Origin of the sequence: Mesorhizobium sp. C089B (genome assembly GCF_030323125.1) — a bacterium.
Classification (GTDB): Bacteria; Pseudomonadota; Alphaproteobacteria; order Rhizobiales; family Rhizobiaceae; genus Mesorhizobium.
The window spans coordinates 558,831-786,338 of sequence record NZ_CP100469.1 but is presented as its reverse complement, the minus strand read 5'-3'; the positions used below and the strand labels follow the sequence as shown (position 1 = coordinate 786,338).

Here is a 227,508-nt window from a genome sequence, read left to right as displayed (position 1 = left end):
CCGGCGGCTTTGCCATCTTCGCCATCATGTCGATGATGATCACGCTGTCGCTGGTTCCGGTGTCGCTCGGCGACCGCTCCAACCCGACGCCGCCGGAAGACGTCAAGCTCGATCTCGCCCGCGTCTGGCGGATTTCGCCGCTCGGCTGCTTCGGCTGCATCTGCGTCGGCGTCACCAACAGCGCGTTCCGCACGCTGTCGCCGGTCTATGCCGAGCAGATCGGCATGTCGGTGGCCGATGTCGTCACCTTCGTCAGCGTCGGCATCTTCGGCGGCGCCCTCATCCAGTATCCGCTCGGCTACCTCTCCGACCGCTGGGATCGGCGCGCGGTGCTTCTGGCCACGACATGCGGCGCCATGTTCGCCGCGCTGGCGCTGGCCTTCGTCGCCGGCGCCGATCCGACCCTCAATTTGATCATCGTCTTCATCTTCGGCAGCTTCGCCATGCCGCTCTATTCGCTGTCGGCGGCGCATTCCAACGACCGCGCCGACAAGGGCGAGTTCGTGCTGATCAATGCCGCGTTGATGCTGTTCTATTCCTTCGGCGCCATCGGTGGCCCCTTCGCGGCCTCGACGGCCATGCAATATTTCGGACCGGGCGCCCTGTTTGTCTTCAGCGCAGTCGTCTACGCCACCCTCATCGCCGTCATTCTCTACCGCATGCAGGTGCGCGGCAGCGTGCCGGCGGGCAAGCGCAGCCGCTTCACGGCGCTGCTGCGCACATCAACCGTCTTCGCGCGGCTGGCGCGCAGAAATGGCGATTCCGACGGATCGGCTGATACTTGACCGAAGGGCGGCTTGACGAAAGCGCCCATGGCTGAAATTGAAAGAGAACCTTACCCGTTACTAAAAAGCGATTTGATGCACGTCATCACCACCCAAAATGAGCTCGAGTCCGTTCTCGCCGCTTTTGAAAAGTCGGATTTCGTCACCGTCGACACCGAATTCATCCGCGAAACGACATTCTGGCCGATTCTGTGCCTGATCCAGATGGCGGCGCCCGGCGTCACCGCGCTGATCGACCCGCTGGCGCCCGACATCAACCTCGCCCCGTTCTTCCGGCTGATGGCCAATGAGGCGGTGGTCAAGGTTTTCCATGCCGCGCGCCAGGACATTGAAATCATCGTCCATCTCGGCGATCTGGTGCCCCATCCGGTGTTCGACACCCAGGTCGCGGCCATGGTCTGCGGCTTCGGCGACAGCGTCTCCTACGATCAGCTGGTGCAGCGCATCACCGGCGCACGGCTCGACAAATCCTCGCGTTTCACCGACTGGCGCCACCGGCCGCTGTCGGACAAGCAACTCGACTATGCCTTGGCCGACGTCACCCATCTGATCGACGTCTACAAGCATCTCAGCGCCGAACTGGAGCGGGAAAACCGCGCCCATTGGCTAAACGAGGAAATGGAGGTGCTGACTTCGCGCGAGACCTACGATCCGCACCCCGAAGACGCTTGGAAGCGGCTGAAGATGCGGCTGCGCAAGCCGCAGGAGCTGGCGATCGTGCAGACGGTGGCGGCATGGCGCGAACGCGAGGCGCGCGAGCGTGACGTGCCGCGCGGCCGGGTGCTCAAGGACGACGCCATATACGAGGTCGCCCAGCAGGCGCCGCGCGATGCGGCAGCGTTGGGCAAGCTGCGCACGACGCCGAAAGGCTGGGAGCGTTCGTCGACGGCTACCGCATTGCTTGGCGCGGTCAACACGGCGCTCGCTTTGCCCCGCGAAGAGATGCCGAAGCTGCCCAAGAGCTTTCAGCCGCCCGAGGGCTCCAATGCCGCCTCCGAGCTGCTGAAGGTTCTGTTGCGGATCGTCGCCGAGAAGGAAGGCGTCGCCTCGAAAGTGCTGGCGTCCAGCGACGACATCGACCGCATCGCCGCCGAGGGCGAGGATGCCGACGTGCCGGCCCTGCAGGGCTGGCGACGCGCCGTGTTCGGCGAAGCCGCACTGAAGCTGGTGCGCGGCGAAATCGGCATCAAGTTCGACAAGCGCAAGATCGCGGTGTTCGATTTGTAGACCCCCACCCCGCTCCGCTGCGCGGAGCGACCCTCCCACAAGGGGGAGGGTAAACAACTGCCCTACACCGCTCCGAGCAGGTGTAGCGCGAACCAGATCCATGCCAGCAAGAGAATGATCGCGCCGACGTAGAAGGCGCGGCTGCGAAACCGCAGATTGTTGCTGGTGAGGTGGACCCAGGCGTGGCCATAGCGGGAAATCACGAAAATCCACATCAAGGCCAGGGTCAGATAATTGACGCCATTGGTCGCGTGCAGCGCCAGGCACAGCACATAGAACAGCACCGGCAGTTCGAACTGGTTGATGAGATTGTTGGCAACCGTGACGCTCGACCCGGGCTCGGTCGTGCGCACCTTGTATTGACCGACCTTGGCCTCGCCCGATTTGACCGCGCCGTAGCGGCGCCGGCCCATCACGACATAGACGATATAGACGAGCAACACCTGCGCCAGCATCGGCCAGAAAATCGCGGTCTGGCTCATGGCGTTGCCCCTGCTCTGTCGTTCATGCCTGTGGACGCCGCTGGGCGGCAAGGATCAAAAACGCGATGACGATGACGGGGATCGCCAGCAGCGCGAATTTGGTGACGATCAGCGACGAGGCGAAAGACAGAGAATCCGGGTTGGCCGACAGCGCATCGGACAAGAGCCGCGCCACCGCAATGTTCTGGGCGTAGTCGGCGCATGTGTAGGGCAGCACGATTACCAGCGCGAACAGCGCCTGAAGCTGCACCGGCATGGCACGAAAACTCTTCAGCCGCCGCCCGGTTGCCAGGATCAGGCTGACCATGGTCAGCGACAGCAGCGCCGGGAAGAGAAGGTCGAAAGTCAAATAGTGCCAGACCAGGATGATCTCGCTGCCGCGCCGGCCGAGTGCCGTCAGCCAGGCCATGCCCTCGTCGGGCGTGAACCCGCCAAGGCGCACGTCGAGCGACGGCAGGCCACCGCTCAGCCGGCGGAAATAGAAGAATTCCAGCAGCGTCATGATGATGAAAACCGCCGCGGCGGCAAAGCACAGCGCGCCGGCATGGCGCGCCAGCCGCAGCACGATCGTCGCCTGGTGGCGCCAGAGCATGTACCGCTCTGGCTGCCGGTCAGGCTCCGCCAGGATAGTTCGGGCTTTCGCGGGTAATCGTGACGTCATGGGCGTGGCTTTCACGAAGTCCGGCGTTGGATATGCGCACAAAGGTGGCGCGTTCGCGAAAATCGGCAAGGTCGCGGCCACCGACATAACCCATAGCGGCTTTTAGCCCGCCCGCAAGCTGGTGCAGCACGCCAGACACAGGTCCCTTGTAGGGCACCTGCCCTTCAATGCCTTCCGGGACCAGTTTCAGCGTGTCGCGAACCTCGGCCTGGAAGTAGCGATCGGCCGAGCCGCGCGCCATGGCGCCGACAGAGCCCATGCCGCGATAGGCCTTGAAGGAGCGGCCCTGATGCAGATAGACCTCGCCCGGGCTTTCGTCGGTGCCGGCCAGCAGCGAACCGATCATGGCCGCACTGGCGCCCGCGGCAAGCGCCTTGGCCAGGTCACCCGAATATTTGATGCCGCCGTCGGCGATGACCGACACGCCTGATCTATGCGCCGTCTCGACCGCCGACATGATCGCCGAAAGCTGCGGCACGCCGACGCCGGCGACGATGCGCGTGGTGCAGATCGAGCCCGGGCCGATGCCGACCTTGACGGCATCGGCGCCGGCGTCGATCAGCGCCTGCGTGCCTTCGGCGGTGGCGACGTTGCCGGCCAGGATGCGGACGGAATTGGAAAGCTTCTTGGCCCGCGTCACCGCATCGAGCACGCGCTGCGAATGGCCATGCGCGGTGTCGATGACCAGGAGGTCGACACCGGCATCGATCAACCGCTCGGCGCGCTCGAAGCCGTCATCGCCGACGCTGGTGGCGGCCGCCGCCCGCAGGCGCCCCTGCGCATCCTTGCTGGCGTGCGGGTTGAGCTGCGACTTCTCGATGTCCTTGACGGTGATCAGGCCGACGCAATTGCCGGACTTGTCCACGACGACGAGCTTTTCGATGCGGTGCTGGTGCAGCAGCCGCTTGGCCTCGTCCTGGTCGACATTCTCCTTGACCGTGATCAGGTTCTCACGGGTCATCAATTCGTAGACTTTCTGCCCCGGATCGGAGGCGAAGCGCACGTCGCGGTTGGTCAGGATACCAACCAGGCGGCCGATCTTCTGGCCGCCGGTGCCGCCATTCTCGACAACCGGAATGCCCGAGATGGAATAGGTGCGCATCAGCGCCAGCGCGTCGGCGAGCGTGGCGTCGGGGCCGATGGTGACCGGATTGATGACCATGCCCGATTCGAACTTCTTGACCTGGCGAACCTGCTCGGCCTGTTCGGCCGGCGAGAAATTGCGGTGGATGACGCCGATGCCGCCGGCCTGCGCCATGGCGATGGCGAGCCGCGCCTCGGTGACGGTGTCCATGGCGGCCGACAGGATCGGCACGTTGAGGTCGATGTCGGTGGCGATGCGGGTGCGGACGTCGGTCTCACCGGGCATGACCTCGGAATGACCGGGCTGCAACAGCACGTCGTCAAAGGTCAGCGCCAGCGCGCCGGTGGACGTTTCGATGATTTTTGCCATGGCCAGTCCTCGGATACGAAAAGCGCTGGAGAATACAAAAAGCGCTGGACCGAAATGGACAGCGCCGACTCGTTTCTTCCCTTTCAGGATTGGCGCTGGCTGGTAACACGTCGCGGCGCCGATGAAAAGCCGGTCGTGGCCTATTCGGCGGACTTGCCCAACAGGGCATCGAGCAAGACATGGCGCGGTGACGCGAAAGGATTGACGACCGTTACGCCGCCCCAGGTGAAGCCGTCCTGCAGATCTTCCGACAGCAGCAGCCGGCAACCGGTTTGCGAGGCAACAGACAGGATGGTCGCATCCCAGATGCCGAAATGGTGATCGGTCGCAAGATCAGCCGCGACCGTCATCACCTCCGGCGTCGTGCCGACAACCGGAAACGCGTCGCGCCAGCTCAACAGGGCGTCGCGCGCTTGTGCACGTGATCGTCCGGCCTTGCGTGTGAGAACGGTGAACAATTCGCCGAGCACTTGGACTGGAATGACGGCTGCCTCTTGCGCAATGTCGTGCAGCAGGCCGAAAACGATGTCGCGCTTCTCGGCTCCGTTGATCCCCTCGGCATAAACAAGGATGTTGGTATCGAGCGCGACCTTCACCGCTCGTCCTCGTAAAGCTCGTCGCGGCTCCAGCGCCCGGCTTCTACAACAGGCTGGCGTTCGAGGCGCGACAGCAGCGCTGTGCGCGAACGAGACGCCGCAGGGTCGGGCTGCCCTGCAGGCACGATCCGCGCCACGGGGCGCCCATGGCTGGTCACGACATAGCTCTGTCCTTCGCGGACACCGCGCAGGAGGAGCGAGAATTTGCGGTTGGCGTCGGCTGCGGAAACGGCTTCTTCCATGACATTGTCCAGATAGTAGTTATATTCACTACAGCATAGTGAACCCGGTCAATTTTCGCAAGTTCATTCAATGTGGCGAAACGCAGCGATGCCTCTTGTCCGCCCACGGTCGCACAAAAATGACAGCAAATTAATGCGACATCGCGCCTGAGGCGTGATAACCGCCCGTTTGTATCGGCTTGCCCGCCTTTTCATTGCCTGGATTGGCCGGCAGGCACATTTAGACCAGTTCGGACGCGTTCGTTGAACCGCATCATTCCGCTCATTCTGGCGGTCGCCTTGTTCATGGAAAACATGGATTCGACCGTCATTGCGACATCGCTGCCGGCGATCGCCGTCGACATCCACACCAGCCCGATCGCGCTCAAGCTGGCGCTGACCGCCTATCTGGTGTCGCTGGCCATCTTCATTCCGATCAGCGGCTGGATGGCCGACCGGTTCGGCGCCAAGACCATTTTTCGCGCCGCGATCGGCGTGTTCATCGTCGGCTCGGTCTGCTGCGCCGTCTCCAACTCGCTGCCGGCCTTTGTCGTCTCGCGCTTCCTGCAAGGCATAGGCGGCGCCATGATGACGCCGGTCGGCCGGCTGGTCCTGGTGCGCGCGACGCCGAAGAGCGAGCTGGTTGCCGCCATGTCGTGGCTGACGGTGCCGGCGCTGGTCGGACCGCTCGTCGGACCACCGATCGGCGGCTTCATCACCACTTATTTCACCTGGCACTGGATCTTTCTGATCAACGTGCCGATCGGCCTGATCGGCATCTGGTTGGCGACGCGCTTCCTGCCGCAAACCGACTCGATGGAGACGCCGCCGCTCGATTTCGTCGGTTTCGTGCTGAGCGGGCTGGCGGCCTCCGGCGTCGTCTTTGGCCTGTCGGTGGTCAGCCTGCCCTATCTGCCGCCGGCGACCGGCCTCATCACCGTGGCGGTCGGGCTGATTTCCGGCGTGCTCTATCTGCTGCATGCGCGGCGCGCCAAGAATCCCCTACTGGCGCTGGAACTGTTCCGCAACCAGGTGTTCCGCTCCTCGGTGCTCGGCGGCTCGCTGTTTCGCATCGGCATCGGCGCGGTGCCGTTCCTGTTGCCCCTGATGTTCCAGATCGGCTTCGGGCTGACGCCGTTCCAGTCGGGCATGATCACCTTCGTCTCGGCCATCGGCGCCATTGGCATGAAGTTCGTCACCGCGCTGATCTTCCGGCTCGCCGGCTTCCGCCGGGTGCTGATCTGGGGCTCGCTGATCGCCGCCGCATCGATCGCCATCTACGGCCTGTTCACGCCGGAGACGCCTTACGCGCTGATGCTGGCGATATTGCTGGTCGGCGGGTTTATCCGCTCGATGTTCTTCACCGGCGTCAACGCGCTCTCCTATGCCGAGGTGACGGCTGAAGACACCAGCAAGGCAACGCCGATCACGGCGGTGTTCCAGCAGTTGTCGATCGCGCTCGCCGTGGCGCTGGCCGGCGGCATCCTGGAAGTCTCGACCTCGATCCGTGGCGGACCGCTGGCGCTCGGCGATTTCCACATCGCCTTCTTCATCGTGGCGGCGGTGTCGGCGGCAGCGTCCGTGTCATTCATGCGGCTGGCGCCGGATGCCGGCAATGCCGTATCGGGACATGGCCGGCTGACGACGCCGAAGACGCTGGAGCCGGTGAGCACGGCTGGGAAGTAAGGGGCGGCGCGACGAAAATCGTCGACGTCGGCGATCCTTCACACCCCCCCTCTGGCCTGCCGGCCATCTCCCCCGCAAGGGGGGAGATCGGATATCACGCGGCTTTCGCCAATCTTGCAACTTTGAAGGAATGGCGAGGCGGTCGCAGCTGCCAATCTCCCCCCTTGCGGGCGAGATGTCCGGCAGGACAGAGGGACGGAGCGCTACGAAGCGTCTTTCACGCCGTGCCGTCTCTGCCCTTAAAATCCTTCGCCAGCAAATACAACTCCACCGACTCATCCCGCGACGCCGGCGGCTTCACGTGGTGCACCGAGCGGAAGTTCTTCTTGAGCATCGACAGCAGCTCGTTTTCGGCGCCGCCTTGAAACGTCTTGGCCAAAAAGTGCCCGCCCGGCTTCAGCACCGACAGCGCGAAATCGGCGGCCACCTCGCACAGATGCATGGTGCGGATGTGGTCGGTTCGCTTGTGGCCGGTGGTCGGCGCGGCCATGTCGGACAACACGATATCGGGGTCGCCGCCCAGCGCCTCGGCGAGCTTTTGCGGCGCTTCCGGGTCGAGGAAATCCATCAGCAGCACCGGCGCACCCGGCACCGCATCCATTTCGAGATAGTCGATGCCGATGACATGTGGATTATCAGCCGTCGATTTCGTCCTCGCGGCCGCCACCTGGCACCAGCCGCCGGGGGCCGCACCGAGATCGATGACCTTCATGCCGGGTTTCAGCAGATGATGCTTGTCATCGATCTCGATCAGCTTGTAGGCCGCGCGCGAGCGATAGCCGTCGGCCTTGGAGCGCTGGACATAGGGATCATTGATGTGGCGCTGCAGCCAGCGGCGCGACGATTCCTTCAGGCCGCTCTTCTTCTTGATCCGCGTCTTGAGGACACGAATGCTGGCGGAGCCCGGCTTTTCCGGCTTCTTGGTCATGACGTTATTTCTTGTTTGAGTTTTTGCGCTGGCCGAGTTGCCGCCGTTTTTCGGCGGCTTCGCGTTTCGCGAAGGGCTTCCCCCACTCCGTCGCCGCTTCGCGGCGCCACCTCTCCCCCTCCGGAGGGAGAGGAAAGGCGCCGGTCTGCATAAGTTCGCGCCCTTCCTCTACCCCGTCGATCGGGGGAGAGGTGTCGAGCGAAGCTCGACGGAGTGGGGGTCGACCGTTCACCAAAGCGATGCGGATCATGCTCGGCCCCGCCCACTGTTGCGCCAGACGCCGTCATCGGCCATCAGCTCGCTCAAAATGCCTTCGCGCAGACCACGGTCGGCGACGCGCAGCCGCTCCGACGGCCACACCGCACGGATCGCTTCAAGAATAGCACAGCCGGCCAGCACAAGATCGGCGCGGTCCGTACCGATGCACGGGTTGGCGCAGCGCTGCTGGAAGTCCCAGCCGACCAGTTTTTCGACCATGCGGTCGACGCTGTCGCGGTCCATCCACAGCCCATCGACGCGGCGGCGATCGTAGCGTTCGAGGTCGAGATGGACGCCGGCCAGCGTCGTCACCGTGCCTGATGTGCCCAGCAGATGGAATTTCGGGCTGGTCAGCACGTGGCTCAACCGGTCGCGGCCGTCGAAGGATTTTAGCCGCACCGCGACATCGTCGACCATCGCGGCAAAGATCTCGCGCGTCACCGTGCGGCCGCCAAAACGCTCGGCCAGCGAGACGACGCCGACCGGCAGCGACGTCCACGACACGATGTGGTTGGCAAGCCGTGGCGAGCGCTGGCCGGTGAGGTCGATCAGCGCGATTTCGGACGAGCCACCGCCAATGTCGAACAGCACCACGCCTTGCGTGTCGCGCTCGACCAGCGAGCCGCAGCCGGATACAGCAAGCCGCGCCTCGGTCTGGCGATCGATGATTTCCAGCTTCAACCCCGCCTCTCGTTCGACGCGCTGCAGGAATTCCACGCCATTGTCGGCGGTGCGGCAGGCCTCGGTGGCGATCAGCCGTGCCTTGCGGATCTTGCGGTTGCGCAATTTGTCGCCGCAGATCTTCAGCGCCTCGACGGCGCGGTCCATCGCCGCCTGGCTCAGGTGCCCATTCGCCGTCAGCCCCTCGCCCAGCCTGACGATGCGCGAGAAGGCGTCGATGACGCGGAACTGGCCATGGCGCTGCGGCACCGCGACCAAAAGCCGGCAATTGTTGGTGCCGAGATCGAGCGCGGCAAACACCGGCAGTTCCTGCATCGGCGGACGATGCATTGGCTGTTCCGGTCGGGATTGTGGCGCCGAGGGCAAAGGCACCGGCGCTGGAGCGGCCGGGCCGACTGAGGCCGGCGCACTAACCGCTTCGGCCGTTGCGAGAGGGCTGTCGTCGCGCGCAAAAACCTTGCGCCCACGCCGGCGCTTGCGCCGCTTTCTCGCCTTGCCTCGCTGATGCTGGGCTTCGCCGGCCTGTCCGTTACCGGACTGAGGCCCCGCCTGGCGGGGCCGCCCGGCGGATGGGCTTGGCCCGCCTGACGGCGGCGAAGCCCTGGACACGCCCACTTCCGGCGCGCCAGCGCCGGTGTCGTGGTCTTCCACTTCAGTTCCTTCCGGCGCCGCGCGAACCGGAAAACCGGACGCAGCAGGCGCTTAAAAATTTTAAGTTGCCGCCAGAGTAGCAGCGCCGGACCGGATCACCAAGAGCAAGGGGCCAAATTTTGCCGGCTGCGTCCTGCCACGTCCCCGCTGCTTTGCAGCGTCCCGGCGTTCGCTAGCCTTTTCATCTTGCCACTGGCACGACGAATTCGCCGTTGGCGAACCGGCTGCTCACCCTTGCCGGTTGAATAGCCGGCTTCAATGAGGCATTTCTGAAATGAGGGGGAATTGGTGAATCGCGGACGTTTTAACGCCCGCCTGGGCGATGGGCAGCAACACATGACGACAACTCCATGAATTGGGGGGGCACGAATTGGAAGCGCTATCTGTGGCCGGTCATCGGTGTCGCGGCGGTCATCGGGTCGCTGTTGTTGCTGTGGCATGAGTTGCGCGGCATCTCGATCGACGATGTCTGGGACGGCATATCAGCCATCCCGACGCGCGGCTGGGTGCTGGCGGCGCTGAGCTCGGTGGTCGCCTACGCCTCGCTTGCCGGCTACGACCACATAGCGCTCTTGCATATCGGCAAAAAGGTCTCGTGGCTGTTCGTCACCTTCTGCTCCTTCACCACCTATGCGCTGTCGCACAACATTGGCGGCTCGGTGTTTTCGGGCGCCGTGATCCGCTATCGCGCCTATGGCACCAGGGGGCTGACCGGCCAGGACGTCGGCATTCTGGTGGCGATCTGCTGGATCACCTTCGTGCTCTCCAGCATTCTGGTCGGCGGCCTGGTGCTGGTGTTCGAGCCTGCGATCATCGACCGCTTTTCCGGCGCCCCGCACCACGGCCTGGCGATCGCCGCCGGCATCGCTTTGCTGATCCTGATCAGCGCCTACATCTTCGGCAGCTGGCTGCATCTGAAGCCGCTGAAAATCGCCGGCTTCCAGCTGCACTATCCGGCGCTGCCGATCGTGGCGCGGCAATTGCTGATCGGCCCGATCGAGCTTCTGGCAGCAGCGGCGATCATCTTCTTTGCTCTGCCGGCGGCCGGAAATCCCGGCTATTTTGTCATTCTCGGCGTGTTCCTGGTGTCGTTCTCGGTTGCGCAGATCTCGCACGCGCCGGGCGGGCTCGGCGTGTTCGAGGTCGTGTTCCTCGCGGGCCTGTCTGATATGGACCCGGTCGGCGTGTTGGCGGCACTTCTGGTGTTCCGGCTGTTTTACCTGATCATCCCGCTGCTGATCGCGCTCGGCGTGGTGCTGTTCTTCGAACATTCGCAATACAGCCGGACGGAGAGCTGAGGATCATTGGGTGCGGCGCGCCACCCGGGCGTAATTGCCCCTATGAAACGCTGTGATTGAAACGCAGCTTAGGCTTGACTATTTTCCGGCGGCGGCTACAAGGCACGCGCGGCTGCTTCGGCGGCCCACCAGCGCGACAGCGCCTGCTGGGGAATAGGTTAACGGTAGACCCACGGACTCTGACTCCGTTAGTCCTGGTTCGAATCCAGGTTCCCCAGCCAAGGCACGTCATGCCCACTGACAGCCAGTACATCCTCGAACGCATCCGCCAGGGATGCGTGGAGTTGTCCGACGACGAGTTCGCCATCGACAGGCTGGCAAAATATGTCGGCAACGGGAGAATCCGCTGGCATGTCGAGTTCCGTGGGCATCGCATCGAGCTGACAACCGGCCAGATCAAGAAGCAGCCTACCTTTCGCAGGAAAATCCTCGAACAGGCCGGCGTTCTGCCGCCGCAGCGTGCCGGGGCGGACTATAGGCGATGGGCTCTCGATCTGAGGCGGAACGCCATCGAGCTTCCCTGGCGGGACAGGCCGGTCGATGCCGGTTTTGCCATCGACAGGCTGACCAGCCACGGCGATGGGCGCTGGACGGTGGAATACCAGGGCAAGGCGACAAAATTCACGACGACCAAACTGCGCAGGCAGCTCAGCTTCCGTAAACGCATGCTGGCCAAGGCCAAGGTGCTGCCGCCCGAACTGGCCCCAGCCGCTTATCGAAAGTGGATGGACTGGCTTATTCAAAACGCCACTGAGGCGGCACCACAGGCCGGCGAAATCTTGATGACGGAGAAAAGCTGGCTGGACGACCTGCCGGAGCTGGCCGGCTGGCAAGATGAGGCGCCGCCGGAAGGGACCGACTAGGGCAGCGACAGCATCTCCCATAAGGATTTATCCGCATTTTAACTAATGTAGATCATCCTTTCGGATTGTGTTCTCCCGGCTTTTGGACAGAGCAGAATGGTCGATTTCGTGGACAAGGATGACGTTCCAGCACCCGGCCCGCCCAAACGCTGGCGCGCAATAGCTTTGGCGGCACTCCAGATCGTCCCGCCGGTCATTTCATCATGGCCGGCTATTTCACCTATGTGACCTCGCACAACAAGCCGCCTGCAGACATGGCGGCGCTGGCCGTGTCGATCATGAAATCGGGCGATGCTTCTCCAGAACTGCGCGATTGGGCAGCTGGCGTTCTCCGGCAGGAGTTTGGTTGCGCCCAAGCCAGCGGCCGGCGCCGCTCATCCAAGAGATTGCCTGAGGAGGCGCCGGCCAGGCGGGCATTGGGGTACCCGCCGACGCTACATTAGCATTGGTGCATAGATGCGATATGGCGCGAACGCGGAAGGTCGGCAGCCGCGGCACTACAGCAATTTTTCCCAAGACCCGGGCCCGCAACGCTGCAAGGGTTGTGGCGCCCAGCGTTTCCGCGAGGCTTGCCCTGGAGACAATCATGACGACGTTTCTCACCGCTCTCGCATCCGAAGGTCCGCCAGCCGACCGGGCGAAAGACATGGACCTCTATGGATGGTTGATTGGCAGCTGGGACATGGAGACGGTTCACCACCGCAACGACGGCACAATCCAGAAATCGGATGGCGAGTGTCACTTTGGCTGGGTGCTCGAAGGCCGCGCCATTCAGGACATCTGGATCAGGCCCAGGCGCCCTGCCCCGTCCACCATGTATGGCACGACCTTGCGCGTCTTCGATCCCGGGATCGGTGGCTGGCACATTATCTGGAGCGATCCGCTCAACCAGGATTACTCGCGCCAGATCGGGCGGGCCGAAGGCAAGGACATCGTCCAGATGGGCGCCGACTCGCGCGGCCTGCAGGCGCGGTGGCGGTTCACCGAGATCACCGCCGCCAGCTTTCACTGGATCGGTGAGGAGAGACGAGCGGAGAGCGACCCCTGGCGCGTGACATATGAACATTTCGCGCGCCGGACGGGTTCCTGAAGCACGCTTGCGCATTCAGCCCCTCGTGCCTACGGGCGAGGTACGACCATAGATTAGCGATAGCTCAATTAACACCAAACCAGTATCTCAAAACCCGCCGGTACAAGCGCGCCCAAGAACCTTCATATGTACCGAGCGCGAACAGAGGCTAGACAAGCGAAGATTCCAATAGCATTGTTGGCACTGGGACGGGGCTCGACCGGCAAGCGCAAACGATGCTTGTCGGTGGTTGGCAACAGCTAAACCGTACGGCCGTAATTGCCACGGCTGCGAGACCAAGGAGTCCCAAGGATGCCGAACCCAAGCCAAACCAGCGATCAATGGTGGGTCAACGACCAGACGCCGGACAACCCGTACGGCAAAAGCGAAGATTACGGGGCCTTCCTCACCTACCTTGGAGCGCTGGACCGGTCGATAACGCCGGCGATCGCGGCGGGAACGCTGAGGATCAATGTCTCCGAGCTCAATGACCATCCCGAGTACAAGGCCGCGGCGATCGGCGCCTTGCAGATGTGGGCCAGTGTCACCCCTTTGAAGTTCGAAATCGTCGACAATGCACCATACAACAGCGCAACGGACTGGATGCAGGTTGTCAGCCCCGAACTGGGCGAAGAGGACGACGGCAGCGCCTATTCCAACGACCGCTATGTCAGCATCGGCCAGCGTTTCCACGACACCGAGGTCAACAAGACGGATATTGGCGGCTATGTCTTCGATTCCTTCATCCATGAATTCGGTCATGAGTTCGGGCTGAACCACCCCGGGCTCTACAATTACAGCGGCCCCGGCGGCGTACAGATCAATTATCTGAACAATGCGACCTGGACCTACGACCGTCAGCAATACAGCGTCATGTCCTATTTCGACGGGATCGATGTCGGTGAAACCAGCCGCTGGTCGGCGTCAACGCCGATGATGGCCGACATCGAGGCGGTCATCCGCCGCTTTTTCTCCACCGTCGACGAGAACGGCGTGCGCACCTATCAGCATATCGATCTCAACACGGCCGACAACGTCTACGGCTTCGGCAGTGCTGTGGATGGCTACCGGCTGACCTCCTCGGGCATGCAGCACGATATCGGTTTTGTCATCCATGACACCGGCGGAACTGACACGATAGACTTCTCCGGCTCGACTGCCGGCACGATCCTCGATTTGCGCGCCGGACAGTTCTCCAGCGTCAACGGCCACAGCAACAATGTGTCGATCTTCGCCGGGCACAACGCCGACGGCACCGATTATTACATCGAGAACGGCATCGGCAGCAGCTATGACGACGTCCTGATTGGCAATGACGGAGCCAACGTGCTGGATGGCCGCGGCGGCGGCGACCGCATGGCCGGCAATGGCGGCGACGACACCTACTTCGTCGATTCCCTCGACGACATCGTGCGCGAGGAAGCGAATGGCGGGAATGACACGGTCGTTCTGCTGAACCGGAACTTGAATATCCGGAAAATCGCCAACGTCGAACACATCATCTATGCCGACGAGTCGACACTCCAGCCTGGAGACGGCGGCACCGAAACCCCGCCAATCATCGGCGACAACACGATGACCAGCGTCATCTTCGGCGACAATGGCAACAATACGCTCGACGGCGGCGCCGGCGACGACACGATCTTCGGCCAAGGCGGCGATGATCTCATCATCGGCGGCCGCGACTCGCTCGCCAGCCGCGACATCAACAACACCATCGATGTCGCCGACCTTCCAGACCAGACCGAGAGCGACGACGGCAATGACACGCTCTATGGCGGCCGCGGCAACGATACGATCCTCGGCGGCCAGGGCAACGACATCCTCGACGGCGGCGACGGCGACGATACGCTGAGCGGCCAGGATGGCGTCGATATATTCAGGGGCGGCGCCGGCGTCGACACGGTCGACTTCAGCAAGGAGAGCCCCTTCCAACTGCTCGTCAACCTCGAGACGAACGTGGCCAGCGGCGGAACCGCCACGGGCGACACCTTCTACAGCATCGAGAACCTGATCGGCTCCGATGACCGCATCGACCGTTTCATCGGTACGTCGGCGGCCAATCATTTCTGGGGCCGGGGCGGCGGCGACTATTTCAACGGCGGCGGCGGCAACGACATACTGGATGGCGGCAATGACGGCGACATCCTGTACGGTGAAGCCGGCAACGACACGATCATCGGCGGCGCCGGCCAGGACTATCTGGATGGCGGCGCCGGCATCGATACGGTCGTCTACGAAGGCAGTTCCGCTGGCGTGACGATCGACCTCGCCAATGGCACGGCCAATGGCGGCGACGGCGATGGCCCGGTGCAGATCGTCGGGCGCGGCACCGTTATCCGGCACGACATCCTGGTCGGCTTCGAAAACGCCGTCGGGTCGTTCTTCGACGACCATCTCATCGGCAACGCCCAGGCCAACAAACTTTCCGGCGGCGCCGGCAACGACACGCTGACCGGCGGTGGCGGCGCCGATATATTGAATGGCGGCGCCGGCAGCGACACGGCGGACTACGCCGACGCGGCCAGCGGGCAAAACCTCAAACTGGGTGGCGGCAAATCCGGCGGCGACACCTATATCTCGATCGAAAATCTGGCTGGCTCGGGCTTCAACGATCACCTGACCGGCGATGGCACGGCCAATGTGCTGACCGGCCAGGGCGGCGCCGACAAGATCGACGGCGGCGGCGGCGATGACACCCTGCTCGGCGATTTCGCCTATCAGGGCGATGCTCCGCCACGCCCGGGCATGGGCACCGGCTACGCCACGCTCGGACCGGACGCGACCAACAATTCGGTCTCGACCGCCTTCGACATCTCGAACAACTTCTCGCTGACCGCCGACCCCGACATCTTCGATTCGACGACCACCCTTCACACCACCGTCAATGCCACCGGAAACGGCTTGGGCGGATATTACAGCATCAACCTGGCGGCCGGCACGATCATCACCATCGACATCGATGGCATTGCCGACCCCAATGTCCATGACAGCATCGTCAGGGTGCTGGACAGCGATGGCAATATCGTCGCCCAGAACGACGACGGCGGCAACGACCCCGGCTCCAACAACGGCCGCGATTCGAGCACCAGCTTCATCGTTCAGGAAACCGGAACCTACTATATTGTGGAGGGCGAATGGTCGGACTCGGCTCCTGGCGATGGCTGGGTCGAATCCGTGCCGGAGGGCTCGACTTACAAGCTGAACGTGTCGGTCGAATTCCCGCCGGCACCAGCTCAGCCGGGCGTTGCGGGCGCCGATACGCTCAACGGCGGCGGCGGCAGCGACCTTTTGGATGGCGGGCTGGCTGCCGATACGCTGACCGGCGGCGCCGGCGACGACTATTTCCGCTTCTCGACAGAACTCGGGAACGGCAATATCGACTGGATCAAGGACTTCAAGGTCGCCGACGATACGATCCTGCTGGACAACCTCATCTTTGCCAGCGTTGGCGGCGACGGCGCCCTCGCTTTGGGCTCATTCTACAAGAGCGCAGCCGGTGCTGCTCATGATGCCGACGACCGCATCATCTACGACACCGACAGTGGAATATTGTCTTACGACGCCGATGGTTCCGGACAGGGAGCAGCCGTACAGTTTGCACACCTGAACACAAATCTGGATCTTTCGGCTGCAGACTTCATCGTCATCTAACGCGTTGCCGGGAGGGGTGCCGTCAGGCTCCCCTCCCGCATACCCCAGCGCAGTGAAAAGGGAGAGGACGCGATGACCGACCGCCGCACGGTGTTAATGGCCGCCGGAGTTGCGGCAGTCGCCGCGGCCACCGGGGCAGCGGCAGCGCAATCGCCAGATATTCGCGCGCCAGATATTCGCGCAACAGATATTCGCGGCGCCGTCACCTTTGTGGGCGGCAAGGCTATCCCGGAAGGTCATCTCGAGATCTATCTTGAGGATCCCGCCATTCAGGACAGTGGGCGACGCCGCGCCGCCAAAACCAGCCTCAAGAGCGAGGGCGGCTCAAAGACGATAGAATTTTCCTTGCCCCTGCCCGCAAGCTCGACCGCTTCACCAACGCTGCAGGTCGTTGCGCGCCTGGAGCGTGCGGACGGCTGGCTGGTGGCGCGGGGCAGCGCGCAGTTCGAGGCGGGCTTGCCCGTCCATGTCACACTCAAGGCAGTTATCTATTGAAGGACGAGATGCCATATCCTGATTGCGAGCCTGCATGCAGCTGACGCCATCGACGCCGCTTACGCTGGTCGGAATCCTGGCGTCCTTTCGACGTGCGTTTTCGGGCATCGTCCTGATGAGCGGGGTCGTCAACGTGCTGACCCTGACCGGCTCGTTCTTCATGTTGCAAGTCTATGACCGCGTCGTTCCGGGTCGCAGCGTGCCGACGCTGGTCGGCCTGGCGGTGCTTGCGGGAACATTGTTCGTGTTTCAGGGAGTGCTGGAGCTGATCCGCTCTCGCCTCATGGTGCGGCTGGGACAGGGGCTGGACGCAAAGCTGAGCCCGTCGGTCTATTCGGCGTTGATGCGCCTGCCGCTGCGCGCCAAGCCTTCCGGCGACGGGCTGCAACCCCTACGGGATCTCGATCAGGTCCGCTCCTTTATCGGCAGTGCCGGACCGACCGCTTTGTTCGACCTGCCATGGATGCCGCTCTATATCGGCATCTGTTTCATTTTTCATTTCTGGATCGGCGTTACCGCGCTTGCCGGCGCCGTTGTCCTGTTTGCACTGACGCTTCTGGCCGAGTTCCGGACCCGCGGCCCGACAAGGATCGCCGGACAGCACGCGGCCGTCCGCAGCACGTTGGCCGAGGCGACAAGGCGCAATGCCGAAGCCATGCAGGCCATGGGTTTTGGCGGGCGTATCGCCGAGCGGTGGTCTGCCGTCAATGCCGAGTACCTGAACGCCCATGCGGCAGCCAGCGATGTCGCGGGAACGCTTGGCACGATTTCCAAGATCCTGCGGTTGATGCTGCAATCGGCAATGCTGGCGATCGGCGCTTATCTGGTCATCAAGCAAGAGGCGACCGGCGGCATCATGATCGCAAGCTCGATCATGATGGGCAGGGCGCTGGCTCCGATCGAACTGGCGATAGCGCATTGGAAGGGTTTCATTTCGGCGCGGCAAAGCTGGGCACGCCTGAAGCAGCTTCTGTCCGCGCTGCCGGAAGGCGCAACCGGCGTGACCCTGCCCGCGCCTGTCAGCGCGCTGGCGGTCGAGAATGTCAGTGTCGCGCCGCCGGGCGAACGCACGCCGGTGGTGTGGGATGCAAGTTTTTCACTGGCCAGGGGAGCGGGCCTGGGGGTCATCGGCCCGAGTGCTTCCGGCAAATCATCGCTGGTGCGTACGCTTGCAGGTGTCTGGCTGCCGGCGCGCGGCGCCGTGCGGCTGGACGGCGCGACGCTTGACCAGTGGCCGGCCGACGAGTTGGGCAAACATATCGGCTATCTGCCGCAGGATGTGCAGTTGTTCGACGGAACGATCGCGCAGAACATCGCCCGCTTCGACCCGGATGCGTCGTCCGACATGGTGCTTGCGGCAGCCAAGGCCGCCGGCGTGCATGATCTCGTCGTGCATCTGGCCGACGGTTACGACACAAAGGTCGGCGAAGCCGGCGCCTCGCTCTCGGCGGGGCAACGCCAGCGTGTCGCGCTGGCGCGCTCTCTTTATGGCGATCCGTTCCTGGTCATCCTGGACGAGCCGAATTCCAATCTCGACTCGGAGGGTGAAGTGGCCTTGTCCGCCGCCATCCAGGGCATCAGGGACCGCGGCGGCATCGTTATCGTCGTCGCGCACCGATCCAGTGTGCTGGCCAATGTCGATACGGTGCTGCTGATGGCCAATGGCCATGTGCAGGCCTTCGGTCCGAAGGACGAGGTGCTGAACAAGGTCTTTCGATCCGCCGCGCCGCTCAAGGTCGTTGCCGCCACGGAGAGAGGCGTTCCGGCATGAGCGAGGACAGATCCGCTTTGCATCATCGGCAGGTCCGCCGCTATCTCGTGGCTGGCGTTGCTACCTGTCTGCTGCTTGTCGGAGGTGTTGGCGGCCTGGCGGCAGTGACCAAGATGTCGGGTGCGGTGATCGCAGCTGGCCGGCTGGTGGTCGATTCCAATGTAAAGAAGGTTCAGCATCCGACGGGCGGCGTGGTCGGCGAGATCAGGGTGCGTGAAGGCGACCGGGTCAAGGCGGGCGATATTCTGGTGCGGCTGGACGAGACGACAACGCGCGCCAATCTGGCGATCGTCTCAAAGGTCTGGATGAGTTTTATGCACGGTTGGCGCGCCTGGAGGCGGAGCGTGACGGCAAGGACACGATCAGCTTTCCGGACGTTTTAACATCGCGGCGCGACGAAGCCGGTGTCGCCGCATCGATGGCCGGAGAACAATCGCTGTTCGATTTCCGGCACCAGGCGCGATCCGGCCAGCGATCTCAATTGCGCGAACGGATCGCCCAGTTGACGCAGGAGACCGCCGGCCTGACCGAGCAGCGGCAGGCGAAACGCCGCGAGATCGAGCTGATAGGGATCGAGCTGGAAGGGGTGCGGTCGCTCTGGCGTCGCAAGCTGATAGGGATCGAGCGGATGACGGCGCTGGAACGGGACGCGGTGCGGCTCGAAGGCGAGCATGGCCAGTTGACCGCCGGAATTGCCCAGGTGAAAGGCAAGGCGTCCGAGATCGAACTGCAGATTATCCAGATCGACCAGGACCTTCGCAGCGAGGTCGCAACCGACTTACGCGAAACCCAAGGGAAGATCTCCGAGTTCGTCGAACGCAAGGTGGCGGCCGAGGACCAGTTGAAGCGCATCGATCTGCGCAGCCCGCAGGATGGCGTGGTGCTGCAGTTGGCCGTGCATACGATCGGCGGGGTGATCACCCCCGGCGAACAGGTGATGCAGATCGTACCGGTGACGGACGACCTGACCGTTGAAGCGCATATCGCACCGCAGGATATCGACCAGGTGACGATGGGCCAGAATGCGATTTTGCGCCTGTCGGCGTTCAATCGGCAAACCACGCCGGAGCTGACCGGGACGCTGTCGCGGATCTCGGCCGATCTCACCATCGAAGAGCGCACCGGAGCAGCCTTCTATGTGGCGCGGGTGACGCTACCGAAAACGGAGGTCGCCAAGCTGCGCGGGCTGGCGCTGGCGCCGGGCATGCCGGCCGAAGTGTTCTTCCCGACGGGCGACCGGACGATGCTTTCCTATCTGGTGAAGCCGCTGTCGGATCAGATCCAGAAAGCTTTCCGGGAGGAGTGAAGCCGCATCTTTGAGAGCTGAAGCCTCGGACCGGCTGGTTGCCGGTCCCCAAGGGGTAGCCCCTACTCCGCCGCCTCGTAGCCGGCGATGCCCTTGATCTCGAGGAAATCCTCCAGCCCGTATTCGGCGTATTCGCGGCCGTTGCCGGATTGCTTGTAGCCGCCGAAGGGCAGGCCGGCGTCCCACTGGGGATAGTTGATGTAGACATTGCCGGTGCGCATGCGGGCGGCGACTTCGCGGGCTTTCTGGATGTCCTTGGCCTGGATGTAGGAAGCGAGGCCATAGACGGTGTTATTGGCGGTGCCGATCGCCTCTTCCACGGTGTCATACGGCATGATCGCCAGCACCGGCCCGAAGATTTCTTCCCTGGCGATACGCATGTCCGGCGTCACGTCGGCGAACACGGTCGGGCGGACATAGTAGCCGCGGTTGAGTTCTGCCGGGCGGCCCGGTCCACCCGCGACCAGCGTGGCGCCTTCATCTATGCCGGCCTGGATCAGGTCCTGGATCTTGTCGAACTGGATCTGGCTGACCACCGGGCCGAGCTTGGTGCCGGCCGCATCGGCCGGGCCGACGGTCAATTTTCGGCCGCCGTCTTGGCGTAGCCGGTCGCCTCGTCATGGCGGTCGCGCGGCACGAACATACGAGTTGGCGCATTGCAGGACTGGCCCGAGTTGCTGAAGCAGCCGGCGACGCCCTTGCTGACGGCCTTTTCGAGATCGACATCGGGGAACAGGATGTTGGCCGACTTGCCGCCAAGCTCCTGATGCACGCGCTTGACCGTGTCGGCGGCCGCCTTGGCGACCTGGATGCCGGCGCGAGTCGAACCGGTGAACGACATCATGTCGACATCGGGATGGCTGGACAGCGCCTGGCCGACGCCCGGGCCGTCGCCATTGACGAGGTTGAAGGCGCCCTTGGGAACGCCGGCCTCGTCGATGATTTCGGCAAAGATGATGGCGTCGAGCGGCGCGATTTCCGAGGGCTTCAGCACCATGGTGCAGCCCGCGGCGAGCGCAGGACCGACCTTGCAGGTGATCTGGTTCAGCGGCCAGTTCCACGGCGTGATCAGGCCGACGACGCCGATCGGCTCCTTGACGATCAGCGACGAGCCCTTGACGTGGCGGAATTCGAACGACTTCAGCACCTCGGCCATCTTCCTCAGATGTGCCAGGCCAATGCCGACCTGGCTGTCGAGTGCCATCTGGCGCGGCGCGCCCATCTCGCGCGATACGGCCAGCGCCAGATCGGCGCTGCGCTTCTTGTAGACCTCGATTATGCGGTTGAGGATATCGAGGCGCTCCTCGACCGAAGTGAAGCCGAATGTCTCGAAGGCGCGCTTGGCGGCCGCAACCGCCTTGTCGACATCGGCCTTTGAGCCGAGCGAAATCTGCGCGAAAGCATCTTCGTTTGACGGGTCGATGACGTCGAGTGTGCTGGGCACGACAGGATCGACCCACACGCCGTCGATATAGAACTGCAGATTGTGTGACACGGGCTTCTCCTCGGGGGATTCTGAATTGATGGGGGCGATCGCCAGATCGTCGTATCGGGGATAACGATGGGGCAAGAGCGATGTCAAACGCAAGGGCGGGCAATTGAGCCTACGGCTACAGAAGCGTGTGCCCCGCCGCGACCAGAAGCCCCCTTGCCGCGGCTTCATCCTTGGCTTTGACGAGCAGATGGTCACCATCGAAGGTGGATACCAGAAAAATGCCGAGTTCGCTTTCCGACAATGGCTTTATCACCGACAGGACGATGCCGGTTTCGTCGAAGGCAAAGGGACCTTGGAGTTTCAGGGCGACCCAGTCCCTGTCATGCTTCACCCCGTCCGGCACCCGATCCTGCAGGCAGACGACCGAAAGCTCGTCCTCTGTCCTGGTGATGCTGACGAAGCCCGGCCCGTCCGCCCAGCCGGGAATGCTGTCTTTTGCTTCGAGGCGCGAAACCGCATACCGCCCCGTGAGCGGCTTCAACCGGACCCTGACTGCCATCCGATCCTCCCTGTTATCGGCCATCACCCAGTTTCTTGCTCATATAGACCGTCATGCCGTTCATGAACGGCTCCTCCCGGTCGATCGTATAGCCATGCCGTTTGTACAACAACACATTGGCCATGAAGGCGCCGTTGGTCAGCAGGCGCAGCTCGAAGCAGCTGGCCTCCAGCGCCTTCTGCTCCGCCCGTTCCAGCAACAGCCGGCCGATGCCCCTGCGCTGCGCCTGTGGCGCGACGCAGACATTCTCGATCCAGAGATGATCGTCGGCCAGGATGGTCTCGATCATGCCGACGATGCGGCCATTTTCGATGGCGAGATCGAACGGATGTTCGGCGACCGCCTTGTCATAGTCGGCGCGCATCGGCAGCGGCTCGCGGCCGATCAGAGGCACCCATTTGGCATAGGCGGCACGCACAATGTCCCGGACGGCGGCCGCGTCTGCCGGCTCAGCCGGCCGAAACAGGATGGAAGAATTGGACATGGCAAAGGCTCCAGACATGAAAACCCCGCCGGCAGACATCGCGGGCGGGGCTGGAACGAACGAACCGGAATTTTATTGGGCCGGTCCTTTTCGTCGCGCAAACAGCTTGCCACACTGCGTGGTGCAGGAACGGCGTCGCTTGGCGATGGCGAACGAGAAAACGAACATGACGCCACGCTGGAGCAGGAAGCGCGGCGCTGTCAAGATTTTGGCGTTGGCCCAGCCTCCGAGTTGACCCGCGCGGCAGAGCGGCCGGCGCCGGCAAGGCCATAAGTGTACTGCCAGGCAACGCCAGTCGTCACCTTGCGCGGTGGTTGCTCGCCCTAAACTGCTGCCGTCGAGTAGGGCTCTCGTACGCGTACAAAAAAACACCAACAGCTAATATTGTTGGACATTCAACCTACCACTGGTTCAAATTTCTATTTGATCTAGTCTTGGCATCATAATATAAGCGGAGAAGCACTGGACGGGCTGACGGGGGGGGCCATGCATCGAGGGCTGGCAAAGCGTACAATCTCACGTTTGTTAGGCGCGATGACGGTCGTCTACGCGCTCGCGGGCACGACGTCAGCGCTCGCGCAGTCTTGTAGTCCCACACAGACAGCTCATGCTTTTAGCTTTACTGGCGGCGACCAGTCCATCTCGGTTCCTGGCAACACCCATTCCGCCACAGTATACCTCAAGGGAGCGCAAGGCGGGGTTGGCAAGAGCGGCGCCGGCACCATCGGGGGGAGCCCATTGAGCCCAGGCGGCGCCGGCGGGCTCGGCGGCCAGGTGAGCGGTTCCTTGACTGTCGCGCCGGGTGACATCCTTTCTGTCGGCGTTGGCGGCCGTGGCTCGCTCGCGGTCAATCCCGGTGGCGCGAGCGGCACTCCCGACGGCGGCAATGGTGGCGGGGCGACCGACCTGCGGCTGGGCGGAACCCGCCTGGCAATTGCTGGCGGCGGTGGCGGCGGTGGCAACGGGGGCTGGCACACTACAAATTCGATAGCTGGTGGCGCCGGTGGCAAGAGCGGGGGATCCGGCTCGGCAGGAACTGATGTTTCGGGCGGCCTTGGCCCCTTCGGCGGTGAAGGTGGCACTGTAGGTGCCGGTGGCGCGATCGGCGCTGGGTGCGATAGTTTTCCTGGCACGGCCGGTCAGGCAAATGGCCAAGGCGGAACTGCACGAAATTTCTCAGGGTCTTTCCTGGGCGCCGGATATGCTGGTGGTGGCGGTGGCGGGGCTACTGTCGGCGGCGGTGGTGGCGGCGCAGGCGTCGGCACGACCTCGTGCCAGCAGAACTGGAACGGCGCCGGCGGCGGCGGCGGCGGCGGATCATCGGATGCCGGCTCGCTGCAATCGGCTGCGGTGGCGGATGGCGTCAATTCCGGCGATGGGTCCGCATTGATCTGTTTTGATGAGCCGCTCTATGTGATCAGTGGCACAGCGAGCGGTCAGACCGGGACGGTGAGTTTGAAATTGACATCAAGCTCGCCGGCAGGGACGCAAACCAGGGACGTGAATGTCGGCGATATCACCTTTGCCTTTGCGGATGGCCTGCTGACCGGCTCCAACTGGAGCGTTGAGGTTACTGCCAAGCCGGCCGACCAGACATGCACGGTCACGACGGCCTCGGGCACGGTGGCGGGAGCCGACGTGACCAATCTTGTCCTGTCCTGCACCACGGTCACGGTGGAGCTGTCGCCGGCAACATTGCCGAATGCGCATATTGGCACGCCGTACAGCCAGACCATCACGGCAAGCAGCCCCAATGGCGGCGCCGCACCCTATACCTTCACCGTGATTTCCGGCTCAGTGCCTCCCGGCCTCGCGCTCTCGCCTGGAGGTACGCTGGCTGGCACACCCACTGTCGCGGCCAATTACGATTTTACGGTGCGGGCCACGGACAGCAACGGCTTTACCGGCCAACGTGACTACACTGTGGTCGTCGAGATCCACTTGCCGTCGGCACAGGACCACACGCTGGACGTGATGGCCGGAACGACCGGGTCCCTCGACCTGACGCAAGGGGCTACGAATGGGCCGTTTACCAGCGCCACGATTGCCTCGCCGCCGCCGAGCGAAGCGGGCACGGCTTCCATTGTGCCCGATGGCGGCGCTTATATCCTGCAGTTTGCCGCGGCAGCCACCTTTGTCGGCACAACCAGCCTGACCTACACGCTCTCGAATGCCGACGGAACGTCACCTCCGGCAACCGTGACCATTAACGTCACGGCACGGCCCGACCCCTCCCGCGATCCGGAAGTGATCGGCCTGATTCGGGCACAGGTGGAGGCGGCAAAGCACTTCGCCGACATTCAGATCCAGGGATTTGGACAGAGGCTGGAACAGCTCCACAATGAGGGCGACCAGCGCCACAATTCGATAGGCCTCAGCGTTGCCGTCCAGCAATCGTCGGACAATCCCGACGCATACGCTCAGCAGCAGAATGCGGCGAACGATCCGGCGCTCGCCGCAATCGCCACGGCATCGTCGCAGTCCACTTACGGAGCGCCCAATCCGGAGCGCATTCAGCCCAACGCCAACGCAAAGCAGGACAGGACTTCGACCGGCGCGTCGCCGATCAAGACCGGACAGTCTTCAACTGGCACGGACGTGGACACCCAGACGTCGTCACTGCCGGCCGAGAACCCATTTGGCGAACTGGCCTTCTGGAGCGGCGGCTACGTCAATTTCGGCACCGATGACGATGGAGCCATCAAGCTCGACCATACGCTGGTCGGCGTGAGCGTCGGTGCCGACTACCGCTTTTCCCCGACCTTCACCGCCGGTCTCGGGTTTGGCTATGGCCATGACGTCACCGACGTCGGGAGCAACGGCACCGAAAGCCGCGCCCATGCCATCTCGGTCGCCGCCTATAGCAGCTACCGCCCGGCGCCAAGTTTTTTGTCGATGGCCTTGCCGGCTATGGCGCCCTCAATTTCGACAGTGAGCGCTATGTGACCGATACCGGCGATTTCGCGTCTGGAACGCGCGACGGAAGCCAGGTCTTCGGGTCGCTGACGGCGGGCTACGAATTTCGCCGGCCGGACTCTCTGATATCACCCTATGGACGTCTGTCGGGGTCCCACTCCACGCTTGACGGCTTCACCGAGACGGGTGGCGACATCTATAATCTGACCTTCGGCAAGCAGACCGTCGACACGCTGTCGGGCACCCTTGGCCTGCGCATCGAGAACAACATTCCTACCAGCTGGGGTCTGCTCACACCGCGCGCGCGCTTTGAGTATACGCACGACTTTGCCGGCTCCAGCCGCGTCAGCCTCGGCTATGCCGATATCGGCACCACGCCCTACGCGCTGGACGCAGATGCCTTTTCCAACGACTATTTGTCAATCGGGCTCGGCGTCGATGCGCAAATCGGCGGTATTGCCTTCGGGCTGAACTACAGCACCGCGGTCGGCAGCAACGGCGACAGCCAGGACCATACGATCGCCGCGCGAATTGGGATGAAATACTAGGGCATGATCCCAAAAAGTGGGGTTAGATCGTGATGGGAATTCATCATGATCTAGGGCGGCTCCAGGTTTCGCCCGGCCGCTCTTTCTCATTCTGACCTCGGCCGCCCTAAACGTTCACAAAAACCGATCATTTCAACAAAAACAATTCGTTGGAAAGATCGATTCTGGAATGACATTCTCCTGAGGTCCTTGCGTGGAGAATTGCATTGTCTTCCGCCGCCCAGCTAGCGAACGATATTCCGATCAGCATGATTTCCGCCGATCTGGCCGTGGGCCGGAAGCGGCTCGGTTCCGTGTGGAATGGCGTCATCCCCGGGATCGTGCTGGTGGCGATGATCACGGGGGTGGCCTTCTCGGCCCATAATGTCTCCGGCTTCGCGCTGTTCAGCCCGATGATCCTCGCCGTCGTCGCCGGCATGATCTATTCCAACGTGCTCGGCACGCCCGCCCACGCCAAGGCCGGCATTGCATTCTCGCAGAAGCGCCTGCTGCGCTTTGCCATCGTGCTGCTCGGCTTTCAGCTGACGCTCGGCCAGGTCGTCTCCATCGGCGCCGGCGGCGTCGGCATCGTGGCGCTGACCCTTGGAGCGACCTTCGTCTTCACCATTACGCTTGGCCGGCTGATCGGCGTCGACGCCAAGCTGGCGCAGCTGATTGCCGCCGGCACCTCGATCTGCGGCGCTTCGGCGATCGTTGCCACCAACATCGTCACCGATGCGCGCGACGAGGACGTCACTTATGCCGTCGCCTCGATCACGCTGTTCGGCACCGTCGCCATGCTCGGCTTTCCGCTGCTGGCGCCGGTGCTCGGCCTCGACCAGCACGCATTCGGCCTGTGGGCCGGCGCCTCGATCCACGAGGTGGCACAGGTCATCGGCGCCGGCTTCCAGAACGGCGCCCAGTCCGGCGAGATCGCCACCGTCGCCAAGCTGACCCGCGTCGCCCTGTTGGCGCCGATGGTGATCGCGCTCGGCCTGATGACGCGCCGCAAGAGCAATGGCGATCGCCCAAGCAGCCAATCCGGTGCGCGGCCGCCGATACCGTGGTTCGTCGCCGCTTTCGTCGCCGTCGTGGCGCTGAACAGCCTGGTTGCCGTGCCGGCCGAAGTGAAGTCGGCCATGGCGTTCGCCACCACCATCATGCTGACCATGGGGCTCGCCGCCATGGGTCTGCAGGCCAACATTTCGCAGCTGCGCTCGCGCGGCCTTCGCCCGCTGGCGCTCGCCTCCTGCGCCTTCCTGTTCATCGGCTGCTTCAGCCTGATGCTGGTGAAGTTCGCTTAGTCCTCGAACGAACTCGCCGCGACATAGATCGCGGCAAGCGCCTCGATGCCGGCCTGGTCGTCCTTGTCGAAGCGGCCGGGCGTCGGGCTGTCGAGGTCGATCAGGCCGAAGACGCCGTCACTGTCCCTCAGCAGCACGACGAGTTCCGAGCGCGAGTCGGCGTCGCAGGCGATGTGGCCGGCAAACTCGTGCACATCCTTGACCAGCATCGACATTTCGAGATCGATCGCGGTGCCGCACACGCCCTTGCCGACGGCGATGCGCACGCAGGCCGGCTTGCCCTGGAACGGTCCGAGCACCAGCTCCTCGTCGGAGGCCAGGAAATAGAAGCCGGCCCAGTTGAGATCGGGCACCATCTGGAAGATCAGCGCCGATGTGTTGGCGGCGTTGGCGACGGAGTCGCTCTCGCCTTCCAGCAGCGCCTTCAACTGGGTGGCCAGTTCGCGGTAGAAGGCTGGCTTGTCGGTGCTGTTGATGGTCTGGGCCGCAAACATGGCGTCGTCTCCATTGCCGGCGGGCCAAAAAGCCCGCTACATTTCCTGTCTGCCACCAATGACGCTCCCGGGAAATACACAATTGTGAATACCGACCGTGCCAGCCAAACACACGACCGGGCGCAACCCGCAGCGAGCGAAGGTCCCCTCACCTTCGCCGTTCTGGTCTTTCCCGGCTTTCCGATGATGGCGTTCAGTCCGGTGATCGAGCCATTGCGCGCCGCCAACGTGCTGGCCAAGCGCGAGTGCTATCGCTGGGTGATCGTCGGCGCCGACCAGGGCACGGTCGAGGCATCCAATGGGGTTGTCATACAACCGGGATTCTCAGCGTTCGGCGCGCCGAAGGTCGATCGCATCGTCGTCTGCTCGGGCGGCAATGCGGACCTGCTTGTCGCCGACGATGCGGTTGCCTGGATGCGCAAGAGCCTGCGCGCCGGCGCTCACATAGGCGCAGTGGCCGACGCCGCCTTCTTCCTCGCCAGGGCCGGCCTGCTCGACGGCCATGCCTGCACCTTGCACTGGACCAGCCAGGCGGCATTCACCGAGGCCTTCCCGGATATCGAGCTCCGGCGCGATCTCTACGTCATCGACCGCAAGCGCTTCACCTCGGCCGGTGGCGTCGGCAGCCTCGACATGATGCTGGAGATCATCACCAACGATTATGGCGGCGAGCTCGCGGCGGGCGTTGCCGAATGGTTCGTGCACAGCCCCTTGCGTTCGAGCGTCGACCGCAAGCTGATGCCGCTCAGGCTGCGCACCGGCGTCCAGAACGAACTGGTGCTGTCGGCCATCGCCATCATGGAGGATGCGGTGGAAGAGCGGCTCGGCATGACGGAGCTGGCGGCAAGGCTCGGTGTCTCCTCCGACAAGCTGGAGCGCAATTTCCGCACTGAGCTCAGCATTTCGCCCAATGGATATTACCGGCGGCTCCGGCTGCGGCGCGCCGCCGACCTGTTGGCCCATTCGACGCTGATGGTGCGAGACGTGGCGCTGGCCTGCGGCTTCGCGTCGATGTCGAGTTTTGCCAGGGCTTTTCGCGAAGAGCATGGCCACGCGCCGAAGGCGATGCGGCGGCATTAGGGACGCTTATCGGCCACGCCGAGTTCCCGCCCACCCCCCTCTGCCCTGCCGGGCATCTCCCCCGCAAGGGGGGAGATTGGGAGCTCGGCGGTTTTCGCAAATCACCAACGCTGGGGTGCTGACGCGGCCAGCGAAGCTGCTAATCTCCCCCTTGCGGGGGAGATGGCCGGCAGGCCAGAGGGGGGTGTGACGGATCGTTGCCGAACGACTTCTACTGCGGCATTTCGCACGACATCTGCGGATTCTCGCACAGACATTCTGCGGTTCGTAGCTATGGTCAGGCCTTCAGGAGGCGCACCATGAGCATCGTCGTTTTCGACCCGGACAGCACCGAGGATGTGGATTTCAAGGACCGCATGCGCCACCCGGTCGCGGCTGACTCCGCTGGCGGCATGTGGCTGTCGGATACCGAGCCGTCCTTCATCGATGCCGACGCCTTGCGCAAGGGCCGGCTGGCCAAGCTGCGCGGCTGGATGCGCGAGGCGGGCTATGGCGGCGTCGTTTTGTTCGACCCCTTCAACCAGCGCTACGCCACTGGCTCGCGCAACATGTTCGGCTATTTCCTGCGCAACTCAACGCGGTATTTCTTCATCCCGACCGACGGGCCGATCGTGCTGTTCGAGTACCCGCAGAGCTACCATGTCTCGATGGTGCTCGACACGATCGACGAGGCGCGGCCGTCCAAGCTGGTATGGTCTTCGGTGTCGGGCCGCGACGACGAAACCGCCGGCCCCTTCGCCGACGAGATCGCCGAGCTTTTGACGAAGCACGGCGGCGGCTCGATGAAGCTCGGGCTCGACCGCTGCAGCCATTTGCAGGCGCTGGCGCTGGAAAAGCGCGGCTGCGACGTCAGGGATTGTCAGGGCGAAATCCTGGCGGTGCGGGCGGTCAAGACGCCCGAGGAAGTCAAATGCCTGCAGGTGTCGATGGCGGGTGCGGAAGCCGCCGTCTACGCCGTGCGCGAGGCGATAAAACCCGGCGTCTCCGAAAATGAGCTGTTCGCCATCATGTATGGCGAGGTGATCCGCCAGGGCGGCGAGTTCATCGAGACGCGGCTCCTCACCTCGGGACAGCGCACCAATCCGTGGTTCAACGAGGCCAGCGGCCGCAAGATCCGGCCGGGCGAGCTTCTGGCGCTCGATACCGATACGATCGGCTGCTATGGCTATTATTCCGATTTTTCGCGCACCTTCCGCTGCGGGCCGGGCAAGCCGACCGGCTATCAGAAATCGCTCTACCGCATGGCGCACGACCAGGTTCAGCACAACATTTCGATCGTCAGGCCGGGCATGGCTTTTCGCGAGATCGCTGAAAAGGCGTGGAAAGTCCCGGACCGTTTCGTCGACCAGCGCTATACCTCGGTGATGCACGGCGTCGGCATGCATGGCGAGACGCCATTCATTGCGCACGCCATGGACTATGAAACCTATGGCCGCGACGGCATTATCGTGCCCGGCATGGTGGTGAGCGTGGAAAGCTATATCGGCGAGAAGGGCGGACGCGAGGGCGTCAAGCTGGAAGACGAGATCCTGATCACCGACACCGGCACCGAGCTTCTGTCGCGCTTTCCCTACGAGGATGAGTTTCTGGAGAAGCAGGTTTGATGGTCGTTTCGCATCCCTTGGCAACCAGCGCGAACGCCAATCCCGTCGTCATCCTAGGGCGAAGCAAGGAGCGCAGCGACGCGGCGCAGACCTTAGGATCCATGCCGGGACTCCTCCGCGCCGCAACAGTGCAAGTTCTGCTCCGCCGCATTCCTTGGCCAATGTCACGGCATGGACTCCAGAGCGCCGCAACGGTGCAGATCCTGCACAGTTGCACTCCACGGTCGACGTCACGGAATGGATCCCAGGGTCTCCGCGACGCCGCTGCGCGGCTGCTTCGCCCTGGGATGACGAAGTTCGGAGGACGCCGACCAATCTCCACCGCTTGCGCTGCCCTTGCGAGAAGAGCGGCGGCGTTGGTCGCGAACCAAGGCCTATCCGCATGAAAAGCCCCATCTCCATCAAACGCGGCACGGTCGCCGCGGCGTTCATCGACCTCCAGGAAGAGCATCGGCAGGACAAGCGCTATCTGGTCGAAGGTTATGGCGAGGTGCTGGCCAACGTCCAACGCCTGCAGGCGGCGGCGCGGCGCAACTTCGTGCCGCTCTACCACTGGGCCTATATCGTCGATGCCGCCAAGGCGCATCCCTTCCATCCGCTCGACGCCGACGGCAAGTCCGCCTTTTCCGACAAGAGCGATCCTCTGACGGAAATCTGCCCGGAAGTGGCGCCCGCGGCCGGCGAGACGATGCTGGTCAAGACGCAGGCCAGCGCCTTCGGCGGCGGGCCTGCCGCAACCGAACTCAAGGCGCGCGGCATCGAATGGCTGATCGTCGCCGGCGTCTGGACCGAGGCCTGCATCGACGCCACCGTGAAGGACGCGGTGGCATCCGGCTTTCGCGTGCTTCTGGTCAAGGATGCCTGCGGCAGCGGCAGTGCCGCCATGCACCAGACCGCCATCCTCAACCTTGCCAACCGGCTCTATGGCGGCGCCGTCACCAACACGATAGACGCGTGCCGGCTGATGGCGGGCGACACCATCGATGCATGGCAGGTCGAAGGCTCGGTACCGCTGCGCTTCACGTTTGAAAACGCCGAACGGCTCTACGGCGAGCTCTGAGAGATGGGCACGGTCCACAAGCTCAAGACCGCCAGGCGGGGGAAATACGCCACCCTGCTCGATCCGGCGCTGTGGGAGTATATCGACCTGGTCAATGACTGGTTCCCGCCAGAAATCGCCGAACTTCCGATCGCCGAGCAAAGGTCGGTCTATGATGCGATGTGCCGCGCCTTCCATCAGGGTTATCCCAAAGGGGTTTCGGCCAGCGGCGGCATCATCGCCGCAGATGCAGGGCACGCCATCCCGATCCGCTACTATCGGATGGCGGGCAAGCCCGTGCGCGCCGTCATCGTCTACTATCATGGCGGCGGCTTTGTGCTTGGCGGGCTCGACAGCCATGACGACATCTGCGCCGAGATCTGCGCCGGCACCGGTTTCGACGTTGTCTCGGCCGACTACCGGTTGGCGCCGGAACATCCCCACCCGGCCGCCTTCGACGACGCGCTGACCGTGTTCGAATGGGCGGCGGTGACAACGGACCTGCCGATCGTGCTCGTCGGCGAAAGCGCCGGCGGCAACCTTGCCGCCGCGGTCGCGCACGCGTCTCGCCGCCACCTGCGCCGGGCGGCCGGCCAGGTGCTGATCTATCCCGGCCTCGGCGGCGACGAGAGTGCCGGCTCGTATGTCGAACATGCCGAGGCACCGTTGCTGACGCTGCGCGACATCGCGTTCTACCGCACCATTCGCGCTGCCCCGGCACAGTCGCCCGACGACCCGACTTTTTCTCCGCTGAAAGACAACGACTTCTCCGGCCTGCCGCCGACTGTCATCATCACTGCCCAGTGCGATCCGCTGTCATCGGACGGCGAGACCTATCGCGACCGCATCGTTGCCGCCGGCGGCCGCGCCTGGTGGTATGAGGAGCCGCGGCTGGTGCACAGTTTTCTGCGCGCCCGCAAAAGTGTTCAGCGCGCCGGCGAGGCGTTCGTGTGCACGCTTGCAGCCATCGCCGCCGTCGCCGTGCTCGGCAAGAACGACTGGCCATATTGAGGCGGCGAAGCGCTGATCTCCCCCTCATGGGGGTTGAGGAGTGGTCCGCGTAGCGGATGGAAAGCCAATTGCTTGGCTTTCCGAACGACGAGAGCCGGCAGGCCAGAGGGGGGCGCGAAGGATCGCGGCCCTTCAATATCCTAAATCAACGCAACGATTATCTGCGATGATACTCCAGTCGGCAGACGGGATGGCGGGACAGCGCCCCCCTCTGTCCTGCCGGACATCTCCCCCACAACAAGGGGGAGATTGGCCATCTACCACTGCGGAGCAGTGCACAAGAATTGCGGAAAAGCGAACATTTCCCGGTGTCGGCCCGCTTTATCATCACCTGCTCAGGCAACGGCGCCTCGGCGATCGCATCCGCCCCCAGCGGAAGCGGACCGTCGGGGCGCCCAACAAAAAAGGGAACGACGATGAAATTCATGCTGACCGACCGTAATTTGCACCCGCAGGCGAAGCCCGTTGCCGACGATTTCAGGAAGGGCGGTGTCAACCGCCGCGAATATCTCGCCATCATGGCCGGCTTCGGCGTCAGCGCGGCCGGAGCACTGGCATTGGGCGGCCTCAGCGCGTCGCCCGCCCGGGCAGAGGAGCCGAAGCGCGGCGGCACCTTGCGCGTCGCCATGAACGTCAAGGGGTTCAAGGATCCGCGCACGTTCGACGGCGTCGAGATGTCCAATGTCGCGCGCCATTGCAACGAATATCTGGTGCGCTGGAACCGCGACTTCACCTTCGAGCCGTGGCTGCTCGAAAGCTGGGAGACCATCGACGACGCCAAGACGCTGACGCTGCATGTGCGCAAGGGCATCGCCTGGTCGAATGGCGATGCCTTCAACGCCGACGATGTCATCCACAATCTCAACCGCTGGTGCGATGCTTCCGTTGCCGGCAATTCGGTCGCCGCGCGCATGGGCGCGCTGGTCAAAGCCGACACCAAGAAGCCGGTCGACGGCGGCATCGAGAAGGTCGACGACTTCACCGTAAAGCTCAATCTGCCGAAGCCCGACATTTCGCTGATCGCCGGCATGGCCGACTACCCCGCGCTGATCATGCACCGCTCCTATGAAGGCGGCGACGATCCGATGAAGGCACTGGCGATCACCACCGGACCCTGCGAGCTGGTCAGCTGGAATGCCGAGACAAGTGCTGAGGTCAAGCGCAAGGACAAGCCCTGGTGGAAGGGCGACTTCTACCTCGACGGCATCAAATGGGTCGATTACGGCTCCGACCCCAACGCCATGCTGTCGGCGTTTGAATCCGGCGAGATCGACACCGACCACGAGACCGCCTCCGACGCCGTGTCGCAGACCGAGCAGATGGGCCTGCAAAATTCCGAGATCGCCACCGGCTCGACCATCGTTGCCCGCTTCAATGTCGGCAACGCACCCTATGACGACGTCAAGGTGCGCCGCGCCGCCCAGCTTGCCGTCGACAATTCCGCCGTTCTAGCGCTCGGCCTCGGCGGGCGCGGCAAGCCTGCCGACAACCACCATGTCGGCCCGATGCATCCTGAGTTTGCCGATATCGGTCCGGCCAAGCGCGACATGGACCAGGCGAAGAAACTGCTCGCCGAGGCCGGCAAGGCCGACCACGAATTCGAGCTGATCTCGGTCGACGTCGAATGGCAAAAGAGCACCGGCGATGCGATTGCCGCGCAAATGCGCGAAGCCGGCCTGAAGATCAAGCGCACCGTGCTGCCGGCCGCCACCTTCTGGAACGACTGGAGCAAATACCCCTTCTCCACAACCGAATGGCTGGGCCGCCCACTCGGCGTCCAGGTGTTGGCGCTGGCCTACAAATCGGGCGCCGCCTGGAACGAAAGCGCCTATGCCGACAAGGAATTCGACACGCTTCTCGACAAGGCGCTGGCAACGCCGGACGCCGCCCAGCGCAAGGAGATCATGGCCAGGATCGAGCAGAATCTGCGCGATGCCGGCATCATCATCCAGCCCTACTGGCGCTCGGTCTACCGCACCTATCGCAAGGGCGTGCAAGGCTGCGAACAGCACCAGTCGCTGGAACAGCATTTTGAGAAGGTGTGGCTGGAGGGGTGATCCTTTCCAGAACGAAAACGGCTGGGGTGGTTCGGGGGACCACGCCGGCCGAATGCCATTTGCCATGCGCAAGAATTTTGGCACAGATTGCGCCTGACCGACTTTCGGCTCAGCGAATCAGGCATGGATCATTTCGACCTCGGCACCTATCGCCGCCCCATTTCCACCACCTCGGCCGAGACGCAACGCTGGTTCGATATCGGGCTGAACTGGTGCTACGGCTTCAACCATGAGGAAGGCATAAAGTGCTTCGAGAAGGCGCTGGATACGGACCCCGATTGCGCCTTCGTGCATTGGGGCATCGCCTATGCCGCCGGGCCTTTTTACAACCTCACCTGGAAGGAACACGGACGAGCGTGCAGGCGAAACACGCTTGCTGTCACTGAGATCCCGCCGCCCGACCATCCGAGTCGGCTTCGCCTTCTACGAGAAAATCTCCGCCAACTCATCCACGCTGGTGCCTTCCTTGACCTGGCGCAGTTCGACATAGGTGACGGCAATGGTCACCGACAGCATCGTCGAAAAGATCGTCGACACCAGAGTGCTGCCGAGCGCTCCGACCAGGACACCGACGCCGGTGATGCCGCCGGTGGTGGCGACCGCCAGTCCGAAAAACAAAGTGAACACCGCCTGGATGAGCATCGCCGCCACGCCAATGATCAGCAGCAGCCAGAATATCGACCAACGGCTGCCCTTGGTCAGGGCACGGCTGCGCGATATCGAGCCGAACACGCCAAGCCGCTCCTGAACCGCAATGGGCACGGAAACCGATACGGAAATCAGCCACATGAAAGCGGGGATAAACGCCAGGGCAAGCCCGATCAGCCACCCGATAGGGGGAATGACCCAGGCGATGAAAACCATCACAAAAACAGCCACCACCAGAGTGACAATGATCAGAATGCCTATGCCCAGCGTGGGCAAGAAGCTGCGCAATGCTATCTGGATGCAGTCGCCGATGACCGGCCGCTTGCCGTTCAAATCCTCGATTGCCGCTCTGACAAGCGCCGCTTGCACCAGCAAGGCCAGAACGAAAATGATCAAGGAAGCGACTATCGATAAGCCCGAGTAGTCTCCCATGGCCGACGTCTCGAAAGCGGCGGCGTTCCCGGCGCTGTCGACGTTCACAGATGTAGCGACCCGGGACAGGTTCCAGAGATTGTACAGCAGTGCGGGCAGTGTCGAGAAAAGTCCGACAACCACAGCAAGGAAACCCAGATTGCGGCCAATGACCGCGAAGCTGTTGCTGAAAACCCTGCCGATGCGAAATTTTTCCGGTCGGTCCTGCGCCAGTGACGTTATGATGCCTCCTCCCCGCACTGCCTTGACCCAGCCGGGTCAAGGCAGTGCAAAGCCGTCTGCTTATGAGAAAATCTCGGCCAGTTCGTCGACGCTTGTGCCTTCCCTGACCTGGCGCAGCTCGACATAGCTGACTGCGGCGGCGACCGACAGCAGCATCGACATCACGCTCTGCACCAGCCCAGCGACGATGGCCGCGGCGATGCCGTGAAACAGGTAGACAACCACGCCGACTGCACCCTGGATGACCATGGCAATGATGATCAGGACCAGGAACAGGCCGAACAGCGACCAACGGCTGCCCTTGGTCAGGGCGCGGCTGCGCGACATGGAACCGAACACGCCGAGCCGCTCCTGGATCAGGACCGGCACCGAGACCGACCAGCCAAGCCACAGGATGATGCCGGGCACAATCAAGGCGATCGCGGCCAGGCCCGCCCCCAGGGCAACGAGGAAACCTATCGCCAGCGTCGGCAGCAAAAAGCGAATGGCAATCTGCAGGCTGTCGCCGAAGGTCGGACGCTTGCCGTTCAAATCCTCGATCGTGGCCCGTACAAGCGACGACTGAAGCAGGAGCGCGAAAATGGAGCTGATGAAAATGGCGACGAACGTGACCCAGGAATTGCGAAGGGCGAAAGTGGGATCGGCCGCGGCGCCAGGATCGGCCTGCAGGAGCGCTTGCATGCGCGAGCCGGTCCACAGCTGGAGCAAGATCGTCGGCAAACCGGAAAACAGCAGTGCCAGTCCGACGCTAAGGCCGACATTGCGGCCGATGACGGAGAAGATGTTGTTGAAGACCCTGCCGATCTGAAATTTCTCAGGCCGTGCAAATGTTGCCGAAGTCATGATGCGCCCCCTGTTCCACCGCCGAATATTGTCCGGCAGCCGCAGTAGTAAATTTGCCAAGATTAACGACTGGCGTCTAGCCCACTTGCAAAAGTTACGCTGCATTGCCAGTGTCGGCTCGCGAACCGCAGGTTGCAGGGGGGCGAGAAGGTGACTGCTGCACAGCCGGACGCTGCGCAAGCCGAATGGCTGGCCAAACTGCACAAGCAGTTGCTGTCGGACGATTCGATCCAGTTCGACCTGCCGGCCTACAGACCACCCGAGACCCCCGAGTGGCTAAGACCGCTGGGCGAGTTCCTGAAATCGCTCGGCCCTTACATGATCTATCTGTTCTGGGGGGCCGTGATCACAGGTGCCGCAATCATTCTGCTGCTGATTTTGCTTGAGGTGAAAGGCGTCGCCTGGCGCCTGCCCTGGTGGCGCAAAAAGAGCGTGACCGAGGCGGAAGCGACATGGCACCCCGACGTGGGCGCCGCGCAGGTCCTGCTGTCGGAAGCCGATGCGCTGGCCGCCCGGGGCGAGTATGACGAGGCGGTGCATCTCCTGCTGCGCCGCAGCGTTGCCGACATTGCCGGCCGTCTGCCCGACTTCCTGCGCCCGTCGCTGACCGCGCGCGATATCGCGGGAGCGGCGTCGCTGCCAACGCGGGCGCGTGGCGCCTTTACCCAGATCGCGCGCATCGTCGAGGCCGCTCTGTTCGCGCGCCGGCCGGTCGGGCCAGAGGGCTGGCAGGAGGCGCGCAGCGCCTATGAGCGATTCGTCTTCAGGGATGCCTGGATGTGAGTGACACGACAGCCGACATCGCCCAGCAGGAACCGTTCAGCCGCAGGACGGTGTTCTGGGGCATTTTCGCCAGCCTGCTCGCGGCGGCGGGCTTCTTCCTTTTGTCCACCTATGCCCCCGATTTTCGCCAGCCAAGCGTCGGTGGCGCAACGCCGCTGTCGAAGAGCGGCATCGGCTATGCCGGCTTGGCGGAATGGCTGGAGCTGACCGGCGAAGCGCCCGACATGGCGCGGTCCGACATCGATCTTCAGATCGACACGAACCTCCTGATCGTCACCATTTCGCCCGACAGCGACCCGGATGCGCTTGCCAACATCATCAAGCTTCGCAAGGGCCTGGATACGCTGTTCGTGCTGCCCAAATGGGCGACCTTGCCGCTGGCCTTGCACGAAGGCTGGGAGATGAAGATCCAGCGGCTGCCGGATGTGGTGGTCAACGACTGGCTCGGCCGCATCGCCAAGGCCAAGCTCGGCGAAGGTGAGACCACGGTCAAGCAACTCGACGTCTCAGGGCAAATGGTCAGCGTTCCCGGCCAGTTGCAATGGGTGGCCGACGAACACCCGCTGATTGCCGCCGGCAACGGCAAGGCCGTGCTGACCGAGATCGAAGACGAGCGGTTCTACATTCTGACGGACCCCGATCTCATCAATAACGCTGGCTTGAAAGATCCCGACAAGGCGGCGGCGGCGCTCAAGCTGATCGAGCTCCTGCAGCCCGAAGAGCGTGCCGTCATGTTCGACCTGACGCTGCATGGCGCGGGGCGAAAATACGACCTCGCCAAGCTTCTGGTCGAACCGCCTTTCCTGGCGCTGACGCTGACCATCCTGGCGGCCGCGGCACTTGCCTTCCTGCATGGTCTTGGCCGGTTCGGGCCGCCACGGGCCGATCAGCGCGCCATCGCCTTCGGCAAACGCGCGCTGGTCGACACCACGGCGATGCTGTTGCGCCGCGCCGGCCGGCTGGAGGAACTGGGCGACCGCTATGGAGCACTGGCACGCGTGCGCGCCGGCGCGCTGCTCGGCGCGCCGCACGGTTTGCAGGGCGAAGCGCTCGACCGCTGGCTCGATTCCCGCGACAAGGACGAAGCCGGCGGTTTCACGACCCGCCTGCAAGCTGCGAACGCGGCAAAGACCCTGACACAAATGCATGATGCAGCCGAAAAGCTGCACGACTGGACGGCAAGGAGGCTCGGTGAACGTCGATGATGTGAAGGCCCTGGCGACACAGATCAGGGAAGAGGTGGCCAAGGCCATCACCGGGCAACACGATACGGTCGATCTGATGCTCACGGCATTGTTCGCCGGCGGGCATATATTGCTCGAAGGACCGCCGGGCACGGCCAAGACGATGACGGCGCGCTGCTTTGCCCAGGCGCTGGGCGTCGCCTATGGCCGCATCCAGTTCACACCCGACCTGATGCCCGGCGATATCGTCGGTTCCAACATCTACAATTTCCAGACCGGGCAATTCACGCTGACGCGCGGCCCGATCTTCTGCGACCTTTTGCTCGCCGACGAGATCAACCGCACGCCGCCCAAGACCCAGGCTGCCCTTTTGGAGGCGATGCAGGAGCATGCCGTCACCTTCGACGGCACCACTCATGCGCTCGGCCCGAACTTCATGGTGGTGGCGACGCAGAACCCTATCGAACATCAGGGCGTCTATCCTCTGCCCGAGGCGCAGCTCGACCGTTTCCTGTTCAAGCACCGGGTGAGCTACCCCGGCGCGGAAGAGGAAAAGGCGATCATCATCCACCATGGCGGCGGCACCGCCTCGCACGACATCAAGCAGTACGGCATCACCGCCCAGGCCGACCGCAAGACGCTGGAAAAGGCGCTGGCGACCGTCGGCGAGGTCACGCTGGTCGACGATGTCGTCGACTATATCGCAAGGCTGGTGCGGGCTACGCGCGAAAGCCCCGATCTGGAAGTCGGCGCCAGCCCGCGCGCGGGCGCCATGCTGGCGAGAGCCGCGCGCGCCCGGGCGGCGCTCGACGGACGCGCCTATGTCATCCCCGACGACGTCAAGGCGCTTGCGGTGCCGGCGCTGCGCCACCGGGTGATCCTGTCGCCTGCGGCGCAGATCGACGGCCGCCTGGTCGAGCAGATCGTCACCGACCTCGTCGACCAGACGGAAGCGCCACGTTGATCTATCCGAGCGGCCGGGCAGTCTGGGCAGGTGCGGCCGGTGCAATACCGGCCTTCCTGATCGCGCTCGCGCTGCCGTCTCTGTGGTATCTCGGTCTTTTGTGGATTTGCGTGCTGCTTGCTTTCCTGGCCGTGGACGCGGCCGCCGGGCGCGGTCGGGCTTCTCTGAACGCCAGCATCCATGCACCGCCGCAGGTCAGCGTCGGCAGCCAGTTCACCGTCCACGTCACGGCCAGGCTTGGCGGGCGTCCGCGCGCGGTGCAGGCGCGTCTCGGCCATGATGCGCGGCTAGAGCCGCTGGGCGGCACCGGCGGGGCATTGACTGCTGAGGCCGGCAGCGCATCGCTCGACCTCAAATTCCAGGCGCTGCGGCGCGGCATGGCCAGGTTCGACCGCCTGTGGGTGCGCTGGCGCGGGCCGTTCGGGCTGGTCTGGAACCAGGTCGTGCTGCCGATGGACAGCAAGGTGGCGGTGCTGCCCGACGTCAGCAGCGCCCGCGACGAGGCGATCACGCTTTTGCAGCGACAGGCGCTGCCCGACGGCCATGCGCAGCGCCGAGCCGGCCAGGGCCGCGAATTCGAGGCGCTCAAGGATTACCAGCCCGGCATGGGCCGGCGCATGATCGACTGGAAGCGCAGCGCCCGCCACGGCAGGCTTCTGGCGCGCGAATTCCGCATCGAGGAGAACAACAACATCGTGCTGGCCATCGATAGCGGCCGCTTGATGTGCGAGCCCGTCGACGGCGTGCCGAAGGTCGACCGCGCCGTCACCGCCGCTTTGCTGTCGGCGTTCATTGCGCTGAAGGGCGGCGACATGGTCAGCCTGTTCGGCTTCGACGCGCGACCGCGCGTTTCCAGCGGCGCCGTGCGCGGCTCGGCCAGCTTCGCCATGATCCAGAAGCGGGCGGCGGAGATCGACTATTCTACCGAAGAGACCAATTTCACCCTGGCGCTGACGACGCTGGCGGCGCGGCTCGACCGGCGCTCGCTGGTGATCATCTTCACCGATTTTGTCGATCCGATCAGCGCCGAACTGATGCTGCGCACCGTAGGCCGGCTCACCGAACGGCATCTGGTGCTGTTCATGATGATGAAGGATGTCGAGCTGGAGACACTGGCCGACATGCCGCCGGACGCACCGGAGGATGTGGCGCGCTCCGTCGTCGCCGGCGGGCTGCTGCGCGAAAGGCAGGTCGTCATCGGCAGGCTCAGGCTGCTCGGCGCGCATGTCATCGAAGCCGACCATCAGAGGCTCGGGCCGGCGCTGGTCGAGCGCTATCTCGAGCTCAAGCGAGAGGATCTGTTGTGAACGCGCTGGTCGGCAAGGATGCGGTGCGCCAGTCGCTGGCGAGCTTCCGTTCGGAGCGCGAGGCCGACTGGAAGGCGTTCGAGGCGCTGCTTGCCCGGGTCGAGAAACGTGCGCCACGCACGCTATCGGAAGACGAACTGCTGTCGCTGCCGCTGCTCTACCGCTCGGCGCTGTCCTCGCTTTCGGTGGCGCGGGCGACGTCGCTCGACAATGCGCTGGTCAGCTATCTCGAAGCGCTTTGCCTGCGCGGCTACTTCTACCTCTATGGCGCACGTCGCGGCTTGCGGCAGCGCATCGGCGACTTCTTCCTGCATGACTGGCCGCATGCCATTCGCGATTTGTGGCGCGAGACCTTGCTGTCGGTCGTCCTGACCTTTGTCGGCGCCGGCGCCGGCTACTGGCTGGTGGCCAAAGACAAGGGCTGGTTCGACGCCATCATTCCGCCGAGCCTGGCCGGCGGGCGCAACCCGGACGCCTCAGTCGAAGTCCTGCGACAGGTGCTTTATGACGGCGCCGACAGCAATTTCCTGTCTGGCTTCGCCGCCTATCTGTTCACGCACAATGTCCAGGTGGCGATCCTGGCCTTCGCGCTGGGCTTTGCCTTCGCGGTGCCGAGCGTGCTCTTGATCCTGATGAATGGCTGCCTGCTTGGCGCGATGTTCCAGATCTACGTCGCCAAGGGGCTTGGGCTGGAGCTGGGCGGATGGCTGTCCATCCATGGCACCACCGAGATGTTCGCGATCGCCTTGGCGGGCGCCGCCGGCATGCGCATCGGCACGCGCATCGCCTTCCCCGGCGAACTGACGCGGATGACGGCTGCTGCCGATGCCGGGCGCGTGGCCGCCACCACCATGGTCGGGGTGACGATCATGCTTTTGTTTGCCGGCCTGCTCGAAGGCATCGGCAGGCAGGTGATCACCAGCGACGTGACACGCTATGCCATTGGCGGCGTCATGCTGACGCTGTGGCTTTGCTATTTCTATGTGTTCAGGGTGGTGCGGCATGGCGACCGCTAGGCGCGCTGCCGTCTCGACGATACGGCCGCTGATCACGCCGGAAGGGGTCGATCTCCGGATCAAGCTCGCCGATGCCGGCACCCGCGCCGCCGCCTTCCTGCTCGACTTTGTCATCATCATCGTCACGGCGATCGTGATCTCGATCGTTGCACTGTTCGGGCTGGCCGGCCTCAAAGGCGAAGGCGCGCAGCCGCTGTTCATCGTCTGGATCATCCTGATCTTCTTCCTGCGCAACGCCTATTTCATCGTCTTCGAAGCCGGCCGCCGCGCCGCCACGCCCGGCAAACGGATGCTCGGCATCCGGGTGGCGTCGCGCAGCGGCGCCGGCCTGTCAGTCGATCAGGTCATTGCCCGCAACCTGATGCGCGAGATCGAGATCTTCCTGCCGCTGTCGATCATCCTCGGCCGCAGCGAGATGGGGCTCGCCGACACGCTGACGACGATCTTCGGACTGGTGTGGACGCTGCTGTTTGCGCTCTTCCCGCTGTTCAACCGCGACCGCATGCGCATCGGCGACCTTTTGGCCGGAACGTGGGTTGTCGAGGCGCCGAAACTGGCGCTGGTCGAAGACCTGTCGCAACGCCAGGACACCACCACCCGCGCATTCCGCTTCACCCAGGCGCAGCTCGATGCCTATGGCATCGCCGAACTGCACAAGCTGGAGGAAGTGCTGCGCCGCGACGACTATTTCGCGCTGAAAGCCGTGGCCGAAACGATCGGACGCAAGATCGGCATGACGATCGAGCCGGTCGATTCCAGGGCCTTCCTCACCGCCTATTACGGCGAGCTGCGGGCACAGCTTGAGCGCAAGCTGCTGTTGGGCAACCGCAAGGCGGATAAGTATCAGCGGTGAGCCGTGCCTCAGATGGGAGTCGATACATGAGACATTGCTTCCTGAACATAGTTAATAAAAGTGTGTTTGCAATTCCGATGGCTACCACCCGCGACGGCTGGGAGAAGTTCGCAGGTCCCGTCATTTTGATTGGCGAGCTACCTTCGGTCTCCGACAAAGAGATCGGTCTAGCAACACTCAACGCGCTTGGTGCTTATGCCAGCGATGTGCCCGACGACATCGTACACACGGTTCTTCTTGACAGCTCGGCTTCGCGGTTCGGCTTCAAGTCGTACAACTCCCTCCTTCGGAAATCCCGTCAGATGTCGGTCGACCAGGGAAGGGACGACAAATTCACACTTACCCCCTATGCCAAAGTCAACAGAGAGAGTGCCGTGCCGCTGGACACGATCTTGTCTTCAACAGATACGCCAGAGGATCTCGGGCGTGCTGTTCGAGAGTGCATTGCGCTTTGTCGTTAACAGCGTCGAGTAATCGGTCACCATGAACACCTCTCCATCCGAGCTCGAACTCCAGGAAATGGAGGCGCGCGTGCTGCCGCAGCTCAGCCAGGCCCATGGAAATCATGGGTCGAGGGTCGGGATTTGCTGAGCAGATCGAATTTCATGCAAACCGACGAAGGCGCGGATCGCGGCGACGATATCGAAATGGCCAGCGCCACGGCCGAAGACCAGGATTTCATGGCTGCGGCGCGGCAGGACATGCCTCGCCTGATCGCCGAAGTGCGCAGGCTGGGCGCACTTCTCAATCAAACGAAGTAAAAGCGGCGTGGCCGCCTACCCCACCCACTTTTCATAGTCGGACACCAGCAGGTGCACCGGCGCAACGTCCTCGTGGATGTTGGAGAAGCGGCCGATCGGTTCGCGGAAGACGTTGTCGGTAAGGTCGTCATTGACGGTCGAGACCTCGCCGATCAGCACATCCTTGCCCTCGGCCCAGAAGGCGTGCCAGACGCCGGGCAGCAGCGTCACGCTCTGGCCCGGGTCGAGCTTCAGCAGCCCGCCTGCCGGCAGCCTGTGGATGGTGCCGTCGACCGGCACCGTCACTTCGGCCTTCGGATCGATGCCGCCGTCGCGATCGTGCATGAACAGTTCCAGCACGAGCTTACCGCCGCCGCGGTTGATGATGTCCTCGGCCTTGATGTTGTGGCGGTGCATCGGCGACAGCTGATCCTTGCGCGAGATCATGATCTTCTCGGCATAAAGCATGCCCATGCCCTTCTTCATGTCGGCATAGACGCCGTTGCGAACGGTGAACAGGAACAGGCCGAGTTCGTCGAATTTTTCCTGGCCGTAATCGGTGATGTCCCAACCGAGCCGCGAGGTGAAAATGGCGGCGGAGTCGGCCTTGCGCGCCTTCATCTCTTCCGGGCTCCAGTAGGCGAAGGGCGGCATGATGTAGCCGAACGAGCGGATGAAGGCGTCTGCATCGCGGATGATGTCGTTGACGGTGGAGCGTTTCATGATCGTGATCCCTTCGCGTCGCGTTCCCTGGAGTTATCTGAAGCGCATAGCCGAACAGCGCTGCGGTGTCGACGCAAACTGCGTGCTGGCCCCATGACATCCGTGCGGATCGGGGCCATAAGTCAGCCAGATTTCCCAGGGTGATATTTCATGCAAGGCATAGACGACCTCGACACGCCGGCGATCCTCATCGACGCGGCCCGCGCCGAAGCCAACATCGCACGAGCGCAGGCGCATGCCGACCGCCACGGGCTGAAACTCAGGCCGCACATCAAGACGCACAAGCTGCCTTATTGGGCGAAGAAGCAGATGGCGGCCGGCGCGGTCGGCATCACCTGCCAGAAGATCGGCGAGGCGGAAGTGATGGCCGATGCCGGGCTGACCGATATTTTTCTGCCCTACAACATCCTTGGCCGCGCCAAGCTGGAGCGCCTCAAGGCCCTGCATGGCCGTGTGACACTGTCAGTGACGGCCGACAGCCTCGAAACGCTGGAGGGGCTCGCCGCCACCTTCACCGATGCAGGGCACCCCCTGCCCGTCCTGGTCGAATGCGACACCGGCATGGGCCGTTGTGGTGTGCAAAGCGCCGCCGAGGCGCTGGCACTGGCGAAGTTGATCGACCAAGCCAAGGGGCTCACCTTCGGCGGGCTGATGACCTACCCCGCGGCCGGCCGCGCCGCCGAGGCTGAATCGTGGCTGGCCGGCGCCAAACAAACGCTTGCGGCCTCGGGTCTCGCCTGTGAACGCATCTCCAGCGGCGGCACGCCTGACATGTGGCGCTCGGGCGAGGACAGCGTGGTGACCGAATACCGCCCCGGCACCTACATCTACCTCGACCGCTACCAGGTCGCCAAAGGCGTCGGCACGCTCGACGATTGTGCGCTGACGGTGCTCGCCACCGTGGTCAGCCATCCGACGCCGGCCCGCGCCATCCTGGACAGCGGCAGCAAGGCGCTGTCCAGCGACACGCTGGGGCTCGCCGATTTTGGCGAGCTGCTCGGCATGCCCGGCGCCCGCGTCACCAGCTTGAGCGAGGAACATGGCACGGTCACGCTTGGAAATGGTGCGAAGCTTCGCATTGGCGAGCGCGTGCGCGTGGTGCCTGATCATTGCTGCGTCGTGACCAACCTGTTCGACCAGGTGCATCTGATCGACGGTGACAAGGTGCTGGAAACGCTGAAGGTGCAAGCGCGTGGGCGGATGGGGTGAGGCTTTTCGTTTTGGAGGCTCGCCCTATTTCGGCATTGACGAATTGTAATTTATAACTTACTAGTCCCCATGGCAATCCTGAAGCAGACAGCCACCTTTCGGAGGTGGCACCAAAAGCTGAAAGACGGAAGAGCCAAGGCGGCAATTGCCGTTCGGCTGCAACGTTTGATTGTAGGAAATCCCGGCGACTAGTGGGTGAAGGCATCAGTGAATTGCGCATTCACTATGGGCCCGGCTATCGCGTTTATTTTCACAAGCGCGGTGAAACGGTCATCCTGCTCCTGTGCGGCGGGGATAAAAGTTCACAAGAAACCGACATACGGACAGCAAAGCGCCTGGCCGTAGAATGGAGTGACGACAATGGTTGAAAAAATCTATGATTTCGATCCCGCCGAAATGCTCGATTCCGATACGGCAATCGAGGCGTTTCTGGCAGAGGCAATGGAAACCGGAGACGCCAAATTCGTCGCGTCCGCCCTCGGTGTCGTTGCCCGCGCCAAGGGGATGAGCAACATTGCCAGAAAGACCGGCTTGGCTCGCGAGCATCTTTATACCTCGCTCAGCGAAAACGGTAATCCTACGCTGGAAACCACACTGGCGGTCATGAAAGCATTCGGCTTTCATTTGGCCCCAAAGCACGATGCAACTCAGGTCTAATCTACGCCAGCGCGCGTCGAGCGCGAGGTTGTTCGGGCCAACTGAAATCAGGACGGATAAACCGGACCCAGCGCCGCCTTCAGCGGATCCAGCGCGTCGCCATACAGCTTCCAGCGCTCGACCGAGGATGAATAGATCGGCTGGCGCACCTGCCAGCGGCTCGGCGTCCGCACGGTGCGCTCGGTCTCGTTGAAACGCAGGCAGGCATCGTCCCACTCGACGCCGAGGAATCCGATCAATCCACGGGCGCGATTTTCGAAATCGGCGACCGTTTCTTCGTAGGGCATGTCGTGGATATTCAGCGGGATGACCTTGGTCCAATGGCGCATCAGGCGGTCATACTGCCGGTAATACTGCCCAAGCTTGGTAAGATCGGCATTATAGCCGTGCGCCTCGGAAAAATTATGCATGAAACAGGACGCGCAATTGTCCATCGGGTCACGCCGGCAATGGATGATGCGGGCATTCGGCAAGATCAGGCTGATGAAGGCCAGCAGCTCGAAATTGTGCGGCATCTTGTCGACGACAAGCCGCACCGTGTTGTTGCGCTTTTTGAGATCGTCGAGATATTTCGATCCAAGCCCCTTGGCCTTGGCTGCAGTGAGCGCCGCCATGGCCTTGGTGAAAATGGCTGGGTCGAGCTTGTCGAACCCAAGTTCGCCGGCAAGTGAACGAATGGTCGACAACTCCCCGGCGCCATGGATATCGCGATGACTGGCGCATATCTGCTCGGTCAGCGTCGTTCCCGACCGTGGCATGCCGACGATGAAGACCGGGCGTCTGGATGGATTTCCCAAATTGGCTCGCGCCTCGAAGAAGCCGGCGTCGAAAGTGTCGATGAAGCTGTCGTAAAGCTGGGTGTGCCGGTCGATGTCGAAATCATTGCCGGAAATCGCCTTGGCCCTCGCGAAATGGCGGATGGCCGGGCTATACTCGCGCTGATCATTGAGCATCTTGCCGGCGGCGTGGTGCAGCACTACCCGCTCGCGATCGGTGGTTGTCGGCAATTCCAGGCGTTTCAGCACCAAAGGCAACGTCGGATCGTCCTTGACCGCCCGGCGCGCAAGCGCCATTCCAGCCAGCGCCTCGACATGGCCCGGGTCGATGGCAAGGGCCTTGCTGAAGCATTCGACCGCCTCGGCCGGCCGGCCAATGTCGGTGAGCAAATCGCCCATACCGGCAAGTGCCATCACCGACTGGCCGTCGATAGCCAGCGCCTGGCGATAGAACCCTTCGGCAATGTCGCCCTCGAGCTGGCTGCGGTAGGAGCGGCCGAGATTGCACAGCGCTTCGATGAGCCCTCCGTCGAGCTCGATCGCCTTTCTCAGATGTCTGCGCGCCTTGTCGACGTTGCCGGTGACATTGTAGGCATTGCCGAGATTGTTGCGGAAGATGGCGTTGTTCGGTTCGAGCTTGACCGCCCTTTCCATATAGGCAATGGCGGCGTCATGATGCTCGGCCTCGATGGCGAGCGTGCCCATCAGGTTCAGCGCCATGGCATTTTTGGGCTGCGTGCGAAGCACCGTCTGGTAGCAGAACTCGGCCTCGCGAAAACGCTTGCGCCGTTGCAGGTCGATGCCGCGCTGCAATGTCTTTTCCGCCGGCTCACCGGCGGTCGGCAGCGAGGCTGGGATCATTGCCGGCAGGCCCAGGGGTTGCCGGCGTGGCAAGAGCGGCATCCGTCAAATCCCGGTCGCGGCCTGCGACGAACCAATCAGAACTTCAGGGTTACGCCAAGCTGGAGATTGTGGGAGTACAATTTGGCGTTCTCGTATGTGCCGCCGCCATCATTGTCGTCTAGATCCACGCTTGTCACGGCCTTAAAGCGGTAACCGAAATCGAGGTCGACATTCTGCGTTACCGCGTAGGTAACACCGGCGCCCACTTGGCCGGCGAAACCCCAGCCGCCAGGCCCGTATCCAAAGGCGTGGCCATCAAAGTGAGTATCGGCGGTAACATAGGCCGCGCCGACACCGCCGCCGACATAGAGTTTGGCATCACCAAAATGCGCAACATCGGCCCAGACGTTGGCGAGAAGATAGGTGGCCGACAGATTGCCGGAAGCCGGATAGTTGCCGACGCCCGTGTAGCTGTATTCGCTTGCCTTGTAGCGCGCGTAGGACAGTTCGCCTTCGACACGAAACACATCGTTGATGCGCCGACCGACAGCGCCGCCGATTACGAACCCGGTATCAAGATCGACTGAATAGCCAGTACCATTGTAGTCCGTTTTCACATGGTTCGGGAAACTGGCGCCGCCGAAGAGCGTGACGTACCAGAGATCCTCCGCCCTCGGAACGTCGACAATCGCGTCGGCGGCGTAGGCCGAACTCCAACCAAGCGCCAATGCAAATGTCGAGACGCCAGCCAACAAGCGCAGTTTCATCGCCGATTCCCTCGCTACAACTAGTGACTGGTATCACTCTTGCTTCGCGGCTGAGCTGTCAAGAAAGCAAACGAGATCAAGGAGCCAAGCGAAGTCGGGAACAATCTTTTGAGAATTCTTGTTGCTGCACCGCAACATAACAGCACAGGCTAATGTTTGGCGGCAGGCGTATGGCTTCGGTTTTGAAAATCGCGCTAGTCGGCCTGCCGTGCCGCCACCCTGCGCATGGCGATCACCCGCCGGCGGCGGATTTCGGTGCGCATCGCCGTCAAATGCAGCGCGAAGAACAGCACGGTGAAGCCGAGCGCCATCACCAGCAGTGGCCATAGCAGGCTGGGATCGATCGTCGGTCCGCCGAGCCGGAACACCGAGGCCGGCTGGTGCAGCGTGTTCCACCAGTCGACCGAGAATTTGATGATCGGGATGTTGATGAAGCCGACGAGCGTGATGATGGCGGCGGCCCAGGCGGCGCGGCTGGCGTCATCCAGCGCACGCGTCAGCGCGATGATGCCGAGATACATCAGGAACAGGATGAAGACCGAGGTCAGGCGGGCGTCCCAGACCCACCAGGTGCCCCACATCGGCTTGCCCCAGATCGAGCCGGTGACCAGCGCAAGCGCGGTGAAGGTGGCGCCGATCGGGGCTGCCGACTTCAGCGCGACATCGGCCAAGGGATGGCGCCAGACCAGCGTGCCGAGCGCGGCGACGGCCATCACCGTGTAGCACATCATGGCGAGCCAGGCGAAAGGCACGTGGATATACATGATGCGCACCGTGATGCCCTGCTGGAAATCCTCAGGCGCGGCAAAGCTCATATAGAGACCGATGGCGAGCAGGATCGCGGCGATCGACGCCAGCCACGGCACCAGCCTATCGGCCAGCCCGACAAAGCGCGTGGGGTTGGCGAGGTCGGTCCAGCCGGCGAGGCGTGAGGAGGTATCGCTCATAAGGTCTAGATAGACCGGCGGCGCGTTCGGGGCAATCGAGGGAGTGTCGCAGTCTTATTTACCCTCCCCCTCGTGGGGAGGGTCGCTGCGAAGCAGCGGGGTGGGGGTGGTGGGGCACTACCCCACCCGGACCCTACGGGTCCGACCTCCCCACAAGGGGGAGGTAAAAAAGCTACGCCGCTTCGATATTCACGGTGCGGCTGAGGCGGCGGACTTCCTCGTCGTTGAGCAGGCCGCCGGCGCGCAGCAGGCTGGCGAAACGGCCATTGCGCAGCGACAGTTCGGCGAAGCCGCCCATCTCGACCACCTTGCCCTTGTCCATGAACACGACCAGGTCGGCGTCGCGGACGGTGGTCAGGCGGTGGGCGATGATGAAGGTGGTGCGGTTGCGCCTCAGTTCGTCGATGGCTTCCTTGACGCGGTCCTCGGTCTCGACATCGAGCGCGCTCGTTGCCTCGTCGAGCACCAGGATCGGTGCGTCCTTGAGCACGGCGCGGGCAATGGCGATGCGCTGACGCTCGCCGCCTGAAAGCTGGCCGCCGCGCTCGCCAACGACGGTGTCATAGCCGGCGCTCTTGGCAAGGATGAAATCCTGCGCGGCAGCCGCATTGGCGGCGGCGTGAACCTCGTCATAAGTCGCCTCGGCACGACCGACGCGGATGTTGTCCTCGATCGAGCGGTTGAGCAGGCCGGCATCCTGGAAGACGGTGGCGATCGAATGACGCAGCGACTTGCGGGTCACCGTGCGGGTGTCGATGCCGTCGATCAGGATACGGCCATGAGACGGCGAGAAGACGCGCTGCAAGAGGTTGATCAGCGTCGTCTTGCCGGCGCCGGTCGGGCCGACGATGGCAACCGTCTGCCCGGCCTGGACTTCGAAGGAGACGTCGTCGACGCCCTGCCTCGAATTGGCAAACTCGAAGCCGACATTCTCGAAGCGGACGTGGCCGGTGACGTTGGTGAGGTCGCGCAAGCCGTCCGGCTCGGCGGAGTCGGCGGCCGAATCCTCGAGGTGATAGAAGTCCTCGAGCTTGGCGCGGGCTTCCGAAATCTGGTTGGCGAAAGCCGACATCTGGTCGAGGCGGGCAATCAGCAGCGTGGCAAAGCCGGTGAAGGCGATGACGTCGCCGATCTTGAGCTGGCCATGGGTGACCAGATAGGCGCCGATCAAAAGCACAACCATCATCGATATGGTCGACGACAGGCGGTGCAACGCATTGGCCATCGCCCACCAGTCGAGCACCGGGTTCTGCGCGTCGAGCAGGTTCTTGACATAGCGGCGCAGCGTATCGGCCTCGTGGCCGAGACGGTTGTAGCTCTGCAGCACGGCGACATTGCTGACCGAGTCGGTCACATGCGCGAAGACCTGATGGTAGTGGCGCTCGACCGCGGCCTGGCCCGCCTTGGTGCGCTTCATCACAAGCCGGCCGATGCCGACATAGAGAACGCCCAGCGCCATTAGCACCAGCGACATGCGAAGATCCATGCTTATCGCGGTCGGAATCAGCAGAGCCAGCGCAACCGCCGTCGACAGATGCTGGCGCATGAATTCAAGCCACAGGCTGAACAGCGTCTCGACGGCGCGCAGCAGCGTGTGCAGCGCGTTGGAGGTGCCGCGCTGGTGGTGCCAGGCGAGCGGCATGGTGATCACGCGCTCGAACGACTGGCACAGCACCTCGCTGCGCCGCTTGTGGGCAAAACGGTCGGCGCCGCGCGCCACCAGCACGAAGGCGACGATGTTAAAGGCGCCGAGACCGGCCCACAGCGCCAGCGTCGAAAACACCGAACCCTTATCGGAGATGGCGTCGATTACCCGGCCGAACATGATCGGCTCGAGGATGGCGATAATGGCGAGCGCGACATTCGCACCGCAGATAAACGCAACGCGCTTCCTGTCGGCTGCGAGATAACCCAGCGCTCTCCAGTAGATTTGCAGAAGTGACACTTCAGCTACTCCGCCCAAAACATTATTGTGCACCGCACCATTTCTTGACACGTACCGGTTAACGGGTCGCAAAACAATGCCCGTCTACCTCTTCCGTTCCCATTCTGCGAACAAAAGATGACGACGTTGCGAAATCTGCCGTGATCACCTAACGGTTTGAGATAAAAGGTGAAATGTCAGTCTTGCGGCAAAATCATGGCAGCATCTGGCGCTGCCACATTTTTAGTCACTGCACGCTTGGACCGCCGGTATCCGGGAAGGCACGCCGTTCTTCGCCAGGAGCATGCCGAAGTAGAAAACGCGCGCCTAGAAAGGCGCGCGTCAATAACCTGAAGCCTTTGATTTACGCGGGTATCTTGACGACCACCTCGGTCTTGTCGCCGGCTTTCGGCTGAAAACCGGAAGACTTTGTCTTGGTTCCATTGACTTCGAGCGAGATGGATTTGGCCTTTTTGTCGCGGATGACGCGAACCTTGATCTCCGACCCCAGCATCTTCAGCGTGGCAGAATAGCCGTCCCAATGGCTGGGCAGTTTCGGCCGGAACGTGATCTGCTTGCCCCGCCGCTCAATGCCCAGAATTCCTTCGACCGCAGCACGGTAGAGCCATCCCGCTGAGCCCGTATACCAGGTCCAGCCGCCGCGACCGCCCTTGTCCTCACCGGAATAGATGTCGGCGGCGACGACGTACGGCTCGACGCGATAATGCTCGGCCGATGCATCGTCGAGCGCATGGTTGACCGGGTTCAGCATCGAGAAGCAGCGATAGGCATCGTCGGTGCGGCCCATTTCGGCGAGCGCGATGACGAACCAGGTCGCCGCATGGGTGTACTGGCCGCCGTTCTCGCGCACGCCCGGCGGATAACTCTTGATGTAACCAGGGTCCTTTCTCGTGTTCTGGAAGGCCGGGGTAAACAGTTTGACGATCTTGAGCTTGTCGTCGACCAGCAGGTTCGTCGCCTGCTGCATCGCCGTGGTCGAGCGCGCGGGGTCGCCCTCGCCGGAGAGCACGCTCCACGACTGCGCGATGGAGTCGATCTTGCACTCGTCCGAATTGTGCGAGCCAAGCGGCGTGCCGTCATCGTAGCTGCCGCGGCGATACCACTGGCCGTCCCAGGCGGTGCTTTCCAGCGCCCGCTTCAGCACATCGGCGTGTTTTGTCCAGGCCTGCGCCCGCTTGGTGTCGCCCTGCCCTTGGCCACGGTGGTAAAGTCGCCCAGCGTCTTCAAGAGGAACCAGCCGAGCCAGACACTCTCCCCCTTGCCGGCTTCGCCGACGCGGTTCATGCCGTCGTTCCAGTCGCCGCCGAGGATCAGCGGCAGCCCGGCCGGGCTGCTGCGCTTGACCGCAAGGTCGAGCGCGCGCGCGCAATGGTCGTAGAGCGAAGCGTTCGTCTTGGAGATTTCCGGCGTGAAGAAGGCGTCGTGCTCGCCCTCGCCCAGCACCTGCCCGTCAATGAAAGGCAGCTGCTCCTTCAGGATCCCTGTATCGCCGGTCACCTCGATGTAGCGATTGGTGGCATGCGCCAGCCAGACCACATCGTCGGAGATCATGGTGCGCACGCCGGCGTCGGTGCGCGGCAACCACCAATGCTGGACATCGCCTTCGGGGAACTGCCGGCGCGCCGCATTGAGGATCTGGTCGCGCGCCAGTTTCGGATCGTGCGCAAGCAGGGCCAGCGTGTCCTGCAGCTGGTCGCGGAAGCCGAAGGCGCCGCTTGCCTGATAAAAGGCCGAGCGGGCGCGGATGCGGCAGGCCAAGCTCTGATAGGGCAGCCAGTGATTGACCATGGCGTCGAGCGCCTTGTCGGGCGTCTCGACCTGGATGGTGTCGAGGAAGCCGCGCCAGACGCGTTCATTGTCGGCCAGCCGCTGGTCGAAATCCTTGCCCGAATGGGTCTGCACCAACGCGCTCGCCTCGGCTGATGTGGCGGCGTCGCCAAGCAGCCAGACCAGCGTGACGTCGCCGCCGGCGGGGATGTCGACATCGCTGGCGACAGCTGCGCACGGATCGTCGCCGGCCTCGACGCGGCCCGACAGGCCGGCTCCGCTGACGACGGCGTGCGGGAAGGCGCTGGTGCCATGCCTGCCGATGAACTCGCCGCGATCGGATGTCACCGAATGCACCGGACCGGTGGCGGCCAGGAAGGCCACCCGGTCGCCGAAATCGAGACCGTAGGGGTTTTGCGCCAGAAGCGCGCCAGTCGCTGGATCCCTGGACGGGATGATGGTCGCAGCCGTGCTCGAGCGATGGCTGCCGAGGACCCATTCGGCATAGGCATAGACGCGCAGCCGCGCCGGCGCCGAGCCTGAGTTCTGGATGCGCAGCCGCGTGATCTTCACTGGATCGACGGGATCGACGACGTGCGTCAGATCCATCGACAGCGGGCCGCGTTTGGACCGGAAGGTGGAGAAGCCCTGGCCGTGCCATGTCTCATAGGTCATCGAGGGATCGCGGACCACGGCAGCCAGCGGCGAGAATGCCTTGCCGCTGGCCTGATCGTAGATGTAGATGCCCTCGCCCGGCCGGTTGGTGACCGGATCATTCGACCATGGCGTCAGCTGGTAATCGCGGCTGTTGCGGCTCCAGGTGAAGGCAGCGCCTTCGGCCGAGACATGGAATCCGAACGAGGCGTTCGAGACGACGTTGATCCAGGGCTGCGGCGTCGAGCGCCGCCCGGCAAGGCGGGTGACATAGTGGCGGCCGTCGCCCTCGAAACCGCCAAAGCCGTTCCATTGGCTGAGGCCGCTGCCGTCGGCGCTGCTGTCGGACGCGGCATGGTATGCAGGCGCCGCCGGCACCGGCAGAGACGGCTCGCGCAGCGACGCGGGGGCCACCGGCTGCAGGGCATCGCGTGCTTGCAAGGCTGCCGCCTCGGCGCGTTCGATCTGGTCGAAGATGGTGCCGTTGCGCGTGTGCAGAACCACGCGGGCAACCGCCAGCAGCGTCTTGTACGTCGCCTCGTCCATCAGGTCGCGGCGCACGGCGAAGATGTGCTGGCGCGGCCCGAGTTCCTTGCCGCGCAGGCGGCTGTTTTCGCACAGCGTTTCGACCGCGCGCTGCAGGTCCTGGACATAGGACGATGCCTGCTCGTTGACGACCACGAAGTCGATCATCATGCCGCGGGCGCGCATATACTCCTGGAAGCGCAGCGCCTGGGCGACAATTTCGAGGTCGGCCACGTCGCCGATGCGGACCAGGAAGATCGGGAAATCGCCCGAAATGCTGGTCGGCCACAGGCTGGACTGCTTGCCCAGCCCCGAAGCGATGGATTCGCCGGGCAGGCGCAGGAACGGATCGGGATAGATCAGGAAGCGCGCCAGCTTCTGCACGTTGGCGGCGTCGGTCAGGCTGAGACCAAGATGGCGGGTCTGCACCTGCGAACGCGTCCAGGCAAGCATCGCCTGGCGAGCAAAACTTTCGGGATGGTCGAGCCTGGCGATGGCCTCGTCCAGTTCGGCGCGGTTGGCGCCGACGGCGGTCCAGAAGGTCAGCGATATCTTCTTGTTGGCCGGCACCCGCACCTGGCGGCGCAGGGCCGCTACCGGATCGAGGGTGAAGCCGTGGTGACCGCCAAGCTTGGCGCCGGGATCGAAGGCCGCCGCTTCCGCGATGGTACGGCCACGGCCGATGAAGGCACGGCGGTCGGTTTCGGCCTCGGCATCGCGCGCCGACCCGGACGGATCGGTGACGAAATGCACCATGGTGACGTCAGGCTCGTGCTTGTCGCGCTTGCGCCTGGTGGCAAAGATGGCACCGTTGTTGGCAGCGATCTCCGTCTCGATAAACATTTTCGAGAACGCAGGATGGGCATTGTCGGAGGCTTCGTTGCCCAGCACCAGCTCGGCAAAGGAGGTCACCTCGATATGCCGGTCAGTGGCGCCGTCATTGTAGAGCGTGACGCGCCGTCCCTCGCCATTGCCTTCCGAGATGACGATGCATTCGACCTCCGAACGCAGCGAGCCCACTGTTTTGACGAAGCTCGCCTTGTCGTCGGAAAACAGCGTCTGCACTCTCTCGCCGGTCGCCTGCTTCGGCTCCGCGGTGGCCGACCACCAGTCGCCGCTGCCGGCGTCGCGCAGGAAGATGTAGGAGCCGAGCCGGTCTTCGGTCGGGTCGGGCTGCCAACGGGTGACGGCGAGTTCGCCCCAGCGGCTGTAACCGGAACCGGTGGCCGAGACCATGACGGAGTAGCGGCCATTGGACATGACGCTGGTGGCGCGCAACGCCCTCAGCGGGTCGAGGACGATGCGCGAATCCGGGCTCTCGACCTCGGTCTCGTCCTTCGAGCGCTCGTCGGCTTCGGTCCTGACGGTGGCGGTCGGGATGTCGCGCGGCGCCCTCTCCTGCAGCAGGAGTTCGGCAGACTCGATCACCGGATCGCTGTGGAAGCGGTCGCGCAGCCGGCCCTCGAAGATGGCGTCGGCAACGGCGGCGATCGACATGCCGGAGTGATGCGCCATGTAGTTCAGGACAACAGCGTGGTCGGTGCCTTCCGGCACGCGCTGCGGCGTGAAGTCGACGGCGTCGTAAAAGCCATGCCGGCCGAGAGCGCCGATGGAGCGCAGCCTGGCCAGATTCTGGACGGATTCGCGCGGTGTGAACTGCGCCGCGAGGATCGTGGCGTAAGGGGCGATCACCGTGTTCTGGCCAAGGCCGCGCTTGAGGCCAAGTCCGGGCACGCCGAAATTGGTATACTGGTAGGTCAGTTCGCGGTCGCGGGCATTGTAGGCCGCTTCCGAAATGCCCCAGGGCACGTTCTTCGAACGCGCGTACTGGATCTGGCGCTTGATGATCAGCTTGCTGGTCTGGTTGAGGATCGACCCCTGCGGCTCCTTCATTACCAAAGGCGGCATCAGATACTCGAACATCGAGCCCGACCAGGACATCAGCGCACCCTGGAAGCCGATCTCGACGATCGGCCTTCCAAGCCGGAACCAATGCTCCGTCGGCAGGTCACCCTTGGCGATGGCGAACAGGCTGGTCAGCCGCGCCTCGGAGGCGAGCAGATCGTAGCAGCTCTCATCGAGCTGGTGCTCCTCGACCCGGTAGCCGATCGAGAGCAGTTTGCGCTCCTGACGCATCAGGAAAGAGAAATCCATCTCGAAGGCATAGCGGCGGCAGCGTTCGCGCAGCGCCAGCAGCTTGGCGCGCAAGGCTTCGACGGCGTTTTCGTCGCTGTGCGAGTCATGCACATGCGCCTCGCAGGTCGCTTCCAGCCGTGCCGCCCAGTCGGCGATAATGTCGCTGCGCTGCGATCCGGCCTCGGTGTGGATGGCGGTGGCGAGCTTGCGTATCTCGCCGGCAAGCACGGCCAGGTTAATGGTGCGGATCGAGGCCATCTCCGGCTGCGCCTTGATGGTCATGACGGCGCGCCGCATGCCATCGAGGCGATCGGCCAGACGCTGGCGCAACGGCCGCAGTTGCCGGCGGTCGTCAGGCAATTCCTCGAGGCTCTCGTCGAGGATGCTCACCGTGTCGAGGACGCCTTCGAAATCGCCCTGCAGGTGAACGGACGGGGCTTCCGCCCATTCGGCGCAGGCAGCCGCCACCGCGACCAGGTGTCCGGCGAGATTGCCGCTGTCGACGGCCGAGATGTAGAGCGGATAGAGCGGTTTGAGCGTCGTGGTGTCGTACCAGTTGAAGAGGTGGCCACGGTTGCGCGGCATGCTCTCGATGGTCGTCATCGTGGCGTCGATCCGGGTGATGGCGTCGGAGAGCGCAATCCAGCCGAAATCGCGTGCCGACACCACCGACAGCAGGTAGACGCCGATATTGGTCGGCGACGTTCGCGGCGCTACAACCGGCGCCGGGCTTTCCTGGAAATTGTCGGGCGGCAGATTGTGGTGCTCGGCCGTGACGAAGGTTTCGAAATAATGCCAGGTGCGGCGCGCCACGGTGCGCAGCGCGTGGATGTCGGCCTGCGATATGCGCAGGCGGTCCTCGGTCTCGGCCGAGCGGCTGATCCAGCAGGCAACCGCCGGCGAACCGATCCAGAACAGAGCGAAGAAGAAGGCGACGAAGGCACCGGTGGAATCGGCCAGCACGGGGATAGCGAGACCGACGACGCCGATGATCACGGCGCCATACATCATGCTGTAATAGGAGCCGATATCGTTGTCGCCGCCCTTGTGCGCCTGCGACGCGGTGCGCCATTCCAGCAGGTTCTGGCGGCTGACGAACAGGCGGTAGAGCGTGCGCACGATGGCGTCGCCCATCATCCAGGCATTGTGCGCCATCAACAGCACTTTCAGCGCCACAAGGGCCGTGCCGAAGACGGTGTCGTGCGCCAGTGCGGAGAAATGGCCGCGCGGCGTCTGGTCGCCGCTCTTGGGCAGGATGGCGTTGACGACATCGAAGGTCGGCGCCATGAACAGCGACAGGATCAGCAGCGCCTGCCACTGCGCGGCCTGCGTGAAGGGCAGCAGCGTCCAGCCGGCGATCGCCGCCATCACCCAGAAGATCGGGGTCAGCGAGCGGCGCAGATTGTCGACCATCTTCCAGCGCGACAGCGCCGGCACGCCGGAACGCGGCGAGAAGATGAAGCGCAGCAGCTGCCAGTCGCCGCGCGCCCAGCGGTGGTGGCGCGAGGCGTCGACCGAGTAGCGGGTAGGATAGTCCTCGACCAGTTCGACGTCGGTGACAAGTGCTGCGCGCGCCAGCGCACCTTCGAGCAGATCGTGGCTGAGGACGGTGTTTTCCTCGATGCGGCCCTGCAGCGCCGCCTCGAAAGCGTCGACGTGATAAAGGCCCTTGCCGGTGAAGGAGCCGTCGCTGAAGACGTCCTGGTAGAGATCCGAGACGGCAAAGACGTAAGGATCGAGACCGCTGTTGGACGAGAAGACGCGCTGGAAGAAAGAAGCGTCGTCGCCGCTGGTGAGCGAGGCTGTGATGCGCGGCTGCAGAATGGTGTAGCCGGCGGTAACGACGCGCTTTGTCGCGTCGAAATGCGGGCGGTTGAGCGGATGGGCGAGCTTGCCGACCAGTGACGACACGGCGTCGCGCGTGGTGCGCGTGTCGGCGTCGAGCGTCATGACATAGACGACCTTTTCCGGCAGCGGCACGTCGAGCGGCAGGAAGGTGGTGTCGCTGTCGCCGCGCAAGAGAAGGTTCAGCTCATGCAGCTTGCCGCGCTTGCGCTCCCAGCCCATCCAGGCGCCCTGCGCCTGGTTGTAGAGCCGGCGGCGATGCAAGATATAGAAACGCGGCGCGCCTTCCGAGGGATAACGGGCATTGAGCCTGGCGATCTCGTCGCGCGCATATTGCAGGATCTCGATGTCGGCGGCGTCGATCTCGGTCTTGGAATCCGGCCAGTCGGACAGCAGCGCGAAATGGATTTCTTCGGCCGTGTTGGCGAGGTGATGCACCTCGATGTTGCGGATGTTTTCCTCGACATCATCGCGCGAGCCGATCAGCGACGGCACCACGACCAAGGTGCGTGATGCCGCTGGAATGCCGTGCTTGTAATCATAGCCGACGAGCCGCGTCGGCTTCAGGAACAGTGAAACAACGGTGTTGAAGAAGGCGAGCGCGCCTTCGCTGGCAGGCACCGCAAACAGCGCCAGCATCAGCGTGATGGATTCCACCGACAGGCCGAGATGGGCAAGCGCATTGCCGGAGACAACCAGCAGCAGCACCGTCAGCAGGAAGACCGGCACAACGATGCCGAGCCAGCCCGTGGCGGTGAAGGCGCGCTTGAAGGTCACATGGAAGGGCGGCCGATAGCCGATCGCCTTTTCCAGATCCGGCCGGCGCGGGCCGACCAGGAAGAAGCCGACATCGGTATGCATGGCCGGATCGGCTGATGCATCCGGCACGCCGGAGGCATCGGTGACCCCGGGAACATGGCTGGCCAGTTCGATGGCCTTTTCGGCGACACGGAATTCGGACAGGTCGGAGCGGCGCGCCAGTTGCTCGATCGACGTGCGGTACTGGTCGCGCGAAAAGAAATCGAGCGCGGCGAAATCGGTGCGCTCGCGCAACAGCGTGTCGATGCGGCTGACGCCCTCGAACCACACCGTCCAGTCGACGTCGTTGATGAGGCGCAGGCCGCGGATGATGTTGCCGGTGGTGACATTGCCGCTGGACAGCGTGCGATGCTCGGAAATGATGATTTCCTCGGCGTCGGAGCCGGTTTTCTCGAGCTCGACCTCCAGCCATTCCAGCGCCCTGCCGGCATTCTGCGAGCCGTCGCGCAGGCGGTAGAGCAACTGGGTGGCGAAGGTGGTGTCCTGCGCATGCGCGCCGTAGCCCGACAGGATCTTCCGGCGGTCTGCATTGTCGTCGGTCGCCAGCACGCGGTCGGCGACCTCGTTGGCGATATGGCGCATCTGCCTGGTGCGGTCGACGCGCACAGCGATGCGGCGCAGATTCTCGATCAAAACGAAGCGCAGCAGCGACGGCAGCGCCCACAATTCGCCGATCTTGAGCGGCTCGACCGACTGAAAACCCTCGACGATGGATTTGAACATGGTCGCCGAAACCGAACTGTCGGAATGGGCGACATAGCTCCAGGCCAAGGCCAGCGCGCGCGGCACCGCGGCGCGATCGGCAACTTCCAGGGTCGGCAACTGCCGGTAGAAACGGCGCGGCAGGTCGCGCTTCACCTGAAAAATGGTCTCCTCGACGAGATAATTGTTGTCGAGCAGCCATTGCGCGGCAGGCGTGATGGTTTCGCCCTTGGCCTGGGCGGCATTGGTCGAGCGGTAGACTTCGAGGATTTTCTTGGCGCTGTCGCGGATGCGGGCCTGGAAATCGAACGGCGTCAGGCCGAACAGGTCCTTGATGTCGCCGTTGGCGAGGCTTTCGCCCAGCGCGCGCAGCCGCTCTTCGGGCAGGAAATTGGAGCGTATCGGCTCTTCGGTGATGACTGGGAAGCCGGCGCTGGACTTTTCGATTTGGGCAGGATTTGTCTGGATATTCATTGAAAATTCCGCATGGGGGACGCGATGCGGCGCCACCGCCACGGCAATGTCCCTAAAACCGATTCAAATGCAATTGGTTGCATGATTACACTGGCCGAAAGTTTTGCTTCGCACCACGCCAGAGGCGTTATCCCTTCGACATTTTAAGTGGGGCTTTCGACAACTCAAGGACGAGCACCCCTGCCCTCCCGTCCGCCTTGGAACGACGGAAGGATTCGGGCTTTTTCGTGATCCAGACAACAGCTTACGCCAGATTTCTCCGGCGTGCGATCATGTTTGGCAACAGGCGTTAATCCTTGTGCTGGCGGTGCGGCTAGCCCAGGCTGGCTATCCGGACGACGAACACGATCGTCGGCCGCACCGGTTCAAGCCGCAGTTTCGCGGCCTGCGGTCCGAGCAACAGCGTGTCGCGAGGTCCAAGGCGCGACGATGTCGCGCCGGTCACGCCGACCTCACCGTCGAACGGCAGGATCAGGGTCATAGCGCTGGTCGGCCGGATATCGGTCGGAACCGAAACCATCAGACGCTGGACCGAGTGCGTGGCCCGCGCGCGGCGGGTCATGACGTTGAGGTCGGTGATCGGACCGGAGATCAGCGCGGCCGTGGTCAGCACATCGGCCGGGAAGGACAGCGGGGCGGAAGCCGCCGTCACTTCGGCCGGCGGACGGCCGGCAATATCAAGCACGATACCCTCGCCTTCCAGCACGGCAAGCGTGCGGTCGACGCCGGCAAAGCCCGAGAACGGGCCGCTGCCCTCGACTCGCGCCATCGAAACGCGCCAGTCGAAATCGTCCAGCCCGACGCCGTCCGGCGAGACGGCGATCTCGGTGGTCGTGCCGCCGCCATTCTTCCACGGCATGACGCGGTAGTCGGCGGCCCGTAGGATGCGCATCATTTAAGCCAATCAGCCTAAAATACCGGGCAGATTGAGCTGGTGCTCCTTCGCGCACTCGATGGCGATGTCGTAGCCGGCATCGGCGTGGCGCATGACGCCGGTCGCCGGATCGTTCCACAACACGCGCTCCAGGCGCCTTGCGGCGTCCGGCGTGCCGTCGGCGACGATGACCATGCCGGCATGCTGCGAGAAGCCCATGCCGACGCCGCCGCCATGATGCAGCGACACCCAGGTCGCGCCCGACGCGGTGTTGAGCAACGCATTGAGCAGCGGCCAGTCGGAGACGGCGTCGGAGCCGTCCTTCATCGCTTCCGTCTCGCGGTTCGGCGAAGCGACCGAGCCGGAATCGAGGTGATCGCGGCCGATGACGACGGGCGCCTTCAGTTCGCCCCTGGCCACCATTTCGTTGAAGGCGAGGCCCAGCCTGTGGCGGTCGCCGAGGCCGACCCAGCAGATGCGCGCCGGCAGGCCCTGGAAGGCGATGCGCTCACGTGCCATGTCCAGCCAGTTGTGCAGATGGGTGTTGCCGGGGGTGAGTTCGCGCACCTTGGCGTCCGTCTTGTAGATATCCTCGGGATCGCCCGAAAGAGCAGCCCAGCGGAACGGGCCGATGCCACGGCAGAACAGCGGCCTTATATAGGCCGGCACGAAACCCGGGAAGGCGAAAGCGTTCTCGAAGCCTTCGTCCTTGGCGACCTGGCGGATGTTGTTGCCATAGTCGAGCGTCGGCACGCCGGCATTCCAGAACGCGACCATCGCCTCGACATGCTCGCGCATTGAGGCGCGGGCGGCCTTCTCGACAGCCTTGGGATCGGAGACGCGCTTCTCGCGCCACTCAGCTATCGTCCAGCCCTTGGGCAGATAGCCGTTAATCGGGTCATGCGCCGAGGTCTGGTCGGTGACCATGTCGGGGCGGATGCCCCGCTTGAACATTTCCGGCACGATGTCGGCCGCATTGCCGAGCAGGCCGACCGACTTCGCCTCGCCGGCCTTGGTCCAGCGCTCGATCATTTCCATCGCTTCGTCGAGCGTCTCGGCCTTCTCGTCGACATAGCGGGTGCGCAGCCGGAAATCGATCGAGTCCGGATTGCATTCGATGGCGAGGCAGCAGGCGCCGGCCATGACGGCGGCAAGCGGCTGGGCGCCGCCCATGCCGCCGAGGCCGCCGGTCAGGATCCATTTGCCCGTAAGGTTGCCATTGTAGTGCTGGCGGCCGGCCTCGACGAAGGTCTCGTAGGTGCCCTGCACGATGCCTTGCGTGCCGATATAGATCCAGGAGCCGGCCGTCATCTGGCCGTACATCATCAGGCCTTTTTTATCGAGTTCGTTGAATTTGTCCCAGGTCGCCCAATGCGGCACGATGTTGGAGTTGGCGATCAGCACGCGCGGCGCATCGGTGTGCGTCCGGAAGACGCCGACCGGCTTGCCGGACTGGACCAGCAGCGTCTCGTCTTCATTGAGGGTCTTCAACGAGGCGACGATGCTGTCGAAATCGTTCCAGGTGCGCGCGGCCCGGCCGATGCCGCCATAGACGACGAGCTCATTGGGGTTTTCGGCGACATCGGGATCGAGGTTGTTCATCAGCATGCGCAGCGGCGCTTCGGTCGTCCAGTATTTGGCGTTGAGCTTGTCGCCGCGGGGCGCGCGCACTTCGCGGATGTTGTGGCGAGGATTGTTCATCATTGTCCCTTTGGAGTAAGGCGGCGTCTCAGCGCCCGGCCCAGTCAATGGCGGATTGGAGGATTTTCGTCAGTGTGGCGCGCATCGGCGCGGCGAACTCGGCATCATAAGGCACCGGCCAATTGTCCGGTTCGCCCTTGCCCTCGGGCTCGCGCAAATAGCCGCGATCGGCAAGTTCCATCTGCAGCGCATGGTAGCCGCCTTGCGGATTGCCGAAATAGCGGGTGATCCAGCCACCCTTGAAACGGCCGTTGATGACATTGCTTTCACCGCTCTCGGCCATGATCTGGCCAACCAGCGCCTGCAGCGTAGGATCCGCGGTCTGGCCGTCATTGGTGCCGAGATTGAACACCGGCAGCGTGCCGTAGAACAGGCGCGGCAGCACCGACCGGATCGAGTGGCAATCGTAAATGACGACCTTCTCATGCAGGCCGCGCAGCCTGACGGACTGAGCCGCCAGCATTTCATGGTAGGGCACGAAATACGCTATGCGGCGCTGGTCTATCTCCGACGGCGTCGGTTCCGCGCCGGGCAGATACAGCGGATCGCCGTCGAAGGTCTCGGTCGGGCATAGCGTCGTTGTCGTCTGCCCGGGATAGAGCGAGGCGCCGGAGGGATCGCGGTTGACGTCGATGACGGTGCGCGAGATCGACGTGTGCACGACAGTCGCGCCAAGGCCGGCGGCAAAATCGTAGAGATTGTCGATCCACCAGTCGCAATCGCGGCGGCCGAGCCAGGGCGAGACCAGCCGATTGTCGATGCCGGCGAGATCGATACCCGTGTGCGGGATCGACACCAACAGGGGTGCCGTGCCTTCGGTCACTGTCAGCCAGTCGGTCATGTCAGACTCCCGAGATCGAAGGCAATGTCACCGCGCTCGCAGCCTTGATGGCAGCGCCGCTGCGCACCATGGCGATGGCTTTTTCCATGTCAGGGTGGAAATGCCGGTCATTGTCGAGATGCGGCACCTCGGCGCGGACCAGCTTGCGAACCGCTTCCAGAGCTGCACTCGACGCCAGCGGCGCATGGAAATCGCAGCCTTGCGCGGCGGCCAAGAGTTCGATGCCGATGACGGCCGTGGCGTTTTCGATCATGCCGATCAGCCGGCGAGCGCCGTGTGCGGCCATCGATACATGGTCTTCCTGGTTGGCCGAGGTCGGGATGGAATCGACACTTGCCGGATAGGCCTTCTGCTTGTTCTCAGAGACGAGCGCCGCCGCCGTCACCTGCGGGATCATGAAGCCGGAGTTCAGGCCGGGCTTCGGCGTCAGGAAGGCCGGCATGCCGGACAGCGCGGGGTCTACCAGCATGGCGATGCGGCGCTCCGACAGCGAGCCGATCTCGCAGACGGCAAGCGCGATCATGTCGGCAGCGAAAGCCACCGGCTCGGCGTGGAAATTGCCGCCGGAGAGCGCTGTGTCGTCCTCGGCGAAAATCAGCGGATTGTCGGTGACGCCATTGGCCTCGGTGCCAAGCGTGTCGGCGGCCTGACGCAGCACACTGAGCGCGGCGCCCATCACCTGCGGCTGGCAGCGCAGGCAGTACGGATCCTGCACGCGCTCGTCGCCGACGCGGTGCGATTCACGAATGGCGCTGCCGGCCATCAGGTTGCGCAGCGCTGCCGCCGTCTCGATCTGGCCGGGATGTTTGCGCAGGAGATGGATGCGCGGATCGAAGGGAGCGTCCGAACCCTTGGCGGCGTCGGTCGACAGCGCGCCGGCGACCAGCGCCGACTGGTAAAGCACTTCGGCCTCGAAGAGAGCGGCCAACGCATAGGCGGTGGAGAACTGCGTGCCGTTGAGCAGCGCCAGACCTTCCTTGGCGCCCAGCGTCACCGGCTCCAGGCCGTGCGAGACGAAAGCGACCTTGGCCGGGAAGCGGCCATGCGGGGTAAAGCATTCGCCAACGCCGATCATCACTGCCGTCATGTGCGACAGCGGCGCGAGATCGCCGGAGGCGCCGACCGAGCCTTGCGCCGGCACCACGGGAATGACGTCGTTGGCCAGCATCGCTTCCAGCAATTCGATGGTTTGCGGCCGCACGCCCGACGCACCCTGCGCCAGGCTGGCGAGTTTTAGCGCCATCATCAGCCGGACAATCGAAACCGACATCGGCTCGCCGACACCGGCGGCATGCGACAAAACGATGTTGCGTTGCAGGGTTTCCAAATCGGCGGCCGGAATGCGGACGCTGGCTAGTTTGCCGAAGCCGGTGTTGATGCCATAGACCGGCTCACCCTTGGCGACAATACGGGCGACAGCCTCGGCGCTGGCCTTGATCTTCGGACGGCAGGCAGCGTCGAGCTTCGGCACGGCGCCACGATAGATGGTGCGCCAGTCGGCCAGCGTCGCATTGCCGGGCTTCAGGTTAAGTTCGGTCATTGTCCTCTCCAGATGCGGGCATGGAGCGGGTTGAAGCCCATGCGGTAGACGAGTTCGGCCGGACGCTCGACGTCCCAGATCGCCAGGTCGGCGGATTTTCCTGCCTCCAGCGTGCCGGTCTGGCCGAGCAATCCCAGCGCGCGGGCAGCCTCGCGAGTGGTGCCGGCCAGGCATTCCTCGACGGTCAGGCCGAAAAGCGTCGCGGCCATGTTCATGGTCAGCAACAGCGAGGTCAGCGGCGACGTCCCGGGATTGTTGTCGGTGGCGACCGCCATCTTGACGCCGTGCTGGCGAAACAGGCCGATCGGCGGCTTCCTGGTTTCGCGGATGAAATAGTAGGCGCCGGGCAGGATGGTCGCCACGGTGCCGGCCTTGGCCATCGCTGCGGCGCCGGCCTCGTCGGTGTATTCGAGATGGTCGGCCGACAGCGCGCCATAGCGGGCGGCAAGTTCGGCGCCACGCAGGTTCGACAGCTGGTCGGCATGGAGCTTTACCGGCAGGCCAAGCGCCTTGGCCTTGTCGAAGACGCGGGCAATCTGTTCCGGCGAAAAGGCAATGCCCTCGCAAAAGCCGTCTACGGCGTCAGCCAGGCCCTCGGCGGCGATTGCGGGCAGGATCGTGTTGGCGACGAGATCGACAAAAGCTTCCTTGTCGCCTTTTGCTTCCGGCGGCAGCGCATGCGCGCCGAGGAAGGTGGTGCGGACCGTGACCGGGCGTTGCTTGTCCAGCTGCCGCGCGGCGCGAAGCGACTTCTGTTCATTTTCGAGATCGAGCCCGTAACCCGACTTTACCTCTACCGTGGTGACACCCTCGGCCATCAGCGCATCGAGGCGTGGCAGCGTCTGCGCAACCAGTGCGTCTTCGCTCGCGGCACGCAGGGATTTGACCGAGGAGACGATGCCGCCGCCGGCACGGGCGACTTCTTCATAGGTGGCGCCGGCCAGCCGCATCTCGAACTCGTTGGCACGGTTGCCGGCATGGATGAGATGGGTGTGGCAGTCGATCAGGCCGGGCGTGATCCAGCGGCCTTCGCAATCGGTAGTCTCGCCGCCCTGAGCCAACGCTGACGGCATGTCGGCTTCCGGACCGGCATAGACGATGACGCCGTCACGGGCGACGATCGCGCCCTTGTCGACAATGCCCAGTCCGGCGTCGCCTTCGGCCATGGTTGCCAGGCGCGCATTGCGCCAAAGGTGAAGGCCCCCTGCCCGGCTTTTGTTCTGTGCCGCCATCATCTTTTTCCGTTTGATTGGATGGCGATTATGTATATACATATTGAAAAGCACTGCAAGTGCAATTGTTCAGGGAATGCGGAGAAAAACGTGACGGCGATCTTTGCGGAACAGGCGCTGCTGCCCAATGGCTGGCACGACAAGGTGCGGATTTTGTTGAACGACGGTCGCATCACGGCAGTCGAAGCCGGCACGTCGATACAGGCTGACGACGAACGCCACGCCATTCTGGTGCCGGGCATGCCGAACCTGCACAGCCACGCCTTCCAGCGCGGCATCGCCGGGCTTGCCGAACTGCGCGGTCCCTCCGCCGACAGCTTCTGGAGCTGGCGCGAGGTGATGTACCGCTTCGCGCTGTCGATGACGCCGGACCAGGTCGAGGCGGTCGCCGCCCAGCTTTATGTCGAAATGCTGGAGGCCGGATTCTCGCGCGTCGGCGAATTTCATTATCTCCACCACGATCGCGACGGAAAACCCTATGCTAACCTTGCCGAGATGGCCGAACGTATTGCCGCGGCCGCCGGCGAAACCGGGATCGGCCTGACGCTGCTGCCGGTGTTTTATGCCCATTCCTCCTTCGGCGGCGCTGCGCCCAACGAAGGCCAGCGGCGATTCATCAACGATGTGAATCGGTTCGAACGCTTGCTTGAGAAAAGCCGCGAATCGGTTCGTGCGTTGAATCAGGCTGTCGTCGGCGTCGCCCCGCACAGCCTGCGCGCCGCGACGCCGGAGGAACTCAGCGCTGTTGCCGCCATTGCGCCGGACGGACCGATCCACATCCACGTCGCCGAGCAGGCGAAGGAGGTCGAGGATTGCCTGGCGTGGTCGGGTGCGCGACCGGTCGAATGGCTGCTCGCCAATGCCGGGATCGACAAGCGTTGGTGCCTGATCCACGCCACCCACATGACCGAGGCTGAGACAACCGGCATGGCCAGAAGCGGCGCCATTGCCGGGCTTTGCCCGATCACCGAGGCCAATCTCGGCGACGGCACCTTTTCAGCACCTCTGTTCATCGAACATGGCGGCCGCTTCGGCGTCGGCTCGGATTCCAACGTGCTGATCGGCCTGCCGGATGAATTGCGCCAGCTCGAATATTCGCAGCGCCTCGCACACCGCGCCCGCAATGTGCTGGCGGTGGCCGGCGGCTCGACCGGGCGGGCTCTGTTCGACGCCGCCCTCGATGGCGGCAGCACCGCACTCGGCGCCGGCCCGTCGCGGATCGCCGCCGGCGCCGCGGCTGATTTCGTCTCCCTCGACGAAAACCATCCTTCGCTGGCCGGAAAAAGTGGCGATGCGATCCTCGACGCCTGGATCTTTGCCAATGGCGGCAAGGTCGATTGCGTCTGGGTGCATGGGAAAAAGCAGGTCAGCGGCGGCCGGCATTCCAGGCGCGAGCCGATTGCAGAGCGCTTTCGCCAGGTGATCACGGCGCTTTCGGCATGAGCATGATTGAGACAGCGGCGTCGGAAGGCGGCGGCTCGCTGCACCAGCGCATCCTGTCCGACATCAGCGAGAAAATAATGTCCGGCGCCTGGGCGCCGGGCCACCGCATCCCGTTCGAGCACGAGCTGACGGCGCAGTATCATTGCTCGCGCATGACGGTGAACAAGGCGCTGTCGCAACTGGCCAAGGCCGGGCTGATCGAGCGCCGCCGCCGTTCGGGCAGCTTTGTCCGCCAGCCGCAATCGCAGGCCGCGGTGCTGGAAATCCACGACATCAGGATCGAGGTCGAGGCGCTTGGGCTGGCCTATCGCTACGAGCGCGTGGAGCGGCAGAAAAGGCGCAGCAGCGCCGAGGATCGCGCCTTGCTGGAATTGGGAGCGGCTGGACAGGTGCTGGCGCTGAAATGCCGGCATTTCGCCGGCAAGCGGCCATTCGCGCACGAACAGCGGCTGATCAATCTCGCCGCCGTCGCGGAAGCCGCCGAGGAGGAGTTTCTCGACATCGCCCCCGGCCCTTGGCTGATCGGCCGCGTGCCATGGAGCGAGGCAGAGCACCGTATCCGCGCGGTCGCGGCCGACAGACATATTGCCGAAGCGCTCGACATCGCAACCGGCGCGCCCTGCCTGGTGGTCGAGCGCCGAACCTGGAGCGCCGAGCACCCGGTGACGCAGGTGAGGTTCACTTATGCCGCGGAGAGCCACACGCTGGTGGCGCGGTTCAGGCCTTCGCAGGGGTAGCTCCTTTACCCTCCCCCTTGTGGGGAGGGTCGCTGCGAAGCAGCGGGGTGGGGGTCGGCGCCAGCCCCCGCCCGGACCTTCGGTCCGACCTCCCCACAAGGGGGAGGTAGAAGGCTGCACTTTAAATCGCCGCCGTAACGATAATCTCGACAGTGTATTCCGGCCCTGCAAGCTTGGCCTCACCCGTGGCGCGGGCGGGCGTGTTGCCTTGCGGGACCCACTTGTCCCATTCCTTGTTCATCTCGGCGAAGGTGCCCATATCGGCCAGCCAGATGATCGCCTGCAGGATCTTGGTCTTGTCGGTGCCGGCCTTGGCCAGCAGTTCGTCGATAGATGCGAGGATCGACCTGGTCTGTTCGCCAACGCTGGCGCCGGGCGTTCCGACCTGGCCGGCGAGATAGACGGTGTTGCCGTGGATGACGATCTGGCTCATGCGCGGGCCAACATCGATGCGACGAATGCTCATGGGATGGTTCCTTCGTTTGTCGGTGCGCCTGTTTAGAGTCGCTGCCGCCTCCGGGCAAGGCCAACAGCGCGAAACCTCTTGAGCCTGGGTTGGATCTTAGACCGCAAATGTCTATCTGCGCCGAGGGATTTCTTTCCGGCGCGGATTGCCGACCTCGTGTGAGAGTGGCAAGACTTTGCGCCAAACCAGATTGGAGGATGAGAGCCATGGAATATCGCGAAATCAGCGAGGACTATTCGGTCTCGGGCCAGATCCAGCCCGAAGATGCCGCCGCCATCAAGGAAGCCGGTTTCAAGAGCGTGATCTGCAACCGGCCGGATGACGAGCAGCCCGACCAGCCTTCGGCCGACAGCGTCAAGGCGGCGGTCGAAGCCGCGGGGCTGGCCTTCCGCTACATCCCGGTAATCAGCGGCCAGATCACGGCCGAGAATGTCGAGGACCAGGCCGAAGCGCTCGACGCGCTCGAAGGCCCGGTGTTTGCCTATTGCCGCTCCGGCGCGCGGTGTACCAATCTTTATGGGCTGATTCAGCAGTCCAAGGGGTGAGCATCCTGAGGCGCTGGCGATCCCTCACACCCCCCTCTGTCCTGCCGGACATCTCCCCCGCAAGGGGGGAGATCGGATGTCGCCTTCGCTTTTCGCCAATCGCCGACGTTGCAGGATGAGCGCTGTCGACAAAGCTGCTGATCTCCCTCCTTGCGGGGGAGATGGCCGGCAGGCCAGGGGGGTGCTGTCCCGCCGACGTATCAACTGAAACTCTCTCAAACTAGATCGGCAGCGCCCCGGTCTCCTTCAGCGTCTCCAGCACGATCGCCGTCTTTACATGCTGCACGGAGTCGTGCGGCAACAGCACGCCGTTGACGAATTCCGACAGCGATTTCAGATCGGGGGTCACCACTTTCAAGATGTAGTCCATCTCACCGGTCAGCGCGTGCGCCTCCTGCACTTCCGGCAGCCGCGCCAGCAATTCGCCGAAGCGCCGCGCATTGTCGCGGTTGTGGGTGGCGAGCGTCACCGAGATGACGTTGACCAGCGAGAATCCAAGCTTGTCGCGGTCGAGCACCGCGCGATAGCCCGTGATGAAGCCGTCCTCCTCCAGCCGTTGGCGGCGGCGCGAGCATTGCGATGCCGACAGGTTCACGCGCTCCGAGAGATCGTTGTTGGTGAGCCGCGCGTCGCCCTGCAAGAGAGCCATTATCTTGCGGTCAAATTGATCGATGCGCGCTTCATTCATCGATTCATCTCCAATCATGCATGAATTGCGCACGAGATGATCATTTCAAGCGTTTGAATGCAAGCACCGTGCGGTTGCTTCGCACTATCATGCGTCATCTCGTGGTCCGATGCGGCCACCATCCGTTTGGAGGAATGCCATGGGTCCCTTTCCGCACGACGCCCCGCCCGCCAAGATCAGCAAGGAAAACCCCGCCGGCACCGACGGTTTCGAGTTCGTCGAGTTCGCCCATGCGGAGCCGCAGAAGCTCGCCGAGCTGTTCACCCGCATGGGCTATGTCGCGGTGGCCAAGCACCGCACGAAGGACATCACCATCTGGCGCCAGGGCGACATCAACTATGTCGTCAATGCCGAGCCCGGCTCGCATGCGATGAAATTCGTCGACAAGCACGGCCCCTGCGCCGCCTCGATGGCCTGGCGCGTGGTCGATGCAAAGCATGCGTTCGAGCATGCGGTATCGAAAGGCGCCACGCCCTACGACGGCAACGACAAGGCGCTCGACGTGCCGGCCATTGTCGGCATTGGCGGCTCACTGCTCTATTTCATCGAAGCCTATGGCAAGAAGGGCTCGGCCTATGATGCCGAGTTCGAGTGGCTGGGCGAACGCGACCCGCGGCCCCAAGGCGTCGGCTTCTATTTCCTCGACCACCTCACCCACAATGTCTATCGCGGCCAGATGGACAAATGGTGGGACTTTTATCGCGAACTGTTCGGCTTCAAGCAGATCCATTTCTTCGACATCGACGGCAAGATCACCGGCCTGGTCAGCCGCGCCATCACCTCGCCCTGCGGCAAGATCCGTATCCCGCTGAACGAGTCCAAGGACAACACCAGCCAGATCGCCGAGTATCTGAAGAAATACAATGGCGAGGGCATCCAGCACATCGCCGTCGGCACCGACGACATCTACGCCGCCACCGACAAGCTTGCCGACAACGGGCTGAAGTTCATGCCCGGTCCGCCGGGGACCTATTACGACATGTCGTACAACAGGGTGAACGGGCATGACGAGCCGATCGAGCGGATGAAGAAGCACGGCATCCTGATCGACGGCGAAGGCGTGGTCGACGGCGGCATGACCAAGATCCTGCTGCAGATATTCTCCAAGACGGTGATCGGCCCGATCTTCTTCGAATTCATCCAGCGCAAGGGCGACGAAGGCTTTGGCGAAGGCAATTTCCGCGCGCTGTTCGAATCGATCGAACAGGACCAGATCAAGCGCGGCGTGATCAAGGTCGACGGGAAAGCGGCCTGAAACCGTAAGCTTGTTTGCGGCTCGATCGGCTTTGATCTAGGCCGTGAACCCATAAAAGCGGCATGGCCAAAACGGGTGGAAGTGTGGGTTCCAGCATGCGATATGGATAAGATCTGGCGTGTCACGTGGACTCCGCTATGGACGAAGCTAAGCTCTGGGACTTGATGAACGATGCTTGGGAACGCATGTCGTTCCCTCAAAAGCGGCTATGGGAGATGATCCGTGTCGAGCCAACTCGATGGATGCAAGAGCCATATGGCAGGCACAATGGCGGCTTTTGGGTTGTCGGGATAGTTGGGCAAATCGCAATCTGGTTCAACGATCATGAGGACGGCTTTCAACGCACCGCCTACGAACGCCCCGGCGAGATCACCGAATATGGCTCACTACAGTTCAAACTCGAAGAGATCATGCAGCACCTGCTGATTGAGCTTGAGACCGGCGAACGCACCTTGCCCCGCTCGTCCGAACCACTTCTGGGCGTGTTTCGTCAGAGGCGCTGAGTGTGGATGTTTTCTATAGGGTAGCTTTGCGACTCCCGGCTTTCCTATCGCGGCGAAACCTGATTCAGACTCCGCATGAGCCGATATGACCTGACTGACTTCGATGGCGCGCGATCAAGCCGCATCTGCCCAACAAGGTGCGCGGCGTGCCGCGCGTTGATGACCGCAGGGTGCTGAACGGCATCTTCTGGATACTGCGGTCGGGTGCGCCATGGCGCGATCTGCCGGAGCAGTACGGCCCTCGCACCACCTGCTACAATCGCTTCGTTCGATGGCGGAAAGCAGGTGTGTGGGACCGCCTCATGGATGCCATCACAAAAGCCCATGACGGCACGGTGCAGATGATCGACACCTCCATTGTTCGCGTCCATCAGCAGGGCGCGACGGCAAAAAGGGGGGTCGAGATCATTGTCTCGGTCGCTCGGTTTCGAATGGGCCGATCGCCTACAACTAGAGCCCACCCCTCGACCTCAATTTTTTGAAGTCCTGATACATCAGTCAAAGTTGCGGTATTGCTGCGGATCTTTGGCCGCCTTGATTATTTCCGCGCGTTCCGATTCGGACATTTTATCGATCGGATATATCATCGGCCCCCAGCATGAAGGAACCAGCAGACGCAGCTTTCCCGACTTCTGAGGTTTCAGTTTGGAGACTTTCGGCGGTGGTCTGGAGGTGAAGCCAGCTACCACTTCGGTGCCTTCGAAATCGGCCTCGGCCTGACGCTCTTTCTCGGGTCGCTGGGACAAAGCCAAGGCTTCTTCGGCGTCGATGGAAGCACAATTCGATATCGAAAGCGGACCTTTTATCGAGCCGTGATAGATTTCCTGCACATCGTAGCTGACGTCATAGCAAATCTCCTCATGACCAACCCTAACCTTGAGCGATGTCACCTTGGCGCGAACCACAAGCACTTCTGGCGCTTCCATGTCCTCGCTCTCCGCCTTGGGCAGCTTCTGGCAAGCCGCAGCAGCGCCTTGCGTCAGACAAAGAATAGCAAATGTGGCCAGTAGGCGTTGCGGCATGAAGTGCTGAAAGAGCATCGGCGCAACTCAAGTCTTGGGGCCAGCAAAAAGGCTACGACAAGATCGCTACCAACATCGGCGAAATGTGGGCGAACCAAGGTGGTTTCAGACGATCCGACGACTCAATCCCAACCGCTCGACCTCTCCTTTCCTCACCTTCAAATCATAATCGAGCAAAAACTCGTCCAGCTGCGGCGGCGCGACCGAGCTGCCCGAGAGCATCGCGTGCACCTGGCCGCGATGGTGGATGTCGTGCAGGAAGACATGACCGAGGATGTCGCCGATCTTTTCCGGGATCATGCCGTCCTCTCGCCGGTCGGTGATGACGCGGCGGTCGAGATCGTCCTCCGACAGGCCGTCGCAAAAGGCGATCAGCCGCCTGTCGGCCGCGGTCTGGGCAGCAAACAGTGCCTGCGGCTCATCGAACGGCACGTAGTCGTCATAAGCGGCCGCGCCGACGCCGCCCTCCTCCAGAAAATCGAGATAGAGATGATCGACCGCAAGGATGTGGTTGAGCGTCGCCTTGATCGACGGGAAGAAGCTTGTGCGTTCGGCTCCGAATTCGCCGGGCTTTAGCTGCAGCACGGCGCGATAGAGCCGGTCGTTCGACCAGAGATTGTTGCCGGCCATGCGGCTGAAATGCTCGAGCAGGGTCACGCGTTCATTCGTCTGATCAGGCCAATGCCAGCCGCCATCACCGCGAAGCCGGCGACAACAATCAGCAAAAGCCGGTTCATGCGCCGCCGCGTCGCCTGCGTCTCCTCGTCCCGCGCCACATTGGTGTTGGTGATGGTGTGGAACATCATCGCCTTGCGCGGGTAGCCGCTGCGGTTGGTCAGATCGGGCGAGCGCGCCTCGATGCGGTAGCTCAGCCGGATCGCCTGGATGAAGACCATCAGAATGGCCAACGCCCAGACGCCGGCCAGCAGGTAGAACGCCTCGCCCGTCATTGCATTGCCCCCTCTTATGCCTGGGACTTCTCGACCTTCTGCTCGATGGCGCCGAAGATCGAGTTTCCGCTTTTATTCTTCATCTCGATACGCACCGTATCGCCAAAGCGCAGGAACGGCGTCTTGGGCTCGCCAGACTCAATGGTCTCGATCATGCGCAGTTCAGCGATGCAGGAATAGCCGGCGCCGCCGGCCGCCACCGGTTTGCCCGGCCCGCCATCCAGCTTGTTGGAGACGGTGCCGGAGCCGATGATGGTGCCGGCAACCAGCGGCCGTGTCTTTGCGGCATGGGCAATCAGCGCCGGGAAGTCGAAGGTCATGTCGACGCCGGCATTGGCACGGCCGAACGGCTTGCCGTTGACGTCGGCGAGCAGAGGCAGGTTGACCTTGCCGCCATCCCAGGCGTCGCCGAGTTCGTCCGGCGTCACCGCCACCGGCGAAAAAGCCGAGGACGGCTTCGACTGGAAGAAGCCAAACCCCTTGGCGAGTTCGGGTCCGGTGAGCGCGCGCAGCGTCACATCATTGACCAGCATGACCAGCCGGATCGCAGCGCGCGCCTGGTCGAGGCTGGCGCCCATCGGCACATCGTCGACGACGACGGCGACCTCCGCCTCCATGTCGATGCCGAAGGCTTCGTCCGCCGCGCGGATCGGATCGCGCGGCGCGATAAAGGAATCCGAGCCACCCTGATAGATCAGCGGATCGGTCCAGAAGCTTGCCGGCATCTCGGCGCCGCGGGCTTTGCGCACCAGTTCGACGTGGTTCACATAGGCAGAACCATCGGCCCATTGATAGGCGCGCGGCAGCGGCGAATGGGCGTCATGCTCATGGAAGCGTGCCGACGGCACCGCATTGTTCTCCAGCGATTCGGCGATCGTCGCCAGGTGCGGCGAAATCCGCTGCCAGTCGTCGAGTGCGGCCTGCAGCGTGCGCGCCAGGAACGAGGCGTCGGTGAAGCGCGTCAGGTCGCGCGAGACGACGACAAGCTTTCCGTCGCGCGTCCCGTCCCTCAATGTGGCAAGCTTCATGCGGTTTCCTCTCCTGATGCGGCTTTGGCGCCGTCTAAGTTCACAACAAGGCCGTCGCGGGCAATCGTCAAGTCACCCACCCACGATTTCCTGACAGCAGCCTCCCAGTCGGCCTCGCCGATCTCGGGATCATCGGCCGGAATGAGGTGGTTGAGCACCAGCCTCTTCACCCCGGCATCGCTGGCGATGCGGCCTGCCTGCTCGGCAAATGAGTGGCTGGCAAGCAGATGCTCTTTCAGCCGCGCGCCATTGCCGGTCCTGGCGACCAGCCGCTCGATGCCTTCTTCCAGCATGGCCTCATGGACGAGAATGTCGGCATTTCGGGCAAAGCCTGCGAGCGGCGGAAAGAAGGCTGTGTCGGCCGAGAACACGACGCTGTTCGCACCATGCTCGAAGCGCAGCGCGAAACAGTCGGTCACCGGCGGATGGTCGACGCGCAGTGCCGAGACCTTCAGGCCGCGCTGCGCAAAAATCTCGCCCTCGCCGAATTCCACGATCGAAGCCATTTCGCGAATGTCCGGCCTGCCCTCATCGACGATGCGAATTTCAATGTCGAACTCCATCGCCTGGCAGAAGCGGCGCCAGTATTGGCCGGTGCCGGGTGGTCCGAACAACGTCACCGGATTGGCCAGACCGGCGGTCCAGGCGGTGTGGAGCAGCGCCCCCAGTTCCAGCACATGATCGGAATGCAGATGGGTGACGAAGATCAGGTCGAGCGCCTTCAGGCTGACGCCGGCATCGACCAGGCCACGCGTGACACCCAGCCCGCAATCGACGACGATGGTCCGCCCGCCAAGCTCCAGCAGCGACGAACTCGGCCACGGCCAGCCCGGCCGCAATGCCGGGCCGCCTTTCGAGCCGAGAAGCACCAGCCGGTCGCTCATCGAGCTGATCTCAAGACCAGTCGCCCTCCGGCGTGCCGTTGAAGCGCTTCTTCAGGTCGGTCCAGCAGTCAATGTAATAGTCCTGCCTTGTTTCAAGCTCGGCGCCATAGCGGGTCAGCATTTGCGGGAATCGGGTCTCGAACATGAAGGCCATCGTGTTGTCGAGCTTGACCGGTTTCAGCTCGGAGCGCGAGGCCTTTTCGAAGCCAGGTGCGTCGGGGCCGTGGGCCAGCATCAGATTGTGCAGGCTGATGCCGCCGGGCACGAAGCCTTCTTCCTTGGCGTCGTACTGGCCATGGATCAGGCCCATGAACTCGCTCATGATGTTTCGGTGGTACCAGGGCGGCCGGAACGTGTCTTCCGCCACCAGCCAGCGCGGCGGGAAGATGACGAAGTCGATATTGGCGGTGCCCTCCTCGCCGCTCGGCGCCGTCAGCACGGTGAAGATCGACGGATCGGGATGGTCGAACAGGATGGCGCCGACCGGCGAAAACGTCGCCAGATCATATTTGTAGGGCGCATAGTTGCCGTGCCAGGCGACGACGTCGAGCGGCGAATGGCCGATCTCGGTGACATGGAAATTGCCGCACCATTTCACCGTCAGCCGGCACGGCGTCTCCTTCTCCTCGAACCAGGCGCTGGGCGTCTTGAAGTCGCGTGGGTTGGCCAGGCAGTTGGCGCCAATCGGGCCGCGGTCGGGCAGCGTCAGCTTGGCGCCGTAATTCTCGCAGACATAGCCGCGCACTTCCTTGTCGGCGAGCTCGACCTTGAACACCAGACCGCGCGGCAGCACGGCGATCTCGCCGGGCCGAAGCTCGATGACGCCCATCTCGGCGACAAAGCGCAAGGCACCGACCTGGGGGACAATCAGCAACTCGCCGTCGGCGTTGAAGAAATGGTCGTCGACCATCGAGCGGTTGGCGACATAGACATGCGCCGCCATGCCGCTTTGGCCCAGCACGTCGCCGGCGGTGGTGATGGTGCGCATCCCTTGAATGAAATCGGTCGGCTCCTTCGGCATCGGCACCGGGTTCCAGCGGTACTGGCCGAGCGCCAGCTCGTGGTCGCCGACATTGGGAGCGGTCTTCCACAGGGGATAGCTCGCCGCCTTGAAGCGGCCGGTGTGTTTTACGCTCGGCCGGATGCGGTAGAGCCAGGAGCGCTCATTGGTGCCGCGCGGGGCGGTGAAGGGCGAGCCCGAGAGCTGCTCGGCATAAAGTCCGTAAGCCGGCCGCTGCGGGGAATTGCGCCCTTGCGGCAGCGAGCCGGGCAGCGTTTCGGTCTCAAAATCATTGCCGAAGCCCGGCATGTAGGAAAATTCCATCCGATCCTCCCTGATCCCGACCGCCGCGAAGCGCGGCCTGCCGGCGATGTTGACCAAACTGGTTTCGTTTGTAACCATCGAAAATGTAACTATCAACGGCTGATGCCGCATCCACGGTGCGCATATGGAAACCCTCGAACTCGAAAATTTCCTGCCCTACCGGCTTTACCGGCTGGCCGACGCTGTCAGCCGAGAATTTTCAAAAATCTACCGCGACCGTCACGGTCTGACGCGGCCGGAATGGCGCACACTCTCTGGGCTCGGACAGCGCGGCATGATGACCGCGACCGCGCTCGGCGAGCAGTCGGCCATGCACAAGACCAAGGTTTCGCGGGCGGTGGCGGAGCTTGAGCGGCGGCGCTGGCTGACGCGCACGCCGGACGAGAATGATCGGCGTGTGGAGCATTTGGCGCTGACCAAGGCGGGACTGGCCGCCTATCGCGAGATGGTGCCGCTGGCGAAAGCCTTTGAACGGCAGTTGCTGGCGAGGCTTGGTACGGAAGAGCGGGCGGCGATTGTGAATGGGGTGGCGGCGCTGGAGGCAAAACTCACCTTGGGTTGAGATCTTCCCATAAGTTCGACCGTCGCTGAAATCAGATCGCGAATGCGGCAGGCAACGCCCCTAGACCGTAATAGGCGCGTTCGGCTTCAATGAAGCCTCTGACACGGCTTCGAAATGCCGCCGGATCATCAATGTAGGCTAGAAGCGCCTGCGCTTGCGAAGCCGCGTGTCTTTGAGCGCTTTCAAACAGTCGCCTTGCCGTTTCAAAATCACCGGCCAAACCAGCCGCCACCCCGGCGTGGAAGGCCGCCCACTCGCCGTAGGCGCCCGGCTGCAATTCACTCACGAGGATTTTCGCTGTCGCCTGGACGGAAGGGAACATCGATCGGTGAACCTGATCGATTTCGACGACCTTCTTGGCCATTTGATCAACCGCGAGAAGAAACTGTGGCGGGCTCTCGAACGGAACGAACTGTCCAATGCGCTCAACGCGATCGAAGGTAATCGTTTCCGGAAGCGAACCCCAGAGCCAGTGGACTGCTACGTTAAGGTAAGTGCCCTTGGACCAGGAACTGGGCTGGAACTCGACTACACTTAGCCAGAAGCCGCGATCGGCGATCCAGATTCGGGACTGCCCTTTGCGTCGAAATCCGGCCGGCTTCAGTACGAGCTTTGCCTGCGAGGCAATGATACGACCGTGCTCATTGTCCGCCATCTTGCACCCACACGTGCCTCACCAATCCATCACCACCTTGCCCGAACTGCCGCTCCGCATCGCGTCAAACCCCGTCTGGAAATCGTCGATCCCAATGCGGTGCGTAATCAGACCCGACACATCCAGCGGCCCCTGCACCAGGGCGATCATCTTGTACCAAGTCTCGAACATTTCGCGGCCGTAGATGCCCTTCAAGTGCAGCATCTTGAAGATGACCTTGTTCCAGTCGATTTCGAAGCCGGTCGGCGCGATGCCCAGAATGGCGATCTTGCCGCCATTGTTCATGGTGTCGATCATGTCGCGAAAGGCGGGCGCGGCGCCCGACATTTCGAGGCCGACGTCAAAACCCTCGGTCATGCCCAGCGCCGGAATAACGTCGCGCAGTTTTTCCTTCGAGGCATCGACGACATGCTGGACGCCGAGCTTTTTGGCCAGCGCCAGCCGCACCGGGTTGATGTCGGTGATGACGACTTTTCGCGCCCCCACACATTGGGCAACGAGCGCGCCCATGATGCCGATCGGCCCGGCGCCGGTGACCAGAACGTCTTCACCGACCAGGTCGAAGGACAGAGCGGTGTGGACGGCATTGCCCAGGGGATCGAAGATCGCGGCGATCTCGTCGGGCACATCGTCGGGGATCGGCACGACATTGTGCTGCGGGATCGCCAGATATTCGCCGAAGGCGCCGGGGCGGTTGACGCCGACGCCGAGCGTGTTACGGCAGAGATGCCCCCTGCCGGCGCGGCAATTGCGGCAATGGCCGCAGACGATGTGACCTTCGCCGGAGACACGCTGGCCGACCTTGTATTCGGTGACCGCAGCGCCGAAATCGGCCACCGTGCCGACGAATTCATGGCCGGTCACCATCGGCACCGGCACGGTCTTCTGCGCCCACTGGTCCCAATTGTAGATGTGGACGTCGGTGCCGCAGATCGCCGTCTTCTTGACCTTGATCAGCACGTCGTTGGGGCCGATCTCCGGCACCGGCACCTCTTCCATCCAGATGCCCGGTTCAGCCTTGGCCTTCACCAGCGCCTTCATCATGTTCGACATGCTACAACTCCTTACCCTCCCCCTTGTGGGGAGGGTGGCCCGAAGGGCCGGGTGGGGGTCAAAAACTGGCGGAGGTCGTGACCCTGCAGACCCCCACCCCGCCTCCCGCCCGCTTGCTTCGCAAGCGGTCGAAAGTCGACCCTCCCCACAAAGGGGAGGGTAAAACTCTCAGCCAATCACGCCCAGTTCCTTGCCGACCGCCGCGAACGCTGCCACGGCGCGGTCGATGTCGGCGCTGGAATGCGCCGCCGACATCTGCGTGCGGATGCGCGCCTGGCCTTTCGGCACCACCGGGAAGGAAAAGCCGATGACATAGATGCCGCGCTTCAGCATGCGCGCCGCCACTTCCTGCGCCAGGCTGGCATCGCCCAGCATCACCGGAATGATCGGATGATCGGCGCCGGCCAGCGTGAAGCCGAGCTTGCCCATTTCGGAGCGAAAGCGCGCCGCATTGGCATAGAGGCGTTCGCGCAGGGCGTCGCCATTGCGGATCAGCTCGAACACCTTGATGGAAGCGCCGGCAATCGCCGGCATCAGCGTGTTGGAGAAGAGATAAGGCCGCGAACGCTGGCGCAGCCAGTCGACGACCTGGCTTTTGCCGGAGGTGTAGCCGCCGGAGGCGCCGCCGAGCGCCTTGCCGAGCGTGCCGGTGATGATATCCACCCTGCCCTCGACGCCGCAATGCTCGGCCGAGCCGCGGCCGTTCTTGCCGACGAAGCCGACGGCATGGCTGTCGTCGACCATCACCATGGCGCCGTACTTTTCCGCGAGGTCGCAGACGCCTTTCAGATTGGCGATGATGCCGTCCATGGAGAACACGCCGTCGGTGGCGATCAGGCGGAAGCGGCAGTCTTTCGCCTCTTTCAGCCGCACTTCGAGGTCGGCCATGTCGTTGTTGGCATAGCGGAAACGCTTGGCCTTCGACAGCCGCACGCCGTCGATGATCGAGGCATGGTTCAGCGCATCGGAGATGATCGCATCCTCCTCGCCGAGCAGCGTTTCGAACAGGCCGCCATTGGCGTCGAAGCAGGAGCCGTAAAGGATGGTGTCGTCCAGGCCGAGGAAGGATGAAATCGTTGATTCAAGCTGCTTGTGCTCTTCCTGCGTGCCGCAGATGAAGCGCACCGAGGCCATGCCGTAACCGTAGCGGTCGAGCGCGCCTTTGGCCGCGGTGCGCAACTCGGCGCTGTCGGCGAGGCCGAGATAGTTGTTGGCGCAGAAGTTCAGCACCTTGTCGCCGCCGACTTCGATCTCAGCCGACTGGGTCGAGGTGATCACCCGCTCGGATTTGTAGAGCCCGGCGGATTTCAGCCCTTGCAGTTCGTTGTCGATATGGGAGAGGAATGCCGCGCTCATGATCAGGTCCTGTTGAGATTGGCGCGACTGTCGCGCTACGCGCACTAAAAATCCACCGCAAAAGCGACCGTTTCGGTGGCGCGGCTGCCTCAACCCTGGCGCGATCCGATCGCATGGCCAGCATGCTAGAGTAGCAGGCACGCGAATACGGCCATGCCGCGAAAGAACATGATAACCATCTCGGCAGCTTTCGTTTACTGCGGAAGCAGCAGTTCCGCCGGCTTCCAAACCTGTTAACCCTTTCAAGGCAATGGTGTTCTTGCCACGAATCGGTGGCAGAAATCCGTCGACCGAGGGGTCACCTAGAATATGTCGCAGCAGCCGGCGCAAACCGTCTCGGGCAAACTCATCCTGCTGATCAAGAGCGGCTACTGGCTGGCGCTGCTGATCATCGCCGCCATGGTGATGGCCTCCTTCATCCTGCTGCAGCAGATGATGGCGGCGCAACAGCACAACCATACTCTGCTCGACATCGTCAGCACCCAGAAGGCGCTGTCGCAGCGCATTGTCTTTTTGACCAGCGCAACCGGCTCCGCCGCGCGTGACAAGCAGCCGGCCCTGGTTGCCGCGCTGAAACAGGCGACCGCCGAGTTCGAGACGAACTACGACCTGCTGCTCAAACAGACGGGAGCCGACCCGCTGTCGCCGGCATTGTCCGACCCAAGGTCGATCGAGAGCGTGCTCTACGGCAAGCCGTTCCACCTCGACTATTTCTCGGTCGGGCTGGTCGCCAATGGCGAAAGGCTGATCTCGTCCTTCGAATCCCAGCTCTCCGGCAATGCCGCCTACAAGGGCGGCGGCGAGCGCGTCAATCTCGATGCTTCCGTCGCCAATGCGACGCTGTCGGGTTATGCCGCGCTCGGCCAACGCATCGCCGCATTCGCAGACGAGCGGTCGGAAAAGCTCCTCGATCTCCATCGCACCTTGTTCTACGCCACCATCGGCGTCATCGTCCTGGTGGCGCTTTTCATCTTCCGGCCGATGTCGAAGGCGATCCTGCGCAAGACGCACGAGCTTGTCGATGCCCGCAACTCGATGGCCTTCATCGCCGTACATGACGGGCTGACCGGCCTGCACAACCGCACCTTCCTGACCGACCACTTCGAAACGCTGATCAAGGGCGCGCATCGCCGGCGCGAGAGGCTGGCGGTCATCCAGCTCGACCTCGACCGGTTCAAGCAGATCAACGACACACTCGGCCACGCCGCCGGCGACTATGTGCTGGTCGTCACCGCGCAGCGCATGCGCGATTCCTGCCGTGCGTCGGATCTCTGCGCGCGCCTTGGCGGCGACGAATTCGTGATGATCCTCAATGGCGCCGGCGGCCCCGAGGACATCAACATGCTGGCCCGGCGCATCCTGGAGGAGATCAACGAGCCGATTACCTTCCAGGGCACGACCATCCTTCCAGGGGCCAGCGCCGGCATTGCCGTCTATCCCATCGACGCCGACAATGCCGAGGATCTGCTCGTCCACGCCGACCTCGCGCTCTATTCCGCCAAAAAGCTCGGCGGCGGCAGCTTCTCGTTCTTCTCCGAGGAACTCAGGCGCGAGCTAGACTACCGCAAGCAGCTCGAGCACGACATCAAGGTCGCGATTTCGGAGAACGCCTTCCAAGTCTATTTCCAGCCGCAGGTGTCGCTGAGCAACGGCGCCATCAGCGGCATCGAGGCGCTGGTGCGCTGGAAGCATGCCGAGCGCGGCATGATTGCGCCGGGCGAGTTCATTCCGGTCGCCGAAAAATGCGGCTTCATGCCCGAGATCGGCCGCATCGTCTTTACCAAGGCGATCGAGCAAGCAGCCGAATGGGATCGCGCCGGCATCGCTTTCGGCCGGCTTGCCGTCAACGTATCCGGCACCGAGCTGCGCGAACCCGACTTCGACCGCTTCCTGTTCGCGACGCTGGAAAAGGCCGGCCTTGCTCCGCAGAAACTGTCGCTGGAAATCGTCGAATCCGTCATTCTCGACGACGAGAAGACGGGCATCGCGGCGAAGCTGCGCCACATCCGCGCTGCCGGCGTCCATCTTGAGCTCGACGATTTCGGCACCGGCTATGCCTCGCTCAGCCACGTCAATCCCAACGAGATCGACCGGCTGAAGATCGACCGCCGCTTCGTCCAGAACATCAACGAGAATGGCGACAACACCAAGATCGTGCGCGCCATCACCGAGCTGGCGCGCGGTCTCGGCATTTCGATCGTCGCCGAGGGCGCGGAAACCGAAGCCGAGCTCGATTCGCTGATGGCAATCGGCTGCGATCAGGTGCAGGGCTATTCCATCGCCTTCCCGATGCCGCAGGACAAAGCGCGCGAATGGCTGCTGGCGCGCAGCCCGAAGAAAGCCAAGCTGAAGGTGCTTCAGGGCAATTTAGCCTAGACTATTGCCCACCGGTGCCGGTCATTTGGCCGGCGCGACATTCGCCCGCAATGCCGCCAGCACCTCGGCGAACTCCGCCAGCCTGTCGTCCGGCAATCCCGCGCGCAGCCGCTTGTCGAAGATGAGAGCCGCCGCCCGCAGCTTCAGGAACATCGTTTCGCCCGCCTGCGTCAGTTCGACCAGATGAACCCGGCGGTTGTCCGGATCGCGGCGGCGCGTCAGCAAGCCTTGCGCCTCCATGGCGTTGAGATGGTGGGTGAGCGTGGCGCCCTGGATGCCGATCATGCCGGCAAGTTCGCGTTGGTTGGCAAGCTCGCTCGACTTGACCGAAAGCAAGGTCAGCCACACCGGCAGCGTGCCCCCGGCCTCGACCAAAGCGGCGTCAAATGCCTGCGCCACCAGCTTGGAGGTGCGCGCGAGATTCATGCCGATTGGCGGACGGTCAAAGGGAGTCATGCGCCGACAGTAGAACAAGGCGCCGAGCGATGGAACGCGGCATTATACATTGACATCGAACCATTTGATATCTAACTATCATGCGTGTCGATCTGCCGAGTTCGTATTATCCGCGTTCGACAGGGATCCGAGGACGGGCGGCGGCAAGGAGGAAGCGGTCATGCAATATGTCTACATCGTCATTATCGGCCTTCACGTCATGTCCGGCGTGTTCTGGGCCGGCACCACCATCACGCTTGCCCGCGACCCCGAGATCAGGGCGGAGCGCTTTATCGGACCGCAAATGGGCTCGGCCGGCATGGTGTTCGTGACCGGCGCCCTGCTCTGGTATTTCTTCCACGGCGCCTATTTCGGCTCGATGGAAATGGTGCTGGCGCTGGGCATCCTGGCCGCCTTCGCCGCTGCCGGCGTTCTCAGCGTCGTCGTCCGCAAGACCAGCCGGCAGCTTGCCGGCGCGGACGCCGCAACGGAAGCGGCGCTGCGCACCAAAATGGCCCGCGGCGAGCGCATCGCCGCCTGGCTTCTGGTACTCACCGTACTTTGCATGGCGACGGCCAGGATGATTTGAGCCCTGCCGCGCGTTGCCTCCCGGTTGAAAAGCATTCCGCATCGTGCGTCGCCTGGCTCTCGGCTGGTGGCGTACGCGGCGCGCAGTTCGGACGGATGTGCAAGGTGGCTCTCCGCACAGAGGTTTGGCTGCGCGCCACCCATCACTTTGATCGATCGAGATGCGCCCGCCGGAAGGGTGAGATCGAGCTTTGGAACAAGCCGTAGGCCGGCTTGTAGGCTCAAACCCGCAAGCCGAACCTGATGCCATCATAGATGGCGGCGTGGATGTTGCGCGAGGCGACCGCATCGCCGATGCGCAACAGCACGAAGCCGCCTTCGGGGTTGCGTGAAGGAAAAATATCGCCGCCGCCGACCAGCCGCTCGTAATCGACCGCGCCACCATTCTTCGACAGCGGTTTCAGCTGGAGATAGAGATCGTCGAGCGGCGCCGTGCCGTGCTCGACCACCACCTGGTCGACCCGCCTTTCGCCACGCCAGCCATCGGCAAAGTCGGACGCGAGTTCGGCGACCAGCTGGTTGCCCTCGCGCCGTACCGAGCGCAGCCTGGTGTTGATGGTGATGGTGACGCCCTTCTCCTGGAAGGCGCGCATATAGGGCACGTGGTTCATGCCGCCCATTTCGGGGGCGAAGAAGCGCTCCGGCGAAACCAGCTCCAGTTTTGACCCTGCATTGGCGATCAGCTCCGCCGCGCCCATGCCCTGGTGGCCACCATTGTCGTCGAAGAGCAGCACGTTCTCCGCCGGCTTGACGCTGCCGGCCATGATGTCCCAGCTCGACGTGACGAGATTGTCGCCTGATGTCAGCGGCGGGTTCTGCGGCAGGCCGCCGGTGGCGATCACCACCACATCGGGCGACAGCGCCAGCACATCGTCCTGCTCGGCCCATGTATCGTAGCGGATCCCGACGCCGAGCCGGTCGAGTTCGGCCAGCCGCCAGTCGATGATGCCGATCAGTTCCTTGCGGCGCGGGTTCTGCGTCGCGAGCCGAACCTGGCCGCCGGCCTGACCGGAGGCTTCAAGCACCGTGACATGATGGCCACGTTCGGCCATGACGCGAGCTGCCTCGAGCCCGCCAGCGCCAGCGCCAACGACGACGACGTTCCGCCTGGGCCCTTCGGTCTTCAGGATGATATGCGGAATCTCGGCCTCGCGGCCGGTCGCGGCATTGTGGACGCACAGCGCCTCGCCGCCTTCATAGATACGATCGAGGCAATAGGTGGCGCCGACGCAAGGCCGGATCTCGTGCTCGCGGCCTTCCATGACCTTCTTGATGATGTGCGGGTCGGCGATATGGGCGCGGGTCATGCCGACCATGTCGAGCTTGCCGGTCGCGATGGCGTGGCGCGCCGTGGCCACATCGGAAATCCGCGCCGCATGGAAGGTCGGAAATTTCGTTGCCGCCCTCACCTCGCCGGCGAAATCGAGATGCGGGGAAGAGCGCATGCCGGTCACCGGGATAACCTTGGTGAGCGCCGCGTCGCTTTCGATCGAGCCGCGGATGATGTTCAGGAAATCGACCTTGCCGGAATTCGCGAGCCGTCTGGCGATCTCGACGCCCTCCTCCTTCGACAGGCCTTTGTCAAAATCCTCATCGGCGACCATACGGATGCCGACGACGAATTTTTCGCCGACCGCCGCCCGCACGGCATCCAGCACCATGTCGGTGAAGCGCAGCCGGTTGTCGAGCGAACCGCCGAACTCGTCGTCGCGATGGTTTGTGGCGGGCGACCAGAAGCCGTCCATCAGATGGCCGTAGGATTCGAACTCGATGCCGTCGAGGCCGGCGGCCTGGCAGCGCTGCGCAGCCGACGCATAGTCGGCGACGATGCGCTCGATGTCCCAGTCCTCGATGGTTTTGGGGAACGCGCGGTGCGCCGGCTCACGCACCGGCGAAGCCGACAGCACCGGCAGCCAGTCGGCCTTGTTCCAGCCGGTGCGGCGACCAAGATGGGTGATCTGGATCATCACCTTGCAGTCATGCTCGTGGCAGGCGTCCGCCAGTTCGGCCAGCCACGGCACGATGCGGTCGTCATAGACATGCAGATTGCCAAAGGCGGCCGGGCTGTCGCGCGAGACGATCGCCGAGCCCGCCGTCATGGTCAGCGCCATGCCGCCCTTGGCCTTTTCGGCGTGGTAGAGCCGGTAGCGCTGTTTCGGCATGCCGTCCTCGGAATAGGCCGGCTCGTGGCTGGTCGACATCACCCTGTTCTTCAGCGTCAGGTGTTTGAGCTGGTAAGGCTGGAGAAGCGGGTCGTTGCTGGTCATCATCTTCCTGCCATTCCAGTTTGTGTCGGAGCAGCGCGCGCTGCTCCAGTTCTTGTCTTAAGCATCGAATTTATCCGAAAATCGCTGCACACTTTTTGATCCGATGCTAATGAGCGCGGAAAATCCCCAGGAAAACCACGATGATCGATACCAAAACCCTCACCCAGCTCGGCGCCCACGTCGAGACGCCACAGAGCCCGGAGACTGCGGTCCTGGAGACCGTGCCGTTCCAGCGCGGCGACGGACCGCCGGCGATCGTGCGCTTCACCTGCCCGGAATTCACCTCGCTCTGCCCGGTAACCGGACAGCCGGATTTCGCTCATATCGTCATCGACTACGCACCCGATGCCACCCTTGTGGAATCGAAGTCGCTCAAACTGTTTTTGACTTCGTTTCGCAACCATGGCGCTTTCCATGAAGACTGCACGGTGATGATCGGCCGCCGCATTGTGGCGGCAACGAAGCCGCTGTGGTTGCGCATAGGCGGCTATTGGTATCCGCGCGGCGGCATTCCGATCGATGTCTTCTGGCAGACCGGCGCTCCGCCCGAAGGCGCCTGGTTGCCCGACACCGGCGTTGCCCCCTATCGCGGCCGTGGCTGAACTGACGTCAGCCATAGGCGGCTCGGCAGAGCTTTGTCGCCAGAAAGGGAAGGACGGCATCGCGATAGCGCGGCTGGTCATACCGCAGCAGGTCCACATGGCCCGCTCCTTCGAACCAGACCAGTTGTGAGCCGGCAGCAGCGCTGTGCAGCGCCTGCACCTGGCTGCGATCGATGAAGGGATCGGTGCTTCCCGCAAGCAGCATCAGCGGTTCACCGATCTGGCCGAAGCGATCGATCGGCCTGACATTGCCGGCCCTCAACCCCAGACGAAGCGGCATCTGCGCCAAAAGCACATCGGCCTGAAAACCGCGCCAGAAGTTGAAAGGCATGCGCCATGCCGTGGTCTCGCGCAAACTCGCGTAAAGCTGCTCCAGAACATAGGCGTCGGCGGGCGCTTGCTGTGCCGCAAAGACGAAAGCAGCGGCGCCTAGCGACGAGCCGACAGCGCCAAGCTTCTGGCCAGGAAAACGTTGCCTGGCATAGGCAATGATGCGGGCGGCGTCCTGCGCTTCCGTGTAGCCGAAACCTTGAATGGCACCGCCGCTCTCGCCGTGCCCGGACAGGTCGAACAGGACGACGGAATAGCCGGCGTCGAACAAAAGTTTCGCTCTTTGAACCAGGGCCAGCCTGTTGGCGCCGCGCCCATGCAGCAGTACGACCGCGCCGCAGCTGCCCTTTCGATCAGCCGCCCAGCCGACCAGATCAGGAGCGCCGGGCTGGTCGAGCACGACGCGCTCGACGGGCAAATCGCCGGGAGCCGCCAAAGCTTGCCAAGGCGCGCGGGCGATCAGCATCGTGCCGATTTGCCAGTCGAGGCCGCAGCCGGCAGCGCCCAACCCGACCAGCGCGATCGCGAGCAAAACGCGAAGCTTCATTGCCGACCACCCGGAAACAATCGGCGGCTTATTCGCACTGATACTGGCTGAGCGCCCATTCACCGGTCACCGAAAGCAGATCGGATATCTTCCAGTCGCCGTCGACCTTCTTCAGCTTCCACTCCAGCCGGTGCTGGTTGCCTTCGACGACGAAGGCGACCACCACCTTGGCCTGATCACCATTGACGGCCTCGATGCTCTTCAGGCTCTTGTCGATCGCAAGCTTGTCGTAATCGGCATTGTCGAGCGCCATGTTGGGGTCGAGGCATTCGCCCTGCCCGGATTTGCGCAACGCGTCGCTCTTGTCGAGTACGGTCTTGGCCGGGTCGACGAAGTTCTTGCGCTGGGTCGGATCGAGCTCCAGTCCGAGATGTTCGTAGAACGGCTTGACCACAGCCGTCGGCGAGCCCGCCAGGACGGGCGCGGCCGGCTCGGCCGGCGGCCACCCAACCGGCGGTGTTGCCGGTTCCACCGCTGTCCCGGGTGGATTTGCGGGCGGTGCTGCGCCGCCCGGCACTGTCTCGGCCGGGGCATTTGCAGGTGGCGGACCGAGCAGCCCTTGAGCGGCAGCCGTGTTCAATCCTGCCAGCAGGCATACAGTCAACAAAGTCGGAAGACGGCTATGGGCCATCACGCATCACTCCAGGCCCGATCAGTCACATACCGGCCGAAACGTTCAGCCATGTCATCGGCGCCTGGCGGCAAAGATGCAGACTTTGAGGAAGCTAACAAGCCCTCGATTGCTTGCTTCGCCCGGGTGGTTCCCGCGCGAACCGCTGCAATCCGCAAACCTATTTCTGCGCAATGGTTGGCGGGTTCGGACCGTCAGCCGTGTTGCCGTTGAGCTGATTGGTGCCATAGGACGATATGACACCGCCATTAACGATGGCCGTGCCCGTCGTATTACCGGAGATCGTCGATCTGCCGAGCCGGATGGTCGCGTTGGCGCCGTCGGCACGCAGGCCGCCTGCCGCTCCGTTGTTGGCCACGGCAACGCCGTCAACCATGATGTTGATCCCAGGCCCGCCGACCGGATTCAGGATGCTGATGCCGGCATTCGTGTTGCCCGACACGCTGCTATCCACGATCGTCGTGTTGGAGCCGCCCGTGTTGCTGGTGCCGTCAGCCTTCACGCCGGCCAGGTTGTTGTTCTCGATCGTCGAGTTCTCGATGATGACCTTGGCAACGCCGGCTGCGGTCGGCTGGATATGAACGCCGTCCGCGCCGTTGCCGGTGATGAAGCTGTTGGTGATATAGAGTTCGGACGCGCCCGACGGTGCGAACAGGATGCCGTTGCCGTTCGGCGCCGCAGAGCTGTTGCCACGAATGACGCAATCCTCGATGTGCAAGGCGGCGCCGACGAGAAAGCGGACGCCATTGATTCCAGGCGATGCCGTCGCTGTGTCGATATCGAGACCTCGCAGAACGACGACGTCGGTCGCCAACGCGTTGATGGTCACTTGCGTCCCCGCATTCGATATGCCTGCCTCGACGTCCTCGCAAGCGATCGTTATCGACTTGGTGATCGTCACCGCGCCAAAGCCGCCCGGGTCGACGCAATTGATTTCGCCGCCGGCAGCCGTTTTCGAAATCGCGCCGGCGAAAGTCTTGCAAGGTGCGGTGCGGCTGCACGGATTGACGTCGTCGCCAACGCCGGAAACCCACGTCCGGGGCGCCTGCGCGGACGCCGGCGTGGCAAGACAAGCCATCACCATGGCGATTAAAATAGAAGATACCATGTATACAATTTTATTCATCTTCTCACCCCCTCAATGGAAAACAACTACTATTGCAGATATGCAATAGAAATCTAACACACCACAGCCAAAAGAGCAACTAGACCACAATTCAATCTGAAATCGGCTCTGTTTCTCGGCCGGCAAAAGCGATCCCCGCGAAGATTGCGATGGTCTCACTGACAGCCCGGTGGAGCGGACCGACAAATCGGGCGCCCTTGGCAAGACATCGATTTCGGTCGTCTTGTAATCTGGCTGTCAGCCACGCCCTACTTCGCGTGGTCCTGCCTCGAGATCATGTCATCAGGACTGGCAGTCGACAACGACAGAGAGGACTGGTGGCAGTACTCCGGGACCCGCCCGGTCATTCAAACTGGTTGCGCGTCCAGTCATAAAATGCACTTGGCGCGGTGTTGCCGCGCCAAGCGTTGCTATCAACAGTTAACCCCTGCAGCTATTTCAGCGCGATGGTTGGCGGATTGGGGCCGTCAGCAGTGTTGCCGTTGAGCTGGTTGGTGCCGTAGGACGAGATCAACCCGCCGTTGACGATGACCGTGCCGGTGCCATTGCCGGAGATCGTCGAGCGGCCGACGCGAATGGTTGCGTTGGCGCCATCGACACGTAGCCCGCCGACCACGCCGTTATTGGCAACGGCAACGCCGTCGACCATCATGCTGATCACCGGCCACCAGCCGGATTGAATATGCTGATGCCGGCGTTGGTGTTGCCCGACACGCTGCTGTTCACGATCGTCGTGTTGGAGCCGCCCGTGTTGCTTGTGCCGTCAGCCTTCACACCGGCCAGGTTGTTGTTCTCAATGGTCGAGTTCTCAATGATGACCTTGGCAACGCCGCCGGCGGTCGGCTGGATATGAATGCCGTCATTGTTGCCGGTGATGAACGAGTTGCTGACATAAAGTTCGGCTGCGCCCGACGGTGCGAACAAAATGCCGTTGCCGTTCGGCGCCGCAGCCGTGTTGTCGCGAATGACGCAATCCTCGACATGCAAGGCGGCGCCGGCAAGAAACCGGATTCCATTGAGACCTGGCCCAGCCGTCGCGCTGTCGATATCGAGACCGCGCAGAACGATGATGTCGGTCGCCAACGCGTTGACGATGATGCCATTCACCGACGCATTCAACACGCCCGCCTCAACGTCCTCGCAGGCGATCGTCATGGATTTGGTGATGGTCACCCCGCCGAAGCCGCCTGGATCGATGCAATTGATTTCGCCGCCGGCGGCGGTTTTCGAGATCGCACCGGCGAAGGTCTTGCAAGGTGCGGTACGGCTGCACGGATTGGCGTCGTCGCCAACACCGGAAACCCATGTCCGGGTCGCCTGTGCGGACGCCGGCGTGGCAAGACAAGCCACTACAATTGCAACTAGAATTGATGACAATAGGTATGTGATCGATTTCATATGCCCACCCTCCAAATTTTGAGCAAGTTAATACTTGCAGCCGAGCAAGGAAACATACCCCGCTACATCTAAAAAAGCAACTACTGATGTGACCAGCCCTGCGGATGCAACTGTTCTAAATCCGGCTTTTCTGCAACCGAGAAATATTGCTGAATCGCCGTAAAATATAGCGACCATCACAATGGATGTTACGATATTTTGCTTAGCAATTTTATGGCTGTCGCGCTGAGAGACCGCCGTTACAGCATGAAAACAATCACTGACCCAGGATGCTGACCGTTGCACGATTCGGCAAGCCGCGACAATTCAGGGTAGTGTCTCAGTTTGAAATTTCGGCCGCTGACTTTTTGTAAGGGCCACGCTTTCCGGGCTTCGGCGCAACGCGTCCATCTTCTCGCAGAGATCGTCCATCGACCAGAGCGTCCTGGAAACGCCAGCGGCCATTGCCGGCGTCATTTTCAGCGTCTTGTGCATTTTGATGAAGTTGTACCAGACGGTGTAAATGGCGACCATGTGGACATGGTTTTCGAACTTCTTTGAGAACGCATTGGTAAGGCGCGTGAAGCGGCGATTTGCCATGCGCATAGTGAGATTGGCGCGTTCGATATGCGACGTGCTGACGTGCACCGGATCGGGATTGCCTGCAATCCGCGTCTTGGTCGCGCCAGTGCAGACAGCCGGGCTATAGCGGCGCTCTGGCGAGGTCTTCTTGCCTTCCGGCTCACCGTATTGCTTGATGAGCATGGCGTAATCGATATCCGCTCCAAAGGCTTCCTCGACCGCATTGAGATAGGCGCGGTGGCCGTCCGTCGTAAGCTGGACGCGGTTGGCAAGACGGTCCTTCACGTCGTCCATGAAGGCCAGCGCATATTCGCCGTCGCGACCGCCGACCAGCCAGGAAATGATAAGCTTGCTGTCGCTGTCCAGGGCGGTCCAAGTCCACACGTCGCCAGCGCGGTCAACCGGCTGCTTCATGGCCGAAACGTTCTTTGCCTTCGCGCCGACAAACGACCAGATTTCATCGCACTGGACGCGCTTGGAAGCGACGTTGCGCACTTCGCTGTCGTGCAGTTCGGCACAGAACTTGCCAGCATCGACCAACAGCTTGGACACGGTGTTGATCGACACATCGGCAACGCGGGAGATTGAGCGCATCGAAGAACAATCGCAAAGCATGGTGAGGATTTGGACGCGGGTTTTGAGAGGCAGCTTGTTCATTCGCCTAATATGTGAACTTTTATGCTTAGCGTCAAGGACAAATATCGATTTGGCTTTAGCCTCCTGTTAGGGTATCGAGTCAAATTGTCGCAACCCTTGGCGGGGCGGACTATTGACTTATATGTCAATCCTTGCTGCTATCAAGCGGCACGTTAGGGCTGGACGCTTGTTCCCTCTAGAAATGGAGTTGGCAAGCGACCCGGTTGTTCGAGGCATTTACCTGTCGGAAGACATGCGGGGCTGATCTATGGACCATGGGCATCTGAAAATTGCCATCCGCGTGTCATGAGGCTTCAGGCTGATCTAGAAGCGTTTGTAAAGGGTGAGACAGTTTCCCTTTGCCTTGAGCCGTATTCGGCTGGCAAAGCCTTCTTCGGGAGGCTGTCAGATGTCTCAGACGAGGTTTGGGATATTCGCAGCCGCAGCCCGAAGCCTGGCCTGCGCTTATTTGGCAGCTTTGCCGCTCCTAACCAGTTCGTGGCCTTTACGTGGCGACCGCGCTCAAAGCCGTGGAATGGTCGCCAGCCTATGGGTGACCGCTACGATCAGGAGTGGGAGAAAATGAAGGCCGAATGCCTGTCGCAATGGAACGCTCTGTTCCCTAGACACAAACCTATGCATGGAGAAGACGCTGATGACTATGTCACCGAAACCGGATTTTCTCTCGGAGATATCTGAGGGCATCAAAATCCCAGAGGCCAAGATGGCCTATTTTGAGCAGAGGGCCCTGAACGGGTTCTACGACTATGTCATGCGCCGGTTTGCGGAAGAGCAAAAGAATTCCAAGCTGACTAAGGCAACTCTGGCTAAACGCATCGGGCGCGGGCCTGACCAAGTCAACCGCATGCTGGCTTCGCCCGGCAACTGGACGATTGGCACCCTCGCTCGCCTATTGGTTGGGATCGCTGGCGAGGAGCCGATTCTAACTTCGAAGAAATTGGCCGGAAGGAAGCCGCAAAATATGACGGTGGAGGCCTTGCTTGAACCGCCTTCCGAGCAACCGTCCAAGCTGCGGCTTCCGCAGGCGCCTTCCGCTACAGCGTCAAATGCGAAGGCGGTCGAAATTAAATTCGAGCCGGCCTAAATGGCAAAGAAACCGATAAACGTTACGAACGCGATCCTGTGTGAGTATGTAGCGCAGGGAAGCTTCAACAAGCATACGCTGGTCAATGTCTTTTCCGGCGATGTTGTGGCAAGGGAGTTCCCGGTTGAAATACCGTTTGGCATTTTTCTTATTCTCGATGAAGTAAATATCAGACTGCTCAAGCTAGAATTGCTGGTAAACGGCGAGAGTGTGTTTGTTGGGGAAGCAGACGGACCCTTTCGTGGTACAGGGCCGCTCGCAATAGCGTCCTTCAAGGTCAAAGTGAAAGAACCCAATTCTGTTATGGAATTGGTGCTTTCTTCCGCCGATCACAAAAATACCATAGCTATAAGCAAGAAGGTTCTCCAAGGGGAAATTACTTATGCCGCCCCTCCCACCGCTTCGAAGCCGCCTTCTTAGCAATCTCGGCGCGCCGCTCTGGCGTCATGTTGGCGGCGCGCTTCTTGCCACCCTTCGAACCAAGCTCTTTGGCGGCGGCGTTCTTACCGTCGTCAATCACGTCGTCGGCTTCATCGCCGGTGGCAATTCGCATGACGCGCACGGCATTGCCGATCACGTCGGCGGGGCGCTTCTGGCCTTTAGGTCCGGTGGGCATTTAGCTGGGGTACTCCACGATAACGACATAGCCGGATGGTAGATCGTAGGGGCCAATCTCTGTGGCGATTTCGCGCTTCGGCTGCCAAATCACATTGATGACCCGGCTGCCCTCTTCGCCTAGGCTATGGAGAAGGGTCTTCAGCCGCTCAATGTCGTCCGGGCATGTCTCGACGGTATACGACATGAAACCTCCCATGCTTTCCGCTAAACATATAGGAGTTCGGCCCGGACCGCGACAAGCGCGGCCGAAATTTCAAACTGAGACACTACCCAATTGCGGCTGTCATGGGCCGAATACACCCTCGCCTGGACCCGGCGGCGGCGATTATGTCTGAATGCTGCGAATATGCTGGCGAGCCGCGACGCCGGAACAGCGCGTCGGGATCACTCCGGCGCTTTGTCGGGCATGCATTCCAGCGCGCTCAGCGTCCAGCTGCTGGTCTTGGAGGTGATGTCGGCGACCTTCCATTTGCCGTCGATTTTCTTCAGCGACCACAGCATTTCGCGTTTGGAATCATCGCCTTCCGCAAAAAGGCTGAAGGTGGCGGTGACTTCGGCCGTATCGCCATTGACGGTCTCGGCCAGCTTCAATGTCTTGGCAATCGAAGTCTGGTCGAAATCCTGCGCGTCGAGGCCAGGATCGAAGTCGAGGCAGGCGACTTCGTCGGGCTTGTTCTTCGTGGCCTGGTCGTTGAGATCGAACAGCTTGGTCACCGGCTCGGTGAAGCGGTCGCGGTACTTTGCATCTCCCTCGAATTTCACCTCGGGCAGATAAAAGAACTTCACGGCGTTGGAAGCCGGCCCGGCCAGCACCGTCGCAGGCAAGGCAATCGAAAAGACTGCGGCAAGCACTATCGGTTTCATGCAGGATCTCCGGACGGTTCGGCGGCAAGGCGGCAATACCAGACATCCTGCATATCGGCTTTTTGCGGCTCATGAAGCCCCGGCTTGTATCGTCTCAGCCATCCAGCCAGACGTTCTGCAGGTCCATCTCGAAGGTCTGGTGGACGCCGTAGTTTTTCACCTTCTTGTTCATGTGGCTGTAGAGCTTCTGCCAGAAGGGTTGAATGATGACGCCGGAATCCTGCAGGATCTGCTCGACATCCTTCATCACCTCACGCCGTTTCTCCACGTCGATCAGCGACAGCGCCTGCTTCAGCTTGGCGTCGAAGTCCGGGTTGGAATAGGCCGATTCATTCCAGGCCTCGCCGGTGCGATAACCAAGCGCCAGCACCTGGACGCCAAGCGGGCGCATGTACCAGATGGTCATCGAATAGGGATACTTCGTCCAGTCGTTCCAGAAGGTCGAGCCCGGCAGCACCGTGCGCTTGACCTTGATGCCGGCGTCGCGCAGTTGGCCGGCAATCGCGTCGCCGGTGTTCTTCTGCCAATCGTCCTCGACGGTGATCAGCTCGTGCTCGAAATCGGCCTGCCCAGCGTCGGCCATCAGTTTCTTGGCGCCGGCCGCGTCGCGCGTCTTCTTGGGCAGCGCGAAATATTCAGGATGGATAGGGCTGACATGGTGGTTTTCACCGACTGTCCCTCGCCCGGCATAGCCGAGTTCCAGCACCGCATTGTTGTCGACCGCCATCTGCAGCGCGTTGCGCACCCGCTGGTCGTCATAGGGCTTGTGGGTAACGTTCGTGCGGGCAACCAGCGTGGTTGCCGTCGCAACCTCGGACTTCTCCAGCCCCATCTTATCCAGGATGTCGATGAAGTCGGCCGGCGTCTCGAAATTGAGGTCTATCTCGCCGGATTCGAAGGCGTTGATCGAAGCGTTGAAGTCGGTGCCGTAGTCGATGAACTCGACGCTGTCGAGCGGCGCTTCACCACCCCACCACTTGCCGTTTTCACGACGCTTGACCACCGCCTTCTGGCCGACATCGTAGGAGACCAGTTCGAACGGGCCCGTGCCGATCGGCTTCTTGACCGGGTCGGCGCCTTCGGCGTCGAAATTGCGGTGGACGACGAGCGCGGGATAATCGGTGAGGTTCGGGATCAGCGAAATGTCGGGCGCGCTGAGCGTCAGCTTGACCGTATTGTCGTCGACCTTGGCGATCGCGCCTTCCCTGGCCTTGCCCGACTTTTCGTCGATCAGCCCGCCGACGCGAGCGGCCATGGAGTTGCCGGCGACCTTCTTCTCGCACCAGCGGGTAACATTGAAGACCACGTCATCGGCGTTGAAAGCATCGCCATTGTTCCAGGTGATGCCCTTGCGCACATGCAACGTGTATTCCGTGGCGTCGTCATTGATGTCCCAGCTTTCGAGCAGCACTGGCTCGAAGGTGAATTCCCTGGTGTAGCGGACCAGCGGCTCCAGCCAGCAGCGCGAGATGTTGGCGAGTTCCACCCAGTCATAGGTGCGCGGATCTTTTTGGGCCTTGACCGACATCGATATGTGCAGCGTGCCGCCCTTCTTCGGCTCCTCGGCAAAAGCCTGTCCCGGCGCGGCAAGGCCGATCATGCCGTAGGCCAGCGCCGTCGATGCGCCGAACGCACTTGCCAATGCAAGAAACTCGCGCCGGTCCATACGGCCAGCACGCGTCTCTTGCGCCATCGCCTCGATGGCCGTTGGCACGCGATCGCCATTGCTTTGAAAACTGTCATGTCTTTCTCCCTTGCGGTTCCCATCGGGTCTTCGCCCGTTATCAACTCATTCGTCGTTCTCTTAGCTAACGCTGTCGGGCAGCCTCTCTTCGCGCTGCGCGATAAAGTCCCTGAGGCCCTCGGCAATGCCCTCATCGAGTTTCGGCTCTTCATAGTCGGCCAGCATGTTGCGGGCTTTCTCGCGGCCGCGCGTGTCGTGGTCCTTCGCCCCTCCAGCCTTCCATTGTTCGTAGGAGTTGAAATCCATGATGGTGGGCATGAAGAATGCCGACTCGTAATGATCGAGCGTGTGCTGGGTGCCGAGGAAATGGCCCTGCGGCCCGACCTCGCGGATCGCCGCCATGGCCTCCTTGAAGTCGTCGAACGGCAGGCCGCCGGCATATTTGTACCAGCCGACAAGCTGCTCGCAGTCGGTGGCGAATTTCGAATAGCCGCAGGTCAGCCCGGCCTCCAACCAGCCGGCGGAGTGCCAGATATAATTGGCGCCGGCGAGGATGGCGGCATGCATCAGCATGTTGGATTCATAGCCGGCCTGGGCGTCGTTGAGCTTGGAGCCGACATGGAAGCCGGAGGTTCGCCAGGGCAGTTTGTATTTCCGCGCCAGCGCGCCCATCAGATACATCATCTGGGCGGCTTCCGGCGTGCCGCCCATCGGCGCGCCGGTCTTCATGTCGACCGTCACCATGAACTGGCCGTAGATTTGCGGCGAACCCGGGCGCAGCAGTTGGGTGAAAGCGACGCCGGCCAGTGCTTCGGCATTGACCTGCGCCACCGCGCCGACGGCCGAGGCCGAAGTCGATGCGCCGCACAGCGCAAAGGGAGCCAGGATCAGCGGCTGATTGCTGCGCGCATAGACCTTCATCGCGTCCAGCATGGTGGCGTCCCACACCAGCGGCGAGTTGCAGTTGGTAATCGACACCAGCACCGGGTTGTCGCGAACGAAATCTTCGCCAAAGACGATGCCCGCCATCGCCATCGTGTCTTCGGCGCGGTCTTTGGAAGTAACGATGCCCATGAACGGCTTGTCGGAATGCTTCAGCGCCGAATGGATGATGTGGAGATGCCGTTTCGGCACCGCGATCTCCATCGGCTCGCAGATGATCGAACTCGACGAATGCAGCGCCGGGGCCATGTAGGCGAGCTTGTGAAATTGTTGAGGTCTTCAAGCGTGCCATAACGCCGGTTGTTGTCGAGGTCGCGCACGTAAGGCGCGCCATACATCGGCGCGAAGATGGAGTTCTTGCCGCCGACGCGCACGGTGCGCTCGGGATTGCGCGCATTGAGAGTGAACTCGGATGGAACCTTCGCGACCAGTTCCATCAGGAGGCCGCGGTCGATGCGGACGCGTGTCTCGGACACGTCGGCGCCCGCCGCCTTCCACATGGCGATCGCCTCGTCGTCGCGGAACTCGCAACCGACCTCTTCGAGGATAGCGAGTGACTCCTGGTGGATCAGTTCCACCGCCTCGTCCGGGACCATCTGGTAGGTGGGGATCTCGCGGACCAGCGTCGGGAACGAGGCGACGGGGGCGCTCCTCAGCGCCTTGCGTCCGAGGCGACCGCCGCCGCGGCGGTGGGTTTGCTCGGTCAGTTCAGCGGCCGGTGCGTTCATGGAGCCTCCTCATTCCGTCCAACCAAGTTAGCGAGAGGAAATATGGATGTGATGCTGGAAAATCCTGATCTCTTGTATAAGCTCAACTTATGCGAAGCCTGCGCCATCTCCTACCCTCGGCCGGCAGCCTGATCGTCTTCGAGGCGGCGGGCCGGCTGTCGAGCTTCACTGCCGCCGGGCGCGAGCTCGGCATGACGCAGGCCGCCGTCTCCTATGCGGTGCGCGGGTTGGAGGAACAGCTTGGCGCGCAGTTGTTCCAGCGCCGCCACCGCCAGGTCGTCCTGACAGAAGCGGGCGAACGCTTCCATGCCGACGTCTCGCTCGGCCTGTCGCATATCCGCAAATCGGCGGAGGATCTGCGCCTGCAGGCGACCGGCGGTCATGTCACGCTGGCGGCGTCGACCGCCTTCGGCTCGTTCTGGATGATGCCGCGGCTGCAGCAGTTCCGCGACGAACTGCCGGGCATCGACTTGCGCATCCAGACCGCCGACCGCGATCTCGACATCATCGCCGAGGGCATCCCGCTCGCAGTTCGCGGCGGCGAACCGCGCGACTGGGCCGATTATCACTCGCTGCCGCTGGCCGACGAGGAGATTTTTCCGGTGGTTGGCGCCAGCTATCTCGCGAAATTCGGCATGCCAAGGAGCGTCGCGGAGCTGGCGACGCATCGCCTGATCCACCTCGAGGAGCCCTACCGCGAGGCGGCTAGCTGGGACGAATGGTTCCAGTCGGCGGGCGGCAGCCTCGACAACACCGCGCGCGGCCTGCGCATCAACGATTACGGCCTCGTGATCCAGGGCGTCATGGAAGGCCAGGGCATCGCGCTTGGCTGGCGGCATCTGGCCGAACGGCTCCTGGCGTCGGGGCTGCTGGTGCCGGTGACCGATCATGTGCTGAAGACCGGCAAGGCGTTCTATGTGGTTTGGCCGAAGAACCGGGAGTTGAGCGAGAATGCGCGGAAAGTCAGGGACTGGCTGGCGGCGCAGGCTTGAAATCGGTTGCAGCGTAGTCACTATCGCGGAGTTCCTTCACACCCCCCTCTGTCCTGCCGGACATCTCCCCCGCAAGGGGGAGATTGGCAGTTCATATGTCGCGTCACCCTTCAAGCATTGAAGATTGGCGAAAGCCGTCGTGACATCTGATCTCCCTCCTTGCGGGGAGATGGCCGGCAGGCCAGAGGGGGTGCTGTCCCGCTGGCGTCTCCAATGTCCGGCATTCATTGAAGCCTTCCGCACACCCTTCGAATCCGCCTATAATACCCCCATGCCCATTCGCCAGCTTTCCGAAACGATGATCAACCAGATCGCCGCCGGCGAAGTCATCGAGCGTCCGGCGAGCGTGGTGAAGGAACTGGTCGAAAACGCGCTCGACGCCGGCGCCTCCCGCGTCGAGGTCGTCACTGCCGGCGGCGGGCTGAACCTGATCCGCGTCACCGATGACGGCTCCGGTATCCCCGAACAGGAACTGGCGCTGGCCATTGCGCGCCACTGCACCTCGAAACTTGCCGACAACATTCACGATATCCGCTCGCTCGGGTTCCGTGGCGAGGCATTGCCGTCAATTGGTTCGGTGTCGCGACTGTCGGTTCGCTCGCGCACGGCCGCAGGCGACGCTGCAGCCGAGATCGCCATCGAAGGCGGCCGCGTTTCGGCGGTCAAACCGGCGGCGGCCAACCGCGGCACCACGGTCGAGGTGCGCGACCTGTTCTTTGCCACGCCGGCGCGGCTCAAATTCATGAAGGGCGAGCGGGCCGAAAGCTCGGCCACCAGCGACGTGGTCAAGCGCATCGCCATCGCCTTCCCTGCCGTGCGCTTTACGCTCGCCGGCTCCGACCGCTCGACGCTGGAATTGCCGGCAACCGACGACACGGCGGAAGGCAGCCTGCGCCGCGTCGCGCAAGTCATGGGCGCCGAGTTTCCCGACAATTCCATCGCTATCGACGCCAGCCGGGACGGCGTGCACCTGACCGGCCACGTCTCGATCCCGTCCTTCACCCGCGCCAACGCGCTGCAGCAATATGCCTATGTCAACGGCCGTCCGGTGCGCGACAAGCTGATCGCCGGCGCCATTCGCGGCGCCTTCGCCGACGTGCTGCCGCGCGACCGGCATGCTGTCACGGTGCTGTTCCTGACGCTCGATCCGGCGACCGTCGACGTCAATGTCCACCCAGCCAAGGCCGATGTTCGCTTCCGCGATCCCGGCCTGGTGCGCGGGCTGATCGTCGGCGCCATCCGCGAGGTGCTGGCCAATGCCGGCATCCGCGCCGCCACCAGCGGGGCCGCCGGGATGGTGGCGGCGTTCCGGCCGGGAGCCGCCTCCTACGCCCATGCGGGTCCTGCCAACGGTCATCGCAGTTATGACGCGGCCTACCGGGCCTCGGGCTTTTCGGGCTTTGACCGCTCGCCACAGCGGCCGCTGGATATGGGATTTGACGGCGCCGGCTTCCGCGAAAACGACCAGGCTGCATTCGACGCCGGTCCGCTCGCCAGCGCCGATGCGCGTGCCGGCTTAGCCGAGCCGGCCGAGACGCTGCTCGGCACCGCGCTGGGCGCCGCCCGCGCGCAGGTCCACGAGAACTACATCGTCGCCCAGACCAGGGATTCGCTTGTCATCGTCGACCAGCACGCGGCGCATGAGCGGCTGGTCTACGAGGCGCTGAAGAATGCCCTGCACTCGCGCGCGGTGCCCTCGCAGATGCTGCTTCTGCCGGAGATCGTCGACCTGCCGGAGGAGGACGCCGAGCGGCTGGCCATGCATTCCGAAACGCTGGCCCGGTTCGGCCTCGGCATTGAGCGTTTCGGTCCCGGCGCGGTGGCGGTGCGCGAGACGCCGTCGATGCTCGGCGAAACCAATGTCCAGCAATTGGTGCGTGATCTTGCCGACGAGATCGCCGACAACGACACGATCGAAACGCTGAAGGAACGACTGGACAAGATCGCCGCCACCATGGCCTGCCATGGCTCGGTGCGCTCCGGCCGGCTGCTCAAGGCCGAGGAGATGAACGCACTGCTGCGACAGATGGAGGCGACTCCCGGCTCCGGCACCTGCAACCACGGCCGCCCGACCTATATCGAACTCAAGCTCGCCGACATAGAGCGGCTGTTTGGGCGGCGGTGAGCACAAGCCAGGTCAGGCCACACGCTCAATTCACCAACAGGCGATAATCCTTGAACCTATGAGAGAAAACGTAATCCCTTGAGTAACCGGCGCTACCGCCGCGAAAATTCACGGAGATTATCTCGAAGCTTCTCCCAACCTGTTTTTGAACATTCATGTAGATGGGAGTCATCAGCATGCCGGCATCGCAATCGTCGTCATCGAAAGCGATCTCCTGAACGACCTTCTTTTTCTTCTTATCGATGACCCGCAGCTTATTCATGCAGACGAGAAAGCCCGCTTTCTCGTAGACCCCGGCAAATCTGTGGGTTGCTGTTTGCGCCCAGAAGGGAATCTCGACGGTGCCGTCAACCTTCGCCTCACCGGTATCGTCGAGGTTTGCGACCTTCTTCAGCGTGATCGGGAACTTGTCCGAGCCCTTGCTCCAAGTCCCTGTTGCGCCGCTTTCGCCAAGGTCGAGAGAAAACGGACATCCGGTGGTGCCAACGGGCGTTTTCGATCCCATGACCAGCACCCGGTCGAACTCCCTGTCGTCCGCAATCTCGCAAAGGAAGACGCTGGTGCCACTGATCTTGCCGTACACCGCTATCGGGCTTTGCTTCGCGTCGTGGAAATAGCTCCCCTCGACCGTAATCCCGCTGCCGAAACTGTCATATCTCTGCAGCGATAGGTGGACGGGGTTAGGTCCGATGGAGCCTTCGTAGTTTTCGACCTGATACCAGCCCGCGGCGGCTTTCCCGGTCAGCAGCAAAACGCAAAAAAATTGCCGATATGAACAGTCTTCCCATTCCGTCCCCCAGTGAAGGCAGCGTACCATAGCTGTCCTTCCTCTGGGTGTCTGCATTCTGATGGAAGCGGTTCTCGGTTTGAGTCCGAAAACAGCTCAAATCATTTGTTTTAACGCTTTAAATTCACCACGATCACGCCGCCCAGCGCCAGGGCGCCGCCGAGGATACCAAGTAGCGTCGGCACTTCGCCCAGCCAGAAGAAGCCGATCAGGGCCGACATGGGCGAGACCAGATAGAGGAAGTTCGAGGCGCGCGCTGCCGGAAGACGCGACAGTGCGGTTGCCCAGGCGGCATAGGCGATCAGGCTGGGCACGATGCCAAGAAAGATCACGGCGCCGATACCGGCCGTGTTGGCGACCGCGGCCTGCGCAAAGCCGCTCGGCAGAAAGGGTGCCAGGCAAAGAGCGCCAAGGATCATGTTGGAGGCCGAAATGGTCAGCGGGTGATGGCGGGCAAAGAGCGGCTTCTGGACGATCGTGTTGACGGCCGAGCACAGCGCGGAGCCAAGAACCAGCAGCGCGCCGGTGTCGAAACTCAAGCCATTGCCGTCAGCCACAGCGATGATGCCGATGCCGGCGAAAGAAATCGCCGTGCCGAACCAGGCCCAGCTTGAGAAGCGCTCGCCGAGCAATGCCATTGCCATGATGGCGGTGAAGATCGGGCTGACATTGATGATGAAACCGGCGGCACCCGCCGAAACCGTCAATTCGCCGAAATTGAGCATGACAGTGTAGAGCGCGACGAAGATGGCGCCGCCAAAGACCAGGCGCCACACTTCGTCGAGCCTCGGCAGCGCCGGGCGCCTGACGGCAAGAAAGATCGCCGCCGGCACCGCGGCAATGGCAAAGCGCAGCGCACCGAGTTCCAGCGGCCCGAAAGCGGCGAGGCCGGCACGGATCGCGGGAAAGGCCGAGGCCCAGCCAACCACCGTCAAGGCCACGGCGATGGCCGCCGTGGTGTCCATCCGCTGTGTCGGATTCGACGTGCTGGTCGTTGCGCTCATCTGCCTGTCCTCGGGTTCCCAGAGTGTTGAAAGGCAGAAAGCGCCTTTTCGGCGCCGTTGACAAACGATCAAATCGAGGATCACCTGTGACTATGGATCACAGCTCAGACACAATGGTGCCGCTCGAGACCCTGCGCGCCTTCGATGCGGCGGCGCGAACGGGGAGCTTTTCGGCCGCGGCCGAGAAGCTCAACATCACCCACGGCGCCGTCAGCCGGCAGATCGCCAAGCTGGAAGACTGGCTGGGCTTGAAAGTGTTCGACCGCGGCGCGCGTGGCGTCTCGCTGACCATCGAGGGCAACCGCCTGCATCTGCGCACGGCGGAAGCCTTTGCGCTGATCTCCAGCCATTCCGACCGCTGGGTCGAGCCGCGCGGCACCGCCGTGGTGCGGCTGACCTCGATACCCTCCGTCAGCGGGCTGTGGCTGATGCCACGCATGGCGGCGCTGGAGAACAATCCCACCAAGCTGCGCATCGTGCTCGACGTCGACATCCGCCAAGCCGACCTTGCCGATGAAGGCATCGACCTGTCGGTCCGCTGCGGCCGCGGCGGCATTCCGGGCCGCATCTCGGTGAAGCTGTTCGAGGAACATGTCTTTCCCGTCGCCGCGCCCGGCCTTGCCCGCGAGATCGGCCGCGGCGACCCGGCCCGGCTGCTGAGGTTTCCACTGATCAACGATTCCGACGCCTCCGGCTGGCGTGCCTGGTTTGCCGCGCAAGGGATGGACTACCGCCCGCGCCCGCAGGATCGCCGCTTCGAGGACTACAATCTGGTGCTCGACGCTGCCGCCTATGGGCTCGGCATCGCGCTGGCACGGCCGCCGCTGACCGGACACCAGTTGGAGGCAGGCCGCATCGTCGCCGTCGACGAGCGCACGGCGCTGAACCCGGTGTCGTACTGGCTCGACCGGCCGCTCGGGCGGCCGCGCATGGCTGCCGCCGAACTTTCTCGCCGGATCGCCGTCGAGGCGGGGCTGGCGATGGACAAGATGGAAGCGTTCCTCGAAGCCGAGCGATAGCGGCGATCGTTCGGTGCTCAGCGAAGCACCAGCAGGGCGAGCCCGACAATGGCAACGGCCAGAAACCCGGCAGCCAGCGCCATCAGGCCGACACGCATCTGCTGCCGGCCTTCGGGCTGGACCGTGTCATTCGACCCAGACATCGCCTGCCCCCGCTTCGCCGCCGCGTCGGTGGCGGAGGCGCGGCGCGGCGGCGAAACCCCCGGTGCGAGAAGCGCAAACCAGGGCAGTCCTGCGGGCTTTGCGGCAGCGCCATCTTCGGCCCTTGCCGGCGGCAGCGGCAGACCGCGCTGTGCATCGTCGTTCGCTGGCGTCGCCTTGCCTATCGCAGCGGTTGTCGGCCCGGTATCGTCGGGCGTGGCGTCACTAGGCTCGGCAAGGGCCAGATAGGCCTGGAGGATCTCGGCAGAACCCGTCTGCTGCCCCTTTGCCGTTGCCGCGGACAACAGCGCCTGCAGCGCCGGCGCCGCTGCCGGCTGCAAAGGCGCGCCGGACGGCGTCGGCGGCTGCACCAGCGCCTTTATAAGTGCTGCTTTCGCCGGATCGGCCTTCGCCGACGGCAACGCTGCCAACATCATGGCCTCACGCAGCAGCGCGGTCAGGCGGGCGGATGAAATGTCCATACCGGTCCCATAAGAATGGTTTGGAGCGACAATAGCGCCTCAGCATTGCGTCAAGCTTGACCTTGCCGGCAATTTATGGCGATGAAATCAGCATGAATCTTGGCACCACTCCATGATGAACCGCTTCGAAGGCCCCGGCGGCAAGGAAGCCCGTATCCGCTATCTCGACGGCGACTTCCAGGTCACCAGCCCCGGCGCCTTCGTGCGCTGCGCGGTGACCGGCGAGAGCATTCCGCTGGACGAGCTCAAATATTGGAGCGTCGCCAGGCAGGAGCCCTATGTCAGCGCCGCCGCCTCGCTGCGCCGCGAGATCGAGATGCATCCGGACCTGCGCAGCCGGGGTTAGATCGGCACACCGGAAAGCAAGGCTCACCGTCGATCTGATTTTCCTGGAACGCCTGCAGGACTATGGCTTTGAGGATGCCGGCGCGTTTTCGACCGAAAAGTCGAATTTATGAACAAGCCGATCTCCGACAAGCACTTTGATGGAATACGGCCCGATCGGATCACCCTCGGCCATGCACCAGCCATGCGAGATCCATCCGTCCTGCGGTTTGTAGAACATGGTGGTCTCGGAGACCCTTCGATCGCCCGATAGCTTGCTCAAGCTGTATTCGTTTCCGTCGATACCACCCCACTGCCTGGGCTCCGCGGGAAGCGCGAACACCTCGGTGACCGATACCAGTCTGTCGCCTTGCGCCAGACGTACGCGCCATTCAAAGCAGGCGCTATCGGGGATAAGCGGTACAATGTTTGAGGGCCGAACGTGGGTAGCACCGTCCGCTTCGGTGACCGAGACCAGAAATTCGCTGTCGGTCGCGGTGGGTGCCTGCGCCGAAGATGGGTTCGCCATCGCCACAAGAACAAAGCCCACAAAGAGTGCCCGCAACCTAACCATTCCACCCCCCGCGCTGAAGCCGGTCTGACTTATAATAGTGATAAGCGGCGAGAAATATCCTGTGTCAACGCGGGAGCGCCCTACCCTCGCAGCCGGCGCTGTCTCCAGGCACCCAGCGTCTCGTCGATGATGCGCTCCGGCACAGTGTCGAGTTCGAACGTGGCGTCGATCTCCAGCACGGCGAGTTCAGCGAGGAAATCGGCCGGGGCAGCGCCGTGGCGCAGCCGGGCGGCGTCCTTGGCGGTGGTGACGAGGCCCAGTCCATCGCGGCGCGCGGTTGCCGCCAGTTCCGCGAGTTCATCAGGGGCATAGAAGTGATGGTCCGGAAACGACCGGCTCAGCGCCACTTCCGCACCAGTGCCGCGCAGCGTGTCGAAGAATTTTTCGGGGTGGCCGATGCCGGCAAAGGCGAGGAACCGCCGGCCGGCGAACCGCTCCTTGGCCGCGGGCTCGGCATGCGCCTCGAAGATCGGCCGGCCGGCACGCGCCGCTTGGCGCACGACCTGGTCGGCGGCAGCGCCCTCGCCCATCTTCAACAGCCCGTCGGTGAACACCAGTTGGTCGACGATGTTGGCTCTCAGCGGACCGCCCGGAATGACCCGGCCGTTGCCGATGCCGTAACGGGCGTCGACGACGACCAGCGCATAATCGATATGGATGCGCGCGCTCTGAAAACCGTCATCCATGATCAGGAAATCGCAACCATGGGCTTCCAGGAGCAGCTTGGCGCCGGCAGCGCGGTTGGGGCTCACCGCAACCGGCGCGTGCTCGGCCAAAAGCAGCGGCTCGTCGCCGACATGCTTGGCAGCGTCGTGACCGGCATCGACGACATGCGGCTGCGCGAACGAGCCGCCATGGCCGCGCGACAGGAATCCGGGATTGAGTTGCATGCGCCTGGCCTGCTTTGCCAGCGCGATGGCGACCGGCGTCTTGCCGCTGCCGCCGACGGTGAAGTTGCCGACGCAAAGCACTGGCGCGTCGATCTTTTCACGTACCGCCCGATGCATGCGGCGGCCGGCGACGATGCCATAGACGGCTGATAGCGGCGACAGCGCAAAGACCCGCCAGTCCGGCGCTTCCCACCAGAAAGGTGGTGCTTCCGACGCCACCTATCGCCCGTCGGCGCCCTTCAGGCGCGACTTGACGATCAATGGCTGGATATAAGGCTCGAGCGACTTCAGCGTGTGCGCCAGCGCACCGCGCATCTGGTCGACTGTGGCGGCACCGGCCGCCATCATCTCGTGGCGCGCAACTTCATTGCTCAGCAGGAAATTGACGGCGCCGGCCAGCATGTCGCGGTCGCGCACCAGCTTGGCGCCGCCGCTGTCGAGCAGGCGCTGATAGGCCTCGCGAAAATTCTGGACGTTGCGGCCGGCCAGCACAGCGGTGTCGAGCATGGCCGGCTCCAGCGGATTCTGGCCGCCTTCCGAGGTCAGCGAGCGGCCGACAAAGGCGATTTCCGTCAGCCGGAGATAAAGCCCCATCTCGCCGATCGTATCGCCGAGCAGGATATCGCTGTCGGCGGTGATCCGGTCGCCCTTGCTGCGCCGCGCCAGCTTCAGGCCCATGCCGGAAATCTGTGCGGCCAGCGCTTCGGCGCGGTCGGGATGGCGCGGGACGATGATCGTCAGCAGGCCATGGTGGCGCTTGTAGAGCGTGGCGTGGACTTCCGCCGCGACCACCTCCTCGCCGTCATGGGTCGAAATTGCCGCCCAGGTCGGGCGGCCGGCGATCTGGCGCTTCAGCGTCGCCAGCGCCCGTTCGTCGACGGGCGGCGGCAAGGTGTCGACCTTGAGGTTGCCGGACACGGTGACCGGCCGGGCGCCAAGCGCGCGAAACCGTTCGCCGTCGACATCCGACTGGGCAACGACATGTGCAAGGTTCTCGAACAGCGCCTCGGCGATGTTGGCGCGCTTCTTCCAGGATTTGAACGAACGGTCGGAGAGCCGGCCGTTGACCAGCACCTGCGGCACGTGGCGGGCGCCGAGCTCGAGGATCGTCATCGGCCATATCTCGGATTCGGCGATGATAGCCAGGTCCGGCCGCCAGTGATCGAGAAAGCGGCTGACGGCCGGCTTGAGGTCGAGCGGAACATATTGGTGGATGATGCGGTCGCCCAGCCGTTCGTCGGCAACCTGCGCCGAGGTCACTGTTCCCGTCGTCAGCACGATGTTGACACCGTAGTCGAGGATGCTTTGCACCAGCGGCACGACCGCAAGGGTCTCGCCGACGCTTGCCGCATGGATCCAGATCACCGGCCCTTCGGGGCGCGGCCGCCCGGCAACGCCGTAGCGCTCACGGCTGCGGCTGCGGTCTTCCTTGCCCTGCGATGTGCGCCAGGCGACATAGGGACCCATCAGCGGATAGGCGGCTGCACCGGCAAGGCGGTAGGCCGCCAGGAAGGCGCGCGCCCAGCCGACGCTCATGGCCTGCCGTCCACGAGCCGATAGGCCTCGGCGGTTGCGGCATTGAGCGCGGCCGTGACTTCCTGGCGCTTGCGCTCCATTTCGGCCTCGTCGGCATTGGCCGGCACGAAAACCGGCGTTCCGATGACGATCGAGGAGCGGCCGAACGGCAGGTTGATGGTGGTCTTGTCCCAGCTCCTTTCCAGCACCTTGCGGCGGCTGGTGGCGATGGCGGCAGGCATGATCGGCCGGCCGGAAAGGCGTGCCAGCAGAACGATACCAAGCCCCGCGTCGCGCGGCGTGCCGTGGGGAATGTCGGCGATCATGGCGACGTTCTTGCCGGCCACGAGTGACTTTTTCAGGGCGATGAGCGCCTTGGCGCCGCCCTTGTCGAGATGCTTCGTGCTTTCACGCCCGCCGGAGCCGCGCACCGCCTCGATGCCGAATTTTTCGATCATCAGCGCGTTGAGTTCGGCGTCGGCGCTGCGCGAGACCATGGCGACCAGCGGCCGTCCCTTGGGATAATAGGCTGGGGTCAGCAGATGCTGGCCATGCCAGAGCGCGATGATGCCGGGTTCGAATTCGGCGTAGTCGCCGCCTGAAAATTTAGCCGAGCCTTCGACCACGCGGTTGGTCAGGCGCACCAGGCGGACGAACTGGGCGAGCAGGCTGACGATCATGCTCTTGACGATTCGCGACTGCGCCAACGGCTCGCGGATCTTGCGCCAGAATGTCTTCGAACTGCCGCCGCGTCTTCTTCGGACCGCGGCGCCGGTGGGCTGCCCTTTCACCGTTTCATGCTCCATCGCTGTCAACCGGCGGCCTTGCTTTCAGGGTCGAGCAGCCGGTGCAGATGGACGACGAAATAGCGCATATGGGCATTGTCCACGCTGGCTTGCGCCTTTGCCTTCCACGCGGTGTGCGCGGTTTGATAGTCCGGATAAACGCCAACGATGTCGAGCGCGTCGAGATCGCGGAACTCGGTGCCTCCCAGCTTCTTCAGCTCGCCGCCGAACACCAGGTGCAAAAGCTGTTTCTTTCCGTCTTCCGCGGCCATTTCGGTCCTTCACATATTGTGAGTTTGCGACAGGTCTAGCCCAAAGCTGCCGACTTTGGAACCTTCGATCACGCTTCCGTATCGGCAATGACGCCGGCAAGCACGGTCAGCAGCTGCCCGCTGCCGGCGACCAGCGCGCCGTGACGGATGATCTCCCCGGCATAAAGCGGCGCGCGGCCATGGCCGTCGAGCACGGCGCCGCCAGCCTCGCGCAAGATGAGATCGGCGGCGGCGATATCCCAGTCATGCGCGTTGGGCTTGACGAAGGTTGCGTCGAGCGTGCCGTTGGCGACCATCGCCAGCCGGTAGGCGAGAGAGGGAATGTGCGCCGCCCGCCGCACCCGGCCCTGCCATTGCGCCGGCATCAGGTCGATCAACTGCTTCAGCCCGCCGATCTCGACCGTCTTGCCCAGGCCGCGCACGGCAATCGGCTTGCCGTTGCGGAAAGCTCCATGGCCAGGCAGCGCCCAATAGGTTTCGCCCTTGGCCGGACATTCGAGCACACCGGTGAGCGTGCGGCCATTCTCGACCACCGCGACGCTGACGCACCACGAGCGCAGGCCTTCGAGGAAGCCGCGGGTGCCGTCTATGGGGTCGACGACAAAGGTGCGCCGCGCCAGAAGCCGTGCCGGATCGTCAGTCGTTTCCTCCGACAGCCAGCCATAGTCCGGCCGCGCCGCAAGCAGGGTCTCGCGCAGATAGGCGTCCGCCGCGTGGTCGGCTTCGCTGACCGGCGAGGTGCCGCCCTTCATCCACACTTGCGGGTTTTTGCCGAAATAGCGCATGGCGATCGCGCCCGCCTCGCGGGCGGCGTCGCGCAGCAGATCGAGGTCTTCCGAGGCCCCGGCCGATATGACCGGGTCACGCTCCGGCAAGGGTCATTCCTTCGATCAGCAGCGTCGGTGCGGCAGTGCCGAAATCGCGGTCAAGATCGCTCGCCGGAACCATATTGAGGAACATCGTCTTCAAATTCGAGGCGATGGTCACCTCGGCCACCGGATAAGCAAGCTCACCATTGTCGATCCAGAAGCCGGATGCGCCACGGCTGTATTCGCCGGTCACCATGTCGACGCCCTGGCCGAACACTTCGGTGACATAAAAGCCGGATTTTAGCGACCTGATCAGGTCTTCCGGCGTCCTGTCGCCCGGCTCGATGGCGAGATTGGTCGAAGACGGCGATACCGACGAGCCGCTGCGCGCGCCGCGTCCGTTGGTGGTCAGCCCCAATTCCCGCGCGGCGGACGTCGACAGGAACCAGTGCTTCAGCACGCCGTTCTCGACCATCAACAGCTTTTCGCCCTCGACGCCTTCGCCGTCGAACGGGCGCGAGGCCTGGCCGCGACGCCGCAGCGGCTCGTCGGTGACGGTGATGGCAGCCGACGCAACCTGCTTGCCCATCATCTCGCGCAAAAAACTGGTCTTGCGCGCCACCGAAGCGCCGTTGATGGCGCCGGCGAGATGACCGGCAATGCCGCGCGCGACGCGCGGATCGAACACCACCTTGACCGGACCGGTCGCCGCCTTGCGGGCGCCGAGGCGGCGCACGGCGCGCTCGCCGGCCTTGCGGCCGATCAGCTCCGGCGCGTCGAGATCGGAAAAATGCTGGTTCGAGGAGTATTCGTAGTCGCGCTCCATGCCGGTGCCTTCGCCCGCAATAACGCTGGCCGAACGCGAAAAGCGCGATGCGACATAGTGGCCGACGAAGCCGTTCGACGTGGCCAGCACCAGCCCGCCAAGACCGGCGCTGGCGCCGCTGCCGGCCGAATTGGTGACGCCCTTGACTGCAAGGGCCGCTTCCTCGGCGGCAAGGGCCGCTTCCTTCAACTGATCGGCCGAAACCTCGGTGGCGTCGAACAGATCGAGGTCGCGCACCTTGCCGACCAGCAAAGCCGGATCGGCGAGACCCTGATAGGGGTCCTCGGGCGAGACTTTGGCCATGGCCACGGCGCGTTCAGCCAGCGCCTTGGGGTCCGATGCCGCCGTCGCCGAGACGCTCGCCACCCGGTTGCCGACGAAGACGCGCAGCGAGACATCGTCGCCCTCGGACGCTTCGGTGTTCTCGACCTTTCCCAGCCGCACCGACACGCCGATCGAGCGGCCGCGCACGGCAACCGCGTCGGCGGCGTCGGCGCCGGCCCGCTTGGCAGCCTCGACCAGTGCCGCGACGCGGTCGGTCAATTTCGCTGCCTCGGATGTATCGGTCATGCGCATGGTCCTGGCTGAAGCCGCGCCGGGCGGTAGCGGCTGTTGCACCATCTATTGTCCCGATGCGCCTTGTGCAATGGCGCCCGGGCAATTGTCCCGCTGCGGCATAGCGCCCAAGCGGCCCGCAAAGCCCATCCGCGGCGGCCGCCACAGACGCGCGGCTTGACCGGTTTGTGAGTTTAACCGAGGCCGATTTCCGTCAAGGAGTGGCGACCGGCGTCCAGATCACGTCATCGATCCTCGTCGCGCCCGTTGCCAGCATCACCAGCCGGTCGAAGCCGAGCGCCGAGCCGCTGGCTTGCGGCATGATGGCGAGGGCGGCGAGAAAATCCTCATCCAGCGGATAGCGCTCGCCATAGACGCGCTCCTTCTCGTCCATCTCGGCGGCAAAGCGCCGGCGCTGCTCGGCCGGATCGGTCAGTTCGCCAAAAGCATTGGCGAGCTCGACGCCGCAGCAATAGAGCTCGAAGCGCTCGGCCACGCGCTGGTCCTCCGCGCTCGGCCGGGCGAGCGCCGCTTCCGAGATCGGATAGCCGTACAAGATGGTGGCCCGCCCCTGCCCCAGCACCGGTTCGACCTTCTCGACCATTACCCGGCTGAACAAATCGGCCCAGTTGTCATCGCCGGCCGTGCGCAGGCCGGCCTTGACCAGAGCATCATGGAGTGCGGCGCGGTCTGTGCCGCCATCGGCAGAAACGGTGGCAAGAAGATCGATGCCGGCGTAACGCGCAAAAGCTTCCGCCACGCTCACGCGTTCCGGCTCGGCGAACGGATCGGCCTCGCGGCCGCGAAAGCGGAAGGTTTTGGCGCCGGCCCGCTCGGCTGCCAGCTTCAGCAGTTCGGCGCAATCGGCCATCAGGCTGTCATAGGTTTCGCCGACCCGATACCATTCCAGCATGGTGAATTCGGGATGGTGCAAGGGGCCGCGCTCGCGGTTGCGCCAGACGGCGCCCAGGCTGAAGATGCGCCGCTCACCGGCGGCCAGCAGCTTCTTGCAGGCGAACTCCGGCGAGGTGTGGAGATAAAGCGGCCGGCGCGCGCCGTCGGCGCCGATCGCCTCGGTGGCGAAGGCTGAGAGATGCGCCTCGTTGCCGGGCGAAATCTGCAATGCCGCCGTCTCGACCTCGATGAAGTCCCGCTCGCCAAACCAGCCGCGCATGGCGGCAGCTATGGCGTTGCGGGCCATCAGCCGCGGCCGGCGGTCGGCGTGAACATCCGGCGTCCACCAGGGCGAAGCGCCAGTCATGGGTTTGCCGGGCAACGGAATTGCTGACAGGGCTGGCGGTTCGGGCCAAGATGCGCTACGGCGACGGCTCTCGCAGCCGATTTGCGCCGAACGATCGTTTCAGGCCAACGAAGTCTAGGATTGAAAACCGTGGTGAAGGTCATCGCCAGTTCGCTCCGTAAAGGCAATGTCGTCGACAAGGACGGCAAGCTTTACGTGATCCTCTTTGCCGAAAACATCCACCCTGGCAAGGGTACGCCGGTCACCCAGCTCGACATGCGCCGCATCTCCGACGGGGTGAAGGTTTCGGAGCGCTACCGCACCACCGAGCAGGTCGAGCGCGCCTATGTCGAGGAGCGCGAGCACACCTTCCTCTACGCCGACGCCGAGGGGTATCACTTCATGAACCCGGAAAGCTACGACCAGGTCGCGGTGCCGGAAAGCGTGGTCGGCGACATGGCGCCCTACCTGCTCGAAGGCATGGCGGTGCAGATTTCGCAGTTCAACGGCATCGCCATAGCCCTGGTGCTGCCGCAGCGCGCTACTTTCGAAGTGGTCGAGACGGAGCCGACGACCAAAGGCCAGACGGCGTCCTCGTCATACAAGCCGGCCGTGCTTTCCAACGGCGTGCGCACGCTGGTGCCGCCGCACATCGCGCCGGGCACCCGCGTGGTGGTGATGACGGCCGATGGCGCTTATGTGGAGCGGGCGAAGGACTGAGGCGCGAGCGCCTCCGTCCTGGTTGATCCGTTGCATTGCCTTCTGCGGCCGCTGGCTCGATAGTCCTGCCGATGTGGCAGACCTTTGTGACCTACTGGCCTCTGATCCTTGTGATCATTCCGATGCTGATGGCCGCCATCGGCATCGTCCACGCAATCATGACCAAGGAAGACGTGCGCGCCGCCACCGGCTGGGTCGGCGTGATGATCTTGTCGCCGTTCCTTGGCGCGATCATCTATGCCATTGCCGGCATCAACCGCATCCGCCGCGCCACCATCAGCGCCATGCGGCCCGTCGCCGGTGAAGCCGAGACAGCCAAACACGACCACGACATTGCGCTCGAAGCACTCATTTCAGCCGAATTCGGCCAGCGCTTTGCCGGCCTGAAGACGCTAGGCGACAGGGTGGCGCGGCGCGCACTGACGTCGGCAAACGCGATCACGATCCTCAGGACCGGCGACGAAGCTTACGCAGCAATGTGCCGGGCGATAGACAGTGCACAGCGCAGCATTCTGCTCGAGACCTACATCTTCGACAATGACGAGATCGGACGACGTTTTGTCGGATCGCTGGCCGGAGCGGTCCGGCGCGGTGTGACGGTTCGCGTGCTGATCGATGCGGTGGGCGTGCGCTATTCCGTGCCCAGCATTCTTGGGACACTCCGGGAAGCCGGCGTCACCGTCGATCTGTTCAACGGCAACATCGTCATGGGCCTGAGACTTCCCTATGCGAATTTGAGGACGCACAGGAAAATCCTGATCGTCGACGGCGCGGTGGCATTCACCGGAGGCATGAACATCCGCAAGGGGTTCTCGGCTGAGTTCGCTGGCACTGCCAGCTCGGCGGATACGCATTTCCAGGTCACGGGGCCGGTCGTGGCCGACCTGTTCGCGGTTGCCGCCGAGGACTGGCGTTTTGCCGGCAACGAGGCCCTCAAGGACGAGGTTTGGCACGTAGAAAAGCCCTCGCCGCCTCCCGGTCAGCCGATCCTGGTGCGCGCGGTGGCGTCGGGGCCGGACGCCAGCATCGAAACCAACCACAAATTGCTGACGGGGGCATTTTCCGTCGCCCGCAAATCGATCCGCATCATGTCGCCCTATTTCCTGCCGGACCGGGAATTTGTCAGCGCGCTGGTCACGGCGGCCCGGCGCGGCGTCGAGATCGACATCGTCGTGCCCGCGGTCAACAATCTCTTTCTGGTCGGCCGCGCCATGACGGCGCAATACGACCAGGTGCTGAAGCACTATTGCCGCGTCTGGCGGCATGAGGGGTCGTTCGACCATTCGAAGCTGTTGTCGGTCGATGGCGTCTGGGCCTATGTCGGCTCCTCCAACCTCGACGCCCGCTCGCTGCGGCTGAATTTCGAAATCGACCTGGAGGTGCTGGATACCGGCTTTGCCGCCGAGATCGAGGGGCGCATCGGAGCGGCAATCGCTTCCGCCAAACCCGTCACACTCGCAACCCTAAGAGCGCGGCCATTTGTCATCCGGGTTTTTGACCGGTTGTTATGGCTGGGATCGCCCTATCTTTAGAATCAGGACAGATTGAACGCAGGCCTATGGATATAAACGGACGCAGCCTTCCTGAAACCGTGCTCCTGTCGATCCGCGGCAGGAAAGCGCGCAAGGCGAACGCGACGCCGCGCAAGCACATTGAAGGGCCCAGATGGTGGTCGCCTCCTACAACGTCCACAAATGCATCGGCACCGACCGCAGGTTCGACCCCGAACGGACCGCTCGCGTCATCCGCGAGATCGGCCCCGACGTCATCGCGCTGCAGGAGGCCGACAACCGCTTCGGCGATCGCGCCGGGCTGCTCGACCTTGCCCGGATCGAACACGAAACAGGGCTTGTGCCGGTGCCGGTTTCCGGAAGCGGCAAGGGCCATGGCTGGCGCGGCAACGTGCTTTTGTTCAAGCGCGGCACCGTGCGCGACGTCCATCAGATCAAGCTTCCGGGACTGGAGCCCCGCGGCGCGCTGGTTGCCGAGATCGACCTCGACGAAACGCGCACTCTGCGCGTCATCGCCGCGCATCTCGGCCTGTTGCGCCGCTCGCGTTCGGAGCAGGCCCGCGTCGTGCTCGACATCATGAGCAACCAGGATGAAAGGCCGACCCTGCTGCTCGGCGACCTCAACGAATGGCGGCTGGGCAACCGCTCGGCGCTCAAGACGCTGCACGCCACCTTTGGTTTCACGCCGGCGGCGGTGCCGACTTTTCCCTCAGGCCTGCCGGTGCTGGCGCTCGACCGGATCATGGCCAACCGGCACGGCATGGTCTCGTCGGTGGAAGCCCATGACACGCCGCTGTCGCGGGTTGCGTCGGATCATTTGCCGCTGACGGCGTTCGTCAGCCTGTAACTCATCCGTCCCGCAGCCAGACCAGCATCTCACCAGGTTCGCGGTTGTCCCAGGCAAAGTACGGGACGGCGGTGATTTTCGTTTCGCTCACCGCCGGCGGATCGGTGCGATAGAGCCCGGGTTCCCAGTTTTCCTGCGCTTCCTTGCTGGCAAGTGCCGAAAGCGTGACGATGCCGCCGAGCAGGTTCGGCTCGGCATGCGCCTCGATTTTTGCCGTTCGCGGCAGAGCGATCCGATGCAACTGGCCGGCATTGTCGGTCTCCTCGACGCAATAGATCAGCGGACCGCGCGCAAGTGCGACGCGGCCGATGTCCTGACGCACCTCCGGATTGGCGAACAGACGGGCGATCGACATTTCGAGATCGAGTTCGACCCGGTCGCCCTGGCGCCACTCGCGCCGGATCGCGGCATAGCCGTCGCTGGTGATGTCATCCAGATCGACCGCGGCGCCGTTGACCTTGAGCGCCGCCTTGCCGCACCAGGAGGGGACGCGCAGGTGCAAGGTGAACTCGACCGGCGCTTCGGCTTCGATCCGGATCGAGACCGCGCCATCCCAGGGATAATTGCTGGTCTGAATCAGACTGACCGCCCGGTTCGATATGTCGAAGCGCGCGGTGCTGTCGCCGTAGAGATGAACGGCCAGCGCGTCGTCCGACAGGGAGTAGAAATAGCTGCCGATGGAGGCGACCATGCGGCCGATATTCGGCGGGCAACAGGGGCAGCGATGCCATTTCCAGCGATTGTGCCTGCCCCGGCTCTCCAACGGGTTCTCGTAGAAGAACAGCGAGCCGTCGAGCGACAGGCCGGAGATCGAGCCGTTGTAGAGCGCCCGCTCCATCATGTCGGCGTAGCGGGCGTTGGGGCCCATGCCGAGCATGCGGCTGGCCCAGAACACCAGGCCGACCGAGGCACAGGTCTCGGCATAGGCGGTTTCGTTGGGCAGGTCGTAGTCGCTGGTAAAGCCCTCATTGTGCGCCGACGGCCCGAGGCCGCCGGTGATATAGAGGTTTTTGGTGGTGAGATCGTTCCAGAGCCGGTCGAGCGCCACCCTGAGCGTATCGTCGCCATATTCGGTGGCGATGTCGGCCATGCCGGAATAGAGGTACATCGCCCTGACCGCATGGCCGACGACCTTGTCCTGCTCGCGCACCGGCTTGTGCGACTGGTTGTACTCATAAGTCTTGAAATGATAGGCCTTCGGATCGGCGCCGCGCGCACGCGCCTCCTCGTCGAAATAATGCGGCTGCTGCCCGCGCTGGTCGATGAAATACCTGGCCAGGTCCATGTATTTCTGCTCGCCGGTCGCCCGCGCCAGCTTGACCAGCGCCAGCTCGATCTCCTCATGGCCGCAATAGCCCTTCTTCTTGCCCGGCTCCGGACCGAAGGTGTCGGCGATATGGTCGACGTAGCGGCACATGATATTCAGCAGCTTGCGCTTGCCGGTGGCCTGGTAGTAGGCGACCGCGCCTTCGATCAGATGGCCGGCGCAATAGAGCTCGTGGCAATCGCGCAGATTGGTCCAGCGCTTGCCGGGCTGGATGCGCTGGTACCAGCTGGAGAGATAACCGTCTTCCTGTTGCAGTCTGCCGTACAGGTCGATGACGGCATCGATCTTCGTCTCGAGTGCCGCGTTCTTGCGCCGGTAGAGCGAATAGGCCGCGGTCTCGATGGTCTTGCCCCAATCGGAGTCCCAGAACATCTGCGTCGTCACCGTCGAGCCGGTGAAGCCGGGGCTGGCCGCCTCGTCGGGCGACGGCGAATGGAACGGAATGACGACGCCCGGCGAGGGCCGGTGCGGGTCGATCTGCTCCAGCATGCGCGCCTCGACGCAGCGCTCGTAGAGGATGTCGGCGGTGCGCGACGCCACGGCATCGACACGGTCGCCCCAGAAGCCGCGGACATCGACCTGCGGCACCGGCAGCGGGCGGAAGGCGAGTTTGCCGGGCTTGGCGGTTGGTTGAACGGTCATCGTGTCACTCCGTTGGATAGTGGTCATTTCACGGCGGGTCATTTCACCGCGCCGGCCATCAGGCCGCGGATGTAGAAGCGCTGCAGCAAGAGGAAGAGCACCAGGCACGGCACCATCATCACGGTGACGCCCGCCTGCACCGCGCCCCAGTCGATGGCGCCGAAGCGACCGGACTGAAGTGCAGTCATCATGATCGGCAGCGTGAATTTGGACTGGTCGGTCATCAGCACGAGGGCGGCGAGGAATTCGTTCCAGGCGCCGAGGAAGGCAAACAGCGCGATGGTGACGATGCCCGGCCAGACCAGCGGCAGCATCACCTTCAAGAGCATGGTGACGTTGTTGGCGCCGTCCATGCGCGCGGCCTCCTCGATCTCGCGCGGCACCGCGTCGAAGGCGTTGCGCATCATGAAGATGGAGAACGGCAATTGCAGCGTGGTGTAGACCAGGACCAGCCCGGTCAGCGTGTTGTGCAGGCCGACCTTGGTCAGCACCAGGAAGATCGGCGTCAGGATCGACTGGAAGGGGATCATGATCGTCGACAGGATGACGATGAAGAGCACATCCTTCATGGGAAACCGGAAGCGCGAAAAGCCGTAGCCGGCCAGCACGCTGACGACGACCGACAGGATCACCGTCATCGAGGCGACATAGAGGCTGTTTTGCGCCGGCAGCCAGAGGCCGTCGCCAAAGGTGTCGAGCGTGCGGTAGTTCTCGATCGAGAAGCCGGTCGTCGGCCATGGCGGCAGCGGCGGCTGGCGCGCCTCCTGCGCCGGCTTGAAGGTCGACAGCACGGCCCAGACGATCGGCGCGATGAACAGCACTGAGGCGATCATGCCGGTCGAATGCTCGGCGATCCTGAGCCAGAGGCGGCTGCTGCGGCTTCTTGCCTGCGCCATCAGTCGATGCCCTCCGGCTTGCGCAGCAGCCACAGCTGAACCAGGCTGAGCGCCACCAGTATGGCCAGCAGGATCATCGACAGCGCCGCGCCATAGCCGAGCTTGAACGAGACGAAGGACTGGTTGAAAATCCAGTAGACGGCGGTCAGCGTCTGGTTGCGCGGGCCGCCGCGCAGGATGATGTAGAACTGGTCGAAGGCGAGGATCGAGCCGGCGATCGACAGGATCAGCGCCAGCGCCAGCGTGCGGCGCATCAGCGGCAGGGTGATGGCGCGAAAGCGCGCGAACGGCCCTGCCCCGTCGATCATCGCCGCTTCCTGCAGATCGGTCGGGATCGACTGCAGGCCGGTCATCAGGATGATCATGGTGAAGCCCGCCACCTTCCAGACGACCATGGCGATGATCGACCAGAAGGCCGGCTGGAACGTCGCCAGAAGGTTGAACTTTTTCGCGGTCAGGCCGAAATCGTAGGCGGCCGGGCTGAACAGGCCGGAATCGACATTGAGCAGCCAAGACCAGAGCAGGCTGGCCGAGGCGAAACCGACGACCGCCGGCATGAAGAAGGATGTCCGGTAAAAGCCGGTCAGCCGCCTGGGCTTTTCGATGAACAGCGCCAGCGGAAAGGCGACGGCGAAGATCACGATGGTGACGATCACGGTGTAGTAGGCGGTGAAGCTCAGCGCGTTCCAGAAACGGTTGTCGCGCAGGATCGCCCGGTAATTGTCGAAGCCGATGTAAAAATGCTCGCCCATCAGCGGCCAGTTGTGCAGCGACATCCAGGCCGTCATGCCGAGCGGAATGATGAAGAAGACGACGACCAGCGCCACGGCCGGCGCGACATAGAGCAGGCCGATCCACTGCCGGCGGCCGGCGCCGACGAGTTTTCTGGCGCGTGGCGGGGTGGTGGTGATGGCGGTCATTTACCCTCCCCCTTGTGGGGAGGGTCGCTGCGCAGCAGCGGGGTGGGGGTGCGGCGCCGGCCCCCCACCCGAACCTGCGGTCCGACCTCCCCACAAGGGAGAGGTAGGGCGTCGGTGCGATGATTGAGAATGCCAGGGGTCATGCTGCTCTTCCGTTGGATCTCGTAGGGCGGTGGGACACACCTCCCCCACCCCGCTGCTGCGCAGCGACCCTCCCCACAAGTGGGAGGGTAAGGAGCGCCGGCCGCCCGTCCAGGGAGACGGATCGGGCGGCCGGATCAGGACCTGCGACGGCAGGGGCGTCATGCGCCCTCGCCGCCGGCCAGTCCTTATTTCTGCGCCTGGTCGATGATCGACTGCATGGTCTCCTGCGCATTGGCGATGGCGCCATCGACGTCGTCGCCGAAGACGACCTCGTTGATCATCTGCGTCCACGGACCGTTGGCCGAGTTGATCAGGTCGTTGAACACCACGGAATAGGGCGTGCGGCCCTTGGCCATGGCTTCGGCGGCGATCTGGTAGCGCGGATCGAGATCTTTCAGCGCCTCCTTGGCGATGTCGCCGCGCACCGGCAGGCTGCCGTATTTGGCCAGGATGGTCTGGCCTTCGAGCGAATAGGCGAAGTCGAGAAACTCCTTCACCACAGCGAGCTTCTTGGTGCCCTTGGTGACGACGAAATTGTCGCCGCCGGCAAACGAAGACCAGCCGCTGTCCTTGCCCGGCAGGAAGGTGACGCCATAGTCGATATCCGGATACTGCGTGTTGAGCGCGCCGATGGCGAAGGCGCCGGACGGCGAAATGCCGATATTGCCGGTGGCGAAGGCGGCAAAGAAGTTGGCGCCGGTGTCGGTCTGCGCGCCGGCCGGCACCAGATCCTTCTTGACCATCGAGCGGTAGAGGTCGATGGCGCCGCGCAGCTGCGGGCTGTCCAGCGTCGCCTTCGAGCCGTCCTCGGAGAGGATGTCGCCGCCCGAGGCCCAGATCAGCGGCGTGAAGGTGAAGATGTTGCAGCCGCCGCAATTGCCGGAGAAGTAGAAGCCCTTGATGTCGCCGCCGAGCGCGTTGACCTTTTCGGCATCGGCCTCGATCTCGGCCCAGTTGGCCGGCCCCTTGTCGGGATCGAGCCCCGCCTGCTTGAACAGCTTCTTGTTCCAGATCAGCACCGAGGCGTCGGCCGAGAACGGCAGCCCGTAAATGTGGTCCTTGTAGGTGCCGGTCTTGACATGCGCCGGCGACAGGCTGGCGAAATAGGGCAGCGATTTCGCCCAGTCGGTGATGTCTTCGAGCTGGCCGGCGGCGGCAAAGGACGGCGTGTAGATCAGGTCGAGCGACAGCGCGTCGGGCGCCGTGCCGCCGGCGGCGGCGGCGCCATATTTCGGGATGATCTCGGCATTGGGAATGATGTCCAGCTTGACCTGGTTCTCATGGCCCTTGTTGAAGGCATCGACGATGCGCGGCATGAAGTTCGAGCCGTCGGCGCGAACCCAGATGTTGGCGGTGTCGGCGGCCATTGCAGGCAAGGCAATGATACTCGCGGCGAGCGCGAACCCGGTAATCACGGTTTTCATGGTTTTCCTCCTCATGGTTCTGTTCTCCTCCCTGTTGCGGCGCAGATCGCGCCGCGCGTTCTCCTAGCCGCCCAATGGACGGCCGCATGACTGACGCACCACCAGCCGGCACGGCAGTTTTCGAATGCCCGGCGCGGCGGGTTGGCCGCCGACGAGCGAAAGCAGTGTGAGGCCGGCCTCGCGGCCGAGCGCTGCCAGGTTCATGTCGACCGAGGTCAGCGGCGGGCGGGTCGCCTCGGCCACGATCTCCCAATTGTCGAAGCCGATGACGCCGACATCGCCAGGCACGCCTAAGCCGCGCTCGCGCAGCGCATCGATCACGCCGCGCGCGATCTGGTCGTTGCCGCAGAACACGGCGTCGGGTTTCTCCCCCTTGTTGTTGAAGAGCGTTGGGCCGTCGAACAGCTTTCCGACGGCTTCATGCCCCCAGGCTTCCGACCACGAGCCGAGCAAGGGCTCGGTCACCGGCAGGCCGTGCGCGGCCAGCACATCGCGAAAAGCCTGTGCCCGCTCATTCACCACGGCAAAACTTTCGGGACCGCTGACATGGGCGATGCGCCGCCGCCCGAGGCGGCAAAAATGCTCGACCGCCAGCCGCGCGCCGCCGGCATCGTCGGAGACGAAGGCGATGGCATCGGGATCGGGCTGGCTGAAGGCGTAGATGACGGGCACGCCGAGATTGGCGAGGTCGACCGGCAAATGGCGGTCGATGCGCTTGCCGCTGGCGATTATGCCGTCGATGCGCTTGTCCAGCATCGCCTCGACATGCAGCTGCGCCAGCCGCGGATCGTCCTCGACATTGCACATGAACACCGACACGCCGGCATCGACCAGCGCGTCCGAAATGCCCGACATGACCGGCAGCGAAAAGCGGCCATAGGTATCGTTGGTCAACAGGCCGACGGTAAAGGAGCGGCGCCGCAGCAGGCTCTGCGCCAGGCTGTTGGGACGAAAGCCCAGCCGCTGCGCCGTCTCGCGAATGCGCTGCCGCGTCTCGGCCGTCATCCGCCCCTGCCCGTTCAGCGCCTTCGACGCGGTGGCCACACTGACGCCAGCCATCGCCGCCACTTCACGCAGGGTGATGGGTTGTTTGGCGGGTGCTGGCGACGTGTCGGAGGGCATTGGTCGGGAATAAGTCTCGGATTGGGAAAAGGTTTTCTCTTACGGCTCGTTACCTGTCGAGGTGGACATCGGCGGTTGCGGCGGGGTTTGGGAAAAGGTTTTCTCAGAGGGAGATTAGGATGAGAATTTGGGTATGGCAAGTGGGTGTGGGGAGTGGAGACGCGCGATCGACGAGGTTCTTCTTCATGACCGCGTCGCGCAGAAGGGTGATTGTTGAGCAGATATTCTGATGTCGCCTTTTGGGGCCGGAAGCGGACTTGCGGCTTGGAGGCTTGGAATGTGAGAAGCGGACGTTCAGGCGCCGCCATGCATCGACGCCCTCTGACCCATCTCGGAAGTCGGCCGGATAGACTCCAGGCCAGATGACCAATACAATCCCAGATGCCGGGTTTCTGAAAGTATTCAACCCACATGGCCGAGATTCGAGCCCAACGCCGCCTTGCCGCGATTCTAGCTGCTGATGTCGTTGGCTTTTCGCGCCTCATGGAGCACGACGAGGCTGGCACACTGGCCGCTCTCAAAGCGCGGCGGCGCGATGTTCTGGTTCCATTGGTTGCCCGGTACCACGGCCGCGTGGTCAAGGTGATGGGCGACGGTGTGCTGGTGGAATTTGGCAGTGCGGTTGATGCCGTCCAATGCGCCGTCGAACTGCAGAAGGGTTTTACCGGGGCCAACGAGAGCGTGGCCGAGGCCTACCGCATCGTCCTGCGTATCGGCATCAATCTGGGCGACGTCATCGTAGAGGGCAGCGATCTCTATGGCGACGGTGTCAACGTGGCAGCCCGGCTGGAGGGTCTGGCTGAGCCCGGGGGCATCTACGTCTCCGCCACCGTGCACGATCATGTCACCGGTAAGCTGACATTGGCGTTCGACGATCTCGGCGAGCACGCGCTCAAGAATATCGCAAAGCCGGTGCAGGTTTACCGCGCCGGAACAGGCGGGACCGGCAAACACGCGGTGCAACCGGTGCATCAACTCCCGGATAAACCATCGATCGCGGTTCTGCCCTTTGTCAACATGAGCGGCGATCCTGAGCAGGAGTACTTTTCCGACGGCATCACCGAGGACATTATCACCGACCTTTCGAAGGTGTCCGGGCTCTCCGTGGTCGCGCGTAATACCGTCTTTACCTTCAAGGGCAAGGCGGTATTGATCGAGGAAGTGGCGAAGAAGCTGAATGTTGCCTACGTCCTGGAGGGAAGTGTACGCAAGGCTGGAGGACGGGTGCGCATCACGGCTCAGCTAATCAATGGTCTTGGCGGTGACCATACCTGGGCCGAGCGATATGACCGGACGCTGGACGATATCTTCAAACTGCAGGACGAGATTTCCAAGACCATAGTCGATGTCCTCAAAGTGAAGCTGTTGCCCGAAGAACTGGAGACTATTACAAACCGCTCGACCGACAACCCAGAGGCTTACGAGACGCTGTTGATGGGCAGGTCGTTCCTCAACAGGGGAGTCGAGACGAAGTTTATCAAAACAGCGCAGCGACTGTTTGCTAGAGCTGTTGAAGTTGACCCAAATTATGCGCGCGCTTATGCCGCTTTGGCTGATTGTGAGTGGCTTCTGTTAACTTGCAACGATCCCGACGCCAGCTTCGAGGCAGTCCTTTCCAACAGCTCACGGGCGCTGGAACTTGAGCCAGGTCTCGCCGACGCCCATGCATCACGTGGCGGGGCCTTGTTCGTAAATGGCCGGTATGCCGAGGCGGAAGTCGAGTTCGAGCGAGCTTTAGAATTAGACGCTAGCTCTTCCGATACCTATTTCGCTTACGGCCGGAATTGTTTCATTCAAGGTCAATACGAGAAAGCTGCCGGTCTGTACCAGCGTGCTGTATCGTTGTCACCCGATGACTATCGGGTCTGGACCAATCTAGGGATGGTCAATGTTTCACTCGGCCGCAGCGACGACGCCAAGGAAGCAGCAAGGCAAGGTGTGCTGCGAGTGGAAAAGGAAGTCAAAGCGCATCCCGACAATGCCACCGCGCTATGTTACGGTGCCGCAATGCTGGCAGAAATTGGCGAGATTGAACGCGCGCTGTCGTGGGCCTCTCGTGGGGAAATGTTCGCCGGAGACAACATTCCGGTTCAGTACAACTTAGGCTGTTTTTATGCGAAGCTGGGCAAGACGGAGCAGGCTATCGATTGCCTTGAACGTCAGCTAACTGCATCACATGCTTACCTCGTTTTGCGCGTGCCTTGGATGCGTCAAGATAGCGACCTCGACTCGCTCCGCGCTCATCCCCGTTATATCGCGCTTGTCAATCGGATGGTGGCCCAAATAACCGCGACTGGGGCTCGAATATCAGCAGGCCACGAGGGAGTGAAGCATTGACCCTGAATATGATGCCCAGAAAATGAGTTGGTTGAGGGCAGGTCCGTTCCAGGCGCAACTACGCCCTCAAGCGCGGTCGCCGGTAATGTCCGCTGTCAGGTGGTGGCACAAGTCAACTTTAACGGCCGACATGGGGCGCAAAGCAGCCTTCCGCAGCGTCGAAGTCAAAGAACTTGGGGGCAGAACCTGCCATTCACCACGCTCAGCTTCATGATCCAAACAGTCCCTGCGGTCAAATGCGATGGCGGAGCGCGTCGATGATCACCGCCATTGCAGGGGAGAGCTGCCGCCTGCTTGGATAGTAGAGGTGATAGCCGGCAAATGGCGGGCTCCAGTCGTCAAGCACGAGCCTGAGGCGTCCCTCGGCGATGTGGTGGCTGACGAGGTTTTCCGGGACATAGGCGATGCCAAAACCGCTTGTCGCAGCCTCGATCATGGGAATGGACGAATTGAAGGTGAGTTGGCCTTCCACCCGCACACGAAGGTCGCGGCCATCCCTGGCGAATTCCCAGGCATACAATCCACCGAACGTCGCCTGCCGCATATTGATGCAGTCGTGATCGACCAGGTCCTGGGGCGCGGTCGGAACCGGATGGCGGGAAAAGTAGTCCGGCGAAGCCACGGCCACGAGCCTCCAATCCGGCCCGATGCGCACTGCGATCATGTCCCGGTCGATGCTCTCGCCAAGCCGCACGCCTGCATCGAAGCGCTCCTCCACAATGTTCTTCATGCCGTTGTCGCTGTAGAGCTCGACCCGCACGTCTGGATTGTCGTTGAGCAAGGGCTGGAGCTTCGGCCAGACGGTCGTCTGGAGCGCATGGTCGGACAGGGTGATGCGGACCGTTCCGGAGGGCTTGTCGCGAAAGGCCACCAGGCTTGCGAGGTCGGATTCGATTTCCTCGAAGCGGGGAACAAGAGATTGGAATAGTCGCTCGCCGGCCTCGGTCGGAGAGACGCTCCGCGTCGTACGCGTCAGCAGGCGGACGCCAAGGCGAGCTTCAAGCTCCTTGATTGTCGAACTCAGGGTCGACTGCGAGGTTCCGAGCTTTGCCGCCGCCCTGGTGAAGCTGCGCTCCCGGGCGACCGCCACGAACCAGAGCAGATCCTTCATGCCATCGCGCTGCACAGGGCACCTCCCGTCGGACATTCATATCATGAGCAGATAAGTCCATGCGGATTGCTTAGTCTACTTAAATGGGTTCCCCTGCAATATCTTCCAGCAGCGACGGGAATTTGCGGCTGATCCGTCCGGCGCTTTGCCAGGATGCCAATCATGGAAACCACATACGACACAAGGCTTGTTGAAAACCGCGCCGCATGGGGCGCGGTGTTGTCGATGGCGCTGTGTGTTTTCGTGCTCATCGCATCGGAATTCATGCCCGTCAGCCTGCTGTCGCCGCTAGCGGCCGATCTCGGCATCACCGAGGGCCGGGCGGGACAGGCGATCTCGATTTCGGGCGCTTTCGCCGTCGTGACCAGCCTGCTGGTCGCCGGCCTCACGCGCCACATCGACCGCCGACTGGTCGTGACCGGCTTCACCCTCCTCCTCATCGTGTCCGGTCTGGCTGTCACCTTCGCGCCGAACTACGCGTTGCTCATGGTCGGCCGGGCGCTGCTCGGCATCGCGATCGGTGGCTTCTGGTCGATGTCGACCGCGATCGTCATGCGCCTCGTGCCGCAAGACATGGTTCCGAAGGGTCTCGCCATGCTGAACGCCGGCAATGCCATTGCGGCCACCATCGCCGCACCGCTGGGCAGTTTTCTTGGCGCCTCTGTCGGCTGGCGCGGCGCTTTCTTCCTCGTCGTGCCGTTTGGCCTCCTGGCGCTGGCCTGGCAGTGGACAAGCCTGCCGGCGCTGCCGCCGCGCCGCAGGAATCGTGCCGGCAATCCGCTGGCGCTGCTCGGCCGTCTTCCCGTCGCCACCGGCATGGCGTCGATCATGATGCTGTTCATGGGCCAGTTCGCGCTCTTCACCTATCTGCGGCCCTTCCTCGAGAACGTCACCCGGCTCGACATCGCCGCCCTCTCGGCGGTCCTGCTGGCGATGGGGCTGGCCGGGGTGCTCGGCACATGGTGCGTCGGCCGGCTTCTGCGCACGCGTCTGTTCAGCATCCTCACCGTCATCCCGCTGGTCATGGCTGCGCTGGCCGCCGCGCTCATCGCGCTCGGTGCACTCCCGGGTCCCACAGCGCTGCTGCTCGTTGCCTGGGGCCTTCTTCGGCATGGCCGCGCCGGTTGGTTGGGGCACGTGGCTCAGCCGAACATTGCCGAACGACGCGGAGGCCGGCGGCGGGTTGCAGGTAGCCGTGATCCAGCTCGCCATCACCGGCGGCGCCGCGATCGGCGGCACGCTGTTCGATACGGTCGGCTGGTGGGCACCGTTCACTCTGGGCGCGCTGCTGCTCTGCGGATCGGCGCTCGCCGCCCTCGCCGCAGCGCATATGGCCCGGAGGTCTTTGCCATGACGATCGAACGTGCGCCGCTCAGCCGCCGGACATTGCTCGGCGTCGCGCTCGCGGTGGCGGCCCTGCCTCGCACAGCCGCCAGCCAGGAAAGCCAATCTCCCGTCAGCCAGGAGCCCACCGAAATGAAGATCAGGATGGTTTTCAACGGCCGCATCATGACCGCCACGCTCTACGACAATCCCTCGGCGCGCGACTTCTTCTCCATGCTGCCGCTCGAGCTCGAGATCGATGACTACGCCCATAACGAGAAGATCGCCTATCTGACACGCAAGCTGACCGAGGAGGGAAGCGGCCCGTTCGCCGACGAGCAGCCCTATGACCTGTGCTATTTCATGCCCTGGGGCAACCTGGCCATGTTCTACGCCGACTACCGCCATCCCGGGCTGATCAGGCTTGGCCGCTTCGACGAGGGCGAGCAGGCCCTGCACATTCGGGGCAAATTCCCGCTTCGCATCGAACGCATTTGAGGACGCAAAGGAGATCACCATGGACATTCTTCGCGCCGGCACCAGGCCTTCCGGCAAGGGACCATCTGACTGGTTCACCGGAACGGTGCGGATCGATCCGCTCTTCAATCCCTTCGACGCCGAGCGGGTTCAAGGCGCACAGGTGACCTTCGAGCCCGGCGCCCGCACCGCCTGGCACACGCATCCGCTCGGCCAGACGCTGATCGTCGTCTCCGGCCTGGGCCGCGTGCAGCGCGAAGGTGGCCCGGTCGAGGAAATCCATCCGGGCGATGTCGTCTGGTTCGCGCCCGGCGAAAAGCACTGGCACGGCGCGTCGCCTCAGACCGCCATGACCCACATCGCCCTCCAGGAGGTCAAGGACGGCAAGGTCGTGGACTGGCTGGAACATGTCAGCGACGCCGACTACGGCACCTGATCTTCTCCCCTCGAAAGGAACCAACATGCTTGCAACCGTTCTTCACAAACCGGGCGACATACGCTGCGAGGAAATCGCCGATCCGAAAATCATGCGGCCGACGGACGCCATCATCAAGCTGTCGGCAAGCTGCATCTGCGGCTCGGACCTGTGGCCCTATCGCGGGCTGCAGCCGGTCGCCGGGCCGATGCATATGGGCCACGAATATTGCGGCATCGTCGTCGAGGTCGGCGCAGAGGTGCGCACGGTCCGCCCCGGCCAGTTCGTCGTCGGGTCGTTCTGCCTCTCGGACAACACCTGCCCGCATTGCCGCTTCGGCTTCCAGTCGTCTTGTGTGCAGCGCGAGTTCATGTCGGGCGCGCAGGCGCCTTACGCCCGCGTACCGCTGGCCGATGGCACACTGGTCGCCACCGCCGAGGTGCCGCCGGCCGAACTCATCCCTGACCTGCTGGCTGTGTCCGATGTGCTCGGCACCGGCTGGTATGCGGCCGACGCAGCCGAGGTCCGCGAAGGATCGACGGTGGTCGTGGTCGGCGATGGTGCGGTCGGCCTGATGGGCGTGCTTGCGGCCAAGGAGATGGGCGCCGAGCGCATCATCGCCATGAGCCGGCACGCCAGCCGCCAAAAGCTCGCCCGTGAGTTCGGCGCCACCGAAATCGTCGCTGAGCGCGGCGAGGAAGGCGTGGCCCGCATCAAGGAACTCACCAAGGGCGTCGGCGCGGACTCCGTGCTGGAATGCGTCGGCACGGGAGAATCCTTCGACCAGGCGCTGGCCTGCTCCCGCCCTGGCGGCACCATCGGCTATGTCGGCGTGCCCCATGGCGTGAACTTCGACGGCCAAAAACTATTCTTCGGCCAGAAACGCATGCTGGGCGGCCCGGCGCCGGTGCGCCGCTTCCTGCCCGACCTGATGGACCGTGTGCTGCAAGGTCGGATCAAGCCCGGCAAGGTCTTCGACCTCAAGCTGCCGCTGGCCGAGGTCGCTGAAGGCTACCGCGCCATGGACGAGCGTCGCGCCATCAAGGTCATGCTTTCGGTGTGAGCAAAGATCGGGCGGACGGCCTGTGCGCACCCACAACTCAGAAAAGGGACAACATATGACGATGAGATTGAAGATTGCCGCCCTTGCGCTTGCGCTTTCGGTCGCCACGCCAGCTTTCTCGCAAGAGCCTCCGATCATCGGCGCATGGCGCATGACGTCGCTGGAGGCCGGCGCCGAGGGAAACCTGAAGCCCGTGCCCTATTCCGGCCAGGTCATCTTCACCGAGGCCGGCACCCTCTCGGTGCAGGCGCAGAACCCCGACCCCAAGGCGCCGGACACGCCTTACACGGCGAATGGCTACGAAGCCTATTACGGGCCGGTCGCCATCAACGACCAGGACAAGACTTTCGTCATCACGATCGAGTCCTCCCTGGTCCGCAACCTTGTCGGCAAGAGCATGAAACGCAAATTCGAGGTCTCGGACAACAAACTGGTCCTCACGCCTGACAACCCGGCCGAAGGCTGGCGCGTGACCTACGAACGCTACTGATCCGAACAGTTGGATTGCCGATGACCAGGATGGCGCGGATGTCAGACCGAAATGGCGTCATGGCGGAACTGGTGCCGATCATGGCGGCTGTCTTCGCCGGCTTCCTGCTGATCGGCCTGGCGCTACCCGTCTTGCCGCTGCATCTTCACCAGCAGCTTGGCTTCGGCCCCTTCGCAGTGGGACTGGTGACGGGCAGCCAGTTCGTCGCCTCGATGCTGTCGCGCATCGGCGCTGGCAACTATGCAGATGGGCGCGGCGGCAAGCGGGCCGTCGTCGTCGGCCTCATTGCCGCTGCCCTGGCCGGGTTATTTTACCTCGGCTCGCTGGCATTGCTCGACCGCCCGGTAGCGTCCGCATCGGCGCTGTTTGCCGGCCGGGCGGTACTGGGCGCGTCCGAGAGCTTCATCATCACCGGCGGCGTCGCCTGGGGCCTCTCCGTTGCGGGCGGACAGAACTCCGGAAAAGTCATAGCCTGGGTGGGCACGGCGATGTTTGCGGCGCTCGCGCTGGGGGCGCCGGTCGGATCTGCGCTTTATGCGGCGAGCGGTTTAACCGCGATCGCGCTCGCGACGATCATCCTGCCGCTGGCGACGCTGCTTGCCATCCTGCCGATGCGCGGCACCGGCGCCGCCGCGGGCAGCGTGCCGCAGTCATGGAGGAGCGTGGCGAAAGCGGTCTGGCTTCCTGGCGTCGGAGCTGCTTTCAGCAGCCTCGGCTATGGTGCTATTCTGGGCTTCGGCGCCCTGCTCTTCGCCGAGCGGGGCTGGCAGCCGGTATGGCTTCCTTTCACGGCCTATGCTGCGTCTCTGATTGTGGCAAGGCTGTGCTTCGGCCACCTGCCCGACAGGCTTGGAGGCGCACGCGTCGCCGTGATCTTCGTCGCGGTCGAGGCGGCAGGGCTGATGCTGATCTGGCTTGCGACCGGGCCTGTTGTCGCCGCAATCGGAGCGGGTCTGACTGGCCTCGGCTACTCGCTGGTCTATCCCGGCCTCGGCGCCGAGGCCGTAGGCCATCTTCCGTCGCGCAGCCGCGGCCTGGCCATGGGACTCTACACCGTCTTCCTCGACGTGGCGCTCGGCTTCGGCAGTCCGGCGCTCGGCCTGGTCGCCGCGTCGACGGGGCTGCAATTCGTCTTCTTCGCCGTCGCGGCGGCAACGCTTCCGGCGTTGGGCATCGCTCTGCTGCTGGGTCGCCGTAGCGCTCCATTATAGACAGCTCGCCGGCGCCGTCCGCATGAGGTTCGCTCATAGTCTCTTTCCGGGTCGCCACTGAGGCTGAACCCCTGCCCCGCAAGGGTCAACGAGGCCCGGCAAATCCCCGCCCAGACACACTCCAGAAACAAAATTCAACAGTTCGGAAAAACCGGCGAAAAGATCGGGTGGCATAAGCTCCCCGGTCGAGATTCCGGGCTCTTCCTTTTTGGAAGCCCTCCACCAACAAAATCGCAGCGGCGGCGCAGTGCCTCCTCCAGCGGCGGCATGAACAGCCGGGCAATGCCCGGCGAGGACGAGAAAGTATGGACATGGACTACGATATCGCCGAACTGGACAGCGACGCGGCAACGGCGATCGGCAGCCTGGCAAGCATCGATGCGCTGGCAAGGATCGCTCGCGGCCCGGCAAGGGGCGGCCAGGTCCTGACGGGCGCCGACTTTGCCCTGCAGCCGGGTGAGCGGCTCGATACGGTCTTCGAGCAGCTCGCCGTAACGTTTGCCGCACTGCCGGCGGTGATCTCCGAAGAGCGCGTGTGGACCTATCAGGAGCTGAACAGCCGTGCCAACCAGTTCGCCCGCATGCTGATCAAGCACGGCGTGCGGCCGGGCCACCGGGTCGGGCTCATTCTCGATCGGTCGGCGGAGACCTATGTCGCGTTGCTGGCGGTGATGAAGGCGGGGGCTGCCTTCGTGCCGCTGGCCACCGCGTTTCCGCAGGAGCGGATGGCGCTGATCATCGAAGACGCCGCCGTCAGCATGATCGTCACCATCGCCGCCTATGCGTCGCGCGCCGGTCAACTGCCCGTTCCCCATGTGCTGATCGACAGCGCCGCCGCCGAGATTTCCGCGCAGTCGCCCGCGCCGCTGAAGCCGCAGGCGGCCGACGACATTTGCTACATCCTCTATACCTCGGGCACCACTGGCAAGCCCAAGGGCGTGGTCATCACGCACCAGAGCTTCGTCAATTTCATACACGTCGCGGCCGCCTCCTACGGCTACCGGCCGGGCGACCGGGTGTATCAGGGCATGACCATTGCCTTCGACTTTTCCTCCGAAGAGATCTGGGTGCCGTTCGTCGCCGGCGCGACGGTGGTGCCGGCTCCTGGCCAGATGCCGCTGGTGGGCGAGGAACTGGCGGATTTCCTGCGCCTCCATGACATCACCTGCATGGCCTGCAGCCCGACCTTGCTGTCGTCGATGACATCGGACGTTCCCAGCCTGCGCACGCTTCTGGTGGGCGGCGAGGCCTGCCCGCACAATCTGGTGGTGCGCTGGTCGAAGCCGGGCCGGCAGATCCTCAACACCTACGGGCCGACCGAGGCGACCGTCACCGCAACGATGGGGGCGCTGACGCCGGACCGTCCCGTCACAATCGGCGCGCCGTTGCCGACTTACTCGATCGTCATTCTCGGCGCTTCGCTGCCGCAACTTGCCGAGCCCGGTGAACTGGGCGAGATCGGCATTGCCGGCATCGGGCTCGCCGTCGGTTATCTGAACCGGCCGGACCTGACCGACCAGAAATTCATCGCCGATTTCGTCGGCCTGCCGAACAACCCGTCGCAGCGCATCTACCGCACCGGCGATCTTGGCCGGATCAACGATAGCGGCGAGATCGAGTATGCCGGGCGCATCGACACGCAGGTGAAGATTCGCGGCTATCGCATCGAGCTCGGCGAGATCGAGGCGGTGCTGCTCGACCAGCCCGAGATCGCCCAGGCCGCCGTCACCACCTGGGAGATCGAACCCGGTCGCGTCGAACTGGTTGCCTATTACGCGCTTAAAACCGGCGTAGCGGCGATTTCCCGAGGGGATCTCGCCCAGACGATGAAGCGGCGGCTGCCCGACTACATGGTGCCCGGCTATCTGGAGGAACTGCCTGCCATCCCGATGACCGTCTCCAACAAGGTAGACCTGCGCCAGTTGCCGAAGCCGACAAGCGTCCGGCTTTCGACCGATCGCGCCATGGTGCCGCCCGCCAATGAGGACGAGCGCTTCCTGGCCGATGCACTGGCGACTGTGCTGAAATTCGACGCGGTGTCCGTCGAGGACCACTTCTTCGACGACCTCGGCGCCAACTCGCTGCTGATGGCCCATTTCTGCGCGCGCGTGCGCACCCGGAAGGAATGGGCGACGACGTCGATGCGCGACATCTATCTCTATCCCACAGTGGCGCGCCTGGCGCTGCATCTGGGGGTAGCGGAGGAGATGACGACGGCAACCAACGAGCCGGTCCTCACCCGCCGGGCCTCGAACTTCGCCTACTGGACCTGCGGCGCGGCGCAGCTTTCGTTCTACGGCCTCTACAGCTACGTGGCGCTATGGGCGATCAATGACGGCCTCAACTGGATGTATGACGCGCTCGACGATCCGCTGCAGCTCTATATCCGGTGCGTGGCGCTCTCGGCCGCCGTGTTCTTCGGCATGTCGGGCTTTGCCGTCATTGCGAAATGGGTGCTCATCGGCCGGTGGAAGGCTGAGGCGTTTCCGATCTGGGGCGTGCGCTACTTCCGCTTCTGGGTGGTCAAGACATTGATCCGCACCGCGCCCGTGGTGCTGTTCCGCGGCAGCCCGCTCTACAGCCTCTATCTGCAGCTGCTCGGCACCAAGCTCGGGAAAAACGCCGTCATCGAATCGAAGTCCGTGCCCGTCTGCACGGATCTTATTTCCATCGGCGCCAACACCATCCTGCGCAAGGAATCGATGATCCTCGGCTTCAGGGCCCAGTCCGGTTATATCCACACCGGGCCGCTGACCATCGGCCGCGATGCCTTTGTCGGCGTCGGCTCCACGCTCGACATCGACACCAGGATCGGCAACGGCGCCCAGCTCGGCCATTCATCCTCGCTGCATCGCGGGCAAAGCATTCCCGACGGCGAGCACTGGCATGGATCGCCGGCGGTGCCGACCACGGCGGACTATTGCAAGGTGCGCAATGTCAATCCTTACCAGGTCCGGCGCTTCCTCTATGAAGCGCTGCAGCTGATCGGCCTGTTTGGCCTCGTCACCCCGCTGCCGCTCCTGTTCCACAGCTACTGGGAATATGTCGGCGACGACTATCAGGAGACGATCGGCCTTGTCGCAATCGGCACCACGGTCACGCTTTTCGGCTATATCGCGGCGGCTTTCCTGGCAGCGACGCTGGTGCCGCGCCTGACGAGCCTGATCTTGAAGCCGGGCCGCACCTACACGCTTTACGGTTTCCGCTACTGGCTGCAGACCGTCGCCGAATTCGCCAGCAATTCCCGCGTGCTCGGGCTCCTGGCCGGCGACAGCTCGGCAATCGTGCACTACATGCGCGCCATCGGCTGGAACCTCAACAGAGTGGTGCAGACCGGCTCCAATTTCGGCTCCAACCAGCAGCACGAAAACCCGCTTCTGTGCGAGATCGGCACCGAGACCATGGTCTCGGACGGGCTGTTCATGATCAACATGCACAAGTCCGCCTCGGCCTTCAGGCTCGAGCCGACGCGCATCGGCGAACGCAACTATCTCGGCAACAACATCTATTATCCGCCGGACGGCCGCACCGGCGACAACGTGCTGCTCGGCACCAAGGTGATGATCCCCATCGACGGGCCGGTGCGCCAGAATGTCGGCCTTCTCGGTTCGCCTGCCTTTGAAATCCCGCGCATGGTGAACCGCGACAAGGAGCTTATCGCCGGCGTCGACGAGGCCGACCGGCGCCGGCGCATCCCGCACAAGAACCGCCACAATCTGGTGACCATCCTTTTGTTCCTGGCAACGCAATGGGTCATGCTGTTCGTCACGCTGGCGATCTGGGACCGGGCGCTGAACTACTATACGGAATGGGCGGAGGTCGCGCTGTTCGCCGCCGTGCTTTTGACCTCGGCGATCACCATTCCGTTCTACATTCTGGTCGAGCGGGCAAGCCTTGGCTTTGGCCGGTTAAAGCCGCAGATGACGACGATCTACGACGTCGCCTTCTGGCGCCACGAACGCCACTGGAAGCTGGCGGATTCGCCGATCGTGCGCCTGTTCGCCGGCACGCCGTTCCGGCCGATGATCCTGCGCCTGCTCGGCGTCAAGGTCGGCAGCCGGGTCTATGACGGCGGCAGCAACCTGACCGAGCGCTCTCTGGTCGAGATCGGCGATGACGTCACGCTCAACGAGGGCTGCGTCATTCAGGCTCACTCGCTGGAAGAAGGCGCGTTCAAGTCGGATTTCATCCGCATCGGCGATGGCTGCACGCTCGGACCTTCCGCCTTTGTCCACTACGGCGTGGTGATGGGCAAAGGCTCGATGGTCGACGCGGACTCCTTCGTGATGAAGGGCGAAGAGCTGGAGCCCAACTCGATCTGGCGGGGCAACCCGGCCAAGCTGCATCGCTTCGTCGAGCCGGTGCCGGAGGATGGCGTCAAGGCAACGGCTTGATGAGCGCAGACATCCGCCTCGTTTCGGTGACTGCGGCCAACCGGGCTGTGGTCGCGGCCCTGGAGCTGGCCCCGGATCAGATGGATTTCGTCGCCAGCAATGCGGAGTCGCTGGACGAAGCCGAAACCGACGGGGACGCACGGCCGCGCGTTGTCATGGCAGGGGATCGCGTCGTCGGTTTCCTGATGTACGAGGCGCCGGAGGACGACGACGGGGCGCGGATCTACCGCTTCATGATCGATCGCGTCCATCAGGGCCAAGGCTACGGCAAGGCCGCTTTGCGCGAAGTGCTGGATGAAATCATGGGGCTCGGCCACATCAGCCACGTTTCTATCTGCTACGAACCTGGGAATGAAGCGGCACGCCGCCTCTATCGCGCTGCCGGTTTCGTCGAAGAGGGACTGGACGAGGACGGGGAAATGATCGCCGACCTCGCTCTGCGGGGCGGCCAGCCATGACGCGCCCGCTCGATGCCTGTGCCAGCCTGTCGGCACAGTTGCTGGCGGCGATGGCCGCCATGGCACCGGCCGGCGTTCAGATCGGATGCCGCACGATCCGGGAAGACGATGAGAACCATTTGCTGCCGCAGGAAGCACGCTCCATCCCGTCACGCCTGCCGCTGATGCGGCGGGCGAGTGGCGCGGCGCGGTGGATCGCGCACGAGCTGCTGGCGGATATGGGCTTGAACGACGTCGCTATCCTCCGCGGCTCCTCCGGCGCACCGGTATGGCCTCATGGAGTAACGGGGTCGCTGGCTCACGACGACGAGATAGCCGTGGCGGCCGTCGCGCCGCTCTCCCACGTCGCCTCGCTCGGCATCGATATCGAGCCCGCTTTGCCCCTGCCCGACGACATCTTCGCGCTGGTTGCAGTCCCCGCTGACCGGATCGACGCAACCGACCCGTATCTTGCCGGTCGCATCCTTTTTGCCGCCAAGGAAGCTGTCTACAAGGCCGCCTACCCGCTTGATCGCGAAGTGCTGGGCTATGAGGACATCACCGTCGATCTCGACGCGGGCGACGCTGTGACGAAGACGGGCCGCAGAGCGAGACTGGTTTACTGCGTTGCTCCGTGTGTGGTCGTTCTGGCGTTTGTCGATGGTGTCCGAAGCGCCCCCCTTTAAGCGCGAATGGACCAGCGCCCGACAACTGCTCAACAAAGCGCATTTTTTTCGCAGAGCGGTCGCAATGAGCCTGTCTCGACCGTACAGTTCAGCAATGGCGTGGTGGCGCTGGAATATGCGGCTGGGAAGGTGTGAGACGCTGGTCGGGGTAATCTCCCCCCTTGAGGGGGAGATGTCGCCGAAGGCGACAGAGGGGGTCGGTCCGTCCTGACGCAACCTCCTATCGACCGTAGGAGGTCTAGCTTCAAGCGAGACGACCCCCTCTGGCCTGCCGGCCATTCCCCCTCAAGGGGGGAGATCGGCAGCTCACCCTGCTTTCTTCCCCCGCTTGCCCTTGGCACGCGCCTCCACCACCCTCTCCACTTCCCGCTTCAGTTCGTCCTTGACCTCCTGCGTCTCGGCCATCAGCGTGTCGATCTTCATGAAATCGAGCACGCGGTATTTCGACACCGGCGGGCGGATCAGTATGTCGGGGGGGCGCTGGTTCAGCTTGTGGGCGATGATCGACTGCATCATCAATTGCGTGGCCCCATACATCAGGTCGACCGTGGTCGGGTGCTTGCGCTCGGCCTCGCTCGGCGCGCCGACGACGTCGATGGCGATGATGATGTCGGCGGCGTCTTCGATGAGGTCGAACGGCACCGGATTGTAGATGCCGCCGTCGATCAGCACGCGGTCGTCGCGCGTCACCGGGCGGAACACGGCGGGAATGGCAGCCGAGGCGGCGAGCGCCGAATGCAGGTCGCCCTCGTCGAAGACGGCCAGCTTGTGACCGAAATAGTCCGTCGCCGTCACCTTGAGCGGGATCTTCAGCTCGGCGAAGGTTTCCGGGATGGCTTCCGGCAGGAACGCCTTCAAGATGCGCTCTATGTTGAACTGGCTGACGCGGATGCCGCCCTGCATCGCCTCGGCGATGGTGCCGGGGCGCGAGCGCCACATGCGCGCCGCCACCTCGGCGCGGCGGCCGAGGATCGAGCGGGCATAGGTCTCGATGTCCCTGCCGCTCATGCCCGAGGCCATGCCGGCGCCCATGATGGCGCCGATCGAGGAGCCGGCAATGGCCACCGGCTTGATGCCGAGCTCGTCCAGCGCCTCGACGATGTGGATATGGGCGAGGCCGCGCGCGCCGCCGCCGCCAAAGGCGATACCGAAGGTGGGGCCCGAGGTGGAGCTCGTCATTTGCCCTCCAGCTTCGGCCCGATGCTCATGATCGCGGGCGCCGGCGTCAGCAGCTTCTTCGCCGCTGCCTTGACCTGATCGAGCGTCACACCGTTGATGAGCGCCGCGCGGCGCTGCACGTAATCGATGCCGAGATTGTCGAGTTGCAATTCCACCAGGGTCGCGGCAATGGCGCTGGAAGAATCCAGATTGCTGATAGCATAGGAGCCGACCATGTATTTCTTGGTGGCGTCCAGTTCGGCCTCGGTCGGCCCCTCCTCGGCCATCTTCTTGACCACCTCCTTGACGATGCCGAGCGTCTCGGCGGCGCGATCGGAACGCGTTGCGGTGGTGATGATCAGCGCGTTGGAATGCTGGTGATCGACCAGGTTGGAATCGACGGAATAGACCAGGCCGCGCTTTTCCCGCACCTCGTCATAGAGGCGCGAGGTGAAGGTGCCGCCGCCGAGAATCTGGTTCATCAGCACCGCAGGGAAGAAATCCGGCGCATCGCGCTTCACACCGGGATAGGCAAACTGCAGCGAGGTCTGCGGCAGGTCGTAGTCGACCTCGAGCTGCTGGCCGAGCTTCAGCTCGGTATCGGCAACCGGTTGCAGCACCTGCTTTTCCGGCAGATCGCCGAAGACCTCATCGAGCTTCCGTTTCAGCGTCGCGGCATCTATGTCGCCGACCACCGCAACATGCAGGCCGCTGCGGGCGAAATTGGCCTTGTGGAAGGCAGCCAGATCCGCTGCCGTGATGGTGGCGATGCTGTCCTTGGTGCCCTGGTCGGGCCTGGAATACGGATGTTCGCCATAGATCGCGCGCAGCCATTTGGTTTGCGCGACGGTGTTGGGGTCACGCTCACTGGCGATGATGCCGGACAGGATCTGGGCGCGGATGCGGTCGATCGGCGCCTGGTCGAAGCGCGGGCTGGTGACCGCCAGCCTGAGCAGGTCGAAGGCCGCGTCCTTCTGCTCGGCCAGCATCCGCATCGCGCCATAGGTGCCGTCGCGCGCCGCTTCGAAGCCCATTTCGGCGCCGGCATCGTCAAGCTTGATCTGGAAGGCCTCGCTGTCGAGGTTTCCGGCGCCCTCGTCGAACAGGCCGGTCATCAGATTGACCAGCCCTTCCCGCCCCGCCGGATCCTGCGTCGAGCCGCCATCGAAGACGAAGCGGATGGCGATGATCGGAATGGAGTGGTCCTCGACCAGCCAGGCATTGACGCCCTTTGACGAGGTCACCGGTTGGATGTCCATCGCGTGCGCGGCAAGCGCCGGCAGGATGAGGAAGAAGATGCCGAGGAACAGTGTGGCGAGGGCGTGGAGAACCGCGATGCGCCTATGAGCAATCGCATCAGGCCCGCGATCGCCAAGGTCAGCTCCGCCCCTCATCGCGCTGCCGGGCACTTCTCCCCGTATAGTGACGGGGAGAAGGGGTCTCGCCGCGACGCTGGCGCTCTTCTTACGACGCTGATGGTTGGCGAAATCGGCGATGACAGCGCCCCTCTCCCCGTCACTATACGGGTAGAGGATGCCGGCAGGCAGGTGAGGGGCAGCGCCAACGCTCAATCTTGTCATCATCAATTCCCCGCCTGTTGCTGCGGCAAGAGATAGCCGGTCGTCGTACGGTCGAGCAGCAGATAGCGTGCGGCGACCGCCTTGATCTCATCGGCGGTGACCTTGCGAATGCGGTCCGGCCATTCCTCGATATCCCTGACGTTGCCGCCGGTGGCGAGCTCGGCGCCGTAGAGATTGGCCATCTCGTCCTGCTTGTCGCGGGCGAAGATCATGGCCCTGATATAGCGGGCCTTGGCCTTCTCCAGCTCGTCCGCGGTGACGCCGTCCTTGACGATGCGGGCGATCTCGGCCTCGACGGCCGCCTCGACGTCGCTCAGCTTTGCGTCGCCGCGCGGCGCGCCATAGACGGTGAAATTGGTGGCGTCGAGCATCGTACCCTGGAAGAAGGCGCCGGTCGCCGATGCGATGCCTTGCTTGACCACGAGCTGCTGGTAGAGCCGGCTGCGGCTGCCGCCGCCAAGGATCTCTCCCAGCAGGTCGAGCGCCTCGGCCTCGCCCGGTTTTGCCGTGTGGTAGGACGGAACCACCCATTGCGTCGAAAAGCTCGGCACCGAAACGCGCCCATCGGTGAGCGTCACCGTCCGCTTGGTGTTCTGCTCCGGCTCGACCGGGCGGATGCGCGGGGGCAGGTCGGGACCGCGCGCGACCTTGCCATAGGTTTTTTCGGCCAGCGCCTTCACGACCTCCGGCTCGACATCGCCGGCCACGATCAGCACCGCATTGTTAGGCCGGTAGTATTTGTCATAGAAGGCAACCGCATCGGTGCGGTTCAGCTGCTCCATTTCCTGCATCCAGCCGATCACCGGAATGCGGTAGGGCTGGTTCTGCCAGAGCGTCGCGTCGACCTCTTCGTCGAGCACCGCCTGCGGATTGCTGTCGATGCGCGAGCGGCGCTCTTCCAGGATCACGTCGCGCTCGGTCTTGATGACCTCGTCGGTCAAGATGAGGTTGCGCATGCGATCGGCCTCGAAGCTCATCATCTCACCGAGCGCCGAGGGCGCCACCGTCTCGTGGAAGGCAGTGTAGTCATAGGAGGTGAAGGCGTTGTTGGAGCCGCCGATGGCCGATATGGCGCGGTCGAACTCGCCCGCGGCGTGGTTGGTCGTAGCCTTGAACATCAGGTGTTCGAAGAAGTGCGCTATGCCGGACTTGCCTGGCGGCTCGTCGGCGCTGCCGATCTTGTACCACACCATATGGGTGACGATGGGGGCGCGATGATCGGGAATGACCACCACCTCCATGCCATTGTCGAGCAGGAAGTTGGCCACCTTGCCATCATCCGCGGCCAGGGCCGGGCCGGCCATGGTCAGCGCGGTGGCGAGCAAGGCTCTCCGCAGCCATTCAGTATGAAATGTCATTGATGGCTCCGGTTGTTATCGCGCGACGATAGGCAAGGTTAGCCGCGGAGGCAAAGTGAATTGTGCGTCATTTTGAAGGCGCCGGTCGCTCCACCCTTACGCAAGCTCGATGAACCGGACCACCGTCTCGCCGTAGTTTCGTTTATCAACCACCGAGAATTCCGGCCCAATCTCGAAGGGCGCCGAGGCGGCTTCCTCGACCACGCAGAGCGCGCCGGGCAGCAACCAGCCGCCATCCCTGGCCGAGCGCAGGGCGCGCTCGCCAAGGCCCTTGCCATAGGGCGGATCGGCGAAGACCAGGCCGAATGCCGCAAGCGTACCGGCCTCACCCAGGGCGGTCGCGTCGCGGCGGAAGATCTTGGTGCGGCCGGTAAGGCCAAAAGCTTCGACATTGGTGCGGATCAGGCCGCGCCCTTCGGCCGATTCTTCGATAAAGACGCCATAGGAAGCGCCGCGCGACAGCGCTTCGAGGCCGAGAGCGCCGGTGCCGGCGAAAAGGTCGAGCACACGCGCGCCGTCGAGCTTGTCGGCAAAGCGGTGCGCCAACACGTTGAAGACGGCCTCGCGGGCGCGGTCGGTCGTCGGGCGGATGGCATGGTCGCGCGGCGTCGCCAGCGGACGCCCGCGAAATTGGCCGCCGACGATTCTCATTTATGCCCGGGTCTCATTTAAGGCCGGATCTCATTTAAGTCCCGGCATCATCTGGTCCTCGGGCCCTTGGGACCGTTGCGTGGCCGCTCGCCGCCCCGACCGCCATCCGGACGCTCGCCACCCGGCTTGCCGAACGGCTTGGCTCCGCCCGGCTTGCCATAGGACGGCTTGAACGACGCCTTGCGCGCCTTGGCCTCAGCCGCCTTGGCGGCATCGGCTTCCGCCCTGCCCTTGCCGATCGGACGCGCGCCCGGCGCCATCCAGACATTAGCCTTGCGCTGGCCCGGCGGATCGATCGGCCGCTGCTCGCGCTCGGGCTTCTTGCCGCCGCGCGGTTTGTCACCAAAGGCGCCGCGCGGCTTGTCGCCGAAGCCTCCACGGGGCTTGTCGCCAAAATCGCCGCGCGGCTTTTCGCGAAACTCGCTGCGCGGCTTGTCCGAAAACTCGCTGCGCTCAGGTCTCGGGCCGCGTTCGCCAAAGCTCTTTTCCGGCCTCGCGCCCCTTTCGGGACTGGTCGACAGCTTGCCGAGCGCTTCGTCGCGGCTGCCTTCGCGGCGCTTGCGGTTCTTGATCAGACCGCCCTCGCCGATCGGCCGATGGTCACCCTCGCGGGTGACTTTCGGCCGTTCCGGCTCCACGTCACGCTCTCGCCGCACCGGCTGGTTGGAAACGGCTTGATGATCTCGGCGTCGAAATTGGCGCCGGATTCCTCGACCAGTCGCTCGCCGAGCTGGTCGCGCAAGACGCGGCCCTTGATCTCCAGCACATGGCCTTCGGCGAGATCGTCGAGCTGGAACGGTCCGTAGGAGATACGGATCAGCCGCGTCACGTCGAGGCCGAGCGATCCAAGGATGTTCTTCACTTCGCGGTTCTTGCCTTCGCGCAGGCCGATCGTCAGCCACGCGTTGGTGCCTTGTTCACGATCGAGCGTCGCCTCGATGGCGCCGTAGAAGACGCCGTCGACGGCAATGCCTTCACGCAGGCCTGCGAGCATGCTTTCCTCGACCTTGCCATGAACGCGCACGCGGTAACGGCGCAGCCAGCCAGTGGCAGGCAGTTCGAGCACGCGCGACAGACCGCCATCATTGGTGAGCAGCAGCAGGCCTTCGGTGTTGATGTCGAGGCGGCCGATGGTCATCAGCCGCGGCAATTCGGCCGGCAGCACGTCGAACACGGTCTTGCGGCCCTCGGGGTCGCGGTTGGTGGTAACGACGCCGGCCGGCTTGTGAAACAGGAACAGGCGGGTGCGCTCGATCGGCGGGATCTCCATGCCGTCGAGATGGATGATGTCGCCTGGCATGACGTTGAAGGCCGGCGAGGTCAAAGCCCGGTTGTTGACCTTGACACGGCCCGCCGCGATCAGGTCTTCGGCGTCGCGGCGCGACGCCAGGCCGGCGCGGGCCAACCGCTTGGCGATACGCTCGCCGGCTTCTTCCGCATCTGCCGGACGCGGGCGCGGCTTGAAGGCGCCGCCAGATGCTTGCGGCCGGTCACCACCGAAATCGCGCTTGGGGCGATCGCTGAAGTCACGCTTGGGACGATCTCCGGCGTCGCGCTGCGGGCGATCGCCAAAATCGCGCTTTGGCCGGTCAAAACGCTTTTCGCCCTCGGCGGAAGCAGGCCGATCGCCACGCGGTGCGTAGGGCTTGCGCGGCCCTTCACGCTTTTCGAAAGGCTTGCCTTCGGGACGCGGCCCCTTGCTGAATGGCCGATCGCCGCCCTTGAAATCGCGCTTTGGCCGCTCGCCATCGGCCGCAACCGGCCGATCGCCGCGCGGTGCATAAGGCTTGCGCGGCCCCTCGCGCTTTTCATACGGCTTGCGTTCACCCTCGGCCGCCATCGGGCGATCCCCACGCGGCGCATAGGGTTTGCGCGGCCCTTCGCGCTTTTCATACGGCTTGCGCTCGCCTTCGGCTGCCATCGGCCGGTCACCGCGTGGTGCATATGGCTTGCGCGGTCCCTCGCGCTTTTCGAAGGGCTTGCCTTCGGAACGCGGACCTTTGCTGAATGGCCGGTCGCCACTTTTGAAATCGCGCTTGGGCCGCTCGCCCTCAGCCGCTGCGGGCCGGGCGCCTCGCGGTGAATAGGGTTTCTTGGCCCCGAAGGAGGGTTTGCCGCTTTTGCCGGCGGCGCCATCGCGGCGCGGCCCGCGGCTCCAGGGCCGCTTTTGCCCGGGCCTTTGTGGCGCGGAGATTTCTTGTCGTTGTCGTCCATGTGGCCTTTGCCTTGTTGCGCTGCTACAGCGTGGCGCATCCTTTCGGACGCGCAAAGGACGCTATAGCGCTTTGATTTGGCGCATGATCATTTCCGAAAATCTGTTCCGATATTCGGGTTGACGCGCTCCATAACAGGATCACCGCCAAGTGGCGAGGAGATAATCGGAATGGAAACCGCGTGAAGCGGCCGGATTTCATGGCGCTGGCGCTGAAAGAGGCGCAAGCCGCCGCCTTGCGCGGAGAAGTTCCGGTTGGCGCCGTCATCGCCAGCGGCGACACGGTGGTGGCATCCGCCGGTAACCGCACCCGCGAACTTGCCGATCCGACGGCGCATGCCGAAATGCTGGCCATCCGCGCGGCCTGCCAAACGCTCTCCAGCGAGCGGCTGACCGGCCACGACCTCTATGTGACGCTGGAACCCTGCGCCATGTGCGCCGGCGCCATTTCCTTCGCCAGGCTGCGCCGGCTCTATTTCGGCGCGGCCGACGAGAAGGGCGGCGCGGTAGTCAACGGCGTGCGCTTCTTCGCTTCGCCGACCTGCCACCATACGCCCGACATCTATCCGGGCATGGCCGAGGCCGATGCGGCGCTGCTGCTCAGGGAATTCTTTCGGGAAAGACGCGAAACGTAGAGCCTTCAGCTACCGAAGGCGACGGTTCCTACCAGGAGGGCAGCCAGTCGAAGAGCCCGCCGCTCTTGCCCTTGGCGGCCGCTTCCTTCTTGAGGCGGCGTTCCTTCTTGTATTCATCCTCGCCGAGTTCGCCCTGCGGCGCCGTGTCGGAGGCAGCTCGATAGGCCAGGGGCGGCTCGCTCAGGTATCTGCGAGTGTTGGGATCGCCCTGCTTTTGCTCTGCATTGCGGCGCTGGATCTCGGCGGCGCGGCCCTTGTCTGAGTCCTTCGGCGACCAGGCCGGGGGGTGGCTTGATCCCGAATCCGCCAGCGCCTTCTTCACGGAAGCCGGATCGGTCTGCACGTCGTCGACGATCCCCGATTGATAGGACGGGTCGTCCTGATGGGCAGTGGCGTCGGCACGCAGACGGGCGCGGCGCTGCTCGGGCGATTCGGGCCATTCGGTGCTGGCCGTCTCGATGCTTTCCTGTGGCGGCGGCAGCACTTCCTTCTGCCCCGGCGCCGGCTTTACCAGCTCCGGACGCGGCCTGTAGTCGATCTGTTCCTTGTGCTTGGGCGTGATCGCGAAGGCGCCGGAAAGGTCGCCCGCAAGCTGCTCGCCAGCCGTCTTGTCGGTGCCGTAGGTCGGCGAACCCATGCAGCCGGACAGAGCGAGGCCGGACACGACAAGCGGCGCCAGCAGCGCAACGCGCGCATAAGTTCTCTTGGTCATGCCAAAAAGTCCCACTCTAGACAGCCTCTCGATCGCCACCGGCCGAAGGTCCGGTCCCCATCGTCCACGCTCTTGCGACGGAATTCCGGCGACAATTTGTCTTCCGGAGTTTCGTCTGTTTAGCTGAACCACTCGTTAAGGGCAACGCGCGGGCGCTTTTCACCCGCCCGCCGTGGCATTTGTGCACCGGCTTTGAGCACTCACAAACGTCCCAGAGCCTTGAGTTCATGCAGCACGGCGGCATCGCGGGCAGACACGTCGGGGAATTCCACGTCCTGCCCGACATCGGCGGTATAGCGCCACGAACGCGCGCATTTGACCAAGCCGCGGTCCTCGGCCTTTTCGACCACCACCGCGACACCTTTGACATCGTCGAGCGCAAAGGCGCCTTCCGGCGCCTTGCCGTGGGCGATGACGAGATCGCTGGTGATCGCCATTTCGGCCATGTCGACATCGGCGATCGCGGCTTCAAGCGCGGCATCGTCGAGGGTCACGACCGGCACGGCTTCCAGCGAGGCACCGATGACCTTCTGAGCGCGTGCGATCTCGAGCGCGCCGGTGACGACGCGGCGAACCTGCCGCACCTTGCGCCATTTCTCAGCCAGTGCCTCGTTCTTCCAGTCGGCCGGAATCTCGGGGAACTGGTCGAGATGCAGCGAGACAGCATCCGGATGACGGTCGAGCCAGGCTTCTTCCGTGGTGAAGGGCAGCATCGGCGCCAGCCATTTCACCAGGCAGTCGAAGAGGTGGCGCACCACTTGCACCGAGGCCTTGCGCTTCACGCTGGCGGGTCCCTCGCAATAGAGCGCGTCCTTCCTGATGTCGAAATAGAAGGCCGACAGCTCGACCACCATGAAGTCGAGCAAAGTGCGGGTGATGCGTTTGAACTCGAACGCGTCGTAGCCCGAGCGCACGACCTCATCGAGCTCGGCCAGCCGATGCAGCATCAGCCGCTCCAGTTCCGGCATCTTGTCCAGCGGCACCTCCTCGCCATCGTCATGGGCGAGCGTGCCCAGCATCCAGCGGATGGTGTTGCGGAGCTTGCGGTAGGCGTCGATGTTGGTCTGCAGCACGTTCTTGCCGAGACGCTGGTCTTCCCAATAATCCGTCGTCACCACCCATAACCGCAGAATGTCGGCGCCGGACTGCTTGATGACGTCCTGCGGCACGACGGTGTTGCCGAGCGATTTCGACATCTTTCGCCCCTCCTCATCCATGGTGAAGCCATGGGTGACGACGGTGTCGTAAGGCGCCCTGCCCTGGTACCGCAGCTTTCGAGCAGCGAGGAGTGGAACCAGCCGCGATGCTGGTCGGAGCCTTCGAGATAGACGTCGGCCGGCCATTTCAGGTCCGGACGGTCTTCCAGCGTGAAGACATGCGTCGAGCCCGAATCGAACCAGACGTCAAGGATGTCCATCACCTGCTTCCATTTGGAGGCATCGTGATTGCCGAGGAAACGCTCCTTGGCGCCGGCAGCGAACCAGGCGTCGGCGCCTTCCTGTTCGAAAGCATCCATGATGCGCTGGTTGACGGCTTCGTCCTTCAGCACGTTGCCATCCTCATCGGCAAAGACGGCGATCGGCACGCCCCAGGCGCGCTGGCGTGACAAGACCCAATCCGGGCGTTCCTCGATCATGGCGCGGATACGGTTCTGGCCGGCCGCCGGCACGAAGCGTGTGTCGTCGATCGCCTTCAGCGCACGGCTGCGCAACGTCGTGCCGTCGCCGAGGTCCTTGTCCATATAGACGAACCATTGCGGCGTGTTGCGGAAGATGATCGGCTTCTTCGACCGCCAGGAATGCGGGTAGGAATGCTTCAGCCGGCCGCGCGCGAACAGCGCGTTGCGCTTGATCAGTTCGTCGATGACCGCCTGATTGGCATTGCCCTTCTTGCCGTTATCGTCGATGACACGCGCGGCGCCACCTTCGCGATCCGGGCCAAAACCCGGCGCGTCCCTGGTGAAGAAGCCGGCATCATCTACAGTGAAGGGGATGGCAGGGTCGATGCCACGTGCGCGCAAATCCGATGCCGCATCCATCCAGGCATCAAAGTCCTCGCGGCCATGGCCGGGCGCGGTGTGGACGAAACCCGTACCGGCATCGTCGGTGACATGGTCCCCGGCAAGCATGGGTACGGCGAATTCGTAACCACCGCCGAGACCTTTGAAGGGATGTGAAAGTGTAAGGCTTCCAAGCTCTTCGACCGAAACGCTGCGAAGCCGATTCAAGGTGACCTTGGCCTTGGCCGAGGAGTCTTCGGCAAGCGCATCTGCAAAGATCAGCTTCTCACCGGGCTGTGGACCGAACGAATTTTCGGCTGCGGTAACTTCATAAAGGCCGTAGCCGATCCGTGACGAATAGTTGACGGCACGGTTGCCGGGGATCGTCCACGGGGTTGTCGTCCAGATGACGACGTGGGCGTTGTCCAAACGTGTAACGCTTTCCGGAACGCGCATGGACGGTGCAGCGTCTGATACAAAGTGCTCAACGCTCCAAAATCCTGACACAACTGGAAACTTCACCCAGATCGTGTCGGACTCATAGTCCTGGTATTCGATCTCGGCCTCGGCCAGTGCGGTGCGCTCGACGACGCTCCACATTACCGGCTTGGAGCCGCGATAGAGCTGGCCCGACATGGCGAACTTCAACAACTCCCCGGCGATGCGCGACTCCGAGTGGAAAGCCATTGTCGTATAGGGGTTCTTGAAATCGCCAACGACGCCGAGCCGCTGGAACTCGCCGCCCTGCACCGTGATCCAGTTCGCGGCGAAGTCGCGGCATTCCTTGCGGAACTCGTTGACCGGCACCTCGTCCTTGTTCTTGCCCTTGGCGCGGTACTGTTCCTCGATCTTCCATTCGATCGGCAGGCCGTGGCAGTCCCAGCCTGGCACGTAATTGGAGTCATAGCCGCGCATCTGGAACGAGCGGGTGATGACGTCCTTGAGGATCTTGTTCAGCGCGTGGCCGATATGGATGTTGCCGTTGGCGTAGGGCGGGCCGTCATGCAGCACGTATTTTTCGCGGCCGGCGGCCGCCTCGCGCAGCTTGGCGTAAAGGTCCATATCCTGCCAGCGCTTGACCAGCAGCGGCTCTTTTTCAGGCAAGCCGGCGCGCATCGGGAAATCCGTCTGCGGCAGATAAAGCGTCTTGGAATAGTCGATCGTTTCAACAGTGTCGGTCATTGGTCTGCCATATGCATTGCCCGGCGGGCGTAAAAGCTCGGGCGTGAACTATCATGATTGGAAAAGCGCGAGGGGGCGCGCAAAACTCCCGGCGGCTCCGGCGGCGCTCAGGCCGCCCGGAACACCGGGCCTGTAATTCGTATCGTCAGCGCGCGAAGGCGTGAAAAGCTCGTCATTGCCGGGCTTTTAGCGGAGAAAGCCGCAGGAATAAAGCGTCTCTTGTTCGATTCACTTACATCGCGAAGTCGAAGCGATAGGTGGTCGAGACGCCGACCGTGAACTGGTTACGGTCGCCGCGCTCCTTGACCAGGCTGGAATCGGCGGCCGGGCCCATCAGGCGCGCATATTCGCCGAACAGGCTGGCGGTCATCGGATCGGTCACCTTCCAGGTGATGGCGCCACCAAGGCCGGTCGATTTCAGGCCGCCGCCAGGATGGTATTCGCTCAGGCCCGAGGCCGCAGCCTCCTTGGCGTTGACACCATAATAAGAGTCGAAATAGCCCGACGAGGCAAAGGACACGCGTGGTCCGCCCGAAATTCTGACAGTCGGCGTCACGTCGTAGAAAGCATCGGCGGCGATGTCGGCGACAAAGCCATCATGGGCACGAATGCCATGGCGCAGTTCGGCGCGGGCGCGCAGCCAGTCCGTCGGATAGATTTCGAAGAAGCCGCCGACCTCACCGCCCCAGCGCACCGGGTCGAGGCCCTTGAGCTCATCCTTGCTGTCGCGGGAAAACAGGAATTTTCCGGTCAGGCCGGCGCGGACGCCGCCATCGTCGACCAGCGCCAGCGAGATGTTGTCGTTGCGCGAGCTAAAGCGCGCGGCCGGGCCGGCCTTGCCCAGCGAGATGATCGGCGATGCGCTGAGCAGATAGCTGTTGGAGCCCTCGAATTTCGGCGCGACCATGCCGGTGGCGCCAAGCGTCAGGTACCAGTCGCCGGACATCCAGCCGAAGGCACCCTCGCCCGCATTGGCGGTGGACACAGTGAGCAGCGCCGAGGCGAGAAACAGCGGAATCGTCCAGACAATACGCATCACCACCCCATACGCGAAACAAAACGGAGAGAACACCCGGCAGCCAAAGCCATGGCGCCGGTTCGGTAAAATTTGACTTAAAATCTACAGCAGTGGCGGCAACTGCGACCCTGTTTTTGCGCTGTGGCCCATTTGAACAGGGCGCCGCCGGGCCTGTGGCGAGTTGACAGAAATAGCGAGGTTGCCTAAATTCGCGTTAGTGCAGACTAACATGAACAGATGGACAGCGCTTGGCGACCCGACCAGGCGGACGATCTTCGAACTGCTGGTCGAACAACCCTGTTCGGTCGGGGAATTGGCTCGTGCGCTTCCTGTCACCCGGCCGGCGGTCTCGCAGCACCTGAAGGTGCTCAAGGACGCCGGCCTCGTGGCCAACACACGGCTCGGCAAGCAACGCATCTACCGGGTCGATCCGGAAGGCTTGGCCAGCCTGCGCGCCGAACTCGACCGGTTCTGGAGCAAGACCTTGGCGGCCTACAAAGTGGTCGTCGAACAGCCCTTGAAGGAGCAGGAATGAGCACACATCAACCGCCCGTGAGGCACTCCATCCTTGTCGAGGCTCCGATCGCACATGCCTTCAAGGTCTTCACCGAGGACTTCGGCAGTTTCAAACCCAAAGAGCATAACCTGCTTGCGGTGCCGATCGCGGAGACGATCTTCGAACCCCGCGTTGGCGGTCACGTCTACGACCGCGGTGTGGATGGCAGCGAGTGCCGCTGGGCACGAGTGCTGGCCTACGAGCCGCCGAACCGACTGCTTCTGAGTTGGGATATCAGCCCTCAATGGCAGATCGAGACCAATCCGGACAGGACCAGCGAGTGGGAAGTCCGGTTTACGGCGGAGACGAATAGCCGGACCCGCGTCGAGATCGAGCATCGCAATCTCGAACGTCATGGCGAAGGCTGGGAAGGCGTGCGCTTTGGGATTGACGGTGATCGAGGCTGGCCGCTGTATCTCAGGCGATTCCAAGATCTTTTTGCCAGCAAGGTGACCTGAAGGAGCACAATTATGGAACCCTATTGGCTAAGCATCCTCGGTGTACTGATCCTCTGTCTTTTGTCAGTCGCGCTGGCGGTTTACTCGGGTTCGTCCAAGGGATTTGCCGGAGCGCTTTCCGGTCCTGTGATCCCGGCCGACGACGCCAATCTCCTCTACAGGATCGACCGCGTGCATATGAACTCGGTCGAGGCGCTGGCGCCTTTTGTCGTCCCGGCGGTGCTGGCCATGATGGTTGGCGTTGGATCGGCCACGTTGGCGACCATTGTCTGGGTTCATGTGGCGATACGCCTGCTTCACCTGGGGGTTTACCTACGCGGCGGCAATGCCGCCAAGGGTGGCAGTGTCAGAACGATCGTCTACATCTCTGGAGCGCTCGTCACGCTTGTCCTCGTCCTTGTGACTGGGTGGACTGCCATAAGTTGACACATACGCGCGAACCTCAAGCCGCGCCACCGACGCTTTGTTTGTTTGGTAGCCGTCGCCATCGGCTGGACGTCCGCTACAGCCGGGGCTAACCTCCCGGCAAGGTGCCAGGCGATTTCGAGGAGATGCAGCCATGACCCTGCACGGTGATACCCTGAAAGATGCGATCGGCCGGACACGGGACAAATGGGGGTGGTTCGTCGCGCTCGGCGTGCTGCTGCTCATCTTCGGCGGCATTGCCTTCGGCAATCTGTTCATCGCCACCGTCGCCTCGGTCTATGTCGTGGGCTGGCTGATGCTGATGGCCGGCATCATCGAGATCGTGCATGCCTTCGGCGTGAAGACCTGGAGCCGCTTCTTCTATTGGCTGCTCAGCGGCCTGCTTTATGCCGTTGCCGGTTTCTTTGCCTTCGACAATCCGCTGCTGGCCTCGACGGTGCTGACCTTGCTGCTGGCGGTGGCGCTGGTCGCTTCAGGCGCGCTCAGGGCCTGGGTCGGCTATAGCCACCGACCGGAAAAGGGCTGGGGCTGGGTCGTCGCGGCGGGCCTGATCAGCGTGCTGGCGGGGCTGACCATCGCCATGGGCTGGCCGGTCAACAGCCTGTGGGTGCTCGGCCTGTTCCTGGCCATCGACCTGATTTTCCAGGGCTGGAGCTTCATCGCTCTCGGACTGGCGTTGAAGAAGTAGGGACTTGAAGAGGTAAGCGGCCGGAAGGCTCAAAAAGCGATGGCGCCGTCCAGATCCGAAAGCGGCCTGACGCCGGCCAGCAGCGCGCGCGCCTCCGCCTCGTCGCGCTTCATTTGTGCCACTAGCGCATCGAGCCCATCGAACTTCACCTCGGGGCGCAAAAAGCCGAAGAACGATACGTCGCAGATCTCACCATAGAGATCGCCGGCAAAGTCGAAGACGAAGGTTTCGAGCAGCGGCGCGCCATTGTCGTCGACAGTCGGGCGACGCCCGAAGCTGGCGACACCATCATAGAGCGTGCCGTCGGCGCGGCGAAAGCGGACGGCATAAATCCCTTCCTTCAGAGTCGTTTCCGGCGAAAGCCTCATGTTGGCTGTCGGGAAGCCGAGCGTGCGGCCTAGCTGCTGGCCGCCGATCACTTCGCTTTCGACGGTGAAGCGGTAGCCGAGCAGGCCTGCGGCCTCGGCGACCTCTCCCTCGCAGAGCAGCTCGCGGATACGGCTCGACGACACGACCTCGGCGCCCTCGTCGCGAAAGGCGTCGACCAGGGTGACGCCGAAACCATGGCGCTCGCCTGCCGCCATCAGAAACGCAGGACCGCCCTGCCGGTCCTTGCCGAAGTGGAAATCGAAGCCGGTCACGGCATGGGTGATGCCGAGGTTCGTCTCCAGTACATCGGTCACGAAAGCCTCGGCCGACAGGCCGGCAAAGGCGCGCGTAAACGGCTGTTCGACGAGTGCGGCAAAGCCCAGATGCGACAACAGCCGCGCCTTCATCGGCGGCGGCGTCAACACGAACAGCGGCATATCCGGCCTGAACACCTTGCGCGGATGCGGCTCGAAGGTCAGCACTAGCGCCGGCACGCCGCGCCGCCCGGCTTCGGCAAGCGCGCGATCGAGCACCGCCTGGTGGCCGCGATGGACGCCGTCGAAATTGCCGATCGCCACCACGCCGCGGCGCAAATGCGGCGGCAGCGGCGCGGTTGCTGAAATGTGTTCGAAAGCTGCGCTCATGCAGCAACCCTACCGCAGTCTCGGAATGACGGCGACCGGCCGGTAGCCGTGCTTTTGCAGAAAGGCTGCAAGCCTGGCGGGGTCCGGCTGCATGGGATCGCCATAGTCGCGCGCGTGAATGCCGCCCGAGACGTAAAGCACGTCGATGCCGTTGTCGGCGGCGCCCTTGACGTCGGTCATCATGCCGTCGCCGATGGCCAGCACCTCGGAGTGCGCGACGTCGCGGCCGAGAAGCACGGCAACCTCCCGCAGCGCCACGTCATAGACCGGCGCATAGGGTTTTCCCGCGATCAGCGTGCGGCCGCCAAGCTGGGCATAGTCGCGCGCCAAGGCGCCGGCGCACCAGATCATGCGCTCGCCGCGTTCGACCACGATGTCGGGATTGGCGCAGATGAAAGGCAGGTTCCTGGCGCGCAGCCGGCGCAGCAGATCGGCGTAATCCTCAGGCGTTTCCACCTCGTCGTTGAACAGCCCGGTGCAGACCGTGCCGGAGGCCTCGAACTCCTCGACGAGCTCGACGTCGAGACCGTCATAGAGGGTGAAATCGCGGTCGGCGCCGATATGGAAGATTTTTCGTGGACCTTCGGCGATAAGGTCGCGGGTCACATCGCCTGAGGTGACGACGCGATCGTAGGCGGCGGCGGGAACGCCGATCGCATTCATCTGCGCCACCACATCGGCATTGCGGCGCGGCGAGTTGGTGATCAGGACGACCGGGACCTTCGCCGCACGCGCGGCGGCAAGCGCTTCGGCAGCCGCCGGAAAATGCCATTCGCCATTGTGGATCACGCCCCAGACATCGCACAGGATGGCCGAGTAGGCGCCCGACAAATCCGCGAGCGAGCCGATGATGTCAGGCGAATCCGCCATGCCGTTTTCCTGCTGTGACGATCATTGCGAGAGCTGCAGCCGACGGTCCGCCGCAACCGGCCCCGCATTAACCGAAGCGTTTCATCCTGTCACCAGCTTTTCGGCACTTGCGAGGCTGTTGCGCAACGGGCTGATCGAAGGTTGCAACAGGCAGGAACCACCCTTCTCCGAGCTTCGGTCGATCGAAACAATGTCGCACCGCTGATCACCAGGGCCGAGTGGTTAACGAGCCTTGAAAAGATGGCCCTATGTTGAACGCAGTTCAGCAACCTGAAATTTAACGATTTTGTGGGCATCTTCGGACTGATATTGGGGTCCTGGCAGGGGTGCTGAAGGCATGATCCGCAGATTTCTGAACGACAGACGCGGCAACTATGCCTTGATGACAGTGATCACCATGGTGCCCTTGATGGGCGCGCTGGCGCTTGCCATCGACTACACCGACCTCCTGCGTCAAAAGCAGAACATGCTGAATGCGCTGGATGCCGCCGGGATCGCCACGGCGCAGCAGATCGTCGCCGGGGCGACCGACGCTGCGGCCAAGACCTATGCCAAAGTTTTTTTCGAGGGCAATCTCGGCCGCGTCAAAGCAACCAACACGGCGCTGACCGTGACACTGCCCAACAACAACACAGGCGGCGGCACGCTGAAGCTGTGCGCCACTTTGACGTTCCACCCTTATTTCCTGCCGGCAGCGGCCATGATGATCGGAAGAACCGCCGCCGACGTCACAACGTCGGCATGCTCGGAGATCCGTCTGAAGAACACGCTGGAAGTGGCGCTGGTGCTCGACAACTCCGGCTCGATGGACCAACTGGGGCATGGGTCCAACGAGGTGCGGTTCACCTTGCTCAAGAAAGCCGCCAAGCAGCTGGTCGATCAGCTGGCCGCCCAAGCGCAACAGATGAGGCAGGTCACCAGACCGGTGCAGTTCAGCCTCGTCCCCTTTGCAGCCTCCGTCAATGTCGGCCCGACAAATGCCGACGCACCGTGGATGGACACGACAGGCGTTTCGCCCCTCGACCAGGAGAACCTCGATTGGTCGACGCTTACCTCGGCTAACTCCCCAAACCAGTACGCACAAAAGTCCGGCAACTACTATTATGCGAAAGGCTCGGCCTGGGATGCGACGCAGCTGAACCAGGTGCTGACGCGCTTCTCGATCTACAAATGGATGAAGCGCATTTCATCGTGCAAAACCTCAAACGGCGTCTGCACGTCCAATATAGTTTACGCACCGATTGCGACCTGGGGCGGCTGCGTCGAATCGCGTCCCTATCCTTACAACATACAGGATACGGCGGCTTCGACCTCGACACCGGCGACGATGTTCGTGCCAATGTTCGCCCCTGACGAGACCGACAATACCCAGAGCAAGAGCGGCCACCTTCTCCCCGCAAACAACAACTGGCACCTCGATATAACGTCAGGCACCGACTCTATACGTCAGAAATACATGCCGAAATATTTCAACGCCGGCGTCGGAAACAAGGTGACGCCGGCCTACGGGTCCAATGCCGGGCCGAACGCCAGCTGTAGCACGACCCCAATCACGCCGCTGACGGATGTGTCACCCGACGCCGGGGCGGCGGTAAAGAAAGCTATAGACGACATGGTCGATGTTGGCGCCACCAATGTGCCGGAAGGAATGGCCTGGGGCTGGCGGACCCTTTCGCACGCGGCGCCGTTCACGGGCGGCCGGCCCGAAACCGAAAAGGGCAACGACAAGGTGCTGATCGTGCTGACTGACGGTGCCAACACTTACTACACGCCAGACAGTGTGAGCGCTCAGCAATACTCGGGCACCGACTACCAGTACGGCGGCAACGACCTCGCCGGTAGCAAGGCCCTCTATTCGTCTCTCGGGTACCTCGCCTATCCCGGCCAGACCAAGCCCTTCAACAGCGCCTACACCTATGGCCGTCCGTTCCTCGGCACCACCACCAACGTCAGCAAGAGCGACTATTCGAATCCCAACTACACCAAGGCGATGAACGAGCACTTCGCCACGCTCTGCGACAATGCAAAGTTGGCCGGCGTGATCGTCATGACGATCGCGCTTGACCTCGACGCAAGCAAGGCCGCCGAGTCGGCACAGATGACTGCCTTGAAGACCTGCTCGTCGAATTCTCGCTTCCGCAAGGATGTGGCCGGCAATCCGGAGAAGCTGTTCTATAACTCGACGGGTGCCACGCTGTCGGACGATTTCAAGAAAATCGGCGACGAACTGTCCAATTTGCGCATCGTCAGCTGACCGGCGTAATCCAAAGGAAAACGAAGCGCCACTTCTCCAGCGGGGCGTTTTGCGTTCGGCAGCTGGCGCATTTGGTTAGCGCCTGGTGAAGCGCTATCCGCGCAATCGAGCAGTTTCCCAAACCCGTCCTTCAACGTTTTGTGAAACTGTGGCGGCATTGAAGAATCCGCAGGCGGGGCCGCTTACATCACATGCGTGAACTCTGGCGCACATTCCGGCGTGACTTCTGGCGTGACCGCCGCGGCAATTACGCTCTGATGACCGTTGTGGCGATGGTGCCACTGATGGGCGGCGTGGCAATGGCTGTCGACTACACCGGCGTGGTCAGCGAGAAGCAGAGGGTGGTCAACGCACTCGACGCCGCCAACTTCGCCACCGCGCGCCGGCTGGTGGAAGGCGCCACCGACGACCAGTTGCGGGCCTATGCGCTCGACTTCTTCAAGGCAAACCTCAACGACGTCGATCCCGCCGACACGACGCTCAGCGTTACGCTGCCCAGCAGCACGACCGGCGGCGGCATCGTCAAGCTGTGCGCCAGCCTGGTCTACAAGCCCTATTTCCTGCCGGCAGCGGCGATGCTGATCGGCAGGACGTCGGAAAACGTCACCTACTCCGTGTGTTCGCAAGTCCGGCTGAAGAACACGCTGGAAGTGGCCATGGTGCTCGACAATTCGGGGTCGATGTCGAACACGGGCACGGGTGCCGGACAAAAGCGCATCGACCTTCTCAAGCAAGCCGCCAAGCAGCTCGTCGACACGCTTGCCTTGCAGGCCGCGATGATCAAGCAGATCGACAAGCCGGTCCAGTTCAGCCTTGTGCCGTTCGCCGCCTCGGTCAATGTCGGCGCCAGCAACGACAACGCGTCGTGGATCGACGCCTACGGGCTGTCGCCCATCCACAATGAGAATTTCGCCTGGTCCACGCTTAACGCAGCCGACAAATATGCCCAGAAGATCGGCGGCATCTGGTACAAGAAAGGCACTGGCTGGGGTGAGCAGGAGGGGCAGATGCTGACCCGCTTCTCGCTCTACCGCGACATGAAGGTGGTCACCAGCCACGAGCGCATCGTCGGCAGCAAACGCGTGGTCTGCGACAAATATCGTGCCAATCATACATGCTCGGACAGCCACAACGAATACGACTACAACGACACATACGGACCGTTCGCCAGCTGGCAGGGCTGCGTCGAGGTCCGTCCCTACCCCTATAATGTCACCGACGCGCCGGCCTCCGGCGGACCGAACAACACCGGCACCGGCGTCGGCGATCCCGCGACCATGTTCGTGCCGATGTTCGCGCCAGACGAGCCGGGCAATCATTGGTACATAACGCAGGACCCCGACGAGGTGGCCCCCAAGACCTATGGCGCAGCCAACAGCTGGTGGAACGACGATCCGGCGAGCACCACCGGCAAGACCAGGCAGTCCAACATGGCCAAGTATTTCCAGCCACGGCCGATCAATGCTCCGGTGCTGTCGGCCGGTGCCGGTCCTAACTACAGCTGCACGACGACACCGATCACGCCGCTGACCGACGTCTCCAACACCGCCGGGCTGACCAAGATCAAGGCTGCGATCGACCTGATGGCGCCGAACGGCTTCACCAATGTGCCGGAGGGCATGGCCTGGGGCTGGCGCACCGTCTCCAGCACGGAGCCTTTCACAGGAGGACGTCCTGAGACGGAGCGCGGCAACGACAAGGTGGTCATCGTGCTCACCGACGGCGAGAACACCTACGCGGTGCCCAGCAGCGATCCCGCCGGCAACAAGTCGACCTATGCCGCCTATGGCTATACCGGCGTCGGCTACAACGGCACTGCGGTCACCCGCCTGTTCGGCGGCACGTCGAGCGCCATCGGCCAGCTCAACTATTCGTCGAGCAACTACACCGCCGCCCTCAACGAGCAGATGGCGACGCTGTGCAACAACGCCAAGGCGGCCAACATCATGGTGATGACGGTGGCGCTCGATATGTCGACGACCGACGCCGGCGACAAGAGCGCGATGGAGGCACTGAAGACGTGCTCGTCGGACTCGCGCTTCCGCAAGGATCCGACCGACCCGAGCAAGCCTGCAAAACTGTTCTGGAACGCGACCGGCGCCACGCTGTCCGACAATTTCAAGGAAATCGCCAACGAGCTCTCGAACCTGCGCGTGGTGAGCTGAGGGTTGAAGCTGCTGATCTTCCCCACCTTGCGGGGGAAATTGGCGGCTTCGCCGCTTTCGCCAATTTTCGACGCTGGCGCAAAGGCTCCGGCCATCATGCTCTTGCGGTGAGTCAAAACGCGTGCTCGGTATCGTCACTGCTTCCCGGAGATTGCCCGTGCCCGAAACCGCCAACCATCTCGCCTTCGCGCTGGTCTGCCTGGGCATGGTGCTGACGCCCGGGCCGAACATGATCTACCTGATCTCGCGCTCGCTGTCGCAAGGCCCCAAGGCCGGGCTGATCTCGCTCGGCGGCGTGGCGGCCGGCTTTCTGTTCTATGTCGTATCGGCTGCGCTGGGCATCACCGCGCTGCTGCTTGCCGTGCCGTTTGCCTATGACGCACTGCGCATTGCCGGCGCGCTCTATCTGCTATGGCTCGCCTGGCAAGCGGTGCGACCCGGCGGGCGCTCACCATTCCAGGTGCGCGAACTGCCGAAGGACAGGCCGCGCAAGCTGTTCGCGATGGGCCTGATGACCAATCTCCTCAACCCCAAGGTGGCGGTGCTTTATCTGTCGCTGCTGCCGCAGTTCATCTCGCTGGGCAAGGGCCATGTGCTGTCGCAGCTTCTGGTGCTCGGCGCCACGCAGATCTCGATCAGCCTGACCGTCAATGCCATCATCGCGGTAACGGCCGGTTCGATCGCGACCTTCCTTGCCGGACGGCCGCTATGGATGGTCATCCAGCGCTGGATGATGGGCACGGTGCTCGCCGCGCTGGCGCTTAAAATGGCGACCGACGCGCAACGCTGATCGGAGGCAACGCGCCGAGACTACATCGGCCGCCGACCTTCCCATTCGAATCGGCCGGCCGAACCTGCACGGAGGCCAGCGATTGAGATTTTCGCAGCCCTGCCCGGCAAAAGCCATGATCGCCGCTAAGTCAGGCAGGCATGACAATGATCTGCACCACCAATTACCCGCTCGCGCAAACCCACTCTGGCGCAGCAAGTCCAAAACCAAACAGGCGCCTGCTGCTGATCGGCCTTGCAGCCATGGCCGGCCTCGCTGCTTGCAGCACGGTCTCGGTGCCGACCGGCGAAGGCGCCGGTGTCTCGTCCTCCGCCACCGCGACGCTGGCCGGCATCCGAGCTTCGGCCGGACTGCCGGCGCTGGTGCCGGACGCCCAGCTCGAGCAGGCCGCTCGGCAGCAGGCCGGCTATATGGCCTCACGCGAACGCATGAGCCACACGACGGGCTGGGGAAAGGATTTCGCGTCGCGGATGAAGGACAATGGCGTGCGGGGCGCCGCCGCCGAGAACATCGCGGAGGGCCGCTTCGACCAGCAGAAACTGTTCGACATCTGGATGCATTCGGCCGGCCACCGCCGCAACATGCTCGATCCGGATTTCAGCCGCTTCGGCCTCGCCTATGTACGCGACGGGCGCGACAGCGCCATCCGCTACTGGAGCCTGGTGCTCGGAAAGTAGAGACCAGCGGCTACGACGCGAGCCGGCCATCAGCCTTTCGCGATCAACTTGCCGATATCCCCGGCCGACAGCGGTTTGCTGAAATAATTGCCCTGCACCTCGTCGCAATTGTTCTTGCGCAAGAAGGCGACCTGGTCTTCCGTTTCGACACCTTCGGCCAGCACCCGAAGGTTCAACTTCTGCCCCAGGGAAATCACGGCGCCAGTGACCGCTTGATCGTTCTCGTCGGTCGCGAGATCGTTGATGAAGGACTTGTCGATCTTCAGCCGCGCCACCGGAAACGTCTTGAGAGCGCTGAGACTGGAATAGCCTGTTCCGAAATCGTCGATCGATATCTGCACGCCGAGCTTTTGCAGTCCGTTCATCGTTGCGACCGCCAGCTCGAAATCCTGCATGATCAGGCTTTCCGTCACTTCGAGCTCGAGATACCTCGCCTCCAGGCCGCTTTCCTTCAATGCGTTGACGACGCGGTCGATCAGGTTCTTCTCCCGGAACTGCCGCGCCGACACGTTGACGCAGACGGTTACGGGCGGCAGACCGGCGCGCTGCCAGGCTTTGTTCTGCCGGCAGGCTTCGTGCAGGATCCAGTCGCCGAGCGGCACGATCAGCCCGGTCTCCTCGGCGGTCGGGATGAACATCGCCGGCGAAACCAGGCCTCGCGTCGGGTGGTTCCAGCGCACCAGCGCTTCGACGGCGAAAACCTGCCCCGATCGCAGATCCACCTGTGGCTGATAATGCAGAGCGAATTCCGACCGGGCGAGCGCGTTTCGCAATTCCTCCTGAAGCAGGAATTTTTCATGTGCCGTTGAGTTGAACTCCGGGGCATAGAACTGGAAATTGTCGCGGCCGAATTCCTTGGCGCGATACATGGCGGCGTCGGCATTGGCCAACAGCGTATCCGGGCTGGTCCCGTCCTTCGGGTAATTTGCGATGCCGATGCTGGCCGTCGTTCTCAGCCGATGCTCTCCGACAAGAACCGGTTCCGCGATCGCATCCCTGATCGTCTGCAGGGTTTCCGAGACCACATCGACATTGGTGGTTTGGTCGAACAGGACGATGACAAATTCGTCGCCGCCAAGCCGCACGACGGTGTCGGTGGCCTTCACGCATCCAACCAAACGGCTGGCGACGGTCTTGAGGAGTTCGTCGCCGGCATTGTGGCCAAACGTATCGTTCACCAGTTTGAAATTGTCGAGATCGATGAACACTACCGTCATCCAGCGATTGTATCGCTGCGCGTAGAGGACCGCCTGGGAAAGCCGATCCTCCAGCAAAGCGCGATTGGGCAGGCCGGTCAGCGCATCATGGTTGGCCATGAAGTGGATCTGGTCTTCCGCCAGTTTGCGCTCGATCGCGATGCCGGCAATGTGTGTGGTGAACTCGATCAGGCGGGTCTCGGCATGGGTGGGTTCGCGCACGGTCATCGAATACATGGCAAAGGCGCCCAACACGACGCCCCGATGCGACAGGATCGGGGTTGACCAGCACGAACGATAGCCATGGGGTGCCGCCAGTTCGCGGTAATCGTCCCAAAGCGGATCCTGCAGAATATCGGTAACAATGACCGCTTCCCGCCGGTAGATGGCGGTTCCGCAGGATCCCACCTTGGGACCGATGGCCGCCCCATCGATGGCGCTCGTATAGGCTTTCGCCAGGCCCGGCGCCGCACCGTGACGCAAATGAATGCCGTCCTTGTCGAGCAGCAGGACGGAACCGAATATCCCCTTCAACTGAGCCTCGACGAAGCGCATGAGGCGGTCGAGCACGTCCTCCAGCGGCGCGCTCGTGGCAATCATTTCGAGGATCTGCGCCTGCCCGCTGCGAAGGACATCCGCCTGCTTGCGGGCGGTGATGTCGTGGGCGATGCCAACCAGGCCGAAGATTTCATTTTGGCGATTGCGCAACGGCACCTTCGTCGACGAAAGCCATTTGCCGTTCCCCGACGCATCGACGACAAACTCTTCCGCGTCGATCATTGGTTGTCCGCTCTTGAGCAGGCGCTGCTCGACCAGGCGAAATTTCCGCGCAACTTCCGGGGGGTGGAGATCAAAATCGGTCAAACCGATCATGTCGCTGGTCTTGTTGCGGCCGCTATCGGTCGCAAGGGCGCTGTTGACCACGACGAAACGGCTTTGCGTATCCTTGACCCAGAGATAATCGGGCACCCAGTCGATCAGCGCCTGCAGCGAAATGCGCTCGTCGACGATCTGCCGATTGGCGAGGAGTTCAGTGATGTCCTCATGCGTGGCGATCCAACTGCCATCGGGCATGGGCTGGTTACGGATCTGGATTGTGCGACCATCGACAAGTTTGGCGGTCCAGAGCCGCGAAGCCTTGCCCGAATTGATCGAGCGAGCCGTTGCGAGATAGGTGTCGGCGGCCGTCGCCGCCGTGCCGGCGGCAACGCGGCGTTCGACTATTTCGCTCAGTGTCACGCCAGGCCGCAATTCCTCGGGCGCAATGCGGTAGATTTCCGCATAGCGCCGGTTGCTCAGGATCAGGCGTTCATCGGCATCGAAAAAGCAGATGCCTTGCGAAATATTCTCGATCGCAGTCTCGAAGCGCAGGGTCTGCCCTTCGAGACCCGCAATGGTCGTGCGAAGTTCTCCCTCGAGCGTATCGTAGGAAACGTCAGCCAGTCTTGCCAATGCGGCTACGCCCACCGGCCCGCGCGCCCCGACGGATCTTCTGGATGACTTCGTGACCAAACAGACCTCCTCCGGTTTGGCACCTGAAACAAGAAAGGGCCTCTGTCGTGCCAGACGAAAGTCGACTGACAATGTTACAGATGTGCTAATTCAAGATGAACTGTAACGGAATTGGAGGCGTCAGCAACCAGATACCAAAGGTGCAAATGTCATTTCAAATCAACTTCCAACGGCTCATTATCGATATTCTTTTGCACACGCGGGTTTTGACGATCATCCGAGCAACAATCATCAGGGGCAACCAGCTTGCTGCCAGCGCTACCGGCGCCCGCCTCAATCCATATGCGCGGCAGGAGCGGCCGCGCCGGCCGGAGCGGTCTTCGGCTTGCGCAGCAGGAAGACAAACGGAATGGCAACCAGCGTCATCACCATCAGCAGTTTGAAGTCGTTGACGTAGGAGATCATCATCGCCTGGATGTTGACCATGCGGTCCACCTGCGAAAGTGCCGTCGGATCGCCGCCTGCTGCCGCCGGCGAGGCCGCCCACAAATTGGGGTTGAACGGGTTGATGAAAGCCGACAGTTCGGTGTGATTGACCTGCGTGTTGCGCACCATGAGAACCGTCACCACCGACACGCCGATCGACGAACCGAGATTTCGAACCAGGCTGAACAGGGCCGTGGCGTCGGTGCGGAAGCGCACGTCGAGCGTGGCGAAGGCCACCGTCGACAGCGGCACGAACACCATGCCCATGCCGAGGCCCTGGATGACGCCGGAGCTAAGGATCAGCCAATTGTCCATCTGCGGCGTGAAGGAGGACATGGTGTAGAGCGACTGCGCGGTGAGCAGAAAGCCGATGACGACGAGGATCCGGGCGTCGATCCTGCTCATGAGCCGCCCAACGACAAGCATCGAAATCATCGTGCCGACACCGCGCGGCCCCAGGACGACGCCGATGGTCACGGTCGGATAGCCGAAGATGGTCGACAGCATCGGCGGCAGCAGCGACATCGAGGCCAGGATCAGCACGCCCATGACGAAGATGAAGGCCAGACCGGTGACGAAATTGCGGTCGAGGAAGATCTTGGGGTCGATGAAAGGACGTTCCGCCGTCAGTGTGTGGATGATGAACACCCAGAAGCCGGTGATCGAAAGAGCAAGCTCGATCCAGATTTCGACCGAGGAAAACCAGTCGACCTCGCCGCCGCGGTCGAGCAGCAGCTGCAGTGCGCCGACGCCGAGCGAAATCATGGCGAAACCGAAGAAATCGAAGCTGCGTATCCGCCGGGCAATGACCGGCAAATAGGCTGCCATGCCGAGGAAGGCGATGATGCCGACCGGCAAATTGATGAAGAACACCCAGCGCCAGTTGAAATTCTCGGTCAGCCAACCGCCCAGCGTCGGACCCAGGATCGGCCCCAGCATGATGCCGGCGCCCCAGATGGCCATCGCCTGGCCGTGGCGTTCCCTGGGGTTGATGTCGAGCAGGAAGGTCTGCGACAGCGGCACGATGGCTGCGCCGAACACGCCCTGCATCAGCCGGAAGAACACAATGCTCTCCAGGCTCCAGGCAATGCCGCACAGCATCGAGAACACGGTGAAGCCGACAACCGCCGCCAGGAACAGTTCCTTGCGGCCGAAGCGGTCGGCCAGCCAGCCGGTCACCGGCGTCATGATCGCGGCGGCAACGATGTAGGAGGTCAACACCCAGTTTATGTTGTCGGGCGACGCGCCGAGGTCGCCGGTCATGGTCGGCAGCGCGACATTGGCAATCGTGGTGTCGAGCGCCTGCATGACCGTCGCCAGCATCAGCGCCACGGTGATCAGGCCGCGATGCGGCACTTCCTTGAAAGGTTCTGGTGTGGTCATGATGCGGAACTTCCGACAGGTTACAAAAACGTGTACATTAGGTTTCCGGGCGGCGAGGCCTTCTCTGGTGAAGAGACCCTCATCGCGGTGGGACGCGATCTATCGATGTGGGGGTTACATCGATCGAAGGTCTCGACACATCAGGCGCTTGCCGCCCGGAAATCCAAGGTCCGAAGGATGGGCGCCGAGATGGTCCAGGTTCTGGGCAGGCCGCGATGCGGCCCGGTCCAATCCACCCCTCGTTCAACCTGCCGTCGGACCGATCCTGTCATCTCAACTTCACCTCGCCTGCGGCGGGCGTTCTGCCGGGCCGTGATCCTGCTTTTCGAGATCACGGTCCATTCACAGTCTATTGTGCTTCGCCTGCGGTGGCGTGGCCGAAGATAGCGGGGAACCCGCGAGCAACGCCGGTATCCACCGTAACCGAGGCGCTCATGCCGGTGCGCAGCGCCATTTTGGCGTCGGCATCGGTCAGTTCCAGGCGCACCGGAATGCGCTGCGTGACCTTGACCCAGTTGCCGGTGGCGTTTTGAGCTGGCAGCAGCGAAAACTCCGCGCCGGTGCCGGCGCCGATCGCCTTGACGGTGGCCTCGAAAGTTCTGCCCGGATAGGTGTCGACGACGATCTCGGCCTTCTGGCCAGGCTCCATGTGGGTAAGCTGGGTTTCCTTGAAATTGGCATCGATCCAGGTGTCGCCGGTCTCGACCAACGCAAACAGCGGCGTGCCGGAACCGACATACTGGCCGATCTTGAACGAGGAGGCCTGGCTGATGACGCCGTCGGCCGGCGCCTTGACCGTGGTCTGCGCCAGATCGTAGGCGGCCTTGTCGCGCGCGGCGAGTGCGGCCATCACCGTCGGATGCTTGTCGGTCTCGATATCGGGATTGCCGGCGAGAGCCGCCTTGGCGCTGATGATGCCTTGCTCGGCAACGGCCAGTTGCTGCCTGGCCTTGTCGAGATCGTTCTTGGCCTCGTCCAGCGACGATTTGGCGTTGATGCCCTTCTGGGCAAGGTCGGCGGCGCGGTCATACTGCGACTGCGCGTAGTCGACCTGGCTGGCATCGGACTTTTCCTGCGCCAGCGCCTGGCTGTAGGCGGCGCGCAGCTGTTCGATACCGACGCGTGCGACTGCGACCGCCGCGTCGGCCTGCGCCAATGCAATCCGGTAGGGCTCGGGGTCGACGGCAAACAGCACATCGCCCTGCTTGACCTGCTGATTGTCCGAGATGCCGACCTGAACGATGCGGCCGGCGGTGTCCGAGGCGATCGACACCTTGGCCTGCTGCAAATTGGCGTTCTCGGTTTCCTGATAGCGGCCGCCGGTCACCCAGACATAACCGCCACCAATGGCCAGCGCGGCCGGCAGGGCGACCATCAGCAGCAAGCGGCCGAGGCGGCGCTTCTTGACCGGAGCCGGAGTGGGCTGCACCGGGGGAGCCACCGCGACAGGTGCTGCGGCAACCGGCTGCGCCGGCGTGTCGAGCTTGCTTACATTCTCGTCTAGCTTGACTGCCGCGTTCATGCTGCTGCCCCTTCCGTACTCTTCAAGGACGACGTCTCGCCGTCCGCCAGGTTTTGCACGATGGTGTCCAGCGCCCGGATCAGGATGCGGCGATCGTCCGGCGAAACCCCGACCAGCGATTCCTCATAGACTTCGCCGGCCAGGCTTTTGACCTCGGCATAGGCCGCGTTCGCCTTGGCGGTCGGGAAGATCATGCGCACGCGCCGGTCAGTTGCGTCGGAGCGCCGTTCGATCCAGCCGCCCTCCTCCATCCGGTCGACGAGGCGCGAAACGCTGATCGGCTCGATTTCGAGAAGTTCGGCGAGGCGAGCCTGGGCGACACCGGCCTCCTTGGCGACGCGAACCAGAAGCCGCCATTGTGCCGAGGAAAGGCCAAGACCGCTGGCGCGCGCCTCGAAGCGCTTGCGCATGAGGCGCTGCACGTCGTGGATCAAAAAGCCCAATCTATCTATGCCGTCGGAAACCATGAGCGGTATATATTATAAGCGTGCTTACCATTCAAGGCGCCGCATTGCGCCAGAGCCGAAAAAGAGGGATGGCAGCCATGCAGATGCGGTCATGGCACAGTCAATAACGGTTGCGGATGACCTCCCGACCGTGACGTGAATTGCCGTCGAGAACGCCGCGAGGAGAAAGGTCGTCATGCGCGTCCCCGCCAATGCACACCTAGGCTTTCGGCGGCATTTTCGCCGGCGGGGAAGGCATCGAGCCGGCGGTGGTTCCACAGGGCATAGGCAAGGATGGTGCCCGCACCCAGCGCGCCCGGATATTGTCCCAGCGAGCCAGGCCGAGGCCGCCCAGCAGCGGCTTTCCACGATGGTGACCTGCCACAGTCGACCAGCGCCCTTCGATTTTACGACAGGCGCAATTTCGATCAAACTGGCCTCGCAAAAAGCCGGCAGCATGGTGTGGCCAAATGCGAGGAGACTCATGAACCCGACCGAGAAAGCGCTGTGGTTTGTCGAGAGCCATTTGCCGGAAGCGATCTCGCTTGAGGATGTCGCGCAAAGCAGCGGCGTCTCGCGCTTTCATGTGACGCGCGCCTTTGGCGCCGCCACCGGCCGTTCGGTGATGGGCTATATGCGCGCGCGCCGGCTGACCGAAGCGGCGCGCAAGCTGGCTTCCGGCGCGCCCGACATCCTCGCGGTCGCGCTCGATGCCGGCTACGCCTCGCACGAAGCCTTCACCCGCGCCTTCCGCGATCAGTTCGGCACGACGCGGAACTGGTGCGCGCGCAGGGCAGCCTCAGCAATCTCGACCTGGTGGAGCCGATCCTGATGGACCAGTCCTTCCTCGCCTCACTGCCGCCGCCGCGCTTCGAGACCGGCCGTCCCTTCCTCATTGCCGGCCTCGGCGAGCGCTACAGCTGCGAAACCAGCGCGGCTATTCCGATGCAGTGGCAGCGCTTCGGTCCCTATATCGGCAACATTCCGGGCGAGACCGGCGACGTCGCCTATGGCGTCTGCGTCAATGGCGACGATGCCGGCAATTTCGACTATATCGCCGGCGTCGAAGTTTCGGATTTCTCGGACCTGCCGAAGGTGCTTTCGCGGGTGCGGGTGCCGGCGCAGAAATACGCCGTGTTCACCCATGCCGAGCACATCTCCACGATCCGCCGCACCGTCAACACGATCTGGAACAAATGGCTGCCGGCCTCGGGGCACGATATAGCCGACGGCCCCGAATTCGAACGCTACGGCCCGGAGTTCGATCCGCGCAGTGGCAATGGCGGGCTGGAGATATGGATTCCGGTTAGAGTGTGAGAGCGTTTGCGCGCGATCTTGCCTTCTTCCGGTGAAAAGGCGCTACAGCTCCAGGTTCCAGTTCTGGCCGACCAGATCCTTGCCGAAGGCGTGATGGCGCTCTTCGTCCACCAGCCTGAAGCCCGCACTCTCATAGATGTGCCGGGCGGCGGTCAAAATGTCGTTGGTCCACAGGGTCAGCGTCTTGTAGCCCCTGGCGCGGGCGAAGCCGATGCACTCCTCGACCAGCCGTTTGCCGATGCCGAGGCCGCGCGCCGAAGGCTCGACATAGAGCAGGCGCAATTTTGCCACCTCGTCGGACTTGCGCACGACGAAGACCGAGCCGACTACCTCCTCTTGCCGCTCGGCAATCCAGCTGCGTTCCCATTCTGGATCGAAGGATTTTACGAAGGCGCCGAGGATTTCGGCGACCAGCGCCTCGTAGGTTTCGTCCCAGCCATAGTCCTGTGCGTAGATCTGTCCTTGGCGGCGCACCACCCAGCCGATGTCGCCGACCTGCAAGGGGCGCAGCATATACGGCACTTTGGACTCCGGGCTGTCGCCCAGGAGTTGCTGCACCGTCTGCATGGCCTTGACCAGCCGGTCCTGTTCGGCAGCAGGAAGCCGCTCCAGCAAGGCCGCGACCTGGTCGTGCGAAGCCCGGTTCAGCGGCGCGAAGGCCTGCCGCCCCACCGGCGTCAGCGTGATCGACGACTGCCGCGCATCCGACGCCAGCGGCGCGCGTGCAATCAGCTGCAGGTGCTCGAACTTCTTCAGGAGCCGGCTGACATAACCGGCGTCGAGGCCGAGATCGCGGATGAGATCGCTGGCGGTCAGGCCATCGCGATGCGCCAGTTCGTAGAGCACCCGCGCCTCGGTCAGCGAGAAGGCGCTTTTCAGCAGGCCTTCGTCGAGCAGACCTATCTGGCGGGTGTAGAAGCGGTTGAAAGCCCGCACCGCGTCGATGCGTTCCTTGCCGGGTTGATGATGGATCGTCATGGGAAGCCTCCTGCCCATCAACGATCGGTCATTTATTTGACTTAGTCAAGTATCGAGGAGATGCTCCCCCGGTCGTGTCTTAGGCGATGGCGCGGCGGCGCCGTGCGATCAGGACGAACAGGCCGAGCAGCACGACGCTGGCCGCAGCACTGGCGGCGGCAAATTCCGGCACCGGCCGAAAATCCTTGCCGTCGATCAGCAGCGATGCCGCGACCGGGCCGATCGCCAGACCGAAAAGCTGGGCCGCCGGCACCAGAAGCACGGCCGTGCGCGTCTCGTCGGCGGTGATCGCCAGCCGGATCTGATAGGGCACGATGAACAGAAGGATGAAGCCCATGATCAAGGCCGCGACCCAGAAAACCGTCAGGCCGGGGCTGCCGGCGAGCATCACGGAACTGGCGACGGCGACCACGCCGATCGCCACGATGGCGAAGCGGTAGTCGATGCGCGCCTCGAAGACGGTAGCCGTCATTGCGCCCAGCACCTGCAATGCGAGGCTGGCCGAGACGATCAGGCCGACGCTGCGGCCATCGATGCCGTATTGTGCGCCAAGCGGCTCGAGAAACGCCCAGACCGAGCCGAAGAACATGAAGTAGCAGAAGACGCACAGCAAAGCGGCAAGCGAAGGAACGGTCAGCACATTGCTGAACTGTTCCTCCTTGGGCAGGTCGGCATAGCTATCGGGGACGATGAAGGCGACCGCCACCGAGGCGATGCAGACGACGGCAAGGACGATGAAGCCGCCTGCCGATCCGGCGGCCGGGATGACGTAAAGTGCCAGCAGCAGGGCAAGGGCGCATTGCGCCAGGGTCTGAAGGGTGACGAAGAAGCCGCCGATGCGCTCGGCCCGGCGCGAACGGGCGATCAGTTCCGTGGCGACCGCCACCAGCCCACCCTCGGCGAGGCCCGCCACCGCGCGGGCGGCAATCAGCGAGGTCGAGGTCAGCGCATAGGCGGTCGCGCAGTTAGCCAGCGCCAGCAAGAGCAAAAGGCAGGCACTTTTCGAGCGCATATTGTGGGCGGACAGCATCATGGCGATGGCCGCCGATCCGATGCCGATGGCGATCATCTCCGCCGTGGCGACCAGCGCGAGTTCGTCACCGCTGACATGCCCTTCGGTGTAGAGCGCGCCGAGAAGCACCGGCTGCAGCCCGAGAATGAGCAGGCCGACCGAGCCGATCCACAATGCCGAGGCGAGTTGCGCCCCAGTGGGGTTGCCGACCAGCCAGTCGCCGTTCCCGGCATCCGCGTTACCAGCAGAAGTCACGGTCGCCTCCCAACGTCCTTGCCTGACGGCAAAAAAACTGACAGTCTGTCAGCATTTAGAAACTGATACTCGATCATATTCGTTTGTCAATCAGTAGCGGGACTTGGCACCAACAAGGCTGGGGATGGTCTTGGCGATCGAATGGTCTGGGCGATCGAGAGGATGGCGGCATGAACGAAGCAGTGCAGATGACGACCGAACCGAGGCGCAGGCCCAAACAGGAGCGCAGCCGCGAGCGCATCGACGCCATCCTGTCGACGACCATGCGGCTGATCGGCGAGAAAGGCATCGACGCCGTCACCATGAAGGAAGTCGGCGCACAGGCCGGCGGGCCGATCGCCACCGTCTATCATTACTTCCCCAACAAGTCGGCGATCCTGGCGATGCTCTACGAGCGATTCTCCGAAGTGAGCCGCGCCCGGCTTGCCGCGATCGTTGCCGACGTCGGCGGGCTGAGCGACGTTATCGCTGCGGCCGACCGGCTGCTCGACGACTACTATGAGCGCGTCGCCGGCGACCCCGCCATTCAGGACCTGCAAAACGCCATCCAGGCTGACAAGGCGCTGAAGAATCTCGACATCGCCGAAACCCGGCACCAGGCGACGATGTTCTGCGACCATGTCGGCCCCTTTCTCGCGCCAGAGCGACGCAATGAGTTCGGCCGTATGGTTTTCCTGATCTTCCAGCTGGCCGGCGGCGTCGTGCGCATGGCGCTGACCCAGGACCAGGAGGAAAGCCGCCACACCATCGAGGACTACCGGTCGATCATCCATACGCAGTTGGGACTGTTTCTCTAGCGCCCGATTCGACCCCGTCCGGTCTGGTGGATGAGGTTTTCGAAGCCGTCGGCCAGGTTGGCTGTGCCGGCGGCAACAATCTTCGACAGGTTCCTGGCGCGACCTGGGGTCTTGTTGGCATCGAGCAGCACGGCCCTGCCCTCATGCACGACAAAGTCGAATTTGCCATAGTCGAAGCCCAGCTTCCGACGCAAGGCGCGCAGTTCGTCGGGAACCGCAACCGGCTGCCGGCGGACGGTGTCGTCGCCCTTGACCAGGCGCTGCGGCGAGACATAGCGGGTGCAGCGCTCCCGATCGCCGCAGAATATCCAGAACCGCGCCGCAAACCCGTCGGGCTCGATTTCGGGAATGAATTTTTCCACGATCAGGTCGGCACGCCTGAAAATCTCCGGCGCCACATCGGCCAGCGAGGCATGCACCTGATAACGGTCGAAGGTCTGAGCGCCCGGGAAAGGCACTGCCTTGCCGGCGCGAACGGATTTTCGGTTGAGCTGCTCCTCGGGCGTCCCCCAATGATTGAGGTTGCTCTTGACGATGACCTGACCGCTCCAGTTGGCACCCTCCTCGAGGATCGCACCGCTGATGCGGCGCTTGGAAATGTCGGTTGCACCAAGATTGAGACAAATCGGAAATCCGCGCGCGTAGTCGACATAGTCCGATGGCGTCACTGTCGCGTCGACATGCAGGACGGCAATATCGGCGTTATGACTTGCCGAGGGTCCACGCATGATCTGCACGGAGTGACCGCGCCGTTTCAGCTCCGCCAGGACGTCGAACAGCATGTAGGGGCTGTCCTGGCGCAGCAGGAGGCCCCGCCGGCTCTGGAAGCGGTCAAATTCATGCGTTATGACGGCAATGCGGGCCATGGCCTTTCCTGCATGAGGTAACTCGCAAGGCAACCAACAGCCTGGAAGGAAATATGTCCAGCCTTTCCCCAAACCGTTCCGCATGACTGAGCATTGGGACGCAATTCGCCGTCATTGGCGGCTTCTCGGGTCGCCGCTGTGTCCACCCCGGAAGCTGTCGCCGCCTATGAGCGCGAACTTAGCCTGCAATCAGTCGATGTGGTGCTGCTCGGGGTCACGCCGGAGCTTGCCGGCCTCGGAAGGACCATGCTCGCGATCGACGAGTCCACTGCCATGATATCGGGCATCTGGCCGGGCGATACCGCCTCACGCAAGGCGGTGATCGGCAACTGGCTGGAGTTGCCGCTGGGCGACGAAAGCGCCGGGGCGGTGATCGGCGACGGCTGTCTGTCGGCGCTGGACTCCTCGGTTGCACGGCAGGCGCTGCTTGCCGAGATCGCGCGTGTGCTGAAGTCCGATGGGCGGGCTGCATTGCGCGCCTATGCAAGCCCTCAGGTGCCGGACGATCTGCAGGAGGTCCGGGCGCTGACGCTGTCCGGTGGTGTCGCGACCTTCCACGAACTCAAATGGCGCATTGCCATGGCTTGTGCCGGCGGCGATCCCGACCGCGCCATTCCGGTGCGGGCGATCCTCGACGCCTTCGATGCGCTGTTTGCCGACCGGGAGGCCCTTGCCGCGACGACCGGATGGGAGATGCCGGTCATCGGCACCATCGATGTCTATGCGAATTCGCAGACTGTCTACAGTTTCGCCCCGGCGGCGACGCTGGTCGAAGAGGCGAGCCGGTTTTTTGACAGTGTCCGCCTCGCGCCGACAGGGACCTATGGGCTGGCTGAACGCTGTCCGCTTCTGGTGCTTAAATCGCCGCGGCGCCGGTAGGGTCTGCCGTCGGATCGCGGCACGGCTCCAATTGGCACAATTGTGCTCACCGTTCGCCTTGACTCTCGAAAGCCACGCGCTTATTTCAGCGCGACGTTAGCACTCTCCCCAGGTGAGTGCTAACGCACATCCGGCACCGCCGGATCGAGGAACAGCTCTCACCGTTCTCATTCGAGGAAGAAAAAATGGCAAAGTCGAAGTTCCGCCCGCTTCATGACCGCGTGGTCGTACGCCGGGTCGAATCCGAATCCAAGACCGCCGGCGGGATCATCATCCCGGATACGGCAAAGGAAAAGCCGCAGGAAGGCGAGATCATCGCTGTCGGCTCCGGCGCTCGTGACGAAGCCGGCAAGCTGGTCCCGCTGGACGTCAAGGCCGGCGACCGCATCCTGTTCGGCAAGTGGTCGGGCACCGAAGTCAAGCTCAATGGCGAAGACCTTCTGATCATGAAGGAATCCGACATTATGGGCATCATCGGCTGATCATCGGCCTCACCGTCAACTAATTTCGGGCTTGATCGCAAGCCCCTGCCAGGAGCTAAAAAATGGCTGCTAAAGACGTAAAATTCTCCCGCGACGCCCGCGAGCGCATGCTGCGCGGCGTCAACATCCTCGCCGACGCAGTGAAGGTCACGCTCGGCCCCAAGGGCCGCAACGTCGTCATCGACAAGTCGTTCGGAGCACCGCGCATCACCAAGGACGGCGTCACCGTCGCCAAGGAAATCGAGCTTGAAGACAAGTTCGAAAACATGGGCGCGCAGATGGTCCGCGAAGTTGCTTCGAAGACCAACGACATCGCCGGCGACGGCACCACGACCGCGACCGTTCTGGCGCAGTCGATCGTCCAGGAAGGCCACAAGGCCGTTGCCGCCGGCATGAACCCGATGGATCTGAAGCGCGGCATCGACCTGGCCGTGACCGAAGTCGTCGCGGCTCTCGGCAAGGCTGCCAAGAAGATCAAGACCTCCGAGGAAGTTGCCCAGGTCGGCACGATCTCGGCCAATGGCGACGAGTCGGTCGGCGCCATGATCGCCGAAGCGATGCAGAAGGTCGGCAATGAAGGCGTCATCACGGTTGAGGAAGCCAAGACCGCCGAGACCGAGTTGGAAGTCGTCGAAGGCATGCAGTTCGACCGCGGCTATCTCTCGCCCTACTTCGTCACCAACGCCGACAAGATGGTTGCCGAGCTCGAGGACGTCTACATCCTCCTGCACGAGAAGAAGCTGTCCAACCTCCAGGCCATGCTGCCGGTTCTCGAAGCCGTCGTGCAGACCTCCAAGCCGCTGCTCATCATCTCGGAAGACGTCGAAGGCGAGGCTCTGGCCACGCTGGTCGTCAACAAACTGCGTGGCGGCCTGAAGATCGCCGCCGTCAAGGCGCCGGGCTTCGGTGATCGCCGCAAGGCCATGCTGGAAGACATCGCCATCCTGACCGGTGGCCAGGTCATCTCGGAAGACCTCGGCATCAAGCTCGAGAATGTCGGCCTCAACATGCTCGGCCGCGCCAAGAAGGTGTCGATCTCCAAGGAGAACACCACCATCGTCGACGGCGCCGGCAAGAAGGCCGAGATCCAGGGCCGCGTTGCCCAGATCAAGCAGCAGATCGAAGAGACCACGTCGGACTACGACAAGGAGAAGCTGCAGGAACGTCTGGCGAAGCTCGCCGGCGGCGTTGCGGTGATCCGTGTCGGCGGCGCGACGGAAGTCGAAGTCAAGGAAAAGAAGGACCGCGTCGATGACGCCCTCAACGCGACCCGTGCGGCCGTGGAAGAAGGCATCGTTGCAGGCGGCGGCGTCGCTCTCCTGCGCGCTTCGGCCAACATCAAGGTCACCGGCGTCAATGCCGACCAGGCTGCCGGCATCAACATCGTTCGTCGTGCACTGCAGGCTCCGGCCCGTCAGATCGCTTCGAACGCAGGTGCTGAAGCTTCGATCGTCGCCGGCAAGATCCTCGACAACAAGGGCGCGACCTACGGCTACAACGCCCAGACCGGCGAGTATGGCGACATGATCGCCATGGGCATCGTCGACCCGGTCAAGGTCGTTCGCACCGCTCTCCAGGACGCGGCTTCGGTCGCCGGCCTGCTCGTCACCACCGAAGCCATGATCGCGGAGGCCCCCAAGAAGGAGTCTGCTGGCGGCGGCATGCCTGGCGGCATGGGCGGCGGCGGCATGGGCGGCATGGGCGGCATGGATTTCTAATCCAAGCTATCTGGCTTATGCATACGGAAAGGGCGCCGAGAGGCGCCCTTTTTGTTTTGGAAAGCGGATGGTTAGGCGGCGCTGTCCGCCTGCCGCGCAACCTTGCCTGCAAGCACCGCCTGCTCGACAAGCGCCGCGACCTCGTCGGCCACCACCAGCACCGGGCCACGATCGCGGGTGGCCCTCGCAATCACCATCAGCCCTTCCAGCGAGGATTCGACCAGCAGTGCCAGGGCATGCGCCCGGCGTTCGGGCACTCCTGCCCTGACAAAGGCCTGTCGCAGCAAGCCGATCCATTGCTCGAAAGCCGATCGGCAGAGTTCCGCCAGTTCCGGCACATCGGGGGGTGAATCCAGCACCACCGGCGCGATGGGGCAACCCAGCGAAAAATCATTGTCCTCCAGCATGCGCCCGACCGACTGGTAGATGTGATGGACGGCCACTGCAGGATCGCTCTCGGCTGCCAGTGCTTCGCCCAGCCTTTTCGTGACGTCGGCAACGCTGTTGCGCGTCACCTCGATGACCAGTTGGTCCTTGCCGCCTGGGAAATGAAAATAGAGCGAGCCGCGCGGCGCCCCGCTGGCGCCCAGAATGTCGTTGAGCGAGGTGCCGTGATAGCCGCGCTGCCTGAGCAACAGGCCTGTGGTCTCGAGTATGCGGGTGCGGGTGTCGTTGGCCATGTCAACCTCTGTCAGCAGTGACGCATTATAGGCCTTGCCAAGAATATGACAATCGGTCTATATAATATGTGGATCAGTCTATATACTATTAAGGAGAGTGACATGCGCAGCTACCGTCTCGAAGGGTTTGGTGGAACCGAATCCCTGGCGATGCGCGACGAGGCGCGGACGGAACCGAAACCGCATGAGATCGTGGTGCGAGTCCGCGCCGCCTTGCTCAATCGGCGCGACACGATGATCCTTGGCGGCACCTATCCCTTGCCGGCGCGGCAAGGCATCGTGCCGCTGAGCGACGGAGCCGGTGACGTCGTCGCAATCGGCGATGCCGTCACCCGTTTTGCCGTCGGCGACCGCGTCACCGGCAGCTACTTCGCCCGCTGGATCGATGGCCGCATCAATGCCGGTCTGATCGACCAGCTCGGCTGTACGCTTGACGGCATGCTGACTGAGTTTGCCGTGCTCGACGAACAATGGGCGGCGCGACTGCCCGATCATCTGAGCTGGCACGAAGCGGCGACGCTGACCTGCGCCGGCGTGACGGCCTGGAACGCGGTGACCGGGACCCGGATTCCGAAGCCTGGTCAATGGGTTCTCACCATCGGTTCGGGTGGCGTTTCGCTGTTTGCTCTGCAGTTCGCCAAGTTGCTCGGCTGCCGGGTTGTCGCCATCACATCGCGCGCGGAGAAGGCCGACAGGCTGCGGGCGCTGGGCGCCGACCTCGTTGTCTCCAGCACCGACATACCGGAATGGGGCGGCTGGGCGCGCGAGCAGACAGGCGGAGTCGACCTCGTCGTCGAAACCGGCGGCCCGGCCACCTTCGCGCAGTCGCTGATTGCCAGCACGCTTTATGGACACATCGTGCTGCTGACGCTGCAGGACGCCAGTGGCAGATCGATCGAGATGCCGGCAGCGCTTTATCAGCGCAGCCTCGCCACCATCAGCCGCCTGTTCGTCGGCAGCCGCAGCAATCTTGAGGCCATGCTGCGCGCCGTGTCGCAGCATCGCCTCAAGCCCGTTGTCGACAGGGTCTTCCCCTTTGCCGAAGCCCCCGAAGCGTACCGCCACTTCCAGCAGGGCGACGTGTTCGGGAAGGTTGTCATCGACTGCGCCTGACCCAATTGCCCGCTTTTCAACCCCGAATCAGGAGAACGACCATGACCATCCGTGAAGCTTCCGCAGAATGGCAAGGCACGCTGAAGGAAGGCGGCGGCCGTCTGCGGCTTGGCAGCGGCGTCTTCGAAGGCGCCTATTCCTTTCCGTCGCGGTTCGAGGACGGTCCGGGCACCAATCCCGAAGAGCTGATCGGGGCAGCACATGCCGGCTGCTTCTCGATGGCGCTGACCTTCATCCTCGGCCAGGAAGGCCACGTCGCCCGCACCATCCGCACCGTCGCCAAGGTGCATCTCGGCGCGACCGCCGCCGGGCCGACGATCACCCACATCGAGCTCGAAACGGAAGCAGAGATTCCCGGCCTTCAGCCTGCCGAATTCCAGCGTATGGCGGAGACGGCGAAGACGACCTGCCTTGTCTCTCGCGCTTTGGCCGGCGTTACAACCATCACCCTCAAGGCCGAGCTGGCCGCCACCACTGCCACGGAACAATGAAAACCAGGAGATATGAGATGAGCCAGGACAGCATCACGAGCATTCATCCGGGCGACCACTCTAGCCAGACGGCCGAGATCATGCGTCGCTTCAACGATGTGTTCCAGTTGCACGATCCGTCCGCGCTTGCCGAGTTGGTGGCGCAGGATTGCGTTATCGAAAACACCGTGCCGGCGCCGGACGGCGCCCGCCATGCCGGCAAAGAGGCATGCATTGACCTATGGTCGGCGATCGCCACCCAGCCCGGCACGCGCTTCGACCTCGAGGAAACCTTCGTCGCCGGTGAACGGGCGACGATCCGCTGGCGCTACTTCATGGCCGACGGCAACTCCATCCGCGGCGTCAACCTGATGCGTGTCGCGGACGAGCTGATCGTCGAGGCGATGGGTTACGTCAAAGGATAGAAGCGTTGCCCGGCACTCCCGTTCCCAGCCCGGAATCTCGCTCAAGTCGAGTTTCCGGGCCGGTTTTCTGGTCACTGGATGACGCGGTGCAGCTTCACCGTGGTGCTGGGACTATTCTGGATGGTCTGGAAGATCACGCAATAGCGATCCGTGAGTTCGAGCAGTTGGTCGAGCTGACTTTGGGGAGCGTCGGTGTCGATGTCGAACCGCAAGCGGATTTCCTTGAAGCCGACTGGAACACCCGCAGTGACGCCGAGCGTGCCGCGAAGATCGACGTCACCTTCCGCGGAAACTTCGGCGGACCTGATCGGAATTTCGAGCACGGCCGCCGCCGCGCGCATCGAGACACCGGCGCATGCGATCAGCGCCTCCAGCAGCATGTCGCCGGAGCACAGTTCCTGGCCGCTGCCCCGGCCATCGGATGGATGCCGGCAAGCGCCAGCCCGCGTCCGGTCTCGACCTTGCAGGTCACGGTGGACGCGTCGGCGACGCCTTTGGCCTTCAAGGTGAGGAACGCGGCCTTCGCATCCCTGCGATAGAGATCCTTGATCGGCTCCTGCGTGGCGCGAAATGTTGCGATTTCCATGAACAATCTCCTGTCTTGAATTGTCGTTGTCAAAATGGCGAGCAGTGGCCGGGCCTTATTCCGGCACCGCGATGCCGGAGCCGCCGAGCTCAGCCGGAAAGTCCCTGAGCTTGGGCAGCCCGTCCTTCATCGGCAGCACGGTCTCAGCGTAGTTGACGTGAACTCCAGGCGTGAATTTCACGCCTGGTATCGTTGCCGCATAGACATCGACCAGGCCGAGCGGCGGATGAACGGTCATCAGATGACCACCGCATTTCGTGCAGAACTGGCGATCGCTCATTTCGGTCTTCTCGAACCCGGACAGGAACTCCGCGCCCCCGGTGACCTTGACGTTCTGAGGCTTCCACAGCGTGAATGCGTTCACGGGAGACGCCGACCACGATCGACACGAACCGCAATGGCAATAGCCCATTGCCTCGGCGGCTCCGTGCACTTCGATTTCCACAGCGCCGCAAAAACACCCGCCCTTATGTACCGTCATGATATTTGTCCCTGGTTGGTTTCGACAGCACTCAGCGCCCACTCTCGGCAGCGCTTGAGCACCGGTGCAGGTTTAGGAGTTCTGGCCGCGAACTGAATGATACGGCGTCCGCCTCGCTTGACAGCGCGTCCGGAACTCGAAAGGGATGGCTGGCCGGCTAGCCGGGTGCGGGACGAAACCGAATGGCCGGGGATGCTCTGTCTGACCTGTTCGCCGGCGCCATCGTCCATCCTGCCGAAGATCCTGCCCGGTGCGGACCATCTGATCTCCTACCATGTGGTAACGGCCGGTCGCTGCTTCGCGCGCATCGTCGGCCAGGAAGCGATCGCGCTGGAGGCAGGCGAAGTCGTCGTCTTCACCAGGAGCGACCCGCATATTATGTCCAGCAATCCGGCGCTGCGCGCCGATCCGCCGACAGCCGACGTTCTCGACATCGCAACATCCAGCCGGATGCCGTTTTACATCAACTGCGCCGGCGACGGCGCGACCTCGGCCAGGCTGGTTTGCGGCTATCTCGCCTGTGATGCACAGCCATTCAATCCCCTGCTCGAGGCTTTGCCGCCGGTGATCAAGGCCGGAGATGCCAAAGGCGATGGCGGCTGGCTCAGCCAGTTCATCAACCTGGCTGTCACGGAGGTGGCGCAAAAGCGCGCAGGCAGTGAAACGGTGCTCACCAAACTGAGCGAACTGATGTTTGTCGACGTGTTGCGCCGTTACTTGGAATCGCTGCCGCCACAAACCACGGGATGGCTGGCTGGCCTGCGCGATCCAAACCTGGCGAGGGCACTGGCGCTGATCCACGACCGGCCGGCGCATAACTGGACGGTGGAGGCGCTGGCGAAGGACTCCGCGCTGTCGCGCAGCGTGCTCGCCGAACGCTTCACCAGGCTGGTCGGCATGCCGCCAATGCATTATCTCGCCAAATGGCGCATGCAGATCGCCTCGGAGCTGCTCAGCGCCGGCACCAGTAACATGGCCAGCATTGCCGCTGAAATCGGCTACGAATCCGAGGCAGCGTTCAGCCGCGCCTTCAAGAAGATGATCGGCCTTCCGCCCTCGGCCTGGCGTCTAGGCATCCGGACCGGATCCGGAACCGACGAAGAGTAGGCCGAGGCCTGGCAGCTCCTGTTCTATCGATCAGCCAGCGCCAGCTTGGCGCCAAGCATGACAAAGGCGCCGGCGAAGGTGCGGCGCATCCAGGTCAGCACCATCGGCCGCGACACGACATGGCTGCGGATCGAGGCCGCAAAGATGCCGTAAGCGACGAAGACGACGAAGGTCAGTAGCATGAAGACGCTCGAGAGTTCGAGCATCTTGGCAAATGCGTTCGGTTCGGTCGTGCTGACGAATTGCGGCAGGAAGGCAAAGAAGAAGATCGACAGCTTCGGGTTCAGGATGTTGATCAGGATACCGGAGGTGATGACCTTGGCTGCCGAGCGGGGTGCCGCGTTTTCATCGACGCTCAGGCCGCCCTTCTCGTTCAGCGTGTTCCAGGCCATGTAGAGGAGATAGGCGACGCCGAGATATTTCAGCGTCTCGAAGGCGACAGCACTTGTGTGCAGCAGCGCCGCCAAGCCGGTGATGGCGGCGGCCATATGCGGGATGATGCCAAGCGTGCAGCCGAATGCAGCAGTGATCGAGGCGCGCGCGCCTCGCGAAAGCCCGGCGCTCAGCGTGTAGAGAACGCCGGTGCCGGGCGAAGCCACGACGATCAGCGACGTCAACAGGAATTCGATGCTCATGGTTCCTCCAACGCCCTGCCCGTAGTGGAAGCTATCGGGGGATGTGGGATGAGGCAAGGTGGGCGTCGGCTAGATCGTTGGCATCCCGTGCGCCTTGCGCGCCATCAGGCAATCGTCGCCGCCAGGCATGCAGGCGTGGCAGACGTCCGGGCGGATCTCGTAGATGCCGCAGGCCGTGTGCTTGCCGATCTCGCCCGTAAGCGCCGAACAGCGGACGCCCTCGCAGCGCATCCCGGACAGGTCGGCGGACACGAACTTTTCCGGAATCCGGTCAAGTTGCGCATCGTCCTCGGTCGAGAAGCGCGGCCATTCGGCCGAGTAGGAGCAGCAGGCGCCGCAGCTCTGGCAATCGAAAACCGGCTGGCCGTCCTGTTTTGACGACCGGATATCCCTGGCGGCCAACGCGACCAGCCCAGGCGCTGCGAGATTGCGATCGGCTTGGTGCGGCAAGGCGCTATTTCTTCTTGCCTGCCTTGCCCTTGGGCGTGGCGGCTGGCGCCTCGAACAGATCGGTTGCCGACGGTTCGGCGGCCTTCGGCGCGGCAGCGGGCTTGGCCTGCTTTGCAGTGGCAGCAGCCGGCGCTGCCGGCTGGTCCTTGGTGGAAAACTTTATGGCCATGTCAGTCCTCGTCGGAAAAGCGGGATGATGGTGCGCGCGGATTGCGCAAGCGGCCGATCAGCGCCGAGACCGCCGTGATGTTCATTTCCTCGGGCGACCAGTTCCTCGCCTCGGCAATGTGGTGCGCCGCCAGTTCGCGATGCGTGCTGCCGCTATAGGCGGCATCCTGGTAGGTCACGCGCTCCTGGGTCTTTTTGTCCTCGCGGACATATTCGACCAGATAGTTCGGAGCTTCGGCACGGCCGCGCACGCCGACGCGCACCTGGGCATCGCCATGCGCGCGCTTGCAGCGCTCGAGCTTTTCCAGCACACGGCGGACATATTCGACCGGCTTGTCCAGGCCCGGGACCATGGACGCGATGGTCGCATCGGCATCGATCGGCGTCGGCGGTACGCGCTTGGTGGCCATCAGCGTTTGCCTGCCCGCTTTGGCAGCGCCGCAAGGACTGCGGCCGCTGCCATGTCGTCGGCTTCCTTTTCCTTGCGCAGTTCGCGCAAGCGCGCGGTCTTGGCTTCGCGCGCCTCGCTGACGGCATCACGCTCGGACAGGATGCGGTTGAGTGACATCGACTGGGTTTGCGTCTTGCTGAACAGCGAGCCGGCCTGGTCGGCGGTCTTGGATTGAGTGGTCAAAACTTTCTCCTGTCGGGAGCCTGGTGCCGATAGAGCGAGAGCGGTCTTCGATTTCGACCAAAGCAATACGGCAGCGGGGCAGTATGGGCGGTTCAGATTGCTGGAGCGTCCCTTAGCACGTTCCGACCGGCGTGCGGCGCACTTTTAGCGGCACGACGCACAAAATGAAAAAGGCCAGGCACCGCCTGACCTTCCATGAAAGCGCCGCGCATCCAGTTGGATGCGCAAGGCGCTCCTTTCAGCCTTTCATCGGTGCCAGTACATCCGTGGTCACCGGAAGGCCGAATTCCTTATCAGGCCGCCTTCAACTGGTCGGCGGACATCTTGCCTGACTTGTTGTCGCGGGTCATCTCGTAGCCGAGCTTCTGGCCCTCGACGATGTCACGCATGCCGGCGCGCTCTACGGCCGAGATGTGGACAAAAACGTCGGCGGAGCCGTCGTCAGGCTGAATAAAACCAAAACCTTTGGTGGCGTTGAACCATTTCACTGTGCCGGTGGCCATGAAGAACCCTTTCCCTGGCAAATATTCGTTCACCATCGTGCGACTGCACAACAGCGTTTTGTCTCGATTTTTGATGGGGAAGTTCGTCAAAGGCGCGCATCATGCGCGGATAACAAAAGTCGGTCAAACAAATATCGACATGTTTCTTATAGACTTCTTTTAGCGCCGAGTCAATTTCTGGTTTGGCCGGAGCCCAAATTCAACCTGAGGGTGCCTGAGGCATAAGCCTCAACTGACGAGGTGGCGGAGCTCAAGGCGTTCCAAAAAATATTCCACGCCCCGGAACCAATCGCAAGCCGGCGCATTTCCGTGGTGTCAGCAATTCAGAGAACAATCTCGGTAATGCTGGCAAAAGAACGCCTCCCGCACATTAAACGGTGCGAGAGGCGTTCTTGTATGTGCCGTTGTCTGACACAATTCCCAAGGGAAAACCGTTTCACATCCATAAACTTACGCTCGCCTACAGGATCGCGCTGATCAGCGGCAGGATCTCGTAGTGGAAACCGCGGCCGGAGCTCGACACCGGATCGCCGTCGGTGACCGCTCTTGCCTCGGCTTCGCTGCCGACACGCAGGATCAGCAGACCCCAAGGGCCGGCCGGGTCGGCGACCGGCCCGGCCAGGATCATGGTGCCCTCGGCAAGCTTGCCGCGCAGATAGTCGGCATGCCGGCCCATCAACTCCCTCTGCTCCTCCGTCAGGGTGAAGGCGAAGTCCGGCCGAGGCGGGATCAGCCGGCAGTGGAAGATTGTTGGCGCGGCAGTCTCACGCGGTCCATCATTGCTGGCCATCGGTCACTCACCGTGATGTCATTAGTGGTCCTATTCGTCCGGGCCGGGTTCCGGCCAAGTCTCCTTCGCTGCTTCCGCATACCAGTGCCGCATCGCCGGCGTTGCCAACACGGCGTCGACGTAGGCGCGCGTGTCGGGCGCGAGCTTGCCGCCATAGGTGTCGAAGCGGGTGACGACAGGTGCATACATGGCATCGGCCGCGGTGAAATGACCGAACAGGAAGGGGCCGCCCTTGCCGTATTGTTCCCGGCACTGGCGCCAGATCGTTTCGATGCGCGCGCGCTGCATTTCGCCTTCGGCGTCGAGCGGCTTGTGGCCCTTCGGCCGGCGCAAATTCATCGGCCAGCCATAGCGCACCTCGCGAAAGCCGGAATGCATCTCGGTCGCTACCGAGCGGGCCAGCGCTCGGGCGCCGATATCCTGAGGCCAAAGCTTTTTCTCCGGAAACAGGTCGGCGAGATATTCAAGGATGGCAAGGGTTTCCCAGACAATCCTGCCATTGTGATTCAACACTGGCACAAGGCCGGTGGGCGAGACTTTCGCCAGAGCGGCAAAGGTTTCGGGCGTGCGCAGGCGCACGAAACCTTCCTCGAACGGGATCTCCAGATGCTTCATCGCCACCCATGGCCTCAGCGACCAGGACGAAAAGCACTTGTTGGCGATGATGAGCGTAAATTCAGCCAAGGCGGTCTCCCCAAAATTTCGTCACACTAGTCACACGATACGACGCGGCAAAGCGTTTCGGCGACCATATAAGCGACCAGATGCGACGATGATCGCCGCCCAGGGAACCTAAGCCAAGCCGGCCCGTTTGCCTCCTGCGAATGAATCCCCGAATCCCAGGAGATGCAAAGATGGTGAACAAGGATCAGGTTGCCGGCGTGGCCAAGCAGGTCAAGGGCTCGGTCAAGGAGGCCGGCGGCAAGGCGACCGGCAACAGGCAGACCCAGGCCGAAGGCACGGCCGACAAGACCGCCGGCAAGGTGCAGAAGGTGTATGGCGACGTGAAGGACAAGATCAAAAAGGCGCTCTGATTCGATCTTGCAGGCAATGAGGAAGGCGGCTCAAGACCGCCTTTTTCTTGTCAGAGGCTGAGGCTCTTGCTGAAGGCGCTGGTGAACTTGACCCCGCCCCGGTCGCCCGCCGCCTCGCCTAGCACCACGTCCATGCCGTCCCCGGTTACCCTCACCAGCGCGAAGCCACCCATATAGGCAGCCTTCGGCTTGAACAGGTCGAGGCCATCGCTTTTGTAGATCATAGGCACTTCGTGCTGATGGCCATGGAAGATGGCGATGACATTGTAGCCCTTCAGCGCCGCCAGCAGCGCTTGGCGGTCGGCCTCGCTCCACCAGTGCGGCGCGCCTGCGCCGTCATCGTCATAGGTGCGCTTGGCCGGGTCCCAGCGCTCGACCGAGAAAGTGTCCCAGCCATAGTGCTGGAACAGGATGACGGGACGGCCATCCGCCGCGTAGGTCGCCAGATCCTGCTTCAGCCACGGCAGGCTGCTCACCGCGCCATGGCCGGTGTCGCCGGCAAAGCGGTGGGTCTGGACGAGATGCAGGCCGCCCCAGTCCCAGGAATAGCAGTCGGTGTCGACATCGTATTCGGTGGCCGGCACCGGCGGCTTGAAGAACACGCCGGGGCGGTGGTTGACCTCGACATAGTCGCGCAATTCACGCCGATACCAGTCGACATGGGGCGGCGAGCCATTCTGGTCGAGATCGTGATTGCCGAGGCCGACATAGACCGGCATGTGCACGCGATCGGGACCGACGCCCTGTTGATAGCGCTGGCTGAACTGCAACAGTTGCGTGCCTTCGCTGGGCTCGGTGATCTGGCCGCCGCCATCGTCGGTGATGTCGCCGCCGACAACGAGGCCGAGCGGCGCATCGATGCGGCCGCCGGCCGAACGCAGGCGGGTTGCAACGCCATCGATCTCGACTGGCCATTGCCGGCCGACCAAGCCATTGAGGACAGCGACATTGCGCAACAGCGCGGCATCGGTCTTGCCTTCCTCCAGGCAGTTGGGGCTGAGGCCGCTCGACATGCGGCAGGCATGGACGTCGGCGATGAACAGAAAGGTGGCGTCGATGGGCTGGATGCGCTTGCCGGTCTGGCCAAGCGCGGCGCGCGGCAGCATGCCAGCCATGGTAAGGCCGGCTGCCTGTGCGAGGAAATTGCGACGGGAGAGGACGAGCTTGCGATTCATGACCTGAAATTCAGCACAGCCGGCGCCCCACCGTCCAGTTGCCAGGAATGGCAGGTCGACACGGCACTGTGGCTCTGGCATTTCTTGGGTCATGCTGGCGCGTAGCAAATACAAGCAGAGGGGGAGGATTTCATGAGAGCCGTTTCGATAGGCGTGGTGCTGGCTGGGTTGCTACCGGCGGCTGCGGTGCATGCCGCCGATTGTGTCGACGCAAAATCGGCCAAGGCCGGCTTCGTTCTGGAAATGCCTGGCGTCCGCAGCGAGTTTCGGCCGGTGGCCGGCGGCATGGTGTCCGTCGCCAACAACTACGAATCGCAATCGCCGCAGACACAGTTCCTGTTTGCCGGCCTGGTCGAAGTGTTTCGCGACAGCGATACCGGACGGGTGGCGACGATTCCGTTTTCCGATCTGCGAAAACTGTTTCCGCTGAAGACGGGAGCCAAGAGCACGATCGAATTCGTCGAGTTGTCGCCGAACAAGCAGCCGAAGAGCACCAAGACACTGAGCCTGGTCGTCAAGGGCAAGGAGACGTTCAGCGTCGGCGGCTGCAAATACAACGTGCTGGCGGTCACGGAGACCTTCAAGAACGGCGCCGGCGAAACGCTGGACACATTCACCGCGCTTTATGCTCCCGATCTGCAAGCGTCTCTCGCCCGGCGTTACGACGAAGGGACCAGCGCGGAATCGGTGAACGGTTACGAGACGATCAAGCCGCTTTCCAACTAGAACAGCGCAGTTCCGGCCTCAAGGTTTTCCCGGCCGCAGCAGGATCCTGCGACGCCGCTTCGCTCTGCTCGGGAATGGCGGCGTTGAGCTGCCCTGAAGTTCGGCCAGGCAATCGCGCAGCACGCTGGCATCCTGTGCCGCCTTGGCCATCGACATGGCGCCGGAATAGGCGGCGATGGCGAGTGCCGCAAAGCGCTCGGGGTCGGTGCCCTGCTCCCTCCCCGACTGCTGGTCGGCTCGCACCTTGTCGGCAACCGCCTGACGCCATCCGGCAAAGATATCGTCCAGAGCGGCGCGGAAATCCGGGTCAGCGAGCGACAGTTCATGCGCCAGATTGTTGAGCGGACAGCCGCGCACGAAGCCTTGCTGCTCAAGCTCGGTCGCCACCGCCTCGAACACCGCGCGCACGCCTTCGCGCGCCGAGCCTGCCGCCCGTACAGGGTTGATCCAGGTTTCATCGAGGGCCGCTGCCACGCGCTCCTCGATCACCGCCAGAGCGAGCGCCTTCTTCGTCGGGAAATGATGATGCAGCGCGCCGCCGCTGACGCCTGCGGTCGTCATCAACTCGCCAAGAGCGGATGCATGATAGCCACGCGCCTGGAACGACGCTTCGGCGATATCGAGCACCTTGTTGCGCAGCCCTTCGGGATCGTTGGTGCGTTTTCGCGGCGGCCCTTTCGGAGCCCGAGCAATCTCTGCTGACATTTGCCAACGATAGCAGATTGACAAAACAGGACAACCGGTCTGTTTTATAAACCGGATGATCATCCTGTTTTTGGAGACGACACAATGACCGTACCCCTGAATGCGCCTGCGACGGCAAGCCTGCTCGCTTCGCCTGTCGTCGAGTTGCGGCAGTACACGCTGAAGCCGGGACGGCGCGAGACGCTGATCGACATCTTCGACAGTCGGTTCATCGAAGGCCAGGAACACGCCGGCATGACCATCATCGGACAGTTCCGCGACCTCGACCGCCCCGACATATTCGTCTGGCTGCGCGGCTTCGATGGCATGGAAGCGCGGAAGCAGGCGCTCACCGCCTTCTATGACGGGCCGGTGTGGACGGCGCACCGCGACGCCGCCAATGCGACGATGATCGATTCCGACGATGTGCTGCTCTTGAAGCCGGCATGGCCAGGCGCCGGCTTCGATCTGTCAGGCGCGCAGCGAGGCGCCATGCCGGCGGATGGAAAGTTGAGCGCAGACAATCGCTTGACCGGTGTTGTTGTCATCCAGATTCATCATCTGCGGTCTGGCGCCGAAGCCGATTTCGCCGGCAATTTCGAAACGGACGCCGTTCCGGTCCTTATCGGCGCCGGCGGACGGTTGCTTGGCGCCTTCATCACCGAGCACGCTGAAAACAGCTTTCCCCGCCTGCCGGTGCGCTTGAGCGAAAACGTCTTTATCGCGGTGACGGGTTTCGACAGTCCCGAGGCGCATGCCAGTTACGAAGCCGCAGTTGCCGCTTCGCCCCAATGGCAAGCGGCCGATGTGACGTGGCGGACCGAAACCTTGCGCCTGACGCCGACGTCGCAGTCACTGCTGCGGTAACCGGATCGGCACGCGGCCAACCGAAGTTCATACTGAGCGATAGGCCGGCGGCTTGACCGCCCTCGCCGATCGGCATTGCCTTCGTGACGCGGGCAACAGCGAGAGCATTCGATGCGACTTGGCCTTCAATGAGACTTTCTGGCAAACGAGCACTGGTGACCGGCGGCTCGGACGGCATCGGCCTGGCGATATCGGAAGCTTTCTTGCGCGAGGGCGCCGACGTGCTGATCGTCGGTCGCGACACCAGCAAGCTCGAGACCGCCCGCGAGACACTTGCGGCGGCGGGCAACGTCGGCACCCAGTCGGCCGATCTCTCGACCTCGTCCGGCATCGATGCCGTGGTCGATCGCGCGAAAGCAACCGGCCCGCTCGACATCCTCGTCAACAATGCCGGCGTCGCTTATCTGGTGCCTTTCGAGAACGTCACCGAGCACCAATTCCAGCAATCCTTCGCGCTCAATGTGACGGCGGCGTTCTTCCTTACCCAGCGGCTGCTGCCGCATCTCGGCGCCAACGCTTCCGTCATCAACATCTCGTCCTACTTCGCCGACAAGATGATCCCGAAGCGGCCGTCGAGCCTGTATTCCTTGTCCAAGGGCGCGCTGAATTCGCTGACCAAGTCGCTGGCCTTCGAGCTTGGTCCGCGCGGCATCAGGGTCAATGCGATTGCGCCCGGCACGGTCGACACCGCCATGCGGCGCAAGTCGATCGACAACCTGCCGGCGGCAGCGCAAGCCGAGCTGAAAACCTATGTCGAGCGCAGCTACCCGCTCGGCCGCATCGGCCAGACCAGCGATCTTGCCGGCATCGCCGTCTATCTGGCCAGCGACGAGGCGGCGTGGACCAGCGGCGGCATTTTCGCGATCGATGGCGGGTATACGGCGGGGTGACCGTTTGGACGGCCCTCGGCCTCGAACAAGCGGAGCACTTGACCAAACTTCCGATACCGCGTCTGTCTGCAGATTGAGCAATGCTTCAGACATTCGTGGTGCCATGCCGTCTATCGATCCACTGATCCTCTTCTACACAACGTTCTTCAGCAAACCCGTCGATATCGCGTCGATACAGTGCGAAATGCCCGGGCGGTGGACACTGGACAAACGACGGATTTCCGAGGCCGCGGCAGTCGTCTTCCATATTCCGAACTTTCGCGAAGTGGGCGATGCCTACAAATACCCTGGTCAATATTGGGTCGCCTGGTCGATGGAATGCGGCCAAAACTACAAGCGACTTGCCGACCCCAAAACCATGCGGCACTTCGATATCATCATGACGCATGAATCCCGGTCCGATGTCTGGGTACCCTACCTTCCGCGTGCGGTGTGGTGGAAAGATGCGCTGGCCAGACCAATCGTGCGGAAAACGGAAGAAGCGCCGGTCGCACTCTTCCAGTCGGCCGGCCTGAATTATAGCGGCCGTGTCGATTTGGCGAACGAACTGGCGCGCCACATCAAGATCGATTCTTATGGCCGATATCGCAACAACCGATCGGTCTCTGGCCCCGATCTGGGCTCGAAGACCAAGATCGAAACCATTGCGCGGCACAAATTCTGCCTGGCCATGGAGAACTCGATCGAGGCCGACTATGTCACCGAGAAAATCTATGACGCGTTCATGGCGGGCACGGTGCCGATCTACCTTGGCGCTCCCAATGTGGACGAGTTCGTTCCGGAGCACTCCTTTATTGACGCCAGTGCCTTCGCCAGCGCCAGCGATCTTGCAGCCTATCTCCAGCACCTGATCGCAACGCCGCAAGACTACGAGGCTTATTTCGACTGGCGCTCAAAGCCATTGCCCGACAACCTCGTCAAACGGGTGCAATCATTGGAAACACCCGCGTTCTGCAGACTGATGAGCGTCGTGCGCCAGCGTCTGGAGGCGCGGACAAGCAAGCCTTCCGGACGGCGAACACTTCCGTTCGGCTATAGATCCTATCTCAGGACAAAGCTGCGCCGTTGGAGGAAAAAGGTTCCGAGCTGACGGTCCGCGATCAGGCGCGCTTTCAGCAAAATACGGAGAACAAAGAGCGTCTCTTGCGACGTCGAGACGGCTTCGACCTTGCCGCCATGCATCTTGGAAATCTCCGAGGCTATGTGGAGGCGCTCCCAGGGTGGACTTGAAATTCTCGGTTTCGCGATCCGAAGCTCGATCCGGATGCGATGCCGGATTTTGGTCGGGAAACTGAACAGAAGGACAAGTGCATAAGCTACCTCATCGCTGCTGTTGCCAGTGAGCGCCGGCACGGATGGTAGTTTGTGTGGCAGCGTCGCTCGTAGGTAGAGTAGGTAGACATGAATTGCGCATTGCTGATCCTGGGGGAAGTTTGCGTAGAGCAATCCGCCAGCTCGACATGATCTTATCGAGCTAAATCCGCAAGTTTCCATCCACTTCATGGGATCAAGCCGCACTGAGGAGCAATTTCCTTCACACGAAAGTGGAGGGTGCAGGATCCCGAAGGGCGGCGCTACCGCTTCAACCGATTTACTGCCTGCCGGCCGCAATCTCTGCTTGAAGGCCATTGTGCAACGCGATACGCCGTTGCCGAATTCGATCGTCGGAGAGACAAGTGACCGCTGCCAGGACCAGAACCGAAACCGACACGTTCGGCCCCATCGAGGTTGCCGCCGACCGTTACTGGGGCGCGCAGGCGCAGCGTTCCCTCGGCAATTTCAGGATAGGCTGGGAAAAGCAGCCGGCCTCGATCGTGCGTGCGCTCGGCATCGTCAAGCGAGCGGCGGCGGAAGCCAATATGGAGTTGAAGCGGCTCGATCCGGCAGTCGGCAAGGCGATCATCGAGGCGGCGCAAGAGGTGATCGACGGCAAGCTGAACGATCATTTCCCGCTGGTCGTCTGGCAGACCGGCTCGGGCACGCAGTCCAACATGAACGCCAACGAGGTGATCTCCAACCGGGCGATCGAACTTCTGGGCGGCGTCATGGGCTCGAAGAAGCCGGTGCACCCTAACGACCACGTCAATATGAGCCAGTCGTCGAACGACACCTACCCGACAGCCATGCACATCGCGTGCGCCGAGCGCATCGTGCACGATCTGCTGCCGGCGCTGAAGCATCTGCACGCTGCGCTCGAGGTCAAGACGAAGGCCTTCGCCCACATCATCAAGATCGGCCGCACCCATACGCAGGACGCGACACCCCTCACGCTGGGCCAGGAATTTTCCGGCTACGCCGCGCAGGTGGCCTCTTCGATCAAGCGCATCGAGATGACGCTGCCCGGCCTGCAGGAACTGGCGCAGGGCGGCACCGCCGTCGGCACCGGCCTCAACGCGCCGGTGGGCTTTGCCGAAACGGTGGCGGCGCGCATCGCCGAAATCACCGGCATCGCCTTCGTCACCGCGCCGAACAAGTTCGAGGCGCTCGCCGCGCACGATTCCATGGTGTTCTCGCATGGCGCCATCAACGCGGCGGCCGCCGCCCTCTTCAAGATCGCCAACGACATCCGCTTCCTCGGCTCCGGCCCGCGCTCGGGCCTCGGCGAACTGTCGCTGCCGGAAAACGAGCCGGGTTCCTCGATCATGCCGGGCAAGGTCAACCCGACCCAATGCGAGGCTCTGACGCAGGTCTGCGTGCAGGTGTTCGGCAACAACGCCTCGCTGACCTTCGCCGGCAGCCAGGGCCATTTCGAGCTCAACGTCTACAACCCGCTGATGGCCTACAACTTCCTGCAGTCGGTGCAGTTGTTGGCCGACGCCTCGATCTCCTTCACCGACAATTGCGTCCTCGGCATCGAGGCTCGCGAAGACAACATCAAAGCCGCGCTCGACCGCTCGCTGATGCTGGTGACCGCGCTGGCGCCGACGATCGGGTACGACAATGCCGCCAAGATCGCCAAGACCGCGCACAAGAAGGGCACCACCTTGCGCGAGGAAGCACTGGCCACCGGGCTGGTCAGCGAGGCAGACTACGACCGGCTGGTGCGGCCGGAGGACATGACGCATCCGGGTTAAGCGATTCCAGGGGAAGTGCCTTGCGTTTCCTCGGGAAGCGCGCAGCCCTCTTCTTGGGGATTGCGTCAACTAGAAATCCGAATTTTGTGGCGGGACAATTTGCTCCCGCCGCTGCTGGCCGCGACAAGAATTTTGCGTCGGTCGAACGATCCCGAAATGTACGTCCTGTGAACAATGTGTCGCCGGACTGGCGGCTTTGGTGAACAGTCGGCTTGGTCTATCTGACGGGACATCAACCCTTTTCGGAGAGCCACCATGTCCATCAACACTTCCGCTGCCGGCGCCGGCATCGCGTCCAACAGCTCCACCACCATCCTGCTCGGCCGCATCCTGCTCGCCGCCATCTTCCTGCTTTCCGGCTTCGGCAAGCTCACCGCCATTTCGGGCACCGCCGGCTATTTCGGCGCCATGGGCCTGCCGGTGCCGACCGTAACGGCCATTGTCGTCGGCCTGATCGAATTGCTCGGCGGCCTTGCCGTGCTCGTTGGCTTTCAGACCCGCATCGCCGCCTGGGTGCTCGCGGTCTTCACCATCGCCTCGGCCTTTGTCGCCCATACCGGCTGGGCCGACCAGAACCAGATGATCCATTTCCTGAAGAACGTCGCCATCACCGGCGGTTTCCTGCTGCTGGCTTCCTCGGGCCCTGGCGCCTACTCGATCGACGCCAAGCGCGGCTGAGCTTTCCCTCCCAAGCCTGAAAAAAGCGGCGTGGAATTTTCCACGCCGCTTTTTCGTTGTCTGCCCAAGCGCGCACCCGTCCCATCCCTGCTAGGATCGGTCTCGAAACAGCCGGCGGACAGACAACGGAGATGACCATGCCCCGCGATGCATTGCTTCTGATTTCCCGGCTGCTGCTCGCCGCCCTGCTCGTTCCCTCCGGCTACCACGCGCTCGCCGACATTGCCGGGACGACCGGCTATTTCGCCGGCCTCGGCATGCCATTGCCGACCCTTGCCGCCTGGGGCACCGGGCTGTTCGAGTTGATTGCCGGTCTCTTGATACTGGTCGGCTTTCAGACGCCGGTCGTTGCGATACTTCTTGCCGCTTTCTGCATCGTTGCAGGCTCCATCGGCCACTACGGCCAGGGCGGCGATGACCCGATGCTCACCTTCCTGCACCAGCAGATGCTGATGAAGGATATTGCCATCGCCGGCGGATTCCTGGCGCTAGCCATGGCCGGCGCCGGGGCCTGGTCGATCGACGGGCGCGGTGCCGCGGTCTGATATCGTCAAATATCGTCCCGGTTGAACCATCGATGCCCGAGGCAGGTCGACCCCCACTCCGTCTCGGCTTCGCCGAGCCCCCTCTCCCCCGATCGACGGGGTAGAGGAAGGGCGCGAGCCTATTGCCGCCAACGCTTTCCAACGAGGCTCCCTTCCTTTCCCTCCGGAGGGGGAAGGTGGCGGTGCGAAGCAGCGACGGATTGAGGAAGCCGGTGCTCGAACGCGAGGCCGACGACGACATGGTTTTGCTGTCAGGCCGCGCCTACTTCACCGACACGCTCTGCCCACCCTCGACCGCCAGCACCAGCCGGCGGTTGGTGATCCGCGCCAGTTGCGCCAGCCGTCCGGCCGGGCGTTCGCCGTAAAGATCGGAAAGTGAGGCCGGCAGCACCAGCGCCAACGTGCCATTGCCGCGGTTTTCCCATTTCAGCCGCGGCATGACGCCGGGCATGGCCGCAGTCAGCAGATAGACGACGCGCAGCACCGCCGCCAGGATGCGGGCGCGCTCGAGATAGCGCGGCGTCGCCAGGCCGCGGATTTCCGGCGCCGCATCGTTGAACACGCCTTCGTGGCGGAACAGGCCGACCAGCGCCAGGAAGGCACGGCCGGGGTGATCGACGCCAATGAAGGATGCGTGGGCAATGATGTTGAGCGACTGCTTGCCGCGATATTCCGGGTGTGCGCGCCAGCCTATATCGGCCAGCAGACAGGCAGCGTGGCGATAGCGTGCCTCATCCTCCGTCTCGTCGATGCCGAAGGCGGCAAAGGTCTTGTCCGTCCATTCGACAAGCTCATGCGCATGGGTGACCGAGCGCGACCGCAGCCGCGCCAGTTCCTCCGAAGCGGAGACCAGCGGATCGGCCTTCTGCTCGGCAGGGTCGAGCAGCGAATAGAGAAACCCTTCGCGCACGCCCAATGCCGAGACGATGATCTTCGACGGTTGCATCGCCGCCATGATCTCCTGCAGCACGACCGCGCCATAGGGCAGCAGCGAACGGCGGTTCTTCGACACACCTTCGATGCCCTTGACCTTCTCGATCTCGCCTTTCGCCACCTGCTTCAGGAAATTGGCGGCGCTTTCGACACCGATCTCATAGTGGTGCATGACGCCAAGCGGGTAGTTGGTCATTTCCATGTGCAGCCGGGCAAGGTTTCGCCAGGTGCCGCCAACGGCGTAAAAGGGCCGTCCCAGCCCGCCCTTCAACAATTTGGCGCGCGCCAGTTCGTCGCGGGTGATCTTTGCCGCCTGGGCGAGCGAATTCCTGGCCATGTCCTGCAGCCGCAGGCCACCCAGCGGCAGCGTGATGCCGTCGCCGATCGCCTCGCCATTGATGTCGATAAGCTCCAGGCTGCCGCCGCCAAGATCACCGGCAATGCCATTGGCGGGGTGGAAGCCCGAAATGACGCCAAGCGCCGAATAATGCGCCTCCTGCCGGCCAGTGAGCACGCGGATCTCGGTCTTGAGCACATCCTGGGCGCGGTGGATGAAATCGGGGCCGTTGATCGCTTCGCGGGCCGCGGCCGTCGCCAACACATACATGTGCTCCGCGCCGGCCTGGTCGGAGAGCGCACGGAAACGGCGGAACTCCTCCATCGAGCGCGTCACCGCCTCGGGGTCGAGCTTGCCGGTCGAAACGATGCCGCGGCCTAGGCCGGCCAGCATCTTTTCGTTGAACAGCAAGGTCGGCGAGCGCGCCAGCCCCTCATAGACGACAAGGCGGATCGAGTTCGAGCCGATGTCGATAATGGACAGCGGCCGGCGATCCTGCAGCCGGCCTTGGGACGTTGAAATCATCAGCCGGTGTTCTTCTTGCGACGCTTGAACTGCGCGATGCGCTTGGGCGCATGCGACTTCAGCGCGTCACCCCGTCCCGACAGGCTCGGATTGGTCATGAAATATTCCTGCGCGTTGAACGGTTCCTCACCCTCCTCCAGCACGACGCGCCGGGAGGTTCCGTCAGCCAATACGTCGAAACTTTGCTGGTTGTCCATGATGTTGCCCAGCATGATCTGGCCAAGGATCTGTTCATGCACCGTTGGATTGGTGATCGGCACCATGGTCTCGACGCGGCGGTCGAGATTACGTGGCATCAAGTCGGCCGAGGCGATGTAGACGATCGCCTCGTCCGACGGCAGGCCATGGCCGTTGCCGAAGCAGTAGATGCGGCTGTGTTCGAGGAAGCGGCCGACGATCGACTTGACCCTGATGTTTTCCGACAGGCCGGGCACCTGCGGCCGCAGGCAGCAGATGCCGCGCACGACGAGATCGATCTCGACGCCGGCACGGCTGGCGTCATAGAGCGCGTCGATGATGTTGGGATCGACGAGCGCGTTCATCTTCATCCAGATGCGCGCCGGACGGCCAGCCAGCGCGTAGGCGACCTCGTCGGCAATGTGCTTGAGGATACGGCTGCGCAGCGTAAACGGCGAGATGGCGATCCGCATCTCATCGGTCGGCTCGGCATAGCCGGTGATGAAGTTGAACAGCTGGGCGACATCGCGCGCGATCGTCGGATCGGTGGTGAAGAAGGACAGGTCGGTGTAAATGCGCGCTGTCACCGGATGGTAGTTGCCGGTGCCGAGATGCACATAGTTACGCAGCTTGCCGTCCTCGCGCCGCACCACCAGCGACATTTTCGCATGGGTTTTGAGTTCGAGGAAGCCGAACACGACCTGGACGCCGGCGCGTTCGAGGTCGCGCGCCCAGCGGATGTTGGCTTCCTCGTCGAAGCGCGCCTTGAGCTCGACCAGGGCGGTTACCGACTTGCCGGCCTCGGCCGCGTCGACCAAGGCGCGCACGATCGGGCTGTCGTTGGAGGTGCGGTAGAGCGTCTGCTTGATCGCCACCACCTCCGGGTCGGCCATCGCCTGGCGCAGGAATTGGACCACCACGTCAAAGGATTCATAGGGGTGGTGGACGACGATGTCCTTCTCGCGAATGGCCGCGAAACAGTCGCCGCCATGCTCGCGGATGCGCTCGGGAAAGCGTGGATTGTAGGGGGTGAACTTCAGGTCGTCGCGCGGCACGGCGACGATCTCGGAAATCTGGCTGAGCGCCAGCGGGCCGGTCAGAACGCTGATGCGGCTCGAAGAGACGCCAAGCTCGCCGGCGACGAACTCGCGCAATTCGCCGGGCATCGACTTGTCGAATTCGATGCGGATGACCGAACCGCGGCGGCGCCGCTTCAGCGCCGTCTCGAACAGGCGCACGAGATCTTCCGACTCTTCCTCGACCTCGATATCGCTGTCCCGGATGATGCGGAAGGTGCCGGAACCCTTGACCTCATAGCCGGGGAACAGCTTGCCGATATAGAGGCCGACAGCCTCCTCCAACGGAATGAAGCGAACGTGCTGCTTGCGGTCGGGCAGACGGATGAAGCGCTTCAGCGCCACCGGCAGGCGCAGAAGCGCGCTCATCTCCTCGCCATTCTTGCGATGGCGCAATTGCAGCGCCATCGAGAAGCCGAGATTGGGAATGAACGGAAACGGATGCGCCGGGTCGATCGACAGTGGAGTCAGCACCGGGAAAACCTGGTCCTGGAAATGGTCTTCCAGCCAGACTTTTTCATCCTTGGTCAGTGCATCGCGGGTGATGCTCTCAATGCCTTCCTTGTTGAGCAGCAACATCAGCGCCGAAAGGCTGTTCTGCTGGTCCTCCTGCAGCCGCTCGACCTCGCGCAGCAATTGTTCCAGCTGCTGCTCCGGCGTGCGGCCGTCGGGGCTCTTGAGCGCAATGCCTTCGCGCACCTGGCCCGCAAGGCCGGCGACGCGGACCATGAAGAATTCATCGAGATTGGCGGCCGAAATCGACAGGAAACGGACGCGTTCGAGCAGCGGATGGTGCTGGTTCTGGGATTCCTCGAGCACACGCCGGTTGAACTGCAGCCAGGAGAACTCACGGTTGACGAACCGATCGGGGTTGCCGCCCTCGGGGCTCGCCACCTCGACATTGATGAATTCGCTCTGCACCGGCTTCAGTTCGTTCATGGTTCCTGCTCTTCCCCCGCCAACCGTCCCTTGGAGCGCCGCTGGACGTGCCATGCCTCTAACACGCTTTTGTGGCGCATGACCCTTCGGCGAAAACCGTTCCGATTTCAGGGACATGCACTTAACCGGCTCAACGTATCCTCTGACAGGCTTTTGCGACAGTTTCATTTCATCGATCTTGCAAACAGGCCTGTTATGTTCCAGATGCTTTTCGACGAGATCAAGGAGACGACGATGGCAGGCGGTTCCATTCCCCATTTCCAGAACGATGCGGGCCATCCGGCAATCGACATCGGCGTCAAGGAATTCATGTGCACCGGCGCCAACCCGCCCTTCGACCACCCGCATGTGTTCCTCGACATGGGCGACGACAATGAAAAGGTCTGTCCCTACTGCTCGACGCTCTACCGCTATTCGGCGAAGCTGAGGGCGACGGAAACGCTGCCGGCTGGTTGCCTTTATATCGACCAGGCCGCCTGATCCTTCCGCGACAAGCCCGATGGAAGACATCAGGTCCCGGCAGGTCATAATCGCCGGGGCCGGCATCGCCGGGCTGACCGCTGCCCTTGCCTTCGCCGGACGGGGTTATCCGGTAAAGCTGATCGAACAGGCACAGCACCTAGAAGCGGCCGGCGCCGGCATCCAGCTTTCGCCCAACGCAACACGCATTCTTGGAAAACTCGGCGTGCTCGACCGACTGCTGCCCGCAGCGTTGCGGCCGGAAGCGGTCGTGCTCAAGGACGCCGGGACGCTGCGCGAACTGGCGCGGGTACCGCTCGGGCACGCCGCCGAAGCGCGCTGGCAGTCGCCCTATCTTGTCGCCCATCGCGCAGATCTGCAGGCAGCGCTGCTGGGGCAAATGGCTGAACGGTCGCAGATTGAGCTCATCACCGGCGCCCGCGTGACCGGCATCGTCAAAGACGCGCAATATGTCGCCGTGACCGCCGAAGTGGACGGCCGCGAGATCGAGGCACGCGGCAAACTGCTGGTCGGCGCCGACGGCGTCTGGTCGGCGGTCCGGGCGCAACTCGCAGGCGAGGACTTCGTCAAAAGCCGTTTTTCGGGCGAACTCGCCTGGCGGGCTACAATCGCAGCCGACGGTGCGGCCGGAGAAGCCTTTGCCGCGATCGGCGCCGCCGACTGCGTCACCACGTTCCTGCATCCTGGCTTCCACATGGTCGCCTACCCCGTCAGCAAAGGCCAGGCCTTCAATCTCGCCGCCTTCACCAAGGGTGAGCGCATGGCCGAAGGTTGGTCGGGCCATGCCGATCCCGCGATCCTCACGGCTGCCCTGCGCGGCACCGCGCCGGGCCTGACGAAGCTTGTGGCACTGGCCGGCCCATGGACGGCCTTTCCGATCCATACCGTCGAACAACAGCGGTGGACGAGCCCGCAGGGCATCGCGATGATCGGCGACGCCGCGCATGCGATGACGCCGTTTGCCGCACAGGGCGCGGCAATGGCGATCGAAGATGCCATCACGCTTGCCGACGCTATCGCTGATTTCCCTGGCGATCTGCCCAGAAGTTTTCAAATCTGGGAAAATCTTCGGCGGCCGCGTGTCGCCAAGGCCGCGCGTCGTGGGGCCGTAAACCGCCTCGCCTGGCATGCTGCCGGCCCGGTGGCGATCGCCCGCAATCTGTTCCTGGCCATGCGCTCGCCCGACAAGCTCGCCGCCGACCTCGACTGGCTCTATGGATGGCGAGCGGACACTCGGCAGTCCAGATCGTCGACGTAGCGATCCTTCCCACCCCCCTCTGTCCTGCCGGACATCTCCCCCGCAAGGGGGAGATTGGATGTCGCCGTCGCCTTCGCCAAAATCGCCGGCGTTGCAGCAGGAGCGCCGCGGGCAAAACGGCTGATCTCCCCCCTTGCGGGGGAGATGGCCGGCTGGCCAGAGGGGGGTGCCGTCCCGCTGACTTCAAAAGATCCAACACTGTCGGGGTGCGGCGTAGGAGCTGCTAATTATACAGCCGCATTGAAAATCGCAGCGAGGCCGGCAGCGGGTTCCACCAGCCGGTGCGCAGGCCGGCGGTGCGCAGGCCGGCGGCTGTCCAGGTGTTACAGCCGACAAGCGCGTTGAATTGGCCGTTCGCCTCGAAGAAGCGGTCGAAGCTGGAATAGGCGGCGTTCTCGATGACGACCGGACCATGCGGCCCTTGCTGGAAACTCGCGTCGATATAGTCGAGCAGCGCTGCAAAACGTTCCTCATCGATGTCGAAACCGGTGACAGCAGGGTGCGGCTCGGCGATGGCCCCGGCGATATCGACATGCATGACCGAGGCGTCCAGTGTCAGCGCCTTGAGGACGGGCACTGCCTTCAGCTGCGACCAGCTCGGCGTCTCCAGATAGAAGGCCCGGCCGCCCCAGCCAAAGACGATGTAGCGCACTTCCGGGGCGTCGACAGGGATGCCGGCAGCGACCAGGAAATGGAAGCGCCGGCGCACTTCGTCATCGACGGGAATGGCGATGTCGGTGTGGATCGGATTCTCCAGCACCAGAATATGGCGCGTGCCCTCACCCGCCGCTGACGCCGGCCACAGCGGACGCGGCACCAGCGTGCCGAGCGTGGCAGCGAGCGCGACCACGATAATCAGCATGGCCACGAAACGCAGGGCTTTTCTCATGCGGCGGCGGCTTTGTGTTTCAATGGAGAAGATCAACCCCGACCCCAGATAGCAAAAGAGCCCGGCCGCATTACGGCCGGGCTCTTTTGGTTCGCATGAAAATGCTCAGTGCAGGATCTGCGACAGAAACAGCTTCGTGCGCTCGTGGCGCGGATGGTCGAAGAACTCGGCCGGCGTGTTCTGTTCGACGATCTGGCCCTGATCCATGAAGATCACCCGGTTGGCGACTTTGCGGGCAAAGCCCATTTCGTGAGTGACGCACAGCATGGTCATGCCTTCCTCGGCCAGGCCCACCATCGTCTCCAGCACTTCCTTGATCATTTCGGGATCGAGCGCCGAGGTCGGCTCATCGAACAGCATGATGCGCGGGTTCATGCACAGCGAACGCGCTATCGCCACGCGCTGCTGCTGGCCGCCCGACAGCTGGCCCGGATATTTGTTGGCCTGTTCGGGGATCTTGACGCGCTTGAGGAAGTGCATGGCCATTTCCTCGGCCTGCTTCTTCGGCGTCTTGCGCACCCAGATCGGTGCCAATGTGCAGTTCTCCAGGATGGTCAGATGCGGAAACAGGTTGAAGTGCTGGAACACCATGCCGACCTCGCGGCGCACCTCGTCGATCTTCTTGAGATCGTTGGTGAGTTCCTTGCCGTCGACGATGATCTTGCCCTTCTGGTGCTCTTCCAGCCGGTTGATGCAGCGGATCATGGTCGACTTGCCCGAGCCCGAAGGACCGCAGATGACGATGCGCTCGCCGCGCATCACCTTGAGGTTGATGTCCTTCAGCACATGGAACTCGCCATACCATTTGTGCATGCCGATGATGTCGATTGCGACATCGGTGGTCGAAATGTGCATCTTCTTGGCATCGACCTTGATCTCTTCGGCGCTGACGGCGTTTTCTATGACCATGGCAGGTTCCCCTTTTTGTTCTGTCTTTTAGCTATGATGCATGTCGTTGTCCCAAAACCGCTAAACACTTTTGGGCGACATGCATCAACGTTTGTGGCCGGTGTCGAGCCGGCGTTCCGTGTACATCGAATACCGCGACATGCCGAAGCAGAACAGCCAGAAGACGAAGGCTGCAAAGATGAGACCGGATCTCGCGGTCTGTGGCGTCGCCCAATTGGCGTCCGAGAAGTTCTGCTTGACGACGCCAAGCAGGTCAAACATCGAGATGATGATGACGAGGCTTGTGTCCTTGAACATACCGATGAAGGTATTGACGATGCCGGGGATGACCAGCTTCAGTGCCTGCGGCAGCACGATCAGCACCATCTTCTGCCAGTAGCCCAGGCCAAGCGAATCCGCCCCCTCATACTGACCCCTGGGGATCGCCTGCAGGCCGCCGCGCACCACTTCGGCCATGTAGGCGGCGGCAAACAGCGAGACGCCGATCAGCGCCCTGAGATATTTGTCGAACGAAACACCGGCGGGCAGAAACAGCGGCAGCATGACGCTGGCAAAGAACAGAACGGTGATCAGCGGGATGCCGCGAACGAACTCGATGAAGACCACGCACAGTGTCTTGACGATCGGCATCTTGGAGCGCCGGCCAAGCGCCAGCACGATGCCCATCGGCAGCGACACGGCAATGCCGACAAAGGACAGGCTCAGCGTCACCAGCAGCCCGCCCCATAGCTGGGTCTCCACATGCGGCAGGCCGAAGATGCCGCCGACCAGGAGCACGAACGCGATGATCGGCAGTGCCAGGAATAGAAGAATGGCGTTCAACCCCTTGCGCGGCACGCGTGGCATCAGCAACGGGACCAGCAGCGCCACGAACACGACGGCGACCAGGATCGGCCGCCAGCGCTCTTCCAGGGGATAGCGGCCAAGCATCAACTGGCCGAACTTCGCGTTGACGAAGGCCCAGCAGGCGCCTGACCAGCCGTCCGGCTGGACGCCGCCTTGCGCCACCGTGGCGCATACAGTCCGGTCCGGCCCCGTCCACTGGGCGTTGATGAAGGCCCAGTTGACGATGGGCGGCACGATCATCACCACCAGCGCAATAGCCACTACAGTCAGGATGACGTCGCCCACCGAACCGATCAGGTTCTTGCGAACCCAGGCCAAAGGCCCCCGCACGCCGGCCGGGGCTTGTTGAGCGAGTGCCATTTCGGTCCGCACCCAGGAGGTATCATGTTCCTGCATGGTCTTACCTCTCCACCAGCGCCATCCTGGCGTTGACCACATTCATCACCGCCGACGTCACCAGGCTGATGATGAGATAGACGACCATCATGATCAGCACACCCTCGACCGCTTGACCGGTCTGATTCAGCACTGTGCCCGCGATCGCCGTCAGGTCGGGATAACCGATGGCGATGGCCAGCGACGAGTTCTTGGTCAGGTTGAGATACTGGCTGGTCAGCGGCGGGATGACAATCCGCATGGCTTGGGGAACGACGACAAGCCGCAGGATAGATCCCGGCCGCAGCCCCAGGGCGCCAGCCGCTTCGGTCTGACCCTTGCTGACGCCGAGAATGCCGGCGCGCACGATCTCGGCGATGAAGGAGGCCGTGTAACAGGACAGCGCCAAATAGAGAGACAGGAACTCCGGCCCGATCTGAAAGCCTCCGGTCAGGTTGAAGGTCGATTGTTTTGGAAAGTCGAAGCTCAAGGGAAAGCCGCTCAGCGCATAGGCCAGGAGCGGAAGGCCGACGATCAGCGCCGCCGAAGTCCAGAATACGGGAAACTGCTGGCCCGTTGCCATTTGCCGCTGGCGTGCCGTGCGCGCGACAAAAAAAGCCATGGCGATGCCGACAAGCAAGGCGACAAACATCAGCCAGGAGCCGTCGCCCCAGATAGCGCGCGGAAAATAGAAACCGCGTTGGTTGAGGAAAGAGCCGAACGGCAAATTGAAACTGTCGCGAGGCGCCGGCAGTACCGCGAGCACGCCTGAATACCAGAAGAAGATCACCAGCAGCGGCGGGATGTTGCGGAACACCTCGACATAGACCGTGCAAATCTTGCGAACCAGCCAGTTGCGCGATAACCGGCCGACGCCGACAATGAAGCCAATGATGGTCGCGGTGCTAATGCCGGCAACGGCGACGATAATGGTGTTGATAAGCCCGACGACAATGGCCTGGCCATAGGTCGAGTCGGAATCATAAGCGATGGGCCTGACTGGAATGTCAAAGCCTGCTCGGTTGTTCAGGAAGCCAAAACCGGAAGTAATATGCAAGCGCTGCAGGTTGACGATGACGTTGTGGACGATCCACCAGACGCCCGCCACCAGCAAGATGACAACCACCGCCTGAAAGAAAAACCCGCGGACTTTCGGATCGTTGATGAAGGAACCGCGGCTCGGCTCCTCGCGAAGAACTTCCTGCGACGCCATTGCTCATCCCCTGGAAAGAGAAACCGGAAGGCAGATGATCTGCCTTCCGGATCACATTTCGATCAGCGGATCGGCGGTGCGTATTGCAGGCCGCCCTTGGTCCACAGCGCATTGATGCCGCGCGCGATCTTCAGCGGGCTGCCGGTGCCGACATTGCGCTCGAACATCTCACCGTAATTGCCGACTGCCTTGACGATGTTGACGACCCAGTCATTGCTCACGCCAAGGTCGGTTCCGATCTTGGTTTCGGCTTCCTGACCGAGCACGCGCTTGATCTCCGGATTATCCGAGGTCTTCATCTCTTCGACATTGGCCTGGGTGATGCCCAGTTCCTCTGCCTGCAACAGGGCGAAGTAGGTCCACTTGACGATGTGGTACCACTGGTCGTCCCCCTGGCGTACGGCGGGGCCGAGCGGCTCTTTGGAGATGATCTCGGGCAGCACGACATGGTCGGCCGGCGCACTCAGCGTCAGGCGGATGCCATAGAGGCCGGATTGGTCGGTGGTGTAGACGTCGCAGCGGCCGGCGTCATAGGCAGCGTTGACCTCTTCCAGCTTTTCGAAGACGACCGGGTTGTACTCCATCTTGTTCGCCTTGAAGTAGTCGGCGAGGTTGAGCTCGGTGGTGGTGCCGCTCTGCACGCAGACTGCCGCACCTGAAAGCTGCAGCGCCGAATTGACGCCAGGCAGTTTCTTGGCGTTGATCATGAAACCCTGGCCGTCATAATAGGTGACGCCGATGAAGTTCAGGCCAAGCGCGGTATCGCGATTGATGGTCCATGTGGTGTTGCGCGACAGGAGATCGATCTCGCCCGACTGCAACGCGGTGAAGCGCTCCTTGGCGCTGAGCGGCGTGAACTTGACCTTGGAGGCATCGCCGAAGACTGCACCAGCGACAGCGCGGCAGAAATCCGCGTCGATGCCTTTCCAATCGCCTTTGTCGTCAGGCGCCGAGAAGCCGGCCAGGCCCGTCGAGACACCGCACTGGATGAAGCCCTTCGCCTTGACGGTATCGAGCGTTGTCGCCGACGCGGCCGAAGCCATCCATCCAAGCGCAGCGGCACCGAGAATGCCAATTGCAATATGTTTCATAACCCACAGACCCTTTTCTGTTTTCAGGTAAACCCTGATCCTCAGGCAAATCCTGATCTTTTCCCGCGTGAACCCGGCTCCCATCCGGCTCATTCCGGAACCTCGCGTCGTAACCGACGCCCGGCCCCTCCCATTCACGAACTGCATCGAAGGCGATTATCTCTGTGAGGTCAAGGGAAATGACCGTTTCACGACAGCTTTGAAAACCAATTGCCGCAAATGCCTGAATTGCGGACAACACCCTCAGGAAAGCAGCAAGCCCCGCAAACAAAAACGGCAAAGTCCGTCGACGCTAATCCACATCCACTCATGAAATCCGCGGCTCTGGATTGCTACGCAATCCAGACTATTCATAAGGGAATTGGCCTATGCAAAGGGCACCGCCTGGCGGGCGCCCGCTGTTGCACGGCCAATGCCGCCGCTCTATGGCTAGCGCTTTCACCACGAGGCGAAGAGCAATGGCGACTGACGGCAACGAAATGGGTATCAACACGCGGCTTGCCCATTCGGGCAACAATCCGCACGACTATTTCGGCTTCGTCAATCCGCCGATCGTGCATGCCTCGACCGTGCTCTATCCCAATGCGTCGGTGATGGCGGCGCGCAGCCAGAAATACACCTATGGCACACGCGGCACGCCGACCACCGATGCGTTGGCGCATGCGATCGACGCGCTGGAAGGCTCCGCCGGCACAATAATCGTGCCGTCGGGCCTGGCGGCGGTGACCGTCCCGTTGCTGGCGTTTCTCTCGGCAGGCGATCACATCCTGATTGTCGATTCCGTCTACCATCCGACCCGCAATTTCGCCGACACGATGCTGAAGCGGCTGGGTGTCGAGGTCGAGTATTACGATCCGCATGCCGGCGCCGGCATCGCCAGCTTGATCAAGCCGAACACCAAAGTCGTGTTTACGGAATCACCGGCCTCCAACACCTTCGAGGTGCAGGACGTTCCGGCGATCGCCAAGGCGGCGCATGAAACGGGCGCCATCGTCATGATGGACAACACCTGGGCAACGCCGCTCTATTTCCGTCCGCTCGACCACGGCGTCGATATCTCGATCCATGCGGCGACGAAATATCCGGCCGGGCATTCGGACGTGCTGCTGGGCACAGTGTCTGCCAATGCCAACTGCTGGAAGCAGCTTTGCGAGACGTTCTACACGATGGGCTGCTGCGCCGGCCCCGACGACGTCTACCAAGTCCTGCGCGGCCTGCGCACGATGGGCGTTCGGCTGGATCACCATCAAAAGAGCGCGCTTTCGATTGCCACCTGGCTTGAAGGCCAGCCCGGCGTGGCCCGCGTGCTGCACCCGGCGCTTCCCAGCCACCCCGACCACGCGGTGTGGAAGCGTGATTTTTCCGGCTCGAGCGGCATCTTTTCCATCGTGCTCAAAGGCGGCGGCCAGAGACAGCAGCATGCCTTCCTCGATGCGTTGAAAATTTTCGGTCTCGGCTATTCCTGGGGCGGCTATGAGAGCCTTGCCGTGCCGGTCTTCCTCGGCGACCGTACCGTCGCCAAGGGCCCCTATGACGGCCCGCTGATCCGGCTGCAGATCGGACTCGAGGATGTCGAGGACCTCAAGGCCGATATCCTGCGCGGGCTGGAAGCGGCCGCTGCGGCATGACACCAGCAAACTTGCCAAGCTGATTCCGCTAGCCGGTTTAACCCGTTGAAAGGATTGGCGAGCGGCTTTCGTAGGGCGATCGACCTCGCAAAGCCGCTCATCGGTCAACCAAGCGCAATGTTATTTCCCCAACGCGCGCTTTTTCGGATCGGTTTGACTTTCAAAATCGTCGGGCCAACGCCATTGCAGGCGCTGCGCGCACAATTCCAGCCGGACTGAGCTTGCCATGGCCTTTCGTCTCTTTGTCCCCATTCTCGCCGGCGCGACGCTGCGCGAGCGCCTCATCGCCTGCATCGGGGCGATGATCGGCATTGCGCTGACCGGCGCGATCGGCGCGCTGGTGCTTGGCAATGGCCCGCATGTGCCGCTGCTGGTGGCGCCGATGGGGGCGTCGGCGGTGCTGCTGTTTGCGGTGCCTGCAAGCCCGCTGGCGCAGCCATGGTCGATCATCGGCGGCAATACAATATCGGCGCTGGTCGGCGTGATCGTGGCCCATTTCGTCCATCAGCCCGTTCTCGCCACGGGCATTGCCGTGGCGATGGCGATCGCCGCCATGTCGTTCTCGCGCTGCCTGCATCCGCCGGGCGGAGCCGCCGCACTGACCGCCGTGCTCGGCGGGCCGGCCGTGATCGGTGCGGGCTTCCTGTTTCCGTTCGTGCCGGTGGCGCTGAACTCCATGATGCTGGTCGCGCTCGGCTATGCTTTCCACAGGCTGTCGCGACGCAGCTACCCGCATGTGCCGGCCCCTGCCCCGAAAAGCACGCACGGAACCATCGATCCGCCGGCTCAGGAGCGCATCGGCTTCCGGGCCGAGGACATCGATGCCGCGCTGGCTGCGCTCGACGAGACCTTCGACATCGACCGCAACGATCTCGAACAGCTGCTGCGACAGGTCGAACTGCAAGCGACGATGCGCGCACACCGAACCATGTTGTGCGAGGACATCATGTCCCGCGACGTGATTTCGGTCGATGAACACGCGTCCGCCGATCGGGCGCGTCATCTGCTGCTCGACCACAATATCCGCACGCTGCCGGTTGTCGACAAGGACGCCAGGCTGGTCGGCACCGTTGGATTAAGGGAATTGGCGCGAGCCGACGAAGCCGTCGGAAGCGTTACGTCGACAGCGTCGACCGCCGCCGCCGGTACGCCCGCCATGGCCCTGCTACCGGTGCTCACCGACGGCCGCACCCATGCAGTCATCATCGTGGACGGGGACAGCCGCATCCTTGGCCTGATCACGCAGACCGACCTGCTTGCGGCAACGGCACGAGCGCAGGCTGCTGACAAGCCGCTGGCGGAAGCAGTATTCTAGGCGCCGTCGGAGCCGGGCGAAAATGGCCGGGAACCTTTTGCCGGCGATGTCATCCAATGTCTTGATCGAGGTTTCGAACGGGGATTGGATCGAGGAACTGGCCATGCCTGCTATGTCTCTACCAATGCCCACTGCTGCCTCAAGCGAGATGCTTCTCGTGCGCCGCGCGCTGGCACGCGAAGGCAACGCCTTCCGCATCATCATGAAGACCCATAATCAGCGGCTCTATCGCATCGCTCGCGGGGTGGTGCGCAACGATGCCGAAGCCGAGGACATCGTCCAGGAGGCCTATGTCAGAGCCTTTGCCCATCTCGATGCCTTTCGCGGGGAGTCCTCATTGGCCACCTGGCTGTCGCGCATCGTCATCAACGAGGCGCTCGGCCGTCTGCGCAAAAGGCGGCGGACGGTGGCGAAAAACCCGCAAGCCGAAATCATCCAGTTCCCCTCAATCCCAGCGACGATCCGGAGCGGACGATGGCGCAGCGGCAGATCCTCGAGTTGGTGGAACGGGCGACCGACAGCCTACCCGATGTTTATCGGACGGTGTTCGTGGCGCGGGTTATCGAGGGGCTCAGTATCGAGGAGACCGCCGAGCTGCTTGGCGTGCGGCCGGAAACCGTCAAGACAAGGCTACACCGCGCCCGCGCCCTGGTACGCAATGCACTCGACGACCAGATCGGGCCGGTGCTGCTCGACGCCTTCCCGTTTGCCGGCCGGCGCTGCGACAGGCTGACCAGCGCCGTCATGCAGCGGCTCGGCCTGGAGAGCTGATCATCGGCTGATTTGGCCGATTTCCTCGGGAACGTTTGCCGCCGCTGCGCATCCAATGACCGTCAACTGAAAAACATGGCCCGGCGCGATCCCGCGTCCGGGCGAAGGAGATGCCATGCTTACCCGACACACCGCCACCCTCGCAGCCTTGCTGCTGCTTGGCGCCGCCCCGCTTGCACAAGCCGCCTACAAGCCGACGGACCCGCAGATCGCCCACATCGCCTACACCGCAGGCGTCATCGATGTGGAAGCCGCCAAGCAGGCGATCAAGAAATCGAAGACCAAGGAGGTCGTGGATTTCGCCAACGACATGGTGCGCGACCACGAAGCGGTCAACGCGCAGGCACTGGAACTGGTAAAGAAGCTGAAGGTGACGCCGGAAGACAACGCAACCAGCCAGGCGCTGACCAAGGCTGCGGCCGAGGAGCGGGCGAAGCTCGCCAAACTCGACGGCGCAGCCTTTGACAAAGCCTATGTCGACAACGAGATCGCCTACCACAAACAGGTCGACGGCGCGCTTGAAACCCTTTTGATCCCATCGGCCAGCAATGCCGAGTTGAAGAGCCTGCTGCAGACCGGCCTGAAGATTTTCCAGGGCCATGAACAGCACGCCGAGCATGTTGCAGGTATGCTGAAGTAAGGACCAGGCCATGTCGAAACGGCTGCTATGGATTGCACTGGCGCTGGTCTTCGGGACCTCACCCGTGCAGGCCGAAACCATCCAGGTCACCATCGACAAGCTTGTCTTTTCGCCGGCCACCGTCGAGGCGAAGGTCGGCGACACGATCAAGTGGGTGAACAAGGACGTGTTCGCACATACGGCTACCGTCAAGGGTGGCTGGGAAGTGATGATCCCGCCGAAGGCAACAGCGAGCCTGACCCTGCGGAAGGCGGAAGCGGTCGAATATTTCTGCCGCTTCCACCCCAACATGAAAGGTCATGTGGCCGTGACGGCGCCTTGATCCCGGTCCGCAAGCCCGTCCTGCTGCGTTGAGGCTCGCCTGGCTTCATCCGGCCGGGTGATGTGCGTCCACGAGCCGTGACAGCCCGGCTGGCGGCGTGCGATCCAGGCATCCAGCCCTTCGCGCAGATCAGCGGTCGGAGCCATGCGGGCGAACTGCTCGGCCTCGACAGCCAAGCCATCCGCGATGCTCTGGTTCAGGCCGCGCGCCACTGCTGTGAGGATCGAGGCAATTGCTGCAGGAGAATGCCTGGTCATGCGCCGGGCGAGATCAATTGCGGCGGGCATCAGCTCCTCATGCGGCACCACCTGATTGACGAGGCCGAGTTCGAGGGCGCGCGGCGGCGGGAACCAATCGCCGGTCAACAGCAGCTCGAGCGCCCGCTTGCGCCCTGCCAGCCTCGGAAGCCGCTGCGTGCCGCCGAAAGCAGGCGGCATTGCAAGGTTGATCTCAGGCTTGGCGAACAAGGCGCGGTCGCTGGCGATAGCGAGCGGCACGGCTTCGGTGATCTCGCAGCCGCCGCCGAAGGCGATGCCGTTGACGGCGGCGATGACGGGCTTGCGGAACGCCTCCAGCCTTGCGGTCAGGCGCTGTCCGCGCATGACGAAGTCGCGCAGGGCAACGTCGACGCCGATGTCCACGCTGCCTGAGAATTCATGGATGTCGCCGCCGGCGGAGAAGGCGCGCTCTCCTGCTCCAGTGAGGATGACGGCGCGGATGGCATCGTCGGTCTCGGCGGCATCGAGGAGCGCAAGCAGGCGATCAATCAGCGCATAGTTCAAGGCGTTGAGCTTTTCCGGCCGATTAAGTGTGAGGATGGCGATCCCGTTGCGGGCCTCGGTGAGCACAAGCTCGGTCATGTCTTTTCCTTCCCTGTGTTTGTCGACGGAGAGGATCAGGCTTTCGGTTGTATGTATATTCACTAGTCGGTATACTTGCGTATGAGCCAAGCACCAAGCCCTACCCGCAAACGCATTGTCGATGCCGCAACGAAGCTGTTCTATGCCGAGGGGATCGGCCGCGTCAGCGTCGATGCAGTGGCGGAAAAAGCCGGGCTGACCAAGCGCACGCTCTACTATCATTTCAAGAGCAAGGACGATTTGATCGCGGCCTATCTCGACGGTCGCGACCAGCCGAACCTCAAGCAGATGGCCGGCTGGTTCGAGACGGCCGAAGGCGATGTCGAGCGCAAGGTCGAGGCGATTTTCACCAATCTGGCGCGCGTGGCGAAGCACCCGAAATGGAGAGGCTGCGGCTTTCTGCGCACGGCAGCCGAACTCGCTTCCATGCCCGGACACCCGGCCGTTAAAGCGGGGGCGCGGCATAAGCAGAATTTCGAGACCTGGCTGGCCGGCGAACTCACAGGCCACGGCGTCGACGAGCCGCAGACCCTGGCGCGCGAAATCGTGCTTTTGATGGACGGCGCGTTCTCGATCATGCTGATCCACCGCAACCCCGACTATGTCGAGGCGGCCGGACATGCCGCTGCAACGCTGGTTCGGGCAAGGTCAGGATCGGCGACTATCCGCTAGAGCGTTCATCGTTTAATGAAGACGGCGAAACACGCTATCTCTTTGTTTTGACGCAATTCCGGACCGAAAAACCGCTTCACACTTTTTCCTGGAATTGCTCTAGAATCCAGCCGCCAGCCATGCCGTCCCGACGGCAAGGGTCAGCAGCGTCAGTGGCAGGCCGACCTTGAAGAAGGCTGAGAAGGACAGCTGCGTGCCGGCCGCCCGCGCCTGTTCGGCGACGATCAGGTTGGCGACTGAGCCGAGCAAGGTGAAGTTGCCCGCCAGCGTCGAGCTCATCGCCACCACCAGCCAGGCACGCCCGGGGTTTTCAAGGCCGGGTATGAATGGCCGCAGCGCCAGCACGGCCGGAACATTGCTCATGATGTTGGAGAGCACCGCGGTGAAGCCCGATAGACGCCAGACGTCGTCCAGCCCGAGGTTCTTGGCCGAGGCGATGATGTCGGGCGTCAGCAGCGTCTTTTCGGCGCCGGCGACAACGATGAACAGGCCGGCGAACATGAACAGCAGCGGGCCGTCGATCTCGCGGTAGATGCGGGCCGGCTTGATGGCGCGGGTGAGCAGCAGGATGGCCCCGCCGATGAGCGCTGCCTTGGCAACCGGAACGCCGGCGAAGAAGGCGATGGCCAGGCCAATGCAGACAACCACCGCCTTCAGCACCTGTCCCGGCAGCATGCGGCCGCGATAGACTTCCGGGTTGAGATCGGCGGGGCGGGCGAATTCGGCGCGGTAGACGATGCGCACGATGACGACGACCGCGACGAGGCCGAAGAGGGCAACCGGCGCCAGGGCGGCCGAAAAGGCTGGGTAGGAAATTCCCGACAGCGCGCCGATGACCATGTTCTGCGGGTTGCCGGTGATGGTGGCGACGCTGCCGCAGTTGGACGCGGTGGCGGTGGCGATCAGATAGGGAATGGGATTGCGATTGATGACACGGGTGACGTGGACGACGATCGGCGCCATGACCAGGCAGATGGCGTCGTTGACCAGGAACGCCGACAACACGCCGGTCAACAGCGTCACCATCACCAGCAGCACGAAAGGCGCGTGCGCATGCTCGATAGCGTAGGCGCCAAGCGCCCGGAAGGCGCCGGACACCTTCAGATGCGCCACCACGATCATCATGCCGAGCAGCAGCGCAATGGTGTCGAAATTGATGGCGCGATAGGCATCTTCCATACTGAGTGCGCCGATGGCGATCATCGCCGCCCCCCCAGCAAGGCGATCCCTGCCCGGTCGAGACGGAGGCCTGGAATACGCCCGACTGCGACGCCGGCATAAGTCAGGACAAGGATCAAAAGTGCCGCTGCGCCCATCAATGTCATTGGCAGACATCCTTGTCCAAACGAACCGACGCAGGAACGGACTGTTCCCGCTCAGGCATTTGCCGGGCAGCTTTAACGCCGCTCCAGCAAAGCGAAAGCCTATAACGATCCGAATGCGAAAATCGGTGGGCAAAATCGCGGGTCGACCGATGCCGGGAGCAACCGGAGCTTGATCTTGAGACGGCCGAAATTGGGAATGAGACACGCGCGGCGGACTGCGGCGGACTGAGATCGCCATCCGCGAAACTTCCCCCTCGGAAGGCTCGTGATCTATGTGATTAAATTCTAATTTAGGCTTTCCGGGTATGGATAGCTTAGCCGTATTTCGGCCTTGGGGTTTCAGATGGTCCAGGTTCTTGAGAGGGAATGCCGTGTCTCGGAAAACGAGGCTCTGCTGGCGCGTCCGATAGAATGTCCACAATGCCACGGAACCCGCAAGGTGTTTGTCTGTGCCCGGTGGGCGAGCTCGAACGGCCATTGCTGCCCCGGAGGAACACACCGGCTCAGTTGCCCCGGTCACAGCGTCGCGTGCATGGAGTGCGAAGAGAACCTTGAGCGTGTCTGAAGCGATCGCGACTATTTCCTGTTGGGAAAACGCAAAAAGCCCGCTCCGGCGAACCGGAGCGGGCTTTGCAACCATACGCCAAGAGTACCCTGCTGAGACCAGTACCCTGCCGAGAGCCGACCCGCTTTGCGTTTCCGCCACCGCAATAAATTGGTAGCGGCACTTCCAGAAAAAGCGATTGTTGGCTAACCGCCGTCGGATTACTCGCCCGACTGGCCGTCGCCAGTCACACTGCTGCCCAGAATTCCAAAGTCCTGAGACTTTGTTCCTTGTCCCGCAGTCAGGAATCCATCCGCATCCAGGCCGCGCCGCAGCAGTTCCCGCACTGCCGCGGACCGGCTTGGCATGCGCTTTTCGAAGCGCCAGTTTTCCAAGGCAGCCAATTCCTCGGCTGTCAGCATGATCTGCAGTCGCTCGGGTCGTTCCAGCTCGGCCATTCGCGCCTCCAACCGTCAAGACCAAAAATATGGTGAGTTAGTATGTGTCTCAATTGCAGTATAGCTAGGGGTCCCCGTGCAGCGCGTCAAGAGAGGCTGATGGGTGACTCACATACAAGACCAACGATGAGGAAGACACGCCGATAGCACAACCCGCGCAGTCTGCTAACATGTTGATTTACTTGAGAATATTTAATATTCTTCTTGCCATCTGAAGGTCGTTGGCGCATCTTGATCACGACGGGACAACCGGCTCCTGAAAGGAAGGTTTCCATGCGCTACGGATATTCGGCTCGGCTACGAGAGGATCTCAATTCACGGGTCCTGGGCGCGCTGCGCTCGCGCGGAATGGTCAATATTGCGGTGGTTGCCGAGGACATACGATTGCGTAACCTGGACGAGAACGTCGCCCTTGAAGACGTCGAGCGGCTTGTGATGCAGACGGCCCAACTCTACGGCGCGGTGATGGAATTGGACGGACTGACCTCCGTCGAGGCGGGGAGATTGACTTCGCTTGCCGACGATAAGCACGAACTGCCTGGCATCGGCAATTCCGACACCACAGGCGGTCAAACCGCTCCCCTGCTGGGATTGTCCTAAGCGCGACCCTCTCTTTCAATCGACAAAATCCGCGAGAGAGATTTGGACCGAACTCGGCGGCGCTTTGAGCGTCCAGACGACGCCTTGTCCCCAAATTCCAGTTGTCCGGTGCCGCTAAGCGCTTGTGGCGCAACCCGCTGGAGGACGACGGATCCAAAACCGCGGCGCGTCGTCCCACTCAAGTTCGGCGGCCTCGTTGTAGAACGTGATGCGGCCCTGTGTGTCGATGGTGTAGGCTGCAACGGGCAACGCTTCCAACAAACTGGCGGGCCTGACACTTGGGATTCCAATCCCCGCATGTTGGATGACGTATTCCCCTACCCCAAATTCCCCACCTGCTCGATTTGCCCGTTCCGCGGTAGCTGAGATGCACGTGCGAGGTTTCGGTTCCCGTCGTCCCCTTGGGACGGCAATTGTTCTCCTGCGAAAAGGCGATTACCCGCCGGGCGGCGGCGGATCTCAGGGCTTGCGCAAATGTCGACAACGAAGCGCAACTCAGGCCGTTTTTGTCGGAACCCCGTCAACCCGAGGCGGTTCTCCCGTTAGCCCAGCCTGACGCCAGCAACAAGTCGCCTGGAAACCGTGTCGCCGATGGCAAACGACAACCTTGCGGCAAACAGGCCCTGATCGGCGTTCAGCTTCAAAGGCCGCGGAACGCTGTTTCGCAGCCTTTACGTTGCCGATGGCTTCGCATCGACAGGAACCAATCTATGGCCAGAGCGTTTGCCGCTGCGTACTCTTCTCAGACGTAGCCAGACGGAGTGAGGGACATGGCTTCATCGGTACTTATCGGCATTCTGATCACTTTCCTGGTGATCGTCCTGGTGCTCTATCTCGTCCAGCGTCTGCCGCTCGATGGCCGCACGAGGCAGATCGCGCAGATCGTTGTCATCATTATCGGCATCATTTCGCTGTTGAAATACCTGGCCGTATTTTAGGATAAGGATCGCCATGGCATCCCAAACAATCGCATGGATCATTGGAACGGCGTTGTTTGCAGCAACAAGCACGGCCTACGCCCGACCCGACACGCGTTCGATGAGCTGCGAGGAGACGCAGCACCTGATCCAGAGCCATCACTCGGCGGTGTTGACGACCGGCCGGAATACTTACGATCGCTATGTCCGCCAATACGGCAACGAGTGCGACTGGCCGGAGGTGCCGGTCGCTGCCTCCGTTCCGACACGTGATGGCCAGTGCCGTGTCTATTGGTGCCGGGAACCGGTGTTCGATTTCCCGAACTGACATATCCAGCAGCCTTGCGGCGGTCGTTGCCATGGCGCTCCCGGGTTCAGACGATGCATTGCGCGAGGCGACATGGAACCCTTGCGCCGCGCGTGAATTGATTGTGCGCATGGCGCTGCAAGATGTAGCGGTGTGATGCCCAACCAGATGGAGGAGCGGTCATGCCCAATGATACAAGGCGGAGCGGCAGCTGCCTGTGCGGCGGCATCCAGTTTTCGGTGACGGGAGATCCCTTTCGGATTGGCCTTTGCCATTGCAAGGACTGCCGCAAGGCTAGCGGGTCGGCTTTTTCGGCGTTTGCAGTGTGGCCGCTCGAGGCGTTCGAAACGACGGGTATCGTCAACAGCTACGGCGACAGAAGTTTTTGTCCCACCTGCGGCGGCCGGGTCCCTTTGGTTCGTGAGAATGAGGTGGAAGTGACGATTGGCAGCCTCGATGAGGTGCCCACCGAAGGGCTGGAGCCCAGCTATGAACTCTGGGTCAATCGCCGTGAGCACTGGTTGCAACCCTTGCCTGCCGCCCGGCAATTCGAGCACGACCGGGTCGATGACGAGCCGACAAACCGGACAGCCGAACCGATTTCTGACGGTGTCGAGACGCCGTCTAGCTTGCCGCAACGCAAGTCGGCCTAGCGCGAGCGGCGCAGACAGCCGGCAGGCAGGAAATTCATTCTCGAAACCGCCCGATGCCGACAGGGCCGGGTCCGACAACATTTCACCCGGTAGAAGCCAAACGCAAAAAGCCCGCCTTGGCGTCAAGCCAAGGCGGGCGGTAGATCATCCGGCCTGCGCTGCCGTGGAACGATGGGTTGGCCAAAGCCCTGGGCTGAGACCCGGTCCCGTTTGTAACCGGCGATTGACTACGGAGCGGCCCGGTCAGCTGGAATTCGTCTTGTGGTTGCAACCATGGTACGTTTTGTTTGGAAACGAGAGCTTAAGACCACGCAAATCGTTACGTCAACTACGCTGCCCAAGTATCTCGTGGTGTGAACTGGAGGAACCTTCCTGACTTGTACAAAAGAACGCTTTGTTTATTTTGTTTCCGTCACATAGTGTAGCGAATCTTGAAGCCGGATGGGGCGGCTTTCATGCAGCCAGCGCCTTCGCAGGATCGCGGTCCGCACGTGCAATATCCACTTCACGGCAATCTTCATGCAAGCATAGTCAGCGCAAAGTTCATGCGCAGACATTGGGGGGCACCAATGGACCAGCCGAGCAAAATGGAGAACCTGCAGTTCGCGCAAGGGATGCTGCGGGAGCTTCGGCAGAAAGCCGAAGCCGACGGCCAGAAGCTTCTGACCTACCTCATCGACATGGCCTACCTTGAAGCCAGCGACCGCATCCGTGCACATTGGGTCGGCAATCACGAGCCCGAAAACCGCAGGGCCAAGGGGTAGTGTCAAGGGGTAAACCTGAAACGGGGCTATGGTTGCCCCCACGGAGCGTTTGATCAGACGCTTGGGGCCGGCGAGGCCACCGGTCAGTTGGCAATACCGGCTGAGAGGTCAGCCAGAACCTCCCTCACCCGAGTTTCGCTGACGCCGCGCGTGTCCTTGACCCAGCTGGGCGTCGAAAGCGGCGGTTCGATAAAGCGAACATGGTTGTTTACGGGCCCATGCACATAGGGGCGATTCAGCCCGTAGATGAGCGCGCATGGGACGTTCAGGGCAGCGGCGGCGTGGGAAATCCCGCCATCAACCCCGAGGAACATGGTCGACGCAGCGATTTGGCACATCGCGTCAGCAATCGACGGGGTCGAGGTGAAGTCGATTGCCTCAGGAATGGCGGCGCGGATTTTTGCGGCACCGGCGTGCTCGCGCGGTCCGCCTACAATCCAGATTGCCCAGCCGCGATCATGATGGTCTCTGGCGATCGAAATGAAGCGCTCGACGGGCCATGAGCGGAAATTCTCAATGTCGGCAGTATAGAGCGCCAGTGCCGGTCGGTCGGCATCGATCTTCTTGTGCTGGCGCCATTCGTCCAGTTCGGCCGGATCGACCACAAGCCGGGGCGCCGGCCACTCTGCGCCCGCAGCCGGCTTTTCGCCAAGCGAGGCAATCGAGCAGACTTCCTCGAACAGCCGCGTCTTGCGGGGTCCGAAGGCCCATAGATGGGCCAACCAGCCGGCGGGGAAGCGATTGAGGAGGCCGAATTGCAACTCCTGCGGATAGCCGATGCGCTCCTCTATTCCGGCCATGAACGCCATCAGCGCCGCCTTGGTGCTGCTGGTCATCAGATAGGCCGTACGGTAATTTTCCTTGCGCAACTCTTCAACCAGGCGGCTGCGCTCGCCAAAACCGGGGCGCTGATGACGCTTGGCAAGCGCCCAGCCCTTCCTGACATGCGGCATCAGGCGCGCCAGCGGCGCTGCAACGGGCGAGGTGACGACATCTATGGGGCGATCAGGAAATCGCGCGGCAATGATCTGGATGGCGGAATGGCAACGGACGAAGTCGCCGACCGCGGGGAAGCCGACGAAGAGGATTGGATCGCCGGTCGTCAAGGAAGCGCTTCGCCGTCAAGGATGCGGTGTGTAGGGGTCGCGCGAAAATGGACCCGAGGCATTTCGGGACCGACCGAAGCGTGCAGCACTTCGTCCTGTGGGCGACCGGTACCGGCAACCGAACCAGCGCCGATGCAAACCAAATCGACATGACGTTGAATCAGCCGCATTGACCTTGCCTCACAATGCTCTCAAAGACGGCCCAGTTGCGTCACGGGCTGGGCATTGTCAAGGTCGCGCCAGAAACGCGAAAAGCCGCGGCGGCCTCGATCGGGTTACGGAATCGTTAATCAGCGCTTGCTACTATACCGGATGACCAAGAATCTCGGCAATGCACCCAGGACCATCTCCAGACAACAGCCAAAGACCTCCGCTCTTGGTCGGCTGACGCCCGCCCTGTTTCCCCTTGTGGTCGTCGCGCTCGGATACGTGATCGGTCGGCAATTCTTCGGCTTCTAGGGCGACTCGTCTAGGCGCGCACGGTAAAGGCTCGCGCCACGCGGGGGATGCCGTCAATGTCCACCCAACCTCCAAACTCAACCGGCGCACCGTACGCCGCTACCCACTGCCTCGCACGTAAGCAAATTTTGTGCAATCACGGGAACGTGATATTCACTGATCACCGGACAAAGGGGGCGCTGATGAGGTGTCTGATGATCAATCTTGATCGTTCTCGCGATCGGCTGGCGCATGTCGCGTCCGAGTTCGGCAGGATCGGAGTACCATTTGAGCGTGTCTCCGCCATTGATTGCCCCGATTGCTGCTCTGTCGCCAAAAGCCCGCTGAGCGCTGCTGAGGTTTGCTGTTTCCTGAGCCACCGCTCGTGTTGGGAGATCGTTGCGAACGGCGCGGATCAATATGGCGCGGTTTTCGAGGACGACGTCGTTTTCGGCGCGGGCGCCGGCTCGCTGCTTGCTTCTGATCGATGGGTGCCGCGCGATGCCGATGTGATCAAGCTGGAAACGCATTTTGCCAAAGTGAGGGTCGGACGCAAGGAAGTCGCTCTCGATGATGGGGTTTCGCTTGCCAGACTTTATGGCCTGCACGCGGGCGCCGCAGGCTATGTCATCTCCAGATCGGCAGCGCAAAGATTGCTGCGCAGGACCATGCATCTGAGAGGAGAGGTCGACTTCGTTCTTTTTCACCCAGGATTCATGACCTGCTCGCTCAACCGAATCTATCAGATCATGCCGGCGCTTTGCGCACAGCACCATTTTGTCTCGGGACGAGAGCGCTTTCCAAGCCTCGTGCGACGGCCCGGGAGGCGGCCAAAACCATTTCTCGATCGAATTGTCGGAGAAGCGGTGCGAACCTTCGCCCATCTTCGAAACCAGAGCCTGACCGGAACAAAGAAGATCGAGGCCGTCGCGTTCTCAGGCTCTGAGGTCGACGGCAAACCCGTCCACGGCGCGTTCATCTATGGGCAGCCCGAGCACGGCCACCTCAACAAGGCGGCCGGCATACCAATCGCGCGGAAGAATAGTTCGACCGCCAGATAAGCAGACGATAGCGGCTGCGTTACGAAACAGCCTTTTCGCGGACCGGAAGCTTCCAGCCCGGCCTGACAAAGTGGCAGGTATAGCCGTTGGGGTATTTCTCGAGATAGTCCTGATGCTCTGGCTCCGCCTCCCAGAAATCGCCCACCGGCGCAAGCTCGGTGACGACCTTGCCCGGCCACAGTCCAGAGGCATCGACATCGGCGATGGTGTCTTCGGCGACGCGCTTCTGCTCGTCGCTGGTGTAGAAGATCGCCGAGCGATAGCTCATTCCGACATCGTTGCCCTGGCGGTTCCTGGTGGTCGGATCGTGGATCTGGAAAAAGGATTCGAGCAATGTGCGAAAGCTGATCCTGGCCGGATCGAAGACGATCTCGATGGCTTCGGCATGGCTGCCGTGGTTGCGATACGTGGCGTTGGGCACATCGCCACCGCTATAGCCGACGCGGGTAGAGATCACGCCGGGATAGCGCCGGATCAAATCCTGCATGCCCCAGAAACAGCCGCCGGCAAGGACTGCACGTTCGGTGGACGTCGCCATATCATACCTCCATGGATCGCTCCTTAGGTAGGCATTGTCGCTGGCTTCTTCCAGCATCTCAAGTGCATCACTCGTTGCCGGCCGAGCCGAACCGCCGCACGATGACCTCGAAGACGATGTCGGAAATCCACATGGCCGAGACGCCGATCAAAAAGGCGGCGGCGAGCGTCGTGGTGTCGTCGGCCGGATCGGGGATAGGCATGCCGGTTGCCCTGAACCAGGCGACGGCAGGCAGCGTCAGATACGCAGCCGCCAGCGCCCCGCAGATCGGCGAGGCAATCATCTCGCGCAGCTTGTAGCGATGGCGCGACAGTGCTCGCAGCACGCCGCCGGCTAGCCCGGCGGCGACGACCGGCCCCTTGATGCCGAGCATGTCGAAGAGGTCGTGCATCGGCTAAGGCCTCCATCCGCAGAGCTTTTGTCCCTTGCGGTTGTGCGCCAAGAGCGCTCTCGCCTCGGCGTCCGACAGGACGTCGACGGCTTCGGCCGACAGGCGCAGCGGGCTCGAAATCGCGCAGAAGCCGCCCGAAGTAGTCGTGCACCCGGCAAGCGCCACAAGCAGCGCAAGCATCAGTCCCTTGCCCATGATTTCAGCTCCTTTCGAACAGCGTCCGCCGGCAATGCGCCGACGTCGTTCTGCACCTGCTCAGCGACCGCGCGCGCCGCGGCCTCAGCGGCCGCCAGTTTGCCGCGCTCGGCCCTGGCGCCGGCCAGCCGCTGGTGAGCGCCCCAGCAAAGGGCGGCGATGACCGATGCCAGGAAGCCCAGCAGCGCTTTGTTGCCAAGCAGGACGGCGAGGAGCGCGCTCACAGCAGCCACCCGGCGACAAGCCCGGCGGCAAAGCCGATAGCATAGGGTTTCGCGGCTTCGAGATAGGCGATGAGCAGTTGTTGAAACCCTTCCATGTCAGTGCTCCCAGCCTGATTTGCGGGCCAGCCAGTGCCAGGTCTCCGTGACCGAGGCGATGGCGAGACCGGCGGCGATCTCCAGACCAGCTTGAATGTCGGGGTCGGAAGAAATGCCGCCGCGTCGTCGGCGCCGAGCAGGCCACGCGCGACCAGAACACCGGCGCCGTAACGCAAGCCGATGCGGATGAAGACGGCGATCATGTCGAACTCCTTCCGAAAATCGATTTCAGGATTTGAAGCAGCGCACGCCAGAACGGCAGGCGTTCGACGGGGCTGACGCGCCCGCCGGTAGACACCGGCGGCATCGCACTGCCGGGCTTCGGCGAGAGCGCTGATGGCTGGGGCGGGGTGCCCGGCAAAGGTGCCGGAGCGGGCTGTAGTGCCGACATCAACAGCGCCTGGGAACGGACCGACCGGATGCGATCGCTCCAACCCTTGCCGAAAACCGGCCAGGTCGGCAGCCGCCGCAGGAATGCCAGGCGGGCATCGCAAAGATCGTCGATGACTGCGCCCGGTGGCCTGGCGCCGACAGCTTTGAGCGTGGCCGGGCCGATCCTGCCGTCCTGTGCGGTGCCAACTGCCGCCTGCAGATATTTAGCCGCCCTGCCCGGCCCACTGTTCACGGCGAAGTCGAAGACGGCATAGTCGACACCGCCGGGAAGCTCGGCGCCCGCAGCGGCATCCCAATAGAAGCGGCGATAGACCGTCGCCACCTGAGCATCCGTGATATGGCGAAGGTCGTCCTTCGTCGCATCCGCCTTCACGTAGCGGCGGAAATTGGCCAGCGTCACGCCCTTCATGGTTGCGCCGCCGGGATCAGCCGGATTGTCGGACCAGCCGCCTTCCGATTTGAGGACGAGCGCAAGCGCCCGCGCGAAGTTGCGGTCCATGGGTAACCTCAGGAGATTGTGGAATTTAGCTCGGAGACTTTAGCCAGTCACAGATCACGCACAGGAGACGAGTGTCCTGTTGAACCTGACTGTGCCGACGGCATGTCGGTTGGCCAGCTATAACGCTTCCTCACGGGAGAGGAATTTTGGATGGAGCGGCTAAAGCGGGCTCACGGAAGCACTTCGCCGTCAAGGATGCGTTTATAGAGTTCCAGATAGGCCTTTGCGGCTTTCTGGATCGGAAATCTTTCGGCTGCCGATTCACGGCATGTTCGCGCGGAAATGCTGTTGATCTCATTGAGACCGTGAGCAAACTCGTCATCGGTTTCGAAGAAACGCCCGCTGTCTGCATCGACCGTTTCGGCAAGCGCACCGCACGGAGTGGTCAGCACAGGCGTTCCGCACAGCATTGCTTCGACCGCCGCCATGCCGAACGGCTCTGCCCAGGAGATCGGGTTAAGGAAGGCGTACGCCTCGCCGAGCAATCGGAGCTTTTCCTCGCCATCGACAGTGCCGTGGAAGCGGTAGCGCGGCGATAAGCTCTTGAAGAACAGAGACTCTTTCCGGGTTTGGCTGCGCCCGAGCAACTTCCACCTCGAGCCACCCGCGATATCGAGCTCGAAGTTAAATTTCTTCGCCAGATCGACGGCCCGGTTGAGGCCCTTCCCGGCCCTCGCGATACCGCCCAAAAACAACAGCCGCTCACCTTTCCGATCTGCCAGCCGGTAGGCATCCACAGGGAAACCGTTGTAAACAAACGTTTCTCGATCATGATGATGCGCGTGACTGGCGCTGACGAAGCTGTAATTTTGCCCCTTTCTCGGGGCGTTTGGAACATAGCCGTGCAGAGTGTAAAGCGCACGATACGGGCTTTCTACATCATACCAGCCGTTGAAATGCACGATGTCAGTATTGATAGGGATCGCCCCCAGACATTCCACTACTGACGCGGCCTGCCGGACCTCGCAACGCGGATGGGTGGAGCCCACTCCGGCAATCAGTGTGATTTTATGTCCGAGAGATGCGAGTGCGCTGGCGAGCCAATCGATTTGCCGCTGGGTGCCGCCGTAGCCTCGACAGGGAATTTTGCCTTGCACTGCAATAGTAATATGCATGTTCCAACGTTTAGACCGTTGCTCACATTTCGCAAGCTAGGCCCACGCTCTCAAAACGAGTTTCCAGCTAGCGTTTGTTATGTCGTTAAAACCTGTTCCAGCCTTGTTGAGGACTTTAAGTGCGCCAGCAGCATTACCAATCCGTACATTCAAATTGGTGGCATCTGGCACGATGCTAATAGCCTGAGCGGTCGCATCAGTTGTATTGAGAGATGGGTTAATGGGTATCTCGTCACCAACCGAATACCCCGAATTAGCCGTAGTACATTGAATGAAGGCCGCATAGAGCTTCGGCTTCATCCCCAGCCCATGAGCCAACGTCAGCGACCCGCCGGATGTGATGGTCTGTTGCGGGCTTTCATAAAACTTCTGAAGCAACGCCGTGGACGACTGGACATAGCGTGCATCCTGTTCGGCCTGCGACCATTGCAGCTTGATCCATCCTCCCCAGGCACCGCCAGCCTGCCTGCGCCGCCATAGCTTTTGGTCTGCCGCCGTAGTGTCGTTGACGAAATCATGCACCGTCTGCGTCCGGTAGCCAGTGCTTCCGTGCGCTTCCACAAACCCCAGGAACCAATTTACGCCGTCTGGCGCATTAGCCGCCGCCGAGGCCATATACCAGCCATTGTCCAGGGCGTTGTTCCAATCGGTGATCGTCTGCGCGACGACACCAAGGTTGGGTCGGCTATCAAGTTTCAGATCAAACCCAGCCTTGACGAACCCCGTTGTAGCCAATTGCGTGGTATTCGTTCCAGGCGCTGCGGTCGGCCCCGTTGGCGTCCCGGTGAATGTCGGGCTGGCCTTCGGCGCCAGGCTGGACACCGCGATCCCACTATCCTTCCCCACCTTGCCCGTCGTGCCCGCGAAAGTGACAATATTGTCGGTTGCCGAAGACGCAGGCCCCAAAAAATCTCCTACTCCCGTCCCGTCGGCGCCTCTGTCGCCGGCACGGTCGAACATCAGCCAGATGCCGTTGGCCACCGTCGGCAAAGTGCCGGCGCCGCTGACATAGGCGAGCGTCAGTTTGCGGTAGCGCGTCGCCGCCATCAAATCGTCGCGCAGCTTGACCACATGGCCGTCCTTGCGGTGGTAGAGGCGAAACTCCTCGAACCAGGGCAGCAAGGTCGAAAACACCTTGAAGCGGCCGGACTGCATGCGGTCGAGCATTTCCATCAGCCCGGCCTCGACCGAGACCGAGCCGTCGGCAAAGCGGGCGTGGCCGGTGAGCATGTTCAAGCCGTGGGCGGCATATTGCCTGGCGAGCGCCGTGCCCGCCCCTTCCAGCGTCTCGCGGCGGCCGTCGCGCGGCCAGGCCCAGGGCAGCCATTCGCCCCATGGCTTCAGCGCCAGCACCTGCATGGCCGGCGTCTGCTGCGAGGCCCGCGCCGCCTTGGAGATATAGACGACATCGGCCTCCGTATCCCAGGCCAGCTCGACCGCGGCCGACGGATGGTCCCAGCCGAAATCGAGCGCGCCGATCCGCGGCCAGTAGCGCGGCAGCCGGAACGGCTCGCAGGCGATCAGCTCCTCGGCAATCGGAAAGATGCGGCCGGATTCCAGCACCGGAACGCCGCGCGCCCGCGCCTCGCGCTCATGTTCGGGATAGGCGGCGACGATCGCGGCGCGCTCGTCAGGCGAATAGTGTTCGACGTCGTCTATGGTCATGAAGGTGACGTGACGGGTCATGCAAGCATGCTCCAATAGAGTGTGGCCATTGATACCAGCGCTCATCAATGCGAAGCTGACCCAAGACTTGGGGGAACACATGATTCGGATTGCAATCGTTGTCGGCATTGCCGCCAGTGCATCGGCATGCACCAGCCAGGCGAATGTTCCTTACGATACTAGTAAAAAAATCTGCAGAACCCGTACCGATCCAGGAACAGGGTTCAAACGCGAGGTCTGCGTCCCCGACACTCCCAATCAATCCTGTATGCTCTATATATATCAGTATACCGGTCGAGAGAAAATATTGTGCGGCCCATTAACGCGCAAATCGCCAACCGCCGAAGGTCGTGCCAGGCAACTTGCCGGCACCAAATACCCCTGATTCGACTTATCAACTGGGTTTGATGCGGATCACCTTTGGCGCCTGCGCATCCATGAACATGTAGCACCTGCCAAGCAGCGCCTTTTTGCCGAGCTCATCGAACACATTCTGCCCCAGCGGCGTGATCAGCACCTCGCCCGTAGCCAGCCCATCCTGGTGGCGGGCCTCGATCTCTTGCCAATGCGCATTCGCAACGTCGGAAAGCACGACATTGAAGGCTGGATGATTGTAGCTGACCAGCACGTTGCCATCATCCATGTCAGACGGCTTCATGTCCGGGTGATAGTTGTAAATCATGGCAAGCGTCTGGATGGCGGCCATGGCTGCCGCCTCATCGGACAGGCCGGCTTCCGTCAGCACGCAGGTGCCGTTTCAAGGATGGCAAAGTCACGGCCTCTGTCGAAGTAATAGCCGAACCGTTCCTCGATGCGATCGATGGGTTGTGAAAACGAGGGTCGCCATTTGGGCACCTGGGGCTTTGATACCTCAGCACCACCCGCCGGCGACACGACAAGCGAAGACAAACCGCCTGTCAATACCTGCCGCCTGTTCATGGACTTGGTTCCTCGACAACCTGGCCACCAGTCTAGTCGCGGTTCGCGATTCCGCAACGCGCCGAAACGGGAAAGCTTCGCTCTCATCTTTTCCTTTATCGCTTTATGCGGTAGGTCTTGCCGTGCATCGGCGACATCGATGCGTCTGGGCTGGTGCATTCTGCGCGGCCTGTACTCTACGCGGGTGGGACAGCCACTCTTTGCCATGACAGATCTATTCGAGGCGATGCGCCTGTCCGCCGAGGACAGCGAGGTTGCTCATCTTTTTTTCAGCGAAGGCGGTAAGATCCTGCTGCCACTCGGCAAATCGACAAATGCCATGACAGGTCAGGAGATGCTGGAGCGGCTGCTGTCGTCCCCGCATGATGACGATGGCGCGCTTGCCAACGACCTTCTCGGCGAGCTCGGCAAGACGGTGCCGTTGGAAAGCCTTCGTCTCCTGCTGACATCTGCCAATGCTGAGACGCGAGCGGCGGGTGCGTTTATTGCCACCTTTCAAAACCAGAACATAAGTTCGATGGTGGGTGAGCTGGCCGCGCTGCTTGGGGACAGCAACCCGCGCACGCGCTTCGATGCCGTGGAGTCTATCTTGCGATGCAGTACGCGGAACGATGGTCAGCATCTCGCGCAGGCGTTGTTTGCCCTTGATGATTATCACGATGGTGTACGCATGGGAGCCGTCAAATTTGTGCGCTTTGCAAAAGACTGGCAGTTAAAGCTTGCGCGTCAGCACGCCGCGTTGCTCAGGCCGCAAACGCCGTTTTCGGCGATCGCCGATATCTCCGGGCAATGGCGAGGTGATGCATCAGGCATGATCCGTGCTATGCTCGACCATTCAGAGCCGGTAGTGCGCCGTTACGGCTTGGGGCTGGCCAGCCGGGCGAGGTTGGTCGTTGTTGACGCGTTCGTCGAATGGGCGCAGGCGTCCGCCGATCCTGAAATCAGCAAACTGGCAACCGATTGCATCGAGCACAACCAGATATCGCACCACGCCGTATGGCAATCATCGTTGCCGGCAATCGCCTGAGGCACCGCTGATCTCGGGGTCAAGATAGCGACGTGACAGGACGTAGAGCCTGCCGAACTGATTCAAAGTAATGTCGTATGATGTTGTCCGCGCACGATATTTGCGCCGGGCGTGGCGGTTCTTACCTTCTCCCTTTGTGGGGTGAGAAGCGGTCCGCGTGGCGGACGAAAAGCCAATTGCTTGGCTTTTCGAGCTTCGAACGCCCTGAGCCTGCGAAGGGCCGGGTGGTGGCCGATCCAACCTGCCGGGTCCCCGCTGCTCCGCAGCGTCCCGGCGTTCGCCGGCCTTTCGTCGTGCCACTGGCACGACGAATTCGCTTCGCGAACCAGCTGCTCACCCCACAAGGGGGGAAGGGAGAACCTCCTGCGCCGTCAAGAACCGCAGCACCACGTCGCTCATGCCAAGCAGCGGCGTAAACGTCACCATGGTGATGCCGCCCGTCGCGTTGGTGCGGGTCAGGCCTTCGGAATAGATATCGAGCGGCGGCTCCTCGTCGAACCAGACGCCGTGCAGGGTTTCGCCCTGCCACTTTTCGCGGCCCTTCTCATAGCTCTTGAACGACAGCACCGATTCATCGGCCTGCACGTCGCCGCCGCCGCCCCAGCGCACCACGATGCTGTCGAGCGCGCCCGGCGCGCCGCGGCCCATCGTGGTCTGGCGGATGGCATCGGCGGGGATCATGCCGGTGCCCCATGCCGCCTGCTGCTGCGGCGGGCCGACCAGCACGCGCTGCGGGTTGTCTCGCGTGCCCTCGCCGGTCACGCCGGCAGCCCATAGCCTGACGGCGGCGTCGAAGGTCTTGCCCTGCCACCACGCGGGATAGCGGCCGGTGAGATGCATGGCCCATTCGGCGCCGCCGGCCCTGGTCTTGCCCAACTGGTTGCCGGCCATGAACAGACGTTCCCGGTTCTGCGCGCCGGCGGCGTGAAACTGCGCCTGCCTGGGATAAGGCCGGTAGGCGGCAAGCTGGTTAGTCCTGCGCCTGCGGTCCAGCTCCTGCAGCAGCGCCAGATAGTGGCGGCGCGTCTTCAGGCTGGTCGCCAAACGGCCCGAGGACGGCTTCGAGGCCACGGATGCGGCGGCGGATCTCGTCATCGCTCAGGGCTTCCAGATTGTCAGATGAAACATGCAAATCCTTGGCCAGATCCTTGGGTAGCACCGATTGCACGATCTTCAGATACTGGTCGGGCTTGTCGGCCCGGACCGCGGCAATCACGCCGGCGCCATGGGCGCTGAAATCGGCGCGAACCGCGTCGAGGAAATCATCGCCAAGCGTCTTCTTCGTCCGCTTCGGCTTGGCAGCGGCGGCAGTCGCCTTGCGGCCAGGGCGCGCACGCGGCGCCGTCCGGTCAGCCATGATCCGAGATCCCGGCGGGCTCGGCGGTAGGTGCCTGTTTCGCTGGCCGCTTGATCTTGCCGGACTTGATCTTGCCGGACTTGCGCCGTGCCGATTTTGGCCCTGACCGTGTTGGGGCGGCCTTGCGGGCTGCATCAGCGGCCGGCGCGTGGCGCTTTCCGGCAGACGCGGCTTTCAGGCTTGCCCTGGCGATCGCCCTTGCGTCGTGCGCGCCGCGCGGAAAGCCGAAGCCGCCGATGGCATCGACAGGACCACCGCGAACCATGCCGATCAGCACGCCCGGCACGACCGGCTCGATACGGCCGATGCGCGCCTGCGGGGCAGCGCCCTCGAACACGCCAATGGCGCTGACGACCTCGCGGCCGTCATCGTCGGTGATGATGGTGGCATAGCGGTTGGACAAGGGAGGCCTCGCGGATAAGGCAGAATGAACCGAGGATAGCGTTCCTTCACGCCCCCTCTGTCCTGCCGGACATCTCCCCTCAAGGGGGGAGATTGGCAGCTCCAGGGTCGCGACCAATTTGCAGCGCTGACGATTGGCGAAAGCAAGGCGGCAGTCCGATCTCCCCCCGTGTGGGGGTTGAGGAGTGGTCCGCGCAGCGGACGGAAAGCCAATTGCTTGGCTTTCCGAACGACGAACGTCCGGCAGGCCAGAGGGGGGCTGTCCCGCCGACATCCGATATCCGCACGTTGTGGGCATCAGGAACACAAAACCCGCCTTGTGGGCGGGTCGGTGACGCAAATCAGCACCATGGACAAATTATAGCAAAGCTGCCCTCACCCGTCAATGCAAAAAAGGAACTAATTCCTACTTCGGTCAAAGCCGCGTCTTGGCGCGGCCGCGCATTGCGCAAGGGCAGCATCGATGGGATGCTGGGTCTCGTCGGAGAGCGCACAATGAGCGATGTGACCAGTCACTATGGCAGCGGCGGCATCGTCGAGCGCATCCTGGCGGCTGTGCCGGCCAAGGCCGGCGGCCTCGCGGCCAAACAACTCTATCCGTTCGACCAGCTTCATGGCCGCGAGCTGATCGCCACGCAGGACCATGCCGCGCGTCTTACCCCCTCCGCCACCGATCGGGTTCTGGACATCGGCAGCGGCATTGGCGGCCCGGCCCGGTTTCTGGCCGAGACCTATGGATGCAGCGTCGACGGCGTCGACCTGACGCAGGCGTTCGTCGAGGCATCCCGCCGATTGACCGAGCTCTGCGGCCTAGGCGACAAAGTGCGTTTCCATGAGGCCGATGCGACAAGGCTGCCTTTTGCAGACGACACATTCGACGCGGCAATCTGCTTCTATGTCGGCATGAATATCGCTGACAAGGCGGCGGTCATTGGGCAAGCGTGGCGCGTGCTGAAGCCGAAAGCCAGGCTTGTCTGGACCGAGGCGGTGCTAGCGGACGGCGAGCCTTACTATCCCTTGCCTTGGGCGGTGTCGTCGGCGGCCAGCCATCTTGTCGACGGCGAGACCCTGAAGGCTCTGTTTGCTTCAGCCGGATTCCGGGTCGACGATGTCATCGACGAAACCGGCGATCACGTCGAGCTGGCGTTGAAACGGGCAAATCCCGGCCTCGTGCCCTCGCCCGCCCAGCAGCAGGCCAATGAGATCGTGCTCGGCGCCGAGTTCGTGCGTCGGCGAAAAAACTACATAAGCAGCCTGAGCGAGGGAAAACTCGCGTCACTGGCCGTTATTGTTTCCAAGCCGCATGAAAACCCGCCTCAGCGGCGGGTTGCTGGCGCAAATTAGCACCATGAACAAATCGTAGCATAGCTGCCCTCACCGGTCAAGATATTTCAGGAAAGAATTCCTACATCGACATCGACCGGAGACTCGGTGATGTTAGCGCTACCACATCCGGCGTCAAGTCATATGCATATGTTCTAAAGTGCCATGCCGTCGGCGGATGTTGTCTGATAATTTGCCCTTTGGCATCAAGGGGGCAAAAGAAGCCATGTCTGAGGACAAAATCCGAAATATAAATCTGACCGCCGACATCGTCGCGGCATTCGTGCGCAACAATTCAGTGCCGCCGGATAGCCTGCCGGCGTTGATCGAGAGCGTCAATGCAGCGCTCGCGGCCGTGGACAATCCCGTTGCTCCGCCGCAACCTGCGCCTGAGCCCGCGGTCAACCGCAAGCGCTCGGTGACGCCCAATTTCATTTACTGCCTGGAGGATGGCAAGAAGTTCAGGTCGCTGCGGCGTCATCTCGGCTCCGCCCATGGCATGACGCCGGAAGCCTATCGCGCCAAATGGGACCTGCCCGGCGACTATCCGATGACGGCGCCCAGCTACGCCGCCAAACGATCGGAGCTGGCAAAGGAGTTCGGGCTCGGCATCAGGACACCCGAGGCGCCGGCCGCCAAGGCGCCGGCCAAGAGCAAGACCAAGGCGTAAAGGCACGCCCCCTCCGTGCCGTACGCCTG

At 62.9% G+C, this 227,508-nt stretch carries 207 protein-coding genes, 1 tRNA gene and 17 pseudogenes (1 of these 225 cut by a window edge); 106 read left to right on the top strand and 119 right to left on the bottom strand.

Translation table 11 applies throughout. The features are described from left to right. Together NLY44_RS03915 and rnd are read left to right on the top strand one after the other, a co-directional pair. Positions 1-785 carry the 3' portion of an MFS transporter gene (locus NLY44_RS03915; protein ID WP_023805085.1) on the top strand. 460 nt of this gene lie to the left of the window's left edge, so the window shows 785 of its 1,245 coding nt (coding positions 461-1,245); its start codon lies beyond the left edge, outside the window; the stop codon is at positions 783-785. A 75-nt stretch (positions 786-860) separates the two neighbouring features. Continuing rightward, entirely contained in the window at positions 861-2,012 is a 1,152-nt protein-coding gene (gene rnd, locus NLY44_RS03910; protein WP_023682426.1) for a ribonuclease D, read from the top strand. A 62-nt stretch (positions 2,013-2,074) separates the two neighbouring features. On the opposite strand, the gene NLY44_RS03905 is transcribed toward rnd, so the two are convergent. The 5 genes from NLY44_RS03905 to NLY44_RS03885 form a co-directional block, all read right to left on the bottom strand. Continuing rightward, the gene (locus tag NLY44_RS03905; protein ID WP_023673032.1) at positions 2,075-2,494 is read right to left on the bottom strand and encodes an MAPEG family protein; all 420 of its coding nucleotides are present in this window, start codon (positions 2,492-2,494) and stop codon (positions 2,075-2,077) included. Positions 2,495-2,516: 22 nt separating this feature from the next. Then, positions 2,517-3,086, bottom strand: coding sequence for a hypothetical protein (locus NLY44_RS03900; RefSeq protein WP_023673033.1), 570 nt, complete (start codon positions 3,084-3,086; stop codon positions 2,517-2,519). A 19-nt stretch (positions 3,087-3,105) separates the two neighbouring features. Continuing rightward, entirely contained in the window at positions 3,106-4,608 is a 1,503-nt protein-coding gene (guaB, locus tag NLY44_RS03895) for an IMP dehydrogenase (RefSeq protein ID WP_023715381.1), read from the bottom strand. Positions 4,609-4,748: 140 nt separating this feature from the next. Beyond that, the gene (locus tag NLY44_RS03890; RefSeq protein ID WP_023673035.1) at positions 4,749-5,204 is read right to left on the bottom strand and encodes a PIN domain-containing protein; all 456 of its coding nucleotides are present in this window, start codon (positions 5,202-5,204) and stop codon (positions 4,749-4,751) included. Next, a complete protein-coding gene (locus NLY44_RS03885) occupies positions 5,201-5,446 on the bottom strand; it encodes a type II toxin-antitoxin system Phd/YefM family antitoxin (protein WP_023673036.1) in 246 nt (81 codons plus the stop codon). The genes NLY44_RS03890 and NLY44_RS03885 overlap by 4 nt, the downstream gene beginning before the upstream one ends. A gap of 243 nt (positions 5,447-5,689) precedes the next feature. On the opposite strand from NLY44_RS03885, the gene NLY44_RS03880 reads away from it, so the two are divergent. After that, complete coding sequence (locus NLY44_RS03880) at positions 5,690-7,111, top strand: MFS transporter (protein ID WP_023805084.1); 1,422 nt, start codon at positions 5,690-5,692, stop codon at positions 7,109-7,111. Between the two features lie 217 nt (positions 7,112-7,328). Here the strand turns inward: NLY44_RS03880 and NLY44_RS03875 are convergent, their stop codons facing one another. Beyond that, on the bottom strand, positions 7,329-8,039 hold the full coding sequence (locus NLY44_RS03875) for an RlmE family RNA methyltransferase (RefSeq protein WP_023694903.1): 711 nt from the start codon (positions 8,037-8,039) through the stop codon (positions 7,329-7,331). A gap of 246 nt (positions 8,040-8,285) precedes the next feature. Further along, on the bottom strand, positions 8,286-9,629 hold the full coding sequence (locus NLY44_RS03870; RefSeq protein ID WP_023694901.1) for a Ppx/GppA phosphatase family protein: 1,344 nt from the start codon (positions 9,627-9,629) through the stop codon (positions 8,286-8,288). 350 nt (positions 9,630-9,979) lie between these two features. Between NLY44_RS03870 and NLY44_RS03865 the strand changes: the two genes are divergently transcribed. From NLY44_RS03865 to NLY44_RS03825, 9 genes and pseudogenes are all read left to right on the top strand, one after another. Next, positions 9,980-10,927: a lysylphosphatidylglycerol synthase domain-containing protein gene (locus NLY44_RS03865; protein WP_023682434.1), complete on the top strand. Its 948-nt coding sequence runs from the start codon at positions 9,980-9,982 to the stop codon at positions 10,925-10,927. 147 nt (positions 10,928-11,074) lie between these two features. After that, positions 11,075-11,148 (top strand) — tRNA-Gln (locus tag NLY44_RS03860). A gap of 9 nt (positions 11,149-11,157) precedes the next feature. Next, on the top strand, positions 11,158-11,790 hold the full coding sequence (locus tag NLY44_RS03855) for a hypothetical protein (RefSeq protein WP_023682880.1): 633 nt from the start codon (positions 11,158-11,160) through the stop codon (positions 11,788-11,790). Positions 11,791-11,993: 203 nt separating this feature from the next. Then, positions 11,994-12,233, top strand: coding sequence for a hypothetical protein (locus tag NLY44_RS03850; RefSeq protein ID WP_023682881.1), 240 nt, complete (start codon positions 11,994-11,996; stop codon positions 12,231-12,233). A 143-nt stretch (positions 12,234-12,376) separates the two neighbouring features. Then, the gene (locus NLY44_RS03845; protein ID WP_023682882.1) at positions 12,377-12,880 is read left to right on the top strand and encodes a hypothetical protein; all 504 of its coding nucleotides are present in this window, start codon (positions 12,377-12,379) and stop codon (positions 12,878-12,880) included. A 291-nt stretch (positions 12,881-13,171) separates the two neighbouring features. Continuing rightward, complete coding sequence (locus NLY44_RS03840; RefSeq protein WP_023805083.1) at positions 13,172-16,513, top strand: M10 family metallopeptidase C-terminal domain-containing protein; 3,342 nt, start codon at positions 13,172-13,174, stop codon at positions 16,511-16,513. A gap of 72 nt (positions 16,514-16,585) precedes the next feature. After that, positions 16,586-17,008, top strand: a complete 423-nt coding sequence (locus tag NLY44_RS03835; protein ID WP_023805082.1) for a hypothetical protein — start codon at positions 16,586-16,588, stop codon at positions 17,006-17,008. 34 nt (positions 17,009-17,042) lie between these two features. Next, positions 17,043-18,779, top strand: coding sequence for a type I secretion system permease/ATPase (locus tag NLY44_RS03830; protein ID WP_023805081.1), 1,737 nt, complete (start codon positions 17,043-17,045; stop codon positions 18,777-18,779). Continuing rightward, positions 18,776-20,085: pseudogene (locus NLY44_RS03825) on the top strand (HlyD family type I secretion periplasmic adaptor subunit). The gene NLY44_RS03830 and the pseudogene NLY44_RS03825 overlap by 4 nt, the downstream one beginning before the upstream one ends. A 62-nt stretch (positions 20,086-20,147) precedes the next feature. On the opposite strand, the pseudogene NLY44_RS03820 reads toward NLY44_RS03825, so the two are convergent. The 3 genes and pseudogenes from NLY44_RS03820 to NLY44_RS03810 form a co-directional block, all read right to left on the bottom strand. Further along, positions 20,148-21,580 (bottom strand): annotated as a pseudogene (locus NLY44_RS03820) (aldehyde dehydrogenase family protein). A 115-nt stretch (positions 21,581-21,695) separates the two neighbouring features. Next, positions 21,696-22,079, bottom strand: a complete 384-nt coding sequence (locus NLY44_RS03815) for an ACT domain-containing protein (protein WP_023705798.1) — start codon at positions 22,077-22,079, stop codon at positions 21,696-21,698. Between the two features lie 13 nt (positions 22,080-22,092). Further along, positions 22,093-22,563: a GNAT family N-acetyltransferase gene (locus NLY44_RS03810; RefSeq protein ID WP_023805079.1), complete on the bottom strand. Its 471-nt coding sequence runs from the start codon at positions 22,561-22,563 to the stop codon at positions 22,093-22,095. 738 nt (positions 22,564-23,301) lie between these two features. Here NLY44_RS03810 and NLY44_RS03805 point away from each other — a divergent pair. The 3 genes from NLY44_RS03805 (at position 23,302) to NLY44_RS03795 (ending at position 27,310) form a co-directional block, all read left to right on the top strand. Next, entirely contained in the window at positions 23,302-25,509 is a 2,208-nt protein-coding gene (locus NLY44_RS03805; protein WP_023805078.1) for a putative Ig domain-containing protein, read from the top strand. Beyond that, the gene (locus NLY44_RS03800) at positions 25,506-26,027 is read left to right on the top strand and encodes an autotransporter outer membrane beta-barrel domain-containing protein (protein ID WP_023805077.1); all 522 of its coding nucleotides are present in this window, start codon (positions 25,506-25,508) and stop codon (positions 26,025-26,027) included. Before NLY44_RS03805 ends, NLY44_RS03800 begins: the two co-directional genes overlap by 4 nt. 248 nt (positions 26,028-26,275) lie before the next feature. Next, complete coding sequence (locus NLY44_RS03795) at positions 26,276-27,310, top strand: YeiH family protein (RefSeq protein ID WP_460221790.1); 1,035 nt, start codon at positions 26,276-26,278, stop codon at positions 27,308-27,310. Here the strand turns inward: NLY44_RS03795 and msrC are convergent. Continuing rightward, positions 27,307-27,804, bottom strand: a complete 498-nt coding sequence (gene msrC / locus NLY44_RS03790) for a free L-methionine (R)-S-oxide reductase MsrC (protein ID WP_023672545.1) — start codon at positions 27,802-27,804, stop codon at positions 27,307-27,309. The two genes, NLY44_RS03795 and msrC, sit on opposite strands and share 4 nt — an antisense overlap. 183 nt (positions 27,805-27,987) lie before the next feature. Between msrC and NLY44_RS03785 the strand changes: the two genes are divergently transcribed. The 6 genes and pseudogenes from NLY44_RS03785 to NLY44_RS03760 form a co-directional block, all read left to right on the top strand. Beyond that, positions 27,988-28,884 (top strand): GlxA family transcriptional regulator, encoded by an 897-nt coding sequence (locus NLY44_RS03785; RefSeq protein ID WP_286457698.1) that lies wholly within the window; start codon positions 27,988-27,990, stop codon positions 28,882-28,884. 299 nt (positions 28,885-29,183) lie between these two features. Continuing rightward, the gene (locus NLY44_RS03780; protein ID WP_023805075.1) at positions 29,184-30,488 is read left to right on the top strand and encodes a M24 family metallopeptidase; all 1,305 of its coding nucleotides are present in this window, start codon (positions 29,184-29,186) and stop codon (positions 30,486-30,488) included. A 382-nt stretch (positions 30,489-30,870) separates the two neighbouring features. After that, a complete protein-coding gene (locus NLY44_RS03775; RefSeq protein ID WP_023705793.1) occupies positions 30,871-31,548 on the top strand; it encodes an isochorismatase family protein in 678 nt (225 codons plus the stop codon). Between the two features lie 3 nt (positions 31,549-31,551). After that, entirely contained in the window at positions 31,552-32,538 is a 987-nt protein-coding gene (locus tag NLY44_RS03770; protein ID WP_031201599.1) for an alpha/beta hydrolase, read from the top strand. Between the two features lie 416 nt (positions 32,539-32,954). After that, the gene (locus tag NLY44_RS03765; protein ID WP_023805074.1) at positions 32,955-34,595 is read left to right on the top strand and encodes an ABC transporter substrate-binding protein; all 1,641 of its coding nucleotides are present in this window, start codon (positions 32,955-32,957) and stop codon (positions 34,593-34,595) included. Positions 34,596-34,718: 123 nt separating this feature from the next. Next, positions 34,719-34,952 (top strand): annotated as a pseudogene (locus NLY44_RS03760) (hypothetical protein); the annotation flags it as partial. A 66-nt stretch (positions 34,953-35,018) separates the two neighbouring features. On the opposite strand, the gene NLY44_RS03755 reads toward NLY44_RS03760, so the two are convergent. Together NLY44_RS03755 and NLY44_RS03750 are read right to left on the bottom strand one after the other, a co-directional pair. Next, on the bottom strand, positions 35,019-35,639 hold the full coding sequence (locus NLY44_RS03755) for a hypothetical protein (RefSeq protein ID WP_245263767.1): 621 nt from the start codon (positions 35,637-35,639) through the stop codon (positions 35,019-35,021). Positions 35,640-35,957: 318 nt separating this feature from the next. Continuing rightward, positions 35,958-36,740: a hypothetical protein gene (locus tag NLY44_RS03750; RefSeq protein WP_023805071.1), complete on the bottom strand. Its 783-nt coding sequence runs from the start codon at positions 36,738-36,740 to the stop codon at positions 35,958-35,960. A gap of 150 nt (positions 36,741-36,890) precedes the next feature. Here NLY44_RS03750 and NLY44_RS03745 point away from each other — a divergent pair, with 150 nt between their 5' ends. From NLY44_RS03745 to NLY44_RS03710, 8 genes are all read left to right on the top strand, one after another. Continuing rightward, a complete protein-coding gene (locus NLY44_RS03745) occupies positions 36,891-37,523 on the top strand; it encodes a DUF4129 domain-containing protein (RefSeq protein WP_023805070.1) in 633 nt (210 codons plus the stop codon). Beyond that, entirely contained in the window at positions 37,520-38,728 is a 1,209-nt protein-coding gene (locus tag NLY44_RS03740; protein ID WP_286456699.1) for a DUF4350 domain-containing protein, read from the top strand. The genes NLY44_RS03745 and NLY44_RS03740 overlap by 4 nt, the downstream gene beginning before the upstream one ends. Further along, positions 38,715-39,671: an AAA family ATPase gene (locus NLY44_RS03735; RefSeq protein ID WP_023805069.1), complete on the top strand. Its 957-nt coding sequence runs from the start codon at positions 38,715-38,717 to the stop codon at positions 39,669-39,671. Before NLY44_RS03740 ends, NLY44_RS03735 begins: the two co-directional genes overlap by 14 nt. After that, the gene (locus NLY44_RS03730) at positions 39,668-40,978 is read left to right on the top strand and encodes a DUF58 domain-containing protein (RefSeq protein ID WP_023805068.1); all 1,311 of its coding nucleotides are present in this window, start codon (positions 39,668-39,670) and stop codon (positions 40,976-40,978) included. The genes NLY44_RS03735 and NLY44_RS03730 overlap by 4 nt, the downstream gene beginning before the upstream one ends. Next, complete coding sequence (locus NLY44_RS03725) at positions 40,975-41,994, top strand: stage II sporulation protein M (protein WP_023694395.1); 1,020 nt, start codon at positions 40,975-40,977, stop codon at positions 41,992-41,994. The genes NLY44_RS03730 and NLY44_RS03725 overlap by 4 nt, the downstream gene beginning before the upstream one ends. Continuing rightward, on the top strand, positions 41,981-42,847 hold the full coding sequence (locus NLY44_RS03720) for an RDD family protein (RefSeq protein ID WP_023805067.1): 867 nt from the start codon (positions 41,981-41,983) through the stop codon (positions 42,845-42,847). Before NLY44_RS03725 ends, NLY44_RS03720 begins: the two co-directional genes overlap by 14 nt. Before the next feature lie 77 nt (positions 42,848-42,924). Beyond that, positions 42,925-43,308, top strand: coding sequence for a hypothetical protein (locus NLY44_RS03715; RefSeq protein WP_023705783.1), 384 nt, complete (start codon positions 42,925-42,927; stop codon positions 43,306-43,308). A 144-nt stretch (positions 43,309-43,452) separates the two neighbouring features. Then, positions 43,453-43,608 (top strand): hypothetical protein, encoded by a 156-nt coding sequence (locus NLY44_RS03710; protein WP_198028963.1) that lies wholly within the window; start codon positions 43,453-43,455, stop codon positions 43,606-43,608. Positions 43,609-43,623: 15 nt separating this feature from the next. On the opposite strand, the gene NLY44_RS03705 is transcribed toward NLY44_RS03710, so the two are convergent. Beyond that, entirely contained in the window at positions 43,624-44,310 is a 687-nt protein-coding gene (locus tag NLY44_RS03705; protein ID WP_023750474.1) for a D-lyxose/D-mannose family sugar isomerase, read from the bottom strand. 150 nt (positions 44,311-44,460) lie between these two features. Here NLY44_RS03705 and NLY44_RS03700 point away from each other — a divergent pair, with 150 nt between their 5' ends. From NLY44_RS03700 to NLY44_RS03690, 3 genes and pseudogenes are all read left to right on the top strand, one after another. Beyond that, on the top strand, positions 44,461-45,519 hold the full coding sequence (locus NLY44_RS03700; RefSeq protein WP_023805065.1) for a D-TA family PLP-dependent enzyme: 1,059 nt from the start codon (positions 44,461-44,463) through the stop codon (positions 45,517-45,519). A 69-nt stretch (positions 45,520-45,588) separates the two neighbouring features. Next, positions 45,589-45,887 (top strand): annotated as a pseudogene (locus NLY44_RS03695) (type II toxin-antitoxin system RelE/ParE family toxin). Then, positions 45,880-46,176 (top strand): addiction module antidote protein, encoded by a 297-nt coding sequence (locus tag NLY44_RS03690; RefSeq protein ID WP_023672893.1) that lies wholly within the window; start codon positions 45,880-45,882, stop codon positions 46,174-46,176. Before NLY44_RS03695 ends, NLY44_RS03690 begins: the two are co-directional and overlap by 8 nt. A gap of 47 nt (positions 46,177-46,223) precedes the next feature. On the opposite strand, the gene NLY44_RS03685 is transcribed toward NLY44_RS03690, so the two are convergent. The 10 genes and pseudogenes from NLY44_RS03685 to hutI all read right to left on the bottom strand — a co-directional run bounded on the left by NLY44_RS03685 (position 46,224) and on the right by hutI (position 66,564). Then, positions 46,224-47,855, bottom strand: a complete 1,632-nt coding sequence (locus NLY44_RS03685; protein ID WP_031201588.1) for a tetratricopeptide repeat-containing sulfotransferase family protein — start codon at positions 47,853-47,855, stop codon at positions 46,224-46,226. 35 nt (positions 47,856-47,890) lie between these two features. Next, positions 47,891-48,562 carry an outer membrane protein gene (locus NLY44_RS03680; RefSeq protein WP_023742739.1) on the bottom strand — a complete coding sequence of 224 codons (672 nt, stop codon included), beginning with the start codon at positions 48,560-48,562 and terminating at the stop codon, positions 47,891-47,893. Positions 48,563-48,756: 194 nt separating this feature from the next. Further along, on the bottom strand, positions 48,757-49,509 hold the full coding sequence (locus NLY44_RS03675; RefSeq protein ID WP_023682911.1) for a heme ABC transporter permease: 753 nt from the start codon (positions 49,507-49,509) through the stop codon (positions 48,757-48,759). A gap of 172 nt (positions 49,510-49,681) precedes the next feature. Further along, positions 49,682-51,454, bottom strand: a complete 1,773-nt coding sequence (locus tag NLY44_RS03670) for a glucan ABC transporter ATP-binding protein/ permease (RefSeq protein ID WP_023672897.1) — start codon at positions 51,452-51,454, stop codon at positions 49,682-49,684. A gap of 343 nt (positions 51,455-51,797) precedes the next feature. Then, a pseudogene (locus NLY44_RS03665) lies at positions 51,798-60,376 on the bottom strand (glycoside hydrolase family 94 protein). Between the two features lie 313 nt (positions 60,377-60,689). Continuing rightward, the gene (locus tag NLY44_RS03660; protein WP_023805062.1) at positions 60,690-61,268 is read right to left on the bottom strand and encodes a HutD/Ves family protein; all 579 of its coding nucleotides are present in this window, start codon (positions 61,266-61,268) and stop codon (positions 60,690-60,692) included. 12 nt (positions 61,269-61,280) lie between these two features. Further along, a complete protein-coding gene (gene hutU, locus NLY44_RS03655; RefSeq protein WP_023805061.1) occupies positions 61,281-62,951 on the bottom strand; it encodes a urocanate hydratase in 1,671 nt (556 codons plus the stop codon). A 28-nt stretch (positions 62,952-62,979) separates the two neighbouring features. Then, the gene (gene hutG, locus NLY44_RS03650) at positions 62,980-63,792 is read right to left on the bottom strand and encodes an N-formylglutamate deformylase (protein ID WP_023689634.1); all 813 of its coding nucleotides are present in this window, start codon (positions 63,790-63,792) and stop codon (positions 62,980-62,982) included. Position 63,793: 1 nt separating this feature from the next. Next, on the bottom strand, positions 63,794-65,332 hold the full coding sequence (hutH, locus tag NLY44_RS03645) for a histidine ammonia-lyase (RefSeq protein ID WP_023805060.1): 1,539 nt from the start codon (positions 65,330-65,332) through the stop codon (positions 63,794-63,796). Then, the gene (gene hutI / locus NLY44_RS03640) at positions 65,329-66,564 is read right to left on the bottom strand and encodes an imidazolonepropionase (protein ID WP_023805059.1); all 1,236 of its coding nucleotides are present in this window, start codon (positions 66,562-66,564) and stop codon (positions 65,329-65,331) included. The genes hutH and hutI overlap by 4 nt, the downstream gene beginning before the upstream one ends. A 90-nt stretch (positions 66,565-66,654) precedes the next feature. On the opposite strand from hutI, the gene NLY44_RS03635 reads away from it, so the two are divergent. Together NLY44_RS03635 and hutC are read left to right on the top strand one after the other, a co-directional pair. Beyond that, positions 66,655-68,007: a formimidoylglutamate deiminase gene (locus NLY44_RS03635; protein WP_023805058.1), complete on the top strand. Its 1,353-nt coding sequence runs from the start codon at positions 66,655-66,657 to the stop codon at positions 68,005-68,007. Next, entirely contained in the window at positions 68,004-68,744 is a 741-nt protein-coding gene (gene hutC, locus NLY44_RS03630; RefSeq protein WP_023805057.1) for a histidine utilization transcriptional repressor HutC, read from the top strand. The genes NLY44_RS03635 and hutC overlap by 4 nt, the downstream gene beginning before the upstream one ends. A 121-nt stretch (positions 68,745-68,865) precedes the next feature. Here hutC and NLY44_RS03625 read toward each other — a convergent pair whose 3' ends face one another. Continuing rightward, positions 68,866-69,210: a RidA family protein gene (locus NLY44_RS03625; protein WP_023672906.1), complete on the bottom strand. Its 345-nt coding sequence runs from the start codon at positions 69,208-69,210 to the stop codon at positions 68,866-68,868. Positions 69,211-69,416: 206 nt separating this feature from the next. Between NLY44_RS03625 and NLY44_RS03620 the strand changes: the two genes are divergently transcribed. Beyond that, the gene (locus tag NLY44_RS03620; protein WP_023672907.1) at positions 69,417-69,755 is read left to right on the top strand and encodes a protein tyrosine phosphatase family protein; all 339 of its coding nucleotides are present in this window, start codon (positions 69,417-69,419) and stop codon (positions 69,753-69,755) included. A gap of 220 nt (positions 69,756-69,975) precedes the next feature. On the opposite strand, the gene NLY44_RS03615 is transcribed toward NLY44_RS03620, so the two are convergent. Further along, positions 69,976-70,443 carry an Lrp/AsnC family transcriptional regulator gene (locus NLY44_RS03615; protein ID WP_023672908.1) on the bottom strand — a complete coding sequence of 156 codons (468 nt, stop codon included), beginning with the start codon at positions 70,441-70,443 and terminating at the stop codon, positions 69,976-69,978. Between the two features lie 139 nt (positions 70,444-70,582). Here NLY44_RS03615 and hppD point away from each other — a divergent pair, with 139 nt between their 5' ends. The 3 genes and pseudogenes from hppD to NLY44_RS03600 all read left to right on the top strand — a co-directional run. After that, positions 70,583-71,698: a 4-hydroxyphenylpyruvate dioxygenase gene (hppD, locus tag NLY44_RS03610; protein WP_023805056.1), complete on the top strand. Its 1,116-nt coding sequence runs from the start codon at positions 70,583-70,585 to the stop codon at positions 71,696-71,698. Positions 71,699-71,835: 137 nt separating this feature from the next. After that, positions 71,836-72,201 carry a hypothetical protein gene (locus tag NLY44_RS03605; RefSeq protein ID WP_023805055.1) on the top strand — a complete coding sequence of 122 codons (366 nt, stop codon included), beginning with the start codon at positions 71,836-71,838 and terminating at the stop codon, positions 72,199-72,201. A 75-nt stretch (positions 72,202-72,276) separates the two neighbouring features. Then, positions 72,277-72,599 (top strand): annotated as a pseudogene (locus NLY44_RS03600) (IS5 family transposase); the annotation flags it as partial. A gap of 96 nt (positions 72,600-72,695) precedes the next feature. Here the strand turns inward: NLY44_RS03600 and NLY44_RS03595 are convergent. From NLY44_RS03595 to hmgA, 6 genes are all read right to left on the bottom strand, one after another. Then, positions 72,696-73,241, bottom strand: coding sequence for a hypothetical protein (locus NLY44_RS03595; protein ID WP_023805054.1), 546 nt, complete (start codon positions 73,239-73,241; stop codon positions 72,696-72,698). A gap of 87 nt (positions 73,242-73,328) precedes the next feature. Beyond that, on the bottom strand, positions 73,329-73,880 hold the full coding sequence (locus NLY44_RS03590) for a DinB family protein (RefSeq protein ID WP_023805053.1): 552 nt from the start codon (positions 73,878-73,880) through the stop codon (positions 73,329-73,331). Beyond that, complete coding sequence (locus tag NLY44_RS03585) at positions 73,877-74,173, bottom strand: hypothetical protein (RefSeq protein WP_023689625.1); 297 nt, start codon at positions 74,171-74,173, stop codon at positions 73,877-73,879. The genes NLY44_RS03590 and NLY44_RS03585 overlap by 4 nt, the downstream gene beginning before the upstream one ends. Positions 74,174-74,187: 14 nt before the next feature. Beyond that, positions 74,188-75,201 (bottom strand): fumarylacetoacetate hydrolase family protein, encoded by a 1,014-nt coding sequence (locus NLY44_RS03580; RefSeq protein WP_023805052.1) that lies wholly within the window; start codon positions 75,199-75,201, stop codon positions 74,188-74,190. Then, positions 75,198-76,085, bottom strand: coding sequence for an MBL fold metallo-hydrolase (locus NLY44_RS03575; RefSeq protein ID WP_023805051.1), 888 nt, complete (start codon positions 76,083-76,085; stop codon positions 75,198-75,200). The genes NLY44_RS03580 and NLY44_RS03575 overlap by 4 nt, the downstream gene beginning before the upstream one ends. 10 nt (positions 76,086-76,095) lie before the next feature. After that, on the bottom strand, positions 76,096-77,409 hold the full coding sequence (gene hmgA / locus NLY44_RS03570) for a homogentisate 1,2-dioxygenase (RefSeq protein WP_023805050.1): 1,314 nt from the start codon (positions 77,407-77,409) through the stop codon (positions 76,096-76,098). Between the two features lie 124 nt (positions 77,410-77,533). Between hmgA and NLY44_RS03565 the strand changes: the two genes are divergently transcribed. Continuing rightward, positions 77,534-77,971 (top strand): MarR family winged helix-turn-helix transcriptional regulator, encoded by a 438-nt coding sequence (locus NLY44_RS03565; protein ID WP_023805049.1) that lies wholly within the window; start codon positions 77,534-77,536, stop codon positions 77,969-77,971. Between the two features lie 31 nt (positions 77,972-78,002). Here the strand turns inward: NLY44_RS03565 and NLY44_RS03560 are convergent, their stop codons facing one another. The 3 genes from NLY44_RS03560 to NLY44_RS03550 all read right to left on the bottom strand — a co-directional run bounded on the left by NLY44_RS03560 (position 78,003) and on the right by NLY44_RS03550 (position 81,035). Then, on the bottom strand, positions 78,003-78,626 hold the full coding sequence (locus NLY44_RS03560) for a DUF4304 domain-containing protein (RefSeq protein WP_023694420.1): 624 nt from the start codon (positions 78,624-78,626) through the stop codon (positions 78,003-78,005). Positions 78,627-78,644: 18 nt separating this feature from the next. Next, the gene (gene tdh / locus NLY44_RS03555; RefSeq protein WP_023805048.1) at positions 78,645-79,679 is read right to left on the bottom strand and encodes an L-threonine 3-dehydrogenase; all 1,035 of its coding nucleotides are present in this window, start codon (positions 79,677-79,679) and stop codon (positions 78,645-78,647) included. Between the two features lie 168 nt (positions 79,680-79,847). Continuing rightward, positions 79,848-81,035 carry a glycine C-acetyltransferase gene (locus NLY44_RS03550; protein WP_023805047.1) on the bottom strand — a complete coding sequence of 396 codons (1,188 nt, stop codon included), beginning with the start codon at positions 81,033-81,035 and terminating at the stop codon, positions 79,848-79,850. Between the two features lie 309 nt (positions 81,036-81,344). Between NLY44_RS03550 and NLY44_RS03545 the strand changes: the two genes are divergently transcribed. Further along, on the top strand, positions 81,345-83,411 hold the full coding sequence (locus NLY44_RS03545; RefSeq protein ID WP_023724848.1) for a putative bifunctional diguanylate cyclase/phosphodiesterase: 2,067 nt from the start codon (positions 81,345-81,347) through the stop codon (positions 83,409-83,411). Between the two features lie 21 nt (positions 83,412-83,432). Here the strand turns inward: NLY44_RS03545 and NLY44_RS03540 are convergent, their stop codons facing one another. Then, positions 83,433-83,837 carry a MarR family winged helix-turn-helix transcriptional regulator gene (locus tag NLY44_RS03540; protein WP_023672921.1) on the bottom strand — a complete coding sequence of 135 codons (405 nt, stop codon included), beginning with the start codon at positions 83,835-83,837 and terminating at the stop codon, positions 83,433-83,435. 190 nt (positions 83,838-84,027) lie between these two features. Between NLY44_RS03540 and NLY44_RS03535 the strand changes: the two genes are divergently transcribed. Next, on the top strand, positions 84,028-84,435 hold the full coding sequence (locus NLY44_RS03535) for a hypothetical protein (RefSeq protein WP_023805046.1): 408 nt from the start codon (positions 84,028-84,030) through the stop codon (positions 84,433-84,435). Between the two features lie 220 nt (positions 84,436-84,655). Here the strand turns inward: NLY44_RS03535 and NLY44_RS03530 are convergent, their stop codons facing one another. Next, positions 84,656-86,701 (bottom strand): oxidoreductase, encoded by a 2,046-nt coding sequence (locus tag NLY44_RS03530; protein ID WP_023713073.1) that lies wholly within the window; start codon positions 86,699-86,701, stop codon positions 84,656-84,658. Positions 86,702-86,841: 140 nt separating this feature from the next. Here NLY44_RS03530 and queF point away from each other — a divergent pair, with 140 nt between their 5' ends. Then, complete coding sequence (gene queF / locus NLY44_RS03525; protein ID WP_023713074.1) at positions 86,842-87,303, top strand: preQ(1) synthase; 462 nt, start codon at positions 86,842-86,844, stop codon at positions 87,301-87,303. Positions 87,304-87,310: 7 nt separating this feature from the next. Here the strand turns inward: queF and NLY44_RS03520 are convergent, their stop codons facing one another. The 6 genes and pseudogenes from NLY44_RS03520 to NLY44_RS03495 all read right to left on the bottom strand — a co-directional run bounded on the left by NLY44_RS03520 (position 87,311) and on the right by NLY44_RS03495 (position 92,553). Beyond that, on the bottom strand, positions 87,311-88,180 hold the full coding sequence (locus NLY44_RS03520) for an alpha/beta hydrolase (RefSeq protein ID WP_023805045.1): 870 nt from the start codon (positions 88,178-88,180) through the stop codon (positions 87,311-87,313). Positions 88,181-88,208: 28 nt separating this feature from the next. Beyond that, a complete protein-coding gene (locus tag NLY44_RS03515) occupies positions 88,209-88,811 on the bottom strand; it encodes a YqhG/Tai3 family protein (protein ID WP_023698008.1) in 603 nt (200 codons plus the stop codon). A gap of 160 nt (positions 88,812-88,971) precedes the next feature. Then, on the bottom strand, positions 88,972-89,937 hold the full coding sequence (locus tag NLY44_RS03510; RefSeq protein ID WP_023805044.1) for a right-handed parallel beta-helix repeat-containing protein: 966 nt from the start codon (positions 89,935-89,937) through the stop codon (positions 88,972-88,974). 433 nt (positions 89,938-90,370) lie between these two features. After that, a complete protein-coding gene (locus NLY44_RS03505) occupies positions 90,371-90,589 on the bottom strand; it encodes a hypothetical protein (RefSeq protein ID WP_286456685.1) in 219 nt (72 codons plus the stop codon). 5 nt (positions 90,590-90,594) lie between these two features. Continuing rightward, positions 90,595-91,335 (bottom strand): right-handed parallel beta-helix repeat-containing protein, encoded by a 741-nt coding sequence (locus NLY44_RS03500; RefSeq protein ID WP_286456684.1) that lies wholly within the window; start codon positions 91,333-91,335, stop codon positions 90,595-90,597. A gap of 319 nt (positions 91,336-91,654) precedes the next feature. After that, a pseudogene (locus NLY44_RS03495) lies at positions 91,655-92,553 on the bottom strand (IS1 family transposase). A gap of 285 nt (positions 92,554-92,838) precedes the next feature. Here NLY44_RS03495 and NLY44_RS03490 point away from each other — a divergent pair. The 3 genes from NLY44_RS03490 to NLY44_RS03480 are packed head-to-tail and all read left to right on the top strand — an operon-like array spanning position 92,839 to position 94,057. Next, the gene (locus tag NLY44_RS03490; RefSeq protein ID WP_286456682.1) at positions 92,839-93,231 is read left to right on the top strand and encodes a hypothetical protein; all 393 of its coding nucleotides are present in this window, start codon (positions 92,839-92,841) and stop codon (positions 93,229-93,231) included. Continuing rightward, positions 93,173-93,637 carry a hypothetical protein gene (locus NLY44_RS03485; protein ID WP_023689606.1) on the top strand — a complete coding sequence of 155 codons (465 nt, stop codon included), beginning with the start codon at positions 93,173-93,175 and terminating at the stop codon, positions 93,635-93,637. Before NLY44_RS03490 ends, NLY44_RS03485 begins: the two co-directional genes overlap by 59 nt. Further along, positions 93,638-94,057 (top strand): hypothetical protein, encoded by a 420-nt coding sequence (locus NLY44_RS03480; protein WP_027049645.1) that lies wholly within the window; start codon positions 93,638-93,640, stop codon positions 94,055-94,057. It begins immediately after the preceding gene. Here the strand turns inward: NLY44_RS03480 and NLY44_RS03475 are convergent. The 5 genes and pseudogenes from NLY44_RS03475 to NLY44_RS03455 all read right to left on the bottom strand — a co-directional run bounded on the left by NLY44_RS03475 (position 94,014) and on the right by NLY44_RS03455 (position 98,473). Beyond that, positions 94,014-94,253: an RNA-binding protein gene (locus tag NLY44_RS03475; RefSeq protein WP_023689605.1), complete on the bottom strand. Its 240-nt coding sequence runs from the start codon at positions 94,251-94,253 to the stop codon at positions 94,014-94,016. The two genes, NLY44_RS03480 and NLY44_RS03475, sit on opposite strands and share 44 nt — an antisense overlap. Beyond that, the gene (locus NLY44_RS03470) at positions 94,254-94,439 is read right to left on the bottom strand and encodes a hypothetical protein (protein ID WP_023689604.1); all 186 of its coding nucleotides are present in this window, start codon (positions 94,437-94,439) and stop codon (positions 94,254-94,256) included. A gap of 200 nt (positions 94,440-94,639) precedes the next feature. Then, positions 94,640-95,119, bottom strand: coding sequence for a DUF3828 domain-containing protein (locus NLY44_RS03465; protein WP_023805042.1), 480 nt, complete (start codon positions 95,117-95,119; stop codon positions 94,640-94,642). A gap of 94 nt (positions 95,120-95,213) precedes the next feature. After that, on the bottom strand, positions 95,214-96,812 hold the full coding sequence (locus NLY44_RS03460; protein WP_286457695.1) for an ABC transporter substrate-binding protein: 1,599 nt from the start codon (positions 96,810-96,812) through the stop codon (positions 95,214-95,216). A 111-nt stretch (positions 96,813-96,923) separates the two neighbouring features. Continuing rightward, positions 96,924-98,473: pseudogene (locus NLY44_RS03455) on the bottom strand (trimethylamine methyltransferase family protein). A gap of 89 nt (positions 98,474-98,562) precedes the next feature. Between NLY44_RS03455 and NLY44_RS03450 the strand changes: the two are divergent. Both NLY44_RS03450 and mutL read left to right on the top strand, forming a co-directional pair. Continuing rightward, on the top strand, positions 98,563-99,465 hold the full coding sequence (locus NLY44_RS03450; RefSeq protein ID WP_023702312.1) for a LysR substrate-binding domain-containing protein: 903 nt from the start codon (positions 98,563-98,565) through the stop codon (positions 99,463-99,465). A 271-nt stretch (positions 99,466-99,736) separates the two neighbouring features. Further along, positions 99,737-101,590, top strand: a complete 1,854-nt coding sequence (mutL, locus tag NLY44_RS03445; RefSeq protein ID WP_023805041.1) for a DNA mismatch repair endonuclease MutL — start codon at positions 99,737-99,739, stop codon at positions 101,588-101,590. A 25-nt stretch (positions 101,591-101,615) separates the two neighbouring features. Here the strand turns inward: mutL and NLY44_RS03440 are convergent, their stop codons facing one another. Next, positions 101,616-102,407 (bottom strand): hypothetical protein, encoded by a 792-nt coding sequence (locus tag NLY44_RS03440; protein WP_156940983.1) that lies wholly within the window; start codon positions 102,405-102,407, stop codon positions 101,616-101,618. An 80-nt stretch (positions 102,408-102,487) separates the two neighbouring features. After that, on the bottom strand, positions 102,488-103,381 hold the full coding sequence (locus tag NLY44_RS03435; protein ID WP_023805039.1) for a DMT family transporter: 894 nt from the start codon (positions 103,379-103,381) through the stop codon (positions 102,488-102,490). A gap of 92 nt (positions 103,382-103,473) precedes the next feature. On the opposite strand from NLY44_RS03435, the gene NLY44_RS03430 reads away from it, so the two are divergent. Then, a complete protein-coding gene (locus NLY44_RS03430) occupies positions 103,474-104,400 on the top strand; it encodes a LysR family transcriptional regulator (protein ID WP_023805038.1) in 927 nt (308 codons plus the stop codon). A gap of 17 nt (positions 104,401-104,417) precedes the next feature. Here the strand turns inward: NLY44_RS03430 and NLY44_RS03425 are convergent, their stop codons facing one another. After that, positions 104,418-105,023, bottom strand: coding sequence for a hypothetical protein (locus NLY44_RS03425; protein WP_023805037.1), 606 nt, complete (start codon positions 105,021-105,023; stop codon positions 104,418-104,420). Between the two features lie 112 nt (positions 105,024-105,135). On the opposite strand from NLY44_RS03425, the gene NLY44_RS03420 reads away from it, so the two are divergent. Continuing rightward, positions 105,136-105,369 (top strand): DUF2093 domain-containing protein, encoded by a 234-nt coding sequence (locus tag NLY44_RS03420; RefSeq protein ID WP_023694434.1) that lies wholly within the window; start codon positions 105,136-105,138, stop codon positions 105,367-105,369. Between the two features lie 60 nt (positions 105,370-105,429). Here NLY44_RS03420 and NLY44_RS03415 read toward each other — a convergent pair whose 3' ends face one another. From NLY44_RS03415 to epmA, 8 genes are all read right to left on the bottom strand, one after another. Continuing rightward, complete coding sequence (locus tag NLY44_RS03415) at positions 105,430-105,912, bottom strand: PM0630 family protein (protein WP_155922435.1); 483 nt, start codon at positions 105,910-105,912, stop codon at positions 105,430-105,432. A gap of 89 nt (positions 105,913-106,001) precedes the next feature. Then, the gene (lpxK, locus tag NLY44_RS03410; protein WP_023805035.1) at positions 106,002-107,030 is read right to left on the bottom strand and encodes a tetraacyldisaccharide 4'-kinase; all 1,029 of its coding nucleotides are present in this window, start codon (positions 107,028-107,030) and stop codon (positions 106,002-106,004) included. Further along, positions 107,031-108,347, bottom strand: a complete 1,317-nt coding sequence (gene waaA, locus NLY44_RS03405) for a lipid IV(A) 3-deoxy-D-manno-octulosonic acid transferase (protein ID WP_023689593.1) — start codon at positions 108,345-108,347, stop codon at positions 107,031-107,033. After that, on the bottom strand, positions 108,344-109,132 hold the full coding sequence (locus NLY44_RS03400; protein ID WP_023805034.1) for a lysophospholipid acyltransferase family protein: 789 nt from the start codon (positions 109,130-109,132) through the stop codon (positions 108,344-108,346). The genes waaA and NLY44_RS03400 overlap by 4 nt, the downstream gene beginning before the upstream one ends. Positions 109,133-109,137: 5 nt before the next feature. Further along, complete coding sequence (locus tag NLY44_RS03395; protein WP_023682943.1) at positions 109,138-109,383, bottom strand: DUF4170 domain-containing protein; 246 nt, start codon at positions 109,381-109,383, stop codon at positions 109,138-109,140. Positions 109,384-109,451: 68 nt separating this feature from the next. Next, a complete protein-coding gene (locus tag NLY44_RS03390) occupies positions 109,452-110,258 on the bottom strand; it encodes a 3'(2'),5'-bisphosphate nucleotidase CysQ (RefSeq protein ID WP_023682944.1) in 807 nt (268 codons plus the stop codon). Beyond that, positions 110,245-111,588: a TldD/PmbA family protein gene (locus tag NLY44_RS03385; RefSeq protein WP_023805033.1), complete on the bottom strand. Its 1,344-nt coding sequence runs from the start codon at positions 111,586-111,588 to the stop codon at positions 110,245-110,247. Before NLY44_RS03385 ends, NLY44_RS03390 begins: the two co-directional genes overlap by 14 nt. A gap of 199 nt (positions 111,589-111,787) precedes the next feature. Beyond that, positions 111,788-112,834 carry an EF-P lysine aminoacylase EpmA gene (gene epmA / locus NLY44_RS03380; RefSeq protein WP_023805032.1) on the bottom strand — a complete coding sequence of 349 codons (1,047 nt, stop codon included), beginning with the start codon at positions 112,832-112,834 and terminating at the stop codon, positions 111,788-111,790. Positions 112,835-112,963: 129 nt separating this feature from the next. Between epmA and efp the strand changes: the two genes are divergently transcribed. From efp to NLY44_RS03365, 3 genes and pseudogenes are all read left to right on the top strand, one after another. After that, positions 112,964-113,533 (top strand): elongation factor P, encoded by a 570-nt coding sequence (efp, locus tag NLY44_RS03375; RefSeq protein WP_023682947.1) that lies wholly within the window; start codon positions 112,964-112,966, stop codon positions 113,531-113,533. 71 nt (positions 113,534-113,604) lie between these two features. After that, positions 113,605-115,065 carry a phospholipase D-like domain-containing protein gene (locus NLY44_RS03370; RefSeq protein WP_023805031.1) on the top strand — a complete coding sequence of 487 codons (1,461 nt, stop codon included), beginning with the start codon at positions 113,605-113,607 and terminating at the stop codon, positions 115,063-115,065. 26 nt (positions 115,066-115,091) lie between these two features. Beyond that, positions 115,092-115,891, top strand: a pseudogene (locus NLY44_RS03365) (endonuclease/exonuclease/phosphatase family protein). A gap of 1 nt (position 115,892) precedes the next feature. Here the strand turns inward: NLY44_RS03365 and NLY44_RS03360 are convergent. From NLY44_RS03360 to NLY44_RS03340, 5 genes are all read right to left on the bottom strand, one after another. Next, positions 115,893-117,860 (bottom strand): glycoside hydrolase family 127 protein, encoded by a 1,968-nt coding sequence (locus tag NLY44_RS03360; RefSeq protein WP_023805030.1) that lies wholly within the window; start codon positions 117,858-117,860, stop codon positions 115,893-115,895. Positions 117,861-117,898: 38 nt separating this feature from the next. Continuing rightward, complete coding sequence (locus NLY44_RS03355) at positions 117,899-118,756, bottom strand: carbohydrate ABC transporter permease (RefSeq protein ID WP_023805029.1); 858 nt, start codon at positions 118,754-118,756, stop codon at positions 117,899-117,901. After that, entirely contained in the window at positions 118,756-119,676 is a 921-nt protein-coding gene (locus NLY44_RS03350) for a carbohydrate ABC transporter permease (RefSeq protein ID WP_023705752.1), read from the bottom strand. The genes NLY44_RS03355 and NLY44_RS03350 overlap by 1 nt, the downstream gene beginning before the upstream one ends. 329 nt (positions 119,677-120,005) lie before the next feature. Continuing rightward, entirely contained in the window at positions 120,006-121,244 is a 1,239-nt protein-coding gene (locus NLY44_RS03345) for an ABC transporter substrate-binding protein (RefSeq protein ID WP_023689585.1), read from the bottom strand. A gap of 63 nt (positions 121,245-121,307) precedes the next feature. Then, the gene (locus NLY44_RS03340) at positions 121,308-122,366 is read right to left on the bottom strand and encodes a LacI family DNA-binding transcriptional regulator (RefSeq protein ID WP_023705751.1); all 1,059 of its coding nucleotides are present in this window, start codon (positions 122,364-122,366) and stop codon (positions 121,308-121,310) included. 411 nt (positions 122,367-122,777) lie between these two features. Between NLY44_RS03340 and NLY44_RS03335 the strand changes: the two genes are divergently transcribed. Beyond that, positions 122,778-124,703: an adenylate/guanylate cyclase domain-containing protein gene (locus NLY44_RS03335; protein WP_023805028.1), complete on the top strand. Its 1,926-nt coding sequence runs from the start codon at positions 122,778-122,780 to the stop codon at positions 124,701-124,703. A gap of 232 nt (positions 124,704-124,935) precedes the next feature. On the opposite strand, the gene NLY44_RS03330 is transcribed toward NLY44_RS03335, so the two are convergent. Beyond that, entirely contained in the window at positions 124,936-125,814 is an 879-nt protein-coding gene (locus tag NLY44_RS03330; RefSeq protein WP_032891683.1) for a LysR family transcriptional regulator, read from the bottom strand. 162 nt (positions 125,815-125,976) lie between these two features. Between NLY44_RS03330 and NLY44_RS03325 the strand changes: the two are divergent. The 9 genes and pseudogenes from NLY44_RS03325 (at position 125,977) to NLY44_RS03285 (ending at position 136,310) form a co-directional block, all read left to right on the top strand. Further along, positions 125,977-127,168: pseudogene (locus NLY44_RS03325) on the top strand (MFS transporter). Next, positions 127,165-127,635, top strand: a complete 471-nt coding sequence (locus NLY44_RS03320; RefSeq protein ID WP_023705748.1) for a cyclophilin-like fold protein — start codon at positions 127,165-127,167, stop codon at positions 127,633-127,635. Before NLY44_RS03325 ends, NLY44_RS03320 begins: the two are co-directional and overlap by 4 nt. A 19-nt stretch (positions 127,636-127,654) precedes the next feature. After that, positions 127,655-128,050: a (R)-mandelonitrile lyase gene (locus tag NLY44_RS03315; RefSeq protein WP_023705747.1), complete on the top strand. Its 396-nt coding sequence runs from the start codon at positions 127,655-127,657 to the stop codon at positions 128,048-128,050. Between the two features lie 25 nt (positions 128,051-128,075). Continuing rightward, positions 128,076-129,092 carry a zinc-dependent alcohol dehydrogenase family protein gene (locus tag NLY44_RS03310; RefSeq protein ID WP_023671553.1) on the top strand — a complete coding sequence of 339 codons (1,017 nt, stop codon included), beginning with the start codon at positions 128,076-128,078 and terminating at the stop codon, positions 129,090-129,092. 61 nt (positions 129,093-129,153) lie between these two features. Continuing rightward, positions 129,154-129,582, top strand: coding sequence for a lipocalin-like domain-containing protein (locus tag NLY44_RS03305; RefSeq protein ID WP_023689572.1), 429 nt, complete (start codon positions 129,154-129,156; stop codon positions 129,580-129,582). A gap of 20 nt (positions 129,583-129,602) precedes the next feature. Next, positions 129,603-130,793, top strand: a complete 1,191-nt coding sequence (locus NLY44_RS03300) for an arabinose transporter (RefSeq protein ID WP_023805026.1) — start codon at positions 129,603-129,605, stop codon at positions 130,791-130,793. Positions 130,794-131,098: 305 nt separating this feature from the next. Then, on the top strand, positions 131,099-135,187 hold the full coding sequence (locus NLY44_RS03295) for a Pls/PosA family non-ribosomal peptide synthetase (protein ID WP_023805025.1): 4,089 nt from the start codon (positions 131,099-131,101) through the stop codon (positions 135,185-135,187). Next, a complete protein-coding gene (locus NLY44_RS03290) occupies positions 135,187-135,645 on the top strand; it encodes a GNAT family N-acetyltransferase (RefSeq protein ID WP_031201576.1) in 459 nt (152 codons plus the stop codon). Before NLY44_RS03295 ends, NLY44_RS03290 begins: the two co-directional genes overlap by 1 nt. Further along, on the top strand, positions 135,642-136,310 hold the full coding sequence (locus tag NLY44_RS03285) for a 4'-phosphopantetheinyl transferase family protein (RefSeq protein ID WP_023805023.1): 669 nt from the start codon (positions 135,642-135,644) through the stop codon (positions 136,308-136,310). The genes NLY44_RS03290 and NLY44_RS03285 overlap by 4 nt, the downstream gene beginning before the upstream one ends. Positions 136,311-136,616: 306 nt before the next feature. Here NLY44_RS03285 and NLY44_RS03280 read toward each other — a convergent pair whose 3' ends face one another. The 5 genes and pseudogenes from NLY44_RS03280 to NLY44_RS03260 form a co-directional block, all read right to left on the bottom strand. After that, positions 136,617-137,489 carry a patatin-like phospholipase family protein gene (locus tag NLY44_RS03280; protein WP_023805022.1) on the bottom strand — a complete coding sequence of 291 codons (873 nt, stop codon included), beginning with the start codon at positions 137,487-137,489 and terminating at the stop codon, positions 136,617-136,619. Then, positions 137,486-138,862 carry a M16 family metallopeptidase gene (locus NLY44_RS03275; RefSeq protein WP_023805021.1) on the bottom strand — a complete coding sequence of 459 codons (1,377 nt, stop codon included), beginning with the start codon at positions 138,860-138,862 and terminating at the stop codon, positions 137,486-137,488. Before NLY44_RS03275 ends, NLY44_RS03280 begins: the two co-directional genes overlap by 4 nt. 188 nt (positions 138,863-139,050) lie before the next feature. Then, on the bottom strand, positions 139,051-140,406 hold the full coding sequence (locus NLY44_RS03270; RefSeq protein ID WP_023805020.1) for a M16 family metallopeptidase: 1,356 nt from the start codon (positions 140,404-140,406) through the stop codon (positions 139,051-139,053). Between the two features lie 96 nt (positions 140,407-140,502). Then, complete coding sequence (gene rsmD / locus NLY44_RS03265) at positions 140,503-141,057, bottom strand: 16S rRNA (guanine(966)-N(2))-methyltransferase RsmD (RefSeq protein ID WP_023805019.1); 555 nt, start codon at positions 141,055-141,057, stop codon at positions 140,503-140,505. A gap of 47 nt (positions 141,058-141,104) precedes the next feature. Continuing rightward, positions 141,105-142,978, bottom strand: a pseudogene (locus tag NLY44_RS03260) (pseudouridine synthase). 473 nt (positions 142,979-143,451) lie between these two features. On the opposite strand from NLY44_RS03260, the gene NLY44_RS03255 reads away from it, so the two are divergent. Beyond that, positions 143,452-143,904 (top strand): nucleoside deaminase, encoded by a 453-nt coding sequence (locus NLY44_RS03255; RefSeq protein ID WP_023694762.1) that lies wholly within the window; start codon positions 143,452-143,454, stop codon positions 143,902-143,904. Positions 143,905-143,932: 28 nt separating this feature from the next. On the opposite strand, the gene NLY44_RS03250 is transcribed toward NLY44_RS03255, so the two are convergent. The 3 genes and pseudogenes from NLY44_RS03250 to NLY44_RS03240 form a co-directional block, all read right to left on the bottom strand. After that, on the bottom strand, positions 143,933-144,616 hold the full coding sequence (locus NLY44_RS03250) for a hypothetical protein (protein ID WP_023805018.1): 684 nt from the start codon (positions 144,614-144,616) through the stop codon (positions 143,933-143,935). A gap of 200 nt (positions 144,617-144,816) precedes the next feature. Next, a pseudogene (ileS, locus tag NLY44_RS03245) lies at positions 144,817-147,797 on the bottom strand (isoleucine--tRNA ligase). 232 nt (positions 147,798-148,029) lie between these two features. Beyond that, positions 148,030-148,833, bottom strand: a complete 804-nt coding sequence (locus NLY44_RS03240; protein WP_023805016.1) for a MipA/OmpV family protein — start codon at positions 148,831-148,833, stop codon at positions 148,030-148,032. Positions 148,834-149,044: 211 nt separating this feature from the next. On the opposite strand from NLY44_RS03240, the gene NLY44_RS03235 reads away from it, so the two are divergent. From NLY44_RS03235 to NLY44_RS03220, 4 genes are all read left to right on the top strand, one after another. Further along, positions 149,045-149,350 (top strand): ArsR/SmtB family transcription factor, encoded by a 306-nt coding sequence (locus NLY44_RS03235; protein ID WP_023671538.1) that lies wholly within the window; start codon positions 149,045-149,047, stop codon positions 149,348-149,350. Continuing rightward, a complete protein-coding gene (locus NLY44_RS03230) occupies positions 149,347-149,829 on the top strand; it encodes an SRPBCC family protein (RefSeq protein ID WP_023730459.1) in 483 nt (160 codons plus the stop codon). Before NLY44_RS03235 ends, NLY44_RS03230 begins: the two co-directional genes overlap by 4 nt. Before the next feature lie 12 nt (positions 149,830-149,841). Next, positions 149,842-150,255, top strand: a complete 414-nt coding sequence (locus NLY44_RS03225; protein ID WP_023805014.1) for an MAPEG family protein — start codon at positions 149,842-149,844, stop codon at positions 150,253-150,255. A 133-nt stretch (positions 150,256-150,388) separates the two neighbouring features. Then, positions 150,389-150,943 carry an HdeD family acid-resistance protein gene (locus NLY44_RS03220; protein WP_023671535.1) on the top strand — a complete coding sequence of 185 codons (555 nt, stop codon included), beginning with the start codon at positions 150,389-150,391 and terminating at the stop codon, positions 150,941-150,943. A gap of 29 nt (positions 150,944-150,972) precedes the next feature. Here NLY44_RS03220 and NLY44_RS03215 read toward each other — a convergent pair whose 3' ends face one another. Next, positions 150,973-151,956 (bottom strand): bifunctional riboflavin kinase/FAD synthetase, encoded by a 984-nt coding sequence (locus NLY44_RS03215; RefSeq protein WP_023805013.1) that lies wholly within the window; start codon positions 151,954-151,956, stop codon positions 150,973-150,975. A 9-nt stretch (positions 151,957-151,965) separates the two neighbouring features. Further along, the gene (locus NLY44_RS03210; protein ID WP_023805012.1) at positions 151,966-152,826 is read right to left on the bottom strand and encodes a TIGR01459 family HAD-type hydrolase; all 861 of its coding nucleotides are present in this window, start codon (positions 152,824-152,826) and stop codon (positions 151,966-151,968) included. A gap of 337 nt (positions 152,827-153,163) precedes the next feature. Between NLY44_RS03210 and NLY44_RS03205 the strand changes: the two genes are divergently transcribed. From NLY44_RS03205 to NLY44_RS03190, 4 genes are all read left to right on the top strand, one after another. Next, on the top strand, positions 153,164-155,080 hold the full coding sequence (locus tag NLY44_RS03205) for a TadE/TadG family type IV pilus assembly protein (protein ID WP_023805011.1): 1,917 nt from the start codon (positions 153,164-153,166) through the stop codon (positions 155,078-155,080). A gap of 191 nt (positions 155,081-155,271) precedes the next feature. Then, positions 155,272-157,245, top strand: a complete 1,974-nt coding sequence (locus NLY44_RS03200) for a TadE/TadG family type IV pilus assembly protein (protein ID WP_023805010.1) — start codon at positions 155,272-155,274, stop codon at positions 157,243-157,245. Positions 157,246-157,402: 157 nt separating this feature from the next. Beyond that, complete coding sequence (locus NLY44_RS03195) at positions 157,403-158,035, top strand: LysE family translocator (RefSeq protein WP_023805008.1); 633 nt, start codon at positions 157,403-157,405, stop codon at positions 158,033-158,035. 146 nt (positions 158,036-158,181) lie between these two features. Further along, a complete protein-coding gene (locus NLY44_RS03190; RefSeq protein WP_460221712.1) occupies positions 158,182-158,712 on the top strand; it encodes a CAP domain-containing protein in 531 nt (176 codons plus the stop codon). 29 nt (positions 158,713-158,741) lie between these two features. Here the strand turns inward: NLY44_RS03190 and NLY44_RS03185 are convergent, their stop codons facing one another. From NLY44_RS03185 to NLY44_RS03165, 5 genes and pseudogenes are all read right to left on the bottom strand, one after another. Continuing rightward, positions 158,742-161,420, bottom strand: a complete 2,679-nt coding sequence (locus tag NLY44_RS03185; RefSeq protein ID WP_023805006.1) for an EAL domain-containing protein — start codon at positions 161,418-161,420, stop codon at positions 158,742-158,744. A gap of 273 nt (positions 161,421-161,693) precedes the next feature. After that, a complete protein-coding gene (locus NLY44_RS03180; protein ID WP_023694754.1) occupies positions 161,694-163,229 on the bottom strand; it encodes a DHA2 family efflux MFS transporter permease subunit in 1,536 nt (511 codons plus the stop codon). Positions 163,230-163,578: 349 nt separating this feature from the next. Beyond that, on the bottom strand, positions 163,579-164,751 hold the full coding sequence (locus tag NLY44_RS03175) for an HlyD family secretion protein (protein ID WP_023805005.1): 1,173 nt from the start codon (positions 164,749-164,751) through the stop codon (positions 163,579-163,581). Next, entirely contained in the window at positions 164,748-165,218 is a 471-nt protein-coding gene (locus tag NLY44_RS03170; RefSeq protein WP_023805004.1) for a MarR family winged helix-turn-helix transcriptional regulator, read from the bottom strand. Before NLY44_RS03170 ends, NLY44_RS03175 begins: the two co-directional genes overlap by 4 nt. A gap of 126 nt (positions 165,219-165,344) precedes the next feature. Then, positions 165,345-165,552 (bottom strand): annotated as a pseudogene (locus NLY44_RS03165) (iron chelate uptake ABC transporter family permease subunit); the annotation flags it as partial. 129 nt (positions 165,553-165,681) lie between these two features. On the opposite strand from NLY44_RS03165, the pseudogene NLY44_RS03160 reads away from it, so the two are divergent. Continuing rightward, positions 165,682-166,514: pseudogene (locus NLY44_RS03160) on the top strand (AraC family transcriptional regulator). Between the two features lie 42 nt (positions 166,515-166,556). Here NLY44_RS03160 and NLY44_RS03155 read toward each other — a convergent pair. Both NLY44_RS03155 and NLY44_RS03150 read right to left on the bottom strand, forming a co-directional pair. Continuing rightward, positions 166,557-167,492: a bifunctional helix-turn-helix transcriptional regulator/GNAT family N-acetyltransferase gene (locus NLY44_RS03155; protein ID WP_023805003.1), complete on the bottom strand. Its 936-nt coding sequence runs from the start codon at positions 167,490-167,492 to the stop codon at positions 166,557-166,559. A 79-nt stretch (positions 167,493-167,571) separates the two neighbouring features. Beyond that, positions 167,572-168,759, bottom strand: a complete 1,188-nt coding sequence (locus tag NLY44_RS03150; RefSeq protein ID WP_023805002.1) for an MFS transporter — start codon at positions 168,757-168,759, stop codon at positions 167,572-167,574. 170 nt (positions 168,760-168,929) lie between these two features. Between NLY44_RS03150 and NLY44_RS03145 the strand changes: the two genes are divergently transcribed. After that, a complete protein-coding gene (locus tag NLY44_RS03145; protein WP_023712752.1) occupies positions 168,930-169,556 on the top strand; it encodes a TetR/AcrR family transcriptional regulator in 627 nt (208 codons plus the stop codon). On the opposite strand, the gene NLY44_RS03140 is transcribed toward NLY44_RS03145, so the two are convergent. Then, positions 169,553-170,422: a hypothetical protein gene (locus NLY44_RS03140; RefSeq protein WP_023715203.1), complete on the bottom strand. Its 870-nt coding sequence runs from the start codon at positions 170,420-170,422 to the stop codon at positions 169,553-169,555. The genes NLY44_RS03145 and NLY44_RS03140 overlap by 4 nt on opposite strands. 138 nt (positions 170,423-170,560) lie before the next feature. Between NLY44_RS03140 and NLY44_RS03135 the strand changes: the two genes are divergently transcribed. The 3 genes from NLY44_RS03135 (at position 170,561) to groL (ending at position 173,501) form a co-directional block, all read left to right on the top strand. Beyond that, positions 170,561-171,301, top strand: coding sequence for a class I SAM-dependent methyltransferase (locus tag NLY44_RS03135; RefSeq protein WP_286456632.1), 741 nt, complete (start codon positions 170,561-170,563; stop codon positions 171,299-171,301). A 185-nt stretch (positions 171,302-171,486) separates the two neighbouring features. Beyond that, the gene (groES, locus tag NLY44_RS03130; RefSeq protein ID WP_006203049.1) at positions 171,487-171,783 is read left to right on the top strand and encodes a co-chaperone GroES; all 297 of its coding nucleotides are present in this window, start codon (positions 171,487-171,489) and stop codon (positions 171,781-171,783) included. Between the two features lie 62 nt (positions 171,784-171,845). Next, positions 171,846-173,501, top strand: a complete 1,656-nt coding sequence (groL, locus tag NLY44_RS03125; protein ID WP_023709705.1) for a chaperonin GroEL — start codon at positions 171,846-171,848, stop codon at positions 173,499-173,501. A gap of 71 nt (positions 173,502-173,572) precedes the next feature. Here the strand turns inward: groL and NLY44_RS03120 are convergent, their stop codons facing one another. Next, entirely contained in the window at positions 173,573-174,181 is a 609-nt protein-coding gene (locus NLY44_RS03120) for a TetR/AcrR family transcriptional regulator (protein ID WP_023804998.1), read from the bottom strand. A gap of 102 nt (positions 174,182-174,283) precedes the next feature. Here NLY44_RS03120 and NLY44_RS03115 point away from each other — a divergent pair, with 102 nt between their 5' ends. From NLY44_RS03115 to NLY44_RS03105, 3 genes are read left to right on the top strand one after another with little or no spacing between them, the layout of a single operon-like run. After that, positions 174,284-175,294 carry a zinc-dependent alcohol dehydrogenase family protein gene (locus tag NLY44_RS03115; RefSeq protein WP_023804997.1) on the top strand — a complete coding sequence of 337 codons (1,011 nt, stop codon included), beginning with the start codon at positions 174,284-174,286 and terminating at the stop codon, positions 175,292-175,294. Between the two features lie 41 nt (positions 175,295-175,335). Beyond that, positions 175,336-175,785: an OsmC family peroxiredoxin gene (locus NLY44_RS03110; protein ID WP_023804996.1), complete on the top strand. Its 450-nt coding sequence runs from the start codon at positions 175,336-175,338 to the stop codon at positions 175,783-175,785. Positions 175,786-175,802: 17 nt separating this feature from the next. Continuing rightward, complete coding sequence (locus NLY44_RS03105) at positions 175,803-176,189, top strand: nuclear transport factor 2 family protein (protein ID WP_023697709.1); 387 nt, start codon at positions 175,803-175,805, stop codon at positions 176,187-176,189. 71 nt (positions 176,190-176,260) lie between these two features. On the opposite strand, the pseudogene NLY44_RS03100 reads toward NLY44_RS03105, so the two are convergent. Both NLY44_RS03100 and NLY44_RS03095 read right to left on the bottom strand, forming a co-directional pair. After that, a pseudogene (locus tag NLY44_RS03100) lies at positions 176,261-176,775 on the bottom strand (OsmC family protein). A gap of 55 nt (positions 176,776-176,830) precedes the next feature. Beyond that, the gene (locus tag NLY44_RS03095) at positions 176,831-177,256 is read right to left on the bottom strand and encodes a GFA family protein (RefSeq protein WP_023715197.1); all 426 of its coding nucleotides are present in this window, start codon (positions 177,254-177,256) and stop codon (positions 176,831-176,833) included. Positions 177,257-177,421: 165 nt separating this feature from the next. Here NLY44_RS03095 and NLY44_RS03090 point away from each other — a divergent pair, with 165 nt between their 5' ends. Continuing rightward, complete coding sequence (locus NLY44_RS03090) at positions 177,422-178,363, top strand: AraC family transcriptional regulator (protein WP_198028961.1); 942 nt, start codon at positions 177,422-177,424, stop codon at positions 178,361-178,363. 23 nt (positions 178,364-178,386) lie between these two features. On the opposite strand, the gene NLY44_RS03085 is transcribed toward NLY44_RS03090, so the two are convergent. The 8 genes from NLY44_RS03085 to NLY44_RS03050 form a co-directional block, all read right to left on the bottom strand. Then, positions 178,387-178,998, bottom strand: a complete 612-nt coding sequence (locus tag NLY44_RS03085; RefSeq protein ID WP_023671507.1) for a LysE family translocator — start codon at positions 178,996-178,998, stop codon at positions 178,387-178,389. A gap of 69 nt (positions 178,999-179,067) precedes the next feature. Continuing rightward, positions 179,068-179,400, bottom strand: coding sequence for a YkgJ family cysteine cluster protein (locus NLY44_RS03080; RefSeq protein WP_023697712.1), 333 nt, complete (start codon positions 179,398-179,400; stop codon positions 179,068-179,070). 52 nt (positions 179,401-179,452) lie between these two features. Next, complete coding sequence (locus NLY44_RS03075) at positions 179,453-179,617, bottom strand: hypothetical protein (protein ID WP_023671505.1); 165 nt, start codon at positions 179,615-179,617, stop codon at positions 179,453-179,455. A 1-nt stretch (position 179,618) separates the two neighbouring features. Further along, complete coding sequence (locus NLY44_RS03070) at positions 179,619-180,026, bottom strand: hypothetical protein (protein ID WP_023671504.1); 408 nt, start codon at positions 180,024-180,026, stop codon at positions 179,619-179,621. Further along, a complete protein-coding gene (locus tag NLY44_RS03065; protein ID WP_023689917.1) occupies positions 180,026-180,250 on the bottom strand; it encodes a hypothetical protein in 225 nt (74 codons plus the stop codon). Before NLY44_RS03065 ends, NLY44_RS03070 begins: the two co-directional genes overlap by 1 nt. Before the next feature lie 293 nt (positions 180,251-180,543). Then, complete coding sequence (locus tag NLY44_RS03060) at positions 180,544-180,753, bottom strand: cold-shock protein (RefSeq protein WP_023671502.1); 210 nt, start codon at positions 180,751-180,753, stop codon at positions 180,544-180,546. A 460-nt stretch (positions 180,754-181,213) separates the two neighbouring features. Then, positions 181,214-181,543 carry a YciI family protein gene (locus NLY44_RS03055; RefSeq protein WP_023804994.1) on the bottom strand — a complete coding sequence of 110 codons (330 nt, stop codon included), beginning with the start codon at positions 181,541-181,543 and terminating at the stop codon, positions 181,214-181,216. 30 nt (positions 181,544-181,573) lie between these two features. Beyond that, positions 181,574-182,227 (bottom strand): glutathione S-transferase family protein, encoded by a 654-nt coding sequence (locus NLY44_RS03050; RefSeq protein ID WP_023684314.1) that lies wholly within the window; start codon positions 182,225-182,227, stop codon positions 181,574-181,576. A gap of 170 nt (positions 182,228-182,397) precedes the next feature. Here NLY44_RS03050 and NLY44_RS03045 point away from each other — a divergent pair, with 170 nt between their 5' ends. Continuing rightward, complete coding sequence (locus tag NLY44_RS03045; protein ID WP_023671498.1) at positions 182,398-182,577, top strand: CsbD family protein; 180 nt, start codon at positions 182,398-182,400, stop codon at positions 182,575-182,577. Positions 182,578-182,627: 50 nt separating this feature from the next. On the opposite strand, the gene NLY44_RS03040 is transcribed toward NLY44_RS03045, so the two are convergent. Beyond that, positions 182,628-183,752 (bottom strand): metallophosphoesterase, encoded by a 1,125-nt coding sequence (locus NLY44_RS03040; protein WP_023804993.1) that lies wholly within the window; start codon positions 183,750-183,752, stop codon positions 182,628-182,630. A gap of 132 nt (positions 183,753-183,884) precedes the next feature. On the opposite strand from NLY44_RS03040, the gene NLY44_RS03035 reads away from it, so the two are divergent. Beyond that, positions 183,885-184,478, top strand: coding sequence for a hypothetical protein (locus NLY44_RS03035; RefSeq protein WP_023689912.1), 594 nt, complete (start codon positions 183,885-183,887; stop codon positions 184,476-184,478). An 18-nt stretch (positions 184,479-184,496) separates the two neighbouring features. Here NLY44_RS03035 and NLY44_RS03030 read toward each other — a convergent pair whose 3' ends face one another. Further along, positions 184,497-185,183 carry a TetR/AcrR family transcriptional regulator gene (locus NLY44_RS03030; protein WP_023689911.1) on the bottom strand — a complete coding sequence of 229 codons (687 nt, stop codon included), beginning with the start codon at positions 185,181-185,183 and terminating at the stop codon, positions 184,497-184,499. Between the two features lie 84 nt (positions 185,184-185,267). Between NLY44_RS03030 and NLY44_RS03025 the strand changes: the two genes are divergently transcribed. The 6 genes from NLY44_RS03025 (at position 185,268) to NLY44_RS03000 (ending at position 191,216) form a co-directional block, all read left to right on the top strand. After that, a complete protein-coding gene (locus NLY44_RS03025) occupies positions 185,268-186,029 on the top strand; it encodes an NIPSNAP family protein (RefSeq protein ID WP_023804992.1) in 762 nt (253 codons plus the stop codon). A 128-nt stretch (positions 186,030-186,157) separates the two neighbouring features. After that, entirely contained in the window at positions 186,158-186,919 is a 762-nt protein-coding gene (locus tag NLY44_RS03020) for an SDR family NAD(P)-dependent oxidoreductase (RefSeq protein ID WP_023804991.1), read from the top strand. A 103-nt stretch (positions 186,920-187,022) separates the two neighbouring features. Beyond that, the gene (locus tag NLY44_RS03015; protein WP_023743008.1) at positions 187,023-188,009 is read left to right on the top strand and encodes a glycosyltransferase family 10 domain-containing protein; all 987 of its coding nucleotides are present in this window, start codon (positions 187,023-187,025) and stop codon (positions 188,007-188,009) included. Between the two features lie 586 nt (positions 188,010-188,595). Then, positions 188,596-189,993, top strand: a complete 1,398-nt coding sequence (gene fumC / locus NLY44_RS03010; protein ID WP_023804990.1) for a class II fumarate hydratase — start codon at positions 188,596-188,598, stop codon at positions 189,991-189,993. 255 nt (positions 189,994-190,248) lie between these two features. Next, positions 190,249-190,671 (top strand): DoxX family protein, encoded by a 423-nt coding sequence (locus NLY44_RS03005; protein WP_023694684.1) that lies wholly within the window; start codon positions 190,249-190,251, stop codon positions 190,669-190,671. A 137-nt stretch (positions 190,672-190,808) separates the two neighbouring features. Continuing rightward, entirely contained in the window at positions 190,809-191,216 is a 408-nt protein-coding gene (locus tag NLY44_RS03000) for a DoxX family protein (RefSeq protein WP_023715186.1), read from the top strand. Between the two features lie 262 nt (positions 191,217-191,478). Here NLY44_RS03000 and ppx read toward each other — a convergent pair whose 3' ends face one another. Next, complete coding sequence (ppx, locus tag NLY44_RS02995) at positions 191,479-193,011, bottom strand: exopolyphosphatase (protein WP_023804989.1); 1,533 nt, start codon at positions 193,009-193,011, stop codon at positions 191,479-191,481. Next, a complete protein-coding gene (locus NLY44_RS02990) occupies positions 193,011-195,203 on the bottom strand; it encodes an RNA degradosome polyphosphate kinase (RefSeq protein WP_023671487.1) in 2,193 nt (730 codons plus the stop codon). Before NLY44_RS02990 ends, ppx begins: the two co-directional genes overlap by 1 nt. Positions 195,204-195,437: 234 nt before the next feature. Here NLY44_RS02990 and NLY44_RS02985 point away from each other — a divergent pair, with 234 nt between their 5' ends. Both NLY44_RS02985 and NLY44_RS02980 read left to right on the top strand, forming a co-directional pair. Continuing rightward, positions 195,438-195,683 (top strand): zinc-finger domain-containing protein, encoded by a 246-nt coding sequence (locus NLY44_RS02985; protein WP_023705697.1) that lies wholly within the window; start codon positions 195,438-195,440, stop codon positions 195,681-195,683. 19 nt (positions 195,684-195,702) lie between these two features. Next, complete coding sequence (locus NLY44_RS02980; protein ID WP_023804988.1) at positions 195,703-196,941, top strand: FAD-dependent monooxygenase; 1,239 nt, start codon at positions 195,703-195,705, stop codon at positions 196,939-196,941. A 223-nt stretch (positions 196,942-197,164) separates the two neighbouring features. On the opposite strand, the gene NLY44_RS02975 is transcribed toward NLY44_RS02980, so the two are convergent. From NLY44_RS02975 to NLY44_RS02955, 5 genes are all read right to left on the bottom strand, one after another. Beyond that, complete coding sequence (locus NLY44_RS02975) at positions 197,165-197,830, bottom strand: TIGR02117 family protein (RefSeq protein WP_023804987.1); 666 nt, start codon at positions 197,828-197,830, stop codon at positions 197,165-197,167. A gap of 105 nt (positions 197,831-197,935) precedes the next feature. After that, positions 197,936-198,739 (bottom strand): amino acid ABC transporter ATP-binding protein, encoded by an 804-nt coding sequence (locus NLY44_RS02970; protein WP_023734275.1) that lies wholly within the window; start codon positions 198,737-198,739, stop codon positions 197,936-197,938. Positions 198,740-198,823: 84 nt separating this feature from the next. Then, entirely contained in the window at positions 198,824-199,981 is a 1,158-nt protein-coding gene (locus NLY44_RS02965; RefSeq protein WP_023804986.1) for an amino acid ABC transporter permease, read from the bottom strand. Between the two features lie 4 nt (positions 199,982-199,985). Beyond that, entirely contained in the window at positions 199,986-201,173 is a 1,188-nt protein-coding gene (locus tag NLY44_RS02960) for an amino acid ABC transporter permease (protein WP_023804985.1), read from the bottom strand. A 62-nt stretch (positions 201,174-201,235) separates the two neighbouring features. After that, positions 201,236-202,264 carry an amino acid ABC transporter substrate-binding protein gene (locus tag NLY44_RS02955; RefSeq protein WP_023671480.1) on the bottom strand — a complete coding sequence of 343 codons (1,029 nt, stop codon included), beginning with the start codon at positions 202,262-202,264 and terminating at the stop codon, positions 201,236-201,238. Between the two features lie 458 nt (positions 202,265-202,722). On the opposite strand from NLY44_RS02955, the gene NLY44_RS02950 reads away from it, so the two are divergent. The 6 genes and pseudogenes from NLY44_RS02950 (at position 202,723) to NLY44_RS02925 (ending at position 206,940) form a co-directional block, all read left to right on the top strand. After that, the gene (locus NLY44_RS02950; protein WP_023700668.1) at positions 202,723-203,892 is read left to right on the top strand and encodes a cystathionine beta-lyase; all 1,170 of its coding nucleotides are present in this window, start codon (positions 202,723-202,725) and stop codon (positions 203,890-203,892) included. A gap of 226 nt (positions 203,893-204,118) precedes the next feature. Beyond that, the gene (locus tag NLY44_RS02945) at positions 204,119-205,207 is read left to right on the top strand and encodes an HPP family protein (RefSeq protein ID WP_023804984.1); all 1,089 of its coding nucleotides are present in this window, start codon (positions 204,119-204,121) and stop codon (positions 205,205-205,207) included. Between the two features lie 22 nt (positions 205,208-205,229). Continuing rightward, positions 205,230-205,571 (top strand): annotated as a pseudogene (locus tag NLY44_RS32900) (sigma factor); the annotation flags it as partial. After that, positions 205,544-205,978 carry a sigma-70 family RNA polymerase sigma factor gene (locus NLY44_RS02935; protein ID WP_353654462.1) on the top strand — a complete coding sequence of 145 codons (435 nt, stop codon included), beginning with the start codon at positions 205,544-205,546 and terminating at the stop codon, positions 205,976-205,978. The pseudogene NLY44_RS32900 and the gene NLY44_RS02935, both read left to right, overlap by 28 nt. 115 nt (positions 205,979-206,093) lie before the next feature. Further along, positions 206,094-206,618, top strand: a complete 525-nt coding sequence (locus NLY44_RS02930; RefSeq protein ID WP_023804982.1) for a DUF4142 domain-containing protein — start codon at positions 206,094-206,096, stop codon at positions 206,616-206,618. A gap of 10 nt (positions 206,619-206,628) precedes the next feature. Then, positions 206,629-206,940 (top strand): cupredoxin domain-containing protein, encoded by a 312-nt coding sequence (locus NLY44_RS02925; RefSeq protein WP_023671475.1) that lies wholly within the window; start codon positions 206,629-206,631, stop codon positions 206,938-206,940. Here NLY44_RS02925 and NLY44_RS02920 read toward each other — a convergent pair. Then, positions 206,916-207,800: a crotonase/enoyl-CoA hydratase family protein gene (locus NLY44_RS02920; protein WP_023804981.1), complete on the bottom strand. Its 885-nt coding sequence runs from the start codon at positions 207,798-207,800 to the stop codon at positions 206,916-206,918. The two genes, NLY44_RS02925 and NLY44_RS02920, sit on opposite strands and share 25 nt — an antisense overlap. Before the next feature lie 81 nt (positions 207,801-207,881). On the opposite strand from NLY44_RS02920, the gene NLY44_RS02915 reads away from it, so the two are divergent. Continuing rightward, entirely contained in the window at positions 207,882-208,472 is a 591-nt protein-coding gene (locus NLY44_RS02915) for a TetR/AcrR family transcriptional regulator (RefSeq protein WP_023804980.1), read from the top strand. 99 nt (positions 208,473-208,571) lie between these two features. Here the strand turns inward: NLY44_RS02915 and NLY44_RS02910 are convergent. Both NLY44_RS02910 and NLY44_RS02905 read right to left on the bottom strand, forming a co-directional pair. Further along, positions 208,572-209,797 (bottom strand): annotated as a pseudogene (locus NLY44_RS02910) (anion transporter). A 765-nt stretch (positions 209,798-210,562) separates the two neighbouring features. After that, on the bottom strand, positions 210,563-210,799 hold the full coding sequence (locus NLY44_RS02905) for a hypothetical protein (protein WP_023671471.1): 237 nt from the start codon (positions 210,797-210,799) through the stop codon (positions 210,563-210,565). Positions 210,800-211,072: 273 nt separating this feature from the next. Here NLY44_RS02905 and NLY44_RS02900 point away from each other — a divergent pair, with 273 nt between their 5' ends. From NLY44_RS02900 to NLY44_RS02880, 5 genes are all read left to right on the top strand, one after another. After that, complete coding sequence (locus tag NLY44_RS02900; RefSeq protein WP_023712723.1) at positions 211,073-211,399, top strand: hypothetical protein; 327 nt, start codon at positions 211,073-211,075, stop codon at positions 211,397-211,399. Between the two features lie 770 nt (positions 211,400-212,169). After that, positions 212,170-212,337: a Thivi_2564 family membrane protein gene (locus tag NLY44_RS02895; protein WP_023804977.1), complete on the top strand. Its 168-nt coding sequence runs from the start codon at positions 212,170-212,172 to the stop codon at positions 212,335-212,337. Between the two features lie 13 nt (positions 212,338-212,350). Beyond that, the gene (locus NLY44_RS02890; protein ID WP_023804976.1) at positions 212,351-212,644 is read left to right on the top strand and encodes a hypothetical protein; all 294 of its coding nucleotides are present in this window, start codon (positions 212,351-212,353) and stop codon (positions 212,642-212,644) included. A gap of 161 nt (positions 212,645-212,805) precedes the next feature. Continuing rightward, positions 212,806-213,276, top strand: coding sequence for a GFA family protein (locus NLY44_RS02885; RefSeq protein WP_023715175.1), 471 nt, complete (start codon positions 212,806-212,808; stop codon positions 213,274-213,276). A 569-nt stretch (positions 213,277-213,845) separates the two neighbouring features. Beyond that, a complete protein-coding gene (locus tag NLY44_RS02880; protein WP_023689885.1) occupies positions 213,846-214,040 on the top strand; it encodes a hypothetical protein in 195 nt (64 codons plus the stop codon). 83 nt (positions 214,041-214,123) lie between these two features. Here NLY44_RS02880 and waaF read toward each other — a convergent pair whose 3' ends face one another. Next, positions 214,124-215,146, bottom strand: a complete 1,023-nt coding sequence (gene waaF, locus NLY44_RS02875; protein WP_023804974.1) for a lipopolysaccharide heptosyltransferase II — start codon at positions 215,144-215,146, stop codon at positions 214,124-214,126. Between the two features lie 653 nt (positions 215,147-215,799). On the opposite strand from waaF, the gene NLY44_RS02870 reads away from it, so the two are divergent. Then, positions 215,800-216,645, top strand: a complete 846-nt coding sequence (locus NLY44_RS02870; protein ID WP_198028959.1) for a glycosyltransferase family 25 protein — start codon at positions 215,800-215,802, stop codon at positions 216,643-216,645. Positions 216,646-216,664: 19 nt separating this feature from the next. Here NLY44_RS02870 and msrA read toward each other — a convergent pair whose 3' ends face one another. From msrA to NLY44_RS02825, 9 genes are all read right to left on the bottom strand, one after another. Continuing rightward, the gene (gene msrA / locus NLY44_RS02865) at positions 216,665-217,183 is read right to left on the bottom strand and encodes a peptide-methionine (S)-S-oxide reductase MsrA (RefSeq protein WP_023671461.1); all 519 of its coding nucleotides are present in this window, start codon (positions 217,181-217,183) and stop codon (positions 216,665-216,667) included. 67 nt (positions 217,184-217,250) lie between these two features. Next, on the bottom strand, positions 217,251-217,574 hold the full coding sequence (locus NLY44_RS02860; RefSeq protein ID WP_023689880.1) for a hypothetical protein: 324 nt from the start codon (positions 217,572-217,574) through the stop codon (positions 217,251-217,253). 3 nt (positions 217,575-217,577) lie between these two features. Beyond that, a complete protein-coding gene (locus NLY44_RS02855; RefSeq protein ID WP_023804972.1) occupies positions 217,578-217,769 on the bottom strand; it encodes a hypothetical protein in 192 nt (63 codons plus the stop codon). Next, a complete protein-coding gene (locus tag NLY44_RS02850; protein WP_023684348.1) occupies positions 217,754-217,993 on the bottom strand; it encodes a hypothetical protein in 240 nt (79 codons plus the stop codon). The genes NLY44_RS02855 and NLY44_RS02850 overlap by 16 nt, the downstream gene beginning before the upstream one ends. Beyond that, on the bottom strand, positions 217,990-218,292 hold the full coding sequence (locus tag NLY44_RS02845; protein WP_286456609.1) for a Pam3-gp28 family putative phage holin: 303 nt from the start codon (positions 218,290-218,292) through the stop codon (positions 217,990-217,992). Before NLY44_RS02845 ends, NLY44_RS02850 begins: the two co-directional genes overlap by 4 nt. Further along, positions 218,289-218,981: a glycoside hydrolase family 108 protein gene (locus tag NLY44_RS02840; protein ID WP_023700683.1), complete on the bottom strand. Its 693-nt coding sequence runs from the start codon at positions 218,979-218,981 to the stop codon at positions 218,289-218,291. Before NLY44_RS02840 ends, NLY44_RS02845 begins: the two co-directional genes overlap by 4 nt. A gap of 170 nt (positions 218,982-219,151) precedes the next feature. After that, the gene (locus tag NLY44_RS02835; RefSeq protein ID WP_031201560.1) at positions 219,152-220,096 is read right to left on the bottom strand and encodes a glycosyltransferase; all 945 of its coding nucleotides are present in this window, start codon (positions 220,094-220,096) and stop codon (positions 219,152-219,154) included. 36 nt (positions 220,097-220,132) lie between these two features. Next, on the bottom strand, positions 220,133-221,782 hold the full coding sequence (locus tag NLY44_RS02830) for a phage terminase large subunit family protein (RefSeq protein WP_023804971.1): 1,650 nt from the start codon (positions 221,780-221,782) through the stop codon (positions 220,133-220,135). A 373-nt stretch (positions 221,783-222,155) separates the two neighbouring features. After that, positions 222,156-222,467, bottom strand: coding sequence for a hypothetical protein (locus tag NLY44_RS02825; RefSeq protein WP_155922511.1), 312 nt, complete (start codon positions 222,465-222,467; stop codon positions 222,156-222,158). Positions 222,468-222,839: 372 nt separating this feature from the next. Here NLY44_RS02825 and NLY44_RS02820 point away from each other — a divergent pair, with 372 nt between their 5' ends. Next, the gene (locus tag NLY44_RS02820; RefSeq protein ID WP_023712570.1) at positions 222,840-223,727 is read left to right on the top strand and encodes a HEAT repeat domain-containing protein; all 888 of its coding nucleotides are present in this window, start codon (positions 222,840-222,842) and stop codon (positions 223,725-223,727) included. A gap of 333 nt (positions 223,728-224,060) precedes the next feature. Here the strand turns inward: NLY44_RS02820 and NLY44_RS02815 are convergent, their stop codons facing one another. Genes NLY44_RS02815 through NLY44_RS02805 form a run of 3 tightly spaced genes read right to left on the bottom strand, consistent with a single transcriptional unit; the run spans position 224,061 to position 225,487 of the window. Beyond that, a complete protein-coding gene (locus tag NLY44_RS02815; RefSeq protein WP_245260097.1) occupies positions 224,061-224,798 on the bottom strand; it encodes a terminase large subunit domain-containing protein in 738 nt (245 codons plus the stop codon). Then, positions 224,698-225,084: a hypothetical protein gene (locus tag NLY44_RS02810; RefSeq protein WP_023671450.1), complete on the bottom strand. Its 387-nt coding sequence runs from the start codon at positions 225,082-225,084 to the stop codon at positions 224,698-224,700. Before NLY44_RS02810 ends, NLY44_RS02815 begins: the two co-directional genes overlap by 101 nt. After that, positions 225,077-225,487 carry a hypothetical protein gene (locus NLY44_RS02805; RefSeq protein WP_023671449.1) on the bottom strand — a complete coding sequence of 137 codons (411 nt, stop codon included), beginning with the start codon at positions 225,485-225,487 and terminating at the stop codon, positions 225,077-225,079. The genes NLY44_RS02810 and NLY44_RS02805 overlap by 8 nt, the downstream gene beginning before the upstream one ends. A 170-nt stretch (positions 225,488-225,657) precedes the next feature. On the opposite strand from NLY44_RS02805, the gene NLY44_RS02800 reads away from it, so the two are divergent. Continuing rightward, entirely contained in the window at positions 225,658-226,830 is a 1,173-nt protein-coding gene (locus tag NLY44_RS02800) for a class I SAM-dependent methyltransferase (RefSeq protein WP_245263747.1), read from the top strand. A gap of 205 nt (positions 226,831-227,035) precedes the next feature. Further along, on the top strand, positions 227,036-227,479 hold the full coding sequence (locus NLY44_RS02795) for a Ros/MucR family transcriptional regulator (RefSeq protein ID WP_023671447.1): 444 nt from the start codon (positions 227,036-227,038) through the stop codon (positions 227,477-227,479). Positions 227,480-227,508 lie beyond the last annotated feature (29 nt).

What these genes read in the sequence shown, in the direction of transcription:
- rnd (WP_023682426.1), top strand. Translation starts at nt 861, where the DNA reads ATGCACGTCATCACCACCCAAAATGAGCTCGAGTCCGTTCTCGCCGCT.
- NLY44_RS03905 (WP_023673032.1), bottom strand. Translation starts at nt 2,494, where the DNA reads ATGAGCCAGACCGCGATTTTCTGGCCGATGCTGGCGCAGGTGTTGCTC.
- NLY44_RS03900 (WP_023673033.1), bottom strand. Translation starts at nt 3,086, where the DNA reads ATGCTCTGGCGCCACCAGGCGACGATCGTGCTGCGGCTGGCGCGCCAT.
- guaB (WP_023715381.1), bottom strand. Translation starts at nt 4,608, where the DNA reads ATGGCAAAAATCATCGAAACGTCCACCGGCGCGCTGGCGCTGACCTTT.
- NLY44_RS03885 (WP_023673036.1), bottom strand. Translation starts at nt 5,446, where the DNA reads ATGGAAGAAGCCGTTTCCGCAGCCGACGCCAACCGCAAATTCTCGCTC.
- NLY44_RS03875 (WP_023694903.1), bottom strand. Translation starts at nt 8,039, where the DNA reads ATGACCAAGAAGCCGGAAAAGCCGGGCTCCGCCAGCATTCGTGTCCTC.
- NLY44_RS03865 (WP_023682434.1), top strand. Translation starts at nt 9,980, where the DNA reads ATGAATTGGGGGGGCACGAATTGGAAGCGCTATCTGTGGCCGGTCATC.
- NLY44_RS03855 (WP_023682880.1), top strand. Translation starts at nt 11,158, where the DNA reads ATGCCCACTGACAGCCAGTACATCCTCGAACGCATCCGCCAGGGATGC.
- NLY44_RS03850 (WP_023682881.1), top strand. Translation starts at nt 11,994, where the DNA reads ATGGCCGGCTATTTCACCTATGTGACCTCGCACAACAAGCCGCCTGCA.
- NLY44_RS03845 (WP_023682882.1), top strand. Translation starts at nt 12,377, where the DNA reads ATGACGACGTTTCTCACCGCTCTCGCATCCGAAGGTCCGCCAGCCGAC.
- NLY44_RS03840 (WP_023805083.1), top strand. Translation starts at nt 13,172, where the DNA reads ATGCCGAACCCAAGCCAAACCAGCGATCAATGGTGGGTCAACGACCAG.
- NLY44_RS03835 (WP_023805082.1), top strand. Translation starts at nt 16,586, where the DNA reads ATGACCGACCGCCGCACGGTGTTAATGGCCGCCGGAGTTGCGGCAGTC.
- NLY44_RS03830 (WP_023805081.1), top strand. Translation starts at nt 17,043, where the DNA reads ATGCAGCTGACGCCATCGACGCCGCTTACGCTGGTCGGAATCCTGGCG.
- NLY44_RS03815 (WP_023705798.1), bottom strand. Translation starts at nt 22,079, where the DNA reads ATGGCAGTCAGGGTCCGGTTGAAGCCGCTCACGGGGCGGTATGCGGTT.
- NLY44_RS03810 (WP_023805079.1), bottom strand. Translation starts at nt 22,563, where the DNA reads ATGTCCAATTCTTCCATCCTGTTTCGGCCGGCTGAGCCGGCAGACGCG.
- NLY44_RS03795 (WP_460221790.1), top strand. Translation starts at nt 26,276, where the DNA reads ATGATTTCCGCCGATCTGGCCGTGGGCCGGAAGCGGCTCGGTTCCGTG.
- msrC (WP_023672545.1), bottom strand. Translation starts at nt 27,804, where the DNA reads ATGTTTGCGGCCCAGACCATCAACAGCACCGACAAGCCAGCCTTCTAC.
- NLY44_RS03785 (WP_286457698.1), top strand. Translation starts at nt 27,988, where the DNA reads ATGATGGCGTTCAGTCCGGTGATCGAGCCATTGCGCGCCGCCAACGTG.
- NLY44_RS03780 (WP_023805075.1), top strand. Translation starts at nt 29,184, where the DNA reads ATGAGCATCGTCGTTTTCGACCCGGACAGCACCGAGGATGTGGATTTC.
- NLY44_RS03775 (WP_023705793.1), top strand. Translation starts at nt 30,871, where the DNA reads ATGAAAAGCCCCATCTCCATCAAACGCGGCACGGTCGCCGCGGCGTTC.
- NLY44_RS03770 (WP_031201599.1), top strand. Translation starts at nt 31,552, where the DNA reads ATGGGCACGGTCCACAAGCTCAAGACCGCCAGGCGGGGGAAATACGCC.
- NLY44_RS03765 (WP_023805074.1), top strand. Translation starts at nt 32,955, where the DNA reads ATGAAATTCATGCTGACCGACCGTAATTTGCACCCGCAGGCGAAGCCC.
- NLY44_RS03750 (WP_023805071.1), bottom strand. Translation starts at nt 36,740, where the DNA reads ATGACTTCGGCAACATTTGCACGGCCTGAGAAATTTCAGATCGGCAGG.
- NLY44_RS03720 (WP_023805067.1), top strand. Translation starts at nt 41,981, where the DNA reads ATGGCGACCGCTAGGCGCGCTGCCGTCTCGACGATACGGCCGCTGATC.
- NLY44_RS03715 (WP_023705783.1), top strand. Translation starts at nt 42,925, where the DNA reads ATGGCTACCACCCGCGACGGCTGGGAGAAGTTCGCAGGTCCCGTCATT.
- NLY44_RS03710 (WP_198028963.1), top strand. Translation starts at nt 43,453, where the DNA reads ATGCAAACCGACGAAGGCGCGGATCGCGGCGACGATATCGAAATGGCC.
- NLY44_RS03705 (WP_023750474.1), bottom strand. Translation starts at nt 44,310, where the DNA reads ATGAAACGCTCCACCGTCAACGACATCATCCGCGATGCAGACGCCTTC.
- NLY44_RS03700 (WP_023805065.1), top strand. Translation starts at nt 44,461, where the DNA reads ATGCAAGGCATAGACGACCTCGACACGCCGGCGATCCTCATCGACGCG.
- NLY44_RS03690 (WP_023672893.1), top strand. Translation starts at nt 45,880, where the DNA reads ATGGTTGAAAAAATCTATGATTTCGATCCCGCCGAAATGCTCGATTCC.
- NLY44_RS03685 (WP_031201588.1), bottom strand. Translation starts at nt 47,855, where the DNA reads ATGCCGCTCTTGCCACGCCGGCAACCCCTGGGCCTGCCGGCAATGATC.
- NLY44_RS03680 (WP_023742739.1), bottom strand. Translation starts at nt 48,562, where the DNA reads ATGAAACTGCGCTTGTTGGCTGGCGTCTCGACATTTGCATTGGCGCTT.
- NLY44_RS03675 (WP_023682911.1), bottom strand. Translation starts at nt 49,509, where the DNA reads ATGAGCGATACCTCCTCACGCCTCGCCGGCTGGACCGACCTCGCCAAC.
- NLY44_RS03660 (WP_023805062.1), bottom strand. Translation starts at nt 61,268, where the DNA reads ATGCGCATCCTACGGGCCGCCGACTACCGCGTCATGCCGTGGAAGAAT.
- hutU (WP_023805061.1), bottom strand. Translation starts at nt 62,951, where the DNA reads ATGAACAATCCTCGCCACAACATCCGCGAAGTGCGCGCGCCCCGCGGC.
- hutG (WP_023689634.1), bottom strand. Translation starts at nt 63,792, where the DNA reads ATGACCGACTGGCTGACAGTGACCGAAGGCACGGCACCCCTGTTGGTG.
- hutH (WP_023805060.1), bottom strand. Translation starts at nt 65,332, where the DNA reads ATGACCGAACTTAACCTGAAGCCCGGCAATGCGACGCTGGCCGACTGG.
- hutI (WP_023805059.1), bottom strand. Translation starts at nt 66,564, where the DNA reads ATGGCGGCACAGAACAAAAGCCGGGCAGGGGGCCTTCACCTTTGGCGC.
- hutC (WP_023805057.1), top strand. Translation starts at nt 68,004, where the DNA reads ATGAGCATGATTGAGACAGCGGCGTCGGAAGGCGGCGGCTCGCTGCAC.
- NLY44_RS03625 (WP_023672906.1), bottom strand. Translation starts at nt 69,210, where the DNA reads ATGAGCATTCGTCGCATCGATGTTGGCCCGCGCATGAGCCAGATCGTC.
- NLY44_RS03620 (WP_023672907.1), top strand. Translation starts at nt 69,417, where the DNA reads ATGGAATATCGCGAAATCAGCGAGGACTATTCGGTCTCGGGCCAGATC.
- NLY44_RS03615 (WP_023672908.1), bottom strand. Translation starts at nt 70,443, where the DNA reads ATGAATGAAGCGCGCATCGATCAATTTGACCGCAAGATAATGGCTCTC.
- hppD (WP_023805056.1), top strand. Translation starts at nt 70,583, where the DNA reads ATGGGTCCCTTTCCGCACGACGCCCCGCCCGCCAAGATCAGCAAGGAA.
- NLY44_RS03605 (WP_023805055.1), top strand. Translation starts at nt 71,836, where the DNA reads ATGGACGAAGCTAAGCTCTGGGACTTGATGAACGATGCTTGGGAACGC.
- NLY44_RS03595 (WP_023805054.1), bottom strand. Translation starts at nt 73,241, where the DNA reads ATGCTCTTTCAGCACTTCATGCCGCAACGCCTACTGGCCACATTTGCT.
- NLY44_RS03585 (WP_023689625.1), bottom strand. Translation starts at nt 74,173, where the DNA reads ATGACGGGCGAGGCGTTCTACCTGCTGGCCGGCGTCTGGGCGTTGGCC.
- NLY44_RS03580 (WP_023805052.1), bottom strand. Translation starts at nt 75,201, where the DNA reads ATGAAGCTTGCCACATTGAGGGACGGGACGCGCGACGGAAAGCTTGTC.
- NLY44_RS03575 (WP_023805051.1), bottom strand. Translation starts at nt 76,085, where the DNA reads ATGAGCGACCGGCTGGTGCTTCTCGGCTCGAAAGGCGGCCCGGCATTG.
- hmgA (WP_023805050.1), bottom strand. Translation starts at nt 77,409, where the DNA reads ATGGAATTTTCCTACATGCCGGGCTTCGGCAATGATTTTGAGACCGAA.
- NLY44_RS03565 (WP_023805049.1), top strand. Translation starts at nt 77,534, where the DNA reads ATGGAAACCCTCGAACTCGAAAATTTCCTGCCCTACCGGCTTTACCGG.
- NLY44_RS03560 (WP_023694420.1), bottom strand. Translation starts at nt 78,626, where the DNA reads ATGGCGGACAATGAGCACGGTCGTATCATTGCCTCGCAGGCAAAGCTC.
- tdh (WP_023805048.1), bottom strand. Translation starts at nt 79,679, where the DNA reads ATGTCGAACATGATGAAGGCGCTGGTGAAGGCCAAGGCTGAACCGGGC.
- NLY44_RS03550 (WP_023805047.1), bottom strand. Translation starts at nt 81,035, where the DNA reads ATGAGCGCGGCATTCCTCTCCCATATCGACAACGAACTGCAAGGGCTG.
- NLY44_RS03545 (WP_023724848.1), top strand. Translation starts at nt 81,345, where the DNA reads ATGTCGCAGCAGCCGGCGCAAACCGTCTCGGGCAAACTCATCCTGCTG.
- NLY44_RS03540 (WP_023672921.1), bottom strand. Translation starts at nt 83,837, where the DNA reads ATGAATCTCGCGCGCACCTCCAAGCTGGTGGCGCAGGCATTTGACGCC.
- NLY44_RS03535 (WP_023805046.1), top strand. Translation starts at nt 84,028, where the DNA reads ATGCAATATGTCTACATCGTCATTATCGGCCTTCACGTCATGTCCGGC.
- NLY44_RS03530 (WP_023713073.1), bottom strand. Translation starts at nt 86,701, where the DNA reads ATGACCAGCAACGACCCGCTTCTCCAGCCTTACCAGCTCAAACACCTG.
- queF (WP_023713074.1), top strand. Translation starts at nt 86,842, where the DNA reads ATGATCGATACCAAAACCCTCACCCAGCTCGGCGCCCACGTCGAGACG.
- NLY44_RS03520 (WP_023805045.1), bottom strand. Translation starts at nt 88,180, where the DNA reads ATGAAGCTTCGCGTTTTGCTCGCGATCGCGCTGGTCGGGTTGGGCGCT.
- NLY44_RS03515 (WP_023698008.1), bottom strand. Translation starts at nt 88,811, where the DNA reads ATGGCCCATAGCCGTCTTCCGACTTTGTTGACTGTATGCCTGCTGGCA.
- NLY44_RS03510 (WP_023805044.1), bottom strand. Translation starts at nt 89,937, where the DNA reads ATGAATAAAATTGTATACATGGTATCTTCTATTTTAATCGCCATGGTG.
- NLY44_RS03505 (WP_286456685.1), bottom strand. Translation starts at nt 90,589, where the DNA reads ATGATGGTCGACGGCGTTGCCGTTGCCAATAACGGCGTGGTCGGCGGG.
- NLY44_RS03500 (WP_286456684.1), bottom strand. Translation starts at nt 91,335, where the DNA reads ATGAAATCGATCACATACCTATTGTCATCAATTCTAGTTGCAATTGTA.
- NLY44_RS03490 (WP_286456682.1), top strand. Translation starts at nt 92,839, where the DNA reads ATGAGGCTTCAGGCTGATCTAGAAGCGTTTGTAAAGGGTGAGACAGTT.
- NLY44_RS03485 (WP_023689606.1), top strand. Translation starts at nt 93,173, where the DNA reads ATGGAGAAGACGCTGATGACTATGTCACCGAAACCGGATTTTCTCTCG.
- NLY44_RS03480 (WP_027049645.1), top strand. Translation starts at nt 93,638, where the DNA reads ATGGCAAAGAAACCGATAAACGTTACGAACGCGATCCTGTGTGAGTAT.
- NLY44_RS03475 (WP_023689605.1), bottom strand. Translation starts at nt 94,253, where the DNA reads ATGCCCACCGGACCTAAAGGCCAGAAGCGCCCCGCCGACGTGATCGGC.
- NLY44_RS03470 (WP_023689604.1), bottom strand. Translation starts at nt 94,439, where the DNA reads ATGTCGTATACCGTCGAGACATGCCCGGACGACATTGAGCGGCTGAAG.
- NLY44_RS03465 (WP_023805042.1), bottom strand. Translation starts at nt 95,119, where the DNA reads ATGAAACCGATAGTGCTTGCCGCAGTCTTTTCGATTGCCTTGCCTGCG.
- NLY44_RS03460 (WP_286457695.1), bottom strand. Translation starts at nt 96,812, where the DNA reads ATGGCGCAAGAGACGCGTGCTGGCCGTATGGACCGGCGCGAGTTTCTT.
- NLY44_RS03450 (WP_023702312.1), top strand. Translation starts at nt 98,563, where the DNA reads ATGCGAAGCCTGCGCCATCTCCTACCCTCGGCCGGCAGCCTGATCGTC.
- mutL (WP_023805041.1), top strand. Translation starts at nt 99,737, where the DNA reads ATGCCCATTCGCCAGCTTTCCGAAACGATGATCAACCAGATCGCCGCC.
- NLY44_RS03440 (WP_156940983.1), bottom strand. Translation starts at nt 102,407, where the DNA reads ATGGTACGCTGCCTTCACTGGGGGACGGAATGGGAAGACTGTTCATAT.
- NLY44_RS03435 (WP_023805039.1), bottom strand. Translation starts at nt 103,381, where the DNA reads ATGAGCGCAACGACCAGCACGTCGAATCCGACACAGCGGATGGACACC.
- NLY44_RS03430 (WP_023805038.1), top strand. Translation starts at nt 103,474, where the DNA reads ATGGATCACAGCTCAGACACAATGGTGCCGCTCGAGACCCTGCGCGCC.
- NLY44_RS03425 (WP_023805037.1), bottom strand. Translation starts at nt 105,023, where the DNA reads ATGGACATTTCATCCGCCCGCCTGACCGCGCTGCTGCGTGAGGCCATG.
- NLY44_RS03420 (WP_023694434.1), top strand. Translation starts at nt 105,136, where the DNA reads ATGATGAACCGCTTCGAAGGCCCCGGCGGCAAGGAAGCCCGTATCCGC.
- waaA (WP_023689593.1), bottom strand. Translation starts at nt 108,347, where the DNA reads ATGAGCGTCGGCTGGGCGCGCGCCTTCCTGGCGGCCTACCGCCTTGCC.
- NLY44_RS03400 (WP_023805034.1), bottom strand. Translation starts at nt 109,132, where the DNA reads ATGGAGCATGAAACGGTGAAAGGGCAGCCCACCGGCGCCGCGGTCCGA.
- NLY44_RS03395 (WP_023682943.1), bottom strand. Translation starts at nt 109,383, where the DNA reads ATGGCCGCGGAAGACGGAAAGAAACAGCTTTTGCACCTGGTGTTCGGC.
- NLY44_RS03385 (WP_023805033.1), bottom strand. Translation starts at nt 111,588, where the DNA reads ATGACCGATACATCCGAGGCAGCGAAATTGACCGACCGCGTCGCGGCA.
- epmA (WP_023805032.1), bottom strand. Translation starts at nt 112,834, where the DNA reads ATGACTGGCGCTTCGCCCTGGTGGACGCCGGATGTTCACGCCGACCGC.
- NLY44_RS03370 (WP_023805031.1), top strand. Translation starts at nt 113,605, where the DNA reads ATGTGGCAGACCTTTGTGACCTACTGGCCTCTGATCCTTGTGATCATT.
- NLY44_RS03360 (WP_023805030.1), bottom strand. Translation starts at nt 117,860, where the DNA reads ATGACCGTTCAACCAACCGCCAAGCCCGGCAAACTCGCCTTCCGCCCG.
- NLY44_RS03355 (WP_023805029.1), bottom strand. Translation starts at nt 118,756, where the DNA reads ATGGCGCAGGCAAGAAGCCGCAGCAGCCGCCTCTGGCTCAGGATCGCC.
- NLY44_RS03350 (WP_023705752.1), bottom strand. Translation starts at nt 119,676, where the DNA reads ATGACCGCCATCACCACCACCCCGCCACGCGCCAGAAAACTCGTCGGC.
- NLY44_RS03345 (WP_023689585.1), bottom strand. Translation starts at nt 121,244, where the DNA reads ATGAAAACCGTGATTACCGGGTTCGCGCTCGCCGCGAGTATCATTGCC.
- NLY44_RS03340 (WP_023705751.1), bottom strand. Translation starts at nt 122,366, where the DNA reads ATGCCCTCCGACACGTCGCCAGCACCCGCCAAACAACCCATCACCCTG.
- NLY44_RS03335 (WP_023805028.1), top strand. Translation starts at nt 122,778, where the DNA reads ATGGCCGAGATTCGAGCCCAACGCCGCCTTGCCGCGATTCTAGCTGCT.
- NLY44_RS03330 (WP_032891683.1), bottom strand. Translation starts at nt 125,814, where the DNA reads ATGAAGGATCTGCTCTGGTTCGTGGCGGTCGCCCGGGAGCGCAGCTTC.
- NLY44_RS03320 (WP_023705748.1), top strand. Translation starts at nt 127,165, where the DNA reads ATGACGATCGAACGTGCGCCGCTCAGCCGCCGGACATTGCTCGGCGTC.
- NLY44_RS03315 (WP_023705747.1), top strand. Translation starts at nt 127,655, where the DNA reads ATGGACATTCTTCGCGCCGGCACCAGGCCTTCCGGCAAGGGACCATCT.
- NLY44_RS03310 (WP_023671553.1), top strand. Translation starts at nt 128,076, where the DNA reads ATGCTTGCAACCGTTCTTCACAAACCGGGCGACATACGCTGCGAGGAA.
- NLY44_RS03305 (WP_023689572.1), top strand. Translation starts at nt 129,154, where the DNA reads ATGAGATTGAAGATTGCCGCCCTTGCGCTTGCGCTTTCGGTCGCCACG.
- NLY44_RS03300 (WP_023805026.1), top strand. Translation starts at nt 129,603, where the DNA reads ATGACCAGGATGGCGCGGATGTCAGACCGAAATGGCGTCATGGCGGAA.
- NLY44_RS03295 (WP_023805025.1), top strand. Translation starts at nt 131,099, where the DNA reads ATGGACATGGACTACGATATCGCCGAACTGGACAGCGACGCGGCAACG.
- NLY44_RS03290 (WP_031201576.1), top strand. Translation starts at nt 135,187, where the DNA reads ATGAGCGCAGACATCCGCCTCGTTTCGGTGACTGCGGCCAACCGGGCT.
- NLY44_RS03285 (WP_023805023.1), top strand. Translation starts at nt 135,642, where the DNA reads ATGACGCGCCCGCTCGATGCCTGTGCCAGCCTGTCGGCACAGTTGCTG.
- NLY44_RS03280 (WP_023805022.1), bottom strand. Translation starts at nt 137,489, where the DNA reads ATGACGAGCTCCACCTCGGGCCCCACCTTCGGTATCGCCTTTGGCGGC.
- NLY44_RS03275 (WP_023805021.1), bottom strand. Translation starts at nt 138,862, where the DNA reads ATGAGGGGCGGAGCTGACCTTGGCGATCGCGGGCCTGATGCGATTGCT.
- NLY44_RS03270 (WP_023805020.1), bottom strand. Translation starts at nt 140,406, where the DNA reads ATGACATTTCATACTGAATGGCTGCGGAGAGCCTTGCTCGCCACCGCG.
- rsmD (WP_023805019.1), bottom strand. Translation starts at nt 141,057, where the DNA reads ATGAGAATCGTCGGCGGCCAATTTCGCGGGCGTCCGCTGGCGACGCCG.
- NLY44_RS03250 (WP_023805018.1), bottom strand. Translation starts at nt 144,616, where the DNA reads ATGACCAAGAGAACTTATGCGCGCGTTGCGCTGCTGGCGCCGCTTGTC.
- NLY44_RS03240 (WP_023805016.1), bottom strand. Translation starts at nt 148,833, where the DNA reads ATGCGTATTGTCTGGACGATTCCGCTGTTTCTCGCCTCGGCGCTGCTC.
- NLY44_RS03235 (WP_023671538.1), top strand. Translation starts at nt 149,045, where the DNA reads ATGAACAGATGGACAGCGCTTGGCGACCCGACCAGGCGGACGATCTTC.
- NLY44_RS03230 (WP_023730459.1), top strand. Translation starts at nt 149,347, where the DNA reads ATGAGCACACATCAACCGCCCGTGAGGCACTCCATCCTTGTCGAGGCT.
- NLY44_RS03225 (WP_023805014.1), top strand. Translation starts at nt 149,842, where the DNA reads ATGGAACCCTATTGGCTAAGCATCCTCGGTGTACTGATCCTCTGTCTT.
- NLY44_RS03220 (WP_023671535.1), top strand. Translation starts at nt 150,389, where the DNA reads ATGACCCTGCACGGTGATACCCTGAAAGATGCGATCGGCCGGACACGG.
- NLY44_RS03215 (WP_023805013.1), bottom strand. Translation starts at nt 151,956, where the DNA reads ATGAGCGCAGCTTTCGAACACATTTCAGCAACCGCGCCGCTGCCGCCG.
- NLY44_RS03210 (WP_023805012.1), bottom strand. Translation starts at nt 152,826, where the DNA reads ATGGCGGATTCGCCTGACATCATCGGCTCGCTCGCGGATTTGTCGGGC.
- NLY44_RS03205 (WP_023805011.1), top strand. Translation starts at nt 153,164, where the DNA reads ATGATCCGCAGATTTCTGAACGACAGACGCGGCAACTATGCCTTGATG.
- NLY44_RS03200 (WP_023805010.1), top strand. Translation starts at nt 155,272, where the DNA reads ATGCGTGAACTCTGGCGCACATTCCGGCGTGACTTCTGGCGTGACCGC.
- NLY44_RS03190 (WP_460221712.1), top strand. Translation starts at nt 158,182, where the DNA reads ATGATCTGCACCACCAATTACCCGCTCGCGCAAACCCACTCTGGCGCA.
- NLY44_RS03180 (WP_023694754.1), bottom strand. Translation starts at nt 163,229, where the DNA reads ATGACCACACCAGAACCTTTCAAGGAAGTGCCGCATCGCGGCCTGATC.
- NLY44_RS03175 (WP_023805005.1), bottom strand. Translation starts at nt 164,751, where the DNA reads ATGAACGCGGCAGTCAAGCTAGACGAGAATGTAAGCAAGCTCGACACG.
- NLY44_RS03170 (WP_023805004.1), bottom strand. Translation starts at nt 165,218, where the DNA reads ATGGTTTCCGACGGCATAGATAGATTGGGCTTTTTGATCCACGACGTG.
- NLY44_RS03155 (WP_023805003.1), bottom strand. Translation starts at nt 167,492, where the DNA reads ATGACGATCCATCATCAACCCGGCAAGGAACGCATCGACGCGGTGCGG.
- NLY44_RS03145 (WP_023712752.1), top strand. Translation starts at nt 168,930, where the DNA reads ATGAACGAAGCAGTGCAGATGACGACCGAACCGAGGCGCAGGCCCAAA.
- NLY44_RS03140 (WP_023715203.1), bottom strand. Translation starts at nt 170,422, where the DNA reads ATGGCCCGCATTGCCGTCATAACGCATGAATTTGACCGCTTCCAGAGC.
- groES (WP_006203049.1), top strand. Translation starts at nt 171,487, where the DNA reads ATGGCAAAGTCGAAGTTCCGCCCGCTTCATGACCGCGTGGTCGTACGC.
- groL (WP_023709705.1), top strand. Translation starts at nt 171,846, where the DNA reads ATGGCTGCTAAAGACGTAAAATTCTCCCGCGACGCCCGCGAGCGCATG.
- NLY44_RS03120 (WP_023804998.1), bottom strand. Translation starts at nt 174,181, where the DNA reads ATGGCCAACGACACCCGCACCCGCATACTCGAGACCACAGGCCTGTTG.
- NLY44_RS03115 (WP_023804997.1), top strand. Translation starts at nt 174,284, where the DNA reads ATGCGCAGCTACCGTCTCGAAGGGTTTGGTGGAACCGAATCCCTGGCG.
- NLY44_RS03110 (WP_023804996.1), top strand. Translation starts at nt 175,336, where the DNA reads ATGACCATCCGTGAAGCTTCCGCAGAATGGCAAGGCACGCTGAAGGAA.
- NLY44_RS03105 (WP_023697709.1), top strand. Translation starts at nt 175,803, where the DNA reads ATGAGCCAGGACAGCATCACGAGCATTCATCCGGGCGACCACTCTAGC.
- NLY44_RS03095 (WP_023715197.1), bottom strand. Translation starts at nt 177,256, where the DNA reads ATGACGGTACATAAGGGCGGGTGTTTTTGCGGCGCTGTGGAAATCGAA.
- NLY44_RS03085 (WP_023671507.1), bottom strand. Translation starts at nt 178,998, where the DNA reads ATGAGCATCGAATTCCTGTTGACGTCGCTGATCGTCGTGGCTTCGCCC.
- NLY44_RS03075 (WP_023671505.1), bottom strand. Translation starts at nt 179,617, where the DNA reads ATGGCCATAAAGTTTTCCACCAAGGACCAGCCGGCAGCGCCGGCTGCT.
- NLY44_RS03070 (WP_023671504.1), bottom strand. Translation starts at nt 180,026, where the DNA reads ATGGCCACCAAGCGCGTACCGCCGACGCCGATCGATGCCGATGCGACC.
- NLY44_RS03060 (WP_023671502.1), bottom strand. Translation starts at nt 180,753, where the DNA reads ATGGCCACCGGCACAGTGAAATGGTTCAACGCCACCAAAGGTTTTGGT.
- NLY44_RS03055 (WP_023804994.1), bottom strand. Translation starts at nt 181,543, where the DNA reads ATGGCCAGCAATGATGGACCGCGTGAGACTGCCGCGCCAACAATCTTC.
- NLY44_RS03045 (WP_023671498.1), top strand. Translation starts at nt 182,398, where the DNA reads ATGGTGAACAAGGATCAGGTTGCCGGCGTGGCCAAGCAGGTCAAGGGC.
- NLY44_RS03040 (WP_023804993.1), bottom strand. Translation starts at nt 183,752, where the DNA reads ATGAATCGCAAGCTCGTCCTCTCCCGTCGCAATTTCCTCGCACAGGCA.
- NLY44_RS03035 (WP_023689912.1), top strand. Translation starts at nt 183,885, where the DNA reads ATGAGAGCCGTTTCGATAGGCGTGGTGCTGGCTGGGTTGCTACCGGCG.
- NLY44_RS03030 (WP_023689911.1), bottom strand. Translation starts at nt 185,183, where the DNA reads ATGTCAGCAGAGATTGCTCGGGCTCCGAAAGGGCCGCCGCGAAAACGC.
- NLY44_RS03025 (WP_023804992.1), top strand. Translation starts at nt 185,268, where the DNA reads ATGACCGTACCCCTGAATGCGCCTGCGACGGCAAGCCTGCTCGCTTCG.
- NLY44_RS03020 (WP_023804991.1), top strand. Translation starts at nt 186,158, where the DNA reads ATGAGACTTTCTGGCAAACGAGCACTGGTGACCGGCGGCTCGGACGGC.
- NLY44_RS03015 (WP_023743008.1), top strand. Translation starts at nt 187,023, where the DNA reads ATGCCGTCTATCGATCCACTGATCCTCTTCTACACAACGTTCTTCAGC.
- NLY44_RS03005 (WP_023694684.1), top strand. Translation starts at nt 190,249, where the DNA reads ATGTCCATCAACACTTCCGCTGCCGGCGCCGGCATCGCGTCCAACAGC.
- NLY44_RS03000 (WP_023715186.1), top strand. Translation starts at nt 190,809, where the DNA reads ATGCCCCGCGATGCATTGCTTCTGATTTCCCGGCTGCTGCTCGCCGCC.
- ppx (WP_023804989.1), bottom strand. Translation starts at nt 193,011, where the DNA reads ATGATTTCAACGTCCCAAGGCCGGCTGCAGGATCGCCGGCCGCTGTCC.
- NLY44_RS02990 (WP_023671487.1), bottom strand. Translation starts at nt 195,203, where the DNA reads ATGAACGAACTGAAGCCGGTGCAGAGCGAATTCATCAATGTCGAGGTG.
- NLY44_RS02985 (WP_023705697.1), top strand. Translation starts at nt 195,438, where the DNA reads ATGGCAGGCGGTTCCATTCCCCATTTCCAGAACGATGCGGGCCATCCG.
- NLY44_RS02980 (WP_023804988.1), top strand. Translation starts at nt 195,703, where the DNA reads ATGGAAGACATCAGGTCCCGGCAGGTCATAATCGCCGGGGCCGGCATC.
- NLY44_RS02975 (WP_023804987.1), bottom strand. Translation starts at nt 197,830, where the DNA reads ATGAGAAAAGCCCTGCGTTTCGTGGCCATGCTGATTATCGTGGTCGCG.
- NLY44_RS02970 (WP_023734275.1), bottom strand. Translation starts at nt 198,739, where the DNA reads ATGGTCATAGAAAACGCCGTCAGCGCCGAAGAGATCAAGGTCGATGCC.
- NLY44_RS02965 (WP_023804986.1), bottom strand. Translation starts at nt 199,981, where the DNA reads ATGCAGGAACATGATACCTCCTGGGTGCGGACCGAAATGGCACTCGCT.
- NLY44_RS02960 (WP_023804985.1), bottom strand. Translation starts at nt 201,173, where the DNA reads ATGGCGTCGCAGGAAGTTCTTCGCGAGGAGCCGAGCCGCGGTTCCTTC.
- NLY44_RS02955 (WP_023671480.1), bottom strand. Translation starts at nt 202,264, where the DNA reads ATGAAACATATTGCAATTGGCATTCTCGGTGCCGCTGCGCTTGGATGG.
- NLY44_RS02950 (WP_023700668.1), top strand. Translation starts at nt 202,723, where the DNA reads ATGGCGACTGACGGCAACGAAATGGGTATCAACACGCGGCTTGCCCAT.
- NLY44_RS02945 (WP_023804984.1), top strand. Translation starts at nt 204,119, where the DNA reads ATGGCCTTTCGTCTCTTTGTCCCCATTCTCGCCGGCGCGACGCTGCGC.
- NLY44_RS02930 (WP_023804982.1), top strand. Translation starts at nt 206,094, where the DNA reads ATGCTTACCCGACACACCGCCACCCTCGCAGCCTTGCTGCTGCTTGGC.
- NLY44_RS02925 (WP_023671475.1), top strand. Translation starts at nt 206,629, where the DNA reads ATGTCGAAACGGCTGCTATGGATTGCACTGGCGCTGGTCTTCGGGACC.
- NLY44_RS02920 (WP_023804981.1), bottom strand. Translation starts at nt 207,800, where the DNA reads ATGACCGAGCTTGTGCTCACCGAGGCCCGCAACGGGATCGCCATCCTC.
- NLY44_RS02915 (WP_023804980.1), top strand. Translation starts at nt 207,882, where the DNA reads ATGAGCCAAGCACCAAGCCCTACCCGCAAACGCATTGTCGATGCCGCA.
- NLY44_RS02905 (WP_023671471.1), bottom strand. Translation starts at nt 210,799, where the DNA reads ATGGCCGAGCTGGAACGACCCGAGCGACTGCAGATCATGCTGACAGCC.
- NLY44_RS02900 (WP_023712723.1), top strand. Translation starts at nt 211,073, where the DNA reads ATGCGCTACGGATATTCGGCTCGGCTACGAGAGGATCTCAATTCACGG.
- NLY44_RS02895 (WP_023804977.1), top strand. Translation starts at nt 212,170, where the DNA reads ATGGCTTCATCGGTACTTATCGGCATTCTGATCACTTTCCTGGTGATC.
- NLY44_RS02890 (WP_023804976.1), top strand. Translation starts at nt 212,351, where the DNA reads ATGGCATCCCAAACAATCGCATGGATCATTGGAACGGCGTTGTTTGCA.
- NLY44_RS02885 (WP_023715175.1), top strand. Translation starts at nt 212,806, where the DNA reads ATGCCCAATGATACAAGGCGGAGCGGCAGCTGCCTGTGCGGCGGCATC.
- NLY44_RS02880 (WP_023689885.1), top strand. Translation starts at nt 213,846, where the DNA reads ATGGACCAGCCGAGCAAAATGGAGAACCTGCAGTTCGCGCAAGGGATG.
- NLY44_RS02870 (WP_198028959.1), top strand. Translation starts at nt 215,800, where the DNA reads ATGATCAATCTTGATCGTTCTCGCGATCGGCTGGCGCATGTCGCGTCC.
- msrA (WP_023671461.1), bottom strand. Translation starts at nt 217,183, where the DNA reads ATGGCGACGTCCACCGAACGTGCAGTCCTTGCCGGCGGCTGTTTCTGG.
- NLY44_RS02860 (WP_023689880.1), bottom strand. Translation starts at nt 217,574, where the DNA reads ATGCACGACCTCTTCGACATGCTCGGCATCAAGGGGCCGGTCGTCGCC.
- NLY44_RS02855 (WP_023804972.1), bottom strand. Translation starts at nt 217,769, where the DNA reads ATGGGCAAGGGACTGATGCTTGCGCTGCTTGTGGCGCTTGCCGGGTGC.
- NLY44_RS02845 (WP_286456609.1), bottom strand. Translation starts at nt 218,292, where the DNA reads ATGATCGCCGTCTTCATCCGCATCGGCTTGCGTTACGGCGCCGGTGTT.
- NLY44_RS02840 (WP_023700683.1), bottom strand. Translation starts at nt 218,981, where the DNA reads ATGGACCGCAACTTCGCGCGGGCGCTTGCGCTCGTCCTCAAATCGGAA.
- NLY44_RS02835 (WP_031201560.1), bottom strand. Translation starts at nt 220,096, where the DNA reads ATGCATATTACTATTGCAGTGCAAGGCAAAATTCCCTGTCGAGGCTAC.
- NLY44_RS02830 (WP_023804971.1), bottom strand. Translation starts at nt 221,782, where the DNA reads ATGACCCGTCACGTCACCTTCATGACCATAGACGACGTCGAACACTAT.
- NLY44_RS02825 (WP_155922511.1), bottom strand. Translation starts at nt 222,467, where the DNA reads ATGGCCGCCATCCAGACGCTTGCCATGATTTACAACTATCACCCGGAC.
- NLY44_RS02820 (WP_023712570.1), top strand. Translation starts at nt 222,840, where the DNA reads ATGCGTCTGGGCTGGTGCATTCTGCGCGGCCTGTACTCTACGCGGGTG.
- NLY44_RS02810 (WP_023671450.1), bottom strand. Translation starts at nt 225,084, where the DNA reads ATGGCTGACCGGACGGCGCCGCGTGCGCGCCCTGGCCGCAAGGCGACT.
- NLY44_RS02795 (WP_023671447.1), top strand. Translation starts at nt 227,036, where the DNA reads ATGTCTGAGGACAAAATCCGAAATATAAATCTGACCGCCGACATCGTC.